Origin of the sequence: Nonomuraea sp. JJY05 (genome assembly GCF_043496855.1) — a bacterium.
Taxonomy (GTDB): domain Bacteria; phylum Actinomycetota; class Actinomycetes; order Streptosporangiales; family Streptosporangiaceae; genus Nonomuraea.
On record NZ_JBIEIS010000001.1, the window covers coordinates 56,617 to 265,174 of the forward strand.

The 208,558-nt window shown below is 70.8% G+C and carries 188 protein-coding genes (1 of these 188 cut by a window edge); 102 read left to right on the forward strand and 86 right to left on the reverse strand.

All coding sequences use genetic code 11. The features are described from left to right. A protein-coding gene (locus ACFKCF_RS00265) for a hypothetical protein (RefSeq protein ID WP_394489315.1) crosses the window boundary here: on the forward strand, positions 1-1,115 show its 3' portion. Its footprint begins 58 nt before the window's first position; the window shows 1,115 of its 1,173 coding nt (coding positions 59-1,173); its start codon lies beyond the left edge, outside the window; it ends in the stop codon at positions 1,113-1,115. A 15-nt stretch (positions 1,116-1,130) separates the two neighbouring features. On the opposite strand, the gene ACFKCF_RS00270 is transcribed toward ACFKCF_RS00265, so the two are convergent. Further along, complete coding sequence (locus ACFKCF_RS00270) at positions 1,131-3,476, reverse strand: GH1 family beta-glucosidase (RefSeq protein WP_394489317.1); 2,346 nt, start codon at positions 3,474-3,476, stop codon at positions 1,131-1,133. Positions 3,477-3,567: 91 nt separating this feature from the next. Here ACFKCF_RS00270 and ACFKCF_RS00275 point away from each other — a divergent pair, with 91 nt between their 5' ends. The 3 genes from ACFKCF_RS00275 to rocD all read left to right on the forward strand — a co-directional run bounded on the left by ACFKCF_RS00275 (position 3,568) and on the right by rocD (position 6,191). Continuing rightward, a complete protein-coding gene (locus tag ACFKCF_RS00275) occupies positions 3,568-4,053 on the forward strand; it encodes an Lrp/AsnC family transcriptional regulator (RefSeq protein ID WP_394489319.1) in 486 nt (161 codons plus the stop codon). Between the two features lie 123 nt (positions 4,054-4,176). Further along, positions 4,177-4,974, forward strand: coding sequence for a dimethylargininase (gene ddaH / locus ACFKCF_RS00280; RefSeq protein WP_394489321.1), 798 nt, complete (start codon positions 4,177-4,179; stop codon positions 4,972-4,974). A 2-nt stretch (positions 4,975-4,976) separates the two neighbouring features. Continuing rightward, entirely contained in the window at positions 4,977-6,191 is a 1,215-nt protein-coding gene (gene rocD, locus ACFKCF_RS00285) for an ornithine--oxo-acid transaminase (RefSeq protein ID WP_394489323.1), read from the forward strand. 136 nt (positions 6,192-6,327) lie between these two features. Here rocD and ACFKCF_RS00290 read toward each other — a convergent pair whose 3' ends face one another. The 4 genes from ACFKCF_RS00290 to ACFKCF_RS00305 all read right to left on the reverse strand — a co-directional run bounded on the left by ACFKCF_RS00290 (position 6,328) and on the right by ACFKCF_RS00305 (position 10,531). Next, positions 6,328-7,602 carry a CU044_5270 family protein gene (locus ACFKCF_RS00290; RefSeq protein ID WP_394489326.1) on the reverse strand — a complete coding sequence of 425 codons (1,275 nt, stop codon included), beginning with the start codon at positions 7,600-7,602 and terminating at the stop codon, positions 6,328-6,330. Beyond that, positions 7,595-8,173 carry an RNA polymerase sigma factor gene (locus ACFKCF_RS00295; protein WP_394489328.1) on the reverse strand — a complete coding sequence of 193 codons (579 nt, stop codon included), beginning with the start codon at positions 8,171-8,173 and terminating at the stop codon, positions 7,595-7,597. Before ACFKCF_RS00295 ends, ACFKCF_RS00290 begins: the two co-directional genes overlap by 8 nt. A gap of 91 nt (positions 8,174-8,264) precedes the next feature. Then, positions 8,265-8,978: a class I SAM-dependent methyltransferase gene (locus ACFKCF_RS00300; RefSeq protein WP_394489330.1), complete on the reverse strand. Its 714-nt coding sequence runs from the start codon at positions 8,976-8,978 to the stop codon at positions 8,265-8,267. A 5-nt stretch (positions 8,979-8,983) separates the two neighbouring features. Then, positions 8,984-10,531, reverse strand: coding sequence for an alkaline phosphatase D family protein (locus tag ACFKCF_RS00305; RefSeq protein WP_394489332.1), 1,548 nt, complete (start codon positions 10,529-10,531; stop codon positions 8,984-8,986). A gap of 217 nt (positions 10,532-10,748) precedes the next feature. Between ACFKCF_RS00305 and ACFKCF_RS00310 the strand changes: the two genes are divergently transcribed. Next, a complete protein-coding gene (locus tag ACFKCF_RS00310) occupies positions 10,749-12,026 on the forward strand; it encodes a Glu/Leu/Phe/Val dehydrogenase (RefSeq protein ID WP_394489334.1) in 1,278 nt (425 codons plus the stop codon). A gap of 127 nt (positions 12,027-12,153) precedes the next feature. Here the strand turns inward: ACFKCF_RS00310 and ACFKCF_RS00315 are convergent, their stop codons facing one another. After that, entirely contained in the window at positions 12,154-12,600 is a 447-nt protein-coding gene (locus ACFKCF_RS00315) for a MarR family winged helix-turn-helix transcriptional regulator (RefSeq protein ID WP_394489336.1), read from the reverse strand. Positions 12,601-12,649: 49 nt separating this feature from the next. On the opposite strand from ACFKCF_RS00315, the gene ACFKCF_RS00320 reads away from it, so the two are divergent. From ACFKCF_RS00320 to ACFKCF_RS00335, 4 genes are read left to right on the forward strand one after another with little or no spacing between them, the layout of a single operon-like run. Then, positions 12,650-13,729: a substrate-binding domain-containing protein gene (locus ACFKCF_RS00320; RefSeq protein WP_394489338.1), complete on the forward strand. Its 1,080-nt coding sequence runs from the start codon at positions 12,650-12,652 to the stop codon at positions 13,727-13,729. Positions 13,730-13,780: 51 nt separating this feature from the next. Next, a complete protein-coding gene (locus tag ACFKCF_RS00325; RefSeq protein ID WP_394489340.1) occupies positions 13,781-15,148 on the forward strand; it encodes an APC family permease in 1,368 nt (455 codons plus the stop codon). Continuing rightward, positions 15,145-16,149, forward strand: a complete 1,005-nt coding sequence (locus ACFKCF_RS00330) for an acetamidase/formamidase family protein (protein ID WP_394489342.1) — start codon at positions 15,145-15,147, stop codon at positions 16,147-16,149. The genes ACFKCF_RS00325 and ACFKCF_RS00330 overlap by 4 nt, the downstream gene beginning before the upstream one ends. Before the next feature lie 57 nt (positions 16,150-16,206). After that, a complete protein-coding gene (locus ACFKCF_RS00335) occupies positions 16,207-17,028 on the forward strand; it encodes a trypsin-like serine peptidase (protein ID WP_394489344.1) in 822 nt (273 codons plus the stop codon). Here ACFKCF_RS00335 and ACFKCF_RS00340 read toward each other — a convergent pair. The 3 genes from ACFKCF_RS00340 to ACFKCF_RS00350 are packed head-to-tail and all read right to left on the reverse strand — an operon-like array spanning position 17,012 to position 19,163. Next, positions 17,012-17,899 carry a Gfo/Idh/MocA family protein gene (locus ACFKCF_RS00340; RefSeq protein WP_394489346.1) on the reverse strand — a complete coding sequence of 296 codons (888 nt, stop codon included), beginning with the start codon at positions 17,897-17,899 and terminating at the stop codon, positions 17,012-17,014. The two genes, ACFKCF_RS00335 and ACFKCF_RS00340, sit on opposite strands and share 17 nt — an antisense overlap. Continuing rightward, positions 17,896-18,807, reverse strand: a complete 912-nt coding sequence (locus ACFKCF_RS00345; protein ID WP_394489349.1) for an NAD-dependent epimerase/dehydratase family protein — start codon at positions 18,805-18,807, stop codon at positions 17,896-17,898. The genes ACFKCF_RS00340 and ACFKCF_RS00345 overlap by 4 nt, the downstream gene beginning before the upstream one ends. A 2-nt stretch (positions 18,808-18,809) precedes the next feature. Further along, positions 18,810-19,163, reverse strand: coding sequence for a YrdB family protein (locus ACFKCF_RS00350; RefSeq protein WP_394489351.1), 354 nt, complete (start codon positions 19,161-19,163; stop codon positions 18,810-18,812). A gap of 114 nt (positions 19,164-19,277) precedes the next feature. On the opposite strand from ACFKCF_RS00350, the gene ACFKCF_RS00355 reads away from it, so the two are divergent. Continuing rightward, on the forward strand, positions 19,278-19,973 hold the full coding sequence (locus ACFKCF_RS00355) for a TetR/AcrR family transcriptional regulator (RefSeq protein WP_394489354.1): 696 nt from the start codon (positions 19,278-19,280) through the stop codon (positions 19,971-19,973). Positions 19,974-19,983: 10 nt separating this feature from the next. Here the strand turns inward: ACFKCF_RS00355 and ACFKCF_RS00360 are convergent, their stop codons facing one another. From ACFKCF_RS00360 to ACFKCF_RS00380, 5 genes are all read right to left on the reverse strand, one after another. Continuing rightward, the gene (locus ACFKCF_RS00360; protein WP_394489357.1) at positions 19,984-20,574 is read right to left on the reverse strand and encodes a TetR/AcrR family transcriptional regulator; all 591 of its coding nucleotides are present in this window, start codon (positions 20,572-20,574) and stop codon (positions 19,984-19,986) included. A 6-nt stretch (positions 20,575-20,580) separates the two neighbouring features. Beyond that, positions 20,581-22,935, reverse strand: a complete 2,355-nt coding sequence (locus tag ACFKCF_RS00365) for a PEP/pyruvate-binding domain-containing protein (RefSeq protein ID WP_394489359.1) — start codon at positions 22,933-22,935, stop codon at positions 20,581-20,583. Beyond that, positions 22,932-24,317: an MDR family MFS transporter gene (locus ACFKCF_RS00370; protein WP_394489361.1), complete on the reverse strand. Its 1,386-nt coding sequence runs from the start codon at positions 24,315-24,317 to the stop codon at positions 22,932-22,934. The genes ACFKCF_RS00365 and ACFKCF_RS00370 overlap by 4 nt, the downstream gene beginning before the upstream one ends. Positions 24,318-24,399: 82 nt before the next feature. Then, positions 24,400-25,686, reverse strand: coding sequence for an MFS transporter (locus ACFKCF_RS00375; RefSeq protein WP_394489363.1), 1,287 nt, complete (start codon positions 25,684-25,686; stop codon positions 24,400-24,402). Positions 25,687-25,716: 30 nt separating this feature from the next. Further along, the gene (locus tag ACFKCF_RS00380; protein ID WP_394489365.1) at positions 25,717-27,123 is read right to left on the reverse strand and encodes a M20 family metallopeptidase; all 1,407 of its coding nucleotides are present in this window, start codon (positions 27,121-27,123) and stop codon (positions 25,717-25,719) included. Positions 27,124-27,263: 140 nt separating this feature from the next. On the opposite strand from ACFKCF_RS00380, the gene ACFKCF_RS00385 reads away from it, so the two are divergent. After that, complete coding sequence (locus tag ACFKCF_RS00385) at positions 27,264-28,172, forward strand: LysR family transcriptional regulator (protein WP_394489367.1); 909 nt, start codon at positions 27,264-27,266, stop codon at positions 28,170-28,172. A 47-nt stretch (positions 28,173-28,219) separates the two neighbouring features. Here the strand turns inward: ACFKCF_RS00385 and leuA are convergent, their stop codons facing one another. Further along, positions 28,220-29,926, reverse strand: coding sequence for a 2-isopropylmalate synthase (leuA, locus tag ACFKCF_RS00390; RefSeq protein WP_394489369.1), 1,707 nt, complete (start codon positions 29,924-29,926; stop codon positions 28,220-28,222). Between the two features lie 226 nt (positions 29,927-30,152). Further along, positions 30,153-30,899, reverse strand: a complete 747-nt coding sequence (gene ddaH, locus ACFKCF_RS00395; RefSeq protein WP_394489371.1) for a dimethylargininase — start codon at positions 30,897-30,899, stop codon at positions 30,153-30,155. A 477-nt stretch (positions 30,900-31,376) separates the two neighbouring features. Here ddaH (ACFKCF_RS00395) and ACFKCF_RS00400 point away from each other — a divergent pair, with 477 nt between their 5' ends. The 6 genes from ACFKCF_RS00400 to ACFKCF_RS00425 all read left to right on the forward strand — a co-directional run bounded on the left by ACFKCF_RS00400 (position 31,377) and on the right by ACFKCF_RS00425 (position 38,378). After that, positions 31,377-31,622, forward strand: coding sequence for a DUF2630 family protein (locus ACFKCF_RS00400; RefSeq protein ID WP_394489373.1), 246 nt, complete (start codon positions 31,377-31,379; stop codon positions 31,620-31,622). A gap of 42 nt (positions 31,623-31,664) precedes the next feature. Further along, positions 31,665-32,639: a GNAT family N-acetyltransferase gene (locus ACFKCF_RS00405; RefSeq protein ID WP_394489375.1), complete on the forward strand. Its 975-nt coding sequence runs from the start codon at positions 31,665-31,667 to the stop codon at positions 32,637-32,639. A 34-nt stretch (positions 32,640-32,673) separates the two neighbouring features. Continuing rightward, entirely contained in the window at positions 32,674-34,926 is a 2,253-nt protein-coding gene (locus tag ACFKCF_RS00410) for a glycoside hydrolase family 6 protein (RefSeq protein ID WP_394489377.1), read from the forward strand. A 138-nt stretch (positions 34,927-35,064) separates the two neighbouring features. Continuing rightward, a complete protein-coding gene (locus ACFKCF_RS00415; protein ID WP_394489379.1) occupies positions 35,065-36,378 on the forward strand; it encodes an MFS transporter in 1,314 nt (437 codons plus the stop codon). 9 nt (positions 36,379-36,387) lie between these two features. Then, on the forward strand, positions 36,388-37,053 hold the full coding sequence (locus ACFKCF_RS00420; protein WP_192791128.1) for a response regulator transcription factor: 666 nt from the start codon (positions 36,388-36,390) through the stop codon (positions 37,051-37,053). Continuing rightward, positions 37,050-38,378: an ATP-binding protein gene (locus ACFKCF_RS00425; RefSeq protein WP_394489381.1), complete on the forward strand. Its 1,329-nt coding sequence runs from the start codon at positions 37,050-37,052 to the stop codon at positions 38,376-38,378. Before ACFKCF_RS00420 ends, ACFKCF_RS00425 begins: the two co-directional genes overlap by 4 nt. Here the strand turns inward: ACFKCF_RS00425 and ACFKCF_RS00430 are convergent. Next, positions 38,369-39,274 (reverse strand): TAXI family TRAP transporter solute-binding subunit, encoded by a 906-nt coding sequence (locus tag ACFKCF_RS00430; protein WP_394489383.1) that lies wholly within the window; start codon positions 39,272-39,274, stop codon positions 38,369-38,371. The two genes, ACFKCF_RS00425 and ACFKCF_RS00430, sit on opposite strands and share 10 nt — an antisense overlap. On the opposite strand from ACFKCF_RS00430, the gene ACFKCF_RS00435 reads away from it, so the two are divergent. Together ACFKCF_RS00435 and ACFKCF_RS00440 are read left to right on the forward strand one after the other, a co-directional pair. Beyond that, a complete protein-coding gene (locus ACFKCF_RS00435; protein WP_394489385.1) occupies positions 39,273-40,025 on the forward strand; it encodes a Mut7-C RNAse domain-containing protein in 753 nt (250 codons plus the stop codon). The genes ACFKCF_RS00430 and ACFKCF_RS00435 overlap by 2 nt on opposite strands. Positions 40,026-40,171: 146 nt before the next feature. Continuing rightward, entirely contained in the window at positions 40,172-42,742 is a 2,571-nt protein-coding gene (locus ACFKCF_RS00440; protein WP_394489387.1) for a BTAD domain-containing putative transcriptional regulator, read from the forward strand. On the opposite strand, the gene urtE is transcribed toward ACFKCF_RS00440, so the two are convergent. Genes urtE through urtA form a run of 5 tightly spaced genes read right to left on the reverse strand, consistent with a single transcriptional unit; the run spans position 42,739 to position 47,208 of the window. Then, positions 42,739-43,428, reverse strand: coding sequence for an urea ABC transporter ATP-binding subunit UrtE (gene urtE, locus ACFKCF_RS00445; protein ID WP_394489389.1), 690 nt, complete (start codon positions 43,426-43,428; stop codon positions 42,739-42,741). The genes ACFKCF_RS00440 and urtE overlap by 4 nt on opposite strands. Further along, entirely contained in the window at positions 43,406-44,155 is a 750-nt protein-coding gene (urtD, locus tag ACFKCF_RS00450; protein ID WP_394489391.1) for an urea ABC transporter ATP-binding protein UrtD, read from the reverse strand. The genes urtE and urtD overlap by 23 nt, the downstream gene beginning before the upstream one ends. Further along, positions 44,139-45,158, reverse strand: coding sequence for an urea ABC transporter permease subunit UrtC (gene urtC / locus ACFKCF_RS00455; protein ID WP_394489393.1), 1,020 nt, complete (start codon positions 45,156-45,158; stop codon positions 44,139-44,141). The genes urtD and urtC overlap by 17 nt, the downstream gene beginning before the upstream one ends. Further along, entirely contained in the window at positions 45,155-46,003 is an 849-nt protein-coding gene (gene urtB, locus ACFKCF_RS00460) for an urea ABC transporter permease subunit UrtB (protein ID WP_394489396.1), read from the reverse strand. The genes urtC and urtB overlap by 4 nt, the downstream gene beginning before the upstream one ends. Next, positions 46,003-47,208, reverse strand: a complete 1,206-nt coding sequence (gene urtA / locus ACFKCF_RS00465) for an urea ABC transporter substrate-binding protein (RefSeq protein ID WP_394489398.1) — start codon at positions 47,206-47,208, stop codon at positions 46,003-46,005. Before urtA ends, urtB begins: the two co-directional genes overlap by 1 nt. Before the next feature lie 199 nt (positions 47,209-47,407). Here urtA and ACFKCF_RS00470 point away from each other — a divergent pair, with 199 nt between their 5' ends. The 7 genes from ACFKCF_RS00470 to ACFKCF_RS00500 all read left to right on the forward strand — a co-directional run bounded on the left by ACFKCF_RS00470 (position 47,408) and on the right by ACFKCF_RS00500 (position 52,760). Then, positions 47,408-47,710, forward strand: coding sequence for an urease subunit gamma (locus tag ACFKCF_RS00470; protein WP_080041930.1), 303 nt, complete (start codon positions 47,408-47,410; stop codon positions 47,708-47,710). After that, positions 47,707-48,018 (forward strand): urease subunit beta, encoded by a 312-nt coding sequence (locus ACFKCF_RS00475; protein ID WP_394489400.1) that lies wholly within the window; start codon positions 47,707-47,709, stop codon positions 48,016-48,018. The genes ACFKCF_RS00470 and ACFKCF_RS00475 overlap by 4 nt, the downstream gene beginning before the upstream one ends. After that, complete coding sequence (locus ACFKCF_RS00480) at positions 48,011-49,717, forward strand: urease subunit alpha (protein ID WP_394489402.1); 1,707 nt, start codon at positions 48,011-48,013, stop codon at positions 49,715-49,717. Before ACFKCF_RS00475 ends, ACFKCF_RS00480 begins: the two co-directional genes overlap by 8 nt. 4 nt (positions 49,718-49,721) lie before the next feature. Further along, a complete protein-coding gene (locus ACFKCF_RS00485) occupies positions 49,722-50,585 on the forward strand; it encodes an urease accessory protein UreF (protein WP_394489404.1) in 864 nt (287 codons plus the stop codon). Positions 50,586-50,601: 16 nt separating this feature from the next. Then, positions 50,602-51,276: an urease accessory protein UreG gene (gene ureG, locus ACFKCF_RS00490; protein WP_394489406.1), complete on the forward strand. Its 675-nt coding sequence runs from the start codon at positions 50,602-50,604 to the stop codon at positions 51,274-51,276. 35 nt (positions 51,277-51,311) lie between these two features. After that, complete coding sequence (locus tag ACFKCF_RS00495; RefSeq protein ID WP_394489407.1) at positions 51,312-52,061, forward strand: urease accessory protein UreD; 750 nt, start codon at positions 51,312-51,314, stop codon at positions 52,059-52,061. A gap of 228 nt (positions 52,062-52,289) precedes the next feature. Further along, entirely contained in the window at positions 52,290-52,760 is a 471-nt protein-coding gene (locus ACFKCF_RS00500) for a hypothetical protein (protein ID WP_394489409.1), read from the forward strand. A gap of 5 nt (positions 52,761-52,765) precedes the next feature. Here ACFKCF_RS00500 and era read toward each other — a convergent pair whose 3' ends face one another. The 8 genes from era to ACFKCF_RS00540 form a co-directional block, all read right to left on the reverse strand. Beyond that, on the reverse strand, positions 52,766-53,674 hold the full coding sequence (era, locus tag ACFKCF_RS00505; RefSeq protein ID WP_394489411.1) for a GTPase Era: 909 nt from the start codon (positions 53,672-53,674) through the stop codon (positions 52,766-52,768). 18 nt (positions 53,675-53,692) lie between these two features. Further along, positions 53,693-54,148: an NUDIX domain-containing protein gene (locus tag ACFKCF_RS00510; RefSeq protein WP_394489414.1), complete on the reverse strand. Its 456-nt coding sequence runs from the start codon at positions 54,146-54,148 to the stop codon at positions 53,693-53,695. A gap of 29 nt (positions 54,149-54,177) precedes the next feature. Continuing rightward, a complete protein-coding gene (locus tag ACFKCF_RS00515) occupies positions 54,178-54,495 on the reverse strand; it encodes a cytidine deaminase (RefSeq protein ID WP_192791110.1) in 318 nt (105 codons plus the stop codon). Positions 54,496-54,591: 96 nt separating this feature from the next. Continuing rightward, the gene (locus tag ACFKCF_RS00520) at positions 54,592-55,221 is read right to left on the reverse strand and encodes a hypothetical protein (protein ID WP_394489416.1); all 630 of its coding nucleotides are present in this window, start codon (positions 55,219-55,221) and stop codon (positions 54,592-54,594) included. Positions 55,222-55,549: 328 nt separating this feature from the next. Then, a complete protein-coding gene (locus ACFKCF_RS00525; RefSeq protein ID WP_394489418.1) occupies positions 55,550-56,845 on the reverse strand; it encodes a hemolysin family protein in 1,296 nt (431 codons plus the stop codon). Further along, positions 56,842-57,318, reverse strand: coding sequence for an rRNA maturation RNase YbeY (gene ybeY / locus ACFKCF_RS00530; RefSeq protein ID WP_394489420.1), 477 nt, complete (start codon positions 57,316-57,318; stop codon positions 56,842-56,844). The genes ACFKCF_RS00525 and ybeY overlap by 4 nt, the downstream gene beginning before the upstream one ends. Continuing rightward, positions 57,315-58,355 carry a PhoH family protein gene (locus ACFKCF_RS00535; RefSeq protein WP_192791106.1) on the reverse strand — a complete coding sequence of 347 codons (1,041 nt, stop codon included), beginning with the start codon at positions 58,353-58,355 and terminating at the stop codon, positions 57,315-57,317. The genes ybeY and ACFKCF_RS00535 overlap by 4 nt, the downstream gene beginning before the upstream one ends. A gap of 91 nt (positions 58,356-58,446) precedes the next feature. After that, positions 58,447-58,791 (reverse strand): histidine triad nucleotide-binding protein, encoded by a 345-nt coding sequence (locus tag ACFKCF_RS00540; protein WP_394489422.1) that lies wholly within the window; start codon positions 58,789-58,791, stop codon positions 58,447-58,449. A gap of 280 nt (positions 58,792-59,071) precedes the next feature. On the opposite strand from ACFKCF_RS00540, the gene ACFKCF_RS00545 reads away from it, so the two are divergent. Both ACFKCF_RS00545 and ACFKCF_RS00550 read left to right on the forward strand, forming a co-directional pair. Continuing rightward, on the forward strand, positions 59,072-59,584 hold the full coding sequence (locus tag ACFKCF_RS00545; protein ID WP_080047132.1) for a SigE family RNA polymerase sigma factor: 513 nt from the start codon (positions 59,072-59,074) through the stop codon (positions 59,582-59,584). Further along, on the forward strand, positions 59,581-60,234 hold the full coding sequence (locus tag ACFKCF_RS00550; RefSeq protein WP_394489425.1) for a hypothetical protein: 654 nt from the start codon (positions 59,581-59,583) through the stop codon (positions 60,232-60,234). The genes ACFKCF_RS00545 and ACFKCF_RS00550 overlap by 4 nt, the downstream gene beginning before the upstream one ends. 7 nt (positions 60,235-60,241) lie before the next feature. Here the strand turns inward: ACFKCF_RS00550 and ACFKCF_RS00555 are convergent, their stop codons facing one another. Genes ACFKCF_RS00555 through hrcA form a run of 3 tightly spaced genes read right to left on the reverse strand, consistent with a single transcriptional unit; the run spans position 60,242 to position 63,133 of the window. Further along, a complete protein-coding gene (locus ACFKCF_RS00555) occupies positions 60,242-60,967 on the reverse strand; it encodes a 16S rRNA (uracil(1498)-N(3))-methyltransferase (RefSeq protein WP_394489427.1) in 726 nt (241 codons plus the stop codon). Position 60,968: 1 nt separating this feature from the next. Continuing rightward, positions 60,969-62,108: a molecular chaperone DnaJ gene (gene dnaJ / locus ACFKCF_RS00560; RefSeq protein WP_394489430.1), complete on the reverse strand. Its 1,140-nt coding sequence runs from the start codon at positions 62,106-62,108 to the stop codon at positions 60,969-60,971. A gap of 11 nt (positions 62,109-62,119) precedes the next feature. Then, positions 62,120-63,133 (reverse strand): heat-inducible transcriptional repressor HrcA, encoded by a 1,014-nt coding sequence (gene hrcA, locus ACFKCF_RS00565; protein ID WP_394489432.1) that lies wholly within the window; start codon positions 63,131-63,133, stop codon positions 62,120-62,122. Between the two features lie 512 nt (positions 63,134-63,645). Between hrcA and ACFKCF_RS00570 the strand changes: the two genes are divergently transcribed. The 3 genes from ACFKCF_RS00570 to ACFKCF_RS00580 are packed head-to-tail and all read left to right on the forward strand — an operon-like array spanning position 63,646 to position 65,764. Next, on the forward strand, positions 63,646-64,152 hold the full coding sequence (locus ACFKCF_RS00570) for a hypothetical protein (RefSeq protein ID WP_394489435.1): 507 nt from the start codon (positions 63,646-63,648) through the stop codon (positions 64,150-64,152). Positions 64,153-64,169: 17 nt separating this feature from the next. After that, positions 64,170-64,976 carry a DUF3097 domain-containing protein gene (locus ACFKCF_RS00575; RefSeq protein ID WP_394489437.1) on the forward strand — a complete coding sequence of 269 codons (807 nt, stop codon included), beginning with the start codon at positions 64,170-64,172 and terminating at the stop codon, positions 64,974-64,976. Then, a complete protein-coding gene (locus ACFKCF_RS00580; RefSeq protein ID WP_394489439.1) occupies positions 64,973-65,764 on the forward strand; it encodes a DUF4870 domain-containing protein in 792 nt (263 codons plus the stop codon). Before ACFKCF_RS00575 ends, ACFKCF_RS00580 begins: the two co-directional genes overlap by 4 nt. Here ACFKCF_RS00580 and hemW read toward each other — a convergent pair. After that, positions 65,761-66,981, reverse strand: coding sequence for a radical SAM family heme chaperone HemW (gene hemW, locus ACFKCF_RS00585; protein ID WP_394489442.1), 1,221 nt, complete (start codon positions 66,979-66,981; stop codon positions 65,761-65,763). The two genes, ACFKCF_RS00580 and hemW, sit on opposite strands and share 4 nt — an antisense overlap. Positions 66,982-67,061: 80 nt before the next feature. On the opposite strand from hemW, the gene ACFKCF_RS00590 reads away from it, so the two are divergent. Together ACFKCF_RS00590 and ACFKCF_RS00595 are read left to right on the forward strand one after the other, a co-directional pair. Beyond that, positions 67,062-68,267: a styrene monooxygenase/indole monooxygenase family protein gene (locus ACFKCF_RS00590; RefSeq protein WP_394489444.1), complete on the forward strand. Its 1,206-nt coding sequence runs from the start codon at positions 67,062-67,064 to the stop codon at positions 68,265-68,267. 51 nt (positions 68,268-68,318) lie between these two features. Beyond that, the gene (locus tag ACFKCF_RS00595; protein WP_394489446.1) at positions 68,319-69,566 is read left to right on the forward strand and encodes a glycoside hydrolase family 18 protein; all 1,248 of its coding nucleotides are present in this window, start codon (positions 68,319-68,321) and stop codon (positions 69,564-69,566) included. Positions 69,567-69,972: 406 nt separating this feature from the next. Here ACFKCF_RS00595 and ACFKCF_RS00600 read toward each other — a convergent pair whose 3' ends face one another. Further along, entirely contained in the window at positions 69,973-70,608 is a 636-nt protein-coding gene (locus ACFKCF_RS00600; protein WP_394489448.1) for an MOSC domain-containing protein, read from the reverse strand. A gap of 138 nt (positions 70,609-70,746) precedes the next feature. On the opposite strand from ACFKCF_RS00600, the gene ACFKCF_RS00605 reads away from it, so the two are divergent. The 3 genes from ACFKCF_RS00605 (at position 70,747) to ACFKCF_RS00615 (ending at position 73,648) form a co-directional block, all read left to right on the forward strand. Beyond that, positions 70,747-71,235, forward strand: coding sequence for a hypothetical protein (locus tag ACFKCF_RS00605; RefSeq protein ID WP_394489449.1), 489 nt, complete (start codon positions 70,747-70,749; stop codon positions 71,233-71,235). A gap of 812 nt (positions 71,236-72,047) precedes the next feature. Continuing rightward, positions 72,048-72,941 (forward strand): sensor histidine kinase, encoded by an 894-nt coding sequence (locus ACFKCF_RS00610; protein WP_394489451.1) that lies wholly within the window; start codon positions 72,048-72,050, stop codon positions 72,939-72,941. After that, entirely contained in the window at positions 72,938-73,648 is a 711-nt protein-coding gene (locus ACFKCF_RS00615) for a response regulator (RefSeq protein WP_394489453.1), read from the forward strand. The genes ACFKCF_RS00610 and ACFKCF_RS00615 overlap by 4 nt, the downstream gene beginning before the upstream one ends. Before the next feature lie 8 nt (positions 73,649-73,656). Here ACFKCF_RS00615 and ACFKCF_RS00620 read toward each other — a convergent pair whose 3' ends face one another. After that, positions 73,657-73,899 carry a hypothetical protein gene (locus ACFKCF_RS00620; RefSeq protein ID WP_394489455.1) on the reverse strand — a complete coding sequence of 81 codons (243 nt, stop codon included), beginning with the start codon at positions 73,897-73,899 and terminating at the stop codon, positions 73,657-73,659. Positions 73,900-74,050: 151 nt separating this feature from the next. Here ACFKCF_RS00620 and ccmA point away from each other — a divergent pair, with 151 nt between their 5' ends. Together ccmA and ACFKCF_RS00630 are read left to right on the forward strand one after the other, a co-directional pair. Next, positions 74,051-74,674 (forward strand): heme ABC exporter ATP-binding protein CcmA, encoded by a 624-nt coding sequence (gene ccmA / locus ACFKCF_RS00625; protein WP_394489457.1) that lies wholly within the window; start codon positions 74,051-74,053, stop codon positions 74,672-74,674. 28 nt (positions 74,675-74,702) lie between these two features. Further along, positions 74,703-76,184, forward strand: coding sequence for a DUF6297 family protein (locus tag ACFKCF_RS00630; protein ID WP_394489458.1), 1,482 nt, complete (start codon positions 74,703-74,705; stop codon positions 76,182-76,184). 4 nt (positions 76,185-76,188) lie between these two features. Here ACFKCF_RS00630 and ACFKCF_RS00635 read toward each other — a convergent pair whose 3' ends face one another. Then, positions 76,189-76,680, reverse strand: a complete 492-nt coding sequence (locus ACFKCF_RS00635) for a GNAT family N-acetyltransferase (protein ID WP_394489460.1) — start codon at positions 76,678-76,680, stop codon at positions 76,189-76,191. A 31-nt stretch (positions 76,681-76,711) separates the two neighbouring features. Continuing rightward, on the reverse strand, positions 76,712-78,580 hold the full coding sequence (gene lepA / locus ACFKCF_RS00640; protein ID WP_394489462.1) for a translation elongation factor 4: 1,869 nt from the start codon (positions 78,578-78,580) through the stop codon (positions 76,712-76,714). A gap of 14 nt (positions 78,581-78,594) precedes the next feature. Between lepA and ACFKCF_RS00645 the strand changes: the two genes are divergently transcribed. From ACFKCF_RS00645 to ACFKCF_RS00675, 7 genes are all read left to right on the forward strand, one after another. Next, complete coding sequence (locus ACFKCF_RS00645; RefSeq protein ID WP_394489464.1) at positions 78,595-79,587, forward strand: hypothetical protein; 993 nt, start codon at positions 78,595-78,597, stop codon at positions 79,585-79,587. A gap of 174 nt (positions 79,588-79,761) precedes the next feature. Further along, positions 79,762-80,031 carry a 30S ribosomal protein S20 gene (gene rpsT, locus ACFKCF_RS00650; protein WP_394489466.1) on the forward strand — a complete coding sequence of 90 codons (270 nt, stop codon included), beginning with the start codon at positions 79,762-79,764 and terminating at the stop codon, positions 80,029-80,031. A 181-nt stretch (positions 80,032-80,212) separates the two neighbouring features. Continuing rightward, entirely contained in the window at positions 80,213-83,266 is a 3,054-nt protein-coding gene (locus tag ACFKCF_RS00655; RefSeq protein WP_394489468.1) for an FtsX-like permease family protein, read from the forward strand. After that, the gene (locus tag ACFKCF_RS00660; RefSeq protein WP_394489470.1) at positions 83,263-85,827 is read left to right on the forward strand and encodes an FtsX-like permease family protein; all 2,565 of its coding nucleotides are present in this window, start codon (positions 83,263-83,265) and stop codon (positions 85,825-85,827) included. The genes ACFKCF_RS00655 and ACFKCF_RS00660 overlap by 4 nt, the downstream gene beginning before the upstream one ends. Beyond that, the gene (locus ACFKCF_RS00665) at positions 85,824-86,741 is read left to right on the forward strand and encodes an ABC transporter ATP-binding protein (protein WP_394489472.1); all 918 of its coding nucleotides are present in this window, start codon (positions 85,824-85,826) and stop codon (positions 86,739-86,741) included. Before ACFKCF_RS00660 ends, ACFKCF_RS00665 begins: the two co-directional genes overlap by 4 nt. Continuing rightward, on the forward strand, positions 86,734-87,426 hold the full coding sequence (locus tag ACFKCF_RS00670) for an ABC transporter ATP-binding protein (RefSeq protein WP_394489474.1): 693 nt from the start codon (positions 86,734-86,736) through the stop codon (positions 87,424-87,426). The genes ACFKCF_RS00665 and ACFKCF_RS00670 overlap by 8 nt, the downstream gene beginning before the upstream one ends. A 147-nt stretch (positions 87,427-87,573) precedes the next feature. Then, positions 87,574-88,704, forward strand: coding sequence for an epoxide hydrolase family protein (locus ACFKCF_RS00675; protein ID WP_394489476.1), 1,131 nt, complete (start codon positions 87,574-87,576; stop codon positions 88,702-88,704). Positions 88,705-89,538: 834 nt separating this feature from the next. Here the strand turns inward: ACFKCF_RS00675 and ACFKCF_RS00680 are convergent. The 5 genes from ACFKCF_RS00680 to ACFKCF_RS00700 all read right to left on the reverse strand — a co-directional run bounded on the left by ACFKCF_RS00680 (position 89,539) and on the right by ACFKCF_RS00700 (position 93,031). Then, positions 89,539-90,033, reverse strand: a complete 495-nt coding sequence (locus tag ACFKCF_RS00680) for a VOC family protein (protein WP_394489478.1) — start codon at positions 90,031-90,033, stop codon at positions 89,539-89,541. Between the two features lie 210 nt (positions 90,034-90,243). Further along, a complete protein-coding gene (locus ACFKCF_RS00685) occupies positions 90,244-90,420 on the reverse strand; it encodes a M23 family metallopeptidase (RefSeq protein ID WP_394489480.1) in 177 nt (58 codons plus the stop codon). Between the two features lie 503 nt (positions 90,421-90,923). Further along, a complete protein-coding gene (locus ACFKCF_RS00690) occupies positions 90,924-91,721 on the reverse strand; it encodes a hypothetical protein (protein ID WP_394489482.1) in 798 nt (265 codons plus the stop codon). 736 nt (positions 91,722-92,457) lie between these two features. Continuing rightward, entirely contained in the window at positions 92,458-92,691 is a 234-nt protein-coding gene (locus ACFKCF_RS00695; protein ID WP_394489484.1) for a hypothetical protein, read from the reverse strand. Between the two features lie 85 nt (positions 92,692-92,776). After that, a complete protein-coding gene (locus ACFKCF_RS00700; protein ID WP_394489486.1) occupies positions 92,777-93,031 on the reverse strand; it encodes a hypothetical protein in 255 nt (84 codons plus the stop codon). A gap of 126 nt (positions 93,032-93,157) precedes the next feature. On the opposite strand from ACFKCF_RS00700, the gene ACFKCF_RS00705 reads away from it, so the two are divergent. Next, complete coding sequence (locus tag ACFKCF_RS00705) at positions 93,158-94,309, forward strand: sensor histidine kinase (protein ID WP_394489488.1); 1,152 nt, start codon at positions 93,158-93,160, stop codon at positions 94,307-94,309. A gap of 238 nt (positions 94,310-94,547) precedes the next feature. Here ACFKCF_RS00705 and ACFKCF_RS00710 read toward each other — a convergent pair whose 3' ends face one another. Next, the gene (locus tag ACFKCF_RS00710) at positions 94,548-95,045 is read right to left on the reverse strand and encodes a hypothetical protein (protein ID WP_394489490.1); all 498 of its coding nucleotides are present in this window, start codon (positions 95,043-95,045) and stop codon (positions 94,548-94,550) included. Positions 95,046-95,138: 93 nt separating this feature from the next. Here ACFKCF_RS00710 and ACFKCF_RS00715 point away from each other — a divergent pair, with 93 nt between their 5' ends. Together ACFKCF_RS00715 and ACFKCF_RS00720 are read left to right on the forward strand one after the other, a co-directional pair. Then, complete coding sequence (locus ACFKCF_RS00715; protein WP_394489492.1) at positions 95,139-96,206, forward strand: serine hydrolase domain-containing protein; 1,068 nt, start codon at positions 95,139-95,141, stop codon at positions 96,204-96,206. 166 nt (positions 96,207-96,372) lie between these two features. Further along, a complete protein-coding gene (locus ACFKCF_RS00720; protein WP_394490014.1) occupies positions 96,373-97,359 on the forward strand; it encodes a transposase in 987 nt (328 codons plus the stop codon). Positions 97,360-97,557: 198 nt separating this feature from the next. On the opposite strand, the gene holA is transcribed toward ACFKCF_RS00720, so the two are convergent. Together holA and ACFKCF_RS00730 are read right to left on the reverse strand one after the other, a co-directional pair. Beyond that, the gene (holA, locus tag ACFKCF_RS00725) at positions 97,558-98,529 is read right to left on the reverse strand and encodes a DNA polymerase III subunit delta (RefSeq protein ID WP_394489494.1); all 972 of its coding nucleotides are present in this window, start codon (positions 98,527-98,529) and stop codon (positions 97,558-97,560) included. 962 nt (positions 98,530-99,491) lie between these two features. Continuing rightward, entirely contained in the window at positions 99,492-101,936 is a 2,445-nt protein-coding gene (locus ACFKCF_RS00730; protein ID WP_394489495.1) for a ComEC/Rec2 family competence protein, read from the reverse strand. Between the two features lie 286 nt (positions 101,937-102,222). On the opposite strand from ACFKCF_RS00730, the gene ACFKCF_RS00735 reads away from it, so the two are divergent. Beyond that, positions 102,223-102,546 (forward strand): hypothetical protein, encoded by a 324-nt coding sequence (locus tag ACFKCF_RS00735; RefSeq protein WP_394489497.1) that lies wholly within the window; start codon positions 102,223-102,225, stop codon positions 102,544-102,546. A 618-nt stretch (positions 102,547-103,164) separates the two neighbouring features. On the opposite strand, the gene ACFKCF_RS00740 is transcribed toward ACFKCF_RS00735, so the two are convergent. The 5 genes from ACFKCF_RS00740 to ACFKCF_RS00760 all read right to left on the reverse strand — a co-directional run bounded on the left by ACFKCF_RS00740 (position 103,165) and on the right by ACFKCF_RS00760 (position 109,797). Then, positions 103,165-103,578 carry a helix-hairpin-helix domain-containing protein gene (locus ACFKCF_RS00740; RefSeq protein WP_394489499.1) on the reverse strand — a complete coding sequence of 138 codons (414 nt, stop codon included), beginning with the start codon at positions 103,576-103,578 and terminating at the stop codon, positions 103,165-103,167. Positions 103,579-104,937: 1,359 nt separating this feature from the next. Next, positions 104,938-105,750: a DegV family protein gene (locus ACFKCF_RS00745; RefSeq protein ID WP_394489501.1), complete on the reverse strand. Its 813-nt coding sequence runs from the start codon at positions 105,748-105,750 to the stop codon at positions 104,938-104,940. A 14-nt stretch (positions 105,751-105,764) separates the two neighbouring features. Continuing rightward, the gene (gene hutI / locus ACFKCF_RS00750) at positions 105,765-106,973 is read right to left on the reverse strand and encodes an imidazolonepropionase (protein WP_394489503.1); all 1,209 of its coding nucleotides are present in this window, start codon (positions 106,971-106,973) and stop codon (positions 105,765-105,767) included. 628 nt (positions 106,974-107,601) lie between these two features. Continuing rightward, a complete protein-coding gene (gene hflX / locus ACFKCF_RS00755) occupies positions 107,602-109,020 on the reverse strand; it encodes a GTPase HflX (RefSeq protein ID WP_394489505.1) in 1,419 nt (472 codons plus the stop codon). An 84-nt stretch (positions 109,021-109,104) separates the two neighbouring features. Next, on the reverse strand, positions 109,105-109,797 hold the full coding sequence (locus ACFKCF_RS00760) for a DUF4097 family beta strand repeat-containing protein (RefSeq protein ID WP_394489507.1): 693 nt from the start codon (positions 109,795-109,797) through the stop codon (positions 109,105-109,107). A 153-nt stretch (positions 109,798-109,950) separates the two neighbouring features. Here ACFKCF_RS00760 and aceB point away from each other — a divergent pair, with 153 nt between their 5' ends. The 7 genes from aceB (at position 109,951) to ACFKCF_RS00795 (ending at position 118,396) form a co-directional block, all read left to right on the forward strand. After that, positions 109,951-111,528: a malate synthase A gene (gene aceB, locus ACFKCF_RS00765; protein ID WP_394489509.1), complete on the forward strand. Its 1,578-nt coding sequence runs from the start codon at positions 109,951-109,953 to the stop codon at positions 111,526-111,528. 27 nt (positions 111,529-111,555) lie between these two features. Continuing rightward, positions 111,556-112,992, forward strand: coding sequence for an FAD-linked oxidase C-terminal domain-containing protein (locus ACFKCF_RS00770; RefSeq protein ID WP_394490016.1), 1,437 nt, complete (start codon positions 111,556-111,558; stop codon positions 112,990-112,992). After that, complete coding sequence (locus ACFKCF_RS00775) at positions 112,992-114,167, forward strand: FAD-binding oxidoreductase (protein WP_394489511.1); 1,176 nt, start codon at positions 112,992-112,994, stop codon at positions 114,165-114,167. The genes ACFKCF_RS00770 and ACFKCF_RS00775 overlap by 1 nt, the downstream gene beginning before the upstream one ends. A gap of 79 nt (positions 114,168-114,246) precedes the next feature. Continuing rightward, on the forward strand, positions 114,247-115,455 hold the full coding sequence (locus tag ACFKCF_RS00780; RefSeq protein ID WP_394489513.1) for a (Fe-S)-binding protein: 1,209 nt from the start codon (positions 114,247-114,249) through the stop codon (positions 115,453-115,455). Continuing rightward, positions 115,452-116,204 carry an IclR family transcriptional regulator gene (locus tag ACFKCF_RS00785; protein WP_394489515.1) on the forward strand — a complete coding sequence of 251 codons (753 nt, stop codon included), beginning with the start codon at positions 115,452-115,454 and terminating at the stop codon, positions 116,202-116,204. The genes ACFKCF_RS00780 and ACFKCF_RS00785 overlap by 4 nt, the downstream gene beginning before the upstream one ends. A gap of 19 nt (positions 116,205-116,223) precedes the next feature. Further along, on the forward strand, positions 116,224-116,436 hold the full coding sequence (locus ACFKCF_RS00790) for a DUF2277 domain-containing protein (protein WP_138672144.1): 213 nt from the start codon (positions 116,224-116,226) through the stop codon (positions 116,434-116,436). Between the two features lie 58 nt (positions 116,437-116,494). After that, the gene (locus ACFKCF_RS00795) at positions 116,495-118,396 is read left to right on the forward strand and encodes a hypothetical protein (RefSeq protein ID WP_394489517.1); all 1,902 of its coding nucleotides are present in this window, start codon (positions 116,495-116,497) and stop codon (positions 118,394-118,396) included. A gap of 1 nt (position 118,397) precedes the next feature. Here ACFKCF_RS00795 and ACFKCF_RS00800 read toward each other — a convergent pair whose 3' ends face one another. Then, positions 118,398-119,384 (reverse strand): helix-turn-helix domain-containing protein, encoded by a 987-nt coding sequence (locus tag ACFKCF_RS00800; RefSeq protein WP_394489519.1) that lies wholly within the window; start codon positions 119,382-119,384, stop codon positions 118,398-118,400. Between the two features lie 138 nt (positions 119,385-119,522). Between ACFKCF_RS00800 and ACFKCF_RS00805 the strand changes: the two genes are divergently transcribed. From ACFKCF_RS00805 to ACFKCF_RS00815, 3 genes are all read left to right on the forward strand, one after another. Further along, positions 119,523-121,943: an FAD-dependent oxidoreductase gene (locus ACFKCF_RS00805; RefSeq protein ID WP_394489521.1), complete on the forward strand. Its 2,421-nt coding sequence runs from the start codon at positions 119,523-119,525 to the stop codon at positions 121,941-121,943. A gap of 86 nt (positions 121,944-122,029) precedes the next feature. Next, entirely contained in the window at positions 122,030-122,710 is a 681-nt protein-coding gene (locus tag ACFKCF_RS00810; RefSeq protein ID WP_394489523.1) for an HNH endonuclease family protein, read from the forward strand. Between the two features lie 42 nt (positions 122,711-122,752). After that, on the forward strand, positions 122,753-123,541 hold the full coding sequence (locus ACFKCF_RS00815; RefSeq protein ID WP_394489525.1) for an endonuclease/exonuclease/phosphatase family protein: 789 nt from the start codon (positions 122,753-122,755) through the stop codon (positions 123,539-123,541). A gap of 54 nt (positions 123,542-123,595) precedes the next feature. Here the strand turns inward: ACFKCF_RS00815 and ACFKCF_RS00820 are convergent, their stop codons facing one another. From ACFKCF_RS00820 to ACFKCF_RS00830, 3 genes are all read right to left on the reverse strand, one after another. Then, positions 123,596-123,925 carry a PepSY domain-containing protein gene (locus tag ACFKCF_RS00820; RefSeq protein ID WP_394489527.1) on the reverse strand — a complete coding sequence of 110 codons (330 nt, stop codon included), beginning with the start codon at positions 123,923-123,925 and terminating at the stop codon, positions 123,596-123,598. Between the two features lie 35 nt (positions 123,926-123,960). Continuing rightward, positions 123,961-125,199 carry an ATP-binding protein gene (locus tag ACFKCF_RS00825; protein ID WP_394489529.1) on the reverse strand — a complete coding sequence of 413 codons (1,239 nt, stop codon included), beginning with the start codon at positions 125,197-125,199 and terminating at the stop codon, positions 123,961-123,963. Between the two features lie 79 nt (positions 125,200-125,278). After that, positions 125,279-125,959 (reverse strand): response regulator transcription factor, encoded by a 681-nt coding sequence (locus ACFKCF_RS00830; RefSeq protein ID WP_394489531.1) that lies wholly within the window; start codon positions 125,957-125,959, stop codon positions 125,279-125,281. Positions 125,960-126,053: 94 nt separating this feature from the next. On the opposite strand from ACFKCF_RS00830, the gene ACFKCF_RS00835 reads away from it, so the two are divergent. Then, complete coding sequence (locus ACFKCF_RS00835; RefSeq protein ID WP_394489533.1) at positions 126,054-126,485, forward strand: hypothetical protein; 432 nt, start codon at positions 126,054-126,056, stop codon at positions 126,483-126,485. Between the two features lie 9 nt (positions 126,486-126,494). Here ACFKCF_RS00835 and ACFKCF_RS00840 read toward each other — a convergent pair whose 3' ends face one another. From ACFKCF_RS00840 to ACFKCF_RS00865, 6 genes are all read right to left on the reverse strand, one after another. Then, positions 126,495-127,253: an SDR family NAD(P)-dependent oxidoreductase gene (locus ACFKCF_RS00840; protein WP_394489535.1), complete on the reverse strand. Its 759-nt coding sequence runs from the start codon at positions 127,251-127,253 to the stop codon at positions 126,495-126,497. A 93-nt stretch (positions 127,254-127,346) separates the two neighbouring features. Next, positions 127,347-129,623 (reverse strand): tetratricopeptide repeat protein, encoded by a 2,277-nt coding sequence (locus ACFKCF_RS00845; RefSeq protein ID WP_394489537.1) that lies wholly within the window; start codon positions 129,621-129,623, stop codon positions 127,347-127,349. 19 nt (positions 129,624-129,642) lie between these two features. Beyond that, positions 129,643-130,398, reverse strand: coding sequence for a hypothetical protein (locus tag ACFKCF_RS00850; RefSeq protein WP_394489539.1), 756 nt, complete (start codon positions 130,396-130,398; stop codon positions 129,643-129,645). Positions 130,399-130,447: 49 nt separating this feature from the next. Next, the gene (gene dapF, locus ACFKCF_RS00855; RefSeq protein ID WP_394489541.1) at positions 130,448-131,260 is read right to left on the reverse strand and encodes a diaminopimelate epimerase; all 813 of its coding nucleotides are present in this window, start codon (positions 131,258-131,260) and stop codon (positions 130,448-130,450) included. 9 nt (positions 131,261-131,269) lie between these two features. Continuing rightward, positions 131,270-132,175 carry a tRNA (adenosine(37)-N6)-dimethylallyltransferase MiaA gene (miaA, locus tag ACFKCF_RS00860; protein ID WP_394489543.1) on the reverse strand — a complete coding sequence of 302 codons (906 nt, stop codon included), beginning with the start codon at positions 132,173-132,175 and terminating at the stop codon, positions 131,270-131,272. 13 nt (positions 132,176-132,188) lie between these two features. Beyond that, positions 132,189-132,701: a methylated-DNA--[protein]-cysteine S-methyltransferase gene (locus ACFKCF_RS00865; protein ID WP_394489545.1), complete on the reverse strand. Its 513-nt coding sequence runs from the start codon at positions 132,699-132,701 to the stop codon at positions 132,189-132,191. On the opposite strand from ACFKCF_RS00865, the gene ACFKCF_RS00870 reads away from it, so the two are divergent. Next, positions 132,700-133,614, forward strand: coding sequence for a ribonuclease Z (locus ACFKCF_RS00870; protein ID WP_394489547.1), 915 nt, complete (start codon positions 132,700-132,702; stop codon positions 133,612-133,614). The two genes, ACFKCF_RS00865 and ACFKCF_RS00870, sit on opposite strands and share 2 nt — an antisense overlap. Here ACFKCF_RS00870 and ACFKCF_RS00875 read toward each other — a convergent pair. The 3 genes from ACFKCF_RS00875 to ACFKCF_RS00885 form a co-directional block, all read right to left on the reverse strand. Continuing rightward, positions 133,590-134,240: a hypothetical protein gene (locus ACFKCF_RS00875; protein ID WP_394489549.1), complete on the reverse strand. Its 651-nt coding sequence runs from the start codon at positions 134,238-134,240 to the stop codon at positions 133,590-133,592. The two genes, ACFKCF_RS00870 and ACFKCF_RS00875, sit on opposite strands and share 25 nt — an antisense overlap. 25 nt (positions 134,241-134,265) lie before the next feature. Then, positions 134,266-135,000 carry an isocitrate lyase/phosphoenolpyruvate mutase family protein gene (locus ACFKCF_RS00880; RefSeq protein WP_394489551.1) on the reverse strand — a complete coding sequence of 245 codons (735 nt, stop codon included), beginning with the start codon at positions 134,998-135,000 and terminating at the stop codon, positions 134,266-134,268. Between the two features lie 82 nt (positions 135,001-135,082). After that, complete coding sequence (locus ACFKCF_RS00885) at positions 135,083-135,634, reverse strand: hypothetical protein (RefSeq protein WP_394489553.1); 552 nt, start codon at positions 135,632-135,634, stop codon at positions 135,083-135,085. Between the two features lie 652 nt (positions 135,635-136,286). Between ACFKCF_RS00885 and ACFKCF_RS00890 the strand changes: the two genes are divergently transcribed. Next, entirely contained in the window at positions 136,287-136,421 is a 135-nt protein-coding gene (locus tag ACFKCF_RS00890) for a hypothetical protein (protein WP_394489555.1), read from the forward strand. A 61-nt stretch (positions 136,422-136,482) separates the two neighbouring features. Here the strand turns inward: ACFKCF_RS00890 and miaB are convergent, their stop codons facing one another. Further along, complete coding sequence (miaB, locus tag ACFKCF_RS00895) at positions 136,483-137,979, reverse strand: tRNA (N6-isopentenyl adenosine(37)-C2)-methylthiotransferase MiaB (protein ID WP_394489557.1); 1,497 nt, start codon at positions 137,977-137,979, stop codon at positions 136,483-136,485. A gap of 137 nt (positions 137,980-138,116) precedes the next feature. On the opposite strand from miaB, the gene ACFKCF_RS00900 reads away from it, so the two are divergent. The 11 genes from ACFKCF_RS00900 to ACFKCF_RS00950 all read left to right on the forward strand — a co-directional run bounded on the left by ACFKCF_RS00900 (position 138,117) and on the right by ACFKCF_RS00950 (position 150,366). After that, the gene (locus tag ACFKCF_RS00900; protein WP_394490018.1) at positions 138,117-138,872 is read left to right on the forward strand and encodes an amino acid ABC transporter ATP-binding protein; all 756 of its coding nucleotides are present in this window, start codon (positions 138,117-138,119) and stop codon (positions 138,870-138,872) included. 33 nt (positions 138,873-138,905) lie between these two features. Further along, a complete protein-coding gene (locus tag ACFKCF_RS00905; protein ID WP_394489559.1) occupies positions 138,906-139,751 on the forward strand; it encodes a glutamate ABC transporter substrate-binding protein in 846 nt (281 codons plus the stop codon). 58 nt (positions 139,752-139,809) lie between these two features. Then, entirely contained in the window at positions 139,810-140,478 is a 669-nt protein-coding gene (locus ACFKCF_RS00910) for an amino acid ABC transporter permease (RefSeq protein ID WP_394489561.1), read from the forward strand. Continuing rightward, positions 140,475-141,392: an amino acid ABC transporter permease gene (locus ACFKCF_RS00915; RefSeq protein ID WP_394489563.1), complete on the forward strand. Its 918-nt coding sequence runs from the start codon at positions 140,475-140,477 to the stop codon at positions 141,390-141,392. The genes ACFKCF_RS00910 and ACFKCF_RS00915 overlap by 4 nt, the downstream gene beginning before the upstream one ends. A 119-nt stretch (positions 141,393-141,511) precedes the next feature. Then, positions 141,512-142,357 (forward strand): glutamate ABC transporter substrate-binding protein, encoded by an 846-nt coding sequence (locus ACFKCF_RS00920; protein WP_394489565.1) that lies wholly within the window; start codon positions 141,512-141,514, stop codon positions 142,355-142,357. A 50-nt stretch (positions 142,358-142,407) separates the two neighbouring features. Next, positions 142,408-144,216 (forward strand): S9 family peptidase, encoded by a 1,809-nt coding sequence (locus ACFKCF_RS00925; protein ID WP_394489567.1) that lies wholly within the window; start codon positions 142,408-142,410, stop codon positions 144,214-144,216. 346 nt (positions 144,217-144,562) lie between these two features. Next, entirely contained in the window at positions 144,563-146,239 is a 1,677-nt protein-coding gene (locus ACFKCF_RS00930) for an ABC transporter substrate-binding protein (protein ID WP_394489569.1), read from the forward strand. Then, positions 146,239-147,345 carry an ABC transporter ATP-binding protein gene (locus ACFKCF_RS00935; protein WP_394489571.1) on the forward strand — a complete coding sequence of 369 codons (1,107 nt, stop codon included), beginning with the start codon at positions 146,239-146,241 and terminating at the stop codon, positions 147,343-147,345. Before ACFKCF_RS00930 ends, ACFKCF_RS00935 begins: the two co-directional genes overlap by 1 nt. After that, positions 147,345-148,454, forward strand: coding sequence for an ABC transporter ATP-binding protein (locus ACFKCF_RS00940; protein WP_394489573.1), 1,110 nt, complete (start codon positions 147,345-147,347; stop codon positions 148,452-148,454). The genes ACFKCF_RS00935 and ACFKCF_RS00940 overlap by 1 nt, the downstream gene beginning before the upstream one ends. Beyond that, complete coding sequence (locus ACFKCF_RS00945; RefSeq protein WP_394489575.1) at positions 148,451-149,404, forward strand: ABC transporter permease; 954 nt, start codon at positions 148,451-148,453, stop codon at positions 149,402-149,404. The genes ACFKCF_RS00940 and ACFKCF_RS00945 overlap by 4 nt, the downstream gene beginning before the upstream one ends. Beyond that, positions 149,404-150,366 (forward strand): ABC transporter permease, encoded by a 963-nt coding sequence (locus ACFKCF_RS00950; RefSeq protein ID WP_394489577.1) that lies wholly within the window; start codon positions 149,404-149,406, stop codon positions 150,364-150,366. The genes ACFKCF_RS00945 and ACFKCF_RS00950 overlap by 1 nt, the downstream gene beginning before the upstream one ends. A gap of 496 nt (positions 150,367-150,862) precedes the next feature. Here the strand turns inward: ACFKCF_RS00950 and rny are convergent, their stop codons facing one another. Together rny and recX are read right to left on the reverse strand one after the other, a co-directional pair. Beyond that, on the reverse strand, positions 150,863-152,479 hold the full coding sequence (gene rny / locus ACFKCF_RS00955) for a ribonuclease Y (RefSeq protein ID WP_394489579.1): 1,617 nt from the start codon (positions 152,477-152,479) through the stop codon (positions 150,863-150,865). A gap of 760 nt (positions 152,480-153,239) precedes the next feature. After that, a complete protein-coding gene (gene recX / locus ACFKCF_RS00960; RefSeq protein WP_394490020.1) occupies positions 153,240-154,826 on the reverse strand; it encodes a recombination regulator RecX in 1,587 nt (528 codons plus the stop codon). 153 nt (positions 154,827-154,979) lie between these two features. Between recX and ACFKCF_RS00965 the strand changes: the two genes are divergently transcribed. After that, positions 154,980-155,141 carry a hypothetical protein gene (locus ACFKCF_RS00965; RefSeq protein WP_394490035.1) on the forward strand — a complete coding sequence of 54 codons (162 nt, stop codon included), beginning with the start codon at positions 154,980-154,982 and terminating at the stop codon, positions 155,139-155,141. Between the two features lie 126 nt (positions 155,142-155,267). Continuing rightward, positions 155,268-155,498 carry a hypothetical protein gene (locus tag ACFKCF_RS00970; RefSeq protein WP_394490037.1) on the forward strand — a complete coding sequence of 77 codons (231 nt, stop codon included), beginning with the start codon at positions 155,268-155,270 and terminating at the stop codon, positions 155,496-155,498. Between the two features lie 183 nt (positions 155,499-155,681). On the opposite strand, the gene recA is transcribed toward ACFKCF_RS00970, so the two are convergent. Beyond that, complete coding sequence (gene recA / locus ACFKCF_RS00975; protein WP_394489581.1) at positions 155,682-156,773, reverse strand: recombinase RecA; 1,092 nt, start codon at positions 156,771-156,773, stop codon at positions 155,682-155,684. A gap of 996 nt (positions 156,774-157,769) precedes the next feature. Between recA and ACFKCF_RS00980 the strand changes: the two genes are divergently transcribed. Further along, positions 157,770-158,042: a hypothetical protein gene (locus tag ACFKCF_RS00980; protein ID WP_394489583.1), complete on the forward strand. Its 273-nt coding sequence runs from the start codon at positions 157,770-157,772 to the stop codon at positions 158,040-158,042. A gap of 11 nt (positions 158,043-158,053) precedes the next feature. Here ACFKCF_RS00980 and ACFKCF_RS00985 read toward each other — a convergent pair whose 3' ends face one another. Both ACFKCF_RS00985 and ACFKCF_RS00990 read right to left on the reverse strand, forming a co-directional pair. Then, the gene (locus ACFKCF_RS00985; RefSeq protein ID WP_185071854.1) at positions 158,054-158,248 is read right to left on the reverse strand and encodes a DUF3046 domain-containing protein; all 195 of its coding nucleotides are present in this window, start codon (positions 158,246-158,248) and stop codon (positions 158,054-158,056) included. A 252-nt stretch (positions 158,249-158,500) separates the two neighbouring features. Next, positions 158,501-158,989: a VOC family protein gene (locus ACFKCF_RS00990; protein WP_394489585.1), complete on the reverse strand. Its 489-nt coding sequence runs from the start codon at positions 158,987-158,989 to the stop codon at positions 158,501-158,503. A 90-nt stretch (positions 158,990-159,079) separates the two neighbouring features. Here ACFKCF_RS00990 and ACFKCF_RS00995 point away from each other — a divergent pair, with 90 nt between their 5' ends. The 9 genes from ACFKCF_RS00995 to ACFKCF_RS01035 all read left to right on the forward strand — a co-directional run bounded on the left by ACFKCF_RS00995 (position 159,080) and on the right by ACFKCF_RS01035 (position 172,899). Continuing rightward, positions 159,080-163,852, forward strand: a complete 4,773-nt coding sequence (locus ACFKCF_RS00995) for an ATP-dependent helicase (RefSeq protein ID WP_394489587.1) — start codon at positions 159,080-159,082, stop codon at positions 163,850-163,852. 417 nt (positions 163,853-164,269) lie between these two features. Then, complete coding sequence (locus ACFKCF_RS01000; protein ID WP_394489589.1) at positions 164,270-164,944, forward strand: GntR family transcriptional regulator; 675 nt, start codon at positions 164,270-164,272, stop codon at positions 164,942-164,944. A gap of 90 nt (positions 164,945-165,034) precedes the next feature. Continuing rightward, complete coding sequence (locus ACFKCF_RS01005) at positions 165,035-166,651, forward strand: ABC transporter substrate-binding protein (RefSeq protein WP_394489591.1); 1,617 nt, start codon at positions 165,035-165,037, stop codon at positions 166,649-166,651. After that, positions 166,651-167,610: an ABC transporter permease gene (locus ACFKCF_RS01010; RefSeq protein ID WP_394489593.1), complete on the forward strand. Its 960-nt coding sequence runs from the start codon at positions 166,651-166,653 to the stop codon at positions 167,608-167,610. Before ACFKCF_RS01005 ends, ACFKCF_RS01010 begins: the two co-directional genes overlap by 1 nt. Continuing rightward, positions 167,603-168,430 (forward strand): ABC transporter permease, encoded by an 828-nt coding sequence (locus tag ACFKCF_RS01015; RefSeq protein ID WP_394489595.1) that lies wholly within the window; start codon positions 167,603-167,605, stop codon positions 168,428-168,430. The genes ACFKCF_RS01010 and ACFKCF_RS01015 overlap by 8 nt, the downstream gene beginning before the upstream one ends. Beyond that, complete coding sequence (locus ACFKCF_RS01020; protein ID WP_394489597.1) at positions 168,427-169,392, forward strand: ABC transporter ATP-binding protein; 966 nt, start codon at positions 168,427-168,429, stop codon at positions 169,390-169,392. Before ACFKCF_RS01015 ends, ACFKCF_RS01020 begins: the two co-directional genes overlap by 4 nt. Beyond that, positions 169,389-170,357, forward strand: coding sequence for an ABC transporter ATP-binding protein (locus ACFKCF_RS01025; protein ID WP_394489599.1), 969 nt, complete (start codon positions 169,389-169,391; stop codon positions 170,355-170,357). Before ACFKCF_RS01020 ends, ACFKCF_RS01025 begins: the two co-directional genes overlap by 4 nt. A gap of 11 nt (positions 170,358-170,368) precedes the next feature. Beyond that, on the forward strand, positions 170,369-172,162 hold the full coding sequence (locus ACFKCF_RS01030) for a gamma-glutamyltransferase family protein (protein WP_394489601.1): 1,794 nt from the start codon (positions 170,369-170,371) through the stop codon (positions 172,160-172,162). Then, entirely contained in the window at positions 172,159-172,899 is a 741-nt protein-coding gene (locus ACFKCF_RS01035; RefSeq protein WP_394489603.1) for a sulfite exporter TauE/SafE family protein, read from the forward strand. The genes ACFKCF_RS01030 and ACFKCF_RS01035 overlap by 4 nt, the downstream gene beginning before the upstream one ends. Before the next feature lie 9 nt (positions 172,900-172,908). On the opposite strand, the gene ACFKCF_RS01040 is transcribed toward ACFKCF_RS01035, so the two are convergent. The 3 genes from ACFKCF_RS01040 to ACFKCF_RS01050 all read right to left on the reverse strand — a co-directional run bounded on the left by ACFKCF_RS01040 (position 172,909) and on the right by ACFKCF_RS01050 (position 175,895). Further along, complete coding sequence (locus tag ACFKCF_RS01040; RefSeq protein ID WP_394489605.1) at positions 172,909-173,994, reverse strand: glutamate--cysteine ligase; 1,086 nt, start codon at positions 173,992-173,994, stop codon at positions 172,909-172,911. A gap of 89 nt (positions 173,995-174,083) precedes the next feature. Then, a complete protein-coding gene (locus ACFKCF_RS01045) occupies positions 174,084-174,734 on the reverse strand; it encodes a M15 family metallopeptidase (RefSeq protein ID WP_394489607.1) in 651 nt (216 codons plus the stop codon). A gap of 12 nt (positions 174,735-174,746) precedes the next feature. After that, positions 174,747-175,895 (reverse strand): ROK family protein, encoded by a 1,149-nt coding sequence (locus ACFKCF_RS01050; protein ID WP_394489609.1) that lies wholly within the window; start codon positions 175,893-175,895, stop codon positions 174,747-174,749. Positions 175,896-176,032: 137 nt separating this feature from the next. On the opposite strand from ACFKCF_RS01050, the gene ACFKCF_RS01055 reads away from it, so the two are divergent. The 4 genes from ACFKCF_RS01055 (at position 176,033) to ACFKCF_RS01070 (ending at position 180,728) form a co-directional block, all read left to right on the forward strand. Beyond that, complete coding sequence (locus ACFKCF_RS01055) at positions 176,033-177,358, forward strand: extracellular solute-binding protein (RefSeq protein WP_394489611.1); 1,326 nt, start codon at positions 176,033-176,035, stop codon at positions 177,356-177,358. Positions 177,359-177,363: 5 nt separating this feature from the next. After that, positions 177,364-178,371 carry a carbohydrate ABC transporter permease gene (locus tag ACFKCF_RS01060; protein ID WP_394489613.1) on the forward strand — a complete coding sequence of 336 codons (1,008 nt, stop codon included), beginning with the start codon at positions 177,364-177,366 and terminating at the stop codon, positions 178,369-178,371. Beyond that, the gene (locus ACFKCF_RS01065) at positions 178,371-179,222 is read left to right on the forward strand and encodes a carbohydrate ABC transporter permease (protein WP_394489615.1); all 852 of its coding nucleotides are present in this window, start codon (positions 178,371-178,373) and stop codon (positions 179,220-179,222) included. The genes ACFKCF_RS01060 and ACFKCF_RS01065 overlap by 1 nt, the downstream gene beginning before the upstream one ends. Positions 179,223-179,288: 66 nt before the next feature. Continuing rightward, positions 179,289-180,728, forward strand: a complete 1,440-nt coding sequence (locus tag ACFKCF_RS01070) for a glycoside hydrolase family 3 protein (RefSeq protein ID WP_394489617.1) — start codon at positions 179,289-179,291, stop codon at positions 180,726-180,728. Between the two features lie 75 nt (positions 180,729-180,803). Here ACFKCF_RS01070 and ACFKCF_RS01075 read toward each other — a convergent pair whose 3' ends face one another. Beyond that, the gene (locus ACFKCF_RS01075; RefSeq protein ID WP_394489618.1) at positions 180,804-181,985 is read right to left on the reverse strand and encodes an ROK family protein; all 1,182 of its coding nucleotides are present in this window, start codon (positions 181,983-181,985) and stop codon (positions 180,804-180,806) included. A gap of 188 nt (positions 181,986-182,173) precedes the next feature. Continuing rightward, entirely contained in the window at positions 182,174-182,689 is a 516-nt protein-coding gene (locus tag ACFKCF_RS01080; protein WP_394489620.1) for an NUDIX domain-containing protein, read from the reverse strand. Positions 182,690-183,068: 379 nt separating this feature from the next. Here ACFKCF_RS01080 and ACFKCF_RS01085 point away from each other — a divergent pair, with 379 nt between their 5' ends. Further along, positions 183,069-183,518: an RrF2 family transcriptional regulator gene (locus ACFKCF_RS01085; protein ID WP_394489622.1), complete on the forward strand. Its 450-nt coding sequence runs from the start codon at positions 183,069-183,071 to the stop codon at positions 183,516-183,518. Here the strand turns inward: ACFKCF_RS01085 and ACFKCF_RS01090 are convergent, their stop codons facing one another. Next, positions 183,519-183,776, reverse strand: coding sequence for a hypothetical protein (locus ACFKCF_RS01090; RefSeq protein WP_394489624.1), 258 nt, complete (start codon positions 183,774-183,776; stop codon positions 183,519-183,521). Between the two features lie 246 nt (positions 183,777-184,022). On the opposite strand from ACFKCF_RS01090, the gene ACFKCF_RS01095 reads away from it, so the two are divergent. Both ACFKCF_RS01095 and ACFKCF_RS01100 read left to right on the forward strand, forming a co-directional pair. Further along, the gene (locus ACFKCF_RS01095) at positions 184,023-184,508 is read left to right on the forward strand and encodes a hypothetical protein (RefSeq protein WP_394489626.1); all 486 of its coding nucleotides are present in this window, start codon (positions 184,023-184,025) and stop codon (positions 184,506-184,508) included. 9 nt (positions 184,509-184,517) lie between these two features. After that, on the forward strand, positions 184,518-185,297 hold the full coding sequence (locus ACFKCF_RS01100) for a DNA-formamidopyrimidine glycosylase family protein (RefSeq protein ID WP_394489628.1): 780 nt from the start codon (positions 184,518-184,520) through the stop codon (positions 185,295-185,297). Here ACFKCF_RS01100 and ACFKCF_RS01105 read toward each other — a convergent pair. The 6 genes from ACFKCF_RS01105 to ACFKCF_RS01130 all read right to left on the reverse strand — a co-directional run bounded on the left by ACFKCF_RS01105 (position 185,294) and on the right by ACFKCF_RS01130 (position 191,810). Then, the gene (locus tag ACFKCF_RS01105; RefSeq protein ID WP_185071833.1) at positions 185,294-185,650 is read right to left on the reverse strand and encodes a helix-turn-helix domain-containing protein; all 357 of its coding nucleotides are present in this window, start codon (positions 185,648-185,650) and stop codon (positions 185,294-185,296) included. The genes ACFKCF_RS01100 and ACFKCF_RS01105 overlap by 4 nt on opposite strands. A gap of 274 nt (positions 185,651-185,924) precedes the next feature. After that, complete coding sequence (locus tag ACFKCF_RS01110; protein ID WP_394489630.1) at positions 185,925-186,416, reverse strand: CinA family protein; 492 nt, start codon at positions 186,414-186,416, stop codon at positions 185,925-185,927. 3 nt (positions 186,417-186,419) lie between these two features. Next, on the reverse strand, positions 186,420-186,992 hold the full coding sequence (pgsA, locus tag ACFKCF_RS01115; protein WP_394489632.1) for a CDP-diacylglycerol--glycerol-3-phosphate 3-phosphatidyltransferase: 573 nt from the start codon (positions 186,990-186,992) through the stop codon (positions 186,420-186,422). Then, positions 186,989-188,398 carry a 30S ribosomal protein S12 methylthiotransferase RimO gene (rimO, locus tag ACFKCF_RS01120; RefSeq protein ID WP_394489634.1) on the reverse strand — a complete coding sequence of 470 codons (1,410 nt, stop codon included), beginning with the start codon at positions 188,396-188,398 and terminating at the stop codon, positions 186,989-186,991. The genes pgsA and rimO overlap by 4 nt, the downstream gene beginning before the upstream one ends. Positions 188,399-188,458: 60 nt before the next feature. Continuing rightward, positions 188,459-189,232, reverse strand: a complete 774-nt coding sequence (locus ACFKCF_RS01125; protein ID WP_394489636.1) for a helix-turn-helix domain-containing protein — start codon at positions 189,230-189,232, stop codon at positions 188,459-188,461. A gap of 76 nt (positions 189,233-189,308) precedes the next feature. Beyond that, entirely contained in the window at positions 189,309-191,810 is a 2,502-nt protein-coding gene (locus ACFKCF_RS01130; RefSeq protein WP_394489638.1) for a DNA translocase FtsK, read from the reverse strand. A 325-nt stretch (positions 191,811-192,135) separates the two neighbouring features. Here ACFKCF_RS01130 and ACFKCF_RS01135 point away from each other — a divergent pair, with 325 nt between their 5' ends. After that, complete coding sequence (locus ACFKCF_RS01135) at positions 192,136-194,568, forward strand: SpoIIE family protein phosphatase (RefSeq protein WP_394489640.1); 2,433 nt, start codon at positions 192,136-192,138, stop codon at positions 194,566-194,568. Here ACFKCF_RS01135 and ACFKCF_RS01140 read toward each other — a convergent pair. The 3 genes from ACFKCF_RS01140 to ACFKCF_RS01150 all read right to left on the reverse strand — a co-directional run bounded on the left by ACFKCF_RS01140 (position 194,558) and on the right by ACFKCF_RS01150 (position 197,381). Continuing rightward, positions 194,558-195,496, reverse strand: coding sequence for an aldose epimerase family protein (locus ACFKCF_RS01140; protein WP_394489642.1), 939 nt, complete (start codon positions 195,494-195,496; stop codon positions 194,558-194,560). The two genes, ACFKCF_RS01135 and ACFKCF_RS01140, sit on opposite strands and share 11 nt — an antisense overlap. Next, positions 195,493-196,455, reverse strand: coding sequence for a LacI family DNA-binding transcriptional regulator (locus ACFKCF_RS01145; protein ID WP_394489644.1), 963 nt, complete (start codon positions 196,453-196,455; stop codon positions 195,493-195,495). Before ACFKCF_RS01145 ends, ACFKCF_RS01140 begins: the two co-directional genes overlap by 4 nt. 131 nt (positions 196,456-196,586) lie before the next feature. Next, entirely contained in the window at positions 196,587-197,381 is a 795-nt protein-coding gene (locus ACFKCF_RS01150; protein WP_394489646.1) for an NAD-dependent epimerase/dehydratase family protein, read from the reverse strand. Positions 197,382-197,516: 135 nt separating this feature from the next. On the opposite strand from ACFKCF_RS01150, the gene ACFKCF_RS01155 reads away from it, so the two are divergent. From ACFKCF_RS01155 to ACFKCF_RS01175, 5 genes are all read left to right on the forward strand, one after another. Then, positions 197,517-198,824: an extracellular solute-binding protein gene (locus tag ACFKCF_RS01155; RefSeq protein WP_394489648.1), complete on the forward strand. Its 1,308-nt coding sequence runs from the start codon at positions 197,517-197,519 to the stop codon at positions 198,822-198,824. Further along, on the forward strand, positions 198,821-199,750 hold the full coding sequence (locus ACFKCF_RS01160; RefSeq protein ID WP_394489650.1) for a carbohydrate ABC transporter permease: 930 nt from the start codon (positions 198,821-198,823) through the stop codon (positions 199,748-199,750). The genes ACFKCF_RS01155 and ACFKCF_RS01160 overlap by 4 nt, the downstream gene beginning before the upstream one ends. Then, positions 199,747-200,607 carry a carbohydrate ABC transporter permease gene (locus tag ACFKCF_RS01165; RefSeq protein WP_192791009.1) on the forward strand — a complete coding sequence of 287 codons (861 nt, stop codon included), beginning with the start codon at positions 199,747-199,749 and terminating at the stop codon, positions 200,605-200,607. The genes ACFKCF_RS01160 and ACFKCF_RS01165 overlap by 4 nt, the downstream gene beginning before the upstream one ends. A gap of 61 nt (positions 200,608-200,668) precedes the next feature. Next, positions 200,669-201,436 (forward strand): IclR family transcriptional regulator, encoded by a 768-nt coding sequence (locus tag ACFKCF_RS01170; protein WP_394489652.1) that lies wholly within the window; start codon positions 200,669-200,671, stop codon positions 201,434-201,436. Between the two features lie 12 nt (positions 201,437-201,448). Beyond that, a complete protein-coding gene (locus ACFKCF_RS01175) occupies positions 201,449-202,354 on the forward strand; it encodes a 5-dehydro-4-deoxyglucarate dehydratase (RefSeq protein WP_394489654.1) in 906 nt (301 codons plus the stop codon). A gap of 270 nt (positions 202,355-202,624) precedes the next feature. On the opposite strand, the gene ACFKCF_RS01180 is transcribed toward ACFKCF_RS01175, so the two are convergent. Then, positions 202,625-204,094 carry an aldehyde dehydrogenase (NADP(+)) gene (locus ACFKCF_RS01180; RefSeq protein WP_394489656.1) on the reverse strand — a complete coding sequence of 490 codons (1,470 nt, stop codon included), beginning with the start codon at positions 204,092-204,094 and terminating at the stop codon, positions 202,625-202,627. A gap of 103 nt (positions 204,095-204,197) precedes the next feature. On the opposite strand from ACFKCF_RS01180, the gene ACFKCF_RS01185 reads away from it, so the two are divergent. From ACFKCF_RS01185 to ACFKCF_RS01200, 4 genes are all read left to right on the forward strand, one after another. Then, entirely contained in the window at positions 204,198-205,454 is a 1,257-nt protein-coding gene (locus ACFKCF_RS01185; RefSeq protein WP_394489658.1) for a glucarate dehydratase family protein, read from the forward strand. After that, the gene (locus ACFKCF_RS01190; RefSeq protein ID WP_394489659.1) at positions 205,451-206,812 is read left to right on the forward strand and encodes a hypothetical protein; all 1,362 of its coding nucleotides are present in this window, start codon (positions 205,451-205,453) and stop codon (positions 206,810-206,812) included. Before ACFKCF_RS01185 ends, ACFKCF_RS01190 begins: the two co-directional genes overlap by 4 nt. 581 nt (positions 206,813-207,393) lie before the next feature. Beyond that, positions 207,394-207,891: a DUF402 domain-containing protein gene (locus ACFKCF_RS01195; protein WP_394489661.1), complete on the forward strand. Its 498-nt coding sequence runs from the start codon at positions 207,394-207,396 to the stop codon at positions 207,889-207,891. 401 nt (positions 207,892-208,292) lie between these two features. Continuing rightward, on the forward strand, positions 208,293-208,558 hold a 266-nt coding region (locus ACFKCF_RS01200), incomplete at its 3' end, for a hypothetical protein (RefSeq protein ID WP_394489663.1).

Here is a 208,558-nt window from a genome sequence, read left to right on the forward strand (position 1 = left end):
TCACGCCTGCCGTGGCGTACGACGGCGACCTCTACCACCTGCCCGACTGGGCGCGGCGCCGCCACGAGGAGCGCGAGCTCGGCCGGGGGCACGCGGCCGACGGCCAGATCGACACGCTCACGCTCCAGACCGGCAGCGTGCCGCGTTTCCACGAGCTGGAGGACGAGCGGCTGGCCGAGCTGGCCGAGATCGAGGACCGTACCGAGCAGGAGATCCAGCGGGCCCGCGCCGAGTTCGAGTCGCAGAAGATCAGGCTCGCCGAGTCGCGGCGGGCGTTCGGGGAGGCGCGCAAGGCGCTGGACGACAGCCAGCGCCACGTCGCCGAGCTGGAGCAGCCGAGCCGGCGGCCGGGCGACGGGCGGCCGAGCTCCATCGCGATCTCGGGCAGCCGTTGGCCGGTCGTCCGCCGCTGGCTGCCCGCCGCGCTGCTCCTGCTGCTCCTGCTGATCGTCGAGGTGCCCATCCTCTACCAGGTCATCCTCAACTGGGGCGACAGCGTGGCGATGACCGCGCTGCTCGCGGCCGGCGCCGCCCTGATCATGCTGGTGGCGCCGCACATGTACGGTCGCGCGTTCCGGTCGTGGCAGGAGCACGGCAGCCCGGCCAAGGGGCGGTGGCTGCTGGCCGGGGTGGCGCTCGTCTGGCTCGGCCTCATCGTCGCCGTGGCCGTCCTGCGCCGGGACGCCCTGGTCAAGCCGCTGGTCGTGGACGGCCAGGACATCGGGCCCACCTCGGAGGGGGTCAGCCAGGTGCCCACCATGATCCTGCTCCTGGCCCTCCTGATCGCCACCGCCCTGATCGCCGCCGACCTGGGGCGGCGCATGCACAACCCCAACGACCAGCGGTTACGGGAGCTGCGGGCCAAGCGTGACGTCGAGGCCCGCGCCTGCGCCGCCGCCCAGGCCGCCTACCAGCACGACGCCGGGTACGCCGAGAGCATCGCCCAATACCTGCAGGCGGTGGACCGGCGCAGGGCCGGCCGGCTGCGCCGGTTGGACAGCGGTTTCGACAGCCTGGCCACGGCGTATCTGGGTGGCGTGGTGGAGGGCCTGCGGGACCCGGAGGCGGCCAGCTGGGCCGAACGCATCGTCCTCCACCGCCGTACCCGCTCCTGAGGCCGGGTGCGAGGCTCAGCTGGACTCCCTGACCACGAGCCGGGTCGGCACCACGACGGAGGTGGTGTGGCGGCCCTCCAGCCGCGACAGCAGCAGCCGCGCGACGGCCAGCGCCTGCTCCGCCAGCGGAACCCGCACGGTGGTCAGCCCGGGCGTGGTGGCCGAGGCGGCGTCGACGTCGTCGAAGCCCACGATCGCCAGGTCCTCGGGCACCCGCCGGCCCAGCTCCCGCGCGGCCTGCAGCGCCCCGATGGCGAGCTGGTCGGTGGCGGCGAACACGGCGTCCAGCGCCGGCTCGTCGCCGAGCAGTTGCCGGGCCGCCGCCGCGCCCGAGGCTCGGGTGAGGTCGGCCAGGGCCAGCAGCGGCTGCGCGCCCGCCCGCTGCAGCGCCGCCCGGTGCCCGGCCAGGCGGTCCTGGACGGCGACCAGGTCCATCGGACCGCAGATCATGCCGATGCGGCGGCGCCCCCGCGCGAGGAGGTGCTCGGTGGCGGCGGCCGCGCCACCGACGTTGTCCACGTCCACGTACGGCACCAGCGAGGCGACGGCCGGCTTGCCGAGGAGCACGATGGGCACGTCCGTACGCGAGATCCGCTCGGCCAGCGTGTCGCCCCGGTCGGGCGGCAGCAGCACGACGCCGTCCACCAGCCGGGCCTCCGCCTGCTGGACGATGCGCCGATGGCTCTCGGCCGTGTCGGCCAGCATGAGCGTGATCTGCTTGCCCGCGCCCTCCAGCATGCTGGTGGCGTACTGGACGACGGCGGCCGTCAGCGCGTCGCCCTGCCTGGGGACGGAAAGGACGAGGGCGATCGCGTTGGTCCGCCGCGTGACCAGGCTGCGGGCGGCGGCGTTGGGCACGTAGCCGAGCTCCTTGACGGCCCGCATCACCGCCGTGCGGACCTCGGGGCTCACCGACGCCTCGCCGTTGACCACCCGCGAGACGGTGGCGCGGGAGACGCCGGTGCGGGCGGCGACGGTTTCCAGCGTGGGCCGCTTGGGCCGGGTCTCGACCAGGCCGTTGCGCCGGATGACGTCGCGGTACCACAGCGCGCTGTCCTTCGGCCGCCGTTTCTGGGTGGCGAAATCGACGTGCACGAGGCCGAACTTCCGCTGGTAGCCCTCGGTCCATTCCAGGTTGTCGAGCAGGGTCCAGACGAGATATCCGCGAACGCGGGCGCCGTCCGCGACGGCCGACAGCAGGGCCCGCAGATGCTCCTCGATGAAACTGATGCGCTCGACGTCGTGAATGCCGTCGCCGGTCACCACGTCGACGAAGTCGGCGCCGTTCTCGGTGACCATCAGGTCGAGCTCCGGATATTCCGTGGAAAGGCGACGGAGCACCAGCGAAAGGCAATTGGGCACGATCGGCCAGCCCATCGCGGTGACCGCCGTGGGAATCGTGCAGAACAGCACGCCCTCGCTTCCCGGAAAGGCCGGGGCGGCGGGCTCGCTGGGCTGCGCCTGCACCACCGAGGGCGAGTAGTAATTGACGCCGAGCAGGTCGAGGGGCTGCGCGATGATGTCGAGGTCGCCGTCGTGGACGTGGCCGAGGCCGCCGTTGCGCTCGATGACGGGCAGGAGCTCGGCGGGGTACGAGCCGCGCAGCATCGGCTCCAGGAACTGCCGGTTGGCCAGGGCGTCGATCCTGGCCACGGCCTCGGCGTCCTCCTCCGACAGCGGCCTGTCGAAGTCGCTGACCTGGGCGGGCGTCAGGACGGGCGAGATGTTGAGCACCGTCCCGACCCGGGCCGCCCCGCCGGAGCGCAGGGCCTGTGCGGCCAGCCCGTGCGCGAGCATCATGTGGTGGGCGCTCCTGAACGCCTCGGCGGCCGACTTGCGGCCCGGCGCGTGGCTCCCGTCGCCGTATCCCAGGAAAGCCGCCACCCAGGGCTCGTTCAGCGTGAACCAGGTGTCGACCCGGTCACCGAGCCGGCCGTGCACGGCGGCGGCGTAGTCCGCGAAACGGCGGGCGGTGTCGCGGGACGGCCAGCCGCCGAGCTCCTCAATCGCCTGCGGCAGATCCCAGTGATAAAGGGTCGCATAAGGCGTGATGCCGGCCGCGAGAAGCGCGTCGACCAGCCGGTCGTAAAAGTCGAGCCCGGCCTCGTTCACCTTGCCCGAGCCGTCGGGGCAAACCCGCGGCCAGCTCACCGAGAATCGGTAGGCGGCCATTCCCAGGTCTTTCATCAACCGCACGTCTTCGGGATAGCGGTGGTAATGGTCGCAGGCCTCGGCGCGGTCGGCGGAAAAGACGTCCCAGATGGACGGCCCGCGACCGTCGGCGGAAGTGGCCCCCTCGATCTGAAAGGCCGAGGTAGAGACTCCCCACACGAAACCCTCGGGGAAGCTTGCGGTGCTCATTCTGGCGGAACCCTCCGATGACTGTTTGCCCGCTTAGTCTCCCGCGTGCCGCTCGTCGCGCGCCAGCCTGGCCAGGCTGTATACAGAGCGCGTGGAACTGGACCGGCTCGATCGTGACATCATCGCGGCGCTCGTCGAGGACGCCCGCGCGACCTTCGCGGACATCGGACACCATGTGGGGCTGAGCGCGTCGGCGGTCAAGCGCCGGGTGGACCGGTTGCGCGAGACGGGGGCTATCACGGGGTTCAGCGCGAGGGTGGCGCCGCAGGCGCTCGGGTGGACGACCGAGGCGTACGTGGAGCTGTTCTGCCAGGGCAAGACGAAGCCGTCGGACATCGCGCTGGCCGTGGCGAAGTTCCCCGAGGTGGTGGGGGCGGCCACGATCACGGGCGAGGCGGACGCGCTGCTGCACATCAGGGCCACCGACGTGCGCCACGTGGAGCGGGTGATCGAGCGCATCGCGGCGCAGTCGTTCGTGGTGCGGACCAAGAGCTCCATCGTGCTCTCGCGGCTCGTGGACGCACCTCCCGGCACCGCCGTGCCGGAGCCGCGCAACGGATCGCAGGCTCAGGTCTGAAAGACGCAACAGACCTGCGCGAACACGCAATGCCAAACACTTGGCCTGCATAAACATGCATTCTTAGGCTGTCTCCGTCCCTTCGAAAAGGACATCCACCCACAAACGTCGACGGAGACCTGCATGCCCAAACACTTCCTGATGTGCCGTCCGGACTACTTCACGGTCGAGTACGCGATCAACCCGTGGATGGATCCCGAGGCCGGCGCGGACCGCGACCGGGCGGTCCGGCAGTGGGAGGGCCTGAAGGCGGCGTACGAGGAGCTCGGACACCAGGTCAGCCTGATCGACCCGATCGAGGGGCTGCCCGACATGGTCTTCGCCGCCAACGGCGCGCTGGTCGTGGACGGCCACGTCTACGGCGCCCGGTTCGCCCACGCCGAGCGCGGCCCCGAGGGCCCCGCCTACCTGCGGTGGTTCACCGAGCGCGGCTACCCGGCGCGCGAGCCGGCGCACGTCAACGAGGGCGAGGGCGACTTCCTCACGCTCGACGACGTCATCCTGGCCGGCACGGGCTTCCGCACGGACGTGGTGGCGCACCAGGAGGCGCAGGAGTTCCTGGGCCGCCCGGTGATCTCCCTGACGCTGGTCGACCCGCGCTTCTACCACCTGGACACGGCGCTGTTCCCGCTCGACGGGCGCAACGTCGCGTACTACCCGGAGGCGTTCTCCGAGGGCAGCAGGAGGGTGCTGCGCAAGCTGTTCCCCGACGCGGTGATCGCGACCGCCGAGGACGCCGAGGTGCTCGGTTTGAACGCGGTCAGCGACGGCAGGAACGTCATCATCAACGCCGAGGCGTCGAACCTCCAGCTGGAGCTCAAGCGGCGGGGTTACGAGGTCATCCCCGTCGACCTGTCGGAGCTGCGTAAGGCAGGCGGCGGACCCAAGTGCTGCACACTGGAGATCAGGGGGGAGAACTGACCATGACCACCAGCGCAGAGCTCATCGAGATGAGCGAGCGCCGCAGCGCGCACAACTACCATCCGCTTCCCGTCGTGATCCACGAGGCGCACGGCGCCTGGGTCACCGACGTGGAGGGCAAGCGATATCTGGACTGCCTGTCCGGCTATTCCTCGCTCAACTTCGGCCACGGCCATCCGAAGATCATCGAGGCCGCCCGCAACCAGCTCGACAACCTGACCCTGACCAGCCGCGCGTTCTACCACGACCAGTTCGCGCAGTTCTGCGCCGGGCTCGGCGATCTCACGGGCAAGGACCTCGTCCTGCCCATGAACACCGGCGCCGAGGCCGTCGAGACCGCCATCAAGGTGGCCCGCAAATGGGGCTACGAGGTCAAGGGCGTCGAGCCCGACCAGGCGAACATCATCGTGATGGAAGGCAACTTCCACGGCCGCACCACCACGATCGTGAGCTTCTCCACCGACCCGGAGGCACACGACAACTTCGGGCCTTACACGCCGGGCTTCCGGCTCGTGCCGTACGGCTCCACCGAGGCGATCAGGCGGGCGGTCGACCCGAACACGGTCGCGGTGCTGGTCGAGCCCATCCAGGGCGAGGCCGGGGTGCTCGTGCCGCCGGACGGGTACCTGAGCGAGATCCGGGAGCTCTGCTCCGCGCAGGGGATCCTGATGATCGCCGACGAGGTGCAGTCGGGGCTGGGGCGCACCGGGCAGACGTTCGCGTGCGACTACGAAGGGGTCGTGCCCGACATCTACGTCCTGGGCAAGGCGCTCGGCGGCGGCGTCGTACCGGTCTCGGCCATCGCCGCGAACCGGGACGTGCTCGGGATCATCCAGCCCGGCCAGCACGGGTCCACGTTCGGCGGCAACCCGCTGGCGTGCGCGGTGGGCATCGCGGTCATCGAGCTGCTGAACACCGGCGAGTTCCAGGCCCGGGCCGCCAAGCTCGGCGAGGTGCTGCACGCCCGGCTGCGCGAGCTGATCGGCAAGGGGGTCGTGGAGGTGCGCGGGCGCGGGCTGTGGGCCGGCGTGGACATCGACCCGGAGCTCGCGACCGGGCGCGAGGTGTCGAAGGCGCTGATGGCGCGGAGCGTCCTCGCCAAGGACACCCACGGCTCCACGATCCGCCTCGCCCCGCCCATCGTGGTCTCCGAGGAGGACCTGGTCTGGGCCGTCAACCAGCTCGCCGACGCGCTCTACGAGCTCGACACCGCCTGACCGCGCTTTCGAGATCCTTTACGGCAGAGCACGGCAGGGCCCAACCACCGCACGTGGCCGGGCCCTGTCCAGGGAGACGCTCCTCCGGTGCACGGGGCCGGGCGCCGCTACGGCGCCCGGTCGCCCGACCAGGTGGTCATTTGCCGGCCGGGGACGCCTTCGCTGTCACCGACGTCGGCGCCGGCACCTGCGAGGGCTCCACGCTCTCCGTCGGCTCCGGCTTCGCCGGCGTGCCCGACGGCTCCAGGCTGATCGTCGGCACCGGCTCCCCCGCGGCCGGGTCGCTCGTCGCCTCCAGCGTGACCGTCATGGTCGGCACCGGCTCCGAGACGGCACCGTCGCCGGGTGCCCCCGGGCTCGCGACGGGCTCGGCGCTGGACGGGGCGCAGGCCACCGCCTCCGCATTGCCAGACAGCGTCGCCTGCGGCAGCACGTCCACCACCGACGCGTTGTACTGGGCGGTCAGCGCCAGCACGCTTCCCTTGGGAGCCCGGGCGAGCCGGTCGTCCACGACCGTCTGCCGCTCCCCCATGAACACGTGCGTGACCGGGTCGAAGATGGCCTGCCTGAGTATCCCCTGAGGGTCGACCCGCCCGAGCGCCAGCCCCTTGCGGCCCGCCGAGTCCTCCACCCCTTCGGCCACTTGGACGCCGGCGATCGACTTGGCCGCCTCGAAGAGCGCGTCGCGCTGGGCCTTCGGCAGGTACGTCTCCCTGACCAGGTCGGTCAGATGGTCGAAGGCGGCCCGGTCGCTCTCGTCGCCCTTGGCTTCGCCCGCCGCGGCGGGCATCTGGTAGAGGCGTGCCCGCATCCCGGCGACGTCCGTCGGCAGCGTGCTCAGGTAGGCGTAGTCGGTGCGGTGCTCGCCCAGCTGGGACGGGCAGGACGGCAGCGTGTGCCAGTCGGAGCCCTCCCAGTCCTTGGCGTCCGCCGGCAGCCGCTCGCCCGGCCAGGGCTGGGGCTCGCGGCCCTCGATCAGCAGCAGGCCGTTCGCGCTCCCGTCCACCGACTGCCAGATCTTCCTGTGGTTCCGGTAGAGGTGGCGGGTGGTCTGACCGTCCTGTGCGGCCGACATCGCCCCGTACATGGTGTCGGACTCGATCAGGATGAACTGGCCGGGACGGGGGGCCAGCTCGTCGGACGACGACACGGCGGCCGACTGGATCACCGAGGTGGCGGGGCCGGTGCCTCTGTGGCCCTGGTTCGTCATGGCCACGGCCACCCCGCCGACCAGGGCGACCGTGACGCCGAACGCGGCCGCGGCCTGCCAGCCGAACCTGGGCAGGCGAAAGCGGCCCCCGCCACGCGCCTCCGCCAGCAGCCGTTCCCGCGCTGTGGCCCTGGCCTCGGCCCCGTACGGCGGCACGGCGGGCCGGCCGTCGGCGAACGTGCGGATCTCGTCCTCATCCATGCTGGGGCTCCTCTGCTGCGAAGGGATCGATGCCGCCGAGAGCCCTGCGCACCTTGACGCGGAGCCTGTGGAGCCTGGACCTGACGGTGCCGACCGGCACGCCGAGCGCGAGCGCCGCGTCCTCGTACGTCAGATCCGCCCAGGCCACGAGCAGCAGCAGGTCGCGCTCGCCCGCGCTGAGCCGGGTGAGCGCCCCGGCCAGCCTGGGCTGGAGCTGCTCGGCGGTCACCCGATCCGCGCTGCGGTCGTCGAACGTGCCGGGGCGCTCCACGCTCACCTTGGCCATGGCGGCGGTGCGCCGCCGTTCGGCCCTGCGATGCTGGGCGACGACCTTGGTCGCGATGCCGTATAACCATGGCCTGGCATCGGGCCACGAGCGGTCGTAACGCGCCCGCCGGCGGAAGGCGACGAGGAACACCTCCCCCGTCACGTCGTCGGCCAGCTCGCTCCCGAGGCGCCGGGCCGCGTACCTGTGGATCTCGTCGGCGTGCCGGTCGAACAGCGCCGCGAAGCTCTCCGGGTCGGCCAGCGAATGCCCGATCAGCGTCGAGTCATCCAGCGTCTCAGGCACATCCTGAACACCCACCACTCTGCCGGTCCTCTCTCATGCGGTCACCCTGTTGTTGGCCGCACGCCGGAGGGCGGTTCCACTTTTCTTTTGGCTACGGGAGGCGCCACACCTCCATGCCCTCCGGAGCCGGCTCCGGGGTGAAGCCCGCGGTCTCCAGCTCCGAGACCAGCCGCTCCCGGGTGGGCCAGTGGTTGGTGAGGACCACCTCGTCCTCGCTGATCGCCACGCCGTGCTGCCTGATCCGGTAGACGAAGCGCGTGGTGACGCTCTCCCCCTCGGCCTCCAGCACCTGCCCGGCCACCTCGTAGGCGTGCCTGCCGACCTGGTACGACCCCATGATCTCGAGATCACCCGGCACCGGCGCGGACCGCTCGCGCCAGTTGAACACCAGCCGCCCGCCAGGCTCCAGCTGCCTGGTCAGCACCTGCCACAGCGTGGCCCGCTCCTCCGCGTCGAAGCTCTGCAGGACGGAGATCATCACGACCGCCTCGACCGGTTCGTCCACCTCCACGTCGAGCGCCCCGTACGGCAGCACGGTCACCCGCCGCAGCGTCGAGGGGTCGGACGCCAGGCGGGAGATCAGGACCGAACGCATGCCCAGCGACGGCTCCAGGGCGTAGATCTCGGCCGGCGTCTCCCTGGCGATCAGTTCGGTGATCAGGCCGGTGCCCGCGCCGATCTCGAGCACGCTCCGCCGCACTTCCTTCAGCAGCAGGGGAAGAAGCTCCCGCACCATCGGGACGTGCCCGTCCTCGTGCCAGAGGTCGTAGAAGGGCACGGCGGCGGCGTAATCATCCTTGTGCATGCGCTTCAGCGTAGGCGTACGGAGTCGATCGGCCTGACCGCATCGCCGACGGACTCGAACCAGGTGACCTCGTCGGGCAGGGTTAACGTGGCCACCGCGTTCTGGAACCAGGGCCCCTTCGTGACCCGCCATCTGAACGGCGGCCTCGGGATGCCCGCCATCCGCGCCAGCACGCCGCCGACCAGCGTGGCGATCGAGAACTGGGTGAACACGTTGGCCCAGCGGAGCAGGCGGCTGAGCGGGTTGCGGATCGGCGAGCAGACGATCTGGAAGATCTGCCCGGCACTGGCCTTGGCCAGGTAGGAGTAGTGGACGTCGCCCGAGAGGATCAGCACGGGCTTGCCGGTCCGCACCAGCAGCCCGGCCAGGTCCTCGAACGAACGCCGGAACGCCGCCCAGTGCTCCAGGTCGATGGCCTGCCGGAACTTCTCCGACCACCGCCGTGCGAGAGGGCCCCACTTGCCGTCGCACAGGGCCTCGTTCCAGTTCTGCACGCCGTGGACGCCCTCAGGAAGGAGGAACGGGATCGACGAGCCGATGATCAGCCGCTCGGCCGGGGCGGCGACCTGCTCCTCCAGCCAGGCCCACTCCCCCGGGTCGAGCATGCGGCGGTCGCCGGGCGTGAGCTGCCGGGCGCACCTGGTGTCCACCATGATCAGGCGGGCGTTGCCGAGGTCGCGGGCGTAGCTCCAGCGGTTGCTGCTCGGCTCGGCGTCGGCCTTCTCCGCGAACTCGTCCAGGGCCGCGCCGCCGTCGCCGTCCATCAGCTTGCGCAGCAGCGGGTCCTCCGCGCGCTCGGCCGGCGAGAGGTTGCCGAGGTGCTGATAGATCCAGTACGCGCCCAGCCCCGCGACGACGCGGCGCTGCCACCACGGCACGGCGGCCATCTGCTGGCGCCAGGGCTGCGAGGTGTTCCAGTCGTCGCGCAGGTCGTGGTCGTCGAAGATCATCGCGGTCGGGACCGTGGACAGCAGCCAGCGGATCTCCTCGTCGGTCCAGGCCAGGCGGTAGAGCTCGGCGTACTCCTCGAAGTCGGCGATCTCCCCCTGCGGCTCCGTGCTCCTGCGGGAGCGGATGTATTCGAGCATCGCGGGCGAGGGGTTGTCGGCGTAGACCTGGTCGCCGAGGAGCACCAGCAGGTCGGGCCACTCCTCGTCGTCGGCCGCCGGAAGGTGCTCGCCGTACGCGCGCAGGACGTCGTCGCCGTGGGTGAGGACGTACGCGGCGTCGTGCGGGACGCTGGTGCGGCACGAGCCGAACGCCAGCTTGCGCACCCCGTCGGCGGGCAGCAGCCGGATCCGGCTCGGCGGGCGACCCGCCAGAGGCCATACCTGCTCCCCGTCGAGCCTCACCGAATACGACCCGATATCCTGGGAGAGCTTAACGAGATCCACGATCGCGTAGTGGTGACCGTGCACGGTGAAGGTAGGCGACCGGTAAGACCTGCCGTCCGCCTCGATGGTGACCGTGCAGGGTTCGGCGGTCTCCACCCAGATCGAGGCGCTGCCGGTGTCCACATATCGCAGCATCGGCCCCATCACGAGTGCGGGCATCTCACTCCCCGAGATATTCACGATTCGGCACACTGACCGGACGCAAGCCTGCCAGAGTGGCACGGTCCACAGCACCTCGACCGTGGGCATGGATTTCATCGACTGCTAGGCAAGCTCAAACCCTCCGCCTTAGGATGATCGCGACAACAACGCCCAAAGCGGGAGGCAAAGGCGCTTCCCCCTTAAAAAGGGCGTCATAGCAGGAGGATTCTCTTCCATGAGCATCATGGTGCCGTCAAAGACGCCGGCCCTGATCACCCCGGGCCGTCAGGCCCTCGACTCCGCACTCCACCAACTCGACCAGGCCGCCGAGCAGCTCGGACTCGACGACGGGCTCCGTACGATGCTGGCCACGCCCCGGCGGTCGCTGACCGTCTCGGTGCCGGTCCGGCGCGAGAACGGCCGCCTGGACGTCGTGCAGGGCTTCCGCGTCCAGCACAACGTCTCGCGCGGACCCGCCAAGGGCGGCCTCCGTTTTCATCCGGACACCGACATCCACGAGGTCACCGCGCTCGCGATGTGGATGACGTGGAAGTGCGCACTGGTCGGCATCCCGTACGGCGGCGCCAAGGGCGGCGTGGCCGTGGATCCGTCCACGCTCACCGAGCGCGAGCGGGAGCGCATGACCCGCCGCTACGTCAACGAGGTCATGCCGCTGATCGGCCCTGAGCAGGACATCCCGGCTCCGGACGTCGGCACCGACGCGCAGACCATGGCCTGGATCATGGACACCTACAGCGTCCACACCGGCTTCCCGGTGCCCGGCGTCGTCACCGGCAAGCCGAAGACGCTGGGCGGCTCGCACGGACGCATGTCCGCCACCTCGCGCGGCGTGCAGATCGCGGCGCTGGCCGCGTTCGGCCGCTCGCCCGCCGGCAGCACCGTGGCCGTGCAGGGCTTCGGCAAGGTGGGCGCGCCGGCCGCGCAGTTCCTGGCCGACGCGGGTTGCAAGGTGGTGGCCGTCTCCGACGCCACGGGCGCCGTCTACGCGCCCGGCGGCCTCGACCTCCCCGCCCTGGTCGCGTACGCGGCCGAGGCCGGGGGCGTGCGCGGCTTCCGCGAGGCCGACGCGCTGGCCCATGACGAGCTGCTGGAGCTGGACGTGGACATCCTCGTCCCGGCGGCCCTCGAAGGCGCGATCACCGAGGCCAACGCGCCCCGGATCCGCGCCCGGCTGATCGTGGAGGGCGCCAACGGCCCCACCACGCCCGAGGCCGACGAGATCCTGGCGGCGAACGGCACCACGGTGGTGCCCGACATCCTCGCCAACGCGGGCGGGGTGATCGTGTCCTACCTCGAGTGGGTGCAGAACCTGCAGGCCTACTCGTGGAGCGCCGAGCAGGTCGAGATCAAGCTGCGCGAGCTCATGCTGGAGGCCTTCGCCGAGGTGAAGTCGGTGGCGGCCGAACGCGGCCTGACGCTCCGGCAGGCGGCACACGTCATCGGCGTGGGCCGCGTCGTCGAGGCCCACCAGCTCCGGGGCCTCTACCCGTAACCACACCTCGGTCCCACCGGCTGAGCCACGGTGGGCGCGCCACCACCGCGCGCCCACCCCATCCCCGAAGCACCTGGGGACGCCGGCCCACCTCGGCGGCGCGCGCATGACCCGCCGGGGCCGGTGATCAGACGCGGAGCTCCGCGTAGTCAAGGGCTTCCATCAGGCTCTCCAGGTCGCGCATGAGCTGCTCCGTGCGCTCCCGCCCGAACGCCGCCGCGATCAGCCCGTGATGCTCGGCCACCGCCCCGTCCACCCGCGCCAGCAGCTCGGCGCCCCGGTCCGAGACGAAGACCGCCACCCGCCGCCGGTCGCCCTTGGAGGGCCCGCGGTAAACGAGCGCCCGGTCGATCAGCCGGTCGATGGCCTTGGTCAGCGTAGGGTGCGGCATCAGCACCGCCTCCGCCAGCTCGCCCATCGAGTCGCCCCGCCCGTCGGCCAGCGCCCGCATGATGCGCCACTGCTCGACCGTGACGTCCTCGCCGGCCAGCACCGCGGCCAGCCCCCGGTTGACGCTGCGCTCCGCACGGCTGAGGAGGTAGGCGAGTGAGGACCCGAGCCCAGAGGTGGTCATGGAGAAAGGTCCTTTCATCGGAGAGCTAGAACGGAGGATACTCGTCGGCGTGGCGGCGACCGTCGATCCGTTGGAAGCGCGGCTCATGCCGTCCGAGTCGATCAGGATCGGCCTCGTCGTGCCCGTGTCGGGAGTGCTCGGCCTGATGGGCCCCTGCGCGATCAACTGCGCGGTGCTGGCCGCCGAGGAGGTCAACGCCGGGGGCGGCGTGCTGGGCAGGCCGGTCGAGCTGGTGCTCGTCGACGGCGGCAGGCCCGCCCGCCAGGTGGCGGCCGAGGTGGCCGGGCTGGTGGGCTCGGAGACGGTGCAGGCCCTCGCGGGCGCCCACGCGAGCGACGTGCGGGTGGAGGTCGTGGCCGCGATCGCCGGGCGGGTGCCGTTCGTGTACGCGCCACCGTACGAGGGCGGCGGCCACGCGCCGGGCGTCTACTTCCTCGGCGAGACCCCGGGCAGGCAGCTCGCGCCGGGCATCGAGTGGCTGGCCGGCACGCGCCGGGCGCGCCGCTGGTACCTGCTGGGCAACGACTACGTCTGGCCGCGCCTGGTGCACGCCGGCGCCCGCAGGCGGCTGCGCGCCCGGGGCGCGAGCGTGGTGGGCGAGAGCTTCGTCGCCTACGGCGAGGCCGTCAGCCGGCTCGACCGGGTGGCGGACGCGCGGCCCGACGCCATCCTGCTGACGCTGATCGGCAGCGACCTCATGGCGTTCAACCGGGCGTACGCGGCCTCCGGACTCGGCGCGGCCCGGCTGTGCGGAGCGCTGGAGGAGCACGGCCTGCTGGGCGTCGGCGGGGACGTCACCGGCGAGCTGTACGCGTCCATGGGCTACTTCCGCGACCTGTCCACCGACGCCGGCCTCGACTTCGCCGAGCGGTACGCGGCCCGGTTCGGCGAGGACGCCCCCATGCTGAACGCCCACGGCCACGGCTGCTACGAGGCCGTGGCGATGCTGGCCGCGCTGGCGGCGCGGGCGGGGTCGCTGGCCGTGCCCGCGCTCGACGCGGCCGCCGACGGCACCGAGATCACCAGCGCCCGCGGCACGCTCAAGCTGCTCGACCGCCAGGTACGCCGTCCCGTGCACCTGGGCAGGGCGGACGGCCTGGGATTCTTTCTAGAGAAACCTTTCCAGTAGAAAGCTTTGGCCCTAGGGTGCGAATGCCCCCCACGCAGCTAGGAGCCGTCCATGAGCACAGTGGAGCAGTTCGGCTACCGCCAGGAACTCCAGCGTTCCCTGGGCTTCGCCGACCTGATGATCTATGGCTTGATCTTCATGGTGCCGATCGCCCCGTTCGGCATCTTCGGCCACGTCTTCGCCGTCTCCCACGGGATGGTGGCGCTCGCGTACGTCATCGGCCTGGTGGCGATGGCGTTCACGGCACTGTCGTACGCGCAGATGGCCCGCGCCTTCCCCATGGCCGGCTCGGTCTACACGTACGCGGGCCGGGGCATCGCCGCCCCTGTCGGGTTCATCGCCGGATGGGCGATCCTGCTCGACTACGTGCTCGTGCCCTCGCTGCTCTACCTGGTGGCCGGCGTGGCCATGAACTCGTTCGTGCCCGCGGTGCCCGTCTGGCTGTGGCTGGTGGCCTTCGTCGCGCTCAACACGGTCGTGAACTATTTCGGCATCCAGATGACCGCCAGGATCACCCGGATCATGCTGGTGGCCGAGCTCGCGGTGCTCGCGATCTTCCTGGTGGTGGGCGGTGTCGCGCTGGCCCAGGGCAAGGCGCAGACCGGCGCGTTGACTCCGTTCTTCGACTCCGCCGGATTCAGCTGGAGCGTGGTCCTGGCCGCCGCGTCGGTGGCCGTGCTGTCGTTCCTCGGCTTCGACGGCATCTCCACGCTGGCGGAGGAGAACCGCGAGGACGCCCGCCGGCTCGGCCGCTCCATGGTGGCCGCGCTGGCGCTGGCCGCGGTGCTGTTCGTGGCGCAGACCTGGGTCGCCGCGCTGCTCACCCCCGGCCGCGACGCTCTGATCGCCAACGACGACCCGGCGGGCAGCGCGTTCTACACCACCGCGGAGTTCGCCGGCGGGCACTGGTTGTCGGTGCTGACCGCCGTGGCCACCGCCGTCGCGTGGGGGTTCGCCAACTCGCTGGTCGCGCAGGCGGCCACCTCGCGCCTGCTGTTCGCGATGGGCCGCGACCGCCAGCTCCCCTCCTTCCTCGCGAAGGTGGATCCCAAGCACAAGGTGCCGGTCAACGCGACCCTGGTGGTGGCCGCGCTCTCGCTGATCATCGGCGTCTACATGAGCACCCGGCCGACCGGCATCGGCGAGCTGAGCTCGCTGGTCAACTTCGGGGCCATGGCCGCGTTCCTGCTGCTGCACGTCTCCGTCGTCGTCCACTACGTCGTCAGGCGGCGCAGCCGCAACTGGCTCGCGCACCTGGTCGTGCCCGTGGTCGGCATCGTCGTCCTGGTGGCCGTCGTCCTCAACCAGAGCGTCTACGCCCAGTGGGCCGGCGGCATCTGGCTGGCCGTCGGCCTCCTCGTCCTCGGCGTCTCGTACGCCCGCGGCCGCCGGCCCGTACTCCCATCGGAGGTCCAATGAACGTCGTCTCCTACCGTCCCTCCCCGCAGGACCTGAGCTACACCTTCGGGGGACGCTCGGCCGTCGGCAAGGTACGGCCGGGCACGATCCTGGAGCTGTACACCGAGGACTGCTTCGGCGGTCGCGTGCGGACGGTGGACGACCTGCCGTCGCAGGTGTGCGAGTTCCCCTACCTGAACCCGGTGACGGGCCCCTTCCACGTCGAGGGCGCCGAGCCCGGCGACACGCTGGCCCTGCACTTCGTGAAGATCACACCGGCCAGGGACTGGGCGGTGTCGACGACGTTCCCCCACTTCGGCGCGCTGACCAGCACCCACACCACGGCCACGCTGCAGCCGCCGCTGGAGGAGCGGGTCTGGCGCTACGACATCGACCTCGACGCGGGCGTGGCCGTCTACCACGCCCGCAACAGCGACTTCAGCGTGGCGCTGCCGCTCGACCCGATGCACGGCACGGTCGGCGTGGCCCCCGCCGCGAACGAGGCACGCATGACGATCACCCCGGACGCGCACGGCGGCAACATGGACACCCCGGAGCTGCGCGCGGGCGTCACCGTCTACCTGGGCGTCAACGTCGAGGGCGGAATGTTCTCGATCGGCGACGGCCACGGGTTGCAGGGGCACGGTGAGGTCTGCGGCACGGCCGTGGAGTCGGCCATGAACACCGTGGTCGCGGTCGAGCTGATCAAGGGGGTGGCGACGCCGTGGCCGCGGCTGGAGGACGATCTGCACCTGATGTCCACGGGCTCGGCCAGGCCGCTGGAGGACGCGTACCGGATCAGCCAGCACGACCTGGTCACCTGGACGTCGGAGCTGACCGGGCTGGACACGCTGGATGCCTACCAGCTCGTCAGCCAGGCCGGGCAGGCGCCGGTCGGCAACGTGTGCGACACCAACTACACGATGGTCGCGAAACTGCCCAAGGCGTATCTGGGCCGGCCGGCCGCCTACGAGTCGGCGCACGCCCGGCTGCGCGCGCTGGGCTCTCAGTACACAAGTTGAGGTAAAGATTGATGTCGCAGGTCAGAGCACTGATCATCGTCACCTTAAGGTGGGAGTGTGCTCAGGTTGGTGCTGTCTCTGGTCCTGCTCGACCCAACCGCCGTCGCCGAGGTGTCGCAACGCAACGTCCCCGTACCGCGCATCCTGACCCCCGACGGCGATCGCCTGGGCTACGCGCCGGTCCCGCGCCCCTACACGGGGGCGCGGCGCCTGACCGGGGTCCTGCTCGGCCGCGATCCCCTGACGCGGACGAACGTGCTGTGCGGGGGCACGGTGATCGGCTCGCGCAGCCGCAGCCTGGTGGTCACCGCGGCGCACTGCCTGTACCAGCACGGCCGCTCGCTCCAGCAAGTGACCTTCCTGCCCGGCTACGACCTGGGGCAGCCGAAGCTGGGGGTCTGGCCGGCCGTGCGCGTGTGGGTGCCCGCCAAGTGGCGCACCGAGCCTTACTCGGCGAGCCTGCTGCCGTACGACGTCGGCCTGGTCGGCGTGGCACGCCGCGAGCGCCCGCTGGAGGCCGTCACCGGCAAGGGCCTGCGGCCGATGCCCACCAGCAGGGGCACGAAGCTGCGCGGGCTCGAGCTGCTCGGCTATCCGGCGGGCAAGGGCTATCCGGGCTCGAAGATGTACCGGTGCGTGGGTGACGCGACCGAGGGCCTCTCCGAGGGGCCCGGGCTGATGATCACGCGTAACTGCCACGCCGCCGCCGGCGGGAGCGGCGGTCCCGCCCTGTACGGCGACGCGCTGGCGGGCGTCGTGTCCTCCTCCAGCCCGATGACCGACACGCAGGGCTACACCGTGCTGACCCGGCTGGGCGGCCCCGTGTTCGGGCGGATGCTGGCCAAGGCCGACAAGGAGATGCTCAAGCTGCCCGGCTGACGATCTCCTCGCAGAGCGCGTGGGTGACCAGGGCGTCGTCGGCGGCGATCCGGCGGCCCTCGCGCAAGGCGGCGAGGAAGTCGAGGCAGATCTGCTCGATGCCGCGCTGCCTGGCCACCGGCACCCAGTCGGGGCGCCGGGCGAGCGTCTCGCCGCCCCGGTAGTCGATGACGTCGCCGAGGTTGACCACCCGGCGCTTGGCGCCGTCGCCCATGGCCTCGCAGGTCTCCTCGCTCGCCCCGCCCGCCCGGTTCATGACGCCGATGGCGGTGAAGCCGTCGCCCGTCAGCTCCAGGACGACGTGCTCGAGGAGGCCGTCCTTGACGCGGGTCCTGCTCCTGGTGCCGGTCACCGGGCCGGGGGCGAGGAACCTGAGGGTGTCCACCACGTGGATGAAGTCGTCGAAGATCACCCGGCGCGGCTCGCCGGGCTGCTTGTCGCGGTTCTTCTCCATGAGGACGAGGTGACGGGGATGGGCGGCGAGCCCGACGTATCCGGGCGCGTACCGGCGGTTGAAGCCGACCATCAGTGACCTCCCCTCGGTCTCCGCGAGCCGTACGAGCCGCTCCGACTCCTGGAGCGTGTAGGCGATCGGCTTGTCGACGTAGACGTGGATCCCGGCTTTGAGCAGGGGCTCCACGATCTGCGGGTGCGCCTCGGTGGCCGCGTGCACGAACGCCGCGTCGGCCCCCGCCTTGATCACCTCGTCCACGCTGGTGGACCGCCCGGCGATCCGGTAGGTCTCGCCGAGCCGGTCCAGGCGGGCCTGGTTGCGCGTGCACAGGTGCAGGTCGAGGGCGGGCTGGGCGGCGAGGACGGGAAGGTAGGCCTTCTCCGCGATGTCACCCAGGCCGATCAAGGCTATCTTCACGCGTCGAGCGTAGCCTTGAGCGCCACTTCGATCGGCGTAGGCGCGTCGCCGAACGTGCTCTGGAAGGCCGAGGAGTCGAGCACGAACGGCGCCGTGAACTGGTACCTGACATGTCTGAGCTCCCCGATCATCGGAGAGAACAGGCCGGCCATCCTGACCAGCGGCCACGGGAGCTGCGCGAACTTGGGCGCGGGCCGCCCGAGCAGCGCGGCCATCCGCTCCCCCATCTGGCGGAAGCTCAGCGGGTCGCCGGTGGGCACGTGCCACGGCCGGCCCCAGGCCCGCTCGTCCCCGCCGGCCACGATCAGCGCGTCCGCCACGTCGGGCAGGTAGGTCCAGCTGTGCGGCATGTCCGGGGGATAGAGCAGCTGGATGGTCTTGCCCGCCATGAGCGGCACGAGGAACCGGTCGCCCAGGTAGGACTGGTCGCTGGCGCCCGGGCCGAAGAAGTCGGAGCCGCGCACCTCCGTCGCCCTGATCCGGCCCGCCTCGTGCGCCGCCAGCGCGTCCCGCCACATCCTCGCCCGCACCCGGAACTTGGGGTTGGCGGAGGCGAGGGGCAGGTCCTCGGTCATGGGGCCGGTGACGGGCCCGTACGGGTAGAGGTTGCCGAGCATCACGTACACGGCGCCGCTCGTCTCGGCGGCGGCCAGGAACGACTCGGCCATCGGCGGCCAGTCGGTGAGCCAGCGGTGGTACTTGGGGTTGACGCAGTTGTAGAGGACGTCGGCCCCCTTGGCGGCCTCGGTCAGCCGGGCCCGGTCGGAGATGTCGGCGGCCACCTTGACCGCCCCATCGGGACCGCCGCCCGAGCGGGTCACGACGACGACCTCGTGTCCCTGCGCGAGAAGCCTGCTCGCCACATGTGTGCCGACCTGGCCGGAGCCCACCACGACGTGCTTACCCATGATCAGACCTGCTTCCAGACGATGCGGAGTACCGCGTTGACGACGAACACAGCGAAGAAGACGACAGCGGGGGTCACCAGGCCGGAGGCGTAGAGAGCGGCGGCGCCGCCGCCGAACCAGAGGATCTCCAGCGCGGCGCGGGCCAGGCCGGTGAGGGGGAACGTGGCGTTGGCGCCCCCGCCCGCCCCGAACAGCGCCCAGGCGGCGATGAACAGCGCCGGGGCGCCGATCCCGGCCAGCAGCTTGATCCACCAGGCGGCGCTCAGGGTGAAGCCCCAGTAACCCACGGAGGCCAGCACGCCAAGCTCCAGGAAGAACATCAGGGTGGCGTTGGCGCCTTTGACCATGCCGAGCATTTTCGGTCCTCCATGAACTGCCGTTCGCTTACGAGAGCAATGCTCTCTCAAAAGAGCAGCAATCGTCAAGAGCAGTGCTCTCGTTTTTTTCCACCGCTCTGATAGCCTGCTCTCATGACCGCCAGCCGTACCGCCAGAGAACGCGTCAGGGCCGAGCTCACCAAGGAGATCACCGACATAGCGCGCCGCCAGCTCGCCACCGAGGGCGCCGGCGGCCTGTCACTGCGGGCCGTCGCCCGGGAGATGGGCATGGTCTCCTCGGCCATCTACCGCTATTTCCCGAGCCGTGACGACCTGCTGACCGCGTTGATCATCGACGGATACAACGCGCTCGGGGAGACCGTGGAGCGCGCCGACGCCGAGTGCCCGCAGGACGACTACCCGCGCCGGTGGATGACGGTCTGCCACGCCGTACGCGACTGGGCGGTGGCGCACCCGCACGAGTACGCGCTGCTCTACGGCTCCCCCGTGCCCGGCTACCAGGCGCCGCAGGAAACGGTCGCGGCCCGGGTGCGCGACGTCACCGTGCTGGGCCGGATCGTCTCCGGCGCCTGGGCCGCGGGCGCGATCCAGGCGCCTCCCGGCGAGGCCCCGCGCGAGCTGGCGCCGGAGGCGGAGAGGATCCGCGGGCTCATGCCCGGCGTGCCCGACGACGTGCTCTGGCGCTGCCTCGCCGCGTGGACCGCGCTGTACGGGTGGGTCAACTTCGAGGTGTTCGGCCAGTTCAACAACACGATCGAGAACAGGCGCGCGGCGTTCGAGCACTCGATGCGGCTGGCGGGTTCGGCGATCGGGCTCGCGAGCGCGTGAGCGGCAGCGCTCAGCTCGGCTTGAACAGCGGCACCAGCACCTCGTCCACGATCGCGACGACGAGCTCGTCGGGGACGGGGGAGCCCTCGAAGAGGAAGTGGTGGCGCAGCAGCGCGTGACCGGCGTCGAGGCGGCGGGGGGTGACGGTCTCGGGGGCGACCTCGCCGCGCTCGACGGCCCGGCCGACGACCTCCTCCATCAGCCTCCTGGCGGTGCTCTGGGAGTCCTTGCGCAGGGCGCGCAGCGCGGACCCGCTGCTCAGCGCCTCGCCGAGCAGCCCGCGCATGGCCTCGCCCGCCGGGCCCGACAGCGCCTTGGCCGTGATCCCGAGCATGGTCACCAGGTCGTCGCGCAGGTTGCCCGTGTCGGGCGCGGCCCCGGGGATGGGCAGCGAGTGGCGGACCGCGTCCATCACCAGCTCGATGCGGGTGGGCCAGCGCCGGTAGAGCGACGCCTTGCTGGCCTTGGCCCGCTCGGCGACGCGCTCCATGGTCAGCCCGGCGTAGCCGGCCTCGGCCAGCTCGTCGAGCGTCGCCTGGAAGATCGCCGCGTTCAGCGCCTCGCCCCGGCGCCGCGGGAGCTTGCGGTGGTCGGTCACCATGGCATCTTAGATAGCCCGGGTGACGCGACCGGTGTCGCCGTTCACGGTCACCGACTGGCCGTCCGCCAGCACGGAGGTGGCCCTGCCGGTGCCCATGACGGCCGGGATGCCGTACTCCCTGGCCACGATCGCGGCGTGCGAGGCCGCGCCGCCGGCGTCCACGACCACGGCCGAGGCCAGCTGGAACAGCGGCGTCCACGACGGGTTCGTGTACGGGCAGACGAGCACGTCGCCGCTCTCCAGCCTGGCGAACTCGGCCGGCTCCCTGATCACCTTCACCGGCCCGGTCGTCACGCCGCCGCTGGCCGGCGCGCCGGTGACCAGCGCGTCCCCCGTCTCCCGGACCGGGAAGACGGCCGCGGGGTCGATCAGCCGCACGCCCGCCAGCTCCTCCCGCCTGGCCGCCCGCGCCCTGACCGCCTCGCGCAGCCGTTCCCGGTCCGCGCCCGCCTGCGCGGTCACGTCGCGGATGGCCTCGAGCTCCGGCAGCCGCAGGTGGAAGACGTCCTCCGGCCGGTCGAGCACGCCCTGCCCGCACAGGCGGCGGCCGATCTCCAGGAGCGACCTGCGCAGGACGGGCTGCGGCATCATGAAGAAGAAGTGGCTGTCCTCGCGGAAGGCGACGCCCGCGCGGGCGGCCTCCACCCACCGCCGCATCCGGGCGCGGCCTCCGGCTCTCAGCCACGGGTGGCGGAGCAGGCGGGCGAGGGGGTCGTCGCCGTCCTTTCGCGCGGGCGGCCCGGCGGCCAGCACCTTGATCAGGTCGATGACGGTCCCGGGGGCGTCGGACCAGGTGGGCGTGGTGACGAGGATCGGGCTCGAGGTCTCGCGGTGGCCGTACTCGGCCAGGAACGCCCGCAGCGCCTCCTCGAACTCGGCCGGCCTCGGCCCCCCGGCCAGCGCGCCCGTGCGCCCGGCCAGCTCGGCCAGCCGTTCCAGCGCCTGGTTGGCGTCGGTGGTGCGGGTACGCGCCCCGTGCAGCAGGTCGCCGAAGAGCCTGCCGCGCCCGAGCAGCTTGACCGCCACCAGCAGCCGCAGCAGCGCCAGCCCGGTGCCGGGCAGGTAGTCCGTGCGCAGGTCGGCCACCGGGCCCACCAGGTCCAGGGCCTGCCTGGGCACGCGGACGAGCTCCGCCCATGACAGCTCCGCCAGGTCGCGGGCGGCCAGCTCCCTGACCCTCGCGAGGTAGGCGCGGAAGCGCGGGTCCTCGGTCCAGCGGGCGGGGTCGAACCTCCTGGCCCTGGCCAGCAGGCTGAACGGGACAACCGGCAGCTTCCGGGTGGGGCGCGGCTTCTGCGGGACGAGCCGGTAGACGACGCCGTCCTCCTCCCGCAGGAACCCCTCGAACACGCCGGCCAGGCCGAAGCTGGCCGCCACCCTGCCCATCAGCCCGACCGGGCCGTACGGGATCCAGGTCGTCATGTCGATCGGATAGGGCCGTTCCGGGAGATACTCCATCAGAACGGTGGCGATGCGGCGCTGGATCGGGTTGAGCCTCCCGATCGGGGGCGGCGGCAGCGCGGTCATGGGGCGGGCCTGCAGCAGGTGGACGCGACCGCCCGCGTACGCCCACTCGATGTCCTGGGGCCGCCCGAAGTGCGCGGCGACCTCCCTCCCCAGCCTGGCCAGCTCCCCGAGCGCCGCGTCGGGCAGGCGCTCCTGGGCGGCCGAGCCCGTCTCGCGCGTCACGCCCCCGCCCGCCGCGCCCCTGATGACGACCTCGCGCCGCCCCGGCGTGAAGGCCGTGCCGCCGTCGGAGATCACGTAGTGGTCGGGCGTGACCAGGCCGGACACGACGGCCTCGCCGAGCCCGCTGCTGGCGTCGACGACGAGCTGGGAGCGGTCGCCGGTGACCGGGTTCGCGGTGAACATGACGCCCGCCAGGTCCGCCTCCACCATGCTCTGCACCACGACCGCGATCCGCACCTCGGAGTCGTCGATGCCGAGCCGGGCGCGGTAGGCGACGGCGCGGTCGGTCCAGAGGGAGCCCCAGCAGCGGCGTACGGCGTCGAGCACGGCCCGCTCGCCCACGACGTTCAGGTACGTGTCCTGCTGGCCGGCGAACGCGGCCCCCGGCAGGTCCTCGGCGGTGGCGCTCGAGCGCACGGCCACGGGCCCGCCACCGAGGGCGGCGTACGCGCCCGTGACGGCCTCCCGCAGCTCGTCGGGCAGCTCGACCTGCTCGAAGTACGCCCGCGTGCCGTGCCCCTGGGCGATCACGTCGTAGGCGTGGGTGGTGACGACGAAGCCACGCGGCACGGGGAAGCCGTTCCTGACGAGCTCGCCCAGATTGGCGCCCTTACCCCCGGCCATGGCCAGGTCGCCCCGGCCGAAGGCGTCCAGCGGTGCGACGAGTTTCACGATCTCTCCTCGGCGTAGGCGGTGGTGCGGAGCGGACGCGCCGGCAGCGCCAGCGCGAGGAAGAACGCCACGGCCAGCAGCGGCGCCATGGCCGCGAAAACCGGCGGCACGGCCGCGGCGAAGGCGTCCCGCATGCTGTCGGGGACGTCGGAGGGGTTCGTGGCGGAGATCCCGGACCTCAGCGTGATCAACGCGCCCACCAGCGCGACCCCGGTGGACGCGCCGATCTGGCGCAGGAAGGTCACCGACGAGGTGGCGGTGCCCAGGTCGGCGTACTCCACGGCGTTCTGGGCGGCCAGCACCATGGTCTGCATGACGAGCCCGACCCCCAGCCCGGTCACCAGCATCGCGCCGGCCAGCGCCAGCGGGTCGCGGCCCGCCAGGCCGATCAGCCCGAGCCCGGCGGCGGCCACGGCCGTGCCGGCGATCGGGTACGGCTTGTACCTCCCGGTCCGCGTGATCAGCCGCCCGGACACGACGGTCGTGGCGAGCACGCCCGCCATCAGCGCCGTCACCAGCAGCCCCGCCCAGGTCGCGCTGGAGCGCAGCGCGATCTGCAGGTAGGCCGGCATATAGGTGATCGTCCCGAACAACGCGAACCCGATGAGCAGGCTGATCGACACCGGCACCGCGAACGCCCGGTCGCGGAACAGCCGCAGCGGCAGGATCGGGTCCTTGGCGAAGCGCGCGCTGACCAGCCACGCCAGCGTCCCGGCGGCCGCCACGCCGAGATAGGCGAGGTTCCTGGTCTGCCCCAGCAGGACCACCCCGACCACGGCGACGGCCAGCGTGAGGGCCCCGGCGACGTCGAGCGGCGGCCGGTCCGCTTCCCCGCGCGGCCTCGGCAGCCGCAGGGTGGCGCTCAGCACGACCAGCGCCAGCACTCCCAGGGGCGGGTAGATCGCGAAGATCCACCGCCAGCTCAGCCGGTCGACGAAGAACCCACCGATCAGCGGCCCGCCCACGGCGGCCACCACGTACATGGCCCCGATGAGCCCGAGGTAGCGGCCCCGCTCGCGCGGGCTCACCACCTCGCCGATGATCGCCTGCGCCCCGATCATCAGCCCGCCGCCGCCCAGGCCCTGCACGGCGCGAAAGGCGATGAACTGCGGCATCGAGGTGGCCATGGCGCAGAGCACGGCCCCGGTCACGAACACGACGATGGCGACCTGCATGGTGGGCTTGCGGCCGTACCGGTCGCCGAGCTTGCCGTAGACGGGCATGACCACGGTGGCGGCGGCGAGGTAGGCGCTGACGACGGCGGGCATCTGGTCCAGCCCGCCCAGGCTGCCCGCCACGGCCGGCAGCGCGGGCGCCATGATCGTCTGATCGAGCGCGCCCAGCAACATCGCCAGCATCAGACCGGACAGCACGACGCCCATGACGTCTCTCCTTAGAGAACGAGTCGTTCTCTAAGGAGCATAGAATTCATTTCGAAGAAACGCAACGTTCACTAATCGGGCCTCAGCGGATGCCGCGCGTCCGGAGCGCGCAGACCAGCGCGGCGACGCTCAGGAAGGAGACGGCCAGCAGGTAGTACGCCGGCGACACCTGCGAGCCGGTCCCCGAGACCAGCGCGGTGGCGATGGCGGGGGTGAACCCGCCGAAGGCCGCGACCGCCGCGTTGTAGCTGAACGACAGGCCGGTCGCGCGGGCCTGCACCGGGAACGCGTCGGCCATCACCGACGGCAGCGCGCCGAAGTAGGCCGCCTTCAGCAGGCCGAGGATCGTCATGCAGAGCGTCAGCGTCAGGAACGACGGCGACGCGGTGAGCCAGAGGAACAGCGGGACGACGCTCCCGCCGATCAGCACCGCGGCCGGAATCATGATCTTCAGCCGCCCGAACCGGTCGGCCAGCAGGCCGACGAACGGGGTCGCGACGGTCAGGGTGACCCCGGTGATGAGCAGCGCGACGAACGACAGCGAATCGTTCAGGCCCAGCTCTTCGATCCCGAAGGTCGGCATGTACTGCAGGATGAAGTTCAGCGCGGTCGAGATGACCAGCGCGCCGCCGGCGATCAACAGGCCGCCCCAATGGTCGCGGAAGACCGACCGGATCGGCGAGGGGCGCTTCCCCGTCGCCTCCGGCGTGACCGCCGGCGACTCCAGGACGTAGCGGCGGATGTAGAGGCCGACCGGCAGGACCAGCAGGCCGAACACGAACGGCACCCGCCAGCCCCAGGCCGCCATCTGCTCCTTGGACAGCACGGCGGTCAGGCCGGCGGCGAACCCGGAGGACAGCAGCGTCGCGAGCCCCTGGCTGGCGAACTGGAAACTGCCGAGGAAGCCCTTGCGTCTGTCGTCCTGCTCGACCAGGAACGAGGTGGCGGCCCCGAACTCGCCGCCGGCCGCGAATCCCTGGATCAGCCGCGCGACCACGATCCCCACCGGCGCGAGGAGCCCGAGCGTCGCGTAGCCGGGCATGACCACGATCAGCAAGGTGCCGAGGGCCATCAGCCAGATCGTCAGCACCAGCGCCTTCTTGCGCCCGTGCCGGTCGGCGTAGGCGCCGATGACCAGCCCGCCGAGCGGACGGATCAGGTACGTCACGCCGAACACCGCATACGCCTGCACCAGCTGGACGCCAGGGGCGCCGGCGGGGAAGAACACCTGTCCGATGTAGGCCGCCATCAGCGCGTACACGGCGAGGTCGAACCACTCGAGCGCGTTGCCGATGGTCGCCGCCGCGATCGCGCGGCCGGCGGAGCCACGCGTCGCGGGCTGGGTCGAGTCTGTGGAGGCGACGGCCATCGAAGGTCCTTCCGGTGGGGGCTGACGTCGTCAGACCGGGCGGGGGGCGGGGAGAGGGTGGTCGGCCGACGGGTTGCCGAGGGCGTGGAACAGCGCGGCGGCCAGCACGAGGCCCTCGCGGGCGATCCCGGCGAGCAGGTGCTCGTCGGGCGCGTGCTGGAGGCAGCCCGGGTACGAGTGCGGCAGCCACAGGGTCGGCAGGCCGAGGACGTCGGTGAAGACGAAATTGGGCAGGGAGCCGCCGATGTTCGGCAGCAGGGCGACGGGCTTGCCGGTCACCTGTTCCAGCGATCCCCTGGCCCAGCGCACCCACGGATCGTCGAGTGCCGTACGGCTGGCCGGGAAGTGGCCGAGGACGCTGACGCCGACCATCCGGTAGCCCTGGGCGGCGAGATGCTCGGCGACGGCCTGCTCCACGCCGCTCACGTCCGTCCCGGCCACGTACCGCAGCTGCAGGATCGCGCGGGCCCGGCCGGGGATCGCGTTGACGGGGTTGCCGAGGTCGGCCGACCCCATCGCCAGGACCTCCAGGGTGTTCCAGCCGTACAGCCGCTCGGCGGCGGTCAGGCCGGTGTCGCCCCAGCCCTCGTCTGGCGCCGGGTCGCCGGGGCTGTTCGCGACGGTGACGCCGGCCAGCGCCTCGCGGACCGCCTCCGGGAGCTCCGGCGGCAGCAGGGCGGGCACCCGGATGCGCCCGTGCCCGTCGACGCAGCTCGCGATCGCGCCCGCGAGGGTGGTGGCGGGGTTGCGCAGGACGCCGCCCCAGTTGCCGGAGTGATAGGTGTTGGGGCGCAGATCGACCTCGAGCTGGAGGTCGACGCCGCCGCGTGACCCGAGGAACAGCGTGGGCGTCGCCGCGTCCAGGCGCGGTCCGTCCGAGGCGATCAGGACGTCCGCCCGCAACTCCTCGCGGTGCGCCGCGGCGAACTCGGCCAGCCCAGGCGAGCCGATCTCCTCGCCGGACTCGAACAGGAAGATCAGGTTGAACCCGAGCCTCCCCTGCCGGGCGAGCAGCAGGCGCAGCGCCGCGAGGTTGATCAGGTGCTGCCCCTTGTTGTCGGCCGATCCGCGGCCGTACCAGCGCTCGCCGTCGGCGGTCAGCGTCCAGGGGTCACGGCCCTCACTCCACCGGCCGGCGTGGCCGTCCACCACGTCGGCGTGGCCGTAGCAGAGGAGCGTCGGCAGCGAGGGGGACTCGACCCGGGTGCCGACCAGGAACGGACCCCCGTCGGGGCGGGGGTTGGGGTGCTCGGTCACGGAGCATCCCAGGCCGGTCAGCGCGGGCGTCAGAACGTCGTCGAGGTATGCCTTGACGGCAACGCTGCTCCCTGGCCTGGTGCTCTCGGTGGGATAGGAGACCATCGCGGCGAGGTCGGTGAAGAACGCGCCGGAATCGACGTACTCCTCCGCCTGTTCGATGAGGTCTGCTGGGATCACGAGAGGTTCCTCCGGGGATCGCGGGCACCGTGCTGGTCAGCAGCGTAGGGCGGTTCATGGGCTGGGGCCATTGCCGTTTGCCGCAACGAGCGTTCTACTATTGGCAAACCTGTGCCCGAAGCATGACCAGGAGGTCCCCGATGCAACTCCTGCCTGTGGGACTCTCGTACTTCCTCGAGGTCGCCCGGACGGGGTCGGTGACCGAGGCGGCCCGTACGCTGACGGTCGCGCCTTCGGCCATCAGCAGGCAGATCGCCAAGCTGGAGTCCGGGTGCGGGGTGCCCCTGTTCGTCCGGCATCCGCGGGGGATGGCGCTGACCGAGGCCGGGTCTCGGCTCCTCGCCCACGTCCGCCGCAGCGAAGCCGAGGCGTCCGCCCTGGTGAACGAGTTGCGGACCGGGCGCGGAGCCGATGTCCGCAACGTCACGGTGGCCTGTTCGGAGGGGTTCGGACGGCGGATGGTCCCGCGGGCGATGGCGGCCTTCCGGCGCGACCACCCCGACGTGACGTTCCAGCTCGACGTCGTCCCCCGGCAGGAGGCCACCCGCCGGGTGATCGAGGGGATCGCCGACGTCGCCGTCACCTATGCGATGGGGCCGCAGCACGATGTGCGGGTGGAGTGCGCCGTCGTGATCCCGGTGGTCGCGATCGTCCCGCTCGGGCACGAGCTCGCCGGACGCGATCAGGTCGGGCTGGCGGAGCTGTGCGAGCACCCGCTGGCCCTGGCCTCCTCCGGGACCAGCCAGCGCGAGCTCTTCGACATCGGCACGCAGATCGAGGGGCTGGCGGTCCGCCCGGTGCTGGTCTGCGACGGGCTCGGCCCGCTGCACGAGTTCGTCCGCTGCGGGGGTGGCATCGCGCTCGTGGGAGACCTCGGCGACCTGCACCGGGAGGCCTCTGCCGAAGGGGTCGCCTACGTACGGCTGGACCACCCGGTGTTCCGCCAGCGGGAGGCCCAGGTGCAGACCGCCCTGGGCCGCCGGCTGCCCTGGTCGGTGACGCAGTTCGCCGGGCTGCTGGTCTCACTGCTCAGCCCGCCGCCCAGGTGACGGACAGCCCCTTGGACGGCCGGGCCGAGTGAAGCGGGCGGGTGCGGTCAGCGCGAGGCGCGGTTGACCGCGGAGATGATGGCCTTGAGCGAGGCCGTCGTGGTGTTGGCGTCGACGCCGACGCCCCACAGCACCTGGCCGTCGACCTCGCACTCCAGGTAGGAGGCGGCCTTGGCGTCGGAGCCGGCGCTCATCGCGTGCTCCACGTAGTCGAGCACGCGCACCTGGATGCCGACCCCCGCCAGGGCGTCGGTGAAGGCCGAGATCGGGCCGTTGCCCGTGCCCGCGATCTCGCGGATCTCCCCGTCGATCCGGACGTCGGCGCCGATGCGGTCCTTGTCGTCCACCGTGGACTCGTGGCGGTGGGCCATCAGGCTGAGGCGGCCCCAGCGGTTGGCCGGGTTGGGCAGGTATTCGTCGCGGAAGATCTCGTACATCGCGGTGGGGCTGATCTCGCCGCCCTCGCTGTCGGTGCGGGCCTGCACCACCTTGGAGAACTCGATCTGCAGCCGGCGCGGCAGGTCGAGCTGGTGGTCGGCCTTCATGATGTAGGCGACGCCGCCCTTGCCCGACTGGCTGTTGACGCGGATGACGGCCTCGTAGGAGCGGCCGATGTCCTTGGGGTCGATCGGCAGGTACGGCACCGCCCAGGTGAACTGGTCGACCGGCACGCCCGCCGCGGCCGCGTCGCGCTCGAGGTGCTCGAAGCCCTTCTTGATGGCGTCCTGGTGGGAGCCGGAGAAGGCGGTGTAGACCAGCTCGCCGCCCCACGGGTGGCGCGGGTGCACGGGCAGCTGGTTGCAGTATTCGGTGATGCGACGGATCTCGTCGATGTCACTGAAGTCGATCTCGGGGTCGACGCCCTGGGAGAACAGGTTCATGCCCAGGGTGACCAGGCAGACGTTGCCGGTGCGCTCGCCGTTGCCGAACAGGCAGCCCTCGATGCGGTCGGCGCCCGCCATGTAGCCCAGCTCGGCGGCGGCCACGGCGCTGCCGCGGTCGTTGTGCGGGTGCAGCGACAGGACGATCGAGTCGCGGTGCTTGAGGTTGCGGTGCATCCACTCGATCTGGTCGGCGTAGATGTTGGGGGTGGCCATCTCGACCGTGGCCGGCAGGTTGACGATGACCTTGCGGTCGGGGGTGGGCTGCCACACGTCGTTGACGGCGTCGCACACCTCGACGGCGTATTCGAGCTCGGTGCCGGTGAACGACTCGGGAGAGTACTGGAAGTAGACGTCGACGTCGCTCGCGTCGGCGAGCTTCTTGACCAGCTTGGCGCCCTCGACGGCGATGGCGGTGATGCCGTCCTTGTCCAGGCCGAACACGACGCGGCGCTGGAGGGTGGAGGTCGAGTTGTACAGGTGGACGATGGCCTGCTTGGCGCCCTCGATCGCCTCGAAGGTGCGCTCGATCAGCTCCGGCCTGGCCTGGGTCAGCACCTGGATGACCACGTCCTCGGGGATGCGGTCCTCTTCGATGATCTGGCGGATGAAGTCGAAGTCGGTCTGCGAGGCGGCCGGGAAGCCGACCTCGATCTCCTTGTAGCCCATGCGTACCAGCAGCTCGAACATCTGCAGCTTGCGATGGGAGTCCATCGGGTCGATCAGGGCCTGGTTGCCGTCCCGCAGGTCCACCGCGCACCAGCGGGGCGCCTTGGTGATGACCTTGTCGGGCCAGGTGCGGTCGGTCAGGCGGATGGGCTCGAACGCCTGATAACGATGGATCGGCATGGGGCTGGGCTGCTGAGTGCTCATGTCTGCTGGCTCCTCGTCGGTCGAAAGAAAGCGGCCGACGCGCATGACGGGCTCCGCGGCGAGGGAGCCGGCCTCAGTGGCCCCCGCCGCGGCAGCTAAGAAGCAGTCCGCGCAGCATGCCATGCACGTTACCAGACGTCTCGCGATGCACTGCCCCGGATCTCAGATCCTGAGAAGGCGGCGAGTCTTCGTCAGTCCGGGACGAGGACAAGGCGGCGACTCTTCGTCAGTCCGGGACGAGGACGCTGAGACAGGTCACGCATCCTTCCAGCCGCTCGAACTCCGAAATATCTACCTTCGTCACGATAAATCCGCGTTTTTCGAGCATTGCGGCGGTCTGGGGCGCCGAGGCGGCCATCAGCACGTGGTCCCCGCCCAGCAGCACCACGTGCGCCCCCGACTCCTCCGGCGGCGCGAGCAGCCCCGGCAGGTCCACGTGGCGCGGGTCACCGATGAGCGTCCCGTCGGGCAGCGCGGTCACCGCCGACTTCAGGTGCAGCACGCCGGTCATGTCCACGGGCACGACCTCGCGCTCCGGCAGCAGGCCCGTGAGCTGCGCGATCCCCTCGTCGTTGGTGCGCGCCGACCTCCCGACGTACACGGTGGGCCCGACCTGCAGCACGTCGCCCCCGTCGAGCGTGCCGGGCGGCACGATCCTGACCGCCTTGATCCCCAGCTCCCGCACGGCCGCGGCCACCGACTCCACCTCGGGCCGCCGCTCCGGCGCCCCCGGCCAGGTCAGTACGGCGAGCCGCCCCGACACCACCACCGCGTCCTCCACGAACGGCGCGTCGGGCAACTCGTCGGCATCGGGCGCGTACGTCACCCGCCACCCTGCGGCGGCCAGCGCGCCCACGTAGGCGTCGTGCTGGTGGCGCGCCCGTTCCGGGTCCACCGGCTCACGTTGGATATGGGTGACGATGCCCTCGGCGATCCGGGGGCCGGGTTTCCTGACGAGCGCAAGGCCGGGCATGGCCGTGTTCTATCACGCACCACCACCCCCTCCGCTCCACACCCCACCCCCTCCCCAAACCCTCGGCCCCACCCACTCCACCGCCGCCGCCCCGCTCCACCGCGCCACCCAGCACCCCACCGAACCGCTCCCGCGCCCAGCGCGCCGCCGGCACCCCAGCGCTGCGCCACCGGACCTCCGCCCCCCGCGCTCCCACCAACGATCCCCCGCCACCGCACCCCAACCAACGGACCGCCGCCACCGCACCCTGCCGCCACCGCACCTCCGCCGCGACCCTCGCCGCCGGACCTCCCCCGCACCCCCGACCAACGGGCTCCCGCCACCGCACCTCGGCCCGACCCTCCCCGCCGCCACCGCACCTCCGCCGCCGGACTTCCGCCATCGGAGGTGTGCCCCCTCCCCCTGAGGACCTCAGCCGAAGTGCGGCGGGGGACGGGCCCCGGGGCGGAGGGTGGTGACGGTGACTAGAGTTCAGGCATGCGGGACGACGAAATTCTCACCAGGATCAGTGCTCTGGTAGACGAGGAGCACGAGCTGCGCAACAGGCTGACCCAAGGCGAGGTGACCACGGACGAGGAGCAGGAGCGCATCAACCAGCTGGAGACGGCGCTCGACCAGTGCTGGGACCTGCTCAGGCAGCGCCGGGCCAGGCGGAGCGCGGGCGAGGACCCCGACAACGCCGCCGCCCGCCCCGCCAACGAGGTGGAGAACTACCGCCAGTAAATTCGCTCGCCCCGGCCGTCGTCCGTGCGATTTGCTGGGCACATGTGGATCCAGCCCATCGACCTCGACCGGCCGGGCGACCTGGTCACGGGCCTGCACGGGGCGTACACGGCGGCCTACTTCGACGATCCGGGCCCTCTGATGTCGCTCGCCCACTTCCGCCACGACATCGCCAGGCACTCGCCGGGCGACCGGGCCGAGCTGTGGGCCGTCGTCGAGGACGGTGAGGTCGTCGGCGGCTACGGCCTGTCGCTCTCCCAGCTCGACAACACGCACATGGGCTGGCTCTTCCCCCTCGTCGTGCGCCCCGAGCGGCGCGGCCGGGGGCTGGGCTCGGCGCTGTTCGAGCACGCGCTGGAGAGGCTGCGCCACCACGGCCGAACCCTGCTGCTCACGGAGACGCCGACCACCGGCGTGGGCGCCCGCTTCGCGCTCGCCCACGGCATGACGGTCGCGGTCGCCGAGGCCCGCCGCGTGCTGGATCTCCGCAAGGCCGACTGGGATGCCCTGGAACGCATGCTTCCCACCGTCGAGGGCTACCGTCTCGAACGCTGGACCGGCCCGGCCGACCCTGCCCTGATCCCCGACCTCTCGACCCTGATGAACGGCATGAACGACGCCCCGCGCGACGCCGGCATCGAGGACTTCGACTTCAGCACCGGCCGCATCCGCGACCGCGAGGACGGCATCGAGGACCGCGGCCTCACCAGCTATTCGATGATCGCCCGCCGCGACTCAGACGGGGCCCCGGCCGGATACACGCGCGTCTACCTCGTCGCCGACCGCTCCAACGGCTGGGGGCGCCAGGCGGACACGACCGTGCTCGCCGGGCACCGGGGCCACCGCCTGGGGCTCCTGCTCAAGCTCAGCAACCTGCTCTGGCTCCGCGAGCACGAGCCCCACCTGGAGCGGATCATCACCTGGAACGCCACGTCCAACGCCCACATGCTGGCCATCAACGAGGCCATGGGTTTCGAGCTCCTCGACGAATGGAACGAGTGGCGACTGGAGCTGTAGGCCGTTCGGACACGGGAGGCTAACCTGACCCTTTATGACCTTGGAGGCGTTGAGGGACGGGGATCCGCGCCAGGTGGGGCCGTACACGCTCCTGGTTCGGCTGGGCGAGGGCGGCATGGGCGTCGTCTACCTGGGCCAGGCACCGGACGGCACGCGGGTGGCGGTCAAGCTCATCCATGCCAGGATGGACGCGCACGCGGACTTCAGGCGCCGCTTCGCCCGCGAGGTGGCCGCCGCCAAGCGGGTCGCCCGCTTCTGCACCGCCCCCGTCCTCGACGCCGATGTCGAGGGGGACGTGGCGTACCTGGTCACCGAGTACGTCGAGGGCCCCAGCCTGGGGGACGCCGTCCGCGAGTCGGGGCCGCTGAAGGGCTCGGCGCTGGACGGCCTGGCCGCCGCGATGGCCATGGCCCTGCGCGCCATCCACGGGGCGGGGGTGGTGCACCGCGATCTCAAGCCGTCGAACGTGCTGCTCTCCCAGGTGGGGCCCAAGGTCATCGACTTCGGCATCGCGCAGCTCATGGACGCGGAGGTGAGCAGCGCGATCGTGGGGACGCCGTCGTACATGTCGCCCGAACAGGTGTCGGGCTCCACCATCGGCCCGGCCTCGGACATCTTCTCGTGGGGTTGCACGGTCGCCTACGCCGCAAGCGGCAAACCGCCGTTCGGCTCGGGCTCCGTCCCCACGATCCTCCTGCGCATCCTCAACGAGGCCCCGGAGCTGGACGGCCTCTCGGGCCCGCTGCGCGACCTGGTGCTCGCCTCGCTGACGAAGAACCCGCGCGAACGCCCGACGGCCCAGGACCTGATGGACCGCCTGAGCACGGCGGACCCTGGCGTGGCCGCAGGCGGCACTCCGCTGCCGAGGCCCGGCACGGGGACGGACGCGGGCACCCCCGCGGCGCCGACGGGCGGCACGGACCCGACCGGCCACCCAGCGCACGGCACAACCGATCACCCAGCTCACGGCACAACCGGCCACCCAGCTCACGGCACGACCGGTCCCCCGGCGCGCGCCGACGTGACGACCGCGCCGTCTGACGGCCCGCGACCGCCCGGCGCCGCGATGGCGCCGTCCGGCAGCCTCTCACCCCGCAGCCCCGAGGCGGCGGGCAACCGGAGGAGGGTGGTCGCCGCGGCGGCGGCCGTCGCCGTGGCCGTGGGAGGCGCGTCCGTGGCCGTCGCCTGGCGCATCCTGGGCACCTCGTCGAGCGCCCGCACCCCCGCCCTGACGACCACGGCCCAAGCCACCCACCCGAACACGCAGGCCAAGCCCCAGAACCCGCTCAGAGCCCCAGGCAAGATCACGTTCTACTCCCCGCCGGAGCCGGCCGCCGGCCGCCAGGCCGAGGAGTGGAAGAAGGACCGCCCTCAGGACGCCGCGCTCATGAGCAAGCTGGCCGCCGTCCCCCACGCCGTCCGCCTCAACGAGCCCGAGGTCAGGCAGAAGGTCGACGACACCGTCACCGGGGCCCGGCAGGAAGGCGGAGTCCCGGTGTTCCTGATCAACTCCCTGCCGGGCAGCGAGTGCCGCCCGGCGACCGCCGCCGAACTGGCGGCGTACCAGGAATGGATCAAGGGCATAGCGAGCACGATAGGCCAGGCCAAGGCGGCGGTGATCCTCGAACCGGGCGCCACGGTCAAGGTCCCCGGCGTCAAGGAATGCGACCCGCAGGGCTCGGTGGAGCAGCGCTACAAGGACCTAAGCCAGGCCGTCCAGACCCTCAAGGCCAACCCGAACACGGCCGTCTACCTCGACGGCAGCCAGGACCTCTACCCGGGCACCGCGCTCATGGCCGAGCGGCTGATCAGGGCGGGCATCGACCGGGCGGACGGCTTCTTCCTCAACACGGCGGCCTTCCAGCCCACGGAGAAGAGCGTCGCGTACGGCAAGGCGCTGTCGGCCTGCATCAGCGTCCAGCGGGCCACGGGCGCCAAGGACTGCCCCACGGACGCGAAGGTCGACCCGGCGACGATGCCCCACTTCGTGGTCGACACCGCCAGGAACGGCCAGGGCTCGTGGCGCCCGACGAAGAAGTACCCCGACCCGCAGACGTGGTGCAACCCGCCGGGCCGGGGCGCCGGTTACCGGCCCACGACCGACACGGGTGAGGAACTGGTGGACGCCTACCTGTGGATCGCGCGGGCGGGCTCGTCCGGCGGCCGGTGCAGGCGAGGGGAGGGCGGGGAGAAGGACCCCGAGCGCGGCGTCGTGTCCCCGGAGGCCGGTCTGTGGTGGCCGGATCTGGCGCTGGAGAGGGCGAAGAAGGCCAACCCGCCATTGTGATGGGCCGGAACGGGCCCGAGATTGCGCCCATGTTAAGCGGACGTTAGATCTCGGCCGCCTGCCCTTGTCCGAACATCCTTCTGCGGAGAGGCTCTGGCCTGCACCTACTCCCCCCAGGCTCCACCACAGGAGGTCTCCGTGAGCAAGGCACGCGTGCCCTGGAAGGCAGTGATCGGCGGCTCCGTCGGCAATCTGGTCGAGTGGTACGACTGGTTCGTCTACACCAGCTTCGCCGTCTATTTCGCCGCGTCCTTCTTCCCCGAGGGCGACAACACGGCGAAGTTGCTCAACACGGCGGCCATCTTCGCCGTCGGCTTCTTCATGCGCCCGCTCGGCGGCTGGCTGCTCGGCCGCTACGCCGACAGGAAGGGCCGCAAGGCGGCGCTCACACTCACCGTCACCCTGATGTCGGCCAGCGCCCTGCTGATCGCCATCGCGCCGACGTACGAGACGGTCGGCTACTTCGGCGCCGTGGTGCTGGTGGTGGCGCGCCTCCTGCAGGGGCTGTCGGTCGGCGGCGAGTACGCGGCCAGCGCCACGTACCTCACCGAGGCCACTCCGCGCGGCCGCCGCGGCTTCGCCTCCAGCTTCCAGTACGTCTCCATGACCGCCGGCCAGCTCGTCGGCCTCGGCCTGCAGATCATCCTGCAGAACACGATGTCCACGGAGGCCCTCAACTCCTACGGCTGGCGCATCCCGTTCGTGATCGGCGCGCTGGGCGCCGCGGTCGTGTTCTACCTGCGCCGCAACCTCCTGGAGACGGAGGCGTACGACGAGGAGGAGCGCGACGTCGAGCACCAGAGCCGCGGCACGATCAAGCAGCTGCTCGCCCACAAGAAGGAAGCGCTGCTGGTCATCGCCCTGACCATGGGCGGCACGGTCGCGTACTACACCTACACCACCTACCTCACCAAGTACCTCGCCATCACCGCCGGCCTGCCCAAGGAGACGGCCACGCTGGTGAGCTTCTGCGCGCTGTTCATCTTCATGTGCCTGCAGCCGCTGGCCGGCGGGCTGTCGGACCGGATCGGGCGGCGGCCGCTGCTGATCACGTTCGGGATCGGGTCGATGCTGGGCACGGTGCCGCTGATGACGGCGCTCGGCGGGGTCACGGGGTTCGGCGGCGGGCTCGTGCTCTCGCTGATCGGCCTGGTCATCGTCACCGGCTACACCTCGATCAACGCGGTGGTGAAGGCCGAGCTGTTCCCGACGAACGTGCGCGCGCTCGGCGTCGCCCTCCCCTACGCCATCGCGAACGCCCTGTTCGGCGGCACCGCCGAGTACGTGGCGCTGTGGTTCAAGAACAACAAGATCGAGTCCGGCTACTTCTGGTACGTCTCCGCGTGCGCCGCCGTGTCGCTCGTGGTCTACCTCACCATGCGCGAGACCAGGGACGTCGCCCTCTCCCGCGCCGAGCAGGCCTCGGAGGACGTGGTCGCGGCCCGCGTCTAACCTGGGCACATGCGCGTTCTCCTGGTCGAGGACGACGATCGGCTCGCGTCCGCGCTCACCACGGCCCTCGCCCGGCACGGCCATCAGGTCACCCGTGCCGGGCTGGCCGTCGACGCCCTCCGCCTGGCGGGGGGCGTCGATTTCGTCCTGCTCGACCTGGGCCTGCCCGACATGGACGGCCTCGACGTGCTGCGCCGCCTGCGCCGGGTCTCGGCGGTGCCCCTCATCGTGGTCACGGCCCGCACGGAGGAGCGCGAGGTGCTGCGCGGGCTGCGGTCCGGGGCCGACGACTACCTGGTCAAGCCGTTCCGCACGGTGGAGCTGATGGCCCGCATGGAGGCCGTGGTGCGGCGCGGCACCAGGCCGATGCCGGCCCGCGACGACGTGGTGAGCGTCGGCGACGTCCGCATCGATCTGGAGTCCAGGCAGGTCACGGTGGCCGGCGAGCCGGTGACGCTGACGAGGCGGGAGTTCGACGTGCTGGCGATGCTGGCGCGCGAGCCGGGCGTGGTGCGCGGCCGGGAGGAGATCCTCGACGAGGTCTGGGGCGACCCGCTGCTGTCGGCGTCGCGCTCGCTCGACGTGCACGTGGCCAACCTGCGCTCCAAGACCGGCCGCCCGGGGCTGGTGGAGACGCTGCGCGGCACCGGCTACCGGCTGGGCTCGACGGCGTGAACTCCCGGCTGGTGGTCACGTTCACCACGCTGATCGTCTTCCTGATCGCGGCGCTGGCCGTGCCGCTGGGTCTCGCCTACGCCTCCCACCGTACGAACCGCCTGCTCCTCGACCGCCGCGCCGACGCCACCCGCTTCGCGGAGCTGGCCGACCAGGCGGCCAGGGAGGACGACCGCTCCGGGCTGATCGCCGAGATCGACCGCTACGCCGAGCTCTACGGGGCGGCGGTACGCGTACGCGACCGCGACGGCTCCGTCCTGACCACCGCGGGCCGCTTCGACGCCGACGACCGGGAGGCCACCCGCCTGGCGCTGTCCGGCCGCACGACGGAGGAGCTGCCCACGATCAGCCCGTTCGGACCGGCCACGGTGCTGCTGGCCGAGCCGGCGGGCCGGGACGCGCAGCTGTCCGGCGTGGTGCTGCTGGAGGCCCCCACCGACCGGGCCAGGCAGGACGTGTCGCTGGTGTGGGGCGCGCTGCTGGTCGGCGCGCTGGTGGCCTTGGGCTACTCGGCGCTGGCGGCCAGGCGGCTGGCCCGCTGGATCCTGCGGCCCGTCACCGAGCTCGACCGCACCACGCGGGCCATCGCGCAGGGCAGGCTCGACGCGCGGGCGCATCCCGGCGCCGGCCCCTCCGAGCTGCGGCGGCTGGAGGAGCGCTTCAACGCCATGGCCGACGCGGTCTCCAGCGCGATGGAGCGGCAGCGGGCGTTCGTGGCGGACGCCTCCCACGAGCTGCGCACCCCGCTGACGGTGCTCGGGCTGCGGCTGGAGAACCTGGAGCCGCATCTGCGGGGAGAGGGCACGGCCGAGTTCGAGGAGGCGATGGCGGAGCTGGACCGGCTGGCGCTGCTGGTGGAGGACCTGCTGGCGCTGGCGAAGGTGGAGGCGGGCGCGGGCGTCGAGGGCAAGGAGATCCCGCTGGCGCCCCGGCTGGGGACGTGGCGGGAGGTGTACGCGGCCAAAGGCATCCACCTCGAAACCGAAATTTCGGAAATGTCGGTCGTGCCCGAGGCGGCGGCCAGGGTCGCGGACATCGCGCTCGACAACGCCCAGAAGTTCGTGCCCGAGGGCGGCACCGTCACGGTCACCCTGGAGGACGGCGTGCTGCGGATCGCGGACGACGGGCCCGGGCTCGGCGAGGAGGAGCGCGCGGAGGCGCTGGGGCGGTTCTGGCGGTCCGGGGCCCACGCGAACGTGCCGGGCAGCGGCCTGGGCCTGGCCATCGCCGCCGAGCTGGCCAGGGCGTGCGGGGCCACGCTGGCGCTGCTGCCCGCCGTACCGCACGGTCTGGTCGTGGAGCTGCGCCTGAAGGCTCAGCCGTAGGCGGAGCGGTAATAGCGGGCGGCGCCCGGGTGGAGCGGGACGACGCCGGTGCCGATGGCGTAGCGCATGTCGAGCCGCCCGCCCGGCGCCGACGGGGCCTGGAGGCGGTCGCGGGCGCCGAAGAGGGTCTCGGTGATCGAGTACGCCAGATCGTCCGGGAGCGTGGTCCGGCACATCAGGTAGCTGGGCGTGCCGATGGTCGGCACCGGCCGGCCGCTGCCGTACACGCCGGCGGGCACCAGCCCGTGCTCGTAGAGCGGGCCGAACCGGCGGCGCAGGACCGTCACCAGCGGCTCCAGCGGCACGAGCTCGATGTCCCCCAGCGCGGCCAGGACCGGCGTGGGCACCCCTCCCGACCAGAAGAACGCCTCGATCCCGCCGTCCCGCAACGCCTTGACCGACTCGTCCAGGCCCAGCCTGCTGACCTGGGCGGGTTTGGCGAGCTCGGCCACGGCCAGCACGCGGGTGGCGGTCACCGCGGTGCCCGAGCCCTCCAGCCCGATGGAGACCGCCCGCCCCGCCAGGTCCTTGACCGCCGCGATGCCGGAGCCCCGCCGCACCACCAGGTGGACGTAGTTCATGTACACCCTGGCCAGCGCGGAGACCGGCTGGTGCCGCACCCTGACGGCGTCGTCGGCGCTGTCGGCCAGGGCGAACGCCACGTCGGCCCGCCCGTCGGTCATCATCGTCAGGTTCTGCACACTGGCCGCGGTCTTCATCACCCGCACCGTGAGCCCGTCCCGCCGCAACTCCCGCGCGAGCCCGTCGCCCAGTTGCTCGTAGATCCCGCCGGTCACGCCGGTCGCCAAACGCAACTCGGTCCGCTCGCCGTCGTCGGCCGAGCACCCGGCCGCCAGCGCGGCGAGCCCGAGGAAAGCGCGGCGAGATATCGGCATGAAATCACGTTATCCGGTCCACCAGAATGGACATGTGAGCGAACGGGACGCACGCCTATTCATCGCCTCAGAGCTGACGATGTTCCTGCCGGTGAGCCGGCGCCAGGAGTGGCAGCGGGTGACGCTGGACGACACCTCGACGCTGGGCCACCACGTCGAGTCGCTCGGCATCCCGCTGACCGAGGTGGGGCCGATGGTCGCCGACGGCCGCGGGGTGCCGCCGTCGTACCAGCTCGCGGCCGGCGACGTGGTGGAGGTCCACCCGGTGCCCCGCCCCCAGCCGCTGCCGGAGGAGCCGCGGTTCCTGCTGGACGTGCACCTGGGCACGCTGGCGCGGCGGCTGCGGCTGCTCGGCATCGACACGGCCTACCACAACGACATGGACGACCCCTCGCTGGTGGTGCAGGCCAACGAGGAGCACCGGGTGCTGCTCACACAGGACCGCGGCCTGCTGCGCCGCCGCGCGCTGTGGCTGGGCGCGTACGTACGCGGCTCCCGCCCCGCCGACCAGCTCCGCGACCTGCTCGAACGCTTCACCCCGCCGCTGCGCCCCTGGACGCGGTGCACGGCGTGCAACGGCGAGCTGCGGCCGGTCGCCAAGCAGGAGATCGCCCCGTTGCTGGAGGCGGGCACGGAGCGTAACTACGACGCGTACGGGCGGTGCGGCGAGTGCGGCCAGGTCTACTGGCGCGGCGCGCACAGCGACCACCTGGAGGAGATCGTCAGGTCGGCCCGCGCCTGGACCGCCTAGGGGCAGAGGGCGAAGGGCCCGATGCCGGGCCGAGCGGGAAGGCGTAGGGGCTTCGGGGGCGCGGCGGCTACACCGGGCCGCCGGGAGTGAGAACAGCCATCAGTTGTGCCATTCTGATCGACGTCTCCTCCTCCAAGGAAGGTCGCGTGGAATTTCGCATCATGGGGCCGCTCGAAGTGCTCGACGGCGACGGGCAGGACCGCACTCCCACCGTGCCGAAGCACCGCGACCTGTTGGCGATGTTCCTGCTGAACGCCGGGCGCCCGCTCAAGGTCGAGCGGCTGCGCAGGCTGCTGTGGCCGCGCGAGGACGGCGACCGCTCCGACTCGCTGGTACGCGGCTACGTCGGCCAGCTCCGCCAGCTCGTCGGGAAAGACGTGATCGCCACCGTGGCGGGCTCGTACGTGCTGGCCCTGGGTGACGGGCAGCTCGACGTCGACCGGTTCCGGCTGCTGGTGGGCAAGGGGGCCTACGAGGAGGCCCTGGGCCTGTGGCGGGGCGAGGTCCTGGAGGACGTCGACCCCGAGGGCGAGCGGTGGGTCGAGACGCGCCGGCTGCGCGAGGAGCTGGAGGAGCTGCGGTTACTGGCGCTGGAGCGCAGGGTGCAGGCCGACCTGGACGCCGGCAAGCACCGCGAATTGCTCGCCGAGCTGCGCCGGCTGACCAGGCAGCATCCGACCTGGCAGCGCTTCCGCGGCCAGTACATGCTGGCCCTCTACCGCAGCGGCCGCCGCGTGGACGCCCTGGCCGCGTACGCGGTGCTGCGTGACCAGCTCGACGGCGGGCACGCGATCGAGCCCGACTCCGAGCTGCAGCTGCTCTACCACCGCATGCTGTACGACGACGTGTCGCTGCACGTCTCGGCGGGCCCGCCGGTGCTGCTGCCGCCCGACGTGACCGGCTTCACCGGCCGGGGCGAGCTGCTCGACGAGGTGGTGGGCGGCCACGTCGTGGTGCACGGGCAGGCGGGCGCGGGCAAGTCGGCGCTGGCGGTGCACGCGGCCTGGCGGGAGCGGGAGAGCTTCCCCGACGGCATCCTCTACGCCGACCTGCGCGAGACTACGGCCCCGTCGGCCGTCCTGGAGGACTTCCTGCGCTGGCTGGGCTGTCCTGCCCAGGCGATCCCGGCCTCGCCCGAGCAGCGGGAAAGGCTCTTCCGCACCTACACGGCCAACCGCAGGCTGCTGGTGCTGCTCGACAACGCCTCGGGCGAGGCGCAGGTGCGGCCGCTGCTGACCTCGTGCCCGACGATCGTGACCAGCCGGTCCTCGCTCGGCGGCCTGACGGGGGCGCGGCGGCTGTCGGTGGGCGTGCTCGGCCCCGCCGAGGCGATCGAGCTGCTGGTGAGCAGCTCGGGCCGGCCGGCGGACGACGCCATGCGCCGGCTGGCCCGCTTCTGCGGCGGCCTGCCGATCGCGCTGCGCATCGCCGGCTCCCGGCTGGCCGCCCGGCCGGAGTGGACCGCCGATTACCTGGTGGGCCTGCTGGAGGACGAGCACGAGCGGCTCGACCGGCTGCACGCGGGCGACCAGGCGGTGCGCAGTGTGTTCGCGATCGGCTTCGACGGGCTGCCCGAGTCCGCCCGGCTGACGCTGCGGGGGCTCGGCGCGCTGTCGGCCCCCGACTTCGCCGACTGGGTGACCGAGCAGCTCGGCGGGCAGGCCGAGGCGCTGGTGGACGCGGGCCTGCTGGAGACGCACGGCGTGGACGTGGCAGGCCAGGTCCGCTACCGGCTGCACGACCTGACCAGGCTCTTCGCCCGCGAGCAGCCCGTGCCGGGCGTGCTGGAGCGGCTGTCGGAAGTGGTGCTGGACAGGGTGCGGGCCTCGCGGTTCTCACTGGTGTCGGGCGATCCGGCCACGGCCGTGGCCACCAGGGACATCAGGGAGTCGGTCGAGTGGCTGGCGGCCGAGCGGGCGTTCCTGGCGAGCCTGGTCGCCGACCTGCACGCGGCGGGGCTCGACGACGGGTGCTGGCGCCTGGCGCACCTGCTGGCTCCCTACCTGGAGCGCCACCGGTTCCTGGACGACTGGCGGGCGGTGGCCACGCGGGCGCTGGAGTCGGCGCGGCGCTCGGGCGACGACCGGGGCGAGGCGCTGATCCTGCTGGACCAGGGCGACCTGCACCTGGCCGAGCGCGAGTGGGAGCTCGCGCACGAGCGGCTGCGGCTGGCGCTCGGCATGTTCCTGCGGCAGGGCCGGGCCCGCGAGGTGAACCACACCCGGCGCCGGCTCGGCCGCGTGCACCTGGGGCAGGCGCGCCTGGAGGACGCCGAGCGGGCCCTGCGCACCTGCCTGGAGGGCGCCGGCAACCAGCGGGACGCCGCCGACGCCGAGCACGTGCTCGGCGTCGTGCTGCGCCGCGCGGGGCGGCTCGACGAGGCCGCCGAGCACCTGCGGACCGCCGTCAGGCACCTGGAGGAGCTGGGCGACCGGCACCGGCAGGCCGACACGCTGCTCGACCTGTCCGCGGCGCACCTGGCGCGGGCCGCCAAGGCCGACGCCAGGGCCGCCGCCGAGCAGGCGAGGGGCATCGCCGTACGCCTCGGCGACCGGCTGCTGGACGCGCACGCCCTGCTGGCCCTGGCCAGGGTCAACCGGGCCGAGGGCGCGGCGGGGCGGGCGCGCGAGCTGGCCGGGGCGGCGCTGGAGGTGTTCGAGGAGACCGGCGACCGCCAGGGAGCCGCCAACGCCCGCGCCCTGCTGGCCCAGGGTTAGACCGCGAGCAGGCGGCGGACGTCCTCCCGGTGCAGCTCCTCGGCGGCCCCGGTGCGCACGACGTGCCCGCCGTCGAGGATGACGAACGTGTCGGCCAGCCGCAGCGCGATGTCCAGGTACTGCTCCACGAGCAGCACGGCCAGCCCAGAGGCGTGCAGCCGCTCGATGGCCGCCTCGATCTCCAGGATGATCGAGGGCTGGATGCCCTCGGTCGGCTCGTCGAGTATGAGCATCCTGGGCCTGGTGACCAGGGCGCGGGCCATGGCGAGCTGCTGCTGCTGGCCGCCCGACAGGTGGCCGGCGCTCCGTTTGAGCAGCGGCTTGAGCGCGGGGAACACGTCCAGGGCCTCGTCGATGGACTCCCTGGTCACCCTGGCGGCCTCCATGGTGACCAGCAGGTTGCCCAGGACCGAGAGCTGGGGGAAGCACTGGTGGCCCTGGGGGACGTACCCCATGCCGAGCCTGACCCGCTCGTGCGGTTTCAGCCTGGTGACGTCGCGGCCGTCGAACGTGACCGTGCCGGCCGTCGCCGGGAGCACGCCCATGACGGTGTTGAGCAGCGTGGTCTTGCCGACGCCGTTGCGCCCCATGACGCACACGAGCTGTCCCGGCCCGACCTCCAGCGAGACCCCGAACAGTACGCGAGCCCTTCCGTACCCCGACTCAAGGCCGGTCACCGACAGCATCGCTGGCCCTCCTCCCCAGGTAGACCTCCTGGACGCGGGGGTCGGCGCTGACCTCGTCGACCGACCCCTCCACGAGCACCCTGCCTTCGTGCAGCACGGTCACCGCCGACGCGTGCCGCCGCAGGAACTCCATGTCGTGCTCCACCACGATCACCGTGTGGTCGTCGGCGATCTGGGTGAGCAGCTCCCCCGTGCGCTCCCGTTCGTCGCTGGACATGCCCGCCACCGGCTCGTCCAGGAGCAGCAGCCGGGGTCGCTGCGCCAGCAGCATGCCGATCTCCAGCCACTGGCGCTGGCCGTGCGAGAGAACACCGGCCGAACGTTCGGCGAGATCTTCGAGTCCCGTCCTGGCCAGCGCCTCCTCGACGGCCTCCGACACGCCCTTGCGCCGCCTGGCCAGCGACCAGAGCGGCTTGCGGAAGCTGGCCGCGAGGTCGAGGTTCTCGACCACGGTCAGCTCCTCGAACACGACCGACGTCTGGAACGTGCGGCCGACGCCCAGGCGGACGATCTGGTGCTCCTTCCTGCCGACCAGGTCGTACCCGCCGAACCGCACGCTGCCCGCCGCCGGCCTGGTCAGCCCGGTGATCACGTCGATCAGCGTGGTCTTGCCCGCGCCGTTGGGCCCGATCAGGAAGCGCAGCTCGCCCTCGGGCACGGTCAGGTCCACGCCGTCGAGCGCCCGGAAACCGTCGAACACGACCTGGACGTCACGCAGTTCGAGCACGCCGCCACCTCCCCAGCAGGCCCACGATCCCCTTCGGGGCGAGCGTCATGACCAGGATGAACAGCGCGCCCTGCAGGTAGAGCCAGCCGTCGGCGAACTGCTCGCTGAACGCCGTCTTGGCGTAGCCCATGACGACCGCGCCGAGCACCGCTCCGGCCAGCGCGTGCCGCCCGCCGACCGCGACCGCGACGACCAGCTCCAGCGAGGGCACGACGCCGAGCAGCGCGGGCGAGATGATGCCGACCACCGGCACGAACAGCGCGCCCGCCAGCCCCGCCATGCCCGCCGAGGCGGCGAAGGTGACGGTCTTGACCAGGGCCGGGTCGTAGCCGAGGAAGCGCACCCGGTCCTCGCCGTCCCTGACCGCGACGAGGAGCCGGCCGTAGCGGCTGTTCACGAGCTGCCGGGTGGCGAGGTAGAGGACCCCGAGGACGACCGCCACCACGATGTAGAGCGTCCGCTGCGTGGAGTCCTCGGCCAGGTCCTGGCCGAACAGCTCGAAGAAGTTCGTCATGCCGTTGGTGCCGCCGGTCAGGCCCTGCTGGCCGACGAGCAGGATGACCAGGGCGGCGGCCAGCGCCTGGGTGAGGATCGCGAAGTACGCGCCCCGTACCCGCTGCCTGAACACCAGCGCGCCCAGGAGCAGCGCGATCGCCACGGGTCCGAGCACGGCCATGGCGAGGGCGAATATCGGGTTGGCGAACGGCGCCCACAGCGCGGGCAGCCGCTCCACCCCGCTCCACACCATGAAGTCGGGCATCCCGCCGCCGGCCTCGGTGAGCTTGAGGTACATCGCCATGGCGTAGCCGCCGAGCCCGAAGAAGACGCCCTGGCCGAGGCTGAGCATGCCGCCCTGCCCCCAGGCCAGCCCGATCCCGAGCGCGACGATCGCGTAGCACAGGTATTTCGCCAGCAGTCCCAGCCGGAACGGCTCCAGCAGCAGCGGGGCCGCCACCAGGGCGATCACGGCCACGGTGGCGAACGGCAGATTTCTCTTGATCATGTGAGCACCCTCGACCGCAGCACGAACATGCCCTGCGGGCGCACCTGCAGGAACGCGATGATCACGGCGAACACGATGACCTTCGCCAGGGAGGCGTCCGACCAGAACTCCGCGTAGGAGTTCAGCAGCCCCAGCCCGATCGCGGCCAGCACGGCGCCGCGCAGCTGCCCGAGCCCGCCCGCCACGACGACGAGGAACGCGTCCACGATGTAGTACGTGCCGAGCGCCGGCCCGACGGGCCCGATCAGCGTCAGCGCCACCCCGGCCACGCCCGCCAGCCCGGACCCGATGAAGAACGTCAGCATGTCCACCCGGCCGGTGTCGATGCCGCTGGTCGCGGCGAGCTGCCGGTTCTGCACGACGGCCTGGGTCCGGCGGCCGAGCGCGGTGCGGTTGAGGTACAGCCAGACCGCCACCACGCCGGCGATCGCGAGCCCCATGATGAACAGCCGGTTGTAGGGCAGGATGCCCACCCCGCCCGCGAGCCAGGAGGGGGCGGGCACCTGCACGTTCGGCGCGCCGAACAGGTCGCGGGCGAGCTGCTGCAGCACCAGGCTGACGCCCCAGGTGAGCAGCAGCGTGTCCAGCGGGCGGCCGTAGAAGTGCCGGATGGCGGCCCGCTCCAGGATCAGCCCCATGAGCCCCGCCACCAGGAACGCCGCGGGCAGCGCGAACACGAGGTCCTGCAGCAGGAACGCGGTGTACGCGCCCGCCATGATGAACTCGCCGTGCGCCATGTTGATCACGCCCATCTGCCCGAACGTGAACGTCAGCCCGAGCGCGATGAGCAGCAGCACCGCCCCGATGGACAGGCCGATGGGGAGCTGGTTGAGGAAGGCCGGCATCACTGTCCCGCCGCCAGGCCGGAGGCCCAGGAGTAGCCCTTGAGGTACGGGTCCGGCTTGATCGGCTTGCCGGAGTCCCACACCTGCTTGATCAGCCCGTCGGGCTGGATGATGCCGATGCGGGCGGTCTTGTACATGTGCTGGTTCTCGCCGTCGATGGTGACCAGGCCCTCGGGGCGTTCGAGCGCGATGCCGGGCGCGGCCTTCTTGACCGCCTCGACCTCGGTGCCGCCCGCCTTCTTGACGGCCTCGGCCCACAGGTAGACCGCGTTGTAGCCGGCTTCCATGGGGTCGGAGGTGACCTTGTTCTGGCCGTACTTGGCCTTGTACGCCTTGACGAACGCGTCGTTGGCCGGGGTCTCGGTGGTCTGGTAGTAGTTCCAGGCGACCGGCTGGCCCACGATGTTGTCCACGCCGATGCCGGTGACCTCCTCCTCCGCGATGCTCACCGACAGCACCGGCATGCTGTCGGCCGACGAGCCGGCGCTCTTGAGCTGCTTGAAGAAGGCCACGTTGCTGTCGCCGTTCAACGTGTTGAAGACGGCGTCCGGCTTGGCCTGCATGACCTTGTTGACCAGCGTGGAGTATTCGGTGTGGCCGAGCGGCGTGTACTCCTCGCCGAGGATCTCCATCCCGTTCGCCGCCGCGTACGCCTTGATGATCTTGTTGGCGGTCCGCGGGAAGACGTAGTCGCTGCCCACCAGGAACAGCTTCTTCTTGCCCTGCTCCTTCAGGTAGTCGAGGCCGGGGATGATCTGCTGGTTGGTGGTCGCGCCCGTGTAGAAGATGTACGGCGAGCTCTCCAGCCCCTCGTACTGCACCGGATACCAGAGCAGGGCCTTGTACCGCTCGAAGACCGGCAGCATGGCCTTCCTGCTGGCCGAGGTCCAGCCGCCGAAGACGGTGGCGACCTTGTCCTGCCTGATCAGCTTGGTGGCCTTCTCCGCGAACGTGGGCCAGTCGGAGGCGCCGTCCTCCACCACGGGGACGAGCTGCTTGCCGAGCACGCCGCCGGCCTTGTTGATCTCTTCGATGGCCAGCAGTTCGGCGTCGCGGACGGTGACCTCGCTGATCGCCATCGTGCCGCTGAGGGAGTGGAGGAGGCCCACCTTGATCTCCTTGGAGTCGGCGGGCTTGGCGTCGGAACCGCAGGCCGCGAGGGCTAACACCAAGGCGGCGCAGACAATCGGACGGGAGACTCGCACAGCCGTTCCTTCCTGCCGACCGATACTGCGAGAAAGGTGACTCCGCGAGATTTCCCGAGTGGATCGCGATCGTTAAGACGCGTTTGCCGAATGTTCACAAATGCACTTAATCCGAAATATGGGGATTGAGTCGCAGCGCGAAACCAACACGACATGCCCCGGCAACAGCCACGAAACCGCCGGTTCCTATGGTCCGGCCATGCGGCTTACCTCACACGAGCAAGAACGGCTGCTCATCCACGTCGCCGCCGGGGTGGCGCGCGAGCGGCAGGCCAGGGGCCTGCGCCTGAACCACCCCGAGGCTACCGCCATCATCGCGTCGTTCCTCATGGAGGGGGCCAGGGACGGGCGCTCCGTGGCCGACCTGATGGAGGCCGGACGGTCGGTGCTCGGCCGGGCCGACGTCATGGAAGGCGTGCCGGAAATGCTGGAGAGCGTGCAGATCGAGGCGACGTTCCCCGACGGCACGAAGCTGGTCACCGTACACAGGCCCATCCCGTGATCCCCGGCGAGTACGTGCACCCCGAGGGCGCTCACATCCTCAACCCCGGGCGCGAGCGCCGCACGCTGCGGGTGGTGAACACGGCGGACCGGCCGGTGCAGGTGGGCTCGCACTACCACTTCGCGGCCGCCAACCCGGGGCTGGAGTTCGACAGGAAGGCGGCCTGGGGTATGCGGCTGGACGTGCCGGCTGGGACGGCGGTCAGGTTCGAGCCGGGCGTCGAGCGCGACGTGACGCTCGTGCCGCTGGCGGGCAACCGGGTCGTGCCCGGACTGCGGCCGGAGTGGGCGGGGCCGCTCGATGACTGAAATATCGCGCGCCCGGTACGCGGCGCTCTACGGTCCCACGGTCGGCGACCAGATCCGGCTGGCCGACACCGACCTGTTCATCGAGGTCACCGAGGACCTGTCGATCGGGCCCGCCGGGCCGGGCGACGAGGCGGTGTTCGGCGGTGGCAAGGTCATCCGCGAGTCCATGGGGCAGGCGCGGACCACCCGGGCGCAGGGCGCGGCCGACCTGGTCATCACCGGCGCGGTGATCCTCGACCACTGGGGCGTGGTCAAGGCCGACGTCGGCATCCGCGACGGCCGCGTCTATGCCATCGGCAAGGCCGGCAACCCCGACACGATGGACGGCGTCGACCTGGTCATCGGGCCGTCCACCGAGGTGCTCGCGGGCAACGGCAAGATCCTCACCGCCGGCGGCGTCGACTCGCATGTCCACCTGATCTGCCCGCAGGTCCTCGACGAGGCGATCGCGTCCGGCGTCACCACGATCGTCGGAGGCGGCACCGGACCCGTCGAGGGCACCAAGGCCACGACCGTCACCGGGACCTGGTACCTGGGCCGGATGCTGGAGTCGCTGGACGCGTACCCGCTGAACTTCGCGCTGCTCGGCAAGGGCAACACGGTCTCCGCCGACGGCCTGACGGAGCAGCTCGAGGCCGGGGCCTCCGGCTTCAAGCTGCACGAGGACTGGGGCTCGACGCCGGCCGCCATCGACGCCTGCCTGAGCGTGGCGGACGCGTCGGGCGTGCAGGTGACGCTGCACACGGACACGCTGAACGAGGCGGGGTTCGTGGAGTCGACGCTGAAGGCCATCGGGGATCGGATGATCCACGCGTACCACACCGAGGGGGCCGGCGGCGGGCACGCTCCCGACATCATCCGCGTCGCGGCCTACCCCAACATCCTGCCCTCCTCCACCAACCCGACCCGGCCGCACACCGTCAACACGCTGGACGAGCACCTCGACATGCTCATGGTGTGCCACCACCTCAACCCGTCGATCCCGGAGGACCTGGCGTTCGCCGAGTCGCGCATCAGGCCGTCGACGATGGCGGCCGAGGACGTGCTGCACGATCTGGGGGCGATCTCGATGATCGGCTCGGACTCGCAGGCGATGGGGCGGATCGGGGAGACGATCATCCGTACGTGGCAGACGGCTCACGTCATGAAGGGCCGCCGGGGGTCGCTCGGAGGTCCCGCGGACAACCTACGCGCCCGCCGCTACATCGCGAAATATACGATTTGTCCGGCTATCGCCCACGGGCTGGACGGCGAGATCGGCTCCGTCGAACGCGGCAAGCTCGCCGACCTAGTCCTCTGGGACCCGGCGTTCTTCGGCGTCAAGCCCGACCTCGTGCTCAAGGGCGGCGTGGTGGCCTGGGCGCAGATGGGCGACGCCAACGCCTCCATCCCGACGCCCCAGCCGGTGCTGCCCCGTCCCATGTTCGGCGCCTCACCGGTGACCGCCGCCGCCACCTCGCTCCACTTCGTCGCGCCGGCGGCCCTGGAGTCCGGCCTCGCGGACCGGCTGTCCGTACGCCGCCGCCTGGCTCCGGTGGCGGACGTACGGCGGCGCGGCAAGTCCTCGATGCCGCTCAACGACGCCATGCCCCGGATCGAGGTGGCGCCGGACACGTTCGAGGTCCGCATCGACGGCGACCTCGTCGAACCGGCCCCCGCCGCCCGCCTTCCCATGGCCCAGCGCTACTTCCTCTTCTGACGTCATGAACCCCGCCCTGCTCCTCCTCGCCGACTCCCGCCTCCCGGCCGGCGGCCACGCCCACTCGGGCGGCACCGAACAGGCCATCACGTCGGGAGCGGTCTTCGACGTGCCCTCCCTGGCCCGCTTCCTGCGCGGCCGCCTGCACACAACCGGCGCCCTCGCCGCCATCCTCACGGCCGCCGCCCACAACCACGCCACCGCTCCGCCTCAGCCGCCCTCCAGCGCGAGCACCGCCGCCGAGCCGGCACCCGGCACCGCGCCCCCAGGACCCGGGTCGCCGTGGGTGCTGCTCGACGCCGAGGTCGATGCCAGGACCGCTTCCCCCGCCCAGCGGGACGCGTCCAGGACGCAGGGCAGGCTCCTCCTCAGGGTCGCGCGCCGGATGTGGCCGTCCCCGGTGCTGGAGGAGCTGGCGGGAGCCGTACCGAGCCCCCATCACCCGATCGCCCTCGGGGCGGTGGCACACGCGGCGGGCGCCACGGCCGAGGAGGCGGCCATGGCGGCGGCGTACCACGCGGTCAGCGGCCCGGCCACGGCGGCGGTGCGGCTCCTGGGCCTCGACCCGGTGGCCGTGCACGGGCTCCTGGCCGACCTCGCCCCCGACCTCGCGGCCGTCGCCGCCGAAGCCCACCTCGCCGTGACGAACGCCCGCACCACCGCGGTGGCGGACGTCGGCTCGACCGCGGTGGCGGACGTCGACTCAGCCGCGGTGGCGGACGTCGACTCAGCCGGCCGCCCCGATGTCGCGAGCGGTGCCGCGGACCCGCGCCCCTGGTTGGGGGCGCTGCCCGCGTACTCGTCCCCAGCCCTTGACCTCCTGGCCGAGCAGCACGCGCGCGCCGAGATCAGGTTGTTCGTCTCCTAAGGAAGGATCCCCAGACATGGGTGCCAATCACGACGACCACCACCACGCCCCCGACGGTCGCGGCCGGGCGCTGCGGCTCGGGGTGGGCGGCCCGGTAGGGAGCGGCAAGACGGCCCTGGTGGCCGCGCTGTGCAGGACGCTGGGCCCGTCGCTGTCCCTGGGGGTGGTGACGAACGACATCTACACCACCGAGGACGCCGACTTCCTGCGCCGGGCGGGCGTGCTCGACCCCGAGCGCATCCTCGCCGTCGAGACCGGTTGCTGCCCCCACACCGCCATCCGCGACGACATCGCCGCGAACCTCGACGCCGTGGAGACCCTGGAGCACCGCTTCGGCCCGCTGGACCTGGTGATCGTGGAGAGTGGTGGCGACAACCTGACGGCCACGTTCAGCCGGGGGCTGGCGGACAGGCAGATCTTCGTCCTGGACGTGTCGGGCGGCGACAAGGTGCCGCGCAAGGGCGGTCCGGGGGTGACGACGGCCGACCTGCTGGTCGTCAACAAGACGGACCTGGCCCCCATGGTGGGCGCCGACCTGGGCGTGATGGACCGCGACGCGGCGGCCGTACGCGGTGACAGGCCGGTGCTGTTCACCTCGATCAGGCAGGACCCCACCGCCGCCACGGTCGCCTCCTGGGTGTCCGACCAGGTGACGGCCTGGTCCCACACCCACGCGGCCGCCGTCTCCTGATGCCCGCCAGCGCCCGGCCCGGCCACCGTCTCCTGATGCCCGGCAGCGCCCGGCCCGGCCGCCGCGGGATGCGGGCGAGCGCCGCCGTCGCGACGGCCTCGTCCCCGGACGGCCGTACCCTCATCCCCCGGCTGGCCTCGGCGCCGCCGCTGACGCTGCGCCAGACGGGGCCGTACACCGTGCATCTCATCTCCACGGCGGCGGGCCCGCTCGGCGGCGACCGGCTCTGGCTGGATCTGGACGTCGCCCCGCGCACCACCCTGGAGCTGGGCTCGGTCGCCAGCACCCTGGTCCTGCCTGGGGACGGCACGTCCGAGATGCTCGTCACGGCCCGGGTGGGGGCGGGCGCCACACTCCGCTTCACCCCGGAGCCCACGGTGCTCGCCGCCGGGTGCGAGCACCGGCTCCTGGTACGCCTCGAGCTGGCGGCGGACGCCGAGGTGCTGTGGCGCGAGGAGATCGTCTTCGGTCGTCATGGCGAGGTCTCGGGGCGTTGTCATGCCCGCTTCGACGCGACGTGCGACGGCCGCCCGGTGCTCCGGCAGGAGTTCACCGTGGGCGGCGACCCGGCCGTGGACGCCTCCCCGGCCGTCTACGGCTCTGCCCGCTGCATCGGCACCACGTTCCTCACGGCTTCCGCCAAGGAGCCGGTCGTGGCCGAGGGCGTCGCCGTCCTGCCCCTGGCCGGTCCGGGCACGCTCGTGTCCGCCCTGGCCGCGGACGCCGTCCAGCTCCGCTCCCGCCTCGAATGGGGCGAACGCACCGCCCTCACCCCCGAGCCCTGACCAGCCCCTGCCGGCGGACGTACGAAGCCGGTGGGAGGCCACCGCGGTCGTCGGTCGCGGCGGGCGATGGCGGCGGCCGGGGGCGGTCGCGGGGCGTTCAGTACCGGCGGCCGGTGTCGGCGGCCGGTGTCGGTCGAGGGCGGCGCTCGGTGTCAGCGGGTGGTGGTGATGGTGACGACCCCGTTGCGTACGGTGGTGGGAGGCGCGTGTCCGGCTTACAGTGATCGTGTGGCCGATTACCTCCAGCCTGCCCCCGCCAAGCCGGCGACCCGCCGCGGCTACGCCCTGGCCGTGGTCGTGGCCGGAGCGCTGCTGGTGTTCTGTGCCGTCCTGCCGTGGGCCGGGCTCGAGGTGCGCAGCGAGCTGATCGGCGGCGGGCTGGTCAACGACATCCGGGGCATCGACGACACGTTCGGCGTCTACACGCTGATCGCGGGCCTGGCGGCGCTGGGCTGCGGCATCGCCGGGCTGCTCAGCCGGCCCAGGGTCGCCGCCCTGGCCGCCGTCCCGGGGGCGGCGGCGGTGGCGGTGCTGGTGCTCTTCATGACCGACGGCAGCAGCGTCCGAGACCGGGTCTCCTTCGACCTGGGTCAGGTGCTGTCGGTCGCGCCGGTGATCAAGTTCGGCTGGTTCGCGGCGATGGGCTGCGCGGTGGCGGTCGTCGTGCTGTCCGTCCTGGCGCTGGTCCGTCGTCCCTGAGCGGATCAGTCGTAGAAGCCCAGGCGCCGCAGCTGCTTGGGGTCGCGCTGCCAGTCCTTGGCCACGCTGATCCGCAGGTCCAGGTAGACGCGGGTGCCGAGCAGGGCCTCGATCTGCTTGCGGGCCCTGGTGCCCACCTCGCGCAGCCGCTCACCCTTGTGCCCGATGACGATCGCCTTCTGCGAGGGCCGCTCCACGAACAGGTGCGCGTAGATGTCCAGCAGGTCGTCGCGCCCCTCCCGGGCCATCATCTCGTCGACGACCACGGCGATCGAGTGGGGCAGCTCGTCGCGTACGCCCTCCAGCGCCGCCTCCCTGATCAGCTCGCCCACCAGCACCTGCTCGGGCTCGTCGGTGAGCTGGCCGTCCTCGTAGAGCGGCGGCGACTCGGGCATGTGCTCGATCAGCACGTCGGCCAGCACGTCGAGCTGCTCGCCCGACTGAGCCGACACCGGCACGATCGCGGCGAACTCCCCGACCTGCGACACCGCCAGCAACTGCTCCGCGATCTGCTCCTTGGAGGCCAGGTCGCACTTGGTCACGATCGCCACGACCGGCGTCTTCTTCACCGCCGCGAGCTTGTCGGCGATGAACCGGTCACCCTTGCCGATCGGCTCGTTGGCGGGCACGCAGAAGCCGATCACGTCGACCTCGGTCAGCGTGGACAGCACCAGGCTGTCGAGCCGCTCGCCGAGCAGCGTGCGCGGGCGGTGCAGGCCCGGCGTGTCCACGATGACGAGCTGGGCGTCGGGCCGGTGCACGATGCCCCTGATGGTGCGCCTGGTCGTCTGCGGCTTGGACGAGGTGATCGCCACCTTGCTGCCGACCAGGGCGTTCATGAGCGTGGACTTGCCGACGTTCGGCCTCCCCACGAAGCAGGCGAATCCGGCGCGATGGTTGTCTGGCGAAGTCACATTCTGCATTGTGGCCTATCAGCGGGCATGGGCACGCCACCAGGCGAACGCCCGGGGCGCGGCAATCGGGGTCCAGCGCGTCGTCGACAGCTCCGCGAGCTCCTGCTCGCTCACCCACCGGTAGTCGTTGATCTCGACGCCGTCGGGCTCCGGAGCGGCGGAGCCGGGGGCGATCACGCAGGCGAAGGCGGCGATGACGTAGCCGACCTCGTGGCCGTTCGGGTAGACGGTGCGGAACTCGGGGCCGCCGAACACGCCGATCAGGCCGCGTACCTCGATGTCGACGCCGAGCTCCTCGCGCAGCTCCCTGACGATGGCGTCCTCGGGCCGCTCGTCGGGGTCGATGCCGCCGCCCGGCGCCGCCCAGAGGCCCACGTCGCCGTGGCGGGCCACCAGCAGCCTGCCCGCGTCGTCGAACACGAACCCAGCCGCGGACGGCAGCATGAGCAGCTCAGAGCCAACTTTCTCCCGCAATTTCGCCAAAAATGGCGACATCGGCATGGTCAGCCCCGCAGCTTCCCGTCGGGACCGGCCACGAGCAGCGCCTTGACGCCCAGCTCCGCGGCCACGGCCTCGTCGGCGGCGCTCGGCGCGCCCTCGCTCACCAGCGCCACGGCCTCCAGGGAGCGCGCGCCGCTGGAGACCGCCATGGCCACGGCCACCTGCACCGCCGACAGCGTGAGCGCGTCCAGCGCCACGTCGGTCGCCGAGTACGTCCGGCCGGTCTCGTCGCGTACGGCGGCCCCTTCCGCGGACTCGTTACGCGCCCTCGCGGCCCGGGCCAGAGTGATGATCTTGCTGTCTTCAGGATCGAGTGTCACGGGAACAAGGCTAACGACAAATCGGCCAAGCGGATTGCCGCTGCGACGTCGACCAGCCACGACAGTGGAGCGGCAAGCCGATGAGCAGGTTTCCGGTCAGTGGGTCCCCGCCATGGAGATGACCGCGTCGACCACATCGCTGGTGCGGGCGGCGTCCACGTCGTTCATGCCCGTGTGCACGACCGACACCAGCGTGTCGCCCACCCGCGACAGCACGACGTCCATCGCGTACGGATAGCCGTTCAGGCGCCCGATCAGCCGCGCGCCCACGGTCTCGTCGGCCGCGTTCTCGACCGGGAGCTCCTGGGAGCGCAGGTCGGTGCCGGAGGCCGTGCGCACCTCCCGGCACGACTCCAGGGCCTCGGCCAGCGCGTCTAGGTGCTCCTCGGCCTCCCCGTCGGCGTACCGGGCCAGTCCCACCCCGGCCTGCTCCCCCAGCCCGTCACCGCGGTAGCTGACCGCCGCCTCGGCCGTCAGCGCCTGCCGCGGCGCCAGCCCCCCGACGGGTTCGAGCACGGCCTTGCAGTTGCCGTCGGCCTGCGCGAACGGCATCCGCCACGCCTGCTCCGGCCGGGCCGTGAACCCGTCGGGCAACGGCGGCTCCTTGCTGAGCACCTCGCGCAGGCGCGCGGTGGCCTGCGCGTCGAGAGCGCTCCCCGACTCCCCGCTGACGCAACCCCCCAGAACGCCGGCCAGCAGGGCACAGGCGATGATCTCGCGTTTCATGATTCCCCCTGGATCGCAGCCTCCCCCACCGACGAATGCGGCAATCCACCGGAGCTTTCACCAATGCGCAAAAAGGGTGCCCTCACCCGGTTTTCCGGACGAGAACACCCTTTACGCCGACCTGCGTCCCGGCCAACCGGCCGGGACACTGTCGTTCCCCCCAGGGACATCCTCTCGCCGCGAACCCCACCCGGCGTTCGGATGCTTTCCCCTCTGACACCCACCGCACTGGATGTCGTGGTTAGAGAGTGCCCGGCCCGGCTTGCAGAAGACTTGTAGAACGCTTGCGACCTTCGTCCAGCTTCGTCCCCACCCGCCCTGAGGCAGGTCAGTCGTGCTCGGCGCCGGTCAGTTCGGCGTCGCCCTCCGGGGGGTCGGCGCGGCGGACCACCACCGTGCTGATGCGGTTGCGGCGGCCCGCCAGGCTCTCGGCGGTGAGCGCGAGCCCGGCCACCTCGGCCTGCGACCCGGCGATGGGCACCCGGCCCAGAGCGTGGGCCAGCAGCCCGCCCACGGTCTCCACGTCGTCGACCTCGATCTCCGTGCCGAACAGCTCGCCCAGCTCGTCGACCGGCATCCGGGCCGTCACCCGGATGGCGCCGTCGGACATGGGCTCGACGCGGGGCGCCTCCTGGTCGTACTCGTCGGTGATCTCGCCGACGATCTCCTCCAGCACGTCCTCGATCGTGACCAGCCCGGCGGTGCCGCCGTACTCGTCGATGACGATGGCGATGTGGATCTGGCGCGCCTGCATCTCCCGCATGAGCTGGTCGATGGGCTTGCTCTCGGGCACGTACGCGGCCGACCGCATGATCGACTCGACCGTGTCCTTGCCCCCGCCCTCGCCGGACTCGTGGATCTTGCGGGCGATGTCCTTGAGGTAGGCGATGCCGATGACGTCGTCCTCGTTCTCGCCCACGACGGGGATGCGGGAGAACCCGCTGCGCAGCGCCAGCGACAGGGCCTGGCTGATCGTCTTGCCGCGTTCGATGTAGACCATGTCGGTGCGGGGCACCATGACCTCGCGCACCAGCGTGTCGCCCAGCTCGAAGACCGAGTGGATCATCTCGCGCTCGTCCGGCTCGATCACCCGGCGCTCCTCGGCCAGGTCGACCAGCTCGCGCAGCTCGGCCTCCGAGGTGAACGGCCCGTCGCGGAACCCCTTTCCGGGGGTCAGGGCGTTGCCGAGCAGGATGAGCAGCTTGGGCAGCGGGCCGAAGATGCGGGTCAGGCCGTAGACGATGGGGGCGCTGGCCAGCGCGACCGGCTCGGCGTGCTGGCGGCCCAGCGTACGCGGCATGACGCCGACCACGACGTAGCTGACCACGATCATCACGACCGCGGCCCAGACGTACGCCCAGCCCTGGTCGTGCATGAGGTCGATGAACAGCAGGGTCGCGATGACCGTGGCCACCAGTTCGCAGCTCAGCCTGAGCAGCAGGAGCAGGTTGAGGTAGCGGGGCGGGTCGTCGACGATGGCCTGCAGGCGCACCGCGCCCCGCCGGCCCTCACGCACGTATTCCTCGGTGCGCACCCTGGAGATGCGCGTCAGTGCCGTCTCCGCGCTGGCGATCAGGCCACCGATGATCACGAGCGCGATGGCCGACAGCAACCAGGCGTTCACCGCGGGTTGCGCACCTCCTGCCACGACTCCAGGAGCCGGGCCTGCAGGCCGAACATCTCCTTGTGCTCCTCGGGCTCGGCGTGGTCGTAGCCGAGCAGGTGGAGGATGCCGTGGGTGCACAGCAGCTCCAGCTCGTCGGCCGTGCTGTGGCCCGCCTCCTTGGCCTGCCGGGCGGCCACGTGCGGGCAGAGCACGACGTCGCCGAGGAGCGCCGGGTCGGCGGGGCTCTCCGAGTCGCCGCGCGCCCCGCCCCCGGGACGCAGCTCGTCCATCGGGAACGCCAGCACGTCGGTCGGGCCCGGCTCGCCCATCCACTTCTCGTGGAGCTCGGCCATGGCGTCCTCGTCGACCACGACGATGGACAGCTCGGCGAGCGGGTTGATGCCCATCTCGCCGAGCACGTGAGCGGCCAGGGCGACGAGCTTCTCCTCGTCGACCTCCACGCCGGACTCGTTGTTGATCTCGATGCTCATGGTCGCCGCTTCCCCCGGTGCTGGATGCTCTTGGGCTCCTGCGCGGCCTGCGTGGCGTCGTAGCGCCCGTACGCGTCCACGATCTCGCTCACCAGCTTGTGACGGACCACGTCGGCGCTGGACAGGCGCGCGAAGTGGATGTCGGGGATGCCGTCGAGGATCTCCTGGACGACCCGCAGCCCGCTCACCGTGCCGGCGGGCAGGTCGACCTGCGTCACGTCACCGGTCACCACGATCTTGGAGTTGAACCCCAGCCGGGTGAGGAACATCTTCATCTGCTCGGCCGAGGAGTTTTGCGCCTCGTCGAGGATGATGAACGCGTCGTTGAGCGTGCGACCGCGCATGTACGCCAGCGGCGCGACCTCGATCGTGCCCGCGGCCATCAGCTTGGGGATCGAGTCGGGGTCGACCATGTCGTGCAGGGCGTCGTAGAGCGGCCGCAGGTAGGGGTCGATCTTCTCGTAGAGCGTGCCGGGCAGGAAGCCCAGCCGCTCGCCGGCCTCGACGGCGGGGCGGGTCAGGATGATCCGGTTGACCCGCTTCTCCTGCAGCGCCCGCACGGCCTTGGCCATCGCGAGATAGGTCTTGCCGGTGCCCGCCGGGCCGATGCCGAACACGACCGTGTGCTTGTCGATCGCGTCCACATAGCGCTTCTGGTTGACCGTCTTCGGCCTGATGGTGCGCCCGCGCGAGGAGAGGATGTCGAGCGACAGCACCTCGGCGGGACGGTCGGAGGTCATGCGGAGCATGGCGATGCTCCGCTCGACCGCGTCGGGGGTGAGCTCGCCGCCGCTGCGCAGCACCTCGACCAGCTCCTCGAAGAGCCGCACCACGGTGCCGCTCTCGTCGGGGCTGCCGGTGACGGTGATCTCGTTACCCCGTACGTGGATGTCGGCCCTGAAGGCACCCTCGATGACGCGTAGCAGCTCGTCGCGGGAGCCCAGGAGGCTGACCATCGAGTATTCGTCCGGAATCAGCACCTTGGCTTGAGTGCGCGAGGGAGGTGCCGTTCGTCGGGATTCGTGTAGTTCGGACATGGGCAGGCCCGCGGCCTGATGCCTCCAGGTCTCTTGCGGTGTTCGTCTGAGCCCATCGTATCCGGCACCACGCCGATTGCTCTCCCCAATATCAGCCGGGCGGCCACGTGAGGCCACGGCCGCCCAGGACGTGGGCGTGCACATGGAAGACCGTCTGCCCGGCGCCGGGCCCGGTGTTGAACACCACGCGGTAACCGTCCTCGGCCACGCCCTCCTGCACGGCCACGGCGTGGGCGGTCTTGAGCACGTCGTCGGCCAGCCCGTCGTCGGCCCGGGCGAGCTCCGCGGCGTCGCGGTGGTGCTGCTTCGGGATGACCAGCACGTGGGTCGGGGCCTGCGGGTTGACATCGCGGAACGCCAGCGTCCTGCCGGTTTCGTAAACGATCTCGGCGGGAATCTCCTTGGCGACGATTTGGCAGAAGAGGCATTCGCTCACCCGGCCACCCTATCGAGACCCCTGACGTAGGGAACCCGTTGCGAATCGGTAATCAGCTGTGTCGTGCGCAGGAAGATCCACACGGTTAGGGTAAGTGTGCGACACTTCAGCAAAAAAAGAGACGATTCAGGGTCGGGCGAGCGCCACCTGGCGAGGACACGACTGGGTAATGCACCCTAAGGAACCGGGGAAACCTCAAGAACCGGAAGAGCGTAAACCCTCTGGGAAGGCCGCGCGTCCCACTGATGTGACCACCGAAACCCTTCTGGCCGACAGGTCGATGGGGGCGGTGCCGGTCGGGTGGGATGCCGACATGGCCGTGACCGCGCTCTACAGCGCACATTTTCGGTCGTTGGTGCGTCTTGCTGTGTTGCTGGTGCGAGACATAGCAACAGCTGAGGAAGTCGTGCAGGATGCGTTCGTCGCCATCCACGGCGCCTGGCGCAGACTCCGTGACCCCGACAAAGCACTCGCCTACCTCCGTCAATCCGTCGTCAACCGGTCCCGTTCCGTGCTGCGTCACCGCGCGGTCGTCGAGAAGTACGCCCCCAAGGGCCTGCCGGACGCCCCGAGCGCCGAGAACGGCGCGATCGGCGAGCTGGAACGCTCCGCCGTCATCGAGGCGTTACGGGCCCTGCCGACCCGACAGAGAGAAGCACTGGTTCTGCGGTACTACGGTGATCTGTCCGAAGCTGAGATAGCCCACGCGATGGGCATCAGCAAGGGCGCGGTCAAGAGCCACACCGCACGTGGCATGGCCGCCTTGCGATCCGTTCTGGAGAAAATGTCATGACCCAGCCCCCCGACGAGCACGGAGATCTCCTGCGCCGTGCGCTCCGCGCGGAGGCGGACGCGGTCGTGCCCTCGCCGGACGGACTGGAGATCATCCGCGCCCGCATCGAGCGGCGCGGCGTGCGCAATCTGTTCTGGTGGCGAGCGGGCGCGGCCGCCGCCAGCGCCCTTCTGGTGGCGGGGACGATCGTGATGGCCGTTCCCAGCCTGCGCCAGCAGATCATCGACCAGCCCGTCATCGGGGTGGACAGCGAGACGACCTCCAAGGTGCCGTCCAACTCCTCCACCACCCGCTCCCAGGAGCCGCCGCCCAGGGAGCCGACCAGCCACGACCAGCACCCGGTGGGGATCCCGGAGATCCCCTCCAAGAGCCCCACGCCCCGGCCCACGAAGAGGGCCGAATCGACCAGCAGGCCCTCGCCGACGCCCACCCCCACGGCGCCGACCGAGTGCCCGTCTCCCCTGGCCGAGCAGGCCGACCCGCCGACCGACTGTCCCACGGTCTCGCCGACCCCGTCGCCGTCGCCGTCGGTGGAGGAGACCCTGCAGCCCACGGCGTGCCCGGCCGACGAGTGCCCGCCCGACGACATCACCGAGGGTCCGACCGACATGACCAGCCCGTTGATGGACGCCTCTCGCACGACGCCCTGAAAGGCCCCTACCAGCGTCCGGTACGCGTGAGCAGCACGGAGGCCGCCGCCACCCCCGCCGTGGACGTACGCAGCACCGTGGGCCCCAGCAGCACGGGGACCGCCCCGGCCGCCCGGAACCCGGCCAGCTCGTCCTCCGAGACGCCTCCCTCGGGCCCCACGACCATCACGATGTCGCCCGACGCGGGCAGCGCCACGCCGGACAGCGGCTCGGCCGCCTCCTCGTGCAGCACCAGCCCCAGCGCCGCGCCCGCCAGCAGTTTCTCGACCTGCGCGGTGGTGGCGGGCTCCGTCACCTCGGGAAGATGAAACCTGCGGGCCTGCTTGCCCGCCTCACGAGCCGTCGAGCGCCACTTGTGCAGCCCCTTGGCGACCTTGTCGCCCTTCCACTGGGTGATGCTGCGCGAGGCCGCCCAGGGCACGATGACGTCCACGCCGGCCTCGGTCATCATCTCGACGGCCAGCTCGCCCCGGTCGCCCTTGGGCAGCCCCTGGACGACGACCAGCCGCGGCCGCGGCGGCTCGATCTCGTAGCGGCGCAGCACGTCGAGCCTCAACGCGTCCTTGAGGACCTCGCGTACGACGCACTCGGCGACCGCGCCGGCGCCGTCCGTCAGATCGATCCGCTCGCCGGCCCGCAGGCGCCGCACGGAGGCCGCGTGGCGCCCTTCCGGGCCGCCGAGCGTCAGCTCGGGTCCGTCCAGCTCCTGCGACAGGAACACCGGGACGGTCACGTCACCTGCCGTTGAAGGCGTCGCGCAGCCGCGAGAAGAAGCCCTGCTGGCCGGGGGCGAACTTGCCCGGCGGCCGCTCCTCGCCCCGCTGCTTGGCCAGCTCGCGCAGCAGCTCCTCCTGCGCGGGGTCGAGGCGGGTCGGGGTCTCGACGTTGACGTGGATCAGCAGGTCACCGCGGCCGGACTCGTTGAGCCGCTGCACGCCCCGCCCGAACATGGTGATGACCTGGCCCGACTGCGTGCCGGGGCGGACGTCGACCTCCTCGGAGCCGTCGAGCGTCTCCACCGCCAGGATGGTGCCGAGCGCGGCGGCCGTCATCGGGATCTGCACCGTGCAGTGGAGGTCGTCGCCGCGCCGCTCGAAGATCTCGTGGGCGCGCTCGACGATCTCGAGGAACAGGTCTCCGGGCGGGCCGCCGCCGGGGCCGACCTCGCCCTCGCCGGCGAGCTGGATGTGGGTGCCGTCCTCGACGCCCGCGGGGATGCGGACCTTGATCGTACGGCGGGTGCGCACCCGGCCGTCGCCGGAGCACTCCTGGCAGGGGTGGCGGATGATGCTGCCGAAACCGCCGCACTGCGGGCACGGCCGCGAGGTCATGACCTGACCCAGGAACGAGCGGGTGACCTGGGAGATCTCGCCGCGCCCGTTGCACATGTCACAGGTGTCGGGGTGGGTGCCAGGCGCCGCGCCGGCCCCCTGGCAGACCTCGCAGAGCACGGCCGTGTCGACGACCAGCTCGCGCGTGGTGCCGAACGCCGTCTCGCGCAGGTCGAGCTCGACCCGGATGGTGGCGTTGCGTCCCCTGCGGGCCCGCGAGCGCGGCCCCCTGGCGCCGGCCGCGGTGCCGAAGAAGGCGTCCATGATGTCGCTGAAGGGGAAGCCCGCTCCGAACCCGCCGGCGCCCGCGCCTGCTCCGGCGCCGCCGAAGGGGTCGCCACCCAGGTCGTACATCTGGCGCTTGTTCGGGTCGGACAGCACCTCGTAGGCCTGCGTGATCTCCTTGAACCGCTCCTGGGTCTCAGGATCGGGGTTCACGTCGGGATGCAGCTCGCGGGCAAGTCGGCGGTAGGCCTTCTTGATCTCATCCTGACTGGCGTCACGGCGCACCCCGAGGGTGGCGTAATAGTCGCTGTTTGCCACTTATCGACCTCTTATGATGCAGCCAGGATCTGGCTGACGTAGCGTGCCACCGCGCGCACGGCGCCCATCGTCACTGGGTAGTCCATCCTCGTGGGCCCCAACACCCCGAGCCGGGCCAGTTGGTTGTCGCCTGAACCGTATCCGGTCGCGACTATGGATGTCCCCCGCAGATAGGGGTTTTCGGAGCCGATGCGCACGGTGAGCGCGGACGGTGTGTCTGCGGATGTCTCGCCGAGCAACCTCATGAGCACGACCTGCTCCTCCAGCGCCTCGAGCACGTCGCGCAGGCCGGTCGCGAAGTCGGCGCCCGCGAGGTTGGCCGCGCCGGCGAACACGATCTTCTCGTCGTGCCGCTCGACCAGTGTCTCGAGCAGCACCGACAGGATCGTCGCCGCGGCGGGCCGGTCTTCGAGAGGCAGCCGCTCGGGCAGGTCGGCGACCAGCTCGGGCACGTTGCTCAGGCCACAGCCGTCGAGGCAGGCGTTGAGCACCGCGCGCAGGTGGGCGATGCGGGTGTCCTCGATCACCTCGGGCAGCTCGATGACGCGCTGCTCGACGCGGCCGGTGTTGGTGATCAGCACGAGCATGACCCGCCGGTCGTTCAGCGGCACCAGCTCGACGTGCCTGACCGTCGAACGCGTCAGCGTCGGATACTGCACCACCGCCACCTGCCTGGTCAGCTGCGCGAGCAGCCGGACCGTGCGGGTGACCACGTCGTCGAGGTCGACCGCGCCGGCCAGGAACGTCTCGATGGCCCTGCGCTCGGCCCCGGACAGGGGCTTGACCTGCGAGAGCCGGTCGACGAACAGCCGATAGCCCTTGTCGGTCGGCACGCGGCCGGCGCTGGTGTGGGGTTGGGTGATGTAACCCTCCTCCTCCAGCGCGGCCATGTCGTTCCTGACCGTGGCCGGGGAGACTTTCAGGTTGTGGCGCTCGGCGAGCGCCTTGGAGCCCACCGGTTCGTTGGTGGACACGTAGTCTTCGACAATGGCGCGGAGCACCGCCAGCTTTCGATCGTCGAGCACGTGCTCACCTCCTGCCTCTGACATCCGAGGAACGCAACCATCTAGCACTCTGTGTTCCTGAGTGCCAAGTGTACGGCTCTCACTCACAAGGTGCGATAACACAAGGTCGCAACCCGGCTCCTAGCTTCTTACAAGGGGCAAGTACCACACTTGCCGACATGAGCGACAACTCCCCGCCTCCGCCATACGGGCCCCAGCCCGGCTCCCAGCCCGGGCCCGGCCCACAGCCCGGGTCCCAGCCGGGTTACGGTCCTCAGCCCGGGTCCCAGCCCGGCTACGGCCCTCAACCCGGGTCCCAGCCCGGCTACGGCCCTCAACCCGGGTCGCAGCCCGGCTACGGCCAGCCGCCGCCGCAGTACGGGCCTCCGCCTCAGTACGGCCCGCCACCGCAGTACGGCCCGCCGCCCCAATACGGCCCACCTCCTCAGTACGGACAGTACGGCCAACAACCCCAATTCCCCCCACGAATCGACTCGAAAGCCATCAAACCGCGACTTTGGTGGATCGCACTCGTGTGGGGCATCGCCGTGGTCTGCACGGTCGCAGGCGTCGTCCTGTTCGCCAACGGCATCGTCAGCAGCGTCGGCAACATAGCCCCCACGAAGACGTTCGCGGCCGGCGAAACCGTGACGGTGCCGATCGACCCGGCGAACAAGCCCGCCGTCTACCTCTCCAGCGACACCGCCGTCCACTACGAGTGCCAGATCTCGAACGGGGCCAAACTGGCCAAGACCACGGGCACGCAGACGGTCACGTCCGGTTCCGTCAGCTGGGAGCAGATCCTCGTGATCAACGCGCCCTCCAGGGGCGACTACCAGCTGTCCTGCACCACCCAGGAGCAGGCCGACGTGCGTTACGGCGTGGGCCGCGAGCTGACCTCGGCCGCGGGCGGCATCGCCGGCGGGGTGATGGCGCTCATCCTGATCCCCGGTGTGGGCCTGCTCATCGCCATCGCCGGCACCATCACCGTGCTGGTCCGCCGCAGCGGCGCGCGCAAGCGCCTTGCGGTCGGCGGGTGATTTGCTACGGTCCCCGTGTGTACGAGGGCGATGTGCTGGCGGGGAATTGGCGGCGGCCGGGCAAGGGCAAGATCCCGAAGGTGCCGGCCGAGCGGGACCTCGTCGTGGAGGACGCCGACAGCGGCTTCTGCGGCGCGGTGGTGGCCTGCGACAAGGAGGCCGTCACGCTCGAGGACAGGTTCGGCAAGCGCCGGCTGTTCCCGCTCGCGCCCGCCGCGTTCCTGCTGGAGGGCAAGCCCGTGACGCTGGTACGCCCGTCGGCGGCCCCGGCGGGGCCCAGGCGCAGCGCGTCGGGCTCGATCGCCGTGGAGGGGCTGCGGGCGAGGGTCGCCCGGGAGAGTCGCATCTATGTGGAGGGCGTGCACGACGCCGCCCTGGTGGAGAAGATCTGGGGCCACGACCTGCGGGTCGAGGGGGTCGTGGTCGAATATCTGGAGGGTGTGGACCATCTGCCGGCCATCGTGGCGGAGTTCGGTCCCGAGCCAGGGCGCCGCTTGGGGGTGCTGGTCGACCACCTCGTGCCCGGCTCCAAGGAGAGCAGGATCGCCGCCGAGATCACCTCGCCGGACGTGCTCGTCGTGGGGCATCCGTACATCGACATCTGGCAGGCGGTCAAGCCGTCCGTGCTGCGCATCCCCGCCTGGCCCGCGGTGCCGCGCGGGGTGCCGTGGAAAGAGGGCGTCATCGCCGCCCTGGGCTGGCGCATGGAGCCCGCGGAGGCGTGGCGGCGGATCCTCGGGGCCGTCTCCACGTACACAGACCTGGAGCCGGAACTGCTCGGCCGGGTCGAGGAACTGATCGACTTCGTTACGGAGGCAACATGAGCCAGGACCCGCCGCAACCGCCGCCGGACGACGACGCCACCCGCTTCGTCCCCCCGTCGAGCATCCCGCCCAGCCAGGGCTCCGGCCCCCAGCAGCCAGGATACGGACAGCAGCCCGGCGCCTACGGACAGCAGCCCGGCTCCCAACCCGGGGCCTACGGGCAACAGCCCGGCTCCTATGGACAGCAACCCGGCTCCGCGCCCGGGGTTTACGGGCAGCAGCCCGGCTCCGCGCCCGATTACGGCCAGCTGGGATACGGGCAGCAGCCGGGATCCCAGCCCGGCTACGGCCAACCGGCGTACGGACAGCCTGGTTACGGGCAACCCGGCTACGGGCAGCCCGGCTACGGGCAGCAGGGCCAGGGTTACGGTCCTCCCCCGCCCGGTTACGGCGCCGCGCCGCATCCCCCCGGCTACCCGTACGGCGCGCCCGGCGAGCCGTACGTCCCCGGCAGGTTCGGCCCTCGCCCGGGCACCGACGACACCACCATGGCGATGCTCTCGCACCTGCTCGGCCTGCTGGTCTCCTGGGTCGGCCCGCTGATCATCTACCTGATGAAGAAGGACGAGTCCCCCTACGTCAGGGATCAGGCGGCGGAGGCGCTCAACTTCCAGATCACGATGTTCATCGGCTACGTGATCTCGGGCTTCCTTGTGATCGTCTTCATCGGCGCGCTCCTGCTGCCGGTCGTCTGGATCCTGTCCCTGATCTTCCACATCCAGGCCGCCATAGCCACCAACAAGGGCGAGCGGTACCGCTACCCGTTCGCCATCCGCCTGATCACCTAGACCAGCAGATCCCTGATCAGGGCGTCGGCCAGCAGCCGCCCCTGGAGCGTGAGCACCATGAGGCCCGACCTGAACGGCCCGGGCTCCAGCAGGCCGCGCGCCAGCGCGCTCGCCACGGCCGGGCGCGCGGCCGGGGCCACCTCGGCCAGCGGGTAGCCGGACGACAGCCGCAGCTCCAGCATCAGCCGCTCGGCCGTCCGATCGTCGTCGCCGAGCACCTCGCGCGCGTGGGCGGGCGAAGTGCCCGCGGCCAGCCGCTGGGCGTAGGCGGCCGGGTGCTTGACGTTCCACCAGCGGGTGCCGCCGACGTGGCTGTGGGCTCCGGGCCCGGCGGCCCACCAGTCGCCGCCGGTCCAGTAGAGCAGGTTGTGGCGGCAGCGGGCCCGGTCGGAGATGGCCCAGTTGGACACCTCGTACCAGTCGAACCCGGCCTGGGACAGCAGCTCGTCGGCGATCAGGTAGCGGTCGGCGGCCACGTCGTCGTCCGGCATGGGCAGCTCTCCGCGCCTGATCCTGGCCGCCAGCCTGGTGCCCTCCTCGACGATCAGCGAGTACGCGGACACGTGGTCGGGCCCGGCCTCGATCGCGGCGGCCAGCGAGGCCCGCCAGTCGTCGTCGGACTCGCCGGGCGTGCTGTAGATCAGGTCGAGGTTGACGTGCTCGAACCCCGCCTGCCTCGCCTCCTTGACGGCCGCCGCCGCCCTGCCGGGGGTGTGGCGGCGGTCGAGCACCTGGAGCACGTGCTCGCGCACGCTCTGCATGCCGAAGCTGACCCGGTTGAAGCCGCCCTGGCGGAGCTTGTCGAGGTAGGCCGGGTCGACGGACTCGGGGTTGGCCTCGGTGGTCACCTCGGCCCCCGCGCTCAGCCCGAACTCCGAGTCGATCGCGGCCAAAATCCTGGCCAGGTCCTCCGGGGGAAGCAGCGTGGGCGTGCCACCGCCGAAGAACACCGTCTCCACCGGCAGCTCGGCCGCGCCCAGGACGCGGCGCGCGAGGCGGATCTCCTCGACGACCGTGTCCGCGTAGTCGCGGTGCGAGGCGCCGGGGCCCAGCTCGGCGGCGGTGTAGGTGTTGAAGTCGCAGTAGCCGCAGCGGGTCACGCAGAACGGCACGTGCACGTAGAAGCCGAACGGACGCTCGCCGAGGCCCCTCAGGGCGCTGTCGGGCAGCTGGCCCGAGGTGGGCACGGGATCGCCGTCAGGCAGGGTGGATGGCACCCTTTCAGTTTGCCGGGTGTTCGAGGGTGCTATCGAACTGCGACCCTCGGCAGGTTCACTACCCGAAGGGGGTTGATCACATGGCGGGCATCGGCATCGTGGGCGCGGGAATCTCGGGGCTGACCCTCGCTCTGCGCCTGCAGCAGCTCGGCGTCGAGGCCACGCTCTACAGCGAGCGGGACGCCGACTCCATGCGCTCGGGGCGGCTGCCCAACACGGTGACCAGGATGGGGCGCACCCAGGCGCGGGAGCGGGAGCTCGGCAGCGAGCACTTCCGGGATCCCGGATGCCTGATGAGCTCCGCCAAGCTCTCGATCAAGGGGGATCCGCCGCTGGAGTTCCTCGCCGGGATCTCCGAGCCGTTCCACGCGGTCGACTTCCGGCTGCTGCTGCCCGCGTACCTGGACGACTTCACCGGCCGGGGCGGCGAGGTCGTCGTCACCGGCGCGCCGCCGGACGCGGCGCAGGTGGACCGCTGGTCCCGGGAGCACGAGCTGATGGTGGTCACGGCCGGACGGCGCTCGGTGGCGGAGCTGTTCCCGCGCGACCCGGCTCGGTCGCCGTTCGACCGGCCGCAGCGGGTCCTGACGGCCGGGTTGTACGGCGGTCTCGACCTCGGCCCCATGTTCAGCTACAACGTCTCGCCCGGGTGCGGGGAGATCCTGCGCATGCCGATGATGACCAGGCACGGCGTGGTCTCCGGCGTGCTGGTCGAGGCGGTTCCGGGCGGGCCGCTGGAGCCGCTCTCGCGCCTGCCCGCGGCCGAGGTCGCCGGGAAGCTGGCCGGGCTGCTCGCCGAGCACGCGCCGCGGCTGGCCGAGCGGGTGGACGGGGGCTTGGAACTGCTGGGCGAGGACGACCTGTTGCAGGGGGCGGTCACGCCGGTCGTCCGCGAGGCGGTGGCCGAGCTGCCCAGCGGGCGGATCGCGCTGGCCGTCGGCGACGCCTGGATCACCAACGACCCGCTGACCGGCCAGGGCGCGAACCTGGGTTCGGCCTGCGCCTGGATCGCGGCCGACGCCATCGCGGCGGGCGGCCCGTACGACGCCGCCTTCGGCCGCGCCACGGCGGAGCGGATGTGGGAGGCGGCGGCGCCGGTCACCGAGTGGACCAACGCGTTCCTGCGGCCGCCGGCCGCACACGTCGTGACCCTGCTGCTGGCGGCCACGACCAGGCAGGACGTGGCGGACCTGGTCCTCGGCCTGTTCGCGAACCCGGCGTACGCGTGGGCGGTGATCTCCAGCCCCGACGAGGTGGCGCGGATCGTTGACGGCGGCGAGCCGTAGCTCTACTTTTAGGAAAGTTTCCTATAAATATCCCCTCCCGGGAGTCGCCTCGTGAAGAAGACGATCCTGCTCGCGCTCTCGCTCTTGCTCGGCTGCACGGCGATCTCCGCGCCCGCCGAGGCCCGCACCGGCTTCAAACGGGTCGCGTACTTCATCCAGTGGGGCGTCTACGGGCGCAACTACCACGTCCAGGACGTGGACGCCACGGGCGCCGCGGCCAAGCTCACGCACCTGAACTACGCGTTCGGGTTCGTGAACGCCGAGGGCGCCTGCTACTCGGCCGACCCGTGGGCCGACTGGCAGCGGCCCGTGCCCGCGGAGCAGAGCGTGGACGGCGTGGCCGACGCTCCCGGCCAGGCCCTGAACGGCAACCTCAACCAGCTCCGCAAGCTCAAGGCCAAGCACCCGGGGCTCAAGGTGATGATCTCGCTGGGCGGCTGGACCGGGTCCAAGTACTTCTCCGACGCGGTCCTCACCGCCGAGTCCCGCTCGGCGCTGGCCCGCTCGTGCATCGACCTGTGGCTGCGCGGCAACCTGCCGGACCTCCCCGCGGGTGCCGGAGCCGGGGTGTTCGACGGGATCGACCTGGACTGGGAGTGGCCGGGCTCCTCCGGCGCTGAGGGGAACGTCATCCGGCCGGAGGACAGGCGGAACTTCACGCTGTTCGCGGAGGAACTGCGGGCACAGCTCTCCGTCTTCTCACCGAGCGCGCAGCTCACGGCCTTCCTCCCGGCCGCGGCGGCCAAGATCGACGCCGGGTTCGAGGTGCGCCGGGTGTTCAGGGCGCTCGACTTCGCCACCGTCCAGGGATATGACCTGCACGGGACCTGGGAGGCGCAGACCGGGCACAACGGCAACCTCTTCAGCGATCGGCGCGATCCGAACCCGGTGCGCTACAGCGTGGACCAGACCGTACGCGACTACCTGTCCCGCGGGGCACCCGGCCGCAAGATCGTGGTCGGCGTACCCGCGTACGGCCAGGGCTGGACCGGGGTCACCGGCGGCGGCGACGGCCTCTACAAGCCGGCCACCGGCCCCGCCGCCGGGAAGTGGGGACCCGGGACGGAGGACTACAAGGACCTGGTCACCAAGCCCGGCAAGCGCTACCGGGACCTGCGCACCGGGACGCTCTGGCTGTATGACGGGAACGAGTTCTGGTCGTACGACGATCCGGCGGTGCTCCTGCAGAAGGCGGCCTACATCCGCCTCAAGGGGCTGGGTGGCTCGATGATGTGGTCCATCGACCAGGACGACGCCCACGCCTCCCTCACCTCAGCCCTGTACTCGATCCTGCGCTGACCCCAACCGATTCGCCTCCGGGCTGATCACACCACCCCGACCCCGAGGGCCGGGCGCACACCATGCCGCCCGGCCCTCCCGCCGTTTCCGCCCCACCCCGATCCCTCCAGCACCTCCACGCCACCCCACCCTCCAGCACCTCACCACCGCGCCTTCCGAACGCCGGAGCCACCACGCGTTCGACCGGCCCCGGGTGAGCGGCCCCGTTCAAGCGACCCGGGTCAAGCGGAACCCGGGTTGAGCGGGATCCGGCTGAGCGGGACCCCCGTTGAGCGGGACCACGCCGAACGTGACCCAGCCGAACAAGACTCGGCCGAGCGGGACCCAGCCGAGCGGGATCCGGCCGAGCGGGACCCGGTTGCGCGGCACCCGGTTGCGCGGACCCGGGTTCGGCAGGGTGGGCGGCCTAAGATGCTTGGCCGCTGAAAAGTCGCTCGGCCATGCGATCCCACTCGGCGTCATGCCCGGGAACGGCCAGGATGCGGCGCAGCGCCTCCTCGTTCCCATGCCGGGCCCGGAACCAGTCCCCCACCGTCACCCCGATCTCGGGCCGCGAGACGACCTCCACCTCATCCCCGGCACCAAGCTCCCCAAGTGAGACCACCCGCAGGTATGCCCCGGGCCGCCCCGCCGCCGTGAAGCGCTTGACCCACCCCGGCTCATCCATCCAGTTGCGGAACACCACGCACGGTATCCGGGGCCCGCTCACCTCCAGCAAGGCGCTGCCCACCCGCCAGCGCTCGCCGATCACCGCGTCCGTGACGTCGAGACCGGAGGTGGTGAGATTCTCGCCGAACTGCCCGTTACTCAGTTCCCGCCCGAGCTCCCCTTCCCACCAGTCGTAGTCCTCCCTGGCGTACGAGTAGACGGCTTGATCGGGCGAGCCGTGGTGCTTCTGGTCGGCCCGCTCGTCACCCGCGAGCCCGTTGGCCAGTACGGCCACCCGGTGCGTGACCGCCCGCTTGTCGATCGCCGTACGCCCCAGCTTCCCCGCCCACTCAGCTTCGACCGATTTGCCCACGTTTACGGAGACAACGCCCATGCTTGGACGGTAACCGAGAGCCCGCTCCCCCAGCGACCCGATCACCCCTCGCCCCGATCTCCACCCCAGGGTGGAGATCCGCGCACTCAACCCTCGGGCCGATCCGGTACGCCCCCGCCGATCCCTACGGTCAAACCCGTGGAACCCATACTGATCTCTCTCCTCGTCCCCCTCGCCGTGGTGTTCGTCGTCTACCGCCAGATGCAGACCCGACCCACCGCCAAGCGGGGCATCCGCTACACCGCCGCCGCCATGATCCTCCTCGGCATCGCGTCGGGCGGGGTCATCGATCCCCGGCACCTCGCGCTCAGCCTCGGCCTGGCCCTGGTGGAGGCCGTCATCGCCGTCGCCTTGGGCGTGTGGCGGGCGACGACCGTACGGGTGTGGCTGGACGACTCCGGCGTCTCCTGGTCGAGAGCCACGGGCTGGACCATGCTGGTGTGGCTGGCCTCGGTCGCCATCCGCGTCGGCCTGTACTTCGCCGGAGGCGCCCTCGGCCTCGACCTCTCCACCGGCGGGATCATGCTGTTCATCGGCCTCACCATCGGCGCCCAGGCGTACGTCGTCGCCCAAAGGGGTCGTGCGCTTTCGAGCACGAACAGGCGACCGGATACCGTCGTGGGGTGATGCGTGCGCCGTACGGAATCGCCCTCACGCTGCAGCTCGGGGTGATCGCGCTGCTGATCGTGGCCCAGATGGGAGCGACCCCCGCGCCGGGCCTGACCGGCACCGGACTGGCGGTCACCCTCCTGACCGCCGGGCTGGGCCTCACCCTGCTCACCACCCTGTTCCTCTCGCTCCACGCCCGGCGCACGCGGCTCCACCCCTCCCGCCGGGATTCCCACCGAAACGCCTCACCGGAGACCCGACGCGAGTCCCCCCGAAAGGCACCACGGATCCTCCTACGGGTGACCCGGCAGGAGAGCCTGCCGGAGGCCCCATGGGCGGTCCCGAGGGAAGTCTCACGAGGGCCCCGACAGGAGGTCCCAAGCGGCTCAGGAGCACGGGCACCAGCCAGCTCACCGCAACCGCCAGCACCACCGGATCCGACGGACCCAAGAGCGCCGGCGCCAGGCGGCCCAGCGCAACCGTCGGCGCCAGGCAGCGCAAGCCGCCCAGGAGCACCGACACCCGCACCCGCACTGGCACCCGCACCGGCGCCCGCACCGGCACCGGGCAGCCGACCGCAATCGGAAGCCCCGGCGGCAAGCGGCCCGCCGCAACCGGTATCACCGGCGCGAGGCGACCGACCACAGCCAGAGCCCGTGGCGCGAGGTGACCGACCACAGCCAGAGCCCCCGCCGCCCAGCAAACCGAAGCCCTCAAAGCCACTGGCGCTCGCCGGTCCGGGGCCGTCAGCGTCGAGCAGTCTGTGGACGCCGGGCGGTGACCCAGCAGGCGCGGAGGCAGGAGGCTCGCGGGCGCTGCGGGTCTTCGGGGTGCCTGTCGCGCTGATCGCCCTCGCCCTCGCCGTGGTCCTCTCCATCGCCCTCAGCACCCTCACCGACGGCGGCGCCGCGATCGGGGCGCTGCTCATCTGCGTCAGCCTGGCCGTGACCCGCTTCACCCTGCGCCAGGCGCTGCCCATCGGCCTGCTGGCCGTCGGCGGCCTGGTCGTGGCGGGTGCGATCGTCGGCAACCCGGCCCGGGACCTCCCGCTCATCCTCAGCACCTGCCTGATCGTCCTGATCTCATATGCGGCCAGACAGCGCAAGGCCACCAGGGCCGCCGAGGCTCGTGAGGCCGTGCTCGCGGAACGGGCCAGGATCGCCAGGGAGATCCACGACATCCTCGCCCACTCCCTCTCGGCCCAGCTCGTCCACCTGGAGGGCGCCAAGCTGCTGTTGCGCGCGGAGCGCACGGGCGAAGCGCTCGACCGGGTCACCCTGGCCCGCGACCTGGCCAAGTCGGGGCTCGACGAGGCCAGGCGCGCGGTGCAGGCGCTGCGCGAGGACCCGCCCGCGCTCCCCGTGGCGCTGCGCACGCTGGCGGACGACTTCGAGAGCGCCGCCCACCAGGCCTGCACGCTGCGCATCTCCGGCCCCGAGCACCGCCTGTCGCCGGCGACGGAGCTCGCCCTGGTGCGCACCGCCCAGGAAGCCCTCACGAACGTACGCCGCCACGCCCCCGGCAGCCCGGCCACGGTCGAGCTCGAGTTTGACCGGCTCTGGTGCGAGCTGCGCATCACCAATCCGGCCTCCGCGGAGAAGGGCTCGCCAGGGGGCGGCTACGGCCTCGTGGGCATGCGTGAACGGGCCGAGCTGCTCGGCGGCACGCTGTCGGCAGGCGCCCGCGACGGTGGCTTCCAGGTGCGCCTGAGGGTGCCGGCATGACCGGGGGCGCCCGGATGACCAGGGTCATCGTGGTGGACGACCAGGCCGTGGTGCGCGAGGGCCTGGTGCTGCTGCTCGGGCTGCTGCCGGACATGGAGGTGGTCGGCTCGGCCGGCGACGGCGAGGCGGCGCTGCGGCTGGTCGAGGAGCACAGGCCCGACGTGGTGCTCATGGACCTGCGCATGCCCCGCATGGACGGCGTGGAGGCCACCGGCCGCATCCGCGCCGGTTTTCCGGAGACCCAGGTCGTGGTGCTCACCACGTACTCAGACGACGAGTCCGTCTTCGCGGCCCTGAGAGCGGGCGCGCGCGGCTTCCTCACCAAGGACGCGGACGCCGACGACATCGCCAGGGCCGTCGCCACGGTGAGGCGCGGCGACGCCCAACTCGACCCCAGCGTCCAACGCCGCCTCCTGGACACCATGTCGGCGCCCACCAGGCCAACCCCGGCCACAACCGGCAACACCCCTCCTCCTCCTTCTGGAGTCGTCCGTGATGGGCTCCCCGATGGGCTGACCCCGCGCGAGGGCGAGGTGCTGGCTCTCATCGCCGACGGCCTCTCGAACACCGAGATCGCCGGCCGCCTCTACATCTCGGAGGCCACCGTCAAGACCCACATCAACAACCTCTTCGCCAAGGCGGGACTGCGGGACCGCGCCCAGGCGGTCTCCTACGCCTTCCGGCACGGAGTGGCGAGCCCGCAGTGAAGCAGCGGTCAGGGCTGCCTGAGCTGGGACTCACCGTCGAACCCGGCCAGCTGTAACAACGTCTCCAACGCCGCCTGCCTGGTCTCCTCGACCGAGTCACCCCGTTCGCCGAAACACTCCGCCGCCACATCGAGCAGCGCCGCCACCACGACCGCGTCGGGATAGGGCACGTCGACGAGCACGGTGCCGTCGCCGCCCTCCTCCCCCGAAATCAGGTGGAGCCTCAGCAGCCGCCGAGTCTCCTCAGCCACGGCAACCCCCAACACGGCGGCACGCTCGAATCGCTCAGAAGCAATCACGTCACCCTCCAGTCGCACTGGTGTTCGGAACTGAAGGTAGGCGATGGCACCGACAGAAAATCGTCGCGATCATCCGCGCGCGCGGCTGGCTAGGCTCGGGTACGTGTATGACTCGATCATCAGCGTTCACCGGCTCACGGTCGAACTCGGCGGCAATCCCGTACTCCGGGACATGGACCTGACCGTGTCGCCGGGCGAGCTCGTGGCCGTCGTCGGGCCCAACGGGAGCGGCAAGTCGACCCTCCTGCGCTGCCTGGCCGGGCTCCAGCCGGTCACCTCTGGCCGGGTCCGGGTGTTCGGGGAGCCGCCGGCCGACGACGCCGCCTTCTGGCGCCGGGTGGCGATGCTCGGCGACGAGCCCTCCTGGTATCCGGGGCTCACCGCCCGCGAGCACCTGGAGCTCATGGGAGCCGTGCACGCCGAGGCTCGCATGGGCGTCGAGGCGGCGCTGGAGGTGTTCGCGCTGGTGGAGCGGGCGGACGCGCCGCCGCTGAACCTGTCCACCGGGCAGCGCCAACGCCTCTCCCTGGCCTCCGCGCTGCTCAGGCCGAGCACGTTGCTGCTGCTCGACGAGCCGGAACGCGGCCTCGACGCCGGTTTCCGGGCCCGGCTGGGCGAGCTGCTCGAGGAGTACGCGGACGAGGGAGGCACCGTGGTCATGGCCACGCACGATCACGGCCTGGCCGGCCGTGCCCGCCAGGTCTCACCGTCAGGGGTGGACGCATGAGCGAAGCCAAGGCTGTGGGGGTGGACGCGTGAGCGGGGCCGCGGGGAGTGTGCGGGTGGTGCGGGCATATCTTCGCTCGCGTGGCCCGGCCCGAGGTGGCCTGCTCGATCGGTACGTCGCCGGGTTCGGGCTGGTGATGCTCGCCGCCGTGCTCGGCCAGCCGCTCACCACCGTGTTCCAGGGGCTGGCCGGAGCGGCCGACCCCGCTCGCGTGAGCGCAGGAGCGGCCCTGCTCGCGCTGGCGCTGGCCGGTTTCCTGACCGCGGCCCGCGCGGCGGGACCCGTGATGCTGCCTGCCGCCGACGCCTCCTGGCTGCTGCCCTCGCCGCTGAACCGGCGGCACCTGCTCGGGCGCACCGCGCGGGTGCTGTTCATGGTGGCGGCGGCGGCCGGGCTGCTGCTCGGGCTGGGGCTGGTCGCCGTACTGGGCGCCCCCGACCAGCTCGTCTGGCGCCTGCTCGGCGCGCTGGTGCTGGGCGTCTCGGCGACCGCGGGCGGGATGGCCCTGGCGGTGCTCGGCCAGGCGTCCCAGTCGTGGCAGGTCTGGCTGACGGCCGCGACGGTCGCGCTGCTGGTGGTCGCCGTCGTGACCGTCAGCGGGCAGTTGCGCACGGTGCTCGCCGTCGCCGCGAGCGCTCCCCTGTCGGCGGTGGCCGTCGCGGCTGCCGCCGCGGCGGCGGCCTCAGCCCTCCTGGTACGCCAGGCGTGGGCGTCACTCGACCGGATCCCCACCCGCACCCTCGTGACGGCCTCGACGCGAGCGGGCCACGTCGCGAACGCGGCCGTCGCCCTCGACCCCGGTACGCTCACCTGGATCGCCGAGGACAACCACTGGCGGGCCAGGAAGCTCAGCTCGCGCCGGTGGCCGGCGCTGCCCGCGCCGCTCGCGCTGGCGTGGCACGACTGGCGCCGGGTGGGCCGCAGGCCGGGGCGTCTGGGGGTCATCTTCGCGATGTCCGCGTTGCCGGCCGTGCTGGCGCAGGCGGGCGGCGCTCCGGTGACGCTCGGAGCGGCCGTGCTGGCGGGTTCGCTGGCCGTGGCGGCGGTGAGCGTGTCGGGGGCGCGCAGGGACAGCGACAACCCGGCCCTGTCCAGGCTGCTCGGCGTGGACCGCCGCCAGGCGCTCGCGGCCCGTGCGGTGCTGCCCACGCTGCTGGGCGGCGCGTGGGCGACTCTGGGGCTGGCCGCCCTGAGCGCGGGCGGCGCGCTGCCGGGGGCGTGGTGGCTGTTCGGGCCGCTGACGGCCCCCGCGCTGGCCGCCGCCGCCCTGCGGATGGCCAGGAGGAGTCCGGTCGACCACTCCATGCCGATCATCGACACCCCGGGGGGCGCGATCCCGACCGGGCCGCTGCGCTGGGCGCTCACCGGGGTGGACCTGGCCGTGCTCGGGTGCCTGCCCGTCGTGGCCGCACTGCTGTCCCCACCGGGCCCGCCGGCCGGCTTCCTGGCGGCTCAGGCCACCGCGAGCGTTCTGGTGCTGGTGGGGTACGTGGTCCGCAGCCGCCCGTAGGGCCTCAGGCCACGTACACGATGCTCTGGACGCCCCCGTACGGGATCGTCCGGTCCCTGCGCATGCCCGCCCGCTCCGCCACCTTCAGCGACGGCAGGTTGTCGGGCCAGATGACCGCGACGACGGTGCCGAGCTCCTTGCCGACCCGCAGCGCCGCCTCCACGAGCTCCCCCGCGTACCCGTGGCCCCAGGCGGACGGCCGGAACCGGTAGTAGAGGTTCAGCACCTCGTCCCCGCCGACGATCGCGCGGCGCAGCCCCCCGAACCCGAGCACCTCCGACCCGCCGATCGCCCGCGCGGCCCAGTAGCCGATGCCGCGCTCGGCCCAGTCGGCGAGCCAGAGGTCCAGCATGGCGCGGCTGGACACCAGGTCAACGCTGGGGCCCCCGGGGTTGTACACGTTGGTACGGGGGTCGGAGTGAAGCTCATGGACAGCGGCCAGATCGTCGAGCGTGACCCGAGAAAGGACCATGCGCGCGGTTTGCACCACTTCCATGCTTTCAGGGTAGTCGCCTACCCCGAAAGTCCTACTTCTTCTTGTCGGTGGACGACTCGGTGGACAGCGCGGCGACGAAGGCCTCCTGAGGAACCTCCACGCGCCCGACCATCTTCATCCGCTTCTTGCCTTCCTTCTGCTTCTCCAGCAGCTTGCGCTTACGGGAGATGTCACCGCCGTAGCACTTGGCCAGGACGTCCTTGCGGATGGCGCGGATGTTCTCGCGGGCGATGACCCGGGCTCCGATGGCGGCCTGGATCGGCACCTCGAACTGCTGCCTGGGGATCAGCTCGCGCAGCTTCTTGGCCATGTCGACGCCGTAGGTGTAGGCCTTGTCCTTGTGGACGATGGCGCTGAACGCGTCGACCGGCTCACCCTGCAGCAGGATGTCCACCTTGACCAGCTCGGCCTCCTGCTCGCCGGCGGGCTCGTAGTCGAGCGAGGCGTAACCGCGGGTGCGCGACTTGAGCTGGTCGAAGAAGTCGAAGATGATCTCGCCCAGCGGCAGCGTGTAGCGGATCTCGACCCGGTCCTCCGACAGGTAGTCCATGCCGAGGAGCTGGCCGCGCCGCCCCTGGCAGATCTCCATGATCGCCCCGATGAACTCGGACGGCGCCAGGATCGTCGACTTGGTGACCGGCTCGAAGACCTGCGCGATCTTCCCGCCCGTGGGGAACTCCGACGGGTTGGTGACGGTGAGCTCCTTGCCGTCCTCCATGACCACGCGGTAGACCACGTTGGGCGCCGTGGAGATCAGCGACAGGCCGAACTCGCGCTCCAGCCGCTCCCGCACGATCTCCATGTGCAGCAGCCCCAGGAACCCGACCCGGAACCCGAACCCGAGCGCCGCCGACGTCTCCGGCTCGTAGATCAGCGCCGCGTCGTTGAGCTGCAGCTTGTCGAGCGCCTCGCGCAGCTCGGGGTATTCGTCGCCGTCGATCGGATAGAGCCCCGAGAACACCATCGGCTTGGGGTGCTCGTAGCCCGCCAGCATCTCCTTGGCCGACTTGGCCGCCGAGGTGACCGTGTCACCCACGCGCGACTGGCGCACGTCCTTGACGCCGGTGATCAGGTAGCCCACCTCGCCGACGCCCAGCCCCAGCTCGGAGATCTTGGGCTCGGGGGAGATGACGCCGATCTCGAGCGTCTCGTGGGTGGCGGCGGTCGACATCATGAGGATGCGCTCGCGCTTGCTCAGGTGGCCGTCCACGACCCGCACGTACGTGACGACGCCGCGGTAGGTGTCGTAGACGGAGTCGAAGATCAGCGCCCGGGCCGACGCGTCGGCGTCGCCCACGGGGGCGGGGATCTCCCGGACCACGTGGTCGAGCAGCTCGCGCACGCCCTCGCCGGTCTTGCCGGACACCCTGAGCACGTCGGACGGGTCGCAGCCGATCAGCCCCGCCAGCTCCTCGGCGAACTTCTCCGGCTGCGCCGCCGGCAGGTCGATCTTGTTGAGGACGGGGATGATGTGCAGGTCGGCGTTCATGGCCAGGTAGAGGTTGGCCAGCGTCTGCGCCTCGATGCCCTGTGCCGCGTCGACCAGCAGGATCGCGCCCTCGCACGCCTGCAGCGACCTGGACACCTCATAGGTGAAGTCGACGTGGCCGGGCGTGTCGATCATGTTGAGCACGTGGCCGTCCCACGGCAGCCGCACGGCCTGCGACTTGATCGTGATGCCCCGTTCGCGCTCGATGTCCATCCTGTCGAGGTATTGGGCACGCATGGAGCGATCGTCGACCACGCCGGTGATCTGCAGCATCCGGTCGGCAAGGGTCGACTTGCCATGGTCGATGTGCGCGATGATGCAGAAGTTGCGGATCAACGCGGGGTCGGTCTGGCCAGGCTGAGTGCGCACCGAAGTCCGTTTCGACAGGGTTGAGGTAAGGCAGTCTTTCATGGTGACATGCCCGGGTGACTGCCCGAACCGTCATCCGCCGCGGCCTGCGCCTGCTCGCGCTTGCCTCGGCCATCGTGGTCGCGCTGGTCGGCCTCCTCGCCGCCACGCTCCGGCTCCAGTTTACCGGTGCACCGGCGGCCTGGGCGAAGAGCACGGGCAACGACGCGCTCTGGCTGGGCCACGCGTGGGTGGACGGCCGCCGCACGGAGCGCGACGTCGAGCAGCTGGCGGTACGGCTGCGCGCCACGGGCATCAAGGACGTGTACGTCCACTCCGGCCCCTTCAACTGGGACGGCACCTTAAGCCCAGACAAATACCCCAACGCCGGAAATTTCGTGAAGTGGTTACGCGAGCGCCTCCCCGCGGTCCGCATCTCCGCCTGGCTCGGCCAGTCCGTCAAGAACGGCCTCGACCTCGACGACCCCAAGTCCCGCGAGAACGTCCTGTCCGGCGTCGCCGCCATCATGAGGCAGGGCTACGACGGCATCCACTACAACTTCGAGCCGATCGGTGACGGCGACACCGAGTTCCTCGACCTGCTGGAGCGCACCCGTGGGCACACCGGCCTGCTGTCCACCTCCACCCCGCAGATCGAGCCGTACCCGGGCCTGCGCCTGACCGCCCGGGCCCTGCTGTCCCACGACAAGTACTGGTCGCAGGGCTACTTCAAGCAGGTCGTGGACCGCGTGGACCAGGTCGCCGTCATGACGTACGACTCCTTCACCCCCCTGCAGTCCCTCTACGGCGGCCACGTCGCCCGCCAGGCCGAGCTGGCCCTGGACCTGGTGCCCGCCGCCAAGGCCCTCTACATCGGCGCCCCGGCCTACCACGACCACGGCGTGCCCTGGCTCGACAACGCCGAGAGCGTCGCCATGGCCGCCGAGGGCGCCCGGCTCGCGCTGTCGGAGCACGGCCGCCGCGACCGCTTCGGCCTGGCGCTCTACGTGGACTTCGCCGCCACGGAGGAGGACTGGCACGAGTACGTCACGCGGTGGATGATCGGATAACATAGGACTTTCCAGCGCCGAGCGAGCGCCGAGCATCGGAAACGCCGATGCTCAAGTACGCGTTGATTTGAGAGCCAACCTGAGTTATTGGTAACCTGTTCAACTGCGTGTGGCGCGCCCTCTCTCGAGCCCGCGCGCCCCATCCATCACTCAGACTTTCACCGAGGCTTCTTCGTGGCGAACATCAAGTCCCAGATCAAGCGCAACAAGCAGAACGAGAAGGCTCGCCTGCGCAACAAGGCGGTCAAGTCCTCTCTGAAGACGGCCGTCCGCAAGTTCCGCGAGGCCGCCGAGCAGGGCGACGTCGAGCAGGCCGCCGCGCTGCAGCGGGTCGCTGCCCGCCAGCTCGACAAGGCCGTCAGCAAGGGCGTCATCCACAAGAACCAGGCCGCCAACCGCAAGTCCGCGATCGCCAAGCAGGCCGCGTCGCTGGCTGGCAAGTAAGGCCGCCTGACACAGGAAACGCCGCACTCCCTCCGGGGGTGCGGCGTTCTCGTTTACGCACCCTTTTGTCACAGTTTCGATATCACATGGCCGTATCGGGTGCGTCACCGTTCCAAAGATCACCTTGCCCCATCGCCCAGATCTGCCCGAAGGTGCACTAAAACGGGGCGAAGGGGGACACATGCGGGGGCCGTTGGTCGTCAAAAGGGCGCTCAGCGAGCCGCTGCTCCTCCTGGCCGCCTTCGGCTCGATCCTTCTGGCGACGACCACGCTGGTCGCGCTGACCATGTACGCCTCCTCCATCGCGGACGCCGGTATCCGCCGGACGATGGAGACGGCCTCGTACCGCCAGACCGCCGCCACCGTCAGCGCCCCCGTGACGGCCGAGACGTTCCCCAAGTTCGACCGGTCGGTACGCGCCGAGTTCGCCAGGGCCTACACGCGCCCGCCCGCCGTCACCACCAGCTTCCGCTCCGACTCCTACGTCATGCCGGGCCAGGACGCCCAGGACCGGCCCGAGCTGCTCAGGTTCGGTAGTTACGACGGGCTCGACCAGCACGCCCGGCTCGTGTCCGGCTCCTGGCCGCGCGCCGGCGGCGACCGGGTGGAGGCCGCGATCTCGCTGTCGGCGGCCTCGGCGGCCGGGTTCAAGGCGGGGCAGGAGTTCACCACCAAGGGCCGCCTCGACCCGCGCCCGGTCACGGTCCGCATCGTGGGCGTGTTCCAGCTCAACGACCCGTTCGGCGAGCGGTGGGCGGGCGAGCAGCTGCTCAGCCGGGGCGTGGAGCGCGGCGAGTTCACCACGTACGGGCCGCTGATGGTGCCGCGCGAGACGTTCATCGCCCGCTTCGCCACGAACGTGAACGCCACCTGGACCGCCGTACCCGACCTGCGCGCGCTCACGCCCGCCCAGCTGCGCCCGCTGGCGGGAGCGATCGACCAGCTGGGCGCGCGGCTGAAGGCGGACGGCTGCGGCAGCTGCGTGGCCGCCAGCCGCCTGCCCGAGATCCTGACCCAGCTCGACACGGCGTCCCTGGTCGCGCGCTCCACGATGCTGATCCCGGTGCTGCAGCTGCTGCTGCTGGCCGCGTACGCGCTGATGCTCACCGCCCGCCTGCTCGCCGACCACCGCCGCATGGAGGTGGCGCTGCTGCGCTCGCGCGGCGCGGGCACCGTGCGGCTGGCCGCGCTGGCGGGCGGCGAGGCGCTGCTGGTGGCGGTGCCGTGCGCGGTGGTCGCGCCGTTCCTGGGCCCGCCGCTGCTCGCGCTGGTCAACCTGCTGCCCTGGATCAGGGCCTCGGGGGTACGGCTGGCGCCCTCGGCCGATCTGGGCACGTTCCTCGTGTCGTTCGGCGTGGCCCTGGCCGCGGCCGTCCTGCTGGTGCTGCCGGCGCTGGCGGGCACGCGGCGCACGTACGTGGAGGAACAGGCGGCGCGCGGCCGCGGCGGCGGGCGCGGGCTGATCGAGCGGGCGGGCGCAGACCTGGCGCTGCTGGTCGTGGCCGGGCTGGCGATCTGGCAGCTGCAGCGCTACGGCGCGCCCGTGACCGCGACAGCCGCGGGCGGGCTCGGCATCGACCCGCTGATCATCTCCGGGCCGGCCCTGGCCCTGCTCACGGGCGGCATGCTGGGGCTGCGGCTGGTGCCGCGCGTCTCGAAGCTGGCCGAGCGGGTGACGTCCAGGCGACCGGCGCTCGCCCCCGCGCTGGGGGCCTGGCAGGTGAGCAGGCGGCCGCTCAAGTACGCGGGTCCGGCGCTGCTGCTGACCATGGCCATCGCGATCGGCATCGTGTCCATGGCCACCGCGTCCACCTGGCGGGCCTCGCAGGTCGACCAGGCGCGCCACCAGGCCGGGGCCGACCTGAGGCTGTCCGGTCCCCCTGACGGGCCGGAGCTGGGGGCGCTCGGGCGCGGGACGGCGTTCACCGCGCTGCCCGGCGTCACGGCGTACTCGCCGGGATTTCGCGGTCAGACCGAGGTGAGCGGCGAGAGCGCGCTGCTGCTCGGCCTGGACGCGGGCAAGCTCGGCGAGCTGTTCCGCCTGCGTGCCGACCTGTCCGCGCAGCCGATCGGGGAGATGTCGCGGGCACTGGTGGGTGACCGGGCGGGCAAACTGGATCTTCCAGGGCAGCCGTCGGCGCTCACGCTGCGGGCGGAGGCGGACGGCGACCTGCCGCTGCGTCTGGTGCTCTCCGACGCGCTCGGCGTGTGGCGCGACGTGTCGCTCGGGGTGCTGCACAAGGGCGAGAACCGGATCGACGTCGACCTCCGGGCGCTGGCCGGGCGCACCGGCAAGATCACGTACCCGCTGTCGCTGCGCGGCCTCGTCGCGGGCGCCCCCCAGAGCCCCGCGAACCTGACCCTGACCGGCCTCAGCGCCGACGGCCGCGAGGTGGCGACGCCGCCGGTGTCCATGAAGGTGACGCGGCCGGCGGTCGCCGGCCTCGCGCCGCTGCCGAAGCCCGGACCGCTGCCGGTGGTGCTTACCGCCGACCTGGCCGCCTCGCTCAAGCTGGCCGTCGGCCAGGTCGGGCCGGCCAGCATCGACCGCAGGGTGCTCCAGGTCAAGGTGGTGGGGGTCGTGGACAGCATGCCGACCACCCCCGCGGGGCAGAAGGCCGTGCTCGCCGACTGGGGGACGCTGCAGACGTACGAGCTGGCCGCGGCGCAGCTGCCCAGGCCCGCGACCGAATGGTGGCTCGCGGCCGGTGACACCGCGCCCGCGGTGAAGGCGCTCCAGACGCGGCCCGAGTGGGACGTGACCGCGCTCGACCAGCGCAAGCTGGCGGCCGAGCTGCGGGACGACCCCCTGGCCAGCGGGTTGCAGGGGGCGCTGATGCTCGGGTTCGCGGCGGCGCTGGTGTTCGCGGCGCTCGGGTTCCTGGTGAACGCGACCGTCGCGGCCCGGGAGCGCATGGGCGAGTTCGCGATCCTGCGGGCGCTCGGGGTGAGCTCCAGGCAGGTGTTCGGGGTGCTGGCGGTCGAGCAGGCGTTCGTCATCGGGCTGTCGCTCGTCGCGGGCACCGGGCTCGCCGTGGTCGTCGGCGTGCTGGTCGTGCCGCACATCGTACTGACCGGGCAGGCCTCGGCCGTCACCCCCGGCGTGGTGCTCGACATCCCGTGGGCGGCCACCGCGGCGATGCTGACGCTGGTGGCCGCGGTGCTGCTCGCCATCGTGGCCGGGCTGGCCCGCCGCCTGCGCGGGCAACACGGGCAACTCGTGGAGGAACGGTGAGGATCGCCCTGCTCGCCCGCGTGCACCTGGGCACGATGGCCGTGCTCTTCGTGCTGGCGCTGAGCGCCTGCCTGCTGGTCGCGGGGCTGCCCAGGGCGATGCAGGCGTCGTTCGACGAGGCGCTGCGCCGCTCGCTGGTCAGCGCCCCCGCAGTGCAGGCCGACCTCACGGTGTCCGTGGAGTCACGTTCGTCCCAGGAGGACCTGCACGAACGCGGCCAGTTCGACGCCCGCGAGCGCCGCTGGCGCCAGATCCTGCCGCCGGCGCTGCGCCCGCTGGCGGTCGGCGCGGGCCACATGAGCGCCAAGACCACCTCCACGCCCGTCACCGGGACCTCCGGCCACACCCACATGAACCTGGGCTGGCTCTCCGACGCGGACCGGCGCGTGGACTGGGTCCAGGGCCGCGCGCCCGGCAAGCCCTCGACCATGCGGTACGAGGGCGCGACGATCCCGGTCTTCGAGGTGGGGATCGTCGCGGACGCCCTGCCCGAGCTGGACCTCAAGGTGGGCCAGACCAAGATGGTCGGCGAGAACGACTACGCCGCCCTGAAGATCGTCGGCGCCTTCAAGGCCAAGGACCCCGGTGACCGCTACTGGTCCCACAACGTCGACATCCTGCAGGTCGTCAAGGCGCAGACACCGGGCAGCGAGGAGCTCGAGAAGCGCATCACGACGCTGATCCCCGACGAGGGGCTCACCGCGCTCAGCGGTGAAGGGCGCAACCTGTCCTACCACTGGGTCCTGCCGATCGACGCCCGTGGCGCGAGCGCGCTGGCCGCGCCTGACCTCCAGGCGGCGGTCGCCGAGTTCGGGCGGGTGGCCGCGCTCCAGTCGACGGGCAGCCCGTACCACCTGGACACCGGGCTCTCCAAGCTGCTCGGCGACTTCCTCGCCGCCGTGGCCACCGCGCAGACCGTGATGTACCTGGTGCTCGGCGGGCTGCTGGCGGTGGCGCTCGGCGTGATCGCGCTGGTCGTGCTGCTGCTGGGCAACCGTCTCGACCACCCGCTGTCCCTGGCGCGGGCCCGGGGCGGGTCGCTGCGGCAGGTGGCCGGCACCGGGGCGCTGCTGACCGGCGTCGCGGTGCTGCCCGCCGCGCTGGCCGGGTACGGGTTGTCGTTCCTGGTGCCCGGTCCCGTGCTGCCGATCGTGCACCTGGGGCCCTTGGTCGTGTTCGTGGCGGCCGTCGGGTTCGCCGGGGCGCGGCTGGCCCTCGTCCATCGCACGCCCCTCCACGAGCGCCGCGACGACGTGTCCGCCGCCCGGCCCTCCGCCCGGCGGGTCACGCTGGAAGTGCTGGTCGTGGTGCTCGCGCTGGTCGGGGCGTACCTGCTGCGGGCCCGTGGCGCCTCGCAGGATCCGTTCCTGCTCCTGGTGCCCGTGGCGCTGACGCTGGCCGCCGCGTTGATCACCTTGCGCTGCTATCCGTACCCCTTGCGGCTCTTCGTACGGCTGGCCGCGCGCGGCCGGGCGGCCGTGCCGTTCCTGGGCCTGACCAGGGCGGCCAGGGCGCGCTCCGCCGGCGTGCTGCCCGTGCTGATCCTGCTTCCCGCGCTGGGCGTGTCGGTGTTCGCCGCGGTGATCTCCGGCGGGATCGCGGACACGCAGCGGCTGGCGTCCTGGCAGCAGGTGGGCGCGCCGATCAAGGTGACGTCGAACATCGAGATCCCCGCCGACGCGATCGACCGGGTACGGGCGACGCCCGGGGTCGAGCAGGTGGTGATCGCGCAGACCGGCCGGGTGCAGGTCGGGTACGGCGCGGAACGGGCCGAGGCGCTCGCCGTGGACGTGGCGCAGTGGCGCCGGATCCTGGACGGCGCCCCGATCAGCGTGCCCCCGCTGTCCGACGGCGCGCTGGTCTCCCCGGAGCTGCGGGGACGGGGGACGTTCGAGATCGGCTGGCAGTCGCGGGTGAAGCTCGCCACGCGGGGCGTGGTCGAGTCGGTGCCCAGCTTCTTCACCCAGGGGAAGTTCATGGTGGTGCCGCTGGGCGTGCTGACCCGGCCCGCCCCGAACACCCTGCTGATCAAGGGCGACGTCTCCCCTGACGTGCTGGCGCGGCTGGTCCCGTCCGCCACCGTGGAGTCGCAGGAGCGGGCGCTGAGCGCCATCCAGGACGACCCGCTCACCAGCACCGTGCGCTGGACGCTGGTCGTGGTGACGGTGGCGCTCGGCTCGTACGCGCTCGTCGCCGTCGTGCTGGCGCTGGTGATCGGCGCCGCCGAGCGCGCCGGCGCGGTGTCGTTCCTGCGCACGCTCGGGCTGTCGGACCGGCAGGCGCAGCGGCTGACCGTGCTGGAGATCCTGCCCATGATCCTCGTCACCGCGCTGGTGGGGCTGGGCCTGGGCCTCGGCCTGCCGTTCGCGCTCGGGGCCGGCGTGGACCTGTCGTCGTACGCCGGTGACCTGCCGGTCAGCGACTACTCGCTCGACCTGTTCGTGCCTGCGCTGCTGGCGGGCGGGCTCACTGCCGTCGCCGTGCTCGGCGCCTACACGCACACCGCCATCAGCCGCCGCCGCAACCTCGGCGCCGTCCTTCGAGTGGGGGATCTCCAATGAACCCGACCCTGTCCGAGCTGGAAGCCAGGGCGACGCGGGAGAAGGCCGCGTTCGGCGGCGACGCGCACATCGTGTGCGACAACCTCGTACGCATCTACAAGACCGAGGGCGTGGAGGTCGTCGCGCTGCAGGGGCTCGACCTGGTGATCGACAAGGGCGAGCTGGTGGCCATCGTGGGCGCCTCGGGGTCGGGCAAGTCGACCCTGCTCAACGTGCTGTCCGGGCTGGACGTGCCGACGGCCGGGGTGGCCAGGGTGGCGGAAATGGACCTGCTGTCGATGAACGCCCGCGACCGGCTGCGGTACCGGCGGTCCGTGGTGGGCTTCATCTGGCAGCAGACCGCGCGGAACCTGCTGCCGTACCTGTCCGCTCGGGAGAACGTCGAGCTGCCGATGAAGCTGGCCGGTCGCCGCGGGGGCCGCGCGCTGGAACTGCTGGAGCTGCTGGGCGTCGGGTACTGCGCAGACCGCAAGATTCCCGAAATGTCGGGCGGCGAGCAGCAGCGGGTCGCCATCGCCGTCGCGCTCGCCAACTCCCCGCAGCTCATCCTCGCCGACGAACCCACCGGCGAGCTGGACAGCGAGACGTCGGAGCAGGTGTTCGACGCGCTGCGCAAGGCCAACAGGGAGCTGGGGGTGACCGTGGTCGTCGTGACGCACGACCCGCTGGTGTCGGAGCAGGTGGACCGTACGGTGGGCATTCGCGACGGGCGTACCAGCAGCGAGACGCTGCGGCGCGAGGGCGCCGAGGGGCAGATCGTCGCCGAGGAGTACGCCGTGCTGGACCGGGTCGGGCGGCTGCAGCTGCCGCGCGACTTCATGAACGCGCTCGAGATGGAGCGGCGGGTGCGCCTCGAGCTCGAATCCGACCACATCGGCGTGTGGCCCGCCCGGGAGGAGCCCTCTGATGACTGACTCGCCTTTGGTCGTGGTGGAAGGGCTGCGCAAGGTCTACCGGACCGGACCCAAGGAGGTCGTGGCGCTGCGGGACGTGTCGTTCTCGGTGTTCCCGGGCGAGCTCGTCGCGGTCCGCGGGCGGTCGGGGTCCGGGAAGACGACCCTGCTCAACCAGATCGGCGGCCTGGACAAACCGGACGCCGGACGGGTGGTCGTCGCGGGGCAGGAGGTCACCGGCATGTCCGAGGACGACCTGCTGGCCCTGCGCCGTGACGTGGTGGGATTCGTGTTCCAGTCGTTCGGGCTGATCCCGGTGCTGTCCGCGGCGGAGAACGTGGGGGTGCCGATGCGGCTGCTGCGGACGCCGGCGGAGGAGCGGGAGGCCCGCGTACGTCTGCTGCTGGCGCTGGTGGGGTTGGAGCAGCATGCCAACCAGCGGCCGTACGAGCTGTCCGGGGGGCAGCGGCAGCGGGTGGCCATCGCCAGGTCCCTGGCGAACCGGCCCCGGCTGCTGGTGGCCGACGAGCCCACGGGGCAGCTGGACTCGCAGACCGGGCGGCAGATCATGGAGCTGCTGCGGGCACTCGTACGGAGTGAGGGGGTCACGGCCCTGGTCGCCACGCATGACCCCAGCTTGATCACGCTGGCCGACCGAGTCCTGGAGATCAACGACGGCGTCATCCACGAACCCGCCCTCACCTGACTCTGCCCTCAGCGGACTCCCCGCCCTCACCTGGCTTTGCGCCCTCCCCCGACTCCCCTGGCTCCCCGCCCTCCCCCTCACTGAGCCGATGGTCCGGTTGATCCGGATCGCCGGCCACTGGAACATTCAGCCGATCGGAGACCATGCGTGACTCTTTCCTCGTTCCGCATAGAGGTGCCCGGCGACGTGCTGGACGACCTGCGGGCTCGGCTGCGCGCGACCAGGTTCACGGACCGCACCGGCGCCAAGGCCTGGCAGGCCGGAGCCGACCCCACGTACCTGCGGGAACTGGTGACGTACTGGGCGGAGGAGTTCGACTACCGCGCCCGGGAGGCCGAGCTCAACACGCTGCCGCACTATCGCGAGGGGGGCCTGCATTTCGTCCGGATCGCCGGAGCCGGCCCCGCGCCCACGCCCATCCTCCTCTGCCACGGCTGGCCGAGCAGCTTCCTGGAGATGCTCCCCCTGGCGGCCCGCCTCGCCGATCCCGCCCGCCACGGCGGCGACCCGGCTGACGCGTTCGACGTCGTCATCCCGTCCATGCCGGGCTTCCTCTACTCCGATCTGCCGTCGGAGCCGCTCACGCGGGCCGCGATGGCGCGGATGCTGCACACGCTGATGACCGACACCCTGGGGTACGACCGGTACGCCGCCTTCGGCGGCGACATCGGCGGCGCGGCCATCCAATGGCTGGCCGCGCTTCACCCGGAGGAGGTGATCGGCATCCACCTGATCCATCCCCCGTTCCCCGCGTCGTTCGACGACCCGCCGATGTCGGCGGACGAGCAGGCGTTCGTGGCGGCCGAGGAGGCGTACGACGAGCTCGACGGCGGCTACAGCGCCATCATGGGGACCCGGCCCGACACCATCGCCGCCGCCCTGATCGACTCACCCGCCGGACTCGCCGCCTGGATAGTCGACAAATATCGGGATTGGAGCGACTGCCACGGCGACCTGGAGTCCCGCTTCGACCGCGACACCCTGCTCACGATCCTGACCCTGTACTGGGCAACCGGCTCGATCGGCACCTCGTTCAGGCAGTACTACGACTGGGACCACAACACTCCCCGCCCACCCATCACGGTCCCGACAGCCCTCACCCTCAGCCACGAACCGTCCATGTCCGGCATCCCCCGCTCAATCGCCGAACGCTCCTGCACCGACCTCCGCCATTGGAGCAAGCCCGGCCGGGGCGGCCATTTCCTGGCTCTGGAGGAACCTGCGCTGATGCAGAAGGAACTGACAACATTCTTCCGCCCCCTCCGCCCAACGCCCTAACCACCCCTCCGCCCGTAACGTTCTGACCTGACCCCCCTGCCAGCCATCGAACCCCCGGCCCGGCACCTACCGAGGACGACCTGGTACAGCCAGCCGTTCGAACCTCCCTGCCTGGCACCTTGGGGAACGGCCCGACACCACCAGCCCGCTCCGACCTCCCGCCTGGCACCTTGGGGAACGGCCTGATGCCGCCAGCCTGTGTGGACCTCCCGGCCTAGATGAGTGGTGACTATCGGCCAGCCCGGACGATCCGGCCGGGCTGGCAGGTCCGCCTCGCCACCACCGCCACCACCGCCTCTACCGGCCGGTCGACCGGTCAGGGCTGGATGGCGGTACGGGCCCGCCTGGACACCGCACCGACACCGCCACCGACACAGGCAGCCGGCGCGTGTGACTGCTCGGCGACGGCCAAGCCGCCGTCGCCGAGGCGGACCAACTGGTCTTCAGCCGCCCCCCGAAGAAGCGCAGGACGCTGCGCCGCCGGCGGGCTGCCTCCTGCCGCATGAGCGCACGTCCTCGGGGGCCGCCCGCCCACGCGCGGGCGGCCATCACCACGACCCGCCCGTAGGCCACCTCACGGAAAGTCACTCCCATCGCCCTTCAGTATCGAGAGCTTGCGACAGTTGGATAGGCGACTTCACCGGTATCAGCCCCGACTATGGCGGGGACGAGGCGGCAGTGGGCGGTGCTGGAACTGCTGCCGATGCCGCAGCGGTCAGGACGGTGTTCGTTGTTCGGACTACTCAGGGCGACTGGTGCTCACGCAGTTCACCGACCTGGGGGCCGGTGATTGCCGATCTCTTGTGGCTCACGGCAAGACTGCGCGTCCACCTGTTACTTACTGAGGGCTCCACGTCCTTTCATCTCCTCGTCGAGGGATCTCTGGACGTAGGCCATCGCCTCAACATACTTCGGCTCACCCCAGCGCTCCTCCGAGACCTCCTCCACCTGCTCTTGCAGCCACCAAAGGTTGCCCCACGGGTCGGCCACTCGGCCGACCTTGTCACCCCAGGCCATCTCTGTCAGCTCGGTCACAGGGCGGCATCCGGCGGCGATCATGCGGTCGTAGACGGCTTGGCTGTCCTCGACGTACAGCCGGAGGAACTGCGGAGTCTCTGGCCAGCCCACGGCCGAGTCGAACATCATCACGACGGCATCGCCGATCTTGACCTCAGCGTGTCCGATCGTTCCGTCCTGATTGAGTACCCGCCCCACTTCCTCCCCCCTCAGGGCGTCTTTGAGGAACTCGATGAACCTGTCGACGCCCTTCAGGATGATCCACGCTGTGACCGTCGTGTACCCGTCAGGTACGGTGGGTTTTACGCTCACGCCTTCTCCACCTTTTGTTGCGAATGTCCTTTGCGTCTCGGCCAGCAGTCAAGCAGTGGATGCCCGGGTGCCGCCGACGATGGTGACCACACCGATGAGCACCATCCACCACGGCATGACCTTCAGACGACGTGGCCGTGCCGCTTGCTCCTGGAGTCGACGAAGCTTCACTTCCCCTGCCACCTCAGCTTTCGACGACGGGAAACCCGGTCAAGTCAAGGCGTCGATCGGGCCGCACGCCTGCCCTACGGCCACGCCGACCTCACCCACACGACGTGCCAGGTGGAGGTAGCGGGTCACCCAACCGCCTTCGTGGTCGATGACGATGGTGTTGCCCGCGTCGCTGAAGAAGGTCGACGTCACCACGGTGCCGGCGGCGGAGGCCAACTGCAGGGGTGCCGTGCGTGGCGCCGCTGACCGAGATCATCTCCACCATGTACTGGCTGGAATGCCGCGCCATGGGTGGACGTCGTCCACCGCCGGCCGCAGGGGACCGGCATCTGGAACCAGTAAGTGGGGGTTTCACGGCGATTCCTCCGGTCGATTCGAGGATCGTCCGCCGATAGCAGCGTCGTGGATCGTGACATGCTGGCGTTATGCGGGCCGCCGCTGGCTCCGTCGTTGTGGGGCGCGAGATCCACTCGCCCGACCGGGTACGACCTCCCCAAGTCGATCGTGACAGAGTGGCGTTGTGTCGCGCGCCACAGCGTCACCGGCGGCGACCGCCCACCGTCGCCATGCATGGTGACCTGAAGGGAACGCCGTGGAGCAGCCCGAGGCGAGTGCCATTGTCGGCCCGCATGGCATCGGCGCTCGTTCACCTCTACAGCTCGGCCGTGACGGCCCGGGCCGGGGAGGGGTACACCGGCCAGGCGAGGAAGTCACCTACGCTATCGGCGGTTGGACCACAGCGGCTGGTTGTCTCGAGAGTAAATGATCACTTGGCCGTCGTTGCCGACTGCGAGCCAGGCTCCAGTGTTGCCGGCGGTCGGGGTCGTCCACAGTGGCTTCAGGTTGGCGTCGTACACCACGAAGTTGCCCTCCGGTTGCATGATCGACCGGGCGCCGGGCTTGCCGGCCGTCGGTGTGGTCCACAGCGCACGCTGGGCGCCCTGCATGTCGTACAGGACCACGTTTCCCTCCTTCTGCTGCAGAAGCTTGAACCTGCCGTTCTGCGAGCGCACCGACTGCCCGGCACGCAGCGAGTGTCCAGAAGGGAGTTTGCCGATGTAAAACCTGGACGACCAGAGCGGCTCGTTGTCCCGCGAGTACAGCACCAGATCGCCGCCGCTCTCCGGGAGCAGCAGGTAGGCGCCCCGGTTTCCCGCCGTGGGGGTGCCCCACAACGGCTTGTTGTCGGAGGTGTAGATGACGAGATTGCCCTCTTTCTGCATCGTCGCCTTGGCACCGGGGTTGCCGGAGGTCGGGGACGTCCACAACGCCGTGGTCCCATCGTAGAAGACGAGATTTCCCTGCTTTTGCTGGATGAGGCGGAACCGGCCGCTCTGCGACGTCAACGATTGGCCGGGCAGCAGCCATTCGCCCGGCCCGAGCCGGCCCTCGGCCTGCTCGCGCACGACATCGGCGGTATCGGCGGCCGCGGTACCGCTCACTTGTGACGTGAGGAATACGTCGCTGGCGACCACGACGGCCAATGCCAGCGCCATCTTCTTCCTGAACGCTTTCACGTGAACTCTTCCCCGATAATCCGCTGAATGACAAGGAATGAAGTATGGAAGATGCAGCTGATCCGCAGCTATCCAGATCACGGCGCACGAACTGCATTCTTCGGATTGCCAACGGCCAGGTGTGTGTGGGTCTGGCCACTTTCTGTGATCGTCGTACGTCCAAGGTCACGATCTTGTTGAGCCGGTGCTGGTCGATGTGGAAGGCGGTCATGTGGTCAGCCTGCTACCGGATCGCTCGGCGGACTCCTTCTCGGCCTGGCTGGAAGCCCAGCCCGGAGTCGAGGTGATCTGCCGGGATCGGACCGGATGCTATGCCGAAGGCGCCCAGCGCGGCGCCGAACGCCGGTTCTTCCGGACGTTGACCTCGTCTTCCCTGATCGGGGCAGGACGCCACCCAGGGGCCCTGTCATGCGGGATCTTCCAGTGCCCACTGGGCCAGATCCAGGTCCTCGATGGGCCCAAGCGGCCGCCAAGAAAGAACCCCGCCAAGCGCAAGGCCGGCCAACTGGCAAAGTACCTGCGCGAGGAGCGACCTGACTACGCCTGCCTCAAGGAGGTCTTCCGGTACCTGCGCGCCGAGCTTGGCAGCCAGGTGCAACGCCGGCCGAAGAAGCTCTGCCGCATGTCCCCGCGGAGGCCGAGATCCGCAGCTACTGCACCACCGTGTGGGCCGCGCGGCCTACCGGCGACATCGTGCTCATCAAGACACCGCCCGCTCAGGAGACCTACGACGGCGTCATTGACCAGTTCCCCCGCCCAGCTCCAGGCAGCGCCGGACGTGCTCCACCACCACGAGCGGCACCTCACGGGCCGCGCCGGGTGGGGGCGGAGGCGCCGGCGTTGGCCAGGTCGGTGAGGAAGTCATCGGCATGGCGGGCGAGCGGTGGGCGCGGCCGAGCTGCTCGGCGATGACCGGATCCATTCGGTACGCCTCCACCATCCGCGCCGGTTCGGCAACTGGCTCCCTCAACCTCACTCCACCCGACCAGACCCGCACCAACCGTCTGAACCTGGAACCACGCCTGCCCCCTCTGACAGGCCGAACCGAACATCAGTCATGCAGAGCACGAACGCTGGGCAGCCAGGAAGCGATCACGGTCCTTCTCCTCCACATCGACCGTGTATGTTCCGGTTTCGAGGTCCGGGTCTGACACTTTCATGCCGTGGCGTCGCATGCACGCGGTGAATTTCGCGCGGGCTTCCAGAACGTTGGGATCGCGTAGCCCAAGCGTGGGCGTTGGCTCAGCCGGTATTCCGCCGGAGCCGCATGCGGTGGCAGTGGCAAGCGCGAACCCGACGATCGTCAGCAATCGTGACACGCTATTCATGGAGATCAAGTAATCGCAGGTGACATAACGCGGGCGTAACCAACCCCGCGGCGCGTGACATGGCCCAGGACCACCAGCCTGGGTCGACGGCGAAGGGGTGCGGATCACGTGAAGCTCAACACTCGGGTTCAGCTCACACTGCTATACGGCGGGCTGTTCTTCACAATGGGTCTCCTGCTCCTCGGAGCGACCTACCTACTGGTCAGCGACGTGCTGGTGGACACGCGGCTACGTATGGCAGGCGCCGCAGATGTCGTGCCCAACCACGCAATTTTGGCTCCGAGCGGCTCGTCGGTGTTCGTCCTCGTCAACAAGGCGGAGCAACTCGCCGCCCAAGAATTCTACGAGCGGGAGACCCTCAGTTCGCTGCTGGTGCAAGGCGCAATCGTGCTCGGCCTGCTGGGGACTGTTGCCGTGGGCTCGGGCTGGCTAGTGGCAGGCAGGGTGCTGCGGCCCTTCTACCAAGTGACCCAGACTGCCCAGCGAGTGGCATATAGCCATAATCTGGACGAGCGCATCGCGTACAGCGGCCCGCACCACGACGTCAAGGAGCTCGCCGACACGTTCGACGTCATGCTCGTACGGCTGGCCGCAGCCTTCGCCGGCCAAAAACGCTTTGTCGCCAACGCCTCCCACGAGTTGCGCACGCCACTGGCGATCAACAGGACTCTGGTCGAGGTCGCCCTCCGCCGAACCGACGCAACCGAGGACGCCAAGAGACTCGGCGAGTCGTTGCTGGCCGTCAATGCCAAACACGAGCGACTGATCGAAGGCCTGCTCGCGTTGGCGGACAGCGAACGGTCAGTCATCGAACGGCCGCAACGCTTCGATCTAGCCGAGGTGGCGAGCACCGTGCTTGAACACGCTACCGACGAGGCTGCCGAGTCGGGGATCACGCTGCACAGCGATCTCAGATCCGCGCCTATGACGGGCGATCCGGCATTGGTGGAGCGGCTCGTCCAAAACCTTGTCGAGAATGCGGTCCGGCACAACAGGCCCGACGGTGAGGTATGGATCACCACCAGAGCGGAATCGGGACGAGCAGAGATTGCTGTAGCCAATACCGGCCCCGTGGTCCCCGCATACGACTCTGAAGCCATCTTCGAGCCCTTCCGTCAGCTCAGGACTGACATGGCCGGTTCCTCCCGCGGTAGCGGTCTCGGCCTGTCGATCGTCCGCGCCACCGCGCACGCCCACGGCGGGACCGTAGTAGCCAAGCCGCGCGACGGCGGCGGCCTCATCGTGACAGCCCGGCTGTGACAAGCCGACCAAACGCTTGATTCTAGTGACATTCCAGGCCGTTCGATGATCGTGAACGGTGAGGGGCTGGGCGGCAGATGTCCTTGAGCCTCTCACCTCCACAGAACCGGGTGGCGCGGAGCTTGGGGTGGATGTCGACCTCGCGCAACTTGTCGCCCTTGCCCTGGAGGAGATCTCGGGGTGGTTCACCGCAGAACCTCACCATCTTGACCGCCCGGGTGCCTCCCGCGCGCAGTCCTCAGTCGAACACCTGCCCGTGCTGCGCCGGAGCGTCTGACAGGACAACGTCTTCTTCGGCCTGGGCGACGTTGGCGGAGATCACCAGAGCAGCTGCCGTCGTGGCTACCGCCGCGACGGCAGCCGCCCGCCAGCGGCGTCGCGGTCGCGGTCGCGGTCGAGCGGAATCTGATTCCAGTTTCGGTCCTGGTCCGGGTGCCACGCCCATGTCCAGTCGCATGCGGGCGGCGCCCCACGCCGCGGCCGCCTGCTCGTCAAGACCACAGCCGAGGACGAACGCCGTAACCACCTCCCCGCGGGGCAGCGTCTCGCGCTTGAGCATCCCGGCCGCAGTCGAGTACGGCAGGTGGTGGCCAGCCCGCTGCGCCTGGGACTGAATGTCGCGGTAACTGCGCCCGGACCAGGTTTTGAGCCGTTGCAGTGCGGCCACGAACTCGGCGTCGGTGTGTGCCGCAGCTGGGTCGGGACGGCCTGACTGCTCGTCTGATCTGGTGCTCATAACCTGGCAGTACAGCGGAGTCGCACAGATCCGCACAAGCCGGAACAGCACATTCCTTGCGTTCGGGCCAGCGGATTGGCCAGCGTCGAAGGCGTGATCTCCACCTGGTTCCACGCCGCTCTGGCCGGCGTTCTGCTGTCCTCTGCTCCGGTCCATCCACGGATCGAGTCATTTATTGATCGGACGTTGCTGCCCGGGCCCGGCGGCACGGTGGCGCTGGCCCGCCATGGCAAGCTCGTGCACTGCGCCGGATTCGGCCTGGCCGACCGCGAGACCAAGACTCCGGCTCGATGTGACACGGCCTACGACATCATGTCGATGACCAAACAGTTCACCGCTGCCGGGATCATGAAGCTGCAGATGATGGGCAAGCTGCGTACCACCGACCGGATCGCTGTCCACCTCGGTCCGGTACCGGCCGACAAGCGTCTGATCACCGTGCGCCATCTGCTGACCCACACCTCAGGGCTGCGTGACCTCGGCGACGACTACGCCCCCGTCTCCCGCGACACCATGACGCAACGCGCCCTGGCGTCACCGCTGCTGTCGGCGCCGGGAGCCCGGTTCCACTACTCCAACGTGGGCTACAGCCTGCTGGCCGCCCTCATCGAGCGCGTGTCCGGCAGTTCGTACGAACGCTTCCTGGCAGAGCACCTTTTCGCCCCTGCCGGCATGACCAGCACGGGATACGTGCTGCCCCGCTGGGCGGCAGGCCAGGTCGCGATCGAATACGACAAGCAAGGCAGGGGACGAGGGCGCCCCACCGAGCATCCTTGGGCAGCCGATGGCCCCTACTGGTACCTGCGGGGTAACGGCGGCATGCTCTCCACTGCCCGCGACATGTACCGCTGGCACCGGACTCTGGAGGGAGACCAGGTCTTGTCCCGCCGGGCCAAGGCGGAAATGTTCACCCCGCAGGCGCTCGTCAGCCACAAGGCGAAGGCGTACTACGGCTATGGCTGGGGCGTGTTTCCGCGCACTGAGCACGGCCGGATCGTCGAACATGATGGCGGCAACGACTGGTCCTTCGGTGAGTTCGCCCGGTTCCTCGACGCGGGCGTGATGGTGTTCTGGATCAGCAACCAGGCATATCGGGCGGGGCAATGGAACCTCGAGGACATCAACGGCAAGATCACGCTGGGTCTACTGCGCGCATTGTGACGCCGCGACCGAGCGGGACGACTAGACGAGTAAGTCCTAAGTCCCTGCAGAGCGGAGTGTGGACATAGCGAAGGGTGTTGACGACCGGTTTGTGAAGACAGACCTCAACACCCTTCTCACCGCACTGTACGTCAGGATCGACGACTGGCTCGGGCGCCGACCGCGCATGGGACGCAAGCCGAAGCTGACCGATGCCGAACTGCTCCCCTTGGCGGAGGCCCGGCGTGCGTTCCGAGGCGCGCTGGCTGCGCTATGTCCCCGAACACCTGCCCGGCGCCTTCCCCTACCTTCCCGGTCAATCCGGCTACAACAAACGCCCGCACAAGGCCCTACCCTGCTCAAACAAGCAATCCGGGCACTGGCCACCGACACCGACCTATGGCACAACAGCGTGTGGGTGACCGACTCCACCCCCATCGAGTGCGGCCGCTCTCGCCCCTCTGCCCAGCGATCAGATCTGGCCGGCTGGGCCGGCTACGGCTACTGCCGCTCCCACACCCGCTACTTCTGGGGCCTGCGCCTGCCCCTCATCTGCACCCCCACCGGGCTGCCCATCACCTGGGCCCTGGCCACCCCGAACATCGACGAACGCCAGGTCCTGATGGCCATCTGCGAGCACGACCCGCACCTGCTCGCCGACCGTCCCGGCCTGCTGATCATCGCCGACAAAGGCTACGTCTCCACCGAGTTGGACACCTTCCTGGCCGAACGCGGCGCGCGGCTTTTTGCGCCCGTCCCACCGCAACCGCGCACCCCGCCCCGGCGAACACCTCCTCAAGCCCATCCGCCAGCTCATCGAGTCCGTCAACGACACGCTCAAGGGCTAGCTCGACCTCGAACCGCACGGCGCCAGAACCGTCACCGGGGTCGGGGCTCGCATCGCCCAGCGCATCCTGGCCCTGACCGCCGCCATCTGGCACAACCGCGCCACCGGCCAGCCCATCACCCGGTCACTGATCGCCTACGACCACCAACCCGAATTAGGACTTACTCGTCTAGCACCTACCAAGGACGACCTGGTACCGCCAGCCGTTCGAACCCCCTGCCTGACACCCCCGGAAACGGCCCGATGCCGCCAGCCCGCTCGGACCTCCCCACCTGGCACCTACCAAGGACGGCCCGGTACCGCCAGCCGTTCGAACCCCCTGCCTGACACCCCCGGAAACGGCCCGATGCCGCCAGCCCGCTCGGACCTCCCCACCTGGCACCTACCAAGGACGGCCCGGTACCGCCAGCCGTTCGAACCCCCTGCCTGACACCCCCGGAAACAGCCCGATGCCGCCAGCCCGCTCGGACCTCCCCACCTGGCACCTACAAGGACGGGGCGAGGCCATGGGACATCGGCCGCCGGCTACCGCCCCGTTCGGCTGGCCACGATCACCTGCACCGTGTGCTCCAAGGCGTACGCCGGATCCGCTCCGCCGCCCTTGACCTGCTCATCCGCGCTCGCCACAGCCTGGATCGCCCTGGACAGCCCCTCAGGCCCCCATCCGTTCAGCTGCCGCTTCACCCGATCCACCTTCCACGGCGGCATGCCGACGTGGCTGGCCAACTGTCCGCCTCGGAGGTTGCGCGGTGCGCTGCCGACCTTGGCCAGCGACCGCAAGCCACCGGCCAACGCACTCACCAGCAGCACGGGAGCGACCCCGGTGCCCAGAGCCCACCGCAGTTGCTCCAGCGCGTCCGCCAACCTCCCTTCGACAGCGGAGTCGGCCACGTTGAACCCGGTGACCTCGGCCCGGCCCTTGTGATAGCGGGCCACGGCGGCCGCGCTGATCGTCTTGTCCTCCGTGTCGAACGCCAGCTGGCTGCACGCCGCCGCCAGCTCCCGCAGGTCGTTGCCCACGGCGTCGAGCAACGCCTGCGCCGCGTCCCCGGAGATCCCCCGCCCGGCCCGCTTGAACTCCCCCTTGATGAAGTCCAGCCGCTCCCCCGCCTTGGTGACCTTGCTGACCGTGAGCACCTTGGCCCCGGCCTTCTTCGCCCCGTCGACCAGCGCTTTCCCCTTCACCCCGCCCGGGTGCGACAGAACGAGCACGGTGTCGTCAGAGGGCTGCTTGGCATAGGTGAGGATCTCGGCGATGACGTCCTTGGAAAGATCCTGGGCCGACCGGATCACCACCACGGAACGATCGCCGAAGAGCGACGGAGAGGTCAGCTGCGTCAGCTCACCCACCGCGACCTTCCCACCCATGAGGTCATGCACCTCGGCTTGCGGGTCGGCGGCCAGCGCTGCCGCGACGACAGTGCTCACGGCCCGCTCGGCCAGCAGCTCCTCATCGCCGAGGACCAGGGTCACAGGTGCTGGATCGGTTCCCGCCATGTCAGGCAGCATGCCATGCGCCACCGACAACCCGGTACTCGGGCGCACCCCGTACCCGCCACCGACCCTGACCCCCCTTGGCAGCCCCAGCCCACACCACAGCCCTTCAAGCCCGACACGCACCCCAGCCTTTCCGGGCCAGCCCACACCGCAACCCCCAAGCCCGACACGCACCCCAGCCTTTCCGGGTCTGCCCACACCACAACCCCCAAGCCCGACACGCACCCCAGCCCCTCAAGCCCGACAGGCACCCCAACCCTTCCGGGCCAGCCCACACCCCAGCCCCCGAGACCGGCCCACACCCCAACCCTTCGGGGCCAGCCCACACCCCAACCCTTCGGGGCCAACACGCACCGCCGCCCCTCAAACCCGGAGCGCAGCAAGCACTCTCACCGACACAACGGAAACAACCACGCGCAACACCAGCCCGCACGGCGATGGGCTCATGGGAACCTGACCCGCGCAGTTGGGGGCGCGCCGCAACCCGATTTCCACAAGACGGGCCACATGCCTCCGGACACGCTCACCTGACGGCTTGCGCCCCAAAGCGGGACCGTCCCCTCTCACCTGACGGCTTGCGCCCCAAGGCAGGACCGTCCCCTCTCACCTGACGGCTTGCGCGGCCCAAAGCGGGACCGTCCCCTCTCACCTGACGGCTTGCGCGGCCCAAAGCGGGACCGTCCCCTCTCACCTGACGGCTTGCGCGGCCCAAAGCGGGACCGTCCCCTCTCACCTGACGGCTTGCGCGGCCCAAGGCAGGACCGTCCCCTCTCACCTGACGGTTTGCGCGGCCCAAAGCGGGACCGTCCCCTCTCACCTGACGGCTTGCGGCCCAAGGCAGGACCGTCCCCTCTCACCTGACGGCTTGCGGCCCAAGGCAGGACCGTCCCCTCTCAGCTGACGGCTTGCGATCCAAGGCGGGGTCGTCCGATCCGAGCGCCGTGGCAGGGCGGGCGGCGGGGCTACGGGCCGCGCGGAACCACTGCCATCCGTCCTTCCCGCTCCACGATGGCGAGGTCGCCGGACTGGTCGGTCCGGTAGATGCCGGCTCCCAGTCGACGCAGGGTGGCGAGCGTGGACAGGGCGGGATGGCCGTAGTCGTTGTCGGCGCCCACGCTGATCAAGGCCGCTCGTGCGCCGACAGCTGACAAGAAGGCCGGGGATTGCCGGTTGGACCCATGGTGTGGAGTCTTGAGGATGTCGGCCCGCACCGTCGTCCGGCGCAACAGCTCGTCCTGCGCCTCCGTCTCCAGATCACCGCTGAGCAGAATGGATCCGGACCGCCAGCGTACGTGGACGACCACGCTGGAGTTGTTGATCGCGCTGCCCTCCCCTTGCCCACTCATCTCGCCCAAGGCGGGTTCGGGACCGAGCACGGTCAGCTCTGACGGGCCGAAGCGCCACCGAGTTCCGGGCACGGCCGTCCATTCAGGTATCCCACGGCGTTCCAGCGTGGCCGAGAGGTGCGCGACGGCTGGCGCGCTCGTGCGCTGCGGACTGACGACCACAGCGCCGACGCGCCGGTTGCGAAGGACGCCGGGGAGGCCGTTCACGTGATCGGCGTGCGGATGGGTGAGGATCAGGAGAGGTACGTCGTCGACGCCGACCCTGCGCAGGCAGCGATCCATGACGATCGGGTCGGGCCCGGTGTCGACCACGATCCCTTTTCCCGGTCCCGCCGCCACGACGAGCCCGTCCCCCTGGCCAACGTCGCACATCACCATCAACCATCCTTTGGGCGGCCAAGAGCCGACGATGGGCCGGATCACCAGTACGGCAACCAAGGCCGCCCCGGCCACGGTCACCGCCACGGCTCTCCACGCCCTGCGCCGCAGGATCGGCACGGCGATCGCCACCGCGAGCAGCAGCAATCCCAGCCCCGGGAGCCCGCCGGGCCACGGCACGGTAGCGAAAGGCAGGTTCACCGCCCAGCGGGCCACGATGATGATCCACCCGACTGCATAACCGGCCGGGACAACGAGAAGCTCCGCTCCGCGGGGCCATAGGGGCGCCACCAAAGCGGCGCCGAAACCGAGCAACGTCGCAGGGGCGACCGCTGGGGCGACGAGCAGGTTGGCGATCACAGCGACGGGCGTCAACTGCCCCGACATCAGCACCAGAATGGGCGTCACCGCCACCTGCGCGGCCACCGGCACCGCAACGGCCTCAGCCATCCAACGCGGCAACCGATACGGCACCCTGGAGCCACCATCAGTCGGCTGCAGAGCGCGCTCTGGCTGGAGAGCGGGATCAGCGTGCGGTTTGTGGTTTAAGTGCACTTTGTGGTCTAGCGGCACTCTGTGGTCACAATGCAGGTCGTAGTGCAAGCTGCGGCTAGAGTGCACGCTGTGGTCGTGGTGGGCGCCGTGATCGTGGGGGCTGTGATCGTGGTGGGCGCTGTGATCATGGTGGGCGCTGTGATCGGGATGCACGGTGCAGTCGGAGTGCCTGGTGTGGTCCGGTTGTGCGGGGTGTTGTACTCGCAGACCTGACTCGTCCTGTGGGTCAGGATCAGCGTGCTTACTGTGTCTGGTGCCGTTCTGATCGTCGGTGTCGTCCTCGGCTTCTGGCGATGACAGGCGGTCTCGCCAGCGTGGGGCGAGGATGAGGATGCCCGCGGTGGCTGCTACGGAGAGGGCGAAGCCGTACGAACGGGCTAGTTCTGGGGCGAACAGCACCAGGAGGAGGACCGTTGCCGACAGTGCCGCGAGACCGTCCTTTGCTCGACCTGTGCCCAGGGCAATGGCGGCGGCAAGGCCCATGAGGAGAGCGCGCAGAACGCTTGGGGAGGGGCGGGCGACCACGGCGAACGCGAGCATCGCGAGGGCAGCGAAGAGGGCCCTCACCGGGAGGGAGAGCCCGATGAGACGGGAGAGGGCGAGGGCGGCACCTGCCACGATTGCGAGGTTTGCCCCGCTTACTGCGTTCAGGTGGCTCAGGCCGGCTTCCTTGAGGTCGGACGACACCTGGGGATCCATGCGTGAGACGTCGCCGACGACCAAACCCGGTAGGAGGCCTTGCTGGTCGGCGGGGAGGGTGGCGGCGGCCTCCCGTAGGCCCGATCTGAGGCTGCCCGCTGCGGTTTGGAGCAGGGACGGGGGTGTCAGGACTCGTGGTGGACCTTGCACCAGGAGGATGGCGGCCACTAGATCGCCTGGGGTGGGCTTGGCCAGGCGACCTGTCACTTCGACGTGCTGGCTGGGGAGCAGGGTGCTCCAGTCGTGTCCGTTGGCGAAGACGATGATGGGGACGTTGACGGCCTGCCGGTTGCCGGCTGTTTGGATGATCTCCAGGGTGGCTGGGGTCACGTAGCTCTCTTGATTGAAGTGACCGCTTCTGTTTTGTCTGCGCTTGGGGTCGTCCGTTAGGGCGATCTGGGCCTTGATGGAGGTGTTCTTCTTGGCCAAGTCGGCTGCTGGGCCGGTGGTCAGGGCGTGAACTCGGAGAGCAATCGACGCTGAGGCAGCGGCCGCGCAGATGAGGGTGGCAATGGTGATGTTGCGCCAGTGGGTTGGGGGAAATGGTCGCCGTGCATCCCGTTGGGGGTGCGGACCGTGATGGCGCTCGGTCTGATCGGAAGGCGGATAAGGGTCTTGCCACATCCGCCTTGGTGAGGAGGGTGAGTCCCATGCAGGTTGGTGGGTGTCGGTGGATGACTGTGACCGTCCACCTGTGGACCACGGATGCCGATCCGTGAGCCTGGTCAGGCAATCCGCCAAGCTCGTCAGCAAGATCTGGAAGGGGGTGGGCCAGGTTCGGGGGCGGCTGGCCAGGCGCTGGGCGGCCATGTTGCCGCAGTTGGCGGCCCAGATCAGGGAGCGGGTAGGCCAGGTCCAGATACGCCAGCCTGGGGGCTGGACCGCCATGCTGCCGGATCTGGCGGCCCAGTCCTCGCACCAGGTCGCCGAGGCCCCGTGCTGGGCGGCGGAGTCCCCGTACTGGATGGCCCGGCCCCCGTCCCGGATGGCCCACCCTTCGCGACGGGCCGCCGGGCTCCCGTATTGCGTGACCCAATGATCGAACCGGGCCGCTGGATCCTGGTGCTGGGTGGTTGAGCCCACGTGCCGGGCGACCGCATCCCCATGCCGGGCAGTCCACCACCCATGCTGGAAGGCCGCATCCCCATGCTGGGTGGCCGGGTGCTCGTGCTGGGTGGTTGAGCCCACGTGCCGGGCGACCGCATCCCCATGCCGGGCAGTCAACCACCCATGCTGGGTGGCCACATCCCCGTAGTGGGTGGCCGCGCCCGCGTGCTGGATCGCCGCATCCCCGTACTGGGTGGTCGGGTCCTCGTGCTGGACGGCCAAGGCGTTGGAGCGTGCTTGGGGAGGTGGGAGGCGGGGGCGGCGCAGTATGGATCGGGTGGGCCAGGCTATGGCTGAGGCGGTCAGGGCTGTGGATATGGCGGCGATCAGGGCTGTGCGGGCGGTGCAGCCGAGCAGGGCCAAGGCGCTTGCCCAGGCGGCCAGTGCGGGGAGGATGAGGGGCCAGGTGTGTTCACGCTGGGCAGTGTCGGGGTCGGGGTGAGTGGTTCTGGTGTTTGTGCTGGCTCCGTCTGCAGGCCAGGCGCTGGGATTGGCGTTGTCTTGGCTTGGGGGGGCTGGGTGGGTGTTGTCGGTACGCAGGGTGGCCATGTCAGACGCGGACCTTTGGCTTGAGCTCGTCGTACTTTCGTGGGCCTATGCCGGTCACCTCGCGTAGTTGTTCGACGGTGGTGAAGCCGCCGTGGGTGTCTCGGAACTCGGCGATGCGGGCTGCCAGGACCTCGCCCACCCCTGGAAGTTGTTCGAGTTGGTCGGTTGTGGCGGAGTTGAGGTCGAGCACGGTGGTGGCCGGGTCTGCGATGGGTGAGGCTTGGTTTGCCTGGCCGGCGGGGGCGCCCACGACTATCTGCTCGCCGTCGATCAGACGTCTGGCGAGGTTGAGTGCGCCTGTGGAGGCGCCGCGGGACACTCCTCCGGCTGCTGCCACCGCGTCCGTGACTCGGGCGCCTGCGGGGAGTAGGTAGACGCCCGGCTTGCGGATCTTGCCGGTGACGTGGACGGTCACCTTGGCGACGGCGGTCGGGGACGGCGACCTTGGTGGCTGTGAGACCGGGGTGGGTGGTGGCAGGGGCTCCGGCGAGGGCTGGGAACGCCAGAGGAAGAACGCTGCTATGGCTGCGGCGAGGGCTCCCACGGCCAGCAGGACTCGGAGGCCGGGCTTGCCTGGGTCGAGGGCTGGGGCTTGGGAGGTGAGGGCTGCGCGGAATGCTTGGAAGGTGGGCGGCACGGGGGCGGGTCCGCGCTTTTGGGCGGGTGATGGTGATGCGTTTGATCGTTGCTCGGGGATTGGGCGGGGTGCGCGTGAGGTGACGGCATCGTCATGATCATGCCCCTGAGGGGGTGTTCGGCTTTCCTCGCCTGATGCTGCGGGTGCAGTGTCCTGCCAGCGGCTTTCCTGGCGCAGAGGGGTGAGGGCGGCGTTGTCCCAAGCTTCTCTCTCACGGGGCTCGGTTGACGGGTGTCCGGCTTGGTGTGCTGAGGCGTGGCCTCGTGCCTGGGCCCCGGCTGGCTCGGTCATGGCGCCGTTGAGCCGACCGAGAGAGCGGCGGGAGCGGCGGGAAGGCGCGGTGATCGACCGTAGCCGGGACTCGGCTATGGTCCGCTCTGCCGTGGGGTCGGGGGTTCGCACGGCTGAGAACGTAGATCCTTGGCGGTCTTTGTGGGGGTCCCGAATCGCGTTCTGGGGATGGGGTGGGAGACAGGCGAAGGGCTGTGGACAACGAGGAGACCGGCATGCTCGAGGAGGAGCGTGCGCGCAGAAAGGCAGTCAGGGGTCGGGCAGTCACACGTCGGGCACGGGGTCGGGCACGCGGTCGGGAGGCCATCAGCCAGGCGCTCGGGCAAGGACGCTGAGGAGCACGCTCAGAAGACGTGGGCAAGGCGTCGGAGGTCTGGAGGACGCGTAGGAGGCTTGAAAGGCTGTGCTGGGCGTCGCCCGGGCTGAGGGCTGTTGTGCCGGGCGTCGCTGGGCTGAAGGGGCATGCTGGGCGCCCGGGAGTTGAAGGGGCTCTGGCGGGCGGTCGTGCTGGGCGTCGCTGGGCTGCAGGGGCATGCTGGGCGCCCCAGGGATAAGGGCTCTCCCCGGGCATCGCAGGGTTGAAGGTGCTGGCGTCGCAGGGCTTAGGGCCGTGCTGGAGCTTGGAGGGCTGGGCATTGCAGGGCTTGAGGGCCGTGCTGGGCCGTGCAGAGCTTGAGGCCGTGCGGGAGCTTGGAGGACTGAGGGACAGTGTCGTGTCCAGGGAACCGAGAGTCAATGCCGTGTCTCAGGGGACCAGGGGGCTTCCAGGGTCGGCGTTGAGAGGCCTGCTGGGGGATTGGGGTCGTGATCCCTCAGGAGGTGGTTGGTGTTGGGCTGCGTGGAGGGTCAGGGGGTGGGGGATGTGACGGTGAGGCCCAGCATGCCGGGTCCCACATGGACGCCGATCACCGCCCCCACCTCCACCACCCGCACCTCCACCAGCCCGCCCAGCCGCTTCGGCAGGCGTTCCGCCAGGGCCTCGGCGCGGTCGCTTGCCCCGAGGTGCTGTACCGCCACCTCCACGGGGCTCTCCCCCGCCGCCTGGACGGCGAGGTCCTCCAGGCGGGCGATGGCGCGGGAGGACGTGCGGACCTTCTCCAGGAGCGAGATGCGGCCGTCCACGATGTGGAGCAGCGGCTTGATCAGGAGGGCCGAGCCGACGAGGGAGGCGGCGGTGCCGATGCGGCCGCTGCGTCGTAAGGCGTCGAGGGTGTCCACGTAGAAGAACGTCCGGGTGGTCGCCATTCGCGAGCGGGCCGCCGCCGTCACCGCTTCCAGGGCGGCTCCGCCGGAGGCGGCGCGGGCGGCGGCCAGGACCGGGTAGCCGAGGCCCATGGCGATCGAGCGGCTGTCGATCACCTCCACGGGCACGGGCGCGTGGGCCGCGGCCGCCAGGGCGGAATCGGCGATGCCGGACATGTCGCGGGAAACGTGGATCGAGGCGATTGCTGTCGCGCCCGTCGCCGCCAGGGAGGCGTAGCAGGAGGCGAAGCTCTCCGGGGCGGGGCGGGAGGTGGTGGCGGTGGTGAGGTCGCCGCTGAACAGCGGCTCGTCGTACGAGACCCCGCCGGCGATCACCTGGACGGGGACGACCGTGACACCCGGCACGGCAGGCAGGTAGGCGGTCGAGTCGGTGACCACGGCGACCGAGGGCGGCATAACCCCGAGAGTAACTACTGGACCGGCGTCCCACCCCGCCACACGCGGCGCGGCTTGAGACCGAAGGACCAGGCGAAGGCGCCCTCGTGGTCGGCGTCCCACTGCACGATGTCCGCCAGCCGGCCCGGAGCCAGGACGCCGCGGTCGGGAGCGCCCAGGACGGTGGCGCCGCCGAGGGTGGCCGCCCGCAGGGCGTCGTTGACGCTCATCCCGAACGCCGACACCGCCATGGCGATGACCAGGGACATCGAGGTGATGCCGCAGAATCCGGGGTTGTGGTCGCTGCCGAGGGCGATCTGGACGCCGTGCTTGATCATCTGGCGGACCGGCGGGAGGTGGCCGCGCTGCAGGGCCGTGGCCGGGCAGACGACGGCGGGCACGCCGTAGCGGGACATGATCGCGATGTCCTCGTCCGACATGTGGTGCAGCCCGTCGGCGGAGGCGCAGCCGAGCTCGGCGGCCAGCTGGACGGCGCCGCGGCGGCTGAAGATGCCGGCGTGGATGCGCGGCAGGAGCCCGACGTTGCGGCCGGAGGCCAGCACCCAGCGCGACTCCTCGGTGGTGAAGTGGCCCTCGTCGCAGTAGACATCGACGCTGTCGGCGCCCGCCGCGGCGGCGTCGGCGCACCAGGCGCCCACGGCCTCGACGTATTCGCGCTGGCGGCCGAAGTATTCGGGTGGCACGACGTGCGCCGCCAGGAACGTGACGTGCACCCGCGGCATCATCGGTTCCTTCTCCAGCTCGCGCAGGAGCCGCACGTCGGCGAGCTCGCCGTCGCGGGTGAGGTGGTAGCCGGTCTTGGCCTCGACCGTGGTGGTGCCGCTGAGCAGCCAGCTCCGCAGCCGCTCGCGCACGCCGTTGCACAGGGTCCACGGGTCGGTGCCGCGGGTCACGGTGACCGTGGAGCCCACGCCGCCGCCCGCCGCGGTGATCGAGGCCGCGCTGGAGCCGCCGGTGCGGATGGCCAGCTCGGCGTAGCGGTTGCCGGCGTAGACGGGGTGGGTGTGGGCGTCGATCAGACCGGGCGTGACGAGAGCGCCGCCGAGGTTTTCGACGTGGTCGACGTCGACGATGTCGTCGACGACTCCGGGAACGCTCTGCGGGAGGTCGGGCGCCCGCCCGACCCACGCGATGCGGTCGTTGTGCACGAGGATGGCGGCGTTGCTGAGGACCTCGTTGCCGGTCCACAGGCGGCCGATGTTGGTTAGCAGTCGAACGGTCACCGCATCACCGCCCTGCGTGAGCCCCCGCCCGCGCACCGGCATGGGCGCAGCGCACAGCACACGGGCTGTGCCGCGCCCACTGAGTCCGCTCCGGGTCCGGACGACATTGGGGGGTCTCCTGCTCTCATCCGCATCGAGTTGTGCGGTGACCGTATCGCCAGAGTCATGATCCGGCGATTTCAGTTCAGTTACGTTATTTCACAGCTGGGCTTGCTGTACAGGGTTATTCGGAAGAAAGACCACTGATCCCAACCGTCACCCAGCCCCACCTCGTCCCCAAGGCCCCCGTTGACGACTTCGATCACAAGAGTCATCATCCGAAACCTAGAACCCAAACCTAGAAACCCGACCGCGTAAGGGGTCTGGCCGATTCTAGCAACCTCAGGGTTCGGGGACCACTGCCGCTTTTGGGTAGCCATGCGTGCTTTGCGGCGAGGGCCACCCCACTACGCAACGTTCGCCGCCGACGTTCCAACCTGCCACACGCCGCCGTCGCGCCCGACCGATGCCGTCGTTCGCCGACTGTCACGGCAGACCCGCCCGAACACGCTCGGCCGGGCGATCCCACCGTACCGCTTGTGTGGGAGTCGCCCGGCCGCAACGACGAAACCGGGGGGTGACCGGAGGGTTAGAAGACCCGCTCCACGGGCTTGCCGACCCGCTCCAGCTCCTGCCACAGGCTTGGCAGCACCCGGGCGCGCAGGATCGTGCCGTCCTCCACGTGGTCCACGGAGAGCACCTCGCCCTCCTTGTGGGCCCGGGAGATGAGGTCTCCCCTGTTGTACGGCACCAGCAGGTGGATCTCGTGGTCCAGCCGGGGCAGCTCCTGCTCGATGACCGCCATCAGCTCGGGGATGCCGCGGCCGGTCCGCGCCGACACCACGACGCAGTCGCGCTCGCGCCGCATGATCCGGTCGATCACGTCCTGCTCGGCCGCGTCGGCCTTGTTGATCACGACGATCTCGCGGATGTCCGAGGCGCCGTCGATGTCGGCGAGCACCTCGCGCACGGCGGCCAGCTGGCCCTCCGGGTCGGGGTGCGAGCCATCGACCACGTGCAGGATCAGGTCGGCCTCGGCGACCTCCTCCAGCGTCGAGCGGAACGCCTCGACGAGCTGGTGCGGCAGGTGCCGCACGAAGCCCACGGTGTCGGCGATCGTGAAGAGCCGGCCCTCGGCCGTGCGCGCCCGGCGCACGGTCGGGTCGAGGGTGGCGAACAGCGCGTCCTCCACCAGCACCCCGGCTCCCGTGATGCGGTTGAGCAGCGAGGACTTGCCCGCGTTGGTGTAGCCGGCGATGGCCACGGCGGGGACCTCGCGCCGCTGACGCTGGTAGCGCATGGTGTCGCGCGAGGTGGACATGCCGCTGATCTGACGGCGCAGCTTGGCCATGCGCTCGCGGATGCGGCGCCGGTCCAGCTCGATCTTGGTCTCACCGGGGCCGCGGCCGCCGATGCCGACGCCGCCCGCGGCGCGACCGCCGACCTGCCTGGACAGGTTGCCACCCCAGCCGCGCAGGCGGGGCAGCAGGTATTGGAGCTGGGCCAGCTCGACCTGGGCCTTGCCCTCGCGGCTCTTGGCGTGCTGGGCGAAGATGTCGAGGATCAGCGCGGTGCGGTCGATGACCTTGACCTTGACCGTCTCCTCGAGCTGGCGGAGCTGGCCTGGGGTCAGCTCGCCGTCGCAGATCACGGTGTCGGCGCCGGTCGACTCGACCACGTCGCGCAGCTCGAGCGCCTTGCCCGAGCCGATGTAGGTGGCCGGATCGGGCTTCTGGCGGCGCTGGACGAGGCCGTCGAGCACCTGGGACCCAGCCGTCTCGGCCAGGAGCTTGAGCTCCAGCAGGGAGTTTTCCGCGTCGTCCACGGTGCCTGACGTCCAGACGCCGACGAGGACGACCCGCTCCAGCCGCAGCTGCCGGTACTCGACCTCGGAGACATCCTGGAGTTCGGTGGAGAGGCCCGCCACGCGGCGCAGCGCCTGGCGCTCCTCGAGGTCCATGTCGCCGGTCTCGAACTCGTCGAGGTCGAGCGCGGTGTAATCGTGCATTCGTGTCATCTCTATTAGGGAACGTCTGGACACCTCGGTGTCTTCCCACGATGGTGGCACGACACCCCCGGCACAATCACCCCGTTATCCGGCCGACACCGTGACGTCGCCGGATCCGGCCTTGAGCGAGATCTTGTGCGGCGAGGAGCTGTCCTTCTTGACCGAGACGTTGATGTCGCCGGATCCCACCTGGGACTTCACGTCGTAGGCCCCGTCCGGCACGCGCAGCACGATGTCCCCGGAGCCGGCCTGCAGCTCGGCGCTGTCGGGCGCGGCGGTGTACTTGAGCTCGACGTTCCCGGATCCCGCCTCCGCGACGACCTTCTTGCCCGCCAGGTCCGCGGCGTCCATGTCGCCGGAGCCGACGCGTACGTTGAGCTCCCCCGCCAGGCCCCTGAGCGTGACGTCGCCCGAGCCGCTGTCCAGGTCGACGGCCAGCCCCTTGGGGATCTCGATCTTGTAGTCGACGCTGCAGCTGCCCATGTTCGACGGGCAGTCGTACGACATGAGCAGCGCGCCGCCCTCGACGCTGTGCTCCGGCTTCGGCTTGTCGTCGCCGCGCCAGCGCAGCGTCTCGGTGACGCGTATGGAGCCGCCGTCGGTCCCGGTCACCACGGTCTCGCCCGCGCCGCTCTTGACCTGCAGCTTGGCGACCTTGTCCGTCACCTCGTAGGACGCGGTCTCCTCGCTGCTCGGACCGGCGATGCTCGCGAGCCCGCATCCCGTCAACATCAGCGCGGAGGCCAGCAGCCCGCCCGCGATCGCGATGGTCTTCATGCCGTCAATCCTGGCCGGACACGCCCCCGGCCACATCGGGGATGCCCCCGACGACTCCCCGAAGGAACCCCAACCTTTGACCCGGGACTACCAGGGGAGTAATTTCACTTCCACAATCCAGAAGTTGTTTTCCACGAAGCGGAAAGGCACTCCATGGAGATCACCGGCCCGATGCTCGACCGGTTCGACGAGATCCTCACTCCTGAGGCGCTCGATTTCGTGGCGACCCTCCAGCGGGAGTTCGGCGCCAGGCGGCTGGAGCTGCTGGAGGCCCGCCAGGCCCGGCAGGCGGAGCTGTCCGCGGGCGGCCTGCTCGACTTCCTGCCGGAGACGAAGCAGGTCAGGGAGGCCGACTGGCAGGTCGCGCCGCCCGCGCCCGGTCTGGAGGACCGCCGGGTGGAGATCACCGGCCCGGTCGACAAGAAGATGACCATCAACGCGCTCAACTCCGGCGCCAAGGTCTGGCTGGCCGACTTCGAGGACGCCAACTCGCCGCTCTGGGAGAACTGCGTGAGCGGCCACCTCAACCTGCGCGACGCGCTCGACCGCACGATCGACTTCGAGAGCGGCGGCAAGTCGTACGCGCTCAGGCCCGACGACGAGCTGGCCACGGTCGTCGTGCGCCCGCGCGGCTGGCACCTGGACGAGAAGCACGCCCAGGTGGACGGGCAGCCGGTCTCGGGCTCGCTGTTCGACTTCGGGCTCTACCTCTTCCACTGCGCCCAGCGGCAGATCGACAAGGGCAAGGGCCCGTACTTCTACCTGCCCAAGATGGAGTCCCACCTGGAGGCGCGGCTCTGGAACGACGTGTTCACCAGGGCTCAGGAGCTCCTCGGCATCCCGCACGGCACGATCAGGGCGACCGTCCTCATCGAGACCTACCCGGCCGCGTTCGAGATGGAGGAGATCCTGTACGAGCTCCGCGACCACTCGGCGGGGCTCAACGCGGGCCGCTGGGACTACCTGTTCAGCGTGATCAAGAAGTTCCGGACCCGGGGCCGCGAGTTCCTGCTGCCCGAGCGGAACGCGGTCACGATGACGGCCCCGTTCATGCGCGCGTACACCGAGCTGCTGGTGCGCACCTGCCACAAGCGCGGCGCGCACGCCATCGGCGGGATGGCGGCCTTCATCCCCTCGCGGCGCGACCCCGAGGTTAACGCGGTGGCGCTGGAGAAGGTGCGGGCGGACAAGACGCGCGAGTCGGGCGACGGGTTCGACGGCTCGTGGGTGGCGCACCCGGATCTGGTGCCGGTGTGCCGCGAGGTGTTCGACGGCGTCCTGGGGTCGCGGCCCAACCAGCTCGACCGGCTGCGCGAGGACGTCAGCGTGACCGCCGCCGAGCTGCTGGCCGTCTCCGAGACGCCGGGCGAGATCACCGAGACCGGGCTGCGCAACAACGTGGACGTGGCGCTGCGCTACCTCGCCGCCTGGATGGGCGGCCTGGGAGCGGTGGCGATCCACAACCTCATGGAGGACGCCGCCACCGCCGAGATCTCGCGCTCGCAGATCTGGCAGTGGATCCACAACGACATCACGCTCGCCGACACGGGCGCCCAGGTGACGAAGGAACTGGTCGAGCAGATCATCGCGGAGGAGCTCGCCAGGATCGCCGAGGAGCCCGGCCATGACGAGAAGCTGTACGGTCAGGCGACGGCGCTGTTCAAGGAGGTCGCGCTGGACGACGACTTCGCCGAATTCCTGACGCTTCCCGCCTATGCTCGAATGCCGTAGAACTAGGAAAAAGAGGGGGATCGGGTGCTGGAAACGCTGACGGCGGCCCTGCGCTCGCTGCTGCCCCATGACTCGGTGATCACCGATCCGGTACGCCTGCGCACGTACGAGTGCGACGGCCTCACCTACCACCGGGCGACCCCCGGCGTGGTCGTGCTGCCCGACACGGCCGAGCAGGTCGCCCGCGTGGTGGGCGTGTGCAACGACTTCGGCGTGCCCTTCGTCGCCAGGGGCTCGGGCACCGGCCTGTCGGGGGGCGCGCTCCCCCGCGAGGACGGCGTGCTCATCGTCACCTCCAAGATGCGCAGGATCCTGGAGATCGACCTGGACAACCGCCGGGCCGTCGTCGAGCCCGGCGTCACCAACCTGGCCATCACCGAGGCCGTGCGCGACCGGGGCTACTACTACGCGCCCGATCCCTCCAGCCAGCAGGTCTGCTCCATCGGCGGCAACGTCGCCGAGAACTCCGGCGGCGCCCACTGCCTCAAGTACGGCTTCACCGTCAACCACGTCGAGGCCTGCGAGATCGTCACCCCCGACGGCGACCTGGTCGCGCTCGACCGCATGGACCCCGGCTACGACCTGCTGGGCGCGTTCATCGGCTCCGAGGGCACGCTGGGCATCGCCACCAAGATCACGGTACGCCTCAGCCGCGCGCCGGAAGCCGTGACCACGGTGCTGGCCGCGTTCGAGAGCATCGAGCAGGGCGGCCAGGCCGTCTCGGCGATCATCGGCGCGGGCATCGTGCCCGCCGCGATCGAGATGATGGACGCGCTGGCCATCGAGGCGGCCGAGGCGGCGGTGGCCTGCCGTTACCCCGAGGGCGCAGGCGCCGTGCTGATCGTGGAGCTGGACGGCCCGCGGGCGGAGGTGGACGAGCAGTTCGCCCGGCTCACGGAGATCTGCTCGGGCGCCTTCGAGCTGCGGGTGGCCGCCGGCCCGGCCGAGCGGGCGGCGATCTGGAAGGGCCGCAAGTCGGCGTTCGCCGCCGTCGGGCGCATCAGCCCGGCCTACATCGTCCAGGACGGCGTGGTGCCGCGCACGTCCCTGCCCGGTGTGCTGGCGGCCATCGACCGGCTCTCGCACGAGCACGGCATCAGGGTGGCGAACGTCTTCCACGCCGGGGACGGCAACCTGCACCCGCTCGTGCTGTTCGACGACGAGGAGCCGGGGGCCGGCGAGCGGGCCGAGGTGGTCTCCGGGGCGATCCTCGACCTGTGCATCGAGCACGGCGGATCGATCACGGGCGAGCACGGAGTCGGGGTGGATAAATCCCGCTATATGCCGAAGATGTTCAGCGCGGACGATCTGGACACCATGCAGCTCGTCCGGTGCGCGTTCGACCCCCGTGGCCTGTCCAACCCGGGCAAGGTGTTCCCCACCCCGCGCCTGTGCGGCGAGGTGCCGGGAGTGCGCAAGGGCGTGCACCCGCTGGTGGAGTCGGGGAAGGCGGAGCAGTTCTGATGCCGGTCGACATGGGGGTGACCATCAGGCAGGCGGACGCCGACGACGCCGTCAACGGCGTGCGGCCCCGCTGGGTCGCCCTGCCCGAGACGGTCGAGGAGATCTCGGCCGTGCTGCGGGCCTGCGCCGAGAAGGACCTGGCGGCGGTGCCGGCGGGCGGCGGCACCAAGTTGCACTGGGGCGCCCCGCCCGAGCGCTGCGACGTGCTCATCGACATGTGCTGCATGAACTCCCTCATCGAGCACGCCGCCGGTGATCTCGTGGTGCGCGCGCAGGCCGGGCTGACCATGGACGCGCTGGCCGCCGCCCTCGCCGAGCAGGGCCAGGAGCTGGCGCTGGACCCGCCGTTCAGGGAGCACACCACGGTCGGCGGCACGCTGGCCACCGCGACGGCGGGCCCGCGCGCCTTCCGCTACGGCACCGCCCGCGACCTGCTCATCGGCATCACGGTCGTGCTGCCCGACGGGACGATCGCGAAGTCCGGCGGCCGGGTGGTCAAGAACGTCGCGGGCTACGACCTCGGCAAGCTCTTCACCGGCTCCCAGGGCACGCTCGGCGTGATCGCGGAGGCCACGTTCCGGCTGCACCCGCTGCCCACGGAGCGGCGCTGGCTCGTGGCGGTCACCGAACCGGCGAACGACGTGCTGCTCCGCCTAGCCGCCTCCCAGGCCGAGCCGTCCGCCGTGGAGATCGACTGCCCCGACGGCAAGGAGGCGACGGTCGCGGTCCTGGTGGAGGGCTCGGCGGCCGAGCAGCGCGCGCTGGCGCTGCGCGAGGTGCTGGGAGAGGGCACGGTCACGGCCGAGGCGCCGGAGTGGTGGGGGCTGATCCTCAGTGACGACGTGCTGCTGGAGACCCGGTTCCCACCCGCGCGCGCGGCCGAGGCGCTGGCCGCCGCCGGGGAGGCCGGTTTCGCCTTCCGCGGCTCGGCCGCGGCGGGGCGGGCCTACCTGGAGCTCTGGGGCGAGGTCTCGCAGGAGGAACTCGCGGCGGCCGTCACCCGGCTGCGCGGGCGGATCGAGGCGCTGGGCGGGCGGCTGAACGTGCTGGCCACGCCGTACGAGGGCGTCGACAGGTGGGGGCAGGTGAGCGGGCTGCCGTTGATGCGGCGGGTCAAGGAACGGTTCGATCCCGGGCGCAGGATGTCTCCCGGCCGGTTCTTGGGAGGGATCTGACAGACGTGGAGCGGCGAGCCGACCCGGAGAGAGCGAGCCGGGGTTGCAAAGCCAACGGAGGGTCGAAGGGAGCGCGACCATGGGCGCAGACCCCGAGCTGATCAACGACTGCGTGCACTGCGGGTTCTGCCTGCCCACGTGCCCGACGTACGTGCTGTGGGGCGAGGAGATGGACTCGCCGCGCGGCCGCATACATCTGATGAAGCAGCACGTCGAGGGCACCCCGATCACGCCGGAGATGGCCGGTCACTTCGACGCCTGCCTGGGGTGCATGGCGTGCGTCACGGCCTGCCCGTCCGGGGTTCGGTACGACCGCCTGATCGAGCAGACCAGGGCCGAGGTGGAGCGCGAGCACGTGCGGGATCCGCAGGAGCGGGCCGTGCGCGGGATCGTGTTCAGCCTGTTCCCCTATCCGCGCCGGCTGCGGCTGCTGCGGCCGGGGATGTGGCTGGCCGGGCGCCTGGCGCCGTTCCTCGCCAGGGTCCATCCGAGCCTCGGCGCCATGGCCGCGCTCGCGCCGCGCGTCGAGCACCGGCAGCGGATGCCGCGCGTCGTCAGGGCCCGGGGTGAGCGCCGGGCCGTGGTCGGCATGCTGACCGGATGCGTGCAGGGCGAGTTCTTCCCCCAGGTGAACGCGGCCACCGCGCGGGTGCTCTCCCTGGAGGGCTGTGACGTGGTCATCCCGGGCGGCCAGGGCTGCTGCGGGGCCCTCAGCGTGCACTCCGGGCGCGACGACCAGGCCAGGCGGCTGGCGCGCCGCACGGTCAGGACGTTCGAGAAGGCCGGGGTCGACACCGTCGTGGTGAACGCGGCCGGCTGCGGCTCGTCGATGAAGGAGTACGGCGAGCTGCTCGGGCGCGAGCCGGGGTTCAGGGTGGTCGACCTGTCGGAATACCTCGCCGAGCTGGGGCCCGTGGCCAAGCGGCACTCGCTGCCGCTCACGGTCGCCTACCACGACGCCTGCCACCTGGCCCACGCCCAGGGCGTGCGCGCCCAGCCGCGCGAGCTGCTGAGCGGCATCCCCGACCTGGTGGTCCGCGAGATCCCCGAGTCGGCCATCTGCTGCGGGTCGGCGGGCACGTACAACATCTTCCAGCCGCAGGCCGCCCGCGACCTCGGCGACAGGAAGGCCGGCGCGGTCGCCACGACCGGCGCCGAGCTGCTGGTCTCGGCCAACCCCGGCTGCACGATGCAGATCGCCGCGGCCATGCGGCGCGCGGGCTCGGACATCAGGGTGGCCCACACGGCCGAGGTGCTCGACGCTTCGCTCCGCGGGGTCTCCCTATGAGTGTCCAGTCGGTGGAACGGGCGCTGGACGTGCTGGAGGCGCTGGCCGAGCACGGGGGCGAGGCTGGCCTTTCGGAGATCGCCGCCAGGACCGGCCTGCCGTACGGGACCATCCACCGGCTGCTGCGCACCCTGCTCGCCCGCGGTTACGTGCGGCAGGAATCCGACAAGAGGTACGCCCTGGGCGGCGGCCTCGTACGGCTGGGCGGCATCGCCGAGAGCATGGTGGGCGTGTGGGCGCAGCCGTACCTGACCAAGATGGTCGAGCTGTCCGGCGAGACCGCCAACCTAGCCGTGCTCGAGGGCGACTTCGTCGTCTACGTGGCGCAGGTGCCCTCGCCGCGCAGGCTGCGGATGTTCGCGGAGGTGGGCCGGCGGGTGCTGCCGCACAGCACGGCCGTGGGCAAGGTGCTACTGGCCGGGCGGCCCGCGGCCGAGGCGGTGGCCGTGTTCGAGCGCACCGGCATGCCCCGCCGCACCCCCAACACGATCACCGACCTGACGGCCATGCTGACCGAGCTCGACCTCGTCAGGACGCAGGGTCACGCCGTGGACCTGGGCGAGGAGGAGCTCGGCGTGCACTGCCTGGCCGTGCCCGTGTGGGACGGCGACCGGGTGGTGGCCGCGATGTCGGTCTCCGGGCCCGCCGAGCGGATCGACGCGATCGACCGCGACGACCTGGCCGAGGGCATGCGCAAGATCGCCATCGACTTCGGCAACGAGCTCGGTCCGGCGGTCGACGCCCGCTGAACGAAGTTACGGTTAAGGCATGTGTAGAAGCATCAAGACCCTGCGCCCCCCGTTCACCGAGAGCGTGACCGAGGAGGACGTGCGGGCGGCGGCGTTGCAGTATGTCAGGAAGATCTCCGGCTTCCGCGCGCCCGCCGCGCACAACGCCGAGGCGTTCGACCGGGCGGTGGAGACGATCACCAAGGCGTCGGAGGAGTTGCTCGGAGCTCTCCAAGTTCGCGGATCGCGTTGACAGGCACCCGCGGTCGGTGAAGTGTTCCCTCGTGTAGGCCCCTAGCGAGGGAGCGCCCATGATCAGCGGGCTGTACCAGGGACAGGACGGCGACTCGCAGCTGGCGCTCCGGGTCGACATCGACGGGGCCAGACCCACCGGGCGGGTGAGCGGCGACCTGTTCACCGTGGCGGGCGCGACGACCTCCTACGCCGGCTCGTTCGTGGTCAACGCCCCCACGGTGCAGGGGGCCCGGATCCAGGGGCGCGGGGTCTTCACGTTCGACACCCCGGTGAAGGACGTGAGCGTCACGATCGCCGGCGGGTCGGGCACGGCCGAGGTCGCCGGGCGCGCGTACCAGGTGGCCTTCGCCTCGCCGTACTTCCGCAGCGTGCTGCTGGAGCAGGACTCGGTGATCGGAACCGTGCCGTTCGTGTCGTACCAGACCGGTACGCTGCCGGGGCCGAGCGGCTTGCCGGCCAGGGAGCTGAGCGTGCGGGCGGCGTACGCGGAGGCGGGCATCGAGCTGACCCTCGCGGAGCCGGGGGTGATCCCGGTGGACGGGTCGGGCGCGGACCTGGCGTGGGACGACGCCGAGCTGCATCACGCGATGACGCAGCAGTTCGGCGCGTTCGGCGACGCGCCGGCCTGGCGCGTGTGGCTGCTGGTGGCCAGCAAGCACGTGGGCGGCTACCGAGGGATCATGTTCGACTACAACGACGCGCACCAGCGGCAGGGGTCCGCGGTGTTCTACGACGTGATCAAGGGGACGGCGCCGCAGGCGCAGCGGGCGCAGCTGCGTACGTACGTGCACGAGCTCGGGCACGCCTTCAACCTGCTGCACTCCTGGCAGAAGAACCTCGGCAGCCCGCCCCAGCCCCTGGGTCCCGACGGCGGCTTCGGCGATCTGTCGTGGATGAACTACGTGCAGAACTACAGACCCGGTGGCGAGCCGGGTTACTGGGCCGCGTTCCCGTTCCAGTTCACGGACCCGGAGCTGGTCCACCTGCGCCACGGCTTCTACCGCGACGTGGCCATGGGCGCGAACGCGTTCGGCACCGGCGCCGCCGAGATCGCGCCGTTCGAGCAGCCCGTCGAGGACCGCTCCGGGTTGCGGCTGGAGCTGCGCGCCAAGGAGTCGTTCGAGCTGGGCGAGCCCGTCGTGGTCGAGTTCAAGCTGTCCTGCGCCGGCGAGCCCCGCGTCACGCACGCCCACCTGCACCCCGACACCGAGTTCACGCAGGTGTCTATCACGCAGCCGGGCGGCAGGACCGTGCTGTACCGGCCGATGATGCGGCACTGCGTGGACGCCTCGCCGGAGATCCGGCTGGACGAGGGCAACCCGGCCATGTACCGCAGCGCGTACATCGGGCACGGCCGCGACGGCCACTACTTCCAGCAGCCCGGCGAATATCACGTGCGCGCCCAGTACATCGCCGCGGACGGCTCCCGCATCGTCTCCCCCGCGTGCCTGGTCAGGGTGCGCTTCCCGGTCGGCCGCGACGACCACCAGGTGGCCGAGCTGATGCTGGGCGAGGAGCAGGGGAAGCTGTTCTCGCTGCTCGGCTCCGACTCGCCCGCGCTGCGCTCGGGGAACGAGGCCCTGGACGAGGTCATCGACCGCTACGGCGCCCACCCGCTGGCCGTCTACGCCCGCCTGGTCAAGGGGCTGAACGCCGAGCGCGAGTTCAAGGCGGTGACGGCGGGCAAGCGGCTGCGCGTCCGGCCGCCGGATCCCAAGCAGGGCATCGAGCACCTCAGCCGGGTCGCCCGCGACGCGAGCATCGACAACATCACCCTGAACATGGTGATGCGCCGCCTGGCCAGGGCCGAGGCGCGGCAGGGGGACCTGGACCGGGCGAACGCGGTGATGGACCAGATGGTCGCCACGTTCCAGGCCAAGGGGCTGAACCCCATCGTCCTGGGGCAGATCCAGCGCCAGGCGGAGCTGACGAAGGCGGCCCTGAGCGCCGAGGCCTAGCTCATTCGAGCAGGCGGTGCTGGGCGGCGAGGAAGCCGGCGTGGAAGCGGGTCCTGGCGTCCAGGCGCTCGCACAGCACCTGCACCCGGCGCTGCACCGTACGCGGGCTGAGCCCCAGCTGCCGGGCGATGGCGTCGTCCTTCATCCCGGCCGCCAGCAGCGCCAGCACCTCCGTGTCGGGCGTGCGCGGCCACACCTCGGGCTCCAGGCCGTCCGCGGCGGTCAGGCGGAGCGGCACGGCGGCTCGCCACAGCGTCTCGAACAGCCCCACCAGGGCGTCCAGCAGCGCGGACGGGTGCACAACGAGCGCGCTCTCCACGGCCTGGTCCTCGTCGGAGACCAGGGGCAGGATGGCCGTGCGGGCGTCGGCGATGGCCAGCTTGACCGGCACCTGCCCGAGCCTGGCCTGCTCGCCGTCGGCGATGGCCCGCCGCGTGTGGGCCAGCATGCCGGGGTGCTCGAACGCCTGCGGGCCGTAGATGCCGCGGGTGGGCGCCCCCTGGCGGGCCGCCCGCCTGCGGTTCTCCCGGTCGTCGCTGACGTCCACCGCGTACGGGGGATGCACCAGCACGAGCATCTCCCGCGTGGCGTTGCGTTCCAGCTGGAGATAGCGGCGGGCCACGGCGTCGCGCCCGCTCACCACCTCCAGCACCTCCTCCGGGTGCGGCCCGTTGCGCTCGGCGACCTCGGTGGCCAGCAGCGCGGCGGCGGCCCTGCTGTGCGCGATCTCCTCCTGGCGGCGCGCGACGAGGATGTCGATGGCGACGTTCGGCGGAGTGGCGATGAGCCGCAGCGGCCGGCCGGCCACCCGGGAGATGAGGCCGAGGTCCTCCAGCCTGGGCAGCATGCGGCGGATGGCCGCGGCGGACGAGCCGGTCTCGGCGGCGAGCTGGCTCAGCGTCGCCGGTCCGTGCCTGAGCAGCGCGCGATAGGCGCTCTCCTCGGCGACGGTGACTCCGAGTCCCTCCAGCAAGCGCCGCTGCGCCATGTCCCCTCTTTGTCCCCTCTTTCCGACATGTCATGATCCAGCTTCAGACTAAGGCAGCCTTGTTCGCAGGTGCACAGGGCTTTATCGTCATTGCATATCCGGTACGTGTTGCGCATTAAGGAACAACCCGGAGGCGTCATGAGCCGTCCGCGTCTGGTGATCGTAGGAGCCGGGATCGTGGGCTGCGCCCTCGCCGACGAGCTCACCGGGCGAGGGCGGACCGACGTCACGGTGGTGGAGCAGGGGCCGCTCTTCGCCGCCGGCGGGTCCAGCTCGCACGCGCCCGGCCTGGTCTTCCAGACGAACCCGTCGAAGACGATGACCGAGTTCGCCGCCTACACCGTGCGCAAGTACACCGGGCTCGGCGGGTCGTGCTTCCGCCAGGTCGGCGGGCTGGAGGTGGCCACCACCCCGCAACGCTGGACCGACCTGCACCGCAAGGTCGGCTGGGCCGAGTCGTGGGGCGTCGAGGGCCACTTGATCGACCCCGGGCGGTGCGCGGAGCTGTGGCCGCTGCTGGACAGGGACAAGGTGCTCGGCGGGTACCACGTACCGACCGACGGGCTGGCCGCCGCGGTCGCGTGCGGGCAGGCGCAGGCGGCGCGGGCCACCGGACGAGGCGCCAGATTCCTGGAACGGCACACGGTGGCGGGGATCGAGCAGAAGGGCGGCCGGGTCACCGGCGTCGCGGTCGTGACCTCCGGCGAGTACCGGACGATCCCCGCCGACGTGGTGGTGTGCGCGGCGGGCTTCTGGGGGCCCTCGATCGGGAAGATGGCCGGGCTGACGGTGCCGCTGCTGCCCCTGGCCCACCAGTACGCCAGGTCGGGCCCCCTCTCTCCCCAGCCGGAGGGCCCCATCCTCCGCCACCAGGACCGCGACCTGTACTTCCGCCGGCACGGCGACCGTATCGGCATCGGCTCCTACTCCCACCGGCCCATGCCGGTCGCCCAGGACGAGATCGGCCCCAAGGGCACCGTCATGCCGTCGGTGCAGGCGTTCACCGAGGAGGACTTCGACCCCGCCTGGCGGGACGCGGTCGAGCTGCTGCCTGCCCTCGCCGAGTCCAAGTACGAGGACGGCATCAACGGGATCTTCTCCTTCACGCCCGACGGGTTCCCGCTGATCGGCGAGGCGCCGCACCTCGACGGGTTCTGGCTGGCCGAGGCCGTCTGGGTGACCCATTCGGCGGGGGTGGCGCGGGCGCTGGCCGAGGTGCTGGTGGACGGGCAGTCCGGGTTCGACCTGCACGAATGTGAGCTGAGCAGGTTCGAGCAGGCGCAGCTGTCGCCCGCGTTCGTCGAGGAGCGCGGCAGGCAGAACTTCGTCGAGGTCTACGACGTCATCCACCCCCTCCAGCCGATGGAGTCGCCGCGGCCGCTGCGTACCAGCCCGTTCCACGCGCGGCAGCGGGAGCTGGGCGCCTTCTTCCTGGAGGCGGCAGGGTGGGAGCGGCCGCACTGGTTCGCGGCCAACGTGCCGCTCCTGGAGGAGGACCTGATGCCTGACCTGCCGGAGGAGGCCGTCGAGCCTTTCCTGGGCGCGGCGCGACGCGACGAATGGGCCTCGCGCTACTGGTCGCCGGTGGCCGCCGCCGAGTCGTACGCCACCAGGGAACGGGTGGCGCTCTACGACATGACGCCGCTCAAGCGGATCGAGGTCAGCGGGCCGGGGGCGGCGGCGTTCCTGCAGCGGATGACCACGAACAACGTGGACAAGAAGCCCGGTTCGGTCACGTACACGCTGCTGCTCGACGTCAAGGGCGGCATCCGCTCGGACCTCACGGTGGCGCGGCTGGAGGCGGACGTCTTCCAGGTCGGCGCGAACGGCAATCTCGACCTCGACTGGCTGACCAGGCACGCGCCCGGCGGGGTGCGCGTGCGCGACCTGACGCCGGGCACGTGCTGCGTGGGCGTGTGGGGGCCGCAGGCGAGGGAGCTGGTGCAACCGCTCACCGACATGGACCTGTCGCATGAGGGTTTCCGCTACTTCAGCTGCAAGACCGGATATGTCGGGCACGTTCCGGTGCTGGCCATGCGGGTCTCCTATGTGGGCGAGCTGGGCTGGGAGCTCTACACCAGCGCCGACATGGGGCTCAAGCTCTGGGACACGCTATGGTCGCGCGAGATGGCGGTCGCGGGCGGGCGGGCCGCGTTCAGCAGTCTGCGGCTGGAGAAGGGCTACCGGCTCTGGGGCGTGGACATGACGACCGAGCACAACCCGTACGAGGCCGGGCTGGGCTTCGCGGTCAGGGCGGACAAGGACTTCGTCGGCCGCGACGCGCTGGGGGCCGACGTCACGCGCAGGCTGGTGCCGCTGCTCAGCACCGAGGTGGTCATGGGCAAGGAGCCGGTGCGGCACGCGGGGCGCACGGTCGGGTACGTCACGAGCGCGGCGTACGGGCACACCATCCACCGGCCCATCGCGTACGCCTGGTTGCCGAGCGAGCTCGCCGAGCCCGGGACCGACGTCGACATTTCCTACTTCGGTCGCCGGGTGCCCGCGGTGGTCGCCGCGGAGCCGCTGTTCGACCCCGGGATGGAGAAGATCAAACGTTGAAGTAGCCGCCTTGGACGCGTTGAAAGGTCTTTTATGGGCACTTGACCTAGACTTTACGGAGGTAGGGCGAAGTCTGGGGAGTGGGCGTGGGGCGGCGGGTTCGGGCGTTCATGGCCGGTGTGGCCACGGTGGCGATGCTGGCGGGTTGCGGCGGGCTGCAGGGGCAGTCCTCGGCCGGTACTGACAAGTCGGGCAAGTCCGACTCGGTGTCCGTCTCGGACGCCCGCAAGAAGCTCGCCAAGTTGACCGTCAAGGGCCGCGCCCCGAAGACCGGGTTCGACCGGGACAAGTTCGGCCCGGCGTGGTCGGACGTCGACCACAACGGCTGCGACACCCGTAACGACATACTCAAGCGGGACCTGGTGGACGAGAAGTTCAAGGCCGGAACGCACGACTGCATCGTGCTGAGCGGCACGCTGCACGACCCGTACAGCGGCAAGACCATCGACTTCAAGCGAGGCCAGGACACCAGCACCGCCGTCCAGATCGACCATGTGATCCCGCTGTCGGACGCCTGGCAGAAGGGCGCGCAGCAGTGGGCGGCGGACAAGCGCAAGGAGTTCGCCAACGACCCGCTGAACCTCATGGCCGTCGACGGCCCGCTCAACGGCCAGAAGAGCGACTCCGACGCCGCCACCTGGTTGCCGCCGCGCAAGTCGTACCGGTGCACCTACATCGCCCGCCAGATCGACGTGAAGACGAAGTACGGCGTATGGGTGACGTCGGCGGAGAAGGACGCCATGGAGAGCATCCTGTCGAGTTGCTGAAGATCTATACGAACAGTCACGCGGTCCGTAAGATCCGACTGCATGCATGCGACAAAACGGATCAAAGTGATGATGGCCGCCGCCGTCACGGTGCTCGCCTCCACCGCCCTGCCCGCACCGGCGCACGCCACGACGAACCTGGTGGTCCTCGACTGGAACGTCGCGGGCGACACCGCCGACATGAAGGCCATCGCCGGAGTGATCCGCAGCAGCGGCGCCAACATCGTGACCGTGCAGGAGATCCATCGCAAGCCGGAGGCCGACCAGGTCAAGCAGTTAGCCGACGAGCTCGGCTGGGACCTCACGGCCAACGCCCACTTCGGCGCGGGCGACAACCCCGGCCCCTGTGACGATCCGCAGCCCGGCAAGGCGGGCAACGCGATCCTGTCCTCGTTCAAGATCCTCGAGCGGGTGACGATCCCGATTTCCGACTTCGAGACCTGCCCGGTCAACCGCTCCATGGCGGGGGCCAAGCTCGACCTCGGCGGCGGGTCGACGATCACGGTTTTCACCACCCACCTGTCCCCGGGCCTGTCGGCCACCTCGGTGGCCCGCCGCGAGGCCCAGGCGGACAAGGTGCGTAACTACCTGGGCTCCCGGTCACCGCTGATCCTCACCGGCGACTTCAACGCGCCGCCCACGGACGCGCTGTCGAAGAAGTTCGTGAGCGCGGGCTGGGTGGACACCGGCGCGAGGTACGCCAACAAGCCGACCCACGGGGACGCCCGCATCGACTACATCTACACCAGGGGCATCACCACCACGAGCGGCTCCGTCCTGTCGAGCACCCTGTCCGACCACCGCCCGGTCGTCATGAAGATGACCCGCTGACGGCAGAAGGCCCACCGCCGCGCGCGGTGGGCCTGGTGGCCGTGGGAGATGCCGTCAGTCGTCGTCGTGGCCGTGGTCGTCGTCGTCCTTGTCCGTCTGGTGCTCGGTGACCTTGCCGGTGGCCGCGTCGACGTCCAGCTCGTGCCGTTCGGTGCCCTTGGTCAGCTCGACCTCCCACACGTCGGGCTGCGTGCCCCTGCGCTGGTAGTCGAGCTCGCTGACCCAGGCCCCCGCCACCTCCTTGTGGGCGAGCTCCATGGCCTGCTCGGCCGTGACCTTGGGGGCGGCGGCCGTGGGCGCGGCGGCGGCGAAGGCGACGCCCCCGCCGGCGACCAGCGTGACGATCCCGGCACCGACGACGATGAACTTCTTCGTGATCTGCATGACTCCACGAAATCGCGGTCTCCGATAATCGCGCGCTAAGCGGCCGTTAAGACCATCTCCACGCGTGCGCCGCCCCCTTCGGGCGTCGAGACGGCCAGGTGGCCGCCCGAGGACTCGGCGGTACGGCGGGCGATGTCGAGGCCGAGGCCGGTCGAACCGCCCCCGCTGTTGCCCCGTTCCAGCAGCTCCGGGTCGAAGCCCGGCCCCGAGTCCTCGACCGCCAGCACGGCCCCCGACGGGTGCGGCGTGAGCCGTACCGCCATGGAGGCCCCTTCCGGGGTGTGCGCGAACACGTTTCCGAGCAGGGCGTCCACGCAGGCCGCGAGCTCCTCGGCGCCCACCGCGACGGGCAGCGGCCCGTCGGGCAGCGAGATCGACACCTCGCGGCACTGGTCCTCCGCCAGCACCGACCAGAACCGCACCCGCTCCCCCACCACCGCCGCCGCGTCGCACGACGCGCGCCCGGCCGAGCGGCGCCGCGCCTCCTTGATGACGGCGCTCACCGCCCGTTCCAGGGCGTCCACGCGAGCCTGCAGCCGCGCCGCCTCCTCAGGGTCGCGCAGCGACTCGGCGTCCAGCCTGAGGCCGGTCAGCGGGGTACGCAGCCGGTGCGACAGGTCGGCCACCGACTCCCGCTCCGCCACCAGCAGGTCGTCGATCCGCCCCGCCAGCTGGTTGAGCGCCAGCGCCACCGAACGCACCTCCGGCGGCCCGCCCGGCTCCGCCCGAGCCGTCAGGTCGCCCCCGGCCAGCCGGTGCGAGACCCGGGCCAGCCCGTCCACCGGCCGCGTGACGGCCAGCGCCAGCCGGTCCGCCAGGACGATGCCCAGCACCACCAGCACGATCCCCAGCACGAGCAGGCCCAGCCACGCCTCGCGCACGCCCTTCATCAGCTCCGCGTCGGGCACGAACACCCTGATCACCGCCGTCCCCCCGGACGACTGCGCGGAGACCAGCACCTCCCTGCCGCCGGAGGCCACGGCGGTGACGCTGCGCCCGGTCGCGGCCAGGCGTACGGCGTCGGTACGGGGTGCCGCCGCGCCCACCGTGCGCCCGCCCGGCAGGAACACCGTCACCGGCCGCGACACCTGCTCCATCGCCAGCTCCAGGTCGGGCGTGCCCACCGCGACCGCCACGGACTCGGCGGCGGCGGTCGCCCGGCCCATCGCGCCGTTCTCGGCCACGGCCCGGATGAGCAGCGCCATCGGCACCAGCAACGCGATCAGCACGAGAGACGTCGTCGCCGCCACCAGCCACGCCAGCCACCGCCTCACACCTGGACCCTCCGCTCGGATCGGCCTCTCGCCTGCGGTGCCGTCCCGGCCGGACTCCGCCCCGCCGTCGTCACGCGCGTCATGACGGCTCGACCAGCTTGACGCCGACCCCGCGCACCGTGTGCAGGTAGCGGGGCTCCGCGGCCGTCTCGCCCAGCTTCCTGCGCAGCCACGACAGGTGCACGTCCACGGTCTTGTCCGCGCCCCCGTACGGCAGCTGCCACACCTCCGTCAGCAGCTCCCGCTTGGTCACCACCTCGCCGGGCCGCGCGGCCAGATAGTGCAGCACGTCGAACTCGCGCGGCGTCAGATCCAGCGCCGCCCCGTCGAGCGTGGCCGTACGCGCCCGCGGGTCCACCCGCAACGCCCCCACCGCCAGCGCCGGCTCCGGCGCCGACCCCCCGGCCCGCCGCAGGACGGCCCGCACCCGCGCGTCGAGCTGCGCCGCGCTGTACGGCTTGACCACGTAGTCGTCGGCTCCCGCGTCCAGCACCGGCACCATCTCGGCGTCCCCGTCACGCGCGGTCGCCACGATGACCGGCACCTTGCTGACCGCCCGCAACATCCGCAGCAGCTCCACCCCGTCCAGATCCGGCAGGCCGAGGTCGAGCACGATCAGGTCGGGACGGTCCTGCACGGCCAGTCGCAGCCCGTCCAGCGCCGTCGGGGACGAGGAGACGGCGTGACCGAGATCGCGCAGCCCGCGGCTGAGCGCCGTACGGATCGCCACATCGTCCTCGATGAGCAGGATGTCAGCCATATACAAGAACGTAGACGGTCGATGGCGATGCCCCGAGCAGCCTTAGCGCCGCCTTAACCTGGCGTTAGCCGTACATGGGGGATGGTTGTCGACCATGAAGAGACTCGTGCTGGCCTGGGCCGCCACCGCCGTCGCCGCCACCGGCGCGGCCGTGGCGGTGCTCACCCTGCTCGGCACCGGCCTCACCGGCGACTCCGGCCACGTGCTCAGCCCGGCCGAGGTCCGCGCCGCCCTGAACACCGCCACCCAGCGCGCCACCGCCACGCCATCCGCGCCGACGGGGACGCCGCCGCAGCCGACCCAGGGCAAGCTGATCCGCACCGCGGGCGGCACCGTGATCGCCTCGTGCGAGGGCGACCTGATCACCTTGCGCTCGTGGAGCCCGGCCCAGAACTACTCGGTGGACCAGGTCGAGCCGGGGCCCGCCCGCAGGGCCAAGGTGGAGTTCGAGCCGGAGGAGGGCGCGGAGGTCGAGCTCGAGATCGAGTGCTCGGCCGGCCGGCCGGTGACCCGCTTCGGCTCGTAGCCGCCCGCGTCAGGTGAGCAGGACCCCGCCGTCCACGGGAAGCGTCACCCCGGTGATGTACGAGGCCGCGTCACCGGCCAGGAAGACGGCCGCGGCCACCAGCTCCGCCGGATCGCCCGGCCGCTTCATCACCACCCTGGACTCGACGACCGCCTCCACGTAGCCGGGCTTGAACTGCTCGGTCATCTCCGAGTGGAAGAACCCGGGCTCCAGGCAGTTGACCCGGATGCCGCGCCGGCCGGTCCACTGCTGCGCGAGGTCCCGGGTGAGGCCGACGATCGCCGCCTTCGAGGCGCTGTAGGCGGCCTGGGGCAGCCCGGCCGTGGTCTCGCCGAGGATGCTGCCGATGTTGACGATCGACGAGCCGGGCCGCATCACCCGCGCGCACGCCTGGGCCATCCAGTACGTGCCGAGCAGGTTGACGTCGATGACCTGCCGGAACTCCTCGGGCGTCTCCCGCAGCGCGGGCACGGCGGTGCCGATGCCGGCGTTGTTGATCAGCACGTCCACGGCGCCCATGGCCTCGACGGCGGCGGCCACCAGCGCGTCGCAGTCCTCCGGACGCGCCACGTCCGTCTGCACGGCCAGGCACCGGCGGCCGGTCTCCTCGACCAGCCGCCGCGTCGCCTCCAGGCGGTCGGCGCGCCGGGCCCCGATCACGACGTCGGCGCCGGCCTCCGCGAGACCACGGGCGAACGCGACCCCCAGCCCCGAGGACGCGCCGGTGACGATGGCCACCTTGCCGTCGAGCCCGAACCGCTCCAGCACGTCACATCCCGCCTTCCCGCTCACCTGCACGCGCCGCGTCCCGAGGGAAGGGCGCCACGCGGGTGACGCCCGTCCAAGGCCGGGACGCGGCCGTCAGAGGCCGTATTCCTTGACGATCCGCTCGTGCCGCTCGACCTCGACGTCGATCTCGCGCGCCAGGTCGAGCCAGGCCAGCGGGTGCACCCACCGCTCCGTGGCGTCGTCGAGTAGCGCGTCGACCTCGGACGCCGACACGTTGGGCGGGACCGCGACCCAGCCGAACACTCCGGGCAGCGCCTCGCCCGTGGAAGGGTGGGTGATGGTGTAGTTCTCGTCGCTGTAGACCCACATGGGCCAGCCGCGCTCGGCCATGACCTCGGTGAACTCCGCCCAGTCCTCCTCGCTCGGCGCGGCGCCGTCGAAGAAGTAGCTGGTGTAGCCGCCGGGCCGCAGGATGCGCACCGCGGCGAACGGCGGCACGAAATTCTGCTGCTCCTGCGGGTCGTCGGGCACCGGCTCCAGCAGCTGCGGGTCGAAGACGACCAGGTCGCCGGCGTTGTAGTCCATGCCGCGCGGCTGCGGCAGGGCGAGCCTGGCCGTGGCGGGGCCGGTGCGGATGGACAGCACCTGGCGCTGGCCGCCGTCGGGCGCGGGCAGGATGAGCCTGATGAGGCCCATCTCCTCCTCGATCGGGCCCTCCTTGGACTTGATCGGCATGCCGATCTTGGCCGCGCCCTTGCGTACGGTGTCCCAGTCCTCCGCCGAGGTGGCCATGACGATCATGCGCCAGACGTCCTCGTCGGCGAGCTCGTCGATCACCTCCAGCAGCACCTCCGCGGCCCTGGAGTTGGCGTCGAGCTGCTGGGCGGCGCCGGACAGCAGGCGGCGGGCGTCGAGCCCGGCGCCGGCCGCGACGGCGTGCTCAGCGGCCTCGACCGTCTCCTCCCAGCGCTCGCGCGCGCTGTGCAGCCGGGCCAGCGTGAGGTGCTGGGCGGCGTGCGGCAGCATCGCGGCCATCTGCTCGAGCCGCTCGTCCTGGCGGGCCTCGACGAGCAGCGTGGTCAGGTAGGCCACGTCGTCGGAGTCGGCGGTGGCGATGGCGCCGGTGTCGACCAGCATCTTCCAGTAGATGTCGGCGCCGGTGGCGGGGTAGCCGAGGAAGCCGAGCGTGGTGGTGTGGCGGCGGGTGGCCTCCAGGTCCTCCCCGGACAGCGGCGCCAGCCAGCCCACCCACCGCTCCGGGTCGGCGTTGAAGCCGTCGGCGGCGTCGAAGAGGCCGACGCGCTCGCTGAGCGAGCCCGGGGCCTCGGGCTCGGAGGTGGCCTCGGCGGCGGCGCGCAGGGCGGCGACCCGCTCGGCGACGCCCTCGCTCGCGCGCAGCTCGGTGGCGGCGGACTCGGTCAGGTCGGCCAGCAGCCTGGCCTGCCACACGCCCTGCCTGGCGATGGCCAGGTCGCCCGCGACCAGCGCGAGCTCGACGCGGGCGCGGTAGCCGCCCATCATGCCGAAGTAGTCGACCCACTGGCGCAGCACGCGGCCGAGCTGCCAGGTGTTGGTGATCTGGGAGGAGTCGGCCAGCTTGCTGACCGCCTGCGACCACTCCACGAACACGCGCGGGTGCTCGCCGACCACGTCGAGGTCGGGCAGCGCGTCGACGGCCTCGGCGGTGCGGCCGAGGGTGGCGAGGATCAGGGCCCGGCGCACGCCGTCGCGGTGCTCCTTGGCCACCGGGTCGTCGGCCTGGAACTCGGCCGCGGCCTGCAGCGCGTTGAGCGCGTCCTCGGTGCGGCCGGCGGCGAGCAGCGCGCGGGCGCTCTCGGCGCCGAGCTCCCAGCTCGCCTCGCGGCCCGCGACCCGCAGCCGCTCGACGGCGGACTCGGCATAGGTCACGGCCTCGCCCGGCTTGCCGGCGTCGACGAGCGCGGCGACGTACTGGGTGACGAGGCCCGTGAAGGCGGACTTCTCCGGGCTCATGCCCTCGATGTGCGCCCCGAGCGTCTCCAGGCGCTCGCTCGCGTAGCCGGGGCCGTCGGTGTTGGCCCAGGCGATGGCCAGGGCCTCGACCGCCGCCGGGGCGGCCGGGCACTCGCGTACGTCTTCGCGCTGGGCGAACGCCAGCAGCTGCTGCGCGTCGTCGAGGGCGACCGCGCCCTGCGCCCGGTCGCCGATGCGGCCGATCAGGTGCCAGTAGCGGGCGTAGAACTCGAGCCAGGGCAGCTCAAGGGCCTCGGCCTGCTGCGCGATGGCCGGGGCCATGACGTCGAGCTGCGGATATCGGCCCTCGTAGGCCTGTGCGGGGAGGTCTCCCAGCGCCATGGCGAGGCCAACGTTGCCCGCCTCGGAAAGCTGCTGCTGGGTTTCGCCGACCCAGGCCCAGATGTCCACGTCCATGGGCAGCCAGTCTGCCAGGTCAACGAGCGTCCCCAAAACGCAGAAGGCCGATCAGCTCGTCCGTTTCGCTGCTGTCAAGGACCGAAAATGCCGGTGCCATCAGGTCGTCCGTCGTCTCCTCCACCGCCGCGCGGCGCGCCACGAGCTCCGGGCCCGGCGTGGCGTACGGCTCGGGCCACTGGAAGAACCTGGCGATCATCTCTCCCGTGGTGGTCCCGAACGGTGTCGCGTCGTGGCCGCTCGCGAGCGTGGCCTCCAGCGGGTGCAGGCCGGCCGCGATCACGGCGTTGGCGTGCAGACCACCGCGCAGCTCGCGTACGACGTGCATGAGCTGTACCGCCCGCGCGGGCGGGTCGTCGGGCAGCGGTACAGCCCGCCAGCCCGCGAACAGCGGGACGCCCGCGCACGGGGCGCTCTCGGCGACCCGCTGGAGCAGCTCGGCGAGCCTCGCGCAGCCGTCGTAGCCGCCCAGCTTGCGCCGCCCCCAGGCCCTGCAGACCTCGGCGTACAGCTCGACGGCCTGCTCGACGGGGAGCTTGCGGCCGCCGTTCCAGCTCTGCTCGACGTGCTCGGGCGGGAAGAAGACGACGACCGAATTGACGACGTCGGCCTCGCATTCGCCGAGCACGCCGCAGCGCCCCCGGAAGTAGAGCTCGCGGGCGCCGAGGCCGTACTCCTCGCAGACGGCCTTGGCCTCTCGGGAGATCATGAACCCGCCGCCGTACTGGCCGATCGCCGCCTTGACCTGCGTCGCGGTGGTGCGTGGGTCAGCCATGGTCCACCTCTCAGTTCGCGAAGTGAACCCAGCATCCCTCAGAAGAACATTATTCTGCAAGCATCAGTTCGCCGCGGGCCACGATGACCGCGGGGCCGGAAAGGTAGCTCGTCTCCTCGTCCAGGACGACGGTCAGCGTGCCGCCGAGCACCTCGATCGTCCAGGTGCCGGTGGTCTCGCCGGACAGGGCCGCGGCGGCGGCGGCCGTGGCCACCGTGCCGGTGCCGCAGGAGCGGGTCTCCCCGCAGCCGCGCTCGTGGACGCGCATGACCGCGCGGCTGGTGCCGACGGGGTTGAACAGCTCGATGTTGACCCCGCCGGGGAAGACGCCAGGGTCGAAGCCCGGCTGGTAGTGGAGGTCGAGCTGGGCGACGGGGTCGCCGATGGCGCAGGCCAGGTGGGGGTTGCCCATGTCGACGTGGAGCCCCGGGTATTCCTGGCCGCCGACGGTCGCCACGCTCTCGCCACGGATGACGGGCTTGCCCATGTCGACGGTGATGTCGCCGTTGGGCTCGACGTGGACCCTGCGTACGCCACCCCTGGTGGCCAGCATGAACTCGCCGGGCTTCTCCAGCCCCTCGTCGAGCAGGTAGCGGGCGAACACGCGCACGCCGTTGCCGCACATCTCCGCCACGCTGCCGTCGGCGTTGCGGTAGTCCATGAACCACTCGGCCACGGCGGCGTGCTCGGCCACCTCAGGGCTCTCCTTGGTGCGCGTCACCACCAGCACGCCGTCCGCCCCTATGCCGGCTCTCCTGTCGCAGATCTTGGCGACGAGCGAGGCGGTCACGCCTGCCTCTCCGCCAGGGTCGGGAAGGATGACGAAATCGTTCTCGGTGCCGTGCCCCTTAAGAAACCGCATTTTACAAGCTTATGCGAACGGGTTTGCGGAGATTAGCGCCAGGGACCGATCGAGAAGATCCGGCGCGTCGTACGGCAGCCAGCGCACCCTGGGATCGCGGCGGAACCACGACTCCTGGCGGCGGGCGAAACGCCTGGTGGTCCTGACGGTCTCCTCGATCGCCTGCTCCTCGCTCCACTCGCCCTCGAGGAAGCGGATGACCTGGGCGTATCCGAGGGCGCGGCTCGCCGTGCGGCCCTCGGCCAGACCCTGCCCGAGCAGGGCCCGCACCTCCTCGACCAGGCCCGCCTGCCACATGCGCTCGACTCTGAGCGCGATCCGCTCGTCCAGCTCCGGCCTGGGCACGTCGAGGCCGATCTGCACGCTCGGGTAGACGGCGTCGTAGCCGGGCATGGTGGCCGAGAACGGGCGCCCGGAGTGCTCGATCACCTCCAGCGCGCGGACGATGCGGCGGCCGTTGCTCGGCAGGATCGCCGCCGCGGCCACCGGGTCGAGGTCGCGCAGGCGCTCGTAGAGCGGGGCAGGGCCGCGCTCTACGAGCTCGCCCTCCAGCCTGGCCCTGATCTCCGGGTCGGTGCCGGGGAACTCCAGCTCGTCGATGGCCGCCCGCACGTACAGGCCGCTGCCGCCGACCAGCACGGGCACCTCGACGGAGTCGATGACCTGCCTGGCCAGCTTCTGGTATTCGGCCACGCTGGCCGTGACCGTGACGTCCCAGACGTCCAGCAGGTGGTGCAGGACCCCGCGCTGCTCGTCGGGGGTGAGCTTGGCCGTGCCGATGTCCATGCCGCGGTAGAGCTGCATGGAGTCGGCGTTGACGCACTCGCCCCCGAGGCGGAGCGCGATGTCCACGGCGAGGTCGGACTTCCCGGCCGCCGTGGGGCCCACGACGGCGATGACTGGCTGCTGGCGCACGAGAACAAGTCTGCTAGAGGTCGAGGAGTGTCGGCTGCAGGTAGCCCTCGTTGGTGAGCAGCCAGCGCTTGGTCTCCACGCCCTCGCCGCCGCTGAACCCGCCCAGGCCGTTGCCCGCGATCACGCGGTGGCAGGGCACGATGATGGGGATGGGGTTGGAGCCCATGATCGAGCCGATGCCGCGGGCGGGCACGCTGGAGCCGCTGCGCGTGGCCAGTTCGCCGTACGTGACGGCGGTGCCGTACGGGACCTTGTGCAGCGTCTGGAGCACCCGCAGCCGCGAGCCGGACATCAGCCGCCAGTCCACCGGCGTCTCGAAGGCCTTCAGTTCGCCGGCGAAATAAGCGTTCAGCTCGGCGACCGCGAAGGCCGTACGATCCGAATCATGGACTTCAGCCAGGGCGAGCCGTTCGTCCAGCCGCGGACGGGACCTCCAGCCCGACGCGACGATCCCGACCTCCGTGACGGCCAGGACGAACGGCCCTACCGGCGTCGGCACCTCGGCGAAGGCGACTGTGGTCATCATGTCCTCACGTGAGTTGGTAGTGCTGGGCACTTCCAGCGCGGTTCCTACCCGACACCGTAACCACAACGGGTACCTTCTGCGCTGGGACGGGCAAGGCTTCCTTTTCGACCCCGGCGAGGGCACTCAGCGGCAGATGCTGCACGCCGGGGTGAGCGCCAACGACGTGCACTGGATCTGCGTCACGCACTTCCACGGCGACCACTGTCTGGGCGTGCCCGGGGTCGTGCAGCGCATCGCGCGTGACAGGGTCAGGCACCCGGTGCGCGCGGTCTTCCCCGGCTCCGGCACCGAATACTGGCGCAGGCTCCGCCATGCCGCCGCCTTCGCCGACACCTCGGTGATCTCCGAGCACCCGCTCTCCGGCGACCTGGCCACCGTCGGCGCGCTGACCGCGCGCCGCCTGTCTCACCCCGTCGAGTCGTACGGCTACCGCGTCCAGGAGCCGGCCGGCCGCACGATGCTGCCCGACCGGCTGGCCGCGTACGGCATCCGCGGCCCGGAGGTCGGCGAGCTCCAGCGCACCGGCTCCGTGCGCGGGGTCACGCTCGACCGGTGCAGCGTGCCCAGGCCGGGGCAGAGCGCGGCGTTCGTCATGGACACGCGGCTCTGCGACACCGTGTTCGAGCTGGCCTCGGGGGTGGACCTGCTGGTGATCGAGTGCACGTTCCTGTCGTCGGAGAGCGCGCTGGCCAAGGAGTACGGGCACCTGACGGCGTTCGAGGCGGGGCTGGTGGCGGCGGACGCGGGGGTGCGCAGGCTGGTGCTGACGCACTTCTCCGAGCGGTACGGGTTCGCCGACGAGCCGGCGTTCGTGGCGGAGGTGCGGCGGCACTTCGACGGGGAGGTCGTGCTCGCCCGCGACCTGATGAGGATCCCGGTGCCGCGGCGTCAGGTCCACAGGCCGGCGAAGTAGCCCACGCCGTAGGGGGCCGTCTCCACGAGCAGGCGGCCCTCGTACGCCTGCGCGCCGGCCGCGCCGGCCAGCACCTGGAGGGCGGCCCGCCCGCCGACCCACAGCCGGTCCGCGTGCGCGGGATCGAGGGCGGCCAGGGCGGCGGGGTCGGCCTGGGCGACGGCGTTGGCGATCAGGCGGTTGTACGGTCCCGCGTCCTCGTCGTACTTGCCGGGGGCCCTCGGGCTGAGGCAGGCGGAGCCGTCAGCCATGACCAGCAGCGCCACCTTTTGCGCGATTTTTCCTAGTTTTTCGCCCAATAGGAGGCATTCCTCGCTCGATGCGTCGAGCGCGACGGACTGGAAGCCGTCCGGCGCACGGTCGCCCAGCAGCCAGCGGCCCACGGTCAGGGACAGCGGGAGCACGGGGTCCGCGCGGCCTGTCGTGACGTCCATCCCCCATGGGCGCAGGGTGCCCGCCGCCTGGCCTCCGTACGCGGCCGCGCTGTCCGCGCCGCCCACCACGATCAGCGCGTCGGGACGAACGTCGCGCAGCGCGGCGATCGCCGCGTGACAGGCCGAGCGCAGGTCGTCGAGCCGGAGGGTGATCAGCGGGGTGGGCGGGCAGACGGCCGCGGCGACAAGCACGGGGCAAGCGTACGCGGCGGCCGGCTCAGTACGGACTGCGACCTGCCCTGACCTTCGCGAACAGGCCCTGGGCGTAGGCGTGGACGGCCTGGTGCAGCCCGCTGCCGAAGCTGATCCGGCCCACGCCGAGCTCGGCCAGCCGCGCCGGCTCCGGAGCGCCGGGCCCGACGTAGACGTTCACCGGGGCGCCCAGCTCGCTCACCAGCGCCCGGATCTCGTCCTCGTCGGCCAGCCCGATCGGGTAGACGCAGTCGGCCCCCGCCGCCAGATACCGCCGCCCGCGCTCCAGCGCGGCCTCGCGCGTCTTCGGGCCGAGCAGGTAGGTGTCGACCCTCGCGTTGATCACCAGCGCCCGGCCCGCCGCGGCCCGGACCTCGGCCAGGAAGTCCGCCTGCTCGCCGGGGTCGACCAGCTCGCCGGCCCTGGAGTCCTCCAGGTTGCAGCCCACGGCTCCGGTGGCGAGCAGGCGTTCGACCAGCTCGGCGGGCTTGAGCCCGTAGCCGCGCTCGATGTCGGCGGTGACGGGCGCGTCCACGACCCTGGCGATGCGGGCGACGGCCGCCATCATCTCGCCGACCGGCGTCCGCTCGCCGTCCTCGTACCCCAGGGCCCGCGCGACGGCGGCGCTGCTGGTGGCCACGGCGGGGAACCCGGCCTCCCGCACGGCCAGGGCGGAGGCCGCGTCCCAGGCGTTCGGCAGGATCACGGGGTCTCCCGGCACGTGCAGCGCGCGCAGGGCGGAGGCTCTGTCAGTCGTCATGGCCCGACCCTATGGACCGGGGCGGCTAATGCCGTAGGTCCAATGCCACCGATAACCGCCGAGCCACTTGGCCGAGGCCGGCTCAGCAGCCGCTCTTGGAGCACTGGCCGCTGAGCTCGCCCGCCGGGCCGTCGGCGGGGTTGTCGCCGTCCGCCGGCTGCGCCGGGCCGGTGGTGGCCGGCTTGGACGGGGACGTCGTGGCCGGCCGCTTGCCGCCCTTGGCGGAGTCGCTGCCCTTGCTGCCGGTGGGCTCGTCGCCCGCGCCCAGGTCGGGGGCGGCGTCGCCCATGCTGCCGTCGTCGGGGGCGTCGGCCGCCGGGTCTGCCTCGGGGGCGTCGGTGGTGACGTCGCCCATGGTGGCGTCGTCGTCGCCCCCGAGGTCTTCGTCGCCTCCGAGGTCCTCGGTGCCGGCGGTGCTCTGGGCGGGCGCGGGCCGGGCGCCGCCCGGCTGGGCGGTCCCGGCGGGGTTGGCGGCCAGCATGTAGCCGACGCCGCCCGCCGCGAGCACGGCGACGAGTGCCGAAGCGGCGATGGCGATGGTCTTCTTCGTGTTCTTCGGGGGTTTGTCCGCCAGGCGGGTGTCCCCGGGCCCGGACAGGATCTCGTGACGATCCGGCTCGATCGGATCTCGCATGGTGGTGCAGCTCCCTGCGGTCGTATCGGCGAAAGCTAACCGGCTTCCGCGGGTGATGGACCACACTAGCCGCAACGGATGAATGCTCGCACACCAATCACAAAGGAATCACGACATGTCCCCCCGTGGATCCGTTTACCCAGGTCGCCGTGCCCACCTCGCACCGGTCGCCGGAGTCGCCGGGGTGCTCGCGACCGCGATCGCGGGCATATTCCTGGCATTTACCAACTCCACCGAACGGCCGGCGCAAAGCCCACCGGAATTCGATCAGAAAAGCCCGCTTACCCCAAGATCGCATTCCTCTTACGCGACGCCGACGCCGTCTCAGTCAACTGGATCGTTCCAGGAAGCCGCCCTGGAGCCGCTCTCCTGGATCCAGGCCGTCCCCTCACCCGGGGCGTCGACGACCCCCGATCCCCTGGCGTCGCTGTATGCCGTACCGTCCCTCGACCCGGGCCCGCCGGCCTCGGTCCACGGCGACCCGCCGCTCCCCCCGGCGCCCGTCCCGGACCGGCTCGCCCCCACGACGCGGCCTCCCACCTCCGTGCCGTCACGGCCCGCGAGGTCAGCCCCACGGCGCTCGGCGCCGCCGCGGAACGAGGCGGCCGTACCTCCACCGGCGAGCTCACCGACTCCTCAGACGCCGCCCCAGGTGCGCTCCGCCCCGCAGCCGGACCGGCGCGCGGACCCGCCCCCGGTGATCTCGGGAGGCGCCGATCCCTGCGCCACGTTCCACGACTTCCGCCGCCAGCCCTGCTACGCCTACCTCAACCGCCTCACCCACTGACCGGCGCCGGGAGGGCGGCGCGTTCAGTGGGCCGAGCAGGCCGACGCTGAGAGGGCGGCGTTCAGTGGGCCGAGCAGGCTCCGGAAGGGGCCGCGGGGGCCGGGGCCGGGCGGCCGATGGTGGGCATGCCCAGCAGCACCCCCGGCGCCGGCTTCGCGCCGCCCTGGCGGGACTCCCAGGCGTCGCCGGCCCTCGTGCGCCGGACCGGCGCCACCGGACCGTCGGCCACCAGGTGGTGCGGGGCCGCGTACGTGACCTCGACCGTGACCATGTCACCGGGCCGCGGCGTCTCGGCGCCGACCGCGAAGTGGACCAGGCGGTTGTCGGCCGCGCGGCCCGACAGGCGGCGGGTGGCGTCGTCCTTGCGGCCCTCGCCCTCGGCGACCAGCACCTCCAGCGTGCGCCCCACCTGCTTCTTGTTCTCCTCCCAGGAGATCTCCTCCTGCAGGGCCACGAGCCGCTCGTAGCGCTCCTGCACGACCTCCTTGGGCACCTGGTCGGGCATGGTGGCCGCCGGGGTGCCGGGGCGGATGGAGTACTGGAAGGTGAAGGCGTTGGCGAAGCGGCTCTGGCGGACCACGTCGAGCGTGGCCTGGAAGTCCTCTTCCGTCTCCCCCGGGAAGCCGACGATGATGTCGGTCGAGATGGCCGCGTCGGGCATGGCCGCGCGCACCCGCTCGATGATGCCGAGGTAGCGCTCGGCCCGGTAGGAGCGGCGCATCGCGCGCAGGACCTGCGAGGAGCCCGACTGCAGGGGCATGTGGAGCTGGTGCATGACATTGGGCGTCTCGGCCATGGCGGCGATCACGTCGTCGGTGAAGGCCGCCGGGTGGGGAGAGGTGAAGCGCACGCGCTCCAGGCCGTCGATCGTGCCGCACGAGCGCAGGAGCTTGCCGAACGCCAGGCGATCGCCGAACTCGACGCCGTAGGTGTTGACGTTCTGGCCCAGCAGCGTGACCTCGAGGACACCCTGGTCGACCAGCGTCTGGACCTCGGCGAGGATGTCGCCGGGGCGGCGGTCCTTCTCCTTGCCGCGCAGCGACGGCACGATGCAGAAGGTGCACGTGTTGTTGCAGCCGACCGAGATGGACACCCACGCGGCGTAGGCGGACTCGCGCTTGGTGGGCAGCGTGGAGGGGAAGACCTCCAGCGACTCCTTCAGCTCGACCTGCGCCTCGCCCTCGATGCGGGCCCGCTCCAGCAGCACCGGCAGCGAGCCGATGTTGTGGGTGCCGAAGACCACGTCGACCCACGGCGCCCTGCGGACGATCTCGCCCTGGTCCTTCTGCGCCAGGCAGCCGCCCACCGCGATCTGCATGCGCGGGTTGCTCACCTTGGCGGGCCGGAGATGGCCGAGGTTGCCGTAGAGGCGGTTGTCGGCGTTTTCCCGCACGGCACACGTGTTGAAGACGACCACGTCGGCGGTTTCGCCCTCGGGGGCGGGCACGTAGCCGGCGTCCTCCAGCAGACCGGACAGCCGCTCGGAGTCGTGCACGTTCATCTGGCACCCGTATGTGCGCACTTGGTAGGTGCGGGCGCCCTCCTGGGTCACAGTCATGGCACGTTCAAGGGTAGTCGCTGTCAGGCTCCGGACAGTCCCGACTGGGCTAAAAGGCCAGCTTGGTGGCATGATGTGATCGGATCGGTACCGCTTGGTTAGTGACCAGCGCTCTGGAGCACTCTACGGTTTGTGCCATGACGGAGAACGGTAACGACGCTCCACTCGTACGGTTGGAGAACGTCAACAAACACTTTGGGGCGCTGCACGTCCTGAAGGACATAAACCTGACCGTCTCCCGCGGCGAGGTTCTGGTCGTTATCGGTCCCTCGGGCGGGGGCAAGTCCACGCTCTGCCGCACGATCAATCGTCTGGAGACGATCAGCGAGGGGCAGATCGTCTTTGACGGCCAGGTGCTCCCCCAGGAGGGCAAGGCGCTGGCGAAGCTGCGTTCCGAAGTCGGCATGGTCTTCCAGTCGTTCAACCTGTTCGCGCACAAGACCATCCGGGACAACGTCACGCTCGGCCCCCTCAAGGTGCGCGGCGTCTCCAAGGACGCGGCCAACAAGCGGGCGATGGAGTTGCTGGAGCGCGTGGGCATCGCGGCGCAGGCGGACAAGTATCCGGCCCAGCTCTCCGGCGGCCAGCAGCAGCGTGTGGCCATCGCCAGGGCGCTGGCCATGGAGCCGAAGATGATCCTGTTCGACGAGCCGACCTCCGCTCTGGACCCCGAGATGGTGCAGGAGGTGCTCGATGTCATGATCGGGCTGGCTCGCGACGGGATGACCATGATGGTCGTCACCCACGAGATGGGCTTCGCCCGGAGAGCCGCCAATAGGGTGGTTTTCATGGCCGACGGCCAGATCGTGGAGGAGAACACCCCCGACGAGTTCTTCACCAACGCGCAGACGGACCGGGCGCGTGACTTTCTTTCCAAGATCCTCACGCACTGATCATTGAGGCAGGTATACATGCACATGCGTCGAATGGGAGCAGTGCTCTCGATAGCGGCACTCGCCGCCGGTCTGGCCGCCTGCGGCGGTGGGGGCAAGACCTATGCGAACGTGGTGGACAAGGTCAAAGACGGCGGCACGATCGTCGTCGGCACCAAGTGGGACCAGCCGAGCCTGGGCCTGAAGGCGGCCAACGGGCCCGAGGGCTTCGACGTCGACGTGGCCAAGGCCGTGCTGAAGGAGATGAACGGCGGCAAGGACCCGCAGATCGAATGGAAGGAGTCGGCCTCGTCCAACCGCGAGCCGTTCCTCCAGAACGGCACGGTCGACATCATCTTCGCCACCTACTCCATCACCGAGGAGCGCAAGGGCAAGGTCACCTTCGGCGGCCCCTACGTCGTCGCCCACCAGGACGTGATGGTCCGCAAGGACGACACCGCGATCAACGCCCCGCAGGACCTCAAGGGCAAGAAGATCTGCAAGGCGTCCGGCTCCAACTCCTACAAGCGGATCACCGACCCGCCGCCGGACGGCAAGCTCGACATCGACGCCACCACCGTCGACGCGGCCAACTACTCCGAGTGCGTGCAGAAGCTGACCGGCAGCAACCTCGACGCCGTCACCACCGACGACCTGATCCTGGCGGGCTTCGCCAAGCAGGCCGGCGGCAACTTCAAGGTGCTCGGCCAGGGCTTCACGGACGAGAAGTACGGCGTCGGCCTGAAGAAGGGCGACACCAAGACGTGTGAGGCCGTCAACACCGCGGTGAAGAAGCTGTGGGACAACGGCACCATGAAGCAGCTGCTGGAGAAGTGGTTCGGCGGCATCCAGGGCCTGAAGTTGTCGGAGGCGGCACCGCCCGCCGAGGGCTGCAGCTGATCACGCCAGAGGCGGCGGCCGGTGAACCGGCCGCCGCTCCCCTATGCGGTGGAGCACGATGGAAGATCTGATTAGGTACGCGCCCGACCTCGCACTGGGGTTCCTGGAGAACATCAAGCTCTCCGTCGTGGCCGCGATCGCCTCGCTCATTCTCGGCACCGTTCTGGTGGCGATGAGAGTTTCCCCCACGCCGGTGCTGCGCGCGGCCGGCACGATCTACGTCAACATAGTGCGCAACACCCCCCTCACACTGGTCCTGGCCTTCTCCGCGCTCGGCCTCAGCGACCAGCTCGGGCTCGTCTTCTCCGACGTGCCCACCATCAACTCGTTCTGGATCGTCTCGATGGGCCTGTCGGCCTACACGGCGGCCTTCGTCTGCGAGGCGCTGCGTGCGGGCATCAACACGGTGCCGCTCGGTCAGGCCGAGGCGGCCAGGGCGATCGGGCTGACGTTCATGCAGTCGCTGCGGATGATCATTCTCCCGCAGGCGTTCCGCGCGGTCATCGCCCCGCTCGGCAGCGTGATGATCGCCATGGTCAAGAACACGACCGTCGCGGTCGCCGGTGGGGCCGCCTTCGAGTCCGCGAGCAAGATGAAGGAGGCCTTCGACCAGGTCGGCGCGTCGATCCCGATCTTCATCGGCGTCGCGGCCGCCTTCATGGCCGTGACGCTGCCCATCGGCTTCCTCACCGGCCGGCTGGCCAGGCGTCTGGCGGTGGCGCGATGAGCACCGCAGTCCTGTTCGACGCCCCCGGGCCGCGCGCCCGGGTACGCAACGGCCTCCTCACGGTGATCAGCGTCGTGGCCGTGGCCGCCGTCCTGTACGGCGTCTACCGCGGCTTCGACGCCAAGGGCCAGTGGGAAGGCAAGATCTGGCAGCCGTTCCTGCAGTGGGAGACGTGGGAAGTCTTCATCTTCCCCGGCCTGCTCGGCACGCTGCAGGCCGCCGCGGTGGCCGCGGTGCTCGCGCTGCTGTTCGGCGCGGTCTTCGGCCTGGCCAGGCTCTCCGACCATGCCTGGATCCGCGTCCCGGCGGGCGTGGTGGTCGAGGTCTTCAGGGCCATCCCGCTGCTGCTGCTGATCTTCTTCATCTTCTACCTCGCGCCGGCGATAGCGGGCGGTGGCGACTACACGTTCATCGCGGTCGTGGTCGGCCTGATGCTCTACAACGGCTCGGTGCTGGCCGAGGTGGTCAGGGCGGGCGTGCACGCGGTGCCGCGCGGCCAGTCGGAGGCGGCGTTCGCGGTGGGCATGCGCAAGAACCAGGTCATGCGCCTGGTGCTGCTGCCGCAGGCCGTCACAGCGATGATGCCGGCGATCGTCAGCCAGCTCGTGGTGCTGCTGAAGGACACCGCGCTCGGCTACATCATCGCCTACGTCGACCTGCTCAACACGGGCTTCAAGATCCTGCCGGCCCGGTTCTTCGGCTCGCTCATCCCGGCGGCGATCGTCATCGGGATCATCTACGTGGCGCTCAACATGGCGGTGAGCTACCTGGCCACGTGGCTGGAGCGGCGCAGCAGGCGCAGCCGTAAGACGGCCGCCGTCCCCGTCACGGCGCCCGGCTCGGCCGAGGTCAGCGTGGGTGCGGGTGAGGGCACCGAGGACGCCGGGCTGGGCCCCGACCGTTCCGTGGAGTGACCGAACGTACGGGCGCAATGGCGCCCGTACGTTCGCAAATCCCCAAGAAGACCCCATTTCTCCGTTGAAACCGCCCCAAGACCCGTCCGCAGGGTTTGTCCAGCCCCCAGACTGTCTCCATGCGTGGGGTGGCGCTCGCGGGGGCGACCGTGATGGCGTTGGTCGCCGCGTGCGGCGGTGCGGGCTCCTACACCACCGTCGTGGGCAAGATCAGGAACGCCGGCCAGGTCGTCGTCGGCACCAAGTGGGACCAGCCGAACCTGGGTCTGAAGACCGGGGACGGCCCACCCGAGGGCTTCGACGTCGACGTGGCCACGTACATCGTCGACTATCTCGCCCGCGGCCAGCACGTGGAGATCACCTGGCGGGAGTCACCCTCGTCCGCCCGTGAGGCGCTGCTCCAGAACGGCAGCGTTGACCTCATCGTCGCCACTTACAGCATCACCGCTTCGCGCCGGCCCAAGGTGACGTTCGGCGGGCCCTACATCGTCACCCCGCAGGACACGATGGTCCGCACGAGCGACACCAGCATCAAGAAGGTGACCGACCTGCGGGGCAAGCGCCTCTGCCTGGCGGAGGGCTCGAACTCCTACCGGCGGATCGTCGACCCTCCGCCCGACGGCAAGCTGAACCTCCCCATGCTGCTGGTGCCCGCGGCCAACTACTCCGACTGCGTGCGCAAGCTCGCCGACGGCCAGCTCGACGCGATCAGCACCCTGAACCTGATCCTGGCGGGGTTCGCCGCGCAGGAGCCGGACCGCTTCAGGCTGCTGCACGACCCCGTCAGCAGCGAGGAGTGGGGAGTCGGCATCAAGAAGGGCGACACCGCCACCTGCGAGGCCGTCAACCAGGCGATCGCCGCGATGTGGCACGACGGCACTGCCACGCGGCTGCTGCGCAAGTGGTTCGGCAGGACGGGGGTCAAGCTGCCGTCGTCCCTGCCGACGCCCGTAGGGTGCCCCTGAACTGTGGGGACCGCCCCACGCCGTTGCCGATCTTCCGGCAGGATGCGGGTATGCCTTTCTGGCCCTCCCCCATCTCGACCAGAGACGTGGCCGCCTCCGGCGTGCGCCCCGGCTGGCCCACGGCCCAGGACGGCCGGATCTGGTGGACCGAGGACCGTCCGGACGAGGGCGGGCGCACCACGATCGTGTGCCGCGACGCCGACGGCACCCAGCGTGACCTGCTGCGGGCCCCGTGGAGCGCGCGCACCAGGGTCCACGAGTACGGCGGCAGACCGTACGCCGTCACGCCCGGGGGCGAAGTGGTCTTCGCCAACCTCAAAGATCAGCGTCTGTACATTCTGGGCGATTCCGGCGAACCGAAACCCATCACGGACGAGGGATGCCGTTACGCGGATCCACTGGTGCGCGACGGCCAGGTCTGGTGCGTCCGCGAGCGCCACGCCGAGGAAGGCAAGGTCACCCGGGCGATCGTGTCGATCTCGCTGGACGGCGGCGAGATCCGCGAGTGGGCCACCGGCTGCGACTTCTACGCCTCTCCCGCCCTCTCCCCCGACGGCCGGCACCTGGCCTACGTCTGCTGGAACCACCCGCGCATGCCCTGGGACGGCACCGAGCTGCGCGTCTGCCGCCTGTCGGGCGGCGGCGCCTGGACGGTGAAGGGCGGGCCGGCCGAGTCCGTGCTGGCCCCGGCCTGGAAGGACGACTCCAGCCTCTACCTGGTCTCCGACTGCTCCGGCTGGTGGAACCTCTACGAGGTCGGCCTGCGCGGCGACGGTCTCCGGGCGATCCACGTCGCCGAGGAGGAGTTCACGCTGCCGCCGTGGCGGCTGGGCGGCCACCCGTACACCGTGCTCGGCGACGGCCGCCTCGCAGTCCTGCACGGCCGCGGCGACCTGCGGCTGGGCGTGCTGGACCCCGGCTCGGGCACGCTCGCCGACCTCGAGCTGCCCTACGACGGGTGGGACGCGGCGCTGGCCGCCGAGGGCACGTCCGTGGTCGGCATCGGGTACGCCCCCACGGTCCCCCGGTCGGTCGTCAGCGTGGACATCGCCTCCGGCACGGCCGGCGCGCTCAAGAGCGACCTGTCACGGCTACCCGACCAGGCCCTCCTGCCCGTACCCCGCGCGGTCGAGTCTCCGGTGCCCGCCTTCCTCTACCCCCCGTACGGCCCGGCGACCGAGGGCACGCCACCCTACGTGATCTTCGTGCACGGGGGGCCGACCGCGCACGCCGACACCGCGCTCGACCTGGAGAAGGCGTTCCTGACCTCGCGCGGCATCGGGGTGCTCGACGTCAACTACGGCGGCTCCACCGGCTACGGCAGGGCCTACCGCGAGCGCCTGAAGGGGCAGTGGGGGCTGGTGGACGTGGCCGACACGATCGCCGCCGCCCGATGGCTGGCCGCGGAGGGGCTGGCCGACCCCCGCAGGATCGCGGTACGCGGCGGCAGCGCGGGCGGGTGGACCGTGATGGCGGCCTGCTGCCGGTCCGACGTGTTCGCCGGCGGAGTGTCGTACTTCGGCGTCAGCGCGCTCGCGCCCCTCGCGGCGCACACCCACGACTTCGAGTCGCGCTACGTGGAGTGGCTGGTGGGGCCGGAGGACCCGCAGGTGTACGCCTCCCGGGAGCCGCTCGCCCTCGTGAACGGCGTGAGCTGCCCCATGCTGCTCCTGCAGGGGCTCGACGATCCCGTGGTGCCGCCCGAGCAGTCGACGGCGTTCGCGGACGCGCTGTCGGAGCGGGGCGTGCCGTGCACGTATCTGGCGTTCGAGGGCGAGTCGCACGGTTTCCGCCGCATGGAGACGCGGGTGACCGCGCTGGCCGCCGAATTGGCCTTCTACCAGCAGCTCTTCAGCTAATGTCGTAATTTTCTAACAGAATTCGTACCAAATCGATATTACTTGCGAGCTGCTAATCATCATCGGTTGCATAACCGGCTTTTCTCCCGCGCTCCCTCGCGCGTGACCATGCAAAGTGGGACGTGCTCCGCGGCCACGGCGCACGCCCCACACGGCCAGCCATGCACGCCCCGCATCTCGGCACGAGGGAGGCCAGATGGCCAGCATGCGCCATTTCAGCATTGCCGTGGCGGTCTTCGCAACTTTGTTCGCCACCGCCTGCCAGACAGACACCGGAGCCAGGAATTCGGCCCCGCCCACCTCCGCCGCCCCCGGCCAACCCGTTTCCGGAGGCACGCTCAGGCTCGTGGGCGGCGGGGACGTCGATCACCTCGACCCCACCAGCTCGTACTACACGGTCACCAACGGGATCCTGCGCACGTACACCCGTGGGCTCTTCGGGCTCAACGGGGTGGCGAAGGGATCCGACACCACCAAGGGCTTCACGCTCGTCCCCGACGTCGCCTCCGAGCTGCCCACGACCGGAAACGGCGGCCTGAGCGCCGACGGGCTCACGTACACGATCAAGCTCCGTGCCGGCGTGCAGTGGGACACGCAGCCGCCGCGCGAGGTGACGGCGGGCGACTTCGTCCGCGGCTTCAAGCGGATCTGCAACCCGGTGGCGGGCTCCGGCGCGCCCGGCTACTACACGAGCACGATCAAGGGCATGAAGGCGTACTGCGACGCGTACGCCAAGGCGTTCACCAAGGCCAAGCCCACCGCCGCGGCGCTGGCCGACTTCCAGAACTCGCACGAGATCGCGGGCGTCCAGGCCAAGGACGACAAGACGATCGTGTTCACGCTGACCCAGCCCGCCAGCGACTTCCTCAACATCCTGTCGCTGAACTTCTCCGTGGCCGCGCCCAAGGAGTACGACCAGTACGTGCCGGACGACGCCACGTTCCGCCAGCACACGATCTCCGACGGCCCGTACCGGATCACCCAGTACGTGGCCACCAAGTCGATCAGGCTGGAGCGCAACCCGGCCTGGAAGCAGGAGTCGGACCCGATCAGGCACCAGTACGTGGACGCCATCGAGGTCAAGATGGGCGTCAACGAGCCGGACGCGGTGCAGCAGCAGCTCGAGGCCGGCAGCGCCGACCTGTCGTGGGACCTGCCGGTGCCGACCGCGCAGATCCCGCGGCTGAAGAGCTCGGGCGATCCCAACTTCACGATCTTCCCGGGTGCGGTGAGCAACCCGTACATCGTCTTCAACCTGCAGAGCAAGAACGCCGGCGGCGCCATGGGCAAGCTCAAGGTCCGCCAGGCCATCGAGTATGCGGTCAGCAAGGTCGCCATCGCCAAGGTCTACGGCGGCTCCGACGTGGCCACGCCGCTGCACACCGCGATCCCGCCGGGCAACATCGGATACCAGGAGTACAACCCGTACCCGAGCCCGGGTGACGCGGGCGACCCGGCCAAGTGCAAGCAGCTGCTCACCGAGGCCGGCTACCCGAACGGGCTGACCCTCATCGGCGCCTTCCGCAACGCGGGCAACCACCCGGCCAACTTCCAGTCGTACTCGGCGGACCTGCAGAAGTGCGGCATCACGGTGAAGGGCCTGCCGGTCCGGCAGGGCGACTACTACGGCGCCTTCCTGCAGAACCCGTCCCTCGCCAAGGCCAGCAAGTGGGACATCTCGGCGCCCGGCTGGGTCCCCGACTGGTACGGCAACAACGGCCGCGCGGTCGTCCAGCCGCTGTTCGAGACCAACTGCAACCCCGGCACCAGCAACTACGGCTGCTACAGCAACCCCAAGGTCGACTCGCTGATCAAGCAGGCGCTGGCCGAGCAGGACCAGACGAAGGCGGCCGCACTGTGGCACCAGGTCGACACGACGGTGATGGGCGACGCGGTGATCGTGCCGCTCAACAACCAGAACACGCCGATCTACAAGAGCAAGCGGGTGCAGAACGCCCTGTACCTGCCGGCGTTCCAGCTCTTCGACTTCACCAACCTCTGGCTCGACCCCAACAACCCGTGATGAGCCTGCTCGAGGTGACGGACCTCCGCGTGGCCTTCCCCACGTCCGACGGCGTGGTGCAGGCCGTGCGGGGGCTGTCGTTCCGCATCGAACGCGGCCGCACGCTGGCGATCGTCGGCGAGTCCGGCAGCGGCAAGACGGTGAGCACCCAGGCCATCCTGGGGCTCACCCCCGGGGCCGACATTTCGGGCAGTGCCGTGTTCGACGGCGTCAACCTGCTCGAACTCGACGGCGAGCGGCTGCGCCACATCCGCGGCGCCGAGATCAGCGTGATCTTCCAGGACCCGCTGACCAGCCTGCACCCGCTCTACAAGGTCGGCTGGCAGATCGAGGAGCTGATCAGGGTGCACCGGCCGGACACCTCGCGCGCCGAGGCCAGGAGGCGGGCGGTCGAGCTGCTCGGCCTGGTCGGCATCCCCCAGCCGGATCGCCGGGTGGACGACTACCCGCACCAGTTCTCCGGCGGCATGCGGCAGCGGGCGATGATCGCGATGTCGCTCGCACTCAACCCGAAGCTGATCGTGGCCGACGAGCCGACCACGGCGCTCGACGCGACCGTGCAGGCGCAGATCCTGGAGCTCATCACGCGGGTGCAGGCGGAGTTCGGGATCGCGCTCATCCTCATCACGCACGACCTCGGCGTGGTGGCGGGCATGGCGGACGAGGTGCTGGTCATGTACGCCGGGCTCGCCGTGGAGCGGGCCGACCGGCGCACGCTCTACTACCGGCCGCACCACCCGTACACCAAGGGTCTGCTGGAGTCGATCCCGGGCAGCAGCGGGGACCGGGGCGGGCGCCTGCGGCCCATCCCCGGCTCGCCGCCGAGCCTGATCGCGCTGCCGTCCGGGTGCGCGTTCCACCCGCGCTGCCCGTACGCGATGCCTGTCTGCTCGGCCGAGCGGCCGCCCCTGGCCACGGTCACGGGCGCGGTCACGGGCGCGGTCACGGGCGCGGTCACGGGCGCGGTCACGGGCGCGGGCGCGGTCCCGAGCACCGGCACGGGCGCGGGCGCGGGCGGCCACGCCTCGGCCTGCTGGTTGCCCCACGAGGCGGTCGGTCTGGGCGCGGCGGCCGACGCTCTGCGGCTCAAGGCGAAGGAGTCGTGATGCTGCTCGAAGTCTCGAACCTGGTCAAGCACTATCCCATCACCACCGGCGCGCTGGTCAGGCATGTGGTCGGGCAGGTCAAGGCGGTCGACGGGGTCAGCTTCGCGCTCGCCCCCGGAGAGACGCTGGGCCTGGTCGGGGAGACCGGCTGCGGCAAGTCCACGCTCGCGCGCTGCATCGCGGGGCTGCACCCGGTCACCTCCGGCAGCGTGCGGTTCGACGGCGCCGACATCACGAACCTGCCCAGGAAGCGCATGCGGCCCTACCGCCGCGACATCCAGGTCATCTTCCAGGACCCGTACGGCTCGCTGAACCCGCGCCGGCGGGTCGGGTCGATCATCGCCGACCCGCTCGTGATCCACCGGGTCATGAGCGGCGACCGGCTCCGCCGGACCGTGCAGGAGCTGATGGAGCGGGTCGGGCTCAATCCGGAGCACTACAACCGGTTCCCCGCGGAGTTCTCCGGCGGGCAGCGGCAGCGGATCGGGGTGGCCAGGGCGCTCGCGCTGCGGCCCCGCCTGATCATCTGCGACGAGCCGGTGTCGGCGCTCGACGTGTCCATCCAGGCGCAGATCCTCAACCTGCTGAAGGACCTGCAGGCCGAGTTCGGGCTGACGTACCTGTTCATCGCCCACGACCTGTCCGTGGTGCGGCACATCAGCGACCGGATCGCGGTCATGTACCTGGGCAAGGTGGTCGAGGTGGGGGACGCGGAGCTGGTCTACGACCGGCCGCGGCACCCGTACACGAACGCTCTGCTGTCGGCGACGGCGGTGGCGGACCCGGACGAGGCGGAGCGGCGGCAGCGGATCGTGCTGACCGGTGACGTGCCCTCGCCGATCGACCCGCCGTCCGGGTGCCGGTTCCATCCGCGATGCCCGCGGGCCCAGGACGTCTGCTCGTCCGTGGAGCCCCAGCTTGAGGGGCCGCCCGAAAGGGCGGCGCATGATGGGGCGGCGGCGCTTGATCGGGCGGCTCTTGACGGGGCGGCTCTTCACGGGGCGGCGGCTCTTGACGAGGCGGCTCTTCATGGGGCGGCGGCTCTTGACGGGGCAGCGGCGCCTGAGAGGGCGGCTGCCTGCCATTTCCCGATCGAGGTGGTCGTATGACGCTGACCGAGATCAGACCCGGCGCCGTCGCCTCCCAGGGGATAGCCGGGCGCGGCCCCTGGCAGCTCGCCTGGCGCCGGATCAGGACCGACCGGGTCGCCATGGTGTCCGGCCTCGTCGTCATCCTGCTGTGCGCACTGGCGCTGGCCGCGCCGCTCATCGCCGCCTGGAACGGCCACGGCCCCGACGACCAGTTCCGCGACACCGGCATCACGGCGCAGGGCCTGCCCGTGCCGCCGAACGGGGAGTTCTGGTTCGGGACCGACCGGCTCGGACGCGACCTGTTCATCAGGGTCCTGTACGGGGCCCGGGTCTCGCTGCTCGTCGGCGTGGTCGCCACCGGCCTGGCGGCGCTGGTCGGGGTGGTCGTCGGCCTGCTGGCCGGATACTACGGCGGCGTCGTGGACACCGTGCTGTCGCGGCTCATGGACGTGGTGCTGTCGTTCCCGTACCTGATCTTCGCGATCGCGGTGGTGTCCATCGCCGGGCCCTCGCTGTCCGCCACGATCGGGGTGATCACGTTCTACTCGTGGGCGGCCATCGCCCGCGTGGTGCGCGGGCAGACGCTGTCGTTGAAGGAGCGCGAGTACGTCGAGGCGGCCCGGTCCATGGGGGCGGGCGACTTCCGCATCATGTTCGTGGACATCCTGCCGAACCTGCTCGCTCCCGTCATCGTGCTGACCACGCTGCTGGTGCCGGCGGCCATCGTGTTCGAGTCGACGCTGTCGTACCTGGGGCTGGGGATCGTCCCGCCCACCCCCTCGTGGGGGAACCTGCTGAGCGAGGCGCAGGGGTTCTACCGGGTGGCGTACTGGTACCTGGGGTTCCCGGCCGCCACGCTGCTGGTCACCACGCTCGCGTTCAACCTGGTGGGCGACGGGATCAGGGACGCCATCGATCCTCGGATGGAGCGCCTGTTCAGCCGTCGTCGTACCCGTAAGGGGGCGTGATGCTGCGCGCGTTCCTGCTGCGCCGGGCCCTGCTCGGCCTGCTCGTGCTCTGGTTGGTCACCCTCGGGACGTTCCTGCTGTTCTTCGTCGCGCCGAGCGATCCCGCCAGGACGCTGGCCGGGCGGCAGGCCACTCCCGAGCAGGTGGAGCTGATCCGCCACAACCTCGGCCTCGACCGGCCCATGCTCGTCCAGTATCTGGACTACCTGGGCAGGCTGCTCCACGGCGATCTCGGCCAGTCGTACTTCTCCGGCGAATCGGTCGGCAAGCTGCTGGCCGCCGACTTCCCGCCGACGTTCTCGCTGGTGCTGGGGGGCGCGGTGCTGTGGTTCACGCTCGGCGTCGGCGCGGGGGTGCTCAGCGCCACCCGGGTCCGCTCGCTGGTGGATCGCGGCCTGACGCTGCTGGCGCTGGCGGGGGTCTCCATGCCGACCTTCGTGGTGGGCCTGCTGCTGCTGTACTTCCTGTTCTTCCAGCTGACCATGGCGGGGGTGCCCATCCTGCCGCCCGACTCGTACGTGCCGTTCTCGCAGAACCCCGCCGAATGGGCCCGCCACCTGATCCTGCCGTGGATCACGCTGGCCACGGTCCAGGCGGCGTCGTACGCCCGGCTCACCCGCGGCTCCATGCTGGACGTGCTCGGTGAGGACTACATCCGCACGGCCCGGGCCAAGGGGGTGCCCGAGCGGCGCGTGATCTACCGGCACGGCCTGCGGGCCGCGCTCACGCCGGTGGTGACGCAGCTCGGGGTGGACGTGGGCACGCTCATCGGCGGGGTGGTGGTGACGGAGTCGGTCTTCGGGCTCGGCGGCGTGGGGCAGGCGGTGGTGCAGGCGTTCGTCAGCGGGGACCTGCCCGTGATCATGGGCGTGGTGACGCTGGCGACGACCGCGGTGGTGGTGGCGAACTTGCTGGTGGACGTGGCGTACGGGCTCCTCGACCCCCGCATCCGCCTGGCCTGACACTCGACCGGGTTACCGGACCCCGGCGGGCGTGCCCCGGCGCCTCAGCCTCCCTCAGGCACCACCACGCCCGCCGGCCCCCCACCACCGCTCACTCTCCCCCGACCACCACCACACCCGGCAGCCCAACATGAACGCTCGATCAGCACCTCACCCGCCCGCGCACAACGTCCACCGACCCTCCACAGACGCGATCGATCAACGCCCCACCCACCCCCGAGCACCACCACGCCCATCATCCCCCGCACACGCGATCGATCAGCGCCCCACCCACCCACCACCACAACCCGCAGCCCTACATGGACGCTCGATCAGCGCCCCACCCACCGCCGACCACCACCACACCCGGCAGCCCTACATGGACGCTCGATCAACGCTCCACCCTCCCCCGAGCACCGCCACGTCCACCGACCTCCCACGCACGCGGTCGATCGGCGCGAACCGAGCCTCTCGCCCTCCCCGCGGTGTACTGAACGGGCGGGCAGACCTGCGGGACCTACCTCGCGAACTCGGTCGCCCGGGACTCCCTCACCACGGTGATGCGGATCTGCCCGGGATAGGTCAGCTCCTCCTCCACCTGCTTGGCCACGTCACGGGCGATCACCTGAGCCTGGATGTCGTCGATCGCATCCGGCTTGACCATGACCCGGATCTCCCGCCCGGCCTGCATGGCGAAGACCTTCTCCACGCCCTCGTACGACTGCGCGATCTCCTCCAGCCGCTCCAGCCGCTTGACGTACGCCTCCAGGGACTCGCGGCGGGCGCCGGGACGGCTGCCGCTGATCGCGTCGGCGGCCTGCGTGAGAACCGCTTCGACGGTGCGCACCTCGACCTCGTTGTGGTGCGCCTCGATGGCGTGCACCACGTCCTCCTCCTCGCCGTACCTGCGGGCGATCTCCGCCCCGATCAGCGCGTGGCTGCCCTCGACCTCGTGCGTGAGCGCCTTGCCGATGTCGTGGAGGAGCGCGCAGCGCTTCATCAGCGGCTGGTTCATCCTCAGCTCGGCGGCCATGATCCCGGCGATGTGCGCGGACTCGATCAGGTGCTTGAGCACGTTCTGCCCGTACGACGTCCGATACCTGAGCTGTCCGAGAAGCAGCGTCAGCTCGGGATGCATGTCGGTGATCCCCAGCTCGACCAGGGCGTCCTCGCCGGCCCGCGCGCACAGATCCTGCACCTCCTGGCGGCTGCGATCGTGCGCCTCCTCGATGCGCTGGGGGTGGATACGCCCGTCCAGCACGAGCTTCTCCAGCGTCAGCCGGGCCGTCTCCCGGCGTACGGGATCGAAACACGACAGCAGCACGGCCTCAGGAGTGTCGTCGATGATGAGATTCACGCCGGTCGTGGACTCGAATGCCCGGATGTTCCGCCCTTCGCGCCCGATGATCCGGCCCTTCATCTCGTCTCCGGGCAGATGCAGCACGCTGACGACCGACTCTGCCGTCTGCTCCGCCGCCACCCGCTGCACGGCCAGCGTAACGATCTTGGTGGCCCGCTTCTCGCCCTCCTTGCGGGCGTCGCTCTCGATCTCCCGGACGATCAGCGCGGCCTCGCGCTTGGCCTGGTTCTCGATCTCCTTGACCAGCTCGGCCTTGGCCTGGTCGCCGGTCAGCCCGGAGACCCGTTCTAGGATGGCCCGCCGCTCATCCTCGACCTGGAGCAACTCCTCGCGGCGGTCGGCCAGCTCGACCTCGGTCTCGGCCAGCTTCCTGTCACGCTCGGACTGCCGCCTGGCCTCCTCGTCCAGCCGCTGCTCGCGTTCGGCCAGCCTGGACTCCCGGCGCTCGAGGTCGGCACGCAGCTCCTTGAGCTCGGACTTGAGTATCCGGCTCTCCTCCTCGACCTCCCGCCGCATCTGCGCGGCGCTCTCAGCCGCGGCCTCCGACCTGCGCAGAATCTCCTGGGCGTCGGTCTCGGCCTTGTGCCGGATCTCCCGCGCCTCCTCACGCGCCTGCTCAAGCTCCTCGTGCACGACTCGCTGCTGCTCGGGACTGGCCTTGGACACGCGTGGCAGACTGCCCGAAGTGCGCCGTATGACGACGAGAAGCGCGACGATCATCCCGAACGCGAGCACGAGAACCGCCACCATCAGCACCACGACAAGCGGCCCCATGTGCGCCCCGCCCTCCTCGCGTCGTCAACACCTCATAACGCGGCCACAAACGGGAGGGGTCACAAGCGCGCCACGAATAGCCCGGTCGGCGTCTGGATCGATATACAGCCAAGGCTGACCGGGCGTCGACTAGCAAAGCCGACACCTCGCCTACCTAGATCAACCAGCCTCGTTCGTCCGTCGTTCACCGGTATGGCAATCCGCGCTGCGCGGAGTAACTCCTCACTGCCGTCGAGGTTATGCGTCGAACAGGTCACGAGCAAGCAAACGCGTCATCAAGCGTGTCTTACGGGCCTGCATCTCCACAGAGAGCCACGGGCAAGGTAGGGGGCGCGGATGGACAAGGAAGCATCTGCGAGTGCAAGAGCACCCGCACCCGCACATGCACCCGTAATCCCTCTCGCACTCGCAGATGCAGCCGCAAAAGCACATGCACCACAACAATCGTCCAGAACCAGTCACCCCCACGATCCGCAAAACCCGAACGACCCCAGCACCCGGAGCACCCCAAAACCGGAGAACCGCAGAACCGCAGAACCGGAGAACCGCGGCCGAGCAAGCTGCAGACCGCAGGTAGCCGCAGACCGCGGCCAACCGTCAGTCCGCCAGCAGTTGCCGGACCGCGGGCAACCGTCGTGCAGCCGAGCTGGATAACGGAGGAGCCCCCGATCAGGGGAACCCGTGGAAGCACGAGAAGATCTTTGGAGCCGAAAACGCCGGGGATCGCAGAAGCGCGAGGAAAGCCGTGGAGCAGGAGATGTTACGAGAAGTCCTCATCCATCTCGATCCCCTCCTGCTCAAGCGCCTCGCGAATGACGCGGTAAGCCAGCCCCGAGGAGTACCCCTTGCGCGCCAGCATGCCCGCCAGCCGCCGCGTGCGGGTCTGCGGGTCGAGCGACCGGGTGGAGGCGAGCTTGCGCTCCACCAGCCGCCGGGCCGTCTCGGCCTCCTGGTCGGAGTCCAGCCGCTCGACTGCCTCCTTGACCGTGTCGGTGTCCACACCGCGATGACGTAGCTCGGCGGCCAGGGCACGCTTGGCCAGCCCTCGGCCGTGGTGCCGGGAGTCGACCCAAGCCGCGGCGAACGCCTCGTCGTTGATCAGCCCCAGCTCGGAGAAACGGCTGAGGACCGCTTCGGCGGCTTCGTCGGGCACGTTGCGTTTCCGGAGCGCCTCAGCGAGCTGGGCCCGCGTCTTGGGCGCCATGGTGAGCAGACGAAGACAAATAGCCCGCGCCACCGACTCCGGATCGGCGTCTTGCCCACCTCCGCCGAAGCCCTCACCACCGAGCCCAGACCGGCGAGACCTCCCGCCTCTCCGCCCGGATCCACCGGATCTTTCACCCCTCCGCCCAACTCCGTCAAAGCCTCCGCGACCCCACCCAGCTCCGCCAGAGGCCCCATCGCCCTGCCCGCCATCACCCTGGCCTCCGCCAAAGCCACCACCATCGCCCCGGCCTGCACCAAAGCCGCCGCCATCACGTCTGTCTCGAGCGAAGCCGCCGTCATCGCGCTTGGACTCAGCAATCCCCTCGCGGTCCGGCCAAGCCCCGGCAAACCCGTCGCCACCACGCTCGGCTCCAGCAATCCCCTCGCGGTCCGGCCAAGCCCCGGCAAACCCGTCACCGCCACGCTCGGCCCCGGCGAAGCCTCTGCCACGCCGCCTGGATCTGCCAGAACGCCCGCCGCCACGCCCCGTCCCGGCAAAGCCCCTGTCATTGCGCCCAGCCCCGCTGGGCCTCTCCTCATCAGGCCAGGCCCCGGCAAACCCGTCACCGCCTCGCGCGCTTCCGGAAAGCCCGCCACCACCTCGTGCGCTTCCGGCGAAGCCGCCACCCTCCTGCGCGGAGCCGACAGAGTCGTCACCATCCTGCGCAGACCCGACGGCGTTGTCAGCATCCTGTGCGGAGCCGGCCGAGTCGTCACCGTCATGCGCCACCCCGGCGAAACCTCCGTCGCCCCGCCTCGATCCAGCGGAATCGCCGCCGTCCTGCGATCCTCCGGCGCCGCCTTCGCCATCACGCTTGCATCCGGCGACGTCAGCCTCATCGCGTATCCCCCCGGCGAGGCTCTCGTCGTCCGACCTAGACCCGCCGAAACCGCCGTCATCGTGTGCCGCCCCGGCGAAGTCGCGACCGTGCTGGGCTGCTTCGGCGGAGGGCCCGCTGTCTTGGCGGGTTTCGGTAGGGCCTTCGGCATCCGGCTCCTCGGGTGGTCGGCCGCGCCCGCGGGCATTTCGCCCAGCCCGCCCGTTGGAGCGGGCGGATCGCCGCCCGCTGCCCGATCGTTTGCTACCGGTCTCGCCGTCGTCCGGCTGTTCGGCCGAGAACCAGCTGCTTCCCGCGAGCACCTCGGAGTGCCACCCGCCGTCGTCCCGGTCGGCAGGCGCGGCAGGTGGGGTCTCGTCGGTGGAATGCGAGCCCCTGGTGGCGGCCCGTCCCCCGCCCGAGTCCCCCCGGTCGGCACCGGCAGGACCAGCGCCAGCGGAGCTACCGTCGCCAGGGTGCCCGGCAGCCTCAGAGTCTGGGCCCGCCTCAGCGTCGGTGCGCGAACCGTGCTGAGCGTGCGCGACGGCCTGCTCCTCGGGAGCGATCCGGGTTTCGTGCTGATCATTCGCGCCGATTTGGGTGTCGGCGGTGGTGTGGGATTCGAGCTGGTCGTCTGATCGGGCTTGGGCCTCGGCGGTGGTGCGAGGTCTGTCCTGATCGTCGGTGTCGTCCCCGAAGAAGGGGTGTCTGCCGGTGCGTTCCCGGTAAAGGGGGGTTGTGGCCTCCTGGAGATCGGTGGTCACATGATCGTCGGTGCGGACATCGTTCTGTCCGCCCATGGCGGCACGTACATCAGCCGAATCGCCCACGGCGACATGCACAGCGCTCTGCCTGTCTGTGGCGACGCGCTCGTCCTGCTGCTCGGCTGTGGTGGTGCGCTCGTCGTGCTGTTCCCCTGTGGCGGTGGGGTTGTCGTGCTGCTCGGCTGTGGCGGTGGGGTTGTCGGGGTGTTCTTCCTGGTCTGCCTCGGCTGAGGCGCGCTGGCGGGTGCGGTGTTCGCGCCACTCGTCGACCGATGGCCAGCCGTCCGCGGCCGAGCGGGCCAGGTCGCGGCCCCGGGAGGGGGAAGGGACGGGCCGGGCGCCCCCGGATTGGGGCGCCTGTGGCCGGTTCGGGTCACTCATGGGAGGGGGCACGGTCGCTCATGGGGTGGACGATCAGACGTCACCCGGCTTCGGGGTGGACTTCGAGCCACGGCCGGAAGGAGCGGGGGCCGGAGCAGGGGCCGCGGCGGCTTCGGCCGGAGCGTCGAGGCGAGGGCCCACGCCCAGCTTGTCCTTGATCTTCTTTTCGATCTCGTTGGCCATGTCGGGGTGGTTCTTCAGGAAGTTGCGGGCGTTCTCCTTGCCCTGGCCGAGCTGGTCGCCCTCGTACGTGTACCAGGCGCCGGACTTGCGGACGAAGCCGTGCTCCACACCCATGTCGATGAGGCCGCCCTCGCGGGAGATGCCCACACCGTAGAGGATGTCGAAGTCGGCCACGCGGAAGGGCGGGGCCATCTTGTTCTTCACGACCTTGACCCTGGTGCGGTTGCCGACCGCCTCCGTGCCGTCCTTGAGGGTCTCGATGCGGCGGATGTCCATCCGGACCGAGGCGTAGAACTTGAGCGCCTTACCACCGGTCGTGGTCTCGGGGCTGCCGAACATGACGCCGATCTTCTCGCGGAGCTGGTTGATGAAGATGGCGGTGGTGCCCGTGCTGTTGAGCGCGCCGGCGACCTTGCGCAGGGCCTGGGACATGAGGCGGGCCTGGAGGCCGACGTGGCTGTCGCCCATCTCGCCCTCGATCTCGGCCTTGGGCACCAGCGCGGCCACCGAGTCGATGACGATGATGTCGACGGCGCCGGACCTGATCAGCATGTCGGCGATCTCCAGCGCCTGCTCACCGGTGTCGGGCTGGGAGACCAGCAGGGCGTCGGTGTCGACCCCCAGCTTCTTGGCGTATTCGGGGTCGAGGGCGTGCTCGGCGTCGATGAACGCCGCGATGCCGCCGGCGCGCTGGGCGTTGGCCACCGCGTGCAGGGCGATCGTGGTCTTACCGGAGGACTCGGGGCCGTAGATCTCGACGATGCGGCCACGCGGCAGGCCGCCGATGCCGAGGGCCACGTCAAGGGAGATCGACCCGGTAGGGATCACCTCGATGGGAGCTCGGGCGTCATCGCCCAGACGCATGACGGAGCCCTTGCCGAACTGTCGCTCGATCTGAGCGAGGGCGGTCTCGAGGGCCTTCTCGCGGTCGTTGATTGCCATGGGAACTCCCCCTGGAGGGTCGTGGTCCGATCAGTCGAGTGAAAGCTACGGCCTGCCACCGACATTTTTCATGCGGCTGCCGGGGAAGGCGTGGCTCGGGCGAAATCCATCGTAGCCGAACGGCTGTTCGATCACAGCAGGAACACGCAGGTCGCCGTCAATCACCCGCCGGAGGAGGGGCGAGGAGCTCGGATGCCGTCCTGGTCGAGGCGTCGGTGAACGGCGCCCCGCCCGCGCTGTTCGCCTCGACACGTCCGCGCTGTTCTCCTCGGCACAGGCGCACTGTTCGCCCCGGCAGGTCCGCGCTGTTCGCCCTTGACCAAGGAGTACGCCGACCGCATGCGCCTTCCCATGTAGGGCTGCACGACCGGCAGGACCGTCAACGGAGGCCACAAGGCGTACCAGGGACGCGTGGACCGCCTCGCCATGGGCGACCCCCACCTCGGAAGCGTCCACACCGGTCCGGACACGATCCGGCGCATGGCGCCCGGCGGGAGGGTCACCCATGGAGCGGGCTTCCTGTCCACGATCGATCACCCCGGACGAGAGGTGCGCAGGAACGGCCGGGCTCAGCGCGCCGATGTGGTGCGTGGGCGACCACTTCCTGCTGTCCCACGGCACCGTGAACGGCCTGGGCCGGACGGTGTTCCTCGTCGACGCCGGTATCTGCTGCACCCCCCGCCACCTTCGAGGCCGCCGGGATCCCGATCCCTCCGGGCGACGCCCCCAAGCCGGTGACCATGACGAAAAGATGCTCGGCACCGCCGCCGGGTGCCCGGGTTGTCCGGCGCGTTCCCCGCGTGGTTCGAGCACGGTTTCGGCTTCCGTGTCGGGGGCCTGTCCACGCACGAGTTCTTCAAGCCGTATGCGCTCACGTTCGATCTCGGACGCGTGCGCAGCCTCGCGAACAGGCCCCGCCGATGTTGGCCTCCAATGTGTTCCCTGGGCGGTGAGCTGGGGAGACTCACTTCAGGGGCCGAAGGTTGGAGGCGGCGAGTGTCGAGCGGCTACACCAGGGAACGGCGCACCCATCTGGAGGCACTCGCCGAGGTGCTCCCCCATCATGGCCTGGTCAGTCGCATGGTAGGCAACGACGATCCGGTGCTGTGGGTCTGGCACCCGCGTACGGGCCGTCAGACGATCATTTTCGCCACCCCGTCACACCGTGGATGGACGTTCCTGTGGTCGCCCGGAGGGCAGGGCAGTGTGGAGGAGCTGGAGCTCACGGCCGCCGCGTTGCGGCAGGCCCTGGACCTGTCGCAGCCCTGAAGCCGCCGCGGCTAGCGGAGCTTGGGTGAGACGTCCTCCACCTGGCAGACCGCGCGCCAGACGGTCTTGGCGCTCTCCCCGTCGGCCAGCGCCTGCATGACGGTGCGCCCGCCCAGCGGCGCGAGCACGTAGTCGCGGGCCCACGACTCGGCGTAGGTGTCGCCGAAGTGAGCGTTCATCCGTCTCCAGAACTCCGTCAGGCGCATGGGTTCAAGTATGGAATCGCCCGGGGTGTGGGTAGGACATCCGCATGCCAAAGACCCACAAGTCTTCGCCACCGAAGACAGCCGAGACCAAGGCCCACAGGGCCAGACGCCGCCGATTACTGCACACGCTGCGCCTCGCCGTACAGAAGGAGAGGTCTGAGCGATCAGAAAGGCACACGGGCATCAGGCAGCAGCCCCGTGCGGGCAAGCCGCGTACGCGCAGGGCGTCGCGGCGCTAGGGCGGATCCGCGGTCACAGCACACGCGAGCCGTACATCTCACCGAGATGGTCGGCGAGCAGCTCCAGCCGGGCGCCATCGGGGTCCTTGAAGTAAATGGAGGCGCCGCTCTCTATCTGGTGCGGCACGCCGGCCATCTCCAGCTTTCCGCGCAGCCGCTCCCACGTGGCGGGGTCGACGGAGATCGCGACGTGGTGCAGCCCTCCCAGCACCTCCTGGTACGGCCCGAGGTCGAGGCCGGGGAAGTCGAAGAACGCGAGCAGGTTGCCGTTGCCGATGTCGAAGAAGAAGTGGTTGGAGCCCTTGTAGTCGCGGTTCTCGATGATCTCCGTGAGCGGGAACTCCAGGAGTTCCTGGTAGAACTTGATGGTGCGTTCCACGTCCGACGAGAGCAGGGCCATGTGGTGCAGGCCCCGGGCGCTGCTCGATGGCCGGTGCGCTAAGACGTAGCGCCGCCTCATCTCCGCTCGGCGGGTTTCGATGGCCGCATAGTCAATGGTCACGGTCGCTGTATGTCCGCCAGGGCCCCCGCTCAACCGCCCGCCGGGGAGCCAAATGCGTTTTCTGTCGGTGGCGCGAGGCAATATGTGCTGGTGAGCTCGCTAGACCAGTTCAGCCAGGTGACCAGGCAATGGTTCACCGGAGCCTTCCAAGCTCCCACGGCCGCCCAGGAGGGGGCGTGGGAGTCGATCTCGCGCGGCGACAACACCCTGGTCGTCGCGCCCACCGGGTCGGGCAAGACGCTGGCGGCTTTCCTGTGGTCGCTCGACAGGCTGGCGTTCGAGAAGACCGGGCCCGCCGCCGCACCCGAGGCCGGGGCCGCCCCGCACGCGCCCGCCACACCCAACACCGAGCCCGCCCCGCACGCGCCCGCCACACCCAACACCGAGCCCGCCCCGCACGCGCCCGCCACACCCAAGACCGGGGCCGCCCCGCACGAGCCCGCCCCGCACGCGCCCGCTGCGACCGAGGCAGCCGCCGACGTGCGCGCAGGCAGCCCGAAGGGCACGCGGGTGCTCTACGTGTCGCCGCTGAAGGCCCTGGCCGTGGACGTCGAGCGCAACCTGCGCGCGCCGCTGGCCGGGCTCAAGCAGACGGCGCGCCGGCTCGGGCTGCCGGTGCCGGAGATCTCGGTGGCGATCCGCTCGGGCGACACCCCGTCGGAGGACCGCAGGCGCTACGCCGCCAAGCCGTCCGACATCCTGATCACGACGCCGGAGTCGCTGTTCCTGCTGCTCACCAGCCAGGCGCGCGAGGCGTTGCGGGGCGTGGAGACGGTGATCGTGGACGAGGTCCACGCGGTCGCGGCCACCAAGCGCGGCGCTCATCTGGCCCTCAGCCTGGAGCGGCTCGACGCGCTGCTCGACAGGCCGGCGCAGCGGATCGGGCTGTCGGCGACGGTGCGGCCGGTGAGCGAGGTGGCGGCGTTCCTGGGCGGCACGCGACCGGCCACGGTCGTGCAGCCGCCGTCGGAGAAGCGGATCGAGGTCGAGGTCGTCGTCCCGGTCGAGGACATGACGGAGATGGAGGGCCGCCCGCAGCCGGAGGGCGGGGAAGAGTTCGTCCCTGAGCCGGGCAACCGGTCGATCTGGCCCCATGTGGAGGACCGGCTGTTCGACCTGATCGGGGCGCACAGCTCGACGATCGTCTTCGCCAACTCGCGGCGGCTGGCCGAGCGGCTGTGCACCCGCCTCAACGAGCTCGCCTACGAGCGGGAGGGCGGCGGGGTCGAGGCCATCGACCTCTCCATCTGGGAGACGCCCCCATCGCCGCCGACGCCCCAGCGGATGCCCGCCGACATGATGGCGCAGGCCGGGGCGAGCAAGGGTGTGGTGACCGAGATCGTACGCGCGCACCACGGCTCGGTCTCCAAGGAGGAGCGCGCGCAGATCGAGGAGGCACTCAAGTCGGGCCGACTGCCCGCCGTGGTCGCCACCTCCAGCCTGGAGCTGGGCATCGACATGGGCGCGGTCGACCTGGTCGCGTGCGTGGAGGCGCCGCCGAGCGTGGCCAGCGGGCTGCAGCGCATCGGCCGGGCCGGCCACCAGGTCGGCGCGGTGTCCAAGGGTGTGATCTTCCCGAAGTACCGGGGCGACCTGGTGCAGACGGCCGTGGTGGCCGAGCGGATGAAGAGCGGCCAGATCGAGGAGCTGCGCTATCCGCGTAACCCGCTCGACGTGCTGGCGCAGCAGATCGTGGCGATGACCGCGCTCGACGAGTGGACGGTCGACGAGCTGGAGTCCGTGGTCAAGCGGGCCGCCCCCTACGCCACGCTGCCCAGGACCGCCTTGGAGGCCACGCTCGACATGCTGGCCGGGCGCTATCCGAGCGAGGAGTTCGCCGAGCTGCGTCCGCGCATCGTGTGGGACCGGGTCACCGGCACCCTGCAGGGCCGTCCGGGCGCGCAGCGGCTGGCGGTCACCAACGGCGGCACGATCCCCGACCGCGGCCTGTTCGGCGTCTTCCTGGTGGGCGAGAAGGCCTCCCGGGTGGGCGAGCTGGACGAGGAGATGGTCTACGAGTCGCGCGTGGGCGACGTGTTCGTACTGGGCGCCTCGTCCTGGCGGATCGAGGACATCACGGCCGACCGGGTGCTCGTCTCGCCCGCGCCGGGCCAGCCGGGCAAGCTGCCGTTCTGGCACGGCGACGCCCCTGGACGCCCGGCCGAGCTGGGCAGGGCGATCGGGCAGTTCCTGCGCGAGCAGGCCAAGAACGGCTCGACCGAGCGCATGCGGGAGGCGGGGCTCGACGAGTTCGCCTCGGGAAACCTGCTGGCCTACCTCCACGAGCAGCGCGAGGCCACCGGCTACGTCCCCGACGACCGCACCCTCCTCGTCGAGCGTTTCCACGACGAGCTCGGCGACTGGCGCGTGGTCATCCACTCCCCCTACGGCGCGCGGGTGCACGCCCCGTGGGCGCTGGCGATCAACCGGCGCCTGCGCGAGCGCTACGGCATCGACGTGCAGGCGGTCCACTCCGACGACGGCATCGTGCTGCGCATTCCCGACACGCTGGCCGAGCCGCCGACCGACGTGGCCGCGTTCGACGCCGAGGAGATCGAGCAGATCGTCACGGAGGAGCTGGGCGGGTCGGCCATGTTCGCCTCCCGGTTCAGGGAGTGCGCGGGGCGGGCGCTGCTGCTGCCGCGCCGCACGCCGGGCAAGCGCAGCCCCCTGTGGCAGCAGCGGCAGCGCGCCGCCCACCTGCTGGGCGTGGCCTCGCAGTACGCCTCGTTCCCGATCGTTCTGGAGACCATGCGCGAATGCCTGCAGGACGTCTTCGACGTGCCGGGGCTCGTCCAGCTCATGCGTGACATCGTCGCACGCCGGGTGCGGCTGGTGGAGGTGGAGACCTCGCAGGCCTCGCCGTTCGCGGCGTCGCTGCTGTTCCATTACGTGGGCGCGTTCATGTACGAGGGCGACGCGCCCCTGGCCGAGCGGCGCGCCCAGGCGCTGGCGCTGGACACCACGCTGCTGGCCGAGCTGCTGGGCCAGGCCGACCTGCGCGAGCTGCTCGACCCCGACGTGATCTCCGACACCGAGCGCGAGCTGGCCAGGCTCGACCGGCCGCTGCGCGACCTGGAGGACCTCGCCGACCTGCTGCGCTCCCACGGGCCGCTGCTCGCGCCCGACGTGAGCGTGCGCGGCGGCGACCCGGCCTGGCTGCAGGAGCTCGAACGTTCGCGCCGGGCCATCCGGGTACGCCTCGCCGGCGAGGAGCAGTGGGCGGCCATCGAGGACGCGGCCCGCATGCGTGACGCGCTGGGCGTGCCGCTGCCGGTCGGGGTGCCCCACGTGTTCCTGGAGCCGGTGGCCGATCCGCTGGCCGACCTGGTGGCGCGGCACGCCCGCGCCCGCGGGCCCTTCCACGCGGGCTCGGCCGCGGCCCGGTTCGGGCTGGGCGTGGCCGTGGTGACGGACGCGTTGCGCCGGCTGGCCGCGTCCGGGCGGGTCGTGAACGGGGAGTTCCGGCCCGGCGGGCGGGGCGAGGAGTGGTGCGACGCCGGCGTGCTGCGGATGCTGCGCCGCAGGTCGCTGGCCCGGCTGCGCAAGGAGGTCGAGCCGGTCGCGCCGGAGACCCTGGCCCGCTTCCTGCCCGCCTGGCACGGCATCACCGGCTCGGGCGCCGCGGGGCCCGCCGGCGGCCGGGGCGCGAGCGAGGCGGCCCGGGCCATGGACGCGCTGGTCCGCTCGATCGAACAACTCCAGGGGGCCGCCGTGCCCGCCTCCGCGCTGGAGACGCTGGTGCTGCCCGCGCGGGTGCCCGGCTACCATCCGGCGCTGCTCGACGAGCTGACCTCGTCGGGCGAGGTGATGTGGGCGGGGCAGGGCTCGCTGCCCGGCGGCGACGGGTGGGTGTCGCTCTACTACGCCGACACCGCGCCGCTGCTGATGCCCGAGCCCGCCGAGATCACGATGACCCCTCTGCACGAGCGCGTGCTGGAGCTGCTGGGCGGGGGCGGCGCGCTGTTCTTCCGCGGCATCTCCGACCAGCTCGGGTCCCTGGACGACGCCACCCTGGCGGCGGCGCTGTGGGATCTGGTGTGGGCGGGGCGGATCTCCGGCGACACGCTGGCGCCGCTGCGGGCCACGCTCGGCACCGGCCGTCCCGCGCACCGGCCCGCCACCACGCGGCGGCGCCGGGCCGTGCTGCCGAGCAGGAGCGGACCGCCCACGGTGGGCGGCCGGTGGTGGCTGCTGCCCGCGCCCGCCGCCGACGCCACCCAGCGGGCGCACGCGCAGGCCGACGTACTGCTGGAACGGCACGGCGTGGTGACCCGGGGCGCGGTGACCTCGGAACGACTCCCCGGGGGATTTACGCCCATATATCAGGTCTTGCGGGCATATGAGGAGAGCGGGCGCTGCCGCCGGGGCTACTTCGTCGAGAGCCTCGGGGGCGCGCAGTTCGCCCTGCCGGGAGCGGTCGACCGGATGCGCGCCATGGCGCCCGGCCTCGCCCCTACCGGCGGTCCGGGTCCCGACGCGGGGACCGGTGGCGGCCGGCGGGCCGTGGTGCTGGCCTCCGCCGACCCGGCCAGCCCGTACGGCGCCGCGCTCCCCTGGCCGCAGCACCCCGGCGAACTCGGGCACAAGCCCGGCCGGAAGGCCGGTTCGCTGGTCGTGCTCGTGGACGGGCACCTGGTGCTCTACGTCGAACGGGGCGGCAAGACGCTGCTGTCGTTCGCCGACGACGACCGGCTGCAGCCCGCCGTCGACGCCCTCGCGCTCGCCGTGCGGGACGGGGCGCTCGGGAAGTTGACCGTGGAGCGGGCCGACGGCACGGCCATCGTCGAGTCGCCGCTGGCGGCGGCCCTGGAGGCGGCCGGTTTCCACCCCACACCCCGAGGGTTGCGCCTGCGCGCCTGAGTCCCTGCGGCACGACCGCGCCTCATGCTGCTCTGCGCGGCACCGGCCGAGGTACCGGAAGTACGGAAGCCGGAGGCGCGGGGTCGGGGGCCGCAAGCGCGCGGATCGGTGGCGCGAGGCCGGAGGCGGCCGGGGGGTGGCGGGGCGGCGGGCGGCGGGGCGGCTGTTGTGGTGGCGGCGGCGCGGCTCGCCTGATGGGGAGCGGAGAGGCGGCGACCCGCGCGCTGGGGCCGCGGCTGCCAGCGAAGCGAGGACCGAGGCGCGGCGGCCGGGGCCAAAAGCGGGAGACCGGAAGCGGGAGACCGGAAGCGGGAGGCCGGAAGCGGGAGGCCGGAAGCGGGAGGTGGAGTGAGCTGGGGGCGGAGGGGGTGGCGTCTGGATTGGGGGAGTTGGGGTGCTGTATACGATTGTCGCCTCATGACTGATTTGACGCTGGGCGCGGCCCATCGGACCTTGCGCGACGAGGTCACCAAGGAGCTGCGGCGACGCATACTCTCCGGCGAGCTCGCCCAGGGTGAGCGGCTGGTCGAGGACCGGCTGGCCGCGCTGCTCGGCGTCTCGCGCAACCCCGTGCGCGAGTCCATCCGGGTGCTGGACGCCGAGGGTTTCGTCGAGGTCGTGCCCCGGCTCGGCGCCACCGTCGCGCGGCTGTCGGCGGCCGAGGGCGAGGAGCTGTTCGACGTGCGCATGGCGGTCGAGGGTCTGGCGGCGCGGCTGGCCGCGCGCAAGCGCACCCCCGAGTCCGCCGAGCGGCTGCGCCGGGTGCTGGAGCAGGCCAAGGAGGCCGTGGAGAACGGGCGCCTGGAGGAGGTGGCCGATCTCAACACGGCCTTCCACCTGGCCGTCGGCGAGGCGGCGGGCAACTCGTACCTCAGCCTGATGATGAAGCCCATGCTCCTGCGGGCGCAGTGGGTCTTCAGCCAGACCGCGGCCGCCCGCGGGCCGCACTCCTGGAGCGAGCACCTGAGCCTGTGCGAGGCCATCGCCGCAGGTGACGAGGACGAGGCGCAGGCGAGGGCCATCGCGCACGTGGCCGCGGCCAGGCGGTCGTTCCTGGCCGCGATCCGTAGGACAAATCCCCCGAACGATTAGAAAACACTCAGATAACAACACAGAGTCAGGAAACACCAGTGAAATGTGAGGTCTTGTATACAGTCTCCTAAACCTTTCAACGGAGGCCCCATGAGACCGTCCCCCAGGCTCGTCGCGGCGCTCGCCGTTCTCCCCCTTGCCCTGGCAGCGTGCGGCGGAGGCGGATCGAGCGGCACCCCCGCGGCCCCTCCCTCCATAGCCGACGCCTCGGCCGACAACCGGCCGGTCAAGGCGGGCGGCACGCTCAACGTGGCGCTCAGCGCCGACCCCGACGCGCTCGACCCGAGCATCTCGACCACGCTGGTGGGGCGCGAGGTGTTCGCGAACATGTGCGAGAAGCTCTTCGACCTCGACGCGCAGTCGAACCTGGTCCCGCAGCTGGCCACCGCTTTGCCCGAGGTCTCCGACGACGGCAAGGAAGTGACGATCAAGCTGCGCGAAGGCGTGAAGTTCAACGACGGCACGGCGTTCGACGCCGAGGCGGTCAAGAAGTCGCTGGACCGGCACCGCACCTGGGAGAAGTCCGCGCGCCAGGCCGACCTGGCGGCGGTGTCCAAGGTCACCGTGGCCGACCCCACGACGGTCAAGCTCACGCTGACGCAGGCGTTCACGCCGCTGACCGCACAGCTCGCCGACCGCGCCGGCATGATCATGTCGCCCAAGGCCCTGGACGCGGGCGGTGACAACTTCGGCGCGAGCCCGGTCTGCGTCGGGCCGTTCAAGTTCGCGAGCCGCACGTCCGGCAGCCAGATCGTGCTGGAGAAGGCGCCCGACTACTACGACGCGGCCAAGGTCAAGCTCGACAAGCTCGTATACAAAATCATCGTGGACCCGAACGTACGGGCCGCGAACCTGAAGTCCGGCGACGTCCAGGTGGGCGACAACCTCGCCACCACCACGGTCAAGGGCGTCCAGAGCGACCCCAACCTCAAGGTCGTCTCCGGCGGCGGCCTCGGCTACTACGGCATCACGATCAACACCGGCAACGCCGGCGGCTCCACCGAGAAGCCCGGCGCGGTGAACACGGCGCTGGCCAAGAGCCCGCAGCTGCGGGAGGCGTTCGAGCTGGCCCTCGACCGCGACGTGATCAACAAGACCGTCTACAACGGCCTGCACGAGGTGGACTGCTTCCCCGTGCCGCTGGACAGCCCCTACCGCGCCAAGGACCTGCAGTGCCCGAAGCGCGACCTGGCCAAGGCCAAGCAGCTGGTGCAGGCCTCCGGCGCGCAGACACCGGTCCCGGTCACGCTGACCAGCCCGAACGACGCCACCAACGTACGCCTGGCGCAGGTCATCCAGCAGATGACCAAGGAGGCGGGCTTCAACGTGAGCGTGCAGACCGCCGAGTTCGTCAGCACCCTTGAGCAGGGCAAGTCCGGCAAGTTCGACGTCCTGCTGAACGGCTGGTCGGGCCGCGTCGACCCGGACGGCAACCTCACGAACCTCATCACCAGCCGCGGCAGCAACAACTACAGCGGCATGTCCGACCCGGGCATCGACGACCCGATCAAGCAGGCCGCCGCCGAGTCCGACCCGGCCAGGCGGGCCGAGCTCTACGCGGGCGCCCTGAAGAGGGCCGCCGAGGTGCGGGGCGTCCTGTACCTGTACCACAACAAGTACTACCTGGGCATGAGCAAGAACGTGGCCGGCGTCCAGTACTTCAAGGACGGCCTGCCGCGCTTCGTCACCGCCGGGTTCACCGCGTAATGCTCTGGTTCATCCTCCGGCGCTGCGGATCGGCCGTGATCGTGCTGTTCCTGGCCAGCGTCCTGATCTTCCTCGGGGTCAGGGCGCTGCCCGGGGACCCGGCCACGGTCATGGCGGGCGAGGAGGCCTCGCCTGCCGTGATCGAGGCCATCCGGCACGAGTTCGGCCTGGACAAGCCGCTGCCCGCCCAGTACCTCGACTACGTCGGCCAGATGCTGACCGGCAATTTCGGCCGTTCCACGCAGGACCAGCTCCCGGTGATCGACATCATCGCCGAGCGGCTGCCGGTGACGCTGGAGCTGTCGGCCCTGGCCATGCTGGTCGCGATCATCGTCGGCGTGGGCGCGGGCATCGTCGCGGCCATCCGGCGCGGCCGGCTCGCCGACTATGTGGCCACCGGGTTCGGCCTGGCCGGGCTGTCGGTGCCGCACTTCTGGCTCGGCCTGCTCGGCATCCTGCTGTTCGCGGTCACCTGGCGGCTCCTGCCCGCCTCCGGGTACGTCCCCTTCACCCAGGACCCCGGCCAGAACCTCCAGCGCATGATCCTGCCCGCCCTCGTGCTCGGCACCGGCTTCGCCGCCATCCTCATGCGGCAGACCCGCTCGGCGATGCTCGGGGCGCTGTCGGCCGACTACGTCAGGACCGCCAGGTCGAAGGGCCTGTCCGAGGTCAAGGTCGTGGGCGCGCACGCGCTGCGCAACAGCCTGACGACCGTGGTCACCGTGCTCGGCCTCCAACTCGGCGCGCTGATCAGCGGCGCGGTGGTGACCGAGCAGATCTTCGTGATCCCCGGGTTCGGCAAGCTGACCGTGGACGCGGTGCTGACCAGGAACTACCCCGTCATCCAGGCCGTCGTGCTGGTCACGGTCATCGGGTACGTGCTGGTCAACCTGCTGGTCGACATCGTGTACGCGTTCCTCAACCCCCGGATCAGGCTGTCGGGGGGCGCGAATGACTAGGCTGTGGCGGCGTTTCAAGAGGCGCCCGATGCCGATGGCCGGGCTGGTGCTGGTGGTCGCGTTCGTGCTGCTGGCGCTGATCGGGCCGCTGGTGACCGGCGACCCCGCCGCGCAGGACTATCTGGCCACGCTCGCGGCCCCGTCGGGCGCGCACCCGATGGGCACCGACGACCTGGGCCGCGACGCGTTCGCCAGGATCGCGCACGGTGCGCAGGTGTCGCTGCAGGCCGGGGTGCTCTCCACGCTGCTGGCGATGGTCGTGGGCATCCCGATCGGCCTGGTCGCCGGGTTCTACCGGCGCTGGCTCGACCCGGTCGTGATGCGGCTGGTGGACGTGACGCTGGCGTTTCCGTTCCTGGTGTTCGCGGTGGGTCTGGCGGCGATCATCGGGCCCTCGCTGAAGGGCGTGGTGTTCGCGCTGGGCTTCTCGCAGCTGCCCGCCGTCATCAGGATCACCCGTGGCGAGGTGTTGGCGGTCAGGGAGATGGACTACGTGGCCGCGGCCGTCGCCGACGGCGCGGGCGACGGGCACCTCATCTTCCGTTACGTGCTCCCCAACTGCCTCAACCCGCTCATCGTGCAGGCCACCGTGGCGATCCCGGGGGCGATCATCGGCGAGGCGACGCTGTCGTTCCTGGGGCTGGGAGTGCAGCCGCCCACACCCTCGTGGGGCGTGATGCTGACGACCGCGCAGCAGTATCTGAGCGACGCGCCCTGGCTGGCCGTCTGGCCGGGGATCATGATCGCGCTGGCCACCCTCGGCTTCAACCTGCTGGGCGACGGGCTGCGGGACGTCCTGGACCCGAGGAGCGGCCGATGAGCCTGCTGGAGATCACCGACCTGAGGGTCGGCTTCGACACCGAGGACGGCCTGGTGCAGGCGGTCAGGGACATCTCGCTCACGCTGGACGAGGGCGAGATCCTGGCGCTGTGCGGCGAGTCCGGCTGCGGCAAGTCGGTCACCGCGATGTCGGTGCCCAGGCTGCTGCCGCCCGACACGACCAGGCTGTCCGGCTCGGTCAAGCTGGACGGGCGCGAGCTCACCACGCTCCCCGAGGCTGAGCTGCGGCACGTACGCGGCAAGGACGTGTCGGTCGTCTTCCAGGAGCCGATGACCTCGCTGAACCCGTCGTTCAGCGTCGGATACCAGATCGTCGAGGTGCTGCGCAGGCACGAGCGCCTCTCTCGCCAGGCCGCCAGGAGCCGCGCCGTCGAGCTGCTGGAGCTGGTCGGCATCCCGGCGCCCCAGCGCCGCATGAAGGAATATCCGCACCAGCTCTCCGGCGGCATGCGCCAGCGCGTGATGATCGCGATCGCGGTGGCCTGCTCGCCCCGGGTGCTGATCGCCGACGAGCCCACCACGGCGCTCGACGTGACGATCCAGGCGGGCGTGCTGGACGTCTTCCGCGACCTGCGCGACCGGCTCGGCACGGCGATCATCCTCATCACGCACGACCTCGGGGTGGTGGCCGACATCGCCGACCGGGCCGTGGTCATGTACGCCGGCCGCGCCGTCGAGCAGGCTCCGGTGACCGAGTTGTTCGCGAACCCGCGGCACCCGTACACGCTGGGCCTGATGAACGCGCTCCCGTCCGCGGCGGTCGACGGCCGCCTGGCCGAGATCCCCGGCATGGTGCCCTCGCCGCTGTCGGATCCCGAGGAGTGCGCGTTCCAGGCCCGCTGCCCGCGCGCCCAGGACGACTGCCGCGCGTCCAGACCCCCGCTCGAGCGGCACGCGGACGGCCATCTGGCGGCCTGTTTCCACCCGGGAGGCAAGCAGTGATCCTGCGGATCGACAACCTGGTCAAGCACTACGGCCCGGTACGCGCCGTGGACGGCCTGTCGCTGGAGATCGACCAGGGCGAGGTGCTCGGCCTGGTCGGCGAGTCGGGCAGCGGCAAGTCCACGGTCGGCAAGTGCGTGCTGCGCCTGACCGAGCCCACCTCGGGGGCCATCGAGCTGGCCGGCCGCGACATCACGCACCTGTCGCGCCGGGCCATGCGCCCGCTGCGCAGGGACGTCCACATGGTCTTCCAGGACCCCTACTCCTCGCTCAACCCGCGCTTCACGATCGGGCAGATCGTCGCCGAGCCGCTCCTGCGGCACAAGGTGGCCGACCGGCGTGAGGTCTCCGGACGCGTGTCCGCCATGCTGGAGAAGGTGGGGCTGCGGCAGGAGATGCGTTCCCGGTTCCCGCACGAGCTGTCCGGCGGGCAGCGGCAGCGGGTGGGGCTGGCCAGGGCGCTGGTCCTGGAGCCCAGGCTGGTCGTGGCGGACGAGCCGGTGTCGGCGCTGGACGTGTCGGTGCAGGCGTCGGTGCTCAACCTGATCACGGACCTGCAGCGGGACATGGGGTTCTCGTGCCTGTTCATCACGCATGACCTGTCGGTGGTGGAGTTTCTCGCCGACCGGATCGCCGTCATGTACCTGGGCAAGATCGTCGAATCCGGCCCGACGGCCGAGATCTTCGCCGCGCCGCGGCACCCGTACACGCAGGCCCTGCTGTCGGCGGCGCCGGTGCCCGATCCGGTCCGGCAGCGGGAGCGGCGCCGGATCGTGCTCGGCGGGGACGTCCCCAGCCCGGTCGATCCGCCGTCCGGGTGCCGGTTCCACACGCGGTGCCCGCTGGCGTACGACGCCTGCCGTACCGAGGAGCCCTTGCTTCAGGACCCCCGCGGCAACGGTCATCCGGCCGCGTGTCACCTTGTCACGGCGGACCGCGTCCCCGACGCGGCCGCCAATCTGTAGAAGGAGAGATCTTGTTCACCACCAGGCCCGAGCTGACGGGTGACTTCGGCATGGTCGCCAGCACGCACTGGCTGGCCTCGGCCACCGGCATGGGCGTGCTGGAACGCGGCGGGAACGCCTTCGACGCGGCGGTGGCCGCCGGGTTCGTGCTCCAGGTCGCCGAGCCGCATCTGAACGGCCCCGGCGGCGAGGTGCCGATCCTGCTGTGGAGCGAGGACGAGCAGAAGGTGTCCGTGGTGTGCGGGCAGGGCGTCGCGCCCGCCGCGGCCACCATCGAGCGCTACACCGGGCTGGGCCTGGACATCGTGCCCGGCACGGGGCTGCTGGCGGCCACCGTGCCGGGGGCGTTCGGCGGCTGGATGCTCATGCTGGAGCGCTGGGGCACCTGGTCGCTGGCCGACGTGCTGGCCCCCGCGATCCACTACGCCGAGCACGGGGTGCCGGTGCTGGAGCGCATCGCGGCCACGATCGAGTCGGTCGAAGGGCTGTTCACCGGCGACTGGCCGACGTCGGCGGCGACCTGGCTGCCCGGTGGCCGGGTCCCGGCGGCCGGGTCGAAGCTGGCCAACCCGGTGCTGGCGGCCACCTACCGGCGGGTGGTCGCCGAGGCCGAGGCCGCGTCGAGCACCCGCGAGGGGCAGCTCGCCGCCGCCCGCCGCGCCTGGTATGAGGGGTTCGTAGCCGAGGCGATCGCCGAGTTCTGCGCCAAGACGGCCTGGCTCGACAGCAGCGGCGAGGCGCACGGCGGGCTGCTCACCGGCGACGACCTGGCCCGGTGGTCGGCGACGGTCGAGGAGCCGCTCGCCTTCGACTATCACGGCCACACCGTCTACAAGACGCGGCCGTGGGGGCAGGGTCCGGTGTTCCTGCAGCAGCTCGCGCTGCTGCGGGGCTTCGACCTGGACGGGATGGAGTTCCTCGGCGCCGACTACGTGCACACGGTGACGGAGGCCGCCAAGCTCGCCTTCGCCGACCGCGAGGCCTGGTACGGCGACACCGACGTCCCCGTGTCCGACCTGCTCGGCGAGGCCTACAACGCCGAGCGGCGCAAGCTCGTCGGCGCGCAGGCCAGCTTCGAACTGCGGCCCGGCTCCCCCGGCGGCCGCGCGCCCAGGCTGCCCGACTACCCCGCGCCCGGCACGGCGAGCGACGCCCCCGGCGTCTCCGGCGCCCGCTCCCCGCAGGGTGTCGGCGAGCCGACCGTGGCCCGCGACGGCACGGTGAAGGGTGACACCTGCCACCTCGACGTCGTGGACCGGTACGGCAACATGGTCTCCGCCACCCCCAGCGGCGGCTGGCTGCAGAGCTCCCCCACGGTCCCCGAGCTGGGCTTCTGCCTGGGCACCAGGGCGCAGATGTTCTGGCTGCAGGAGGGGCTGCCCGCCTCGCTGCGCCCCGGCACGCGCCCGCGTACCACGCTGACGCCGTCGTTCGCGCTCCGGGACGGCAGGCCGTGGCTGGCGTTCGGCACCCCCGGCGGCGACCAGCAGGACCAGTGGAGCCTGAACTTCTTCCTCGCGGTCGTCCACGGCGGGCTCAACCTGCAGGAGGCCATCGACGCCCCCATGTTCCACTCCGAGCACTTCCCCAGCTCGTTCTTCCCGCGCGGCTCCCGTCCCGGCGTGCTGCACATCGAGGACCGGGTGGACGCGGGCGTGACAGCGGAGCTGCGGCGGCGCGGGCACGAGGTCGAGGTGCAGGGCCCGTGGACGCTCGGCAGGCTCAGCGCCGTCGCCCGTGACGGCGGGTTCCTCAAGGCCGCCGCCAACCCGCGCGGCGCCCAGGGCTACGCAGTCGGCCGATGACGGATCTCCTGTTCATGCTGGCCGCCGGTCTGCTGGCCGGTGTGGTGAACGCGCTGGCGGGCGGCGGCACGCTCATCTCGTTCCCCGCGCTGCTGGCGCTGGGTTATCCGAGTCTGACCGCGTCCGTGACCAACGCGGTGGCGCTGTGGCCCGGCTACCTGGGCGGCGTGCTCGGCTACCGGGCCGAGCTGCGCGGCCAGCGGCGCCGGGCGACGGCGTTGTCGATCACGACCGTGCTGGGCGCGGGCGTGGGCAGCGCGCTGCTGCTGCTCACGCCCGGCCGGCTGTTCGAGTCGCTGGTGCCGTGGCTGGTGGCCTTCGCCAGCCTGGCGCTGCTGGCCCAGCCGTGGCTGCGCAGGCTCTTCGGCGGCGAGGCCGACGGGCCGCCCAGCAAACTGGTGTACGCCGGGGTCTTCCTCGGCGGCTGTTACGGCGCCTACTTCAACGGCGGCATGGGGGTACTCCTCCTGACGGTGCTCGGCATGTTCCTGCACGACAACCTGCACCGGGTGAACGCCGTGCGGGCCACCCTCGCGCTGGTGATCAGCACGGTGTCGGTCGTGGCGTTCTCCCTGTTCGGTCCCGTGCAGTGGCACGCCGTGGCGGTGATCGCGCCGGCCAGCCTGGCCGGCGGGTTCCTGGGCACGCGTCTGGCCAAACTCATGTCGGCCAAGGTCCTGCGCGGCGTCGTTGTCGCGTTCGGCCTGGGTGTGGCCGTGGCGCTGGCCCTGCGTTAGACGGCGTGGTCATGCGACGGTGGCCTCGATGAGGTCGTCCACCACGTCGGCCAGATCGTGGCCCCTGGCGTGCACCCGGCGCTGGCGCATGGCTCCCGAGCCCTTGCTCAGCAACCGGTCCAGCCCCTCCTGGACGAACGTCAGGTCGCCGGCCTCCGCCAGCGCCGGGCGTACATGCTCCAGGAGTCGGCCCGCCATCACCGGCGCCGGCACGAGGGTGCCGTGCCGCACGTCCATGCTGTCGCCCGTCAGCCCGTAGCGGGCTGCGCGCCAGTAGGCGGCGCGCAGCACCTCGGCCGGGATCGGCAGCCCCCGGTCACCCCGCTCCACCGCGGCCAGCGCGGTCACCACCAGCGCGCGGATGAGCCCGATCAGGGTGAGACTGTCGCTCACGTCGAGCGGCACGTCGGCCACCCTGATCTCGACCGTGGGCAGCCGGGACGACGGCCGGGCGTCCCAGTAGACCGTCTTGGCGTCGAGCAGCACGCCCGAGTCCGTGAGCGCCCGCACCGCCAGCTCGTAGTCGCCGAACGACGGGAAGTACGGCGGCGCGCCGGACACCGGCCAGCGGCCCCAGCTGATCACCCGCCAGGACGCGTAGCCGGTGTCGCGGCCCACGAAGAACGGCGAGTTGGCGGCCAGCGCGATCAGCGTGGGCAGCCAGGGACGCAGGTGGTTGCCGACGTAGACGGCGTGCTCCTCGTCGGGCACGTCCACGTGCACGTGCAGGGCGCAGATGCTGATCTCGTCATGAAGTGCGCGATAGAGCGTCCTCCCTTGGTGATAGCGATCGTCGTCGGTGAGCGGCGGCGGCATGACGTTCCCCAGCACGGGGATGCCGCTCGCGACGACGGCCAGCCCGCATGAGCGGGCCGCGGCCGCCACCTCCTGCCGCGCGGAACGCAGTTGCGAGCCGAGCGCGCCGAGGTCGGCGGAGGGCGGCGTGCGCGCCTCCACCTGGAAACGCGTGATTTCTTGCACCACGTCGAGCACATCCGTCGCCGCGGCCAGGACATCGGCCGCTCGGGGAGCCACGTGGCGGGTGCGGGGATCGACTACGAGGTATTCCTCTTCGATCCCGATCAACGGAACCATGCCCACACCTCGCTGGGAGTCCAAAACCCTCCGACTGAAGGTTGTGCCCGGCGCGCGCCCCGAGGAAAACCCGTCAAGCAAACGGTTGTTTAGAGGGGGCCGTAGTGGGCGTGGGGAAATCCGGTGGACATGGCCCAGTAACGATCGCCGTACGACCAGTGCCACCACTCGGTGGGGTAGTTGACCAGGCCCACAGGCTCCAGGGCGGCGGCGAGGAGCTTGCGGTGGGCGCGGGCGTCGGCGGAGATATTGGGGGCGGCCGTATAGCAGGCGCCGTCGCTCTGCTCCGGGTTGTCGTTGACCTGGGTGCCCATGTCGTACTCGACGCCGTCGGGGTCGCACAGGGTCAGGTCCACGGCGGCGCCGGCGGTGTGGGGGGCGACCTCGACCGGGGACACGTACCGACTCGCCGCGATATATGACTCGTCGGGAGAAATTTCGGGGAATGTGGTGTGGAGCTCTGCCCGGTACGCCTCGAAGATCTGCCGCTGGGTGGCGATGGGCCGGTAGCCCTCGACGATCAGCAGGTGGAACCCGCCGGGCAGCGAACGATCGGCCCGCTCCAGCCGGTCGAGCAGGCCGGAGCGCAGATGCGCGTACGCGCCCTCGTCGTCGGCCATCCGCTGGTCGACGCGCAGCCGCCCGCGCACGTCGGCCAGCGGCTCGCCGCACTCGCGCACGGGAAGCGCGGTCACCCTGGGGTCGGAGATGAGCACGACATCGTTGGGGGACTGCCACATGAGCAGAAATTCTCACACAGTGTCGGAGAAAACCTGCTCCCGGGCCTGCTCGAGAGCGGCCACGAGAGCCCCGCGCAGCACGGGGTTGCCCGCGACCTGGGTCGTCACCACGGTGGGCCGGCTGGGGCAGAGGCGGGCCACCGCCTCCTGCACCTTGGCGGCCAGCCGCGCGCCGCCCGCCCGGCCGACGTCGCCGCTGAGCACGATCAGCCCGGGATCGAGCACAACGGTCACCGCCGCCGCGCCCACGGCCAGCCGACCTGCCACCTCGTCCAGATAGTCCTCGCCCCCGACGCGCACCAGGTCGGGCACCGTCCTGCCGGTCACGCCGTGCCGGTCGGCCAGGCCGCGCAGCGCGTCATGGCCCACCAGGCGCTGGTACGAGCCCGACTGCGGCTCCGAGACGTCCGTCGGCAGCGGCTCGCCGGGGACCGGCAGCCAGCCGATCTCGCCGGCTCCCCCGCTGATGCCCCGGTGCAGCCTGCCGCCCAGCATCACGCCGAGGCCCTGGCCCATGCCGGCCCAGATCACCACGAAGTCGTCATGGCCGACGGCGGCGCCGTACTTGTGCTCGGCGAGCGCGACCAGGTTGACGTCGTTCTCGATGGTGACGGACGCGCCGAGCGTCTCGCGCAGGCTGGCCAGCACGCCGACGTGCCAGTCCGGCAGGTCGTACGACCAGCGCACGTCGCCCGTGACCGGGTCGACCACGCCCCTGGTGCCGATGACGAACGCGCGCAGCCGCGACAGGCTGACGTTCGCCGTGTCGCAGGCGCGCTGCACCGCCTCGTGGACCGCCTTGACCGGGTCGCGGCCGTCGGACGGGTTGAGCGTGATCTCGACGACCACCCTGCCTGTGATGTCCGCCACAGCGACCTTGAGGCTGTCGGGCAGGACCTCGAGCCCGGCGACGTACGCGCTGGAGGGAACGACGGCGTACAGGGCGGCGTGCGGCCCCCTGCCCCCGGCGCGCTCCCCCGCGACCTCGACCAGCCCCCGCTCCTCCAGGCGAGCAAGCAGCTGACCTGCGGTTACCTTGGAGAGCCCGGTCTGTTCCCCCAGTTCGGCCCGGGTGAGCGGGCCGTCCGTCAGGAGGAGTTCGAGTGCCGCGCGATCGTTCAACCGGCGCAGCAGCCGGGGGACTCCCGGGCTTCGACTCATTACCGCACCCCTCTCGTCACGAATGGCTAACGGGCGTTTCTTTTAAGAAAGTTTCTTGTTAGTTTAGCAGCGTTGTTCGACATTTGACGATCAGCCTGGTGCGGACCGTGGGCCGGCACCCGGGAAGGGAGAACCCTGTGAGGATCGCGAAGATCACAGCCGCTACGGTCAGCACGGCCGCGCTGGCCCTGGGTCTGGCCGCCTGTGGCTCGAGCGAGACCCCCTCGTCCTCACCCAGCGCCGCCGCACCCGCCAGCAGCGGCCCCAAGTACGCAGGCAAGACGCTGACGTTCTGGCGCCTCGGGGACACCAACCCCGCCGCCCAGAAGTACACCGACGAGCTGGTCGCCGAGTTCGAGAAGGAGACCGGCGCCAAGGTGAACGTCGAGTGGATCCCCTGGCCGCAGGTCAACGACAAGTTCACGGCCGCGGCCGCGGGCGGCACCGGGCCTGACGTGACGGAGATCGGCAACGACCAGGTCCCGCTGTGGCAGAGCCAGGAGGCCCTGGAGCCGATCACCGACATCGTGGCCGGCGGCGACCAGGCCCAGATCCCCAAGAACCTCATGGGGCTGGAGACCATCGACGGCGAGACGTACGCCGTGCCGTGGGGCGGCGGCAGCCGGGCGGTGCTCTACCGCGCCGACTGGTTCAAGGAGCTCAAGATCGAGATTCCCAAGACCTGGGACGAGCTCGTGGCGGCCGCCAAGAAGATCCAGGCCAAGAAGGGCTCGGACGTGGACGGCTTCGCCTTCAACGGCGGCTCCGACGCCAACCACCTGCTCGGCGCCCTCGCCTGGACCGCCGGCGGCGACTACGCCGCCAAGGAGGGCGACAAGTGGGTCGGCAAGCTCACCGACCCCGGCTTCAAGGAGGGCTTCGCCCAGTACACCGGCCTGGTGACCGGCGGCCTGTCCAGCAAGTCGCGGCTCAACCAGAACACCACCGAGATCCGCACCCGCTTCGCCAACAACAAGGTCGGCATGTACCTCACCGCGTCGTGGGACCTGCCAGGGATCGCGGAGGACAGCAAGGGCAAGCTCAAGGGCGACAAGCTGGCCTTCTTCCCGCTCCCGTCCAAGGCGGGCGGCGAGGCTCAGTCCTTCCTCGGCGGCAACGACATCGCCGTGTGGGGCTCGGCGAAGGAGAAGGACGCGGCCAAGGAGTTCGTGAAGCTGGCCTCCAATAAGCAGTGGGGCGTCAAGTACGCCACCGACGGCGGCCTGCTCCCCGTCTACCCCGAGGCCCTCGCCGCGCTGTCCAGCGACCCGGCGCAGGCGCCCTTCGCCGCCGCCTTCGCCAAGGCCAAGGCCTTCCCCGCCGACCCGCAGTGGACGGAGGCCAACGAGACCAAGGCGGTGCTGCAGAACGCGGCCCGCAAGGTCATCGAGGGCAAGGCGAGCGCGGATGACGCGCTGGCCGCGGCCAACAAGGAACTCGAAGACATCCTCAACGCCTCCTGAGACCTATGACGAACACGTCAACGCTCGCCCCCCGGGGCGGAGGCCGCGCCTCCGCCCCGGGACGGCGCCGCTCACACCGGCCACCGCGGGCCAGCGGGCTGCCCGCCTGGTCGATCCCCTACGTCCTGCTGATCCCGGGGCTGCTGGTCATCGGCGCGCTGCTGCTGTGGCCGCTGATCCAGATGGTGATCATTTCCTTCCAGAAGGTCGGACTCGTCCAGATCTCGGGCAAGAAGCCGGCCACCTGGGTCGGGCTCGAGAACTTCACCAAGGTCATCGAGAACGACATCTTCTGGTCCTCGCTGCGCAACACGGTTGTGTTCGCCGTGATCGCGGTGCCGCTCACGCTGATCCTCGGCACCGCCGTCGGCGTCCTGCTGCACCGGCTCGGCAAGAAGATGTCGCTGTTCGTCATCATCGGCATCATGTTCGCCTGGGCGGTCCCGCCGGTGGCGCAGGGCATGATCTGGCGCTCTCTGTTCGACGCCGAGGCCGGCATCGTCAACTGGGCGCTCAACCTGCTGCCCGACTGGCTCTCCAACGCCCTGTTCGGCCGGGCCGACTGGACCGGCGTGCCGTGGCTCAACGACGCCTGGTCCATCTACATGGCGCTGATCGTCTGTGTCGTCTGGGCGGGCTTCCCGTTCATCGCGGTCTCGGTGCTGGCCGGCCTCAAGGGCATCCCGGCCGAGCTGTACGAGGCGGCCAAGGTGGACGGCTCCGGCGCGTGGCGCACGTTCAGGAAGATCACTTTCCCGCTGCTGAAGCCGGTGTTCGCGGTGCTGACCGTGCTCTCGATCATCTGGGACTTCAAGGTCTTCGCCCAGCTGTACGTGCTGGCCGGCACCGGCAACCGCGAGGCCTACAACCTGTCGATGTACGCGGTGACCGAGGCGTTCAAGGCCCCGCCGAAGATGGGATCGGGCGCGGCCATCGCGGTGGTGCTGACCGTGATCCTGCTCATCGTCACCGCGGCCTACATCCGCCAGATGTTCAAGCAGGAGGAGCTGTGATGCGCCCGATGGCCCGCAGGCGCCTGGGCAAGGTCGCGCTCAACGCGGCAGGCGTGCTGGTCTTCCTGCTCGCCGTCTTCCCCGTCTACTGGATGGTCTCCACCGGCTTCAAGGCGAACGACCAGATCTTCACCACCGAATTCATCCCGTTCCCCACGCACTTCACCTTCGAGCACGTCACGCGGGTGCTCACCGACGGCGTGGCCGGGCACTCGATCTGGCTCTACATGCGCAACAGCGCCATCGTCGCGCTCGGCACGGTCCTGATCGGCGCGGTCTTCGCGCTGCTGTCGGCGACCGCCGTGGCCCGCTTCCGGTTCAAGGGGCGCACGGCGTTCCTGGGCCTGCTGCTCGTGGCGCAGATGATCCCGTCCGAGGCGCTGCTCATCCCGCTGTTTCTCGGCGTCAAGCGGCTGGGCCTCTACGACCAGTTGCTCGGCCTGATCGTCACGCAGGTCGCGCTGACGCTGCCGTTCGGGATCTGGATGCTGCGCACGTTCGTCGCAGCCGTGCCCAAGTCACTGGAGGAGGCGGCCTGGATCGACGGCGCCAGCCGGTTCACCACCTTCTGGAAGGTGCTCTTCCCGCTGGTGGCCCCGGGTCTGGTCGCGACCAGCATCTTCTCGTTCATCACCGCGTGGAACGAGCTGATCATGGCGCTGTACCTGATCAACGACCCGACGAAGTACACGATGCCCGTCGCGCTGCAGTACTTCTTCGGGCAGAAGGGCACCGACTGGGGCGCCATCATGGCCAGCTCCACGATGATGACCATCCCGGTCGTCGTCTTCTTCCTTCTCGTACAACGCCGCATGGTCTCCGGCCTGGTCGCCGGGGCCGTGAAGGGCTGACATCCGCAGGGCGAATGCCTCATTCGACCCTGCTCATCTTTTGGGCCTGAAATCCGATGAGGAGCTATGAGTCAGAGTGATCGGGGGCTGCGCCGTCTCGCGGCCGGCACACTGCTCGTCGCCTTCCAGGGCACCGTGGCGCCCGAATGGGTGCTGCGCGAGCTGGAGCACGGCTTGGGCGGCGTCACGCTCTTCGGCTTCAACGTGGCCGACCCCGGCCAGGTGAGTGACCTGACGGCCGCGCTGCGGGGCGCCGGCGAGCCCGTCATCTCGCTGGACGAGGAGGGCGGCGACGTGACGCGGCTGGCGTACCACGTCGGCAGCCCCTACCCGGGGAACGCGGCACTCGGCGCGGTGGACGACGTCGAGCTGACCCGCCGGGTCTACCGCGCGATCGCGTCGGAGCTGGCCGCCTGCGGCATCAACCTGGACATGGCGCCCAGCGCCGACGTCAACACCGAGGCCGACAACCCGGTGATCGGCACCAGGTCGTTCGGGGCCGACGCGGAGCTGGTCGCCAGGCACACGGTGGCGGCCGTGGAGGGCCTGCAGTCGGTGAACGTGGCCGCCTGCGTCAAGCACTTCCCCGGCCACGGCGCGACCCGGGTGGACTCCCACCTGGCGATCCCGGTCGTGGACGTGGACCTTGACGTGCTGCGGGAGCGGGAGCTGGCGCCGTTCCGCGCGGCGGTCGGCGCGGGGGCCAGGTCAGTGATGACCGCGCACGTCGCGGTGCCGGCGGTGACGGGCGAGACGCCCGCCACGCTGTCCAGCGCCGCGCTCACCGGGCTCCTGAGGGGCGAGCTCGGCTACGACGGCGTGGTCATCACCGACGCGCTCGACATGCGGGCGATCACCAGGAGCGTGGGCCTGGCCGGCGGCGCGGTGCTGACGCTCGCGGCCGGGGCCGACCTGCTGTGCCTCGGGCCGCTGCCGACCTATGACGACGTCCAGGCCATCATCGCGGAGGTCGTCTCCGCCGTGCGCGAGGGCCGGCTGCCGCTCTCCCGGCTGGAGGAGGCGGCGGCGCGGGTGGCGGCACTGCGGGCCTGGTTCGCGGCGCCCGCGCCCGCCGCCACCGAGCAGAACGTGGTCGGCCTGCACGCCGCGCGCCGCGCCGTACGGCTGACCGGAGCGACGGAGCCCCTGGTCGAGCCCCTGGTGATCGAGGTGGACACCCCACCGACGATCGCCGTGGGCGACGTGCCGTGGGGTGTGGGCCCGTGGCTGCCGGACGCGGAGATCGTCCGGGTCAAGCCCGCGGCCGCCGACGTCCCCGCCCTGCTGGCCAAGGCCGTGAACCGGTCCCTGGTCGTGGTGGTCAAGGACGCGCACCGCCACCAGGCGAGCCAGGAACTGGTCTCCGCGCTGGTGGCGGCCCGCCCGGACGCGACGGTGATCGAGATGGGGCTGCCCGTGTGGCGCCCCGACAGCGCCGCCTACATCGCCACGTACGGGGCCGCCAGGGCCAACGCCCAGGCCGCGATCGAGCTGCTCACGGCCTAAGGCGCCGGCAACTCGTCACGGGCTTGGTCGAGCTGCTCACGGCCTGCCGGCAGCTCCTCGCGAGCTGCTCACGGCCTAAGGCGCCAGCAGTTCCTCGCGGGCCTGGTCGAGGGCGGCCAGCACGGCGCCGCGCAGCACCGGGTTGGCCTCGGTCACCTTCGTGGTCACGACCTGGGGGCGCACCGGGCAGATCCTGGCCACGGCCTCCTCCACCCTGGACGTGAGCGCGGGACCGCCGGCGTGGCCGATCTCCCCGGCCAGCACGACCAGGCCGGGGTCGAGGATCACGCACACGGCGGCGACGCCCAGGGCCAGCCGGTTGGCGATCTCGTCGAGCAGCGGCTCGCCCTCGGCGCCCGCCGCCATGGCGACCTTGACGCACTCCCCCGCGCTGTCGGCCGCGAACCCGTACGTCTGGGCCAGCTCCGCCACCGCCTCGGCGCTGACCAGCGACTGCAGGCCGCCCGCCAGCGAGGGCAGCCGCCCGGGCTCGGTGCGGATGTCCTCGGGCAGCGGCACGCCGGGCACCGGCAGGTAGCCGATCTCGCCCGCGCTGCCGGAGCGGCCCCGGTGCAGCTTGCCGCCGAGCATGATGGCCAGGCCCAGGCCGCGGCTCGACCACAGCAGGACGAAGTCGTCGAGTCCCTTGGCCGCCCCGTCGGCCCGCTCGGCGATGGCGGCGAGGTTGACGTCGTTCTCGATGGTGACCTCGCGCCGCAGGTCGCCGGCCAGGGCCTCGTGGATGCCCTCGTGCCAGCCCGGCAGGTCGAACGAGAAGCGCACGTCGCCGCTGCGCGGGTCGACCACCCCGGGGGTGCCGATCACGACGCCGCGCAGCTTGGACAGGCTGATCTTGGCGCTGCGGCAGGCCTTGACGATCGCGCCGTGGACCACCGAGACGGGGTCGTCATGGCCACCGGGGTCGACCGTGACCTCGGCGATCGTGTGGCCATGGATGTCGGCGACCGCGGTGGAGATCAGCTCTGGACCGACCTCCAGGCCGGCCACGTATGCGCTGGAGGGAATCACGGAGTAGAGGGCCGCGTTGGGCCCCCGCCCGCCGGCCTGGGCGCCGACCACCTCGACCAGGCCCCGCTCCTCCAGCCTGGCCAGCGTCTGCGAGGCCGTGACCTTGGACAGGCCGGTCAGATCGCCGATCTGGCCACGGGTCATGGGGCCTGTGGCGAGCAACAGGTCCAGCGCGGCCCGGTCGTTGATCTCCCTGAGCAGTCTGGGCACACCAGGGCGTCGCTCCACGCTGAATTCCGCCGTCTCATGAGAACCGCTGTTATCGAAAAGGTTGTTGGAATTTTAGCGCTCTCATCATCGCGCGCATTGCGAGCTTGCGCATCGGTAGCCGGCTACGTATGAGGCCGAGTAGTGGCGAACGATGCCCGCGCCGCCCCGACGGCTGCCGCCGAGCGCTCCCGGCGACGAATGGCCGGTCAGGGGCGCTGGTCGCCCGGCAGATGCCAGGGCAGTTGAACCGGCTCCCGTGGCGGGCCTCCTGCGACGAGGCGCGTCAGAAGCGGAGCGAGCCCCACCGGCACGACCGGTTCGGTCGCCGACGTCAGCTCCGGCAGCGTCCACCAGTGGAAACGATCGGTCACCGCACGTTCTTCCTCGTCCATACCGGAGGTGTCCACCTCCACGTCGTGCACGCGCAGCACGAAATAGGAGTCATGTCCGGAAAAGACCTCGCCGTGCATGGACCATGTTCCCGCGCTCGTCGCCACCACTCGTCCCAGGGCCTGAGGGGTGACCGCGTGGCCCAGTTCTTCCCGCAGTTCCCGGGCCGCCGCCTGTTGCGGGGTTTCTCCAGGATCGACAGCGCCGCCCGGGGTGAACCATGCGCAGAAGGGGCTCTCGACCTGGAGCAAGAGGCCGCGGTAGAGCAGGAGCCGATCCAGGTGGTCGATCAGCAGCACCCTCGCTGTCGACCGGGAGATCATCTTGTCCATGCCATGACCATACGCAGGAGGCAACCCGCCGGCCCTTTTGCGCAGCTCCCGCTCATGGGCCCGGCCGGACCCGCGTTCCATCGGCCTGGACGGGCTTTGGGCAGCCGTCACCCAGGTGCTCGACGCCCGCGAGCCCCAGGACGGCCGGCCCCGGAAGACGGCTCTCCGGCTCCTTCATCGTCCCTGGGGCTTCAATCGGATACGCCCGTCACCAAGTTGGGCCGTGGATCGCGGGCGACCAATGCGTCTTGATCTTGAGATATCCCGAGATTCCCTGAGACGCTTGCCGTTGTCGGAACGCAGGTCAAGCACGATCAACGCCCTCACAACCAGCACACGAACGCACCAACCATGTTGACCAGGGGGGATAATCGAGAACATGCGCCTTTCCGCTCGTGTCGACTACGCCCTCCGTGCCGCCGCCGAACTCGCCGCAGCCGGTGCAGGCCCGACTACCGTGGGCGAACTCGCCAAGGAACAGGACATGCCGCCCAAATACCTGGAGAACATCCTGTTGCAGATGCGGCGTGCCGGGCTCGTGCGCGGACAGCGCGGGCCTGAGGGTGGCTACGTGCTGGCCAGGCCCGCCGCCGACATCTCGCTGGCCGATGTGATCAGGGCCGTGGACGGCCCGCTGGCCAACGTACGCGGCGAGCGGCCCGAGCACGTCGGCTACCGGGGCCCCGCCGAGTCGTTGCAGCAGGTGTGGATCGCGTTGCGCGCCACCGAGCGCTCCATCCTGGAGGAGGTGACGCTCGATCAGGTGGCCTCCGGGTCACTGCCCGAGCGGGTCCGCCAGCTCGCCGCCGACCCGGCCGCCTGGGACTGATCACTTCCGGGTGAACCAGAGCACCACCCGGGCCATCTCGGCCTTGGGCCCGGTGGCGAGCTTACGCACCGTGCGGCCGGTGGCGTCCGCGAGGACCACGTCGGTGTTCCTGCCGTCGGGGGTGCCGGCCAGGAATGACCCGAGTGTGGTGCGGGCGACGCCGCCCTCGTAAAGCTCGCCCACCCCCGTGAACGTCCGCACCGGCCTGCCTTCCAGATCCACCACCTGCACGGCCCCGCCGGGCAGCCCGTACAGCACGCTCTTGCCGTCGGCGCCCCACCCGAACCTGACCTCGCTCCCGCCGGCGACCTTGGTGATCTTGACGGTGCCCGAGACGGCGTCACGACGGCGAAGCCCACGACGCGGTTCGCGATCCTCGATGACGGTGGCCAGCCACCGTCGCCCATCGCCTGACCAACGCGGGCGGAACAGCGTGGCGGGCTCGTCGACGGTGCGGATCTGCCGGTCCCGGTCGCCGGGTCCCGCACGTACGACGGGTGGCCGGTGTCGTCGCGCTGGTCGTGGCAGGACGAGACCCAGATCGGGTCGGCCGGGTTCTCGTACAGCGTGATCCTGGTGTCGCGGATCTTCAGCTCCGCCGTCGCGGTGAGCCCCATCCGTCCCTCGCGCGGGGTGGGCAGGGGCGCGGCGATCAGGCTGGGGGTACGCCCACCGGGCGGCGGGGCGGGCCGGGTGAGCAGCACGGCCGCCGTCACGGCCACGGCGGCCGTCACGGGCCCGGCCACGAGCCACCACCGGCGGCCCGGCGATCGGCCGGCGGGCGGGGCCGCCGACTGCTGCCCCTCGGCCACGAGGTGCCGCTCCAGCACGTGGTGGCCGAGCAGGCCGAGCAGCGCCCGGGCCGCGGTGGGACGGACCTCCGGACGCTTGGCCAGGCACCGTGCCACCACCCCTGGAGACGCCGAAGTCGATCACCCGCGGCCTCGTGGACGGCCGGGGGCCCGCCCACGAGGCGGCGCGCGTTCCTAGACTGGAGGGATGCCCGAGGGAGACGCCGTCTACCGCACGGCCGCGAAGCTGCGCGGCGCGCTGGACGGTCAGGTGCTCACCCGGTCGGACTTCCGTGTCCCCAGGCACGCCACGGCCGACCTGACCGGCCGTGCGGTCATCACCACGGTCTCCAGGGGCAAGCACCTGCTCACGCGCGTCGAAGGCGACCTGACCGTGCACACCCATCTGCGCATGGACGGGAGCTGGCAGGTCATGGCGGCGGGCCGCCGGACCGCGCCGGGCGACCAGGTCAGGCTGATCCTGGCCAACGAGCGGTGGCAGGCGGTGGGGGTCAGGCTGGGAATGGTGGATCTCGTCAGGACAGGCGAGGAGGGGCGGCTGGTCGGCCATCTGGGGCCGGATCTGCTCGGCCCGGACTGGGACCCGGATGAGGCCGTGCGAAGGCTGCGAGGGGCGCCCGACAGGACCATCGGGGAGGCGCTGCTCGATCAGCGCAACCTGGCGGGGATCGGCACGATCTATCGCGCCGAGACCCTTTTCCTGCGCGGTGTCTGGCCGTGGAAGAAGGTCGGGGAGATCGAGGATCTCAACGGGCTCGTGTCACTGGCCCAGCGCTTGCTGGACGCGAACAAGGGGCATGCGGGCACGGTGACCACAGGTGATCGCCGCCCGGCGAACCAGACGTGGGTCTACGGCAGGGCGGGGAAGCCCTGTCGCCGATGCGGCACCCGCATCAGCCGTGGGGAGATGGGGGCGCAGCCACAGGAACGGCTGATCCTGTGGTGTGCTGGCTGCCAGCGGGGCTAGGCAGCCACCATGTCCTTGACTTCGGGGAACACGGAGTCGGAAATCGACCCGGGAACCGTCTCCGTAAGGGGCAGCCGTTCGCGATCGGGCACGTCGGCCAGCACAGGGGCAGCCTGGAGCTCCGCCAGCGCGAACTGGTCGGAAACCTCACGCAACACCTGCGAAAGGGGCACTTCGAGTGCGCCGCAAATGGACGCCAGCAGCTCCGACGAGGCCTCCTTCTGGCCGCGCTCGACCTCGGACAAGTAGCCGAGCGAGACACGTGCCTGGGTGGACACCTCGCGTAGCGTGCGTCCCTGCCGCACCCTCAACCGCCTCAGCACGTCGCCGAGCAGCTGACGCAGCAGAATCATCTGTCGCTCCCTCCCCGGCGCGGATGACTTCACCACGCCCCGCGCGATCGGATCGTGCCGCACTTTGGTCTTCTTTGCTTCGTACATACTCCTCGCCGTCATCATGGGGCGTGGCCGCCCCTGGACCGCCGCTCGCGACTCTCCAGGCCCGCCGGCCGGGCGCTCGGTGCTTGCAGTTGGCTCACGGACCTCACTCACAGCTCCACCGTACCCGTATCCACCGACACCGCGTCAGACCGTGCTTCGCATGTTCGCTCGGGACGTAACACGGTAATCACCCGGAATGTTCCCCTATGTTCGCCTTCAGCACACCTGACAGTAGATCGACTGCCTCGTCCACCGTCTCTACCCTGATACGTTCGCGCGACCCGTAAAGTCTCAATTCACGCCCCCAATTCCTGCCCCCAGGTCCGCAGACGGCCGCGTACACGGTGCCGACGGGCTTGCCGTCCTGCGGCTCCGGCCCGGCCACACCCGTCACGGCCAGCCCGTACGTGGCCCCGCACAGCCGCGCGACCCCGGCCGCCATGGCCGCGGCCACCTCAGGATGTACGGCCCCCTCGCGCCGCAGCAACTCTCCCGGCACCCCTAGCAGCTCCTGCTTGAGGTCGGTGGCGTACGAGATGACCCCGCCCCGGAACGCCTTGGACGACCCCGAGACCGACGTGATGGCGGCCCCGATGAGCCCGCCGGTCAGCGACTCGGCCACCGCCACCGTGGCGGACCGGCTCACCAGCATCGTCAGAACCTCGGCCACATCGGCCATCGATCACTCCCCGCGCGCCTGCTTCGCGACCTTGCCCAGCCGCACTGCCCTGATGACGTAGTCGACCCCGGTGGCCACGGTGACCACCAGAGCCGCCCCCATGACCACCCACCGGACGGGCCCCGGCACCGCCGGCAGGAGGTAGAGCACGATCGCGGCGATCTGCAGCACGGTCTTGACCTTGCCGCCGTAGCTGGCCGGGATGACCGCGCGCCGCAGCAGCACGAACCTGAGGGCCGTGATGCCGAGCTCCCTGGTGAGGATCGGGATCGTGACCCACCAGGGCAGCTCGTTGAGTATGGACAGGCTCACGAGCGCCGCGCCGGTGAGCGCCTTGTCGGCGATCGGATCGGCGATCTTGCCGAAGTCGGTGATGAGGCCGTACCGCCTGGCCAGCTCACCGTCGAGGTGGTCGGTGATCGAGGCCACCGCGAAGACCGCCAGCGCGGCCACCCGCCAGCCCGTGCCCGGCAGGAACAGGCAGACGACGAAGAAGGGGACGAGCACCAACCTGAGGACCGTGAGGACGTTGGCGATGTTCCACGGGCTTACGACGCGGCGCTCGTCCCTTTTCATGGACTTGCCTTGATACGCGCGATCAGGTCGACCCCCTCGGAGTCGACCACGACCGCGCGCACGATCTGCCCCCTGACGAGGCCGATGCCCTGCACCGTGACGGAGCCGTCGACCTCGGGCCCCTGGTGGGCGGCCCGGCCCTCGTAGCCTCCGTCGCCCAGGTCGTCGTCGATCAGCACGTCGACCTCGGTGCCTATGCGCTCCTCCGCGCGCTGGGCGGTCAGCTCCTCGGCCAGCTCGGTGAGCACGCGCACGCGCTCGTCGATGACCTCCTGGTCGAGCTTGTCAGGCAGCCCGGCGGCCTCCGTGCCGTCCTCGTCGGAGTAGCCGAACACGCCGACCACGTCGAGCCTGGCCGCCTCCAGGAAGCCCACCAGCTCGCCGAACTCCTCCTCGGTCTCGCCGGGGAAGCCCACGATGAAGTTGGAGCGCACGCCCGCCTCGGGGGCGCGCTCACGGATGGTCTCGAGCAGCCCCAGGAAGCGCTCCGGGTCGCCGAAGCGGCGCATCCTGCGCAGCACGGTGCCGCTCGCGTGCTGGAAGGACAGGTCGAAGTAGGGGGCCACGCCCTCGGTGCCCGTGAGCACGTCGATGAGCCCCGGGCGCAGCTCGGCGGGCTGCAGGTAGCTGACCCGAACCCGGGAGACGCCCTCGAGGGCCGCCAGCTCCGGCAACAGCTTCTCCAGCGCCCGCAGGTCACCGAGGTCCTTGCCGTAGGAGGTGGAATTCTCGCTGACCAGGACGAGCTCGCGCACGCCCCGGTGGGCCAGCCAGTCGGCCTCGGCCAGCAGCTCGTCGGGCCGGCGCGAGACGTAGGAGCCGCGGAAGGCCGGGATGGCGCAGAACGTGCAGCGCCGGTCGCAGCCGGAGGCCAGCTTGAGCGAGGCCACCGGGCTCTCGTCGAGGCGCTTGCGCAGCACGCGCGGGCCGCTCGCGGGCGCCAGGCCCTCGGGCAGGTCGCCGTGACCGGGGATGTTGGCCTTGGGCGCGCTGGCACGGTCCACCGGCGAGATGGGTAGCAGGGTGCGGCGGTCACGTGGAGTGTGGGGCTTCAGCGGCCGCCCGGCGAGCACGTCGTCGAGGCGGCCGCCGATCTCCGTGTAGTCGTCGAAGGAGATGACCGCGCTGGCTTCGGGCAGCGCCTCGGCCAGCTCGTTGCCGTAGCGCTCGGCCATGCAGCCCGCTGCGACCACCTTCGCGCCGGTGTCGGCGGCGGCCAGCAGCGTGTCGATGGAGTCCTTCTTGGCCGAGTCGATGAAGCCACACGTGTTGACGACGACGACATCGGGGTCGTCGTCGCCCAGCTGCCAACCGGCAGCCTCAAGTCGCGCGGCCAGCTCCTCGGAGTCGACCTCGTTGCGCGCGCAGCCCAGAGTGATCAGCGATGCGGTTCGGCGGGATGACATGGTGAACACTACGGTATCGGGAGTTGGCCACCACCCGATGCACGGGCTCCCGCCAGATGGCTATCGCGCGGTCGTTTTGGGCGGCCCGAACGAGCGCCGCAGCATCTCCCCCCTGCCTGCGTCCAGGGTCACCTTCTTGCCGTTCACCTGCAGCGTAACGGCCGACGCGTCCGCCAGCAGCACGCTGACCTTGTCCTCCGCACTCCACTTGTCGGACTTTCCGGCCTTCAGCGTCCCCGCGAACAGCTTGCGCCCCATCGCGTCGTGAGCCTGGACGTACGACGACCGCTTCGCCTTGATCTCGACGGTCACCGTGCGTTTGACCGCCTTGGCCGCCGCCGGCTTCGGCTGCTCGACGGGCATGTTCGGCGGGACCTTGGGCCGGGCCGAGGCCACCTGAACGTCGGCCGTCCGCACCTGGTCGCTCGCGCCGCCCAGCACACGCATCATGCCGAAGACGACCACGATCGCCAGTGCGACCCCGAGCGCCATCGTCCAGTTGGGCCCGCGCCGCTCCGGCACGTTGATCTTCTTGTCGGCCTGGAACACGGCCGAGGCCGCGACCGGCCTGGGCGCCCCGCCGTGCTGCTGGTCGTAGAGATGGACGGTGGCCTCCGGGTCGAGCCCGACCGCCTTGGCCACGGCCTTGACGTGTCCTCTGGTGTAGAAGTCGCCACCGCACTGGCTGCCGTCATCCTGCTCCAGGCCATGGATGATCGCCTCGCGGATCCTGGTGGCCGCGCTGACCTGCTCGACGGTCAGCCCGGCCGCTTGCCTGGCCGCCGCCAGCATGGCCCCGATGCTCTGCTCCTGCACAACGAACGCCTCCCCCACGGCACCTGCACCTGCCTACCACAATGGGTAGTGATTTATATTCAATCAGTTACTACCCGGCAGGCACGCATTGGGGTCATTCGCCACGCAGGTCGGCGAGCAAACCCGGTAGATCGTCCGGTTTGACCAGCACCTCGCGGGCCTTGGAACCCTCGCTCGGGCCGACCACGTTCCGGCTCTCCAGCAGGTCCATCAGCCGTCCCGCCTTGGCGAACCCGACCCGCAGCTTGCGCTGCAGCATCGAGGTAGAGCCGAACTGGGTGGTCACGATCAGCTCGGCAGCCTGGATCAGCAGGTCGAGGTCGTCGCCGATGTCCTCGTCGATCTCCCGCTTGACCGGCGCCGCGGCCACGTCATCGCGGTATTCGACCTGCATCTGCGCCTTGCAGTGCGTGACGATCTCGGCGATCTCCTTCTCGGAGACGAACGCGTTCTGGATGCGGATGGGCTTGCTCGCGCCCATCGGCAGGAACAGCGCGTCACCCTGCCCGACCAGCTTGTCGGCGCCCGGCTGGTCGAGGATGACCCGCGAGTCGGTGAGGCTCGAGACGGCGAAGGCGAGCCTGGACGGCACGTTCGCCTTGATCAGGCCGGTGACGACGTCGACGGAGGGCCGCTGGGTGGCGATCACCAGGTGGATGCCGGCCGCGCGGGCCAGCTGCGTGATGCGCACGATCGAGTCCTCGACGTCGCGCGGGGCCACCATCATGAGGTCGGCCAGCTCGTCCACGATCACCAGCAGGTACGGGTACGGCTGGTAGACCCGCTCGCTCCCGGGCGGCGGCTGCAGCTTGCCGGCCCGCACGGCCTTGTTGAACTCGTCGACGTGCCTGAACCCCGACGCCGCCAGGTCGTCGTAGCGCCGATCCATCTCGCCCACGACCCATTCGAGGGCTTCGGCGGCCTTCTTCGGGTTGGTGATGATCGGCGTGATCAGGTGGGGGATGCCCTCGTAGACGCTGAGCTCGACCCGCTTCGGGTCCACCAGCACCATTCGCACCTCGTCGGGCGTGGCCCGCATCAGGATGCTGGTGATCAGCCCGTTCACGCAGACCGACTTACCGGCGCCGGTGGCGCCCGCGATGAGCAGGTGGGGCATCTTGGCGAGGTTCGCGACGATGGTGCGGCCCTCGACGTCCTTGCCCAGGCCGACGATCATCGGATGGTGGTCGGCCTGCGCCACCTGCGCGCGCAGCACGTCGCCCAGGGACACCAGGTCCTTGTCGGCGTTCGGGATCTCGACCCCGATCGCCGACTTACCCGGAATAGGCGACAAAATCCGGACGTCGGCGGACTTGACGGCGTACGCGATGTTCTTCGTGAGCGCCGTGACCTTCTCCACCTTGACCGCGGGCCCCAGCTCGATCTCGTAGCGGGTCACCGTCGGCCCCCGGGTGAACCCGATCACCTGCGCGTCGATGGTGAACTGCTCGAGCACGCTGGTCAGCGCGTTGACCACGGTGGTGTTGGCCTTGGTCTGCGGCTTGGGCGCCGTGCCCTGCTTGAGGAACTGCAGGTCGGGCAGGCTGTACGGGCCCGCCTGCGGCGACAGCACGAGCTGCTCGACCTTGCGCGGCGCGGGCGTCGGCTGGGGCGGCTCCGGCCGCTTCTCGGCCTCGGCGGCGGGCGCCTCCTCCTCGTCCGTCAGACCGGGCACGATCTCGGGCGAGTGCTCGGGCCGCTTGTCGCTCTTGTCCGCCAGGACCGGCGTGTCGTACGGCTTGACCGAGTCGGCCCCCTCATCGGCGGGCTTCTTGGGTGCCCTGACCCGCTTCTTGCCCGGCTGCCGCGGCTCGGGGTCGGCGTGCCGTTCGAAGAGCATGTGCTTGAGCTCGGCCAGCCGCTCCGGGATCCGGTGCACGGGGGTGGCGGTGATCACCAGCACGCCGAACCCGGACAGGAGCAGCAGCAGCGGGATCGTGATCCACGGCGGCAGGATGCTCATCGGCGGCGCCGACACGATGAACCCGACCATGCCCCCGGCCTGCGACACCTTGTCCATGCCCTGGCCCTCGCCGGCCGGGTAGGGGGTGCCGTTGGCCACGTGGATGACGCCCAGCACGCCGACCATCAGCGCGGCCCACCCGATCACCATGCGCCCGGTGTCGGCGTTCTGGTCGGGGTGGCGCAGGTAGCGCCAGGCCAGCAGCCCGAACAGCAGCGGCAGCGCCCACGCCAGCGAGCCGAACACGCCGTGCACGGTCGCGTTCACCACGCCGGAGACGGCCCCGTCGGCGTTGCGCCACGTCATGGCCGCCAGCACGATCGCTCCGGCGAGCACCGTCAGGCCCACCCCGTCGCGCCGGTGCGCGGGATCGAGCTCGCGGGCGTTCTTGCCCAGCGCGCGAGCCGTGCTGCCGATGCCGTTGGCGAGCAGCATCCAGAGCCCGACGATCAGCTTGCCGATCATCGTGAAGACCCAGCTGATCGGGTCCTGGTGGGTCATCGAAGGCTTGCGTCCGGAGGCCGCTCTGGGACGCCCCGTCGACGAGGCCCCGCGCTTGACGGGGGTCGAGCGGGACGAGGTCGACCGCTTCGCCGGCCCCTTCGATGCGCTTTTCGGCGTACGGGTGGCCATGATGCCAAAGGTACGTCGGAGACACCATGGATCGCGCGGAGGCTCGCCGACGACCCCGCCAAACGGGCACGAAGATCCCGGGAAGGTTCGCCAGATGTCCAGGTGAAGGCCGCGCGGCCGCACACCCTCACGGCCGACGACGCGGAGCGGCTCCTGCCGGGCCAACGGCCTCACCGAGGCGTACGCGGACCGCCTCAGGGCCGCCCTCGTCCCCTGAGCGCGTCGGTCTGACCCGCCTTCTTCACAACAGGAGGTATCAACGGCACCATTCTGCCACTCTGAGAGTGACCGTACTGCCACATCGAGTGATGTTCTAGGACGCAGAGTGGACACGACCAGGGTGTCGAGCACGGCCTTCGACGGGACGCCCCATGCCCCGGCTCACGCGCGCAGGTTCGTCCGCCAGGTGCTCGGCGAATGGCGCCTGAGCCACCTGGCGGAGGACGCCGTGCTGCTGACCAGCGAGCTCGTCACGAACGCCGTCGTGCACGCGGGCACCGGCATCGAGCTCACCTGCCGCCTGGACGTGGCGGCCAGCCCTCCGAAGCTGGAGATCGCGGTCGACGACCGCCACCCAGCCCGGACGATCCTGGCCGCCGAGCCCGCGCCCGAGCCGACGCGTACGTCGGGGCGCGGCCTCGCCCTCGCGGGCATGCTGGCCGACGCGTGGGGCGTCACGTACACGAGGACCGCCAAGCGCGTCTGGGTGCGCATGGAGATCGCCGACGGCAGCGAGGTCCAGGAGGCCGCGCCGGCGCCGCCCTGCGCCGCACCCATCGAGACCCTGCACGTCGGCGTGATCGTCGCCGACCGCGACGGGGTCGTGCGGTCGTGGAACCCGGAGGCCGAGAAGCTGCTCGGCTGGCGGCCCGACCAGGCGATCGGCCGCCCCCTCGATCGGTTAGTGGCCTGGCGCGGCCACGGTCCGTACGCGCTGTCGCTGGCCGACACCCTCGGGCTGGGCCGCTGGCGGGGCGAGGCGCGCATGCGGCACCAGGACGGCCGGCTGGTCCCCGTCTACGTCTCCCACCTGCGCTCCAGGCGGCAGCGCTGCTCGATCTGGATGGTGGTGGCCGCCGACCACGGCTACGTGCTGACGCCGCCGCCGGCGCCGCAGCTGGGAGGGGCCGGACGGCGCATCAAGGACCTGCTCGACCAGGACATGCCGTTCGCCGAGCTGCTCGACACGATCGCCCAGATCGTGCAGGTCTCCAGCGGGGGCGACGCCGCGTACGTGCTGCTCGCCGCGGAGGGCGGCAACCGGTTCGGCGTGGCGGCGGGCGCGGGCGCGACGGCGGGGCTGGTGGGGGTGCTGGCCACGGGCGTGTTCGGCGCGGAGCGCACGACCCCCACGATGATCGAGGACCTGCTCGCCGTGGACGTCGAGCTGGCCCAGCAGTTGCGCGCCAGGTCGCTGGCGTGCGCGCCGCTGCTGGTGGGTGGCGAGCTGGCCGGCTACATCGTGGTGACGGCTGCCCAGCCGGACCGCTTCGACCAGGAGCTCACGGTCAGCCTCCAGCACATCGCCGGCCAGGTGGCCGTGCCCGTGCAGCGCGAGCGGCTGGCCGAGCAGGACCGCGCGCACCGGGGACGGCTGTCGTTCCTGGCCGAGGCGGGCGAGCTGCTGGCGGGCGTGCACGACGAGGAGCTGATCGCGGCGCTGACCGCGCAGCTCGTCGTACCCAAGATCGCCACCTGGGCGGCCGTCTACCTGACCGACCTCGCGGGCATGACCAGGCTCGCCCACGTCTGGCACAGCGAGGAGCGCCACAACGCCGACCTGCGCAAGTCGCTGCCCGCCATCCCGCGCACCGCGCTCAGCGAGGTGAGCTGGCCGGTCGGCCCGGAGACCGTGCTGTCGTTCCCGCTGCTCACCCAGGGCCGGTCGCACGGGGCGCTGGTGATCGGCCGCGCCGAGCCCACCCTGCCGCTGGAGCTGGCCGACCTGCTGTCGGACCTGTGCCGCCTGGTGGCGCTCAACCTGCACACCGCCATGCTGTACGCCCGGCAGGCGACCACCTCCCGGGTGCTGCAGCGCAGCCTGCTGCCCATGCGCGTGGCCCCCATGCCGGGCCTGGAGTCCGCGGTCGTCTACGAGCCCGCCGAGGAGGGCGCGCACGTCGGGGGCGACTTCTACGACCTGTTCACGGTGGCCGACCACTGGTGCTTCGCCCTGGGCGACGTCTGCGGCAGCGGGCCCGAGGCGGCCGCCGTCACCGGGCTCGCCCGCCACGCCGTACGCCTGCTGGCCAAGGAGCACTACACGGTGGCCGACATCTTCGACCGGCTCAACCACGCGCTGCTGGAGGAGGGCGAGGAGGGCAGGTTCCTCAGCCTGCTGTGCGGCGAGCTGACCCCGCTGCCGCAGGGCGGCGCGCTGTGCACGATCGCCTCCGCGGGCCACCCGCCCCCACTCCTGCTGCGGCCGGACGGCAAGGTCGAGCCCATGGCGAGCCCGCAGCTGCTGCTGGGCATCGAGTCCGGCGCCAGGTTCTACGTCGAGACGTTCGAGCTGGCGCCGGAGGATCTGCTGCTGTGCGTCACCGACGGGGTGACCGAGCGGCGCAACGGCGACCGGCTGCTCGACGACGGCGACGGGCTGGCCGCGCTGCTGGCCGGCTGCACGGGGCTGAGCGCCCACGCGGTGGCCGAACGCGTGCGGCACGCGGTCGAGACGTTCGCCGAGGAGCCGTCGCAGGACGACGTGGCCCTGCTGGTGATCAAGGCCTCCGCCGCCCTGCGCCCGGTCAGGACGTGAATCGGTACGTAGTGGTGGAGGTGCGCCGCGTGCCCGGCCGGAGCACCGTGGAGGGGAACTGCGGCTTGTTGGGCGAGTCGGGGAAGTGCTGCGTCTCCAGGCACAGCCCGCCGAACGGCCCGTACGGCGTCGCGTCCCCGTCCAGCATGTGGCCGGTGTAGAACTGCACGCCCGGCTCGGTCGTCGTGACCTCCATGGTCAGGCCGCCGGCGGTCACCGTAGCCCCGCCGCCGCCGAGCACGTAGCAGTGGTCGTAGGCGCCCTCGTTGCGCTCCCCCACCGCGTGCGGCTCGGTGAAGTCGAACGCCGTGCCCTTGACCGGCGCGAGCTCCCCCGTGGGGATCTTTGCGTCGTCCACCGGAAGGTAGTGCTCGGCGTCGATCCGTACGACGTGGTCGCGCACGTCGCCCTCGCCCGAGAGGTCGAAGTAGGAGTGGTTGGTCAGGTTGACCACGGTCGGGGCCTCGGCCTCCATCTCGTAGTCGATGCGGAGCGCGTCGTCCTCGAGCGTGTACGTCACCCGGGCCGTCAGCGTGCCGGGGTAGCCCTCGTCGCCGTCGGGGCTGATCAGCCTGAGCGTCACCGACTTGTCGTCGTTGGACTCGATGCTCCACACCTTCTTGTCGAAGCCCACGATGCCGCCGTGCAGATGGGCGGTGCCGTTGTTGACGGCCAGCTCGTACTCGACGCCGTCCAGGGTGAAGCGGCCGTTCGCGATGCGGTTGCCGTACCTGCCGACGACCGCGCCGAAGTAGCGGCTGCGGGTCAGGTAGTCCTCCAGCGTGTCCAGGCCGAGCACCACGTTGCGGCCGGAGACCTCCAGCGAGCGCACGATGGCGCCGTACGTGAGCACCTCGGCGCGCAGCCGTCCTGACGACAGCTCCACCAGTTCGACGCTCTCCCCCGACGGCAGCGTTCCGAAGTTCATGATTGGGCCCTTCCCGTGGACTCTCTGACAATGAGGGTGGTGTCGAGGGTCACTGTCGCGCCCTCGCCCCCCGACTGGAGCAGCAGGTCGACGGCCATCCTCCCGGCGGCCACGGCCGGCATGGCCACCGTGGTGAGCTTGGGCCGGTTGAGCCGTCCCGGCAGGATGTCGTCGAACCCGATGACACTTATCTGGTCTGGTACCCCTATCCCCATCTCCGACAGCCCCTCGATGAGGCCAAGCGCGACGAGATCGTTGTACGCCAGCACCGCCGTGGCCCCGCAGGCCGCCACGTCGGCGGCCACCGCGAGGCCGCCCGACTCCGTGGGCTGGTTGGGGCCGAAGAAGACGAGGTCGAGCCCGGGCGCCTCGGCCGCGGCGCCCTGCATCTCGTTGCTGGTCCACGAGCCGATCGGGCCCGACACGAGCGCGATCCTGCGGTGCCCCAGCGCGACCAGGTGCTCCAGCGCCAGCTTGGCGCCCTGGGCGACGTTCATCAGCACGGCGGGCATGCCCCTGATGCGCCGGTTGACCACCACGAACGGCACGTCCTCGGCCAGCCGTTCGATCATCTTGTTGGACAGGCGGGGGCTGCACAGCAGGACGCCGTCCACCTGCTTGGTGAACGTCCTGATCAGCTCTTCCTCGACGCGCGGATCCTCGTCGGTGTCGGCCACGAACACGTGGTAGTCACGGCCTCTGGCCTGCGCCTGGGCGGCTTTGATGAGCGGCGGGAAGAACGGGTTGGCGATGTCCGCCACGATCAGGCCCATGTTGAACGTGCGGCCGGTCGTGAGGGCCCTGGCCGCGCGGTTGGGCCGGTAACCGAGGTCGTCGGCGGCGGCCAGCACGCGGCTCCTGGTGGCAGGATTGACCAGGTGGGGGGCGGAGAAGGTGCGGGACACGGTGGAGACGTGCACGCCGCAGGCGCGGGCCACGTCCTTGATCGTCGCCGCCATCGTCGTTCTCCCTTGCAAACGGTTGCCAGACTAAACCTTGACCTTCACTCCTCCCGCCGTCAAGGTTCTTGCAACCGGTTGCCACGCCTACCGCATTCGCCGCCCCCATTCTCCGGGGAGCGCCGACAGGATTACCAGCGACCACCCAGCTCGTTGAGGGTGAACATCCCTCCGGCCCGGTTGTGCAGCGGCTCGGAAAGGTCCGGCTCCCCCAGCTCGGCGATGAGCGCCGCCGCCTGGGGTTCGGAGGAGTCGCGGGACTCGTACCCGATGGCCTTGGCCTCCTCCAGCGACCACCACCGCCGCGCGTTGTCCGAGACCCCCCACACCACGTGGTACCCGGGCGCGGTCAGCGCCGCCTCGATCAGCCGGGTCAGGTCGTCCGGCGAGATCCACGTGGCCAGCCCGCGCGTGTCGCCGGAGGCCTCGTTGCAGGTGCCGAGCCGGACCACGGTGACGTTCATGCCGAACCGGTCGTGGTACAGGCTTCCGAGCGCCTCCATGACGACCTTGCTCACGCCGTAAAAGGTGTCAGGCCGGGGAAAGGCGTAGTCGGGCAGGTCGGAGCCGTCGGCGGGCCGGGTGTGGTAACCGGCCGCGTGGTGGCTGCCCATGAGCACCAACTGCCGCACGCCCTCCTCGCGTGCCGCCTCCAACAGCACTTGCGTGCCGTTGATGTTGGCCTGCACGATGTCCGCCCAAGGATGTTCACGGCTCTGGCCGCCAAGGTGGATCACCGCGTCCACGCCCTTCATCGCCTCGGCCACCGCCGCCGGGTCGGCGAGGTCGGCCGTCACCCACTCCTCGCCGGGGCCCGGCTCGATCGGGTGAAGGTCGGAAAGCCGCAGCGTGCGGCCGTCACGGGCGAGCCGTGGGCGCAGCAGCGTGCCGACTTTCCCAGCGGCTCCGGTCATAAGAATGCGCATGTCTCATGGTGTACACGATTCTGGCCGAAATTCACATCCTTGAATATTGACCGTGAACCATGCAACTAGTTACGTTCACAGCCACGAGTTCAAGTCCACGACTCAAGTCCACGTATGTGAACGGGAGGCGGTCTGATGTCACGTCGTCTGCTCGGGGTCGCGATGACAGCGACCCTGGCCGTAACGCTGACAGGCTGCGGTTCCGGGGGATCAAGTACAGACAACGCCCTGGAGATCTGGATCAGGCAGGCGCCCGATTCGGACTCCGCCAAGACGGCGGTGAAACTCGCCGACGCATTCACCAAGGCCAGCGGGGTGAAGACGAAAGTCGTCGCGCTATTCGACGACTTCGAGACCAAGCTGAACCAGCAGGCCGCCCAGAAGAAGCTTCCCGACATCGTGATCAACGACACCGCCCAGCTCGGCAACATGCACTCGCAGGGCTGGCTGCGCGAGGTCGACAAGGCCGCGCTGGCCGGCGGTGACAAGCTCTCCGACCGCGCGTGGGTGGCCGCCACGGGGGCCGACGGCAAGTTCTACGCCGCCCCGTTCTCCGCCCAGGCCTTCGCGCTGATCGTACGCAAGGACTGGCGCGAGAAGGTCGGCATGGAGCCGCCCAAGACCTGGGAGGACCTGGCCAAGCTGGCGCAGGCGTTCACCGAGAAGGACCCCGACGGCAACGGCCAGGCCGACACGGCGGGCTTCGTCATCCCGGCGGGCACCAAGCGCGGCTACGCCTCCTGGTACGCCTCCTCCCTCATCTACGCCAACGGCGGCGACTTCATCAAGAGCACCGGCGGCGGCCACTTCCAGGCCACGGTCAACGACCCCAAGACCGTGGAGGCCGTCCAGTACCTGCAGGACCAGTTCTGCAAGGCCAAGACCGTCAACCCCGGCGCCGTCAGCAACGACACGACCGTCACGCACGAGGTGTTCGAGAAGGGCCAGGGCGGCGTCTACCTGGTCGGCCCGTACGTGCTCGCCAGGTTCGTCAAGAGCGTCGGCACCGACAAGATCGAGGTCCTGCCCCTGCCCAAGGGCCCGTCCGGCGGTCCCGGCACCCTCGGCGAGGGCGAGAACGTCTACCTGATGGCCGGCTCCGACCAGCAGGACGCGCAGAAGAAGTTCGCCGAGTTCGCGATCTCCCCTGAGGGCCAGAAGATCGGCATGAACAAGGACGCCAACGGGGCCATCGTGCGCCTGCCGGTCAACACGCAGGTCGACATGGCCGCCGAGCGGCAGGATCCGCGCTGGAAGGTGTTCCAGGACTCGTACGCGAACGCCGTCTACGCCCCGCCCGTGCCGAACTGGGCGCCCATCCGCCAGGACTCGGCCGACTCCATCAACGCGGTCTGGGCCGACTGCTCCTCCAACGTCAAGACGGCCATGGACCAGCTGAACACCAAGCTCACCCAGGAACTCCAGAGCCAGAAAGCGTCATGACCTCGACACTGACCGAGACGCGCAGCCGCACGGCGCCCCCCCACCGCCGCACCAAGCGGGTGCGGTGGCGGGGGCCGCTGATCGCCTGGCTGTTCCTGGCGCCCGCGCTGCTGCTGTTCCTGTACTTCAAGTTCATCCCGATGTTCGTGGGCCTGTGGAAGAGCTTCTTCAAGGTCCAGACGTTCCTCGGTGACGAGTGGCTGGGCCTGCAGAACTACCAGACGATCATCAGCGACGCCGACTTCGCCGCGGCCATCTGGCACAGCATCCTGCTGGCGCTGGGCACCACGGTCGGCTCGCTCGTCCTGGGTCTGGGGTTCGCGCTGCTCATCGAGGGGCCCGCGCGCTACCTGTGGTTCGTGCGCACCGCGGCCTTCCTGCCCGTCGTCACCACGATGGCGGCCGTGGCCGAGGTGTGGCGGATCATGTTCCACCCCGGCCCCACCGGGATGCTCAACGTCATCGTCGGCTGGGCCGGCATCGATCCCCAGCCGTGGCTGGCCAGCGAGCACTCCTCCCTGTGGTCGATCATGCTGATGAGCATCTGGCGCGGCACCCCGTACGACATGATGATCTTCCTGGCCGGGCTGGTCGGCGTCGACCGCACGCTCTACGAGGCCGCGGCCGTGGACGGCGCCTCGACCTGGCACCGGCTTCGGCACATCACGCTGCCCGCCCTGCGGCCGGTGTTCTGGATCCTGTTCACGCTGGCCGCCATCCGCGGGCTGCGGGTCTTCGTCGAGGTGTACGTCCTGACGAACGGCGGCCCGAACGGGTCGTCCGAGGTGCTGATGACGCTGATCTACAAGCTCGGGTTCCAGAAGAACGACCTGGGCGTGGCCTCGGCGGGCGGGATCGTGCTGTTCCTGGCCACGCTGGTGCTCACCCTGGTCGCTCAGATGTTGCGCAGGAGGCAGGCGACATGAGGTTCGACAGCGCTCTGGGGCTGGAGTCGCGCAAGGGGCCTCTGGCCGTCGGCGGAAAAGTCCTGATTTATGGCTTCATGGTGGTGGTTTTCACCGGGCCGCTGGTCGGGCTGCTCGTCAGCGCCTTCAGCAAGACGCTCGACCCCACCTCCTTCTCCCTATGGCCGGACGACTTCACGCTGGAGAACTTCGTCCAGGCCAAGGAGAAGAACGTCTACCTCTACCTACTGAACTCCTTCATCGTCGTGGGCTTCGGCCTGCTGCTGCAGATGCTGGTGAGCGTCTTCGCCGCGTACTCGCTGGCCCGCAAGAAGTTTCGCGGCATGACGTTCGTGCTGCTGCTCATGCTCACCACGATGATGCTGCCCGAGGAGATCATCGCGATCCCCCTCTCGCTGGTCCTGGCCGACATGCCGCTGCTGCACGTGAACCTCATCGGCACGTACGCGGGCATGATCCTGCCGGTCGGCGCCTGGGGCTTCTCCATCCTGGTCATGACCGAGTTCATGAAGGAGGTGCCGGTCGAGCTGGAGGAGGCCGCGCGCATCGACGGCGCGGGCGAAATGCGGATCTTCGCCACCATCATCCTGCCGCTGTGCCGACCCGCGCTCGGCGTGATCGGGGTGTTCGGCTTCACGATGATCTGGGACCAGTACCTGCTGCCCCTGATCGTCGCGCCCGAGTCGAGCATGTGGACGCTGCCCATCGCGCTGCGTTCGCTCCGCTCCGACGAGGAGGTGGGGATCGGCGTGCTGCTGGCCGCCTCGCTGCTGGCGCTGCTGCCGTCGATCATCGCGTTCCTGGCCTTCCAGCGGCAGTTCATGCGCGGCCTGACAAGCGGTGCCATCAAGGGTTAAGTGTCCATGTATCTGGACGCTATCCCATATCCTGGATGTCGAACCCGCAGCAGTAGATGGGATGAGTATGGAGCCTCAGCTGGTCAAGTCAGCGGAACGGACGGTGCGCATCCTGGAGGCCCTGGCCGACTCACACGACAGCCTGACGCTGTCGGAGCTGCAGCAGCGCACCGGGTTCCCGCGCAGCAGCCTCCACGCCCTCATGCGGACGCTGGTCGAGCTCAACTGGGTCGAGACCGATTCGGCCAGGTCCGCGTTCGGGATCGGGCCGCACGCGCTGCTCACCGGCACCGCGTACCTCGACAAGGACCCCGCGCTGCCGTTCGCGCAGGAGACCTTGGAGGACCTGCGGGCAGAGATCGGCCAGACCGCCCATTTCGCCCGCCGGGACGGCGCGCACGTGCTCTACCTGGCCACCCGCGAGTCACGCGAGGCCGACCACGTGATCCCCAGGGTGGGCCGGCGCCTGCCCGCCCACGTCACGGCGCTCGGCCAGGTGCTGCTCGCCCAGCTCACCGACGACGAGGTCATGGCCATCCTGCCCGACCCGCTGTCCCCGCTCACCGACCACACCATCACCGACCTGAACAAACTGACCGGCGAGCTCGACCAGGTCCGCACCCGCGGCTGGGCGTACGAACGCGAGCAGGGCACTCCCGGCCTGGCCTGCGTGGCCGTGGCGGTCGACTACCGCATCCCGGCCACGGACGCGATCAGCTGCTCGATGCCCGCGAGGCTGGCGCCCGCCGAGATCGAGCGGATCACCGAGGCAGTGATCAAACACACCCGCAAGCTGGCTGCCACTCTTCGCAGGGAGGGCATCCGCTAGAAAGGACCGTCGATGCGGCTGGATGGCGTTCTCTTCTTCCCCGTGACCCCCTTCGGAGCCGATGGCGACCTCGCCGAACCCGCGCTGGCCCGGCACGTCGCCGACGGAGTCGCCGCGGGAGCGGGAGGAGTGTTCGCCGCGTGCGGCACCGGTGAGTTCAACGCCCTCGACCTCGACGAGTACACCCGGGTGGTGGGCATCTCCGTCGCCGCCACCGCGGGCCGCGTCCCCGTCTTCGCCGGCGCCGGCGGCCCGCTGCCCGCCGCCAAGGCCATCGCCCGCGCGGCCGCCGCCCCGGGCGCCGAAGGGCTGCTGCTCCTGCCGCCCTACCTGGTCAGCGGCCCGCCCTCGGGCCTGGTGCGGTACGTGCGCGAGGTGGCCGTGGCCGTCGACCTGCCGATCATCATCTACCAGCGCGGCACCGCCCGCTTCACTCCCTCAGCCGTCGCCGAACTCGCCGGGCTGCCCGGCATCGTCGGCTTCAAGGACGGGCTGGGCGACTTCGACCTGCTGCAACGGATCATCCTCACCGTCCGCCGGTCCACCGACAGGGACTTCACCTTCTTCAACGGCCTCCCCACCGCCGAACTGACCGTCCCTGCCTACCGCGGCCTCGGCGTCCACCTGTACTCGAGTGCGGTGTTCGCCTTCGCGCCCGAGATCTCCCTGGCCTTCTACAAGGCGGTGACGGGCGGGGACGAGGTGCTGACGCAGCGGCTGCTGACCGACTTCTACCTGCCGCTGGTGGAGCTCCGCGACCTCGTACCGGGCTACGCGGTCTCGCTGGTGAAGGCGGGGGCGCGGTTGCGGGGGGCGGAGGTCGGCGGCGTCCGCCCACCCCTGATGGACCCGGCACCCGAGCACACGGCGTCCCTTGAACGCATCATCGTCAGAGGGCTGGCCATCGCCGGCGCCTGACCGGCCGGCCATCGCCGGCGCCTGACCGGCCGGCCATCGCCGGCGCCTGACCGGCTGGCCATAGCGGGGGCCTGACCCCCTCCCGCCTCACCCCACAGCCGCCGGCCCGCTCGCTGACACCCGGCCCCAACCCCGGAGAGCGGGCCCAGCCGCATCGCCACGCCGTCGCCCACGGCCGTCACCGGGCCCGCGGCCGACCAGCCGGCCCCCAACCGGCCAGTCAGCCGCACGGACCATCGCCGTCGCCCCCACTTCAAGGGCTCAGGGGGTTCACGCCTCCAGACGACCGTCGACCCTCCGCGGAACGGACAGCGGGTTGTCGTCCTTGAGCTCGTCCGGCAGCAGCGCCTCCGGCCAGTCCTGGTACGCCGTGGGCGCCAGCCACCGATCGATCGCCGTCGCCCCGACGGAGGTGGTCGTCGTGGTCGCGGCAGGCCAAGGACCACCGTGCTGCATCGCCCAGCACACGGCCACCCCGGTGGGCCACCCGTTCCAGATGAGCCGGCCGGCCTTCCTCCCCAGCACCTCGACGACCTCGCCGGCCTCGTCCGGATCGGTGCCGTGGACGGTCGCGGTCAGCGACCCTTCCAGCCGCTCAAGCACGGGCCGCAGATCGGAAATTTCGCGATATGTCACCACGATCGACGCCGGCCCGAAGCACTCCTCGGCGACCCGCGGCAGCTTCTCCTCGAACGTGTCGAGATCGGTGGTGAACACCTTGGGCGTGACCGCCCAGCTCCCCTCCCCGGGCTTGCCCTCGGCCAGCAACTGCAGCTCGCCCAGCCGCTCGACACCGCCGAGGTAGCCGTCCCTGATCCGCTCGGCCAGCATGGGGCCACCGCTGGTCCCCTCGACCGCCTCGGCCAGGGCCTGGCGCAGCTCGTCACCCTCGGGCACGAACATGAGCCCGGGGTTCGTGCAGAACTGCCCGACCCCCAGCGTCAGCGACCCGGCGAACCCCGTGGCCACGTCCTTGGCCGGCGCGGACGGCAGCACGACGACGGGGTTGACGCTGCCCAGCTCGCCGTAGAACGGGATCGGCACCTCCCGCTCGTCGATCAGGCGCTGGATCGCCTTGCCCCCGGCCACCGACCCGGTGAACCCGGCCGCGACCACTCCGGGGTGCTGGACCAGATCGATCCCCGCCTGCATGCCCTGCACCAGACCCAGCAGGTCAGGGTACGGGAGCGCGTCACGAACGATCTTCGCCACGCGCTCGGAGGTGTTCGGGTGCCCGGGGTGCGCCTTGACGACGACCGGACATCCCGCCGCCAGCGCGGACGCCGTGTCGCCGCCGGCCACCGAGAACGCGAACGGGAAGTTGCTGGCCGAGAACACGGCGACGACGCCCGGCAGGGCGTGCTTCATCCGGCGCACGTCGGGCCGGGGCGGCGTGAGCGAGGCATCCGCATGATCGATGATGGCCTCGACGTAACCGCCGTCCCTGAGGACCTGGGCGAAGAGCCGGAACTGCCCCGCCGTACGCCCGACCTCGCCGCGCAGCCGTACCTCGCCGAGGGCTGTCTCCTGGTCGGCGAGCTGCCACAGCTCGTCCACGTGGGCGGCGAGCGCGTCGGCGACGGCCTCGAGCGCGAGCGCCCGCTCAGCCGCGGGAGTCGCCCGCCAGGCGGCGCCGGCGGCGGCCGCGGCGGAAACGATCAAGTCGACCCCGGCACTGTCGGTCTCCGGCAGTGCGGCGCCAACGGTCTCGCCGGTCCTGGGGTCGTGTCCGTAGATCATCGAAAGGCCCTTCCGAGCTTGACACTTCTTCAGCTTGATTCTTACAGTTGCGGCAACTTGTCCACAAATCTGGCTATTGTCCACATATCTGGACGGCGGTCTAATGATCATCAGACAGATCCACGTCACCCCTGTCGCCTTCCGGGATCCGCCACTCCTGAACGCCGCCGGAGTCCACGAGCCGTGGGCCCTCCGTACCATTGTCGAGGTCGTCACCGATGAGGGCCTGACCGGGTTGGGGGAGACCTACGGGGACCTGGAGCACCTGGGCAAGGTACGCGAGTGCGCGCAGGCCCTGATCGGCCTCGACGTGCACGCCACGAACACGATGTACGCCCGGATCAGCGCGATCGTCGGCCACACGGTGACCGACCTGCACGGACTGACCGGTGCCGCCACCAAGGAGAAGAGCGTCGACCGGGTCTTCTCCCCCTTCGAGGTGGCTTGCCTCGACATCCGGGGCAAGGCGGCCGGCGTCCCGGTGAGCGACCTGCTGGGCGGCCGTGTCCGGGATGCGGTGCCGTACAGCGCGTACCTCTTCTACAAGTGGGCGGGCCACCCCGGCCAGGACCCCGACCGGTTCGGCGCGGCTCTGGACGAATCGGGTCTCGTAGAACAAGCGTCGCTCCTCATCAAGGAATACGGCTTCGAGTCCATCAAGCTCAAAGGCGGCGTCTTCCCTCCCGACCAGGAAGTGGCCGCGACCCGCGCGCTCCACGAGGCGTTCCCCGGAGTACCTCTCCGCCTGGACCCGAACGCCGCCTGGACGGTCGAGACCTCGATCCGCGTGGGCCAGGAGCTGGAAGGCACCCTCCAATATCTGGAGGATCCCACTCCCGGCATTTCCGGCATGGCGGAGGTGGCCGCCGCCGTCCCCATGCCGCTCGCCACGAACATGTGCGTGGTCACCCATGAACACCTCCCTCCCGCCATCGCATCCCGTGCGATCGGTGTGCTCCTCCTGGACCACCACTACTGGGGCGGTCTCGTACGTTCGGCGCACGTCGCCACCTTGTGCGACACATTCGGCCTGGCGCTGTCCATGCACTCCAACTCCCATCTCGGGATCAGCCTGGCCGCCATGACCCATTTGGCCGCCGCCACACCGAACCTCACGTTCGCGTGCGACACGCACACCCCCTGGCAGGATGGCCAGGACGTGGTCGCGCCCGGCGTCCTGCGCTTCGTGAACGGCGCCGTTCCGGTGCCCACCGGTGCCGGCCTCGGCGTCGAGCTCGACCGTGACGCGCTGTCCGTCATGAACGAGCAGTACGAGAAGTGCGGGATCTCCGCCCGCGACGACACGAGCTACATGCAACGCTTCGAGCCCACCTTTTCCGCAAGGAGACCGCGCTGGTGAACGTGGCCTACGTCTACCCCTGGGACATCGTCGGCGACCCCTCCGCCCCCGACCGCCTGGCCGGCCTGGGCGTGGAGGCGGTGGCTCTGGCAGCGAGCTACCACTCGACGAGAGCGGCCACGCCATACCACCCGTCCCACCGCGTACTCGACGTTCCGTATCCGGCCTTCTACCTCCCGATCCGCCCGTCGTCCTGGTCCCGCCTGGTCCCCGCGAGTCCCACCTGGACCCCGCAGGACGCCTACCTCCAGGCCCGAGACGCCCTGAAGGCGGTCGGCCTCCAGGTGCACGCCTGGACCGTCCTCACTCACAACTCCCACCTGGGCACCGTGAATCCCGACCTGGTCGTGCGCAACGCCTTCGGCGACCCGTATCCGTACGCGCTGTGCCCCGCCCACGAGGACGTCCTCGAGTACTGCGAGCACCTGGTCGAGGAGATCCTCACGGTAGGCGAGCCGGACGGTCTCATCCTGGAGGCCTGCGGCCCGATGGGCTTCGGCCACCAGAGCGTCCACGAGAAGACCTCCGGCGCGGATTGGACACCCGCCGACTCAGACCTCCTCTCCCTGTGCTTCTGCACGGCCTGCGCCGACCGCTACCCCGCAGCCACCCAAGACAGAGTCCGCGCCGCCATAGATCGCGCCCACCCGGCACAACCCACAGCAACAATCCCCCCCGCACAATCCATCTCCCCAGCCCACACCAGCACCACCACAGTCGGCGCCACGAACGCCAGCACCACCACAGCCGGGACCACGACCCCCAGCACTCCAACGCACGCGACAATCGACCCCACAGCCCCCAGCACTCCACCGCACGCGGCAGCCAGCACCACGACTCCCAACCCTCCACCACTGCTCACCACGACCGGCACCACGGCCCCCAGCACTCCACCACTCACGATCGAAGAGGCTCTCGGCGACCTGACCGACGAGGTGCGCGCCGTTCGCGTAGACCTGTCCAACTCTCTCCGCCACCGCCTGATCGCCGTCGCCCGAAGGACCGCCCCCAACACCCCCATCACCCTGCACGCCAACCCGAACCCCTGGGCAGCAGGCGCCTTCGCACCGCTGCCGTCAGGCGAACCGGGAGCAGACGTGCTGGTGGCCAACTGCTGGGGCGACCCCGCCACGGACGCCACCCGCCTCGCCCAGCTCAAGGACCTGTCGACCCCCGGCCAGCGAATCGGCGCCTACGTCCTGGCCCTTCCCCCTCGCCCGGCCGACGCCACGGTCCTCGCCGACCAGCTCCGTACGTACGCCAAGGCAGGCGCGACCGAGTTCCACCTGTACCACGCCGGCCTGGCCTCCCCACAGCGCCTGGCCGCCATCACAGAAGCCCTACGCCAGCACACCTAACCAATTCACCCAGAACAGTCCCCTACGCAATGCGCCCGGCCGGCGCGCTGCCTGCGGGCGGCGCGCTCCCTGGGCCCCGCGCGATATGCGTGCCCCGCGCGATGCTGGGGTCTTGCGCGATCCTTGGCCCGCGCGATCCTTAGGGCCCGCGAGAGTGGAACCGTCGCGATGTCTGGACCGCGCGCGATGCGTGAACCTGCGCGATGCGTGAACGTGCGCACGATGCGTAGACCTGCGCGATATGTGAGCCCAATCGCCATCCATGGGGCTTCGCGATGTCCTGGGCCTTGCGCGAGATCTGGGGCTGCGCGATATATGGGACCCCGCAGGACGCCTGCGCACCCGCCTGATACATCGACCCTGCAGGCACTTGCGCACCTGCCCGATTGTGAACCCCACAGATGCCTACACACCCGCCGGATACGTGAACCCCACAGATGCCTCACACCCGCCGGATACGTGAACCCCACAGATGCCTGCACACCCGCCGGATACATTGACCCCGCATGATGCCTGCGCACCTGCGCGATGCGTGGGACCCTGAGCGCTGAAGCCTCCGCACCGCAGATAAGTTGCCTCATGTGATCGATGTGCGAATTGTGTACCGAAAGTACGGCGGAGCGCTGCACTGGAACCACCCCGGCCGGCTGCTGGGCGAGGACGAACATGGAGTCTGGGTGGAAGTCCCGGGCGGCACGCTCGCCCGCAAGGGCGAGGGCCCGCCGGTCACGTGGGAGAGCACCGCGATCATGCTATTCCCTCGAAACGCCTGGTGGACTGCGTCCTTCAACACACCACCCCACCGAGCCGAGATCTACGTCGACGTCACGACCATCCCCGAGTGGAGAGACAGCGAGGTGACAATGCTCGATCTGGATCTCGACGTGATCAGGATGCGGGACGGCCGGCTCATCCTCGACGACGAAGACGAGTTCGCCGAACATCAGGTCCTCCTGGGCTATCCCCCCGAGCTCATCGCCCAGGCAGAAACCACCGCACGCTGGCTAATCGACGCAGTAGCCAACAGAAAGGGACCATTCGACGGCGCCCACCTCGAATGGCTCCCAAAAGCCACCTGACCACCATCTTCTCTCAGGTCAGAGCGAAATGACCCTTCTGGTACCTGAGGCACTTCGACCGACCCCAAGACAAGGTCCGTAGACGGCCCGTGCAGATGTTTCGAAACACCGGGTGACGTGCCGCGCCGTGGCGCGGCACAGAACAACCAGGCCCCCGGGAGGCGGTCACGCTTCCATCTCGTGGATCAGGTCATCGTGGCGCAGTCCGCAATCAGCGTCGACCGCCCGAACCCACCGCCCGGACACCCACGCCCGATCGGAGATCAAGCCCTGATCGCGATGCCCTGACCGAAGACGAGGCACCGTGAGCGCAAAAGTCGGTGTAGTACCTTCCGACGCTGAACGTGACCCCGTCAGGTTTGGTGAAGTTCATGCCAGTACGCCCAACGACGATGCCTACTGTGCCGACCCCCAGGACGATCACCTCGTCCGGAAACAAGTGGATCCGCGCGAACCAGAGAAAACCGAAGGTCACCAGGTCGAGCAGAATCCCCCCTCTCGTCCTCGTCCTCGTCCTCGTCCTCGTCCTCGTCCTCGTCCTCGACCTCGACCTCGACCTCGACCTCGACCTCGACCTCGACCTCGACCTCGACCTCGACCTCGACCTCGACCTCGACCTCGACCTCGACCTCGACCTCGACCTCGACCTCGACCTCGACCTCGACCT

Bases quoted from the DNA above. Each gene is read 5' to 3' on its own strand.
- ACFKCF_RS00270 (WP_394489317.1), bottom strand. From the start codon at position 3,476: ATGAGCACCGCAAGCTTCCCCGAGGGTTTCGTGTGGGGAGTCTCTACC.
- ddaH (WP_394489321.1), top strand. From the start codon at position 4,177: ATGCCCAAACACTTCCTGATGTGCCGTCCGGACTACTTCACGGTCGAG.
- rocD (WP_394489323.1), top strand. From the start codon at position 4,977: ATGACCACCAGCGCAGAGCTCATCGAGATGAGCGAGCGCCGCAGCGCG.
- ACFKCF_RS00290 (WP_394489326.1), bottom strand. From the start codon at position 7,602: ATGGATGAGGACGAGATCCGCACGTTCGCCGACGGCCGGCCCGCCGTG.
- ACFKCF_RS00300 (WP_394489330.1), bottom strand. From the start codon at position 8,978: ATGCACAAGGATGATTACGCCGCCGCCGTGCCCTTCTACGACCTCTGG.
- ACFKCF_RS00305 (WP_394489332.1), bottom strand. From the start codon at position 10,531: ATGCCCGCACTCGTGATGGGGCCGATGCTGCGATATGTGGACACCGGC.
- ACFKCF_RS00310 (WP_394489334.1), top strand. From the start codon at position 10,749: ATGAGCATCATGGTGCCGTCAAAGACGCCGGCCCTGATCACCCCGGGC.
- ACFKCF_RS00315 (WP_394489336.1), bottom strand. From the start codon at position 12,600: ATGACCACCTCTGGGCTCGGGTCCTCACTCGCCTACCTCCTCAGCCGT.
- ACFKCF_RS00325 (WP_394489340.1), top strand. From the start codon at position 13,781: ATGAGCACAGTGGAGCAGTTCGGCTACCGCCAGGAACTCCAGCGTTCC.
- ACFKCF_RS00330 (WP_394489342.1), top strand. From the start codon at position 15,145: ATGAACGTCGTCTCCTACCGTCCCTCCCCGCAGGACCTGAGCTACACC.
- ACFKCF_RS00345 (WP_394489349.1), bottom strand. From the start codon at position 18,807: ATGGGTAAGCACGTCGTGGTGGGCTCCGGCCAGGTCGGCACACATGTG.
- ACFKCF_RS00350 (WP_394489351.1), bottom strand. From the start codon at position 19,163: ATGCTCGGCATGGTCAAAGGCGCCAACGCCACCCTGATGTTCTTCCTG.
- ACFKCF_RS00355 (WP_394489354.1), top strand. From the start codon at position 19,278: ATGACCGCCAGCCGTACCGCCAGAGAACGCGTCAGGGCCGAGCTCACC.
- ACFKCF_RS00360 (WP_394489357.1), bottom strand. From the start codon at position 20,574: ATGGTGACCGACCACCGCAAGCTCCCGCGGCGCCGGGGCGAGGCGCTG.
- ACFKCF_RS00370 (WP_394489361.1), bottom strand. From the start codon at position 24,317: ATGGGCGTCGTGCTGTCCGGTCTGATGCTGGCGATGTTGCTGGGCGCG.
- ACFKCF_RS00375 (WP_394489363.1), bottom strand. From the start codon at position 25,686: ATGGCCGTCGCCTCCACAGACTCGACCCAGCCCGCGACGCGTGGCTCC.
- ACFKCF_RS00385 (WP_394489367.1), top strand. From the start codon at position 27,264: ATGCAACTCCTGCCTGTGGGACTCTCGTACTTCCTCGAGGTCGCCCGG.
- leuA (WP_394489369.1), bottom strand. From the start codon at position 29,926: ATGAGCACTCAGCAGCCCAGCCCCATGCCGATCCATCGTTATCAGGCG.
- ddaH (WP_394489371.1), bottom strand. From the start codon at position 30,899: ATGCCCGGCCTTGCGCTCGTCAGGAAACCCGGCCCCCGGATCGCCGAG.
- ACFKCF_RS00400 (WP_394489373.1), top strand. From the start codon at position 31,377: ATGCGGGACGACGAAATTCTCACCAGGATCAGTGCTCTGGTAGACGAG.
- ACFKCF_RS00405 (WP_394489375.1), top strand. From the start codon at position 31,665: ATGTGGATCCAGCCCATCGACCTCGACCGGCCGGGCGACCTGGTCACG.
- ACFKCF_RS00410 (WP_394489377.1), top strand. From the start codon at position 32,674: ATGACCTTGGAGGCGTTGAGGGACGGGGATCCGCGCCAGGTGGGGCCG.
- ACFKCF_RS00420 (WP_192791128.1), top strand. From the start codon at position 36,388: ATGCGCGTTCTCCTGGTCGAGGACGACGATCGGCTCGCGTCCGCGCTC.
- ACFKCF_RS00435 (WP_394489385.1), top strand. From the start codon at position 39,273: ATGAAATCACGTTATCCGGTCCACCAGAATGGACATGTGAGCGAACGG.
- ACFKCF_RS00430 (WP_394489383.1), bottom strand. From the start codon at position 39,274: ATGCCGATATCTCGCCGCGCTTTCCTCGGGCTCGCCGCGCTGGCGGCC.
- urtE (WP_394489389.1), bottom strand. From the start codon at position 43,428: ATGCTGTCGGTGACCGGCCTTGAGTCGGGGTACGGAAGGGCTCGCGTA.
- urtC (WP_394489393.1), bottom strand. From the start codon at position 45,158: ATGATCAAGAGAAATCTGCCGTTCGCCACCGTGGCCGTGATCGCCCTG.
- urtB (WP_394489396.1), bottom strand. From the start codon at position 46,003: ATGCCGGCCTTCCTCAACCAGCTCCCCATCGGCCTGTCCATCGGGGCG.
- ACFKCF_RS00470 (WP_080041930.1), top strand. From the start codon at position 47,408: ATGCGGCTTACCTCACACGAGCAAGAACGGCTGCTCATCCACGTCGCC.
- ACFKCF_RS00480 (WP_394489402.1), top strand. From the start codon at position 48,011: ATGACTGAAATATCGCGCGCCCGGTACGCGGCGCTCTACGGTCCCACG.
- ACFKCF_RS00485 (WP_394489404.1), top strand. From the start codon at position 49,722: ATGAACCCCGCCCTGCTCCTCCTCGCCGACTCCCGCCTCCCGGCCGGC.
- ureG (WP_394489406.1), top strand. From the start codon at position 50,602: ATGGGTGCCAATCACGACGACCACCACCACGCCCCCGACGGTCGCGGC.
- ACFKCF_RS00495 (WP_394489407.1), top strand. From the start codon at position 51,312: ATGCCCGGCAGCGCCCGGCCCGGCCGCCGCGGGATGCGGGCGAGCGCC.
- ACFKCF_RS00520 (WP_394489416.1), bottom strand. From the start codon at position 55,221: ATGAAACGCGAGATCATCGCCTGTGCCCTGCTGGCCGGCGTTCTGGGG.
- ybeY (WP_394489420.1), bottom strand. From the start codon at position 57,318: ATGAGCATCGAGATCAACAACGAGTCCGGCGTGGAGGTCGACGAGGAG.
- ACFKCF_RS00535 (WP_192791106.1), bottom strand. From the start codon at position 58,355: ATGTCCGAACTACACGAATCCCGACGAACGGCACCTCCCTCGCGCACT.
- ACFKCF_RS00545 (WP_080047132.1), top strand. From the start codon at position 59,072: ATGGGGGCGGTGCCGGTCGGGTGGGATGCCGACATGGCCGTGACCGCG.
- ACFKCF_RS00550 (WP_394489425.1), top strand. From the start codon at position 59,581: ATGACCCAGCCCCCCGACGAGCACGGAGATCTCCTGCGCCGTGCGCTC.
- ACFKCF_RS00580 (WP_394489439.1), top strand. From the start codon at position 64,973: ATGAGCCAGGACCCGCCGCAACCGCCGCCGGACGACGACGCCACCCGC.
- ACFKCF_RS00590 (WP_394489444.1), top strand. From the start codon at position 67,062: ATGGCGGGCATCGGCATCGTGGGCGCGGGAATCTCGGGGCTGACCCTC.
- ACFKCF_RS00600 (WP_394489448.1), bottom strand. From the start codon at position 70,608: ATGGGCGTTGTCTCCGTAAACGTGGGCAAATCGGTCGAAGCTGAGTGG.
- ACFKCF_RS00615 (WP_394489453.1), top strand. From the start codon at position 72,938: ATGACCGGGGGCGCCCGGATGACCAGGGTCATCGTGGTGGACGACCAG.
- ACFKCF_RS00635 (WP_394489460.1), bottom strand. From the start codon at position 76,680: ATGGAAGTGGTGCAAACCGCGCGCATGGTCCTTTCTCGGGTCACGCTC.
- lepA (WP_394489462.1), bottom strand. From the start codon at position 78,580: ATGAAAGACTGCCTTACCTCAACCCTGTCGAAACGGACTTCGGTGCGC.
- ACFKCF_RS00655 (WP_394489468.1), top strand. From the start codon at position 80,213: ATGCGGGGGCCGTTGGTCGTCAAAAGGGCGCTCAGCGAGCCGCTGCTC.
- ACFKCF_RS00665 (WP_394489472.1), top strand. From the start codon at position 85,824: ATGAACCCGACCCTGTCCGAGCTGGAAGCCAGGGCGACGCGGGAGAAG.
- ACFKCF_RS00670 (WP_394489474.1), top strand. From the start codon at position 86,734: ATGACTGACTCGCCTTTGGTCGTGGTGGAAGGGCTGCGCAAGGTCTAC.
- ACFKCF_RS00710 (WP_394489490.1), bottom strand. From the start codon at position 95,045: ATGAGCACCAGATCAGACGAGCAGTCAGGCCGTCCCGACCCAGCTGCG.
- ACFKCF_RS00720 (WP_394490014.1), top strand. From the start codon at position 96,373: ATGGGACGCAAGCCGAAGCTGACCGATGCCGAACTGCTCCCCTTGGCG.
- holA (WP_394489494.1), bottom strand. From the start codon at position 98,529: ATGGCGGGAACCGATCCAGCACCTGTGACCCTGGTCCTCGGCGATGAG.
- ACFKCF_RS00745 (WP_394489501.1), bottom strand. From the start codon at position 105,750: ATGCCGCCCTCGGTCGCCGTGGTCACCGACTCGACCGCCTACCTGCCT.
- hflX (WP_394489505.1), bottom strand. From the start codon at position 109,020: ATGCACGATTACACCGCGCTCGACCTCGACGAGTTCGAGACCGGCGAC.
- ACFKCF_RS00760 (WP_394489507.1), bottom strand. From the start codon at position 109,797: ATGAAGACCATCGCGATCGCGGGCGGGCTGCTGGCCTCCGCGCTGATG.
- aceB (WP_394489509.1), top strand. From the start codon at position 109,951: ATGGAGATCACCGGCCCGATGCTCGACCGGTTCGACGAGATCCTCACT.
- ACFKCF_RS00775 (WP_394489511.1), top strand. From the start codon at position 112,992: ATGCCGGTCGACATGGGGGTGACCATCAGGCAGGCGGACGCCGACGAC.
- ACFKCF_RS00780 (WP_394489513.1), top strand. From the start codon at position 114,247: ATGGGCGCAGACCCCGAGCTGATCAACGACTGCGTGCACTGCGGGTTC.
- ACFKCF_RS00785 (WP_394489515.1), top strand. From the start codon at position 115,452: ATGAGTGTCCAGTCGGTGGAACGGGCGCTGGACGTGCTGGAGGCGCTG.
- ACFKCF_RS00790 (WP_138672144.1), top strand. From the start codon at position 116,224: ATGTGTAGAAGCATCAAGACCCTGCGCCCCCCGTTCACCGAGAGCGTG.
- ACFKCF_RS00795 (WP_394489517.1), top strand. From the start codon at position 116,495: ATGATCAGCGGGCTGTACCAGGGACAGGACGGCGACTCGCAGCTGGCG.
- ACFKCF_RS00800 (WP_394489519.1), bottom strand. From the start codon at position 119,384: ATGGCGCAGCGGCGCTTGCTGGAGGGACTCGGAGTCACCGTCGCCGAG.
- ACFKCF_RS00805 (WP_394489521.1), top strand. From the start codon at position 119,523: ATGAGCCGTCCGCGTCTGGTGATCGTAGGAGCCGGGATCGTGGGCTGC.
- ACFKCF_RS00815 (WP_394489525.1), top strand. From the start codon at position 122,753: ATGCATGCGACAAAACGGATCAAAGTGATGATGGCCGCCGCCGTCACG.
- ACFKCF_RS00820 (WP_394489527.1), bottom strand. From the start codon at position 123,925: ATGCAGATCACGAAGAAGTTCATCGTCGTCGGTGCCGGGATCGTCACG.
- ACFKCF_RS00830 (WP_394489531.1), bottom strand. From the start codon at position 125,959: ATGGCTGACATCCTGCTCATCGAGGACGATGTGGCGATCCGTACGGCG.
- ACFKCF_RS00835 (WP_394489533.1), top strand. From the start codon at position 126,054: ATGAAGAGACTCGTGCTGGCCTGGGCCGCCACCGCCGTCGCCGCCACC.
- ACFKCF_RS00845 (WP_394489537.1), bottom strand. From the start codon at position 129,623: ATGGACGTGGACATCTGGGCCTGGGTCGGCGAAACCCAGCAGCAGCTT.
- ACFKCF_RS00850 (WP_394489539.1), bottom strand. From the start codon at position 130,398: ATGGCTGACCCACGCACCACCGCGACGCAGGTCAAGGCGGCGATCGGC.
- dapF (WP_394489541.1), bottom strand. From the start codon at position 131,260: ATGCGGTTTCTTAAGGGGCACGGCACCGAGAACGATTTCGTCATCCTT.
- ACFKCF_RS00870 (WP_394489547.1), top strand. From the start codon at position 132,700: ATGTCCTCACGTGAGTTGGTAGTGCTGGGCACTTCCAGCGCGGTTCCT.
- ACFKCF_RS00865 (WP_394489545.1), bottom strand. From the start codon at position 132,701: ATGATGACCACAGTCGCCTTCGCCGAGGTGCCGACGCCGGTAGGGCCG.
- ACFKCF_RS00880 (WP_394489551.1), bottom strand. From the start codon at position 135,000: ATGACGACTGACAGAGCCTCCGCCCTGCGCGCGCTGCACGTGCCGGGA.
- ACFKCF_RS00885 (WP_394489553.1), bottom strand. From the start codon at position 135,634: ATGCGAGATCCGATCGAGCCGGATCGTCACGAGATCCTGTCCGGGCCC.
- miaB (WP_394489557.1), bottom strand. From the start codon at position 137,979: ATGACTGTGACCCAGGAGGGCGCCCGCACCTACCAAGTGCGCACATAC.
- ACFKCF_RS00900 (WP_394490018.1), top strand. From the start codon at position 138,117: ATGACGGAGAACGGTAACGACGCTCCACTCGTACGGTTGGAGAACGTC.
- ACFKCF_RS00905 (WP_394489559.1), top strand. From the start codon at position 138,906: ATGGGAGCAGTGCTCTCGATAGCGGCACTCGCCGCCGGTCTGGCCGCC.
- ACFKCF_RS00910 (WP_394489561.1), top strand. From the start codon at position 139,810: ATGGAAGATCTGATTAGGTACGCGCCCGACCTCGCACTGGGGTTCCTG.
- ACFKCF_RS00915 (WP_394489563.1), top strand. From the start codon at position 140,475: ATGAGCACCGCAGTCCTGTTCGACGCCCCCGGGCCGCGCGCCCGGGTA.
- ACFKCF_RS00920 (WP_394489565.1), top strand. From the start codon at position 141,512: ATGCGTGGGGTGGCGCTCGCGGGGGCGACCGTGATGGCGTTGGTCGCC.
- ACFKCF_RS00925 (WP_394489567.1), top strand. From the start codon at position 142,408: ATGCCTTTCTGGCCCTCCCCCATCTCGACCAGAGACGTGGCCGCCTCC.
- ACFKCF_RS00935 (WP_394489571.1), top strand. From the start codon at position 146,239: ATGAGCCTGCTCGAGGTGACGGACCTCCGCGTGGCCTTCCCCACGTCC.
- ACFKCF_RS00940 (WP_394489573.1), top strand. From the start codon at position 147,345: ATGCTGCTCGAAGTCTCGAACCTGGTCAAGCACTATCCCATCACCACC.
- ACFKCF_RS00945 (WP_394489575.1), top strand. From the start codon at position 148,451: ATGACGCTGACCGAGATCAGACCCGGCGCCGTCGCCTCCCAGGGGATA.
- ACFKCF_RS00950 (WP_394489577.1), top strand. From the start codon at position 149,404: ATGCTGCGCGCGTTCCTGCTGCGCCGGGCCCTGCTCGGCCTGCTCGTG.
- rny (WP_394489579.1), bottom strand. From the start codon at position 152,479: ATGGGGCCGCTTGTCGTGGTGCTGATGGTGGCGGTTCTCGTGCTCGCG.
- ACFKCF_RS00970 (WP_394490037.1), top strand. From the start codon at position 155,268: ATGATCGTCGGTGCGGACATCGTTCTGTCCGCCCATGGCGGCACGTAC.
- recA (WP_394489581.1), bottom strand. From the start codon at position 156,773: ATGGCAATCAACGACCGCGAGAAGGCCCTCGAGACCGCCCTCGCTCAG.
- ACFKCF_RS00985 (WP_185071854.1), bottom strand. From the start codon at position 158,248: ATGCGCCTGACGGAGTTCTGGAGACGGATGAACGCTCACTTCGGCGAC.
- ACFKCF_RS01000 (WP_394489589.1), top strand. From the start codon at position 164,270: ATGACTGATTTGACGCTGGGCGCGGCCCATCGGACCTTGCGCGACGAG.
- ACFKCF_RS01005 (WP_394489591.1), top strand. From the start codon at position 165,035: ATGAGACCGTCCCCCAGGCTCGTCGCGGCGCTCGCCGTTCTCCCCCTT.
- ACFKCF_RS01010 (WP_394489593.1), top strand. From the start codon at position 166,651: ATGCTCTGGTTCATCCTCCGGCGCTGCGGATCGGCCGTGATCGTGCTG.
- ACFKCF_RS01015 (WP_394489595.1), top strand. From the start codon at position 167,603: ATGACTAGGCTGTGGCGGCGTTTCAAGAGGCGCCCGATGCCGATGGCC.
- ACFKCF_RS01020 (WP_394489597.1), top strand. From the start codon at position 168,427: ATGAGCCTGCTGGAGATCACCGACCTGAGGGTCGGCTTCGACACCGAG.
- ACFKCF_RS01035 (WP_394489603.1), top strand. From the start codon at position 172,159: ATGACGGATCTCCTGTTCATGCTGGCCGCCGGTCTGCTGGCCGGTGTG.
- ACFKCF_RS01040 (WP_394489605.1), bottom strand. From the start codon at position 173,994: ATGGTTCCGTTGATCGGGATCGAAGAGGAATACCTCGTAGTCGATCCC.
- ACFKCF_RS01045 (WP_394489607.1), bottom strand. From the start codon at position 174,734: ATGTGGCAGTCCCCCAACGATGTCGTGCTCATCTCCGACCCCAGGGTG.
- ACFKCF_RS01050 (WP_394489609.1), bottom strand. From the start codon at position 175,895: ATGAGTCGAAGCCCGGGAGTCCCCCGGCTGCTGCGCCGGTTGAACGAT.
- ACFKCF_RS01060 (WP_394489613.1), top strand. From the start codon at position 177,364: ATGACGAACACGTCAACGCTCGCCCCCCGGGGCGGAGGCCGCGCCTCC.
- ACFKCF_RS01065 (WP_394489615.1), top strand. From the start codon at position 178,371: ATGCGCCCGATGGCCCGCAGGCGCCTGGGCAAGGTCGCGCTCAACGCG.
- ACFKCF_RS01070 (WP_394489617.1), top strand. From the start codon at position 179,289: ATGAGTCAGAGTGATCGGGGGCTGCGCCGTCTCGCGGCCGGCACACTG.
- ACFKCF_RS01080 (WP_394489620.1), bottom strand. From the start codon at position 182,689: ATGGACAAGATGATCTCCCGGTCGACAGCGAGGGTGCTGCTGATCGAC.
- ACFKCF_RS01085 (WP_394489622.1), top strand. From the start codon at position 183,069: ATGCGCCTTTCCGCTCGTGTCGACTACGCCCTCCGTGCCGCCGCCGAA.
- ACFKCF_RS01100 (WP_394489628.1), top strand. From the start codon at position 184,518: ATGCCCGAGGGAGACGCCGTCTACCGCACGGCCGCGAAGCTGCGCGGC.
- ACFKCF_RS01105 (WP_185071833.1), bottom strand. From the start codon at position 185,650: ATGATTCTGCTGCGTCAGCTGCTCGGCGACGTGCTGAGGCGGTTGAGG.
- ACFKCF_RS01110 (WP_394489630.1), bottom strand. From the start codon at position 186,416: ATGGCCGATGTGGCCGAGGTTCTGACGATGCTGGTGAGCCGGTCCGCC.
- pgsA (WP_394489632.1), bottom strand. From the start codon at position 186,992: ATGAAAAGGGACGAGCGCCGCGTCGTAAGCCCGTGGAACATCGCCAAC.
- rimO (WP_394489634.1), bottom strand. From the start codon at position 188,398: ATGTCATCCCGCCGAACCGCATCGCTGATCACTCTGGGCTGCGCGCGC.
- ACFKCF_RS01130 (WP_394489638.1), bottom strand. From the start codon at position 191,810: ATGGCCACCCGTACGCCGAAAAGCGCATCGAAGGGGCCGGCGAAGCGG.
- ACFKCF_RS01140 (WP_394489642.1), bottom strand. From the start codon at position 195,496: ATGAACTTCGGAACGCTGCCGTCGGGGGAGAGCGTCGAACTGGTGGAG.
- ACFKCF_RS01145 (WP_394489644.1), bottom strand. From the start codon at position 196,455: ATGGCGGCGACGATCAAGGACGTGGCCCGCGCCTGCGGCGTGCACGTC.
- ACFKCF_RS01150 (WP_394489646.1), bottom strand. From the start codon at position 197,381: ATGCGCATTCTTATGACCGGAGCCGCTGGGAAAGTCGGCACGCTGCTG.
- ACFKCF_RS01155 (WP_394489648.1), top strand. From the start codon at position 197,517: ATGTCACGTCGTCTGCTCGGGGTCGCGATGACAGCGACCCTGGCCGTA.
- ACFKCF_RS01160 (WP_394489650.1), top strand. From the start codon at position 198,821: ATGACCTCGACACTGACCGAGACGCGCAGCCGCACGGCGCCCCCCCAC.
- ACFKCF_RS01165 (WP_192791009.1), top strand. From the start codon at position 199,747: ATGAGGTTCGACAGCGCTCTGGGGCTGGAGTCGCGCAAGGGGCCTCTG.
- ACFKCF_RS01170 (WP_394489652.1), top strand. From the start codon at position 200,669: ATGAGTATGGAGCCTCAGCTGGTCAAGTCAGCGGAACGGACGGTGCGC.
- ACFKCF_RS01175 (WP_394489654.1), top strand. From the start codon at position 201,449: ATGCGGCTGGATGGCGTTCTCTTCTTCCCCGTGACCCCCTTCGGAGCC.
- ACFKCF_RS01180 (WP_394489656.1), bottom strand. From the start codon at position 204,094: ATGATCTACGGACACGACCCCAGGACCGGCGAGACCGTTGGCGCCGCA.
- ACFKCF_RS01185 (WP_394489658.1), top strand. From the start codon at position 204,198: ATGATCATCAGACAGATCCACGTCACCCCTGTCGCCTTCCGGGATCCG.